The sequence below is a fragment of the Citrobacter sp. RHB25-C09 genome, assembly GCF_013836145.1.
Taxonomy (GTDB): Bacteria; Pseudomonadota; Gammaproteobacteria; order Enterobacterales; family Enterobacteriaceae; genus Citrobacter_A.
In genome coordinates this window covers 2361624-2592309 of record NZ_CP057483.1, presented here as the reverse complement: position 1 = coordinate 2592309, position 230686 = coordinate 2361624, and the positions used below count along the sequence as shown (strand labels likewise).

General features: G+C 52.2%; 211 protein-coding genes, 3 tRNA genes, 2 pseudogenes and 1 riboswitch (2 of these 217 only partly in view). Of the genes and pseudogenes, 124 read left to right on the top strand and 92 right to left on the bottom strand.

Annotation, left to right across the window (positions count from 1 at the left end; genetic code table 11):
* The 6 genes in view from fliK to fliF are tightly spaced (at most 21 nt apart) and all read right to left on the bottom strand, a layout consistent with a single transcriptional unit that may run on beyond the window.
* On the bottom strand, positions 1–666 hold the 5' portion of the coding sequence (fliK, locus tag HVY19_RS12085) for a flagellar hook length control protein FliK (RefSeq protein ID WP_181680836.1). It extends 540 nt beyond the left edge of the window; only the first 666 of its 1206 coding nucleotides appear in the window; its start codon is at positions 664–666; the stop codon falls past the left edge of the window.
* A complete protein-coding gene (fliJ, locus tag HVY19_RS12080) occupies positions 663–1106 on the bottom strand; it encodes a flagellar export protein FliJ (protein WP_181680835.1) in 444 nt (147 codons plus the stop codon). Before fliJ ends, fliK begins: the two co-directional genes overlap by 4 nt.
* Before the next feature lie 21 nt (positions 1107–1127).
* A complete protein-coding gene (gene fliI, locus HVY19_RS12075) occupies positions 1128–2498 on the bottom strand; it encodes a flagellar protein export ATPase FliI (RefSeq protein ID WP_181680834.1) in 1371 nt (456 codons plus the stop codon).
* The gene (gene fliH, locus HVY19_RS12070; RefSeq protein ID WP_181680833.1) at positions 2498–3202 is read right to left on the bottom strand and encodes a flagellar assembly protein FliH; all 705 of its coding nucleotides are present in this window, start codon (positions 3200–3202) and stop codon (positions 2498–2500) included. The genes fliI and fliH overlap by 1 nt, the downstream gene beginning before the upstream one ends.
* Complete coding sequence (gene fliG, locus HVY19_RS12065; RefSeq protein WP_181680832.1) at positions 3195–4193, bottom strand: flagellar motor switch protein FliG; 999 nt, start codon at positions 4191–4193, stop codon at positions 3195–3197. Before fliG ends, fliH begins: the two co-directional genes overlap by 8 nt.
* Entirely contained in the window at positions 4186–5880 is a 1695-nt protein-coding gene (fliF, locus tag HVY19_RS12060) for a flagellar basal-body MS-ring/collar protein FliF (RefSeq protein ID WP_181680831.1), read from the bottom strand. Before fliF ends, fliG begins: the two co-directional genes overlap by 8 nt.
* Positions 5881–6096: 216 nt before the next feature.
* Between fliF and fliE the strand changes: the two genes are divergently transcribed.
* Positions 6097–6411 (top strand): flagellar hook-basal body complex protein FliE, encoded by a 315-nt coding sequence (fliE, locus tag HVY19_RS12055; RefSeq protein WP_181680830.1) that lies wholly within the window; start codon positions 6097–6099, stop codon positions 6409–6411.
* Positions 6412–6494: 83 nt separating this feature from the next.
* On the top strand, positions 6495–7151 hold the full coding sequence (locus HVY19_RS12050; RefSeq protein WP_181680829.1) for an acetyltransferase: 657 nt from the start codon (positions 6495–6497) through the stop codon (positions 7149–7151).
* Positions 7152–7180: 29 nt separating this feature from the next.
* Here HVY19_RS12050 and HVY19_RS12045 read toward each other — a convergent pair whose 3' ends face one another.
* The 3 genes from HVY19_RS12045 to yedE form a co-directional block, all read right to left on the bottom strand.
* On the bottom strand, positions 7181–7897 hold the full coding sequence (locus HVY19_RS12045; RefSeq protein WP_181680828.1) for a CatB-related O-acetyltransferase: 717 nt from the start codon (positions 7895–7897) through the stop codon (positions 7181–7183).
* Positions 7898–8024: 127 nt separating this feature from the next.
* On the bottom strand, positions 8025–8258 hold the full coding sequence (yedF, locus tag HVY19_RS12040) for a sulfurtransferase-like selenium metabolism protein YedF (RefSeq protein WP_181680827.1): 234 nt from the start codon (positions 8256–8258) through the stop codon (positions 8025–8027).
* A complete protein-coding gene (yedE, locus tag HVY19_RS12035) occupies positions 8255–9460 on the bottom strand; it encodes a selenium metabolism membrane protein YedE/FdhT (protein WP_181680826.1) in 1206 nt (401 codons plus the stop codon). The genes yedF and yedE overlap by 4 nt, the downstream gene beginning before the upstream one ends.
* A gap of 185 nt (positions 9461–9645) precedes the next feature.
* Here yedE and yedD point away from each other — a divergent pair, with 185 nt between their 5' ends.
* A complete protein-coding gene (gene yedD / locus HVY19_RS12030) occupies positions 9646–10059 on the top strand; it encodes a lipoprotein YedD (RefSeq protein WP_181684276.1) in 414 nt (137 codons plus the stop codon).
* Positions 10060–10098: 39 nt separating this feature from the next.
* On the opposite strand, the gene amyA is transcribed toward yedD, so the two are convergent.
* From amyA to fliD, 4 genes are all read right to left on the bottom strand, one after another.
* Positions 10099–11586, bottom strand: coding sequence for an alpha-amylase (gene amyA / locus HVY19_RS12025; RefSeq protein WP_181680825.1), 1488 nt, complete (start codon positions 11584–11586; stop codon positions 10099–10101).
* A gap of 68 nt (positions 11587–11654) precedes the next feature.
* Complete coding sequence (fliT, locus tag HVY19_RS12020; protein WP_181680824.1) at positions 11655–12026, bottom strand: flagella biosynthesis regulatory protein FliT; 372 nt, start codon at positions 12024–12026, stop codon at positions 11655–11657.
* Positions 12026–12433 (bottom strand): flagellar export chaperone FliS, encoded by a 408-nt coding sequence (fliS, locus tag HVY19_RS12015; protein ID WP_181680823.1) that lies wholly within the window; start codon positions 12431–12433, stop codon positions 12026–12028. Before fliS ends, fliT begins: the two co-directional genes overlap by 1 nt.
* A 15-nt stretch (positions 12434–12448) precedes the next feature.
* The gene (gene fliD, locus HVY19_RS12010; RefSeq protein ID WP_181680822.1) at positions 12449–13855 is read right to left on the bottom strand and encodes a flagellar filament capping protein FliD; all 1407 of its coding nucleotides are present in this window, start codon (positions 13853–13855) and stop codon (positions 12449–12451) included.
* A gap of 254 nt (positions 13856–14109) precedes the next feature.
* On the opposite strand from fliD, the gene HVY19_RS12005 reads away from it, so the two are divergent.
* From HVY19_RS12005 to sdiA, 10 genes are all read left to right on the top strand, one after another.
* Positions 14110–15303: a FliC/FljB family flagellin gene (locus tag HVY19_RS12005; protein WP_181680821.1), complete on the top strand. Its 1194-nt coding sequence runs from the start codon at positions 14110–14112 to the stop codon at positions 15301–15303.
* Between the two features lie 153 nt (positions 15304–15456).
* On the top strand, positions 15457–18906 hold the full coding sequence (locus tag HVY19_RS12000; RefSeq protein ID WP_181680820.1) for a methyltransferase regulatory domain-containing protein: 3450 nt from the start codon (positions 15457–15459) through the stop codon (positions 18904–18906).
* A gap of 20 nt (positions 18907–18926) precedes the next feature.
* A complete protein-coding gene (locus HVY19_RS20775) occupies positions 18927–19265 on the top strand; it encodes a DegT/DnrJ/EryC1/StrS family aminotransferase (protein WP_181680819.1) in 339 nt (112 codons plus the stop codon).
* 138 nt (positions 19266–19403) lie between these two features.
* Entirely contained in the window at positions 19404–20123 is a 720-nt protein-coding gene (locus HVY19_RS11990) for an RNA polymerase sigma factor FliA (RefSeq protein WP_181680818.1), read from the top strand.
* A gap of 59 nt (positions 20124–20182) precedes the next feature.
* On the top strand, positions 20183–20734 hold the full coding sequence (fliZ, locus tag HVY19_RS11985) for a flagella biosynthesis regulatory protein FliZ (RefSeq protein WP_181680817.1): 552 nt from the start codon (positions 20183–20185) through the stop codon (positions 20732–20734).
* An 87-nt stretch (positions 20735–20821) separates the two neighbouring features.
* Complete coding sequence (gene tcyJ / locus HVY19_RS11980) at positions 20822–21622, top strand: cystine ABC transporter substrate-binding protein (protein WP_181680816.1); 801 nt, start codon at positions 20822–20824, stop codon at positions 21620–21622.
* A gap of 106 nt (positions 21623–21728) precedes the next feature.
* Positions 21729–22715: a D-cysteine desulfhydrase gene (gene dcyD, locus HVY19_RS11975; RefSeq protein WP_181680815.1), complete on the top strand. Its 987-nt coding sequence runs from the start codon at positions 21729–21731 to the stop codon at positions 22713–22715.
* Between the two features lie 21 nt (positions 22716–22736).
* Positions 22737–23405: a cystine ABC transporter permease gene (tcyL, locus tag HVY19_RS11970; RefSeq protein ID WP_181680814.1), complete on the top strand. Its 669-nt coding sequence runs from the start codon at positions 22737–22739 to the stop codon at positions 23403–23405.
* Complete coding sequence (gene tcyN / locus HVY19_RS11965) at positions 23402–24154, top strand: L-cystine ABC transporter ATP-binding protein TcyN (RefSeq protein WP_181680813.1); 753 nt, start codon at positions 23402–23404, stop codon at positions 24152–24154. The genes tcyL and tcyN overlap by 4 nt, the downstream gene beginning before the upstream one ends.
* A 227-nt stretch (positions 24155–24381) precedes the next feature.
* A complete protein-coding gene (sdiA, locus tag HVY19_RS11960; protein WP_181680812.1) occupies positions 24382–25104 on the top strand; it encodes a transcriptional regulator SdiA in 723 nt (240 codons plus the stop codon).
* Positions 25105–25170: 66 nt separating this feature from the next.
* On the opposite strand, the gene HVY19_RS11955 is transcribed toward sdiA, so the two are convergent.
* Both HVY19_RS11955 and HVY19_RS20885 read right to left on the bottom strand, forming a co-directional pair.
* A complete protein-coding gene (locus HVY19_RS11955) occupies positions 25171–25395 on the bottom strand; it encodes a DUF2594 family protein (RefSeq protein ID WP_181680811.1) in 225 nt (74 codons plus the stop codon).
* Positions 25392–25502, bottom strand: a pseudogene (locus HVY19_RS20885) (hypothetical protein); the annotation flags it as partial. The gene HVY19_RS11955 and the pseudogene HVY19_RS20885, both read right to left, overlap by 4 nt.
* A 355-nt stretch (positions 25503–25857) precedes the next feature.
* Here HVY19_RS20885 and uvrY point away from each other — a divergent pair.
* The 6 genes from uvrY to HVY19_RS11925 all read left to right on the top strand — a co-directional run bounded on the left by uvrY (position 25858) and on the right by HVY19_RS11925 (position 29396).
* A complete protein-coding gene (gene uvrY, locus HVY19_RS11950) occupies positions 25858–26514 on the top strand; it encodes a UvrY/SirA/GacA family response regulator transcription factor (RefSeq protein ID WP_181680810.1) in 657 nt (218 codons plus the stop codon).
* A complete protein-coding gene (gene uvrC, locus HVY19_RS11945; RefSeq protein WP_181680809.1) occupies positions 26511–28343 on the top strand; it encodes an excinuclease ABC subunit UvrC in 1833 nt (610 codons plus the stop codon). Before uvrY ends, uvrC begins: the two co-directional genes overlap by 4 nt.
* 56 nt (positions 28344–28399) lie before the next feature.
* Complete coding sequence (pgsA, locus tag HVY19_RS11940) at positions 28400–28948, top strand: CDP-diacylglycerol--glycerol-3-phosphate 3-phosphatidyltransferase (protein WP_181680808.1); 549 nt, start codon at positions 28400–28402, stop codon at positions 28946–28948.
* Positions 28949–29098: 150 nt separating this feature from the next.
* Positions 29099–29174 (top strand) — tRNA-Gly (locus HVY19_RS11935).
* Positions 29175–29223: 49 nt separating this feature from the next.
* A tRNA-Cys gene (locus HVY19_RS11930) sits at positions 29224–29297 on the top strand.
* Positions 29298–29309: 12 nt separating this feature from the next.
* Positions 29310–29396 (top strand) — tRNA-Leu (locus tag HVY19_RS11925).
* A gap of 117 nt (positions 29397–29513) precedes the next feature.
* Here the strand turns inward: HVY19_RS11925 and HVY19_RS11920 are convergent.
* Complete coding sequence (locus tag HVY19_RS11920) at positions 29514–29855, bottom strand: RidA family protein (protein WP_181680807.1); 342 nt, start codon at positions 29853–29855, stop codon at positions 29514–29516.
* A gap of 216 nt (positions 29856–30071) precedes the next feature.
* Here HVY19_RS11920 and HVY19_RS11915 point away from each other — a divergent pair, with 216 nt between their 5' ends.
* A complete protein-coding gene (locus HVY19_RS11915) occupies positions 30072–30737 on the top strand; it encodes a YecA family protein (RefSeq protein WP_181680806.1) in 666 nt (221 codons plus the stop codon).
* 95 nt (positions 30738–30832) lie between these two features.
* Here HVY19_RS11915 and tyrP read toward each other — a convergent pair whose 3' ends face one another.
* A complete protein-coding gene (gene tyrP, locus HVY19_RS11910; RefSeq protein WP_181680805.1) occupies positions 30833–32044 on the bottom strand; it encodes a tyrosine transporter TyrP in 1212 nt (403 codons plus the stop codon).
* A gap of 192 nt (positions 32045–32236) precedes the next feature.
* Here tyrP and HVY19_RS11905 point away from each other — a divergent pair, with 192 nt between their 5' ends.
* The gene (locus tag HVY19_RS11905) at positions 32237–32476 is read left to right on the top strand and encodes a YecH family metal-binding protein (protein ID WP_181684275.1); all 240 of its coding nucleotides are present in this window, start codon (positions 32237–32239) and stop codon (positions 32474–32476) included.
* Positions 32477–32508: 32 nt separating this feature from the next.
* On the opposite strand, the gene ftnA is transcribed toward HVY19_RS11905, so the two are convergent.
* Together ftnA and yecR are read right to left on the bottom strand one after the other, a co-directional pair.
* Complete coding sequence (gene ftnA, locus HVY19_RS11900; protein WP_181680804.1) at positions 32509–33006, bottom strand: non-heme ferritin; 498 nt, start codon at positions 33004–33006, stop codon at positions 32509–32511.
* A gap of 174 nt (positions 33007–33180) precedes the next feature.
* Positions 33181–33513, bottom strand: a complete 333-nt coding sequence (gene yecR, locus HVY19_RS11895; protein WP_181680803.1) for a YecR family lipoprotein — start codon at positions 33511–33513, stop codon at positions 33181–33183.
* Between the two features lie 261 nt (positions 33514–33774).
* Between yecR and HVY19_RS11890 the strand changes: the two genes are divergently transcribed.
* Both HVY19_RS11890 and HVY19_RS11885 read left to right on the top strand, forming a co-directional pair.
* The gene (locus HVY19_RS11890) at positions 33775–34413 is read left to right on the top strand and encodes an RpiB/LacA/LacB family sugar-phosphate isomerase (RefSeq protein WP_181680802.1); all 639 of its coding nucleotides are present in this window, start codon (positions 33775–33777) and stop codon (positions 34411–34413) included.
* A 119-nt stretch (positions 34414–34532) separates the two neighbouring features.
* Positions 34533–34784, top strand: coding sequence for a DUF2766 family protein (locus tag HVY19_RS11885; protein ID WP_042318348.1), 252 nt, complete (start codon positions 34533–34535; stop codon positions 34782–34784).
* A 50-nt stretch (positions 34785–34834) separates the two neighbouring features.
* On the opposite strand, the gene HVY19_RS11880 is transcribed toward HVY19_RS11885, so the two are convergent.
* Positions 34835–35338, bottom strand: a complete 504-nt coding sequence (locus tag HVY19_RS11880) for a non-heme ferritin-like protein (protein ID WP_181680801.1) — start codon at positions 35336–35338, stop codon at positions 34835–34837.
* A gap of 517 nt (positions 35339–35855) precedes the next feature.
* Between HVY19_RS11880 and HVY19_RS11875 the strand changes: the two genes are divergently transcribed.
* A complete protein-coding gene (locus HVY19_RS11875; RefSeq protein WP_181680800.1) occupies positions 35856–36413 on the top strand; it encodes a DJ-1/PfpI family protein in 558 nt (185 codons plus the stop codon).
* 362 nt (positions 36414–36775) lie between these two features.
* A complete protein-coding gene (gene araF / locus HVY19_RS11870) occupies positions 36776–37765 on the top strand; it encodes an arabinose ABC transporter substrate-binding protein AraF (protein WP_181680799.1) in 990 nt (329 codons plus the stop codon).
* On the opposite strand, the gene HVY19_RS11865 is transcribed toward araF, so the two are convergent.
* On the bottom strand, positions 37751–37900 hold the full coding sequence (locus HVY19_RS11865; protein WP_181680798.1) for a hypothetical protein: 150 nt from the start codon (positions 37898–37900) through the stop codon (positions 37751–37753). The two genes, araF and HVY19_RS11865, sit on opposite strands and share 15 nt — an antisense overlap.
* Here HVY19_RS11865 and araG point away from each other — a divergent pair.
* From araG to otsA, 4 genes are all read left to right on the top strand, one after another.
* Complete coding sequence (gene araG, locus HVY19_RS11860) at positions 37899–39413, top strand: L-arabinose ABC transporter ATP-binding protein AraG (RefSeq protein ID WP_181680797.1); 1515 nt, start codon at positions 37899–37901, stop codon at positions 39411–39413. The two genes, HVY19_RS11865 and araG, sit on opposite strands and share 2 nt — an antisense overlap.
* A 14-nt stretch (positions 39414–39427) precedes the next feature.
* A complete protein-coding gene (gene araH / locus HVY19_RS11855; RefSeq protein WP_181680796.1) occupies positions 39428–40420 on the top strand; it encodes an arabinose ABC transporter permease AraH in 993 nt (330 codons plus the stop codon).
* Between the two features lie 166 nt (positions 40421–40586).
* Positions 40587–41390 (top strand): trehalose-phosphatase, encoded by an 804-nt coding sequence (otsB, locus tag HVY19_RS11850; RefSeq protein ID WP_181680795.1) that lies wholly within the window; start codon positions 40587–40589, stop codon positions 41388–41390.
* Complete coding sequence (gene otsA, locus HVY19_RS11845) at positions 41365–42786, top strand: alpha,alpha-trehalose-phosphate synthase (RefSeq protein ID WP_181680794.1); 1422 nt, start codon at positions 41365–41367, stop codon at positions 42784–42786. The genes otsB and otsA overlap by 26 nt, the downstream gene beginning before the upstream one ends.
* Positions 42787–42801: 15 nt before the next feature.
* Here otsA and uspC read toward each other — a convergent pair whose 3' ends face one another.
* Entirely contained in the window at positions 42802–43230 is a 429-nt protein-coding gene (gene uspC, locus HVY19_RS11840; RefSeq protein WP_181680793.1) for a universal stress protein UspC, read from the bottom strand.
* 790 nt (positions 43231–44020) lie between these two features.
* Between uspC and flhD the strand changes: the two genes are divergently transcribed.
* From flhD to cheW, 6 genes are all read left to right on the top strand, one after another.
* Complete coding sequence (gene flhD / locus HVY19_RS11835; protein WP_181680792.1) at positions 44021–44371, top strand: flagellar transcriptional regulator FlhD; 351 nt, start codon at positions 44021–44023, stop codon at positions 44369–44371.
* 2 nt (positions 44372–44373) lie between these two features.
* Entirely contained in the window at positions 44374–44952 is a 579-nt protein-coding gene (flhC, locus tag HVY19_RS11830) for a flagellar transcriptional regulator FlhC (RefSeq protein ID WP_181684274.1), read from the top strand.
* A gap of 125 nt (positions 44953–45077) precedes the next feature.
* Entirely contained in the window at positions 45078–45965 is an 888-nt protein-coding gene (gene motA / locus HVY19_RS11825; RefSeq protein WP_181680791.1) for a flagellar motor stator protein MotA, read from the top strand.
* The gene (motB, locus tag HVY19_RS11820; protein ID WP_181680790.1) at positions 45962–46891 is read left to right on the top strand and encodes a flagellar motor protein MotB; all 930 of its coding nucleotides are present in this window, start codon (positions 45962–45964) and stop codon (positions 46889–46891) included. Before motA ends, motB begins: the two co-directional genes overlap by 4 nt.
* 4 nt (positions 46892–46895) lie before the next feature.
* The gene (gene cheA / locus HVY19_RS11815) at positions 46896–48905 is read left to right on the top strand and encodes a chemotaxis protein CheA (protein WP_181680789.1); all 2010 of its coding nucleotides are present in this window, start codon (positions 46896–46898) and stop codon (positions 48903–48905) included.
* A 20-nt stretch (positions 48906–48925) separates the two neighbouring features.
* Positions 48926–49429: a chemotaxis protein CheW gene (gene cheW / locus HVY19_RS11810; RefSeq protein WP_181680788.1), complete on the top strand. Its 504-nt coding sequence runs from the start codon at positions 48926–48928 to the stop codon at positions 49427–49429.
* A gap of 75 nt (positions 49430–49504) precedes the next feature.
* Here the strand turns inward: cheW and HVY19_RS11805 are convergent, their stop codons facing one another.
* Positions 49505–50773 carry a dicarboxylate/amino acid:cation symporter gene (locus HVY19_RS11805; RefSeq protein WP_181680787.1) on the bottom strand — a complete coding sequence of 423 codons (1269 nt, stop codon included), beginning with the start codon at positions 50771–50773 and terminating at the stop codon, positions 49505–49507.
* A gap of 283 nt (positions 50774–51056) precedes the next feature.
* Here HVY19_RS11805 and tar point away from each other — a divergent pair, with 283 nt between their 5' ends.
* From tar to HVY19_RS11750, 11 genes are all read left to right on the top strand, one after another.
* Positions 51057–52718 carry a methyl-accepting chemotaxis protein II gene (gene tar / locus HVY19_RS11800; RefSeq protein WP_181680786.1) on the top strand — a complete coding sequence of 554 codons (1662 nt, stop codon included), beginning with the start codon at positions 51057–51059 and terminating at the stop codon, positions 52716–52718.
* 41 nt (positions 52719–52759) lie between these two features.
* The gene (tap, locus tag HVY19_RS11795; RefSeq protein WP_181680785.1) at positions 52760–54361 is read left to right on the top strand and encodes a methyl-accepting chemotaxis protein IV; all 1602 of its coding nucleotides are present in this window, start codon (positions 52760–52762) and stop codon (positions 54359–54361) included.
* 19 nt (positions 54362–54380) lie between these two features.
* Positions 54381–55247 carry a protein-glutamate O-methyltransferase CheR gene (cheR, locus tag HVY19_RS11790; RefSeq protein ID WP_181680784.1) on the top strand — a complete coding sequence of 289 codons (867 nt, stop codon included), beginning with the start codon at positions 54381–54383 and terminating at the stop codon, positions 55245–55247.
* Entirely contained in the window at positions 55244–56293 is a 1050-nt protein-coding gene (locus tag HVY19_RS11785) for a chemotaxis response regulator protein-glutamate methylesterase (RefSeq protein WP_181680783.1), read from the top strand. Before cheR ends, HVY19_RS11785 begins: the two co-directional genes overlap by 4 nt.
* 17 nt (positions 56294–56310) lie before the next feature.
* On the top strand, positions 56311–56700 hold the full coding sequence (gene cheY / locus HVY19_RS11780; protein ID WP_181680782.1) for a chemotaxis response regulator CheY: 390 nt from the start codon (positions 56311–56313) through the stop codon (positions 56698–56700).
* 10 nt (positions 56701–56710) lie between these two features.
* Positions 56711–57355, top strand: coding sequence for a protein phosphatase CheZ (gene cheZ, locus HVY19_RS11775; protein ID WP_181684273.1), 645 nt, complete (start codon positions 56711–56713; stop codon positions 57353–57355).
* Positions 57356–57536: 181 nt separating this feature from the next.
* Positions 57537–58685 carry a flagellar biosynthesis protein FlhB gene (gene flhB, locus HVY19_RS11770; protein WP_181680781.1) on the top strand — a complete coding sequence of 383 codons (1149 nt, stop codon included), beginning with the start codon at positions 57537–57539 and terminating at the stop codon, positions 58683–58685.
* Positions 58678–60756 (top strand): flagellar biosynthesis protein FlhA, encoded by a 2079-nt coding sequence (flhA, locus tag HVY19_RS11765; protein WP_181680780.1) that lies wholly within the window; start codon positions 58678–58680, stop codon positions 60754–60756. Before flhB ends, flhA begins: the two co-directional genes overlap by 8 nt.
* Entirely contained in the window at positions 60756–61148 is a 393-nt protein-coding gene (gene flhe / locus HVY19_RS11760; RefSeq protein WP_181680779.1) for a flagellar protein FlhE, read from the top strand. The genes flhA and flhe overlap by 1 nt, the downstream gene beginning before the upstream one ends.
* A 263-nt stretch (positions 61149–61411) precedes the next feature.
* A complete protein-coding gene (locus HVY19_RS11755) occupies positions 61412–62995 on the top strand; it encodes an MFS transporter (RefSeq protein WP_181680778.1) in 1584 nt (527 codons plus the stop codon).
* 4 nt (positions 62996–62999) lie between these two features.
* Positions 63000–64139, top strand: a complete 1140-nt coding sequence (locus tag HVY19_RS11750) for a glycoside hydrolase family 105 protein (RefSeq protein WP_181680777.1) — start codon at positions 63000–63002, stop codon at positions 64137–64139.
* A 156-nt stretch (positions 64140–64295) separates the two neighbouring features.
* Here the strand turns inward: HVY19_RS11750 and argS are convergent, their stop codons facing one another.
* Complete coding sequence (argS, locus tag HVY19_RS11745) at positions 64296–66029, bottom strand: arginine--tRNA ligase (protein ID WP_181680776.1); 1734 nt, start codon at positions 66027–66029, stop codon at positions 64296–64298.
* 128 nt (positions 66030–66157) lie between these two features.
* On the opposite strand from argS, the gene HVY19_RS11740 reads away from it, so the two are divergent.
* Complete coding sequence (locus HVY19_RS11740; protein WP_181680775.1) at positions 66158–66727, top strand: VOC family protein; 570 nt, start codon at positions 66158–66160, stop codon at positions 66725–66727.
* A 2-nt stretch (positions 66728–66729) separates the two neighbouring features.
* Positions 66730–67476, top strand: a complete 747-nt coding sequence (gene cutC, locus HVY19_RS11735) for a copper homeostasis protein CutC (RefSeq protein ID WP_181684272.1) — start codon at positions 66730–66732, stop codon at positions 67474–67476.
* A 196-nt stretch (positions 67477–67672) separates the two neighbouring features.
* Here cutC and cmoB read toward each other — a convergent pair whose 3' ends face one another.
* From cmoB to HVY19_RS11710, 5 genes are read right to left on the bottom strand one after another with little or no spacing between them, the layout of a single operon-like run.
* Positions 67673–68641, bottom strand: coding sequence for a tRNA 5-methoxyuridine(34)/uridine 5-oxyacetic acid(34) synthase CmoB (gene cmoB / locus HVY19_RS11730; RefSeq protein ID WP_181680774.1), 969 nt, complete (start codon positions 68639–68641; stop codon positions 67673–67675).
* A complete protein-coding gene (cmoA, locus tag HVY19_RS11725) occupies positions 68638–69381 on the bottom strand; it encodes a carboxy-S-adenosyl-L-methionine synthase CmoA (RefSeq protein ID WP_181680773.1) in 744 nt (247 codons plus the stop codon). The genes cmoB and cmoA overlap by 4 nt, the downstream gene beginning before the upstream one ends.
* Positions 69382–69421: 40 nt before the next feature.
* Positions 69422–69817, bottom strand: a complete 396-nt coding sequence (locus HVY19_RS11720; RefSeq protein WP_181680772.1) for an MAPEG family protein — start codon at positions 69815–69817, stop codon at positions 69422–69424.
* 51 nt (positions 69818–69868) lie between these two features.
* Positions 69869–70687 (bottom strand): DUF72 domain-containing protein, encoded by an 819-nt coding sequence (locus HVY19_RS11715; protein WP_181680771.1) that lies wholly within the window; start codon positions 70685–70687, stop codon positions 69869–69871.
* A complete protein-coding gene (locus tag HVY19_RS11710; RefSeq protein WP_181680770.1) occupies positions 70684–71250 on the bottom strand; it encodes a hydrolase in 567 nt (188 codons plus the stop codon). The genes HVY19_RS11715 and HVY19_RS11710 overlap by 4 nt, the downstream gene beginning before the upstream one ends.
* A 244-nt stretch (positions 71251–71494) precedes the next feature.
* Here HVY19_RS11710 and aspS point away from each other — a divergent pair, with 244 nt between their 5' ends.
* The 6 genes from aspS to ruvB all read left to right on the top strand — a co-directional run bounded on the left by aspS (position 71495) and on the right by ruvB (position 76748).
* Positions 71495–73267 (top strand): aspartate--tRNA ligase, encoded by a 1773-nt coding sequence (gene aspS, locus HVY19_RS11705; RefSeq protein WP_181680769.1) that lies wholly within the window; start codon positions 71495–71497, stop codon positions 73265–73267.
* Between the two features lies 1 nt (position 73268).
* Positions 73269–73712: a dihydroneopterin triphosphate diphosphatase gene (gene nudB, locus HVY19_RS11700; RefSeq protein WP_181680768.1), complete on the top strand. Its 444-nt coding sequence runs from the start codon at positions 73269–73271 to the stop codon at positions 73710–73712.
* Positions 73713–73739: 27 nt separating this feature from the next.
* On the top strand, positions 73740–74483 hold the full coding sequence (locus HVY19_RS11695; RefSeq protein WP_181680767.1) for a YebC/PmpR family DNA-binding transcriptional regulator: 744 nt from the start codon (positions 73740–73742) through the stop codon (positions 74481–74483).
* A 34-nt stretch (positions 74484–74517) separates the two neighbouring features.
* Complete coding sequence (ruvC, locus tag HVY19_RS11690; protein WP_181680766.1) at positions 74518–75039, top strand: crossover junction endodeoxyribonuclease RuvC; 522 nt, start codon at positions 74518–74520, stop codon at positions 75037–75039.
* A gap of 78 nt (positions 75040–75117) precedes the next feature.
* The gene (ruvA, locus tag HVY19_RS11685) at positions 75118–75729 is read left to right on the top strand and encodes a Holliday junction branch migration protein RuvA (RefSeq protein ID WP_181680765.1); all 612 of its coding nucleotides are present in this window, start codon (positions 75118–75120) and stop codon (positions 75727–75729) included.
* 8 nt (positions 75730–75737) lie between these two features.
* The gene (gene ruvB / locus HVY19_RS11680; protein ID WP_181680764.1) at positions 75738–76748 is read left to right on the top strand and encodes a Holliday junction branch migration DNA helicase RuvB; all 1011 of its coding nucleotides are present in this window, start codon (positions 75738–75740) and stop codon (positions 76746–76748) included.
* A gap of 66 nt (positions 76749–76814) precedes the next feature.
* On the opposite strand, the gene znuB is transcribed toward ruvB, so the two are convergent.
* Complete coding sequence (gene znuB / locus HVY19_RS11675) at positions 76815–77600, bottom strand: zinc ABC transporter permease subunit ZnuB (RefSeq protein ID WP_181680763.1); 786 nt, start codon at positions 77598–77600, stop codon at positions 76815–76817.
* A complete protein-coding gene (znuC, locus tag HVY19_RS11670; RefSeq protein WP_181680762.1) occupies positions 77597–78352 on the bottom strand; it encodes a zinc ABC transporter ATP-binding protein ZnuC in 756 nt (251 codons plus the stop codon). Before znuC ends, znuB begins: the two co-directional genes overlap by 4 nt.
* Positions 78353–78430: 78 nt before the next feature.
* Between znuC and znuA the strand changes: the two genes are divergently transcribed.
* The 3 genes from znuA to lpxM all read left to right on the top strand — a co-directional run bounded on the left by znuA (position 78431) and on the right by lpxM (position 81806).
* A complete protein-coding gene (znuA, locus tag HVY19_RS11665; RefSeq protein WP_181680761.1) occupies positions 78431–79375 on the top strand; it encodes a zinc ABC transporter substrate-binding protein ZnuA in 945 nt (314 codons plus the stop codon).
* A 15-nt stretch (positions 79376–79390) separates the two neighbouring features.
* On the top strand, positions 79391–80713 hold the full coding sequence (gene mepM, locus HVY19_RS11660) for a murein DD-endopeptidase MepM (protein ID WP_181680760.1): 1323 nt from the start codon (positions 79391–79393) through the stop codon (positions 80711–80713).
* Between the two features lie 121 nt (positions 80714–80834).
* A complete protein-coding gene (gene lpxM / locus HVY19_RS11655; RefSeq protein ID WP_181680759.1) occupies positions 80835–81806 on the top strand; it encodes a lauroyl-Kdo(2)-lipid IV(A) myristoyltransferase in 972 nt (323 codons plus the stop codon).
* A gap of 122 nt (positions 81807–81928) precedes the next feature.
* Here lpxM and pyk read toward each other — a convergent pair whose 3' ends face one another.
* The gene (gene pyk / locus HVY19_RS11650; protein ID WP_181680758.1) at positions 81929–83371 is read right to left on the bottom strand and encodes a pyruvate kinase; all 1443 of its coding nucleotides are present in this window, start codon (positions 83369–83371) and stop codon (positions 81929–81931) included.
* Between the two features lie 124 nt (positions 83372–83495).
* Complete coding sequence (locus HVY19_RS11645; RefSeq protein ID WP_181680757.1) at positions 83496–84365, bottom strand: MurR/RpiR family transcriptional regulator; 870 nt, start codon at positions 84363–84365, stop codon at positions 83496–83498.
* A 350-nt stretch (positions 84366–84715) separates the two neighbouring features.
* Between HVY19_RS11645 and zwf the strand changes: the two genes are divergently transcribed.
* The 3 genes from zwf (at position 84716) to kdgA (ending at position 88914) form a co-directional block, all read left to right on the top strand.
* Positions 84716–86191 (top strand): glucose-6-phosphate dehydrogenase, encoded by a 1476-nt coding sequence (gene zwf, locus HVY19_RS11640; protein ID WP_181680756.1) that lies wholly within the window; start codon positions 84716–84718, stop codon positions 86189–86191.
* Positions 86192–86425: 234 nt separating this feature from the next.
* Positions 86426–88237: a phosphogluconate dehydratase gene (gene edd / locus HVY19_RS11635; protein WP_181680755.1), complete on the top strand. Its 1812-nt coding sequence runs from the start codon at positions 86426–86428 to the stop codon at positions 88235–88237.
* Positions 88238–88272: 35 nt separating this feature from the next.
* Positions 88273–88914 carry a bifunctional 4-hydroxy-2-oxoglutarate aldolase/2-dehydro-3-deoxy-phosphogluconate aldolase gene (kdgA, locus tag HVY19_RS11630; RefSeq protein WP_181680754.1) on the top strand — a complete coding sequence of 214 codons (642 nt, stop codon included), beginning with the start codon at positions 88273–88275 and terminating at the stop codon, positions 88912–88914.
* Positions 88915–89010: 96 nt separating this feature from the next.
* Here kdgA and purT read toward each other — a convergent pair whose 3' ends face one another.
* A complete protein-coding gene (purT, locus tag HVY19_RS11625) occupies positions 89011–90189 on the bottom strand; it encodes a formate-dependent phosphoribosylglycinamide formyltransferase (protein WP_181680753.1) in 1179 nt (392 codons plus the stop codon).
* Between the two features lie 132 nt (positions 90190–90321).
* Between purT and yebG the strand changes: the two genes are divergently transcribed.
* From yebG to ptrB, 4 genes are all read left to right on the top strand, one after another.
* Positions 90322–90612: a DNA damage-inducible protein YebG gene (gene yebG, locus HVY19_RS11620; RefSeq protein WP_181680752.1), complete on the top strand. Its 291-nt coding sequence runs from the start codon at positions 90322–90324 to the stop codon at positions 90610–90612.
* Positions 90613–90679: 67 nt separating this feature from the next.
* A complete protein-coding gene (yebF, locus tag HVY19_RS11615; RefSeq protein WP_181680751.1) occupies positions 90680–91033 on the top strand; it encodes a protein YebF in 354 nt (117 codons plus the stop codon).
* Between the two features lie 96 nt (positions 91034–91129).
* Complete coding sequence (locus HVY19_RS11610) at positions 91130–91792, top strand: tellurite resistance TerB family protein (RefSeq protein WP_181680750.1); 663 nt, start codon at positions 91130–91132, stop codon at positions 91790–91792.
* An 88-nt stretch (positions 91793–91880) separates the two neighbouring features.
* A complete protein-coding gene (gene ptrB / locus HVY19_RS11605) occupies positions 91881–93956 on the top strand; it encodes an oligopeptidase B (protein WP_181680749.1) in 2076 nt (691 codons plus the stop codon).
* Here ptrB and exoX read toward each other — a convergent pair.
* The 3 genes from exoX to HVY19_RS11590 all read right to left on the bottom strand — a co-directional run bounded on the left by exoX (position 93938) and on the right by HVY19_RS11590 (position 95620).
* Positions 93938–94600: an exodeoxyribonuclease X gene (exoX, locus tag HVY19_RS11600; protein ID WP_181680748.1), complete on the bottom strand. Its 663-nt coding sequence runs from the start codon at positions 94598–94600 to the stop codon at positions 93938–93940. The two genes, ptrB and exoX, sit on opposite strands and share 19 nt — an antisense overlap.
* A gap of 23 nt (positions 94601–94623) precedes the next feature.
* Entirely contained in the window at positions 94624–95280 is a 657-nt protein-coding gene (locus HVY19_RS11595; RefSeq protein WP_181680747.1) for a carbon-nitrogen hydrolase family protein, read from the bottom strand.
* A 109-nt stretch (positions 95281–95389) separates the two neighbouring features.
* A complete protein-coding gene (locus HVY19_RS11590) occupies positions 95390–95620 on the bottom strand; it encodes a DNA polymerase III subunit theta (RefSeq protein WP_181680746.1) in 231 nt (76 codons plus the stop codon).
* 139 nt (positions 95621–95759) lie between these two features.
* Here HVY19_RS11590 and yobA point away from each other — a divergent pair, with 139 nt between their 5' ends.
* Genes yobA through HVY19_RS11575 form a run of 3 tightly spaced genes read left to right on the top strand, consistent with a single transcriptional unit; the run spans position 95760 to position 97365 of the window.
* Positions 95760–96134, top strand: a complete 375-nt coding sequence (yobA, locus tag HVY19_RS11585; protein WP_181680745.1) for a CopC domain-containing protein YobA — start codon at positions 95760–95762, stop codon at positions 96132–96134.
* A 2-nt stretch (positions 96135–96136) separates the two neighbouring features.
* Entirely contained in the window at positions 96137–97009 is an 873-nt protein-coding gene (gene copD, locus HVY19_RS11580; RefSeq protein ID WP_181680744.1) for a copper homeostasis membrane protein CopD, read from the top strand.
* Between the two features lie 17 nt (positions 97010–97026).
* Positions 97027–97365 carry a YebY family protein gene (locus HVY19_RS11575; protein ID WP_181680743.1) on the top strand — a complete coding sequence of 113 codons (339 nt, stop codon included), beginning with the start codon at positions 97027–97029 and terminating at the stop codon, positions 97363–97365.
* Positions 97366–97931: 566 nt separating this feature from the next.
* On the opposite strand, the gene HVY19_RS11570 is transcribed toward HVY19_RS11575, so the two are convergent.
* Positions 97932–99857 (bottom strand): acyltransferase family protein, encoded by a 1926-nt coding sequence (locus tag HVY19_RS11570; protein ID WP_181680742.1) that lies wholly within the window; start codon positions 99855–99857, stop codon positions 97932–97934.
* Positions 99858–100896: 1039 nt separating this feature from the next.
* Between HVY19_RS11570 and HVY19_RS11565 the strand changes: the two genes are divergently transcribed.
* The 5 genes from HVY19_RS11565 to pphA all read left to right on the top strand — a co-directional run bounded on the left by HVY19_RS11565 (position 100897) and on the right by pphA (position 107625).
* Complete coding sequence (locus HVY19_RS11565; protein WP_181680741.1) at positions 100897–102744, top strand: acyltransferase family protein; 1848 nt, start codon at positions 100897–100899, stop codon at positions 102742–102744.
* 106 nt (positions 102745–102850) lie between these two features.
* Entirely contained in the window at positions 102851–104314 is a 1464-nt protein-coding gene (locus HVY19_RS11560) for an MBOAT family protein (RefSeq protein ID WP_181680740.1), read from the top strand.
* Positions 104315–104324: 10 nt separating this feature from the next.
* Positions 104325–105422, top strand: a complete 1098-nt coding sequence (locus HVY19_RS11555) for a hypothetical protein (protein ID WP_181680739.1) — start codon at positions 104325–104327, stop codon at positions 105420–105422.
* Positions 105423–106242: 820 nt separating this feature from the next.
* Entirely contained in the window at positions 106243–106608 is a 366-nt protein-coding gene (locus tag HVY19_RS20770) for a hypothetical protein (RefSeq protein ID WP_249419074.1), read from the top strand.
* A gap of 360 nt (positions 106609–106968) precedes the next feature.
* Entirely contained in the window at positions 106969–107625 is a 657-nt protein-coding gene (pphA, locus tag HVY19_RS11545; RefSeq protein ID WP_181680737.1) for a protein-serine/threonine phosphatase, read from the top strand.
* Here pphA and HVY19_RS11540 read toward each other — a convergent pair whose 3' ends face one another.
* The 5 genes from HVY19_RS11540 to yebS all read right to left on the bottom strand — a co-directional run bounded on the left by HVY19_RS11540 (position 107626) and on the right by yebS (position 113673).
* Positions 107626–107817, bottom strand: a complete 192-nt coding sequence (locus HVY19_RS11540) for a YebW family protein (RefSeq protein WP_181680736.1) — start codon at positions 107815–107817, stop codon at positions 107626–107628.
* Between the two features lie 98 nt (positions 107818–107915).
* Complete coding sequence (locus tag HVY19_RS11535) at positions 107916–108152, bottom strand: YebV family protein (RefSeq protein WP_181684271.1); 237 nt, start codon at positions 108150–108152, stop codon at positions 107916–107918.
* A gap of 116 nt (positions 108153–108268) precedes the next feature.
* The gene (rsmF, locus tag HVY19_RS11530; protein WP_181680735.1) at positions 108269–109708 is read right to left on the bottom strand and encodes a 16S rRNA (cytosine(1407)-C(5))-methyltransferase RsmF; all 1440 of its coding nucleotides are present in this window, start codon (positions 109706–109708) and stop codon (positions 108269–108271) included.
* A gap of 79 nt (positions 109709–109787) precedes the next feature.
* Positions 109788–112421: a PqiB family protein gene (locus HVY19_RS11525; RefSeq protein ID WP_181680734.1), complete on the bottom strand. Its 2634-nt coding sequence runs from the start codon at positions 112419–112421 to the stop codon at positions 109788–109790.
* A complete protein-coding gene (gene yebS, locus HVY19_RS11520) occupies positions 112378–113673 on the bottom strand; it encodes a membrane integrity lipid transport subunit YebS (RefSeq protein WP_181680733.1) in 1296 nt (431 codons plus the stop codon). Before yebS ends, HVY19_RS11525 begins: the two co-directional genes overlap by 44 nt.
* 130 nt (positions 113674–113803) lie before the next feature.
* On the opposite strand from yebS, the gene HVY19_RS11515 reads away from it, so the two are divergent.
* The 4 genes from HVY19_RS11515 (at position 113804) to htpX (ending at position 118227) form a co-directional block, all read left to right on the top strand.
* Positions 113804–114301 (top strand): GAF domain-containing protein, encoded by a 498-nt coding sequence (locus HVY19_RS11515; protein ID WP_181680732.1) that lies wholly within the window; start codon positions 113804–113806, stop codon positions 114299–114301.
* Positions 114302–114398: 97 nt separating this feature from the next.
* Positions 114399–115085, top strand: coding sequence for an RNA chaperone ProQ (gene proQ / locus HVY19_RS11510; RefSeq protein WP_181680731.1), 687 nt, complete (start codon positions 114399–114401; stop codon positions 115083–115085).
* Positions 115086–115104: 19 nt separating this feature from the next.
* Complete coding sequence (gene prc / locus HVY19_RS11505; RefSeq protein WP_181680730.1) at positions 115105–117153, top strand: carboxy terminal-processing peptidase; 2049 nt, start codon at positions 115105–115107, stop codon at positions 117151–117153.
* Between the two features lie 192 nt (positions 117154–117345).
* Positions 117346–118227, top strand: a complete 882-nt coding sequence (htpX, locus tag HVY19_RS11500) for a protease HtpX (protein WP_181680729.1) — start codon at positions 117346–117348, stop codon at positions 118225–118227.
* Positions 118228–118287: 60 nt separating this feature from the next.
* Here the strand turns inward: htpX and HVY19_RS11495 are convergent, their stop codons facing one another.
* Complete coding sequence (locus tag HVY19_RS11495) at positions 118288–119661, bottom strand: MFS transporter (RefSeq protein ID WP_181680728.1); 1374 nt, start codon at positions 119659–119661, stop codon at positions 118288–118290.
* A 174-nt stretch (positions 119662–119835) separates the two neighbouring features.
* Between HVY19_RS11495 and kdgR the strand changes: the two genes are divergently transcribed.
* Positions 119836–120627, top strand: a complete 792-nt coding sequence (kdgR, locus tag HVY19_RS11490) for a DNA-binding transcriptional regulator KdgR (protein ID WP_181680727.1) — start codon at positions 119836–119838, stop codon at positions 120625–120627.
* Positions 120628–120674: 47 nt separating this feature from the next.
* On the opposite strand, the gene HVY19_RS11485 is transcribed toward kdgR, so the two are convergent.
* The 5 genes from HVY19_RS11485 to HVY19_RS11465 all read right to left on the bottom strand — a co-directional run bounded on the left by HVY19_RS11485 (position 120675) and on the right by HVY19_RS11465 (position 126135).
* Positions 120675–121724, bottom strand: a complete 1050-nt coding sequence (locus tag HVY19_RS11485; protein ID WP_181680726.1) for a type 1 fimbrial protein — start codon at positions 121722–121724, stop codon at positions 120675–120677.
* Complete coding sequence (locus tag HVY19_RS11480; RefSeq protein WP_181680725.1) at positions 121724–122455, bottom strand: molecular chaperone; 732 nt, start codon at positions 122453–122455, stop codon at positions 121724–121726. The genes HVY19_RS11485 and HVY19_RS11480 overlap by 1 nt, the downstream gene beginning before the upstream one ends.
* Before the next feature lie 13 nt (positions 122456–122468).
* Positions 122469–124919 (bottom strand): fimbria/pilus outer membrane usher protein, encoded by a 2451-nt coding sequence (locus HVY19_RS11475; protein ID WP_181680724.1) that lies wholly within the window; start codon positions 124917–124919, stop codon positions 122469–122471.
* Between the two features lie 48 nt (positions 124920–124967).
* Positions 124968–125552: a fimbrial protein gene (locus tag HVY19_RS11470; protein ID WP_181680723.1), complete on the bottom strand. Its 585-nt coding sequence runs from the start codon at positions 125550–125552 to the stop codon at positions 124968–124970.
* Positions 125553–125895: 343 nt separating this feature from the next.
* Positions 125896–126135 carry a YobH family protein gene (locus HVY19_RS11465; protein WP_181684270.1) on the bottom strand — a complete coding sequence of 80 codons (240 nt, stop codon included), beginning with the start codon at positions 126133–126135 and terminating at the stop codon, positions 125896–125898.
* 158 nt (positions 126136–126293) lie between these two features.
* Here HVY19_RS11465 and mgrB point away from each other — a divergent pair, with 158 nt between their 5' ends.
* From mgrB to rlmA, 5 genes are all read left to right on the top strand, one after another.
* A complete protein-coding gene (gene mgrB, locus HVY19_RS11460; protein ID WP_181680722.1) occupies positions 126294–126437 on the top strand; it encodes a PhoP/PhoQ regulator MgrB in 144 nt (47 codons plus the stop codon).
* Positions 126438–126511: 74 nt separating this feature from the next.
* Positions 126512–126799 (top strand): YebO family protein, encoded by a 288-nt coding sequence (locus HVY19_RS11455; RefSeq protein WP_181680721.1) that lies wholly within the window; start codon positions 126512–126514, stop codon positions 126797–126799.
* A 652-nt stretch (positions 126800–127451) separates the two neighbouring features.
* A complete protein-coding gene (locus HVY19_RS11450) occupies positions 127452–127595 on the top strand; it encodes a DUF2627 domain-containing protein (RefSeq protein ID WP_181680720.1) in 144 nt (47 codons plus the stop codon).
* Between the two features lie 12 nt (positions 127596–127607).
* Positions 127608–127817 carry a transcription antiterminator/RNA stability regulator CspE gene (cspE, locus tag HVY19_RS11445; protein WP_001062678.1) on the top strand — a complete coding sequence of 70 codons (210 nt, stop codon included), beginning with the start codon at positions 127608–127610 and terminating at the stop codon, positions 127815–127817.
* A gap of 187 nt (positions 127818–128004) precedes the next feature.
* On the top strand, positions 128005–128814 hold the full coding sequence (gene rlmA / locus HVY19_RS11440) for a 23S rRNA (guanine(745)-N(1))-methyltransferase (RefSeq protein ID WP_181680719.1): 810 nt from the start codon (positions 128005–128007) through the stop codon (positions 128812–128814).
* On the opposite strand, the gene mntP is transcribed toward rlmA, so the two are convergent.
* The 5 genes from mntP to manX form a co-directional block, all read right to left on the bottom strand.
* Entirely contained in the window at positions 128811–129377 is a 567-nt protein-coding gene (mntP, locus tag HVY19_RS11435) for a manganese efflux pump MntP (protein WP_181680718.1), read from the bottom strand. The genes rlmA and mntP overlap by 4 nt on opposite strands.
* Positions 129378–129494: 117 nt before the next feature.
* A riboswitch (yybP-ykoY riboswitch) is annotated at positions 129495–129598 on the bottom strand.
* Positions 129599–129794: 196 nt separating this feature from the next.
* On the bottom strand, positions 129795–130253 hold the full coding sequence (locus HVY19_RS11430; protein ID WP_181680717.1) for a DUF986 family protein: 459 nt from the start codon (positions 130251–130253) through the stop codon (positions 129795–129797).
* A gap of 52 nt (positions 130254–130305) precedes the next feature.
* Positions 130306–131157: a PTS mannose transporter subunit IID gene (locus tag HVY19_RS11425; RefSeq protein ID WP_181680716.1), complete on the bottom strand. Its 852-nt coding sequence runs from the start codon at positions 131155–131157 to the stop codon at positions 130306–130308.
* 12 nt (positions 131158–131169) lie between these two features.
* Positions 131170–131970, bottom strand: coding sequence for a PTS mannose transporter subunit IIC (gene manY, locus HVY19_RS11420; RefSeq protein WP_181680715.1), 801 nt, complete (start codon positions 131968–131970; stop codon positions 131170–131172).
* 60 nt (positions 131971–132030) lie between these two features.
* A complete protein-coding gene (gene manX / locus HVY19_RS11415; RefSeq protein WP_181680714.1) occupies positions 132031–132993 on the bottom strand; it encodes a PTS mannose transporter subunit IIAB in 963 nt (320 codons plus the stop codon).
* A gap of 440 nt (positions 132994–133433) precedes the next feature.
* On the opposite strand from manX, the gene yoaE reads away from it, so the two are divergent.
* On the top strand, positions 133434–134993 hold the full coding sequence (gene yoaE, locus HVY19_RS11410) for a CNNM family cation transport protein YoaE (RefSeq protein ID WP_181680713.1): 1560 nt from the start codon (positions 133434–133436) through the stop codon (positions 134991–134993).
* A 7-nt stretch (positions 134994–135000) separates the two neighbouring features.
* On the opposite strand, the gene HVY19_RS11405 is transcribed toward yoaE, so the two are convergent.
* From HVY19_RS11405 to pabB, 4 genes are all read right to left on the bottom strand, one after another.
* Entirely contained in the window at positions 135001–136602 is a 1602-nt protein-coding gene (locus HVY19_RS11405; protein WP_181680712.1) for an EAL domain-containing protein, read from the bottom strand.
* 150 nt (positions 136603–136752) lie between these two features.
* The gene (gene sdaA / locus HVY19_RS11400) at positions 136753–138117 is read right to left on the bottom strand and encodes an L-serine ammonia-lyase (protein WP_181680711.1); all 1365 of its coding nucleotides are present in this window, start codon (positions 138115–138117) and stop codon (positions 136753–136755) included.
* Positions 138118–138394: 277 nt separating this feature from the next.
* Positions 138395–138973 (bottom strand): CoA pyrophosphatase, encoded by a 579-nt coding sequence (locus tag HVY19_RS11395; RefSeq protein WP_181680710.1) that lies wholly within the window; start codon positions 138971–138973, stop codon positions 138395–138397.
* 3 nt (positions 138974–138976) lie between these two features.
* Positions 138977–140338: an aminodeoxychorismate synthase component 1 gene (gene pabB, locus HVY19_RS11390; protein WP_181680709.1), complete on the bottom strand. Its 1362-nt coding sequence runs from the start codon at positions 140336–140338 to the stop codon at positions 138977–138979.
* Positions 140339–140411: 73 nt separating this feature from the next.
* Here pabB and HVY19_RS11385 point away from each other — a divergent pair, with 73 nt between their 5' ends.
* The gene (locus HVY19_RS11385) at positions 140412–140591 is read left to right on the top strand and encodes a YoaH family protein (RefSeq protein WP_043000413.1); all 180 of its coding nucleotides are present in this window, start codon (positions 140412–140414) and stop codon (positions 140589–140591) included.
* A 7-nt stretch (positions 140592–140598) separates the two neighbouring features.
* On the opposite strand, the gene HVY19_RS11380 is transcribed toward HVY19_RS11385, so the two are convergent.
* Positions 140599–140943 (bottom strand): RidA family protein, encoded by a 345-nt coding sequence (locus tag HVY19_RS11380; protein WP_181680708.1) that lies wholly within the window; start codon positions 140941–140943, stop codon positions 140599–140601.
* Between the two features lie 129 nt (positions 140944–141072).
* Between HVY19_RS11380 and HVY19_RS11375 the strand changes: the two genes are divergently transcribed.
* The 5 genes from HVY19_RS11375 (at position 141073) to rnd (ending at position 147481) form a co-directional block, all read left to right on the top strand.
* Positions 141073–142983: an ATP-dependent DNA helicase gene (locus HVY19_RS11375; RefSeq protein WP_181680707.1), complete on the top strand. Its 1911-nt coding sequence runs from the start codon at positions 141073–141075 to the stop codon at positions 142981–142983.
* 57 nt (positions 142984–143040) lie between these two features.
* The gene (tsaB, locus tag HVY19_RS11370) at positions 143041–143736 is read left to right on the top strand and encodes a tRNA (adenosine(37)-N6)-threonylcarbamoyltransferase complex dimerization subunit type 1 TsaB (protein WP_181680706.1); all 696 of its coding nucleotides are present in this window, start codon (positions 143041–143043) and stop codon (positions 143734–143736) included.
* A 69-nt stretch (positions 143737–143805) separates the two neighbouring features.
* Complete coding sequence (locus HVY19_RS11365) at positions 143806–144393, top strand: Slp family lipoprotein (RefSeq protein WP_181680705.1); 588 nt, start codon at positions 143806–143808, stop codon at positions 144391–144393.
* A 204-nt stretch (positions 144394–144597) separates the two neighbouring features.
* Positions 144598–146283 carry a long-chain-fatty-acid--CoA ligase FadD gene (fadD, locus tag HVY19_RS11360; RefSeq protein WP_181680704.1) on the top strand — a complete coding sequence of 562 codons (1686 nt, stop codon included), beginning with the start codon at positions 144598–144600 and terminating at the stop codon, positions 146281–146283.
* Positions 146284–146353: 70 nt separating this feature from the next.
* Positions 146354–147481, top strand: coding sequence for a ribonuclease D (gene rnd / locus HVY19_RS11355; RefSeq protein ID WP_181680703.1), 1128 nt, complete (start codon positions 146354–146356; stop codon positions 147479–147481).
* Positions 147482–147538: 57 nt separating this feature from the next.
* Here the strand turns inward: rnd and HVY19_RS11350 are convergent, their stop codons facing one another.
* The 5 genes from HVY19_RS11350 to HVY19_RS11330 form a co-directional block, all read right to left on the bottom strand.
* Positions 147539–148504: a PDR/VanB family oxidoreductase gene (locus HVY19_RS11350; protein WP_181680702.1), complete on the bottom strand. Its 966-nt coding sequence runs from the start codon at positions 148502–148504 to the stop codon at positions 147539–147541.
* A 61-nt stretch (positions 148505–148565) separates the two neighbouring features.
* The gene (locus HVY19_RS11345) at positions 148566–150014 is read right to left on the bottom strand and encodes an NAD-dependent succinate-semialdehyde dehydrogenase (protein ID WP_181680701.1); all 1449 of its coding nucleotides are present in this window, start codon (positions 150012–150014) and stop codon (positions 148566–148568) included.
* Positions 150015–150031: 17 nt separating this feature from the next.
* Complete coding sequence (gene yeaW / locus HVY19_RS11340; protein WP_181680700.1) at positions 150032–151156, bottom strand: carnitine monooxygenase, oxygenase subunit YeaW; 1125 nt, start codon at positions 151154–151156, stop codon at positions 150032–150034.
* Positions 151157–151201: 45 nt separating this feature from the next.
* The gene (locus HVY19_RS11335) at positions 151202–152812 is read right to left on the bottom strand and encodes a BCCT family transporter (RefSeq protein WP_181680699.1); all 1611 of its coding nucleotides are present in this window, start codon (positions 152810–152812) and stop codon (positions 151202–151204) included.
* 257 nt (positions 152813–153069) lie between these two features.
* Positions 153070–154155, bottom strand: coding sequence for a tartrate dehydrogenase (locus HVY19_RS11330; RefSeq protein WP_181680698.1), 1086 nt, complete (start codon positions 154153–154155; stop codon positions 153070–153072).
* 103 nt (positions 154156–154258) lie between these two features.
* On the opposite strand from HVY19_RS11330, the gene HVY19_RS11325 reads away from it, so the two are divergent.
* Positions 154259–155176, top strand: a complete 918-nt coding sequence (locus tag HVY19_RS11325) for a LysR substrate-binding domain-containing protein (protein WP_181680697.1) — start codon at positions 154259–154261, stop codon at positions 155174–155176.
* A gap of 52 nt (positions 155177–155228) precedes the next feature.
* Here the strand turns inward: HVY19_RS11325 and minE are convergent, their stop codons facing one another.
* Genes minE through minC form a run of 3 tightly spaced genes read right to left on the bottom strand, consistent with a single transcriptional unit; the run spans position 155229 to position 157042 of the window.
* A complete protein-coding gene (gene minE / locus HVY19_RS11320; protein ID WP_181680696.1) occupies positions 155229–155495 on the bottom strand; it encodes a cell division topological specificity factor MinE in 267 nt (88 codons plus the stop codon).
* Positions 155496–155498: 3 nt separating this feature from the next.
* A complete protein-coding gene (gene minD, locus HVY19_RS11315) occupies positions 155499–156311 on the bottom strand; it encodes a septum site-determining protein MinD (RefSeq protein WP_181680695.1) in 813 nt (270 codons plus the stop codon).
* Between the two features lie 23 nt (positions 156312–156334).
* Positions 156335–157042: a septum site-determining protein MinC gene (gene minC, locus HVY19_RS11310; RefSeq protein WP_181680694.1), complete on the bottom strand. Its 708-nt coding sequence runs from the start codon at positions 157040–157042 to the stop codon at positions 156335–156337.
* 126 nt (positions 157043–157168) lie between these two features.
* Between minC and HVY19_RS11305 the strand changes: the two genes are divergently transcribed.
* The 3 genes from HVY19_RS11305 to HVY19_RS11295 all read left to right on the top strand — a co-directional run bounded on the left by HVY19_RS11305 (position 157169) and on the right by HVY19_RS11295 (position 158727).
* The gene (locus HVY19_RS11305) at positions 157169–157462 is read left to right on the top strand and encodes a YcgL domain-containing protein (RefSeq protein WP_181680693.1); all 294 of its coding nucleotides are present in this window, start codon (positions 157169–157171) and stop codon (positions 157460–157462) included.
* A gap of 65 nt (positions 157463–157527) precedes the next feature.
* A complete protein-coding gene (locus HVY19_RS11300) occupies positions 157528–158187 on the top strand; it encodes a fumarylacetoacetate hydrolase family protein (protein ID WP_181680692.1) in 660 nt (219 codons plus the stop codon).
* A 93-nt stretch (positions 158188–158280) separates the two neighbouring features.
* Positions 158281–158727: a YcgN family cysteine cluster protein gene (locus HVY19_RS11295; protein ID WP_220132926.1), complete on the top strand. Its 447-nt coding sequence runs from the start codon at positions 158281–158283 to the stop codon at positions 158725–158727.
* Between the two features lie 41 nt (positions 158728–158768).
* Here the strand turns inward: HVY19_RS11295 and dsbB are convergent, their stop codons facing one another.
* The gene (dsbB, locus tag HVY19_RS11290) at positions 158769–159299 is read right to left on the bottom strand and encodes a disulfide bond formation protein DsbB (RefSeq protein WP_181680690.1); all 531 of its coding nucleotides are present in this window, start codon (positions 159297–159299) and stop codon (positions 158769–158771) included.
* Positions 159300–159443: 144 nt separating this feature from the next.
* Positions 159444–160985, bottom strand: coding sequence for a Na(+)/H(+) antiporter NhaB (nhaB, locus tag HVY19_RS11285; protein WP_181680689.1), 1542 nt, complete (start codon positions 160983–160985; stop codon positions 159444–159446).
* A 221-nt stretch (positions 160986–161206) separates the two neighbouring features.
* Between nhaB and fadR the strand changes: the two genes are divergently transcribed.
* Positions 161207–161926 (top strand): fatty acid metabolism transcriptional regulator FadR, encoded by a 720-nt coding sequence (gene fadR, locus HVY19_RS11280; RefSeq protein ID WP_181680688.1) that lies wholly within the window; start codon positions 161207–161209, stop codon positions 161924–161926.
* A 42-nt stretch (positions 161927–161968) separates the two neighbouring features.
* Here fadR and HVY19_RS11275 read toward each other — a convergent pair whose 3' ends face one another.
* Positions 161969–163501, bottom strand: a complete 1533-nt coding sequence (locus tag HVY19_RS11275; RefSeq protein WP_181680687.1) for a SpoVR family protein — start codon at positions 163499–163501, stop codon at positions 161969–161971.
* 322 nt (positions 163502–163823) lie between these two features.
* Here HVY19_RS11275 and dadA point away from each other — a divergent pair, with 322 nt between their 5' ends.
* Together dadA and dadX are read left to right on the top strand one after the other, a co-directional pair.
* Positions 163824–165122, top strand: a complete 1299-nt coding sequence (gene dadA, locus HVY19_RS11270) for a D-amino acid dehydrogenase (RefSeq protein ID WP_181680686.1) — start codon at positions 163824–163826, stop codon at positions 165120–165122.
* A gap of 11 nt (positions 165123–165133) precedes the next feature.
* Positions 165134–166204, top strand: coding sequence for a catabolic alanine racemase DadX (gene dadX, locus HVY19_RS11265; protein ID WP_181680685.1), 1071 nt, complete (start codon positions 165134–165136; stop codon positions 166202–166204).
* Between the two features lie 52 nt (positions 166205–166256).
* Here dadX and HVY19_RS11260 read toward each other — a convergent pair whose 3' ends face one another.
* Both HVY19_RS11260 and ldcA read right to left on the bottom strand, forming a co-directional pair.
* The gene (locus HVY19_RS11260; RefSeq protein WP_181680684.1) at positions 166257–167993 is read right to left on the bottom strand and encodes a potassium/proton antiporter; all 1737 of its coding nucleotides are present in this window, start codon (positions 167991–167993) and stop codon (positions 166257–166259) included.
* A 95-nt stretch (positions 167994–168088) separates the two neighbouring features.
* On the bottom strand, positions 168089–169003 hold the full coding sequence (gene ldcA / locus HVY19_RS11255) for a muramoyltetrapeptide carboxypeptidase (protein WP_181680683.1): 915 nt from the start codon (positions 169001–169003) through the stop codon (positions 168089–168091).
* A 104-nt stretch (positions 169004–169107) separates the two neighbouring features.
* Between ldcA and emtA the strand changes: the two genes are divergently transcribed.
* Entirely contained in the window at positions 169108–169722 is a 615-nt protein-coding gene (gene emtA / locus HVY19_RS11250) for a membrane-bound lytic murein transglycosylase EmtA (RefSeq protein ID WP_181680682.1), read from the top strand.
* On the opposite strand, the gene HVY19_RS11245 is transcribed toward emtA, so the two are convergent.
* Positions 169719–170453: a flagellar brake protein gene (locus tag HVY19_RS11245; protein ID WP_181680681.1), complete on the bottom strand. Its 735-nt coding sequence runs from the start codon at positions 170451–170453 to the stop codon at positions 169719–169721. The two genes, emtA and HVY19_RS11245, sit on opposite strands and share 4 nt — an antisense overlap.
* A gap of 204 nt (positions 170454–170657) precedes the next feature.
* On the opposite strand from HVY19_RS11245, the gene HVY19_RS11240 reads away from it, so the two are divergent.
* Together HVY19_RS11240 and HVY19_RS11235 are read left to right on the top strand one after the other, a co-directional pair.
* Positions 170658–170909, top strand: coding sequence for a GlsB/YeaQ/YmgE family stress response membrane protein (locus tag HVY19_RS11240; protein WP_181680680.1), 252 nt, complete (start codon positions 170658–170660; stop codon positions 170907–170909).
* A 112-nt stretch (positions 170910–171021) separates the two neighbouring features.
* Complete coding sequence (locus HVY19_RS11235; protein ID WP_181680679.1) at positions 171022–173136, top strand: TonB-dependent siderophore receptor; 2115 nt, start codon at positions 171022–171024, stop codon at positions 173134–173136.
* Between the two features lie 51 nt (positions 173137–173187).
* Here HVY19_RS11235 and HVY19_RS11230 read toward each other — a convergent pair whose 3' ends face one another.
* Positions 173188–174894: an alpha,alpha-trehalase gene (locus tag HVY19_RS11230; protein WP_181680678.1), complete on the bottom strand. Its 1707-nt coding sequence runs from the start codon at positions 174892–174894 to the stop codon at positions 173188–173190.
* A gap of 326 nt (positions 174895–175220) precedes the next feature.
* Between HVY19_RS11230 and HVY19_RS11225 the strand changes: the two genes are divergently transcribed.
* Positions 175221–176576: a glycoside-pentoside-hexuronide (GPH):cation symporter gene (locus HVY19_RS11225; protein ID WP_181680677.1), complete on the top strand. Its 1356-nt coding sequence runs from the start codon at positions 175221–175223 to the stop codon at positions 176574–176576.
* Positions 176577–176629: 53 nt separating this feature from the next.
* On the opposite strand, the gene dhaM is transcribed toward HVY19_RS11225, so the two are convergent.
* From dhaM to dhaK, 3 genes are read right to left on the bottom strand one after another with little or no spacing between them, the layout of a single operon-like run.
* Entirely contained in the window at positions 176630–178048 is a 1419-nt protein-coding gene (dhaM, locus tag HVY19_RS11220) for a dihydroxyacetone kinase phosphoryl donor subunit DhaM (RefSeq protein ID WP_181680676.1), read from the bottom strand.
* 10 nt (positions 178049–178058) lie between these two features.
* A complete protein-coding gene (gene dhaL, locus HVY19_RS11215) occupies positions 178059–178691 on the bottom strand; it encodes a dihydroxyacetone kinase subunit DhaL (RefSeq protein ID WP_181680675.1) in 633 nt (210 codons plus the stop codon).
* 10 nt (positions 178692–178701) lie between these two features.
* A complete protein-coding gene (gene dhaK / locus HVY19_RS11210; RefSeq protein ID WP_181680674.1) occupies positions 178702–179772 on the bottom strand; it encodes a dihydroxyacetone kinase subunit DhaK in 1071 nt (356 codons plus the stop codon).
* 315 nt (positions 179773–180087) lie between these two features.
* On the opposite strand from dhaK, the gene HVY19_RS11205 reads away from it, so the two are divergent.
* Positions 180088–181200, top strand: coding sequence for a hypothetical protein (locus HVY19_RS11205; protein ID WP_181680673.1), 1113 nt, complete (start codon positions 180088–180090; stop codon positions 181198–181200).
* Between the two features lie 40 nt (positions 181201–181240).
* Here the strand turns inward: HVY19_RS11205 and HVY19_RS11200 are convergent, their stop codons facing one another.
* The 5 genes from HVY19_RS11200 to pth all read right to left on the bottom strand — a co-directional run bounded on the left by HVY19_RS11200 (position 181241) and on the right by pth (position 189933).
* The gene (locus HVY19_RS11200; protein WP_181680672.1) at positions 181241–183742 is read right to left on the bottom strand and encodes a DNA/RNA non-specific endonuclease; all 2502 of its coding nucleotides are present in this window, start codon (positions 183740–183742) and stop codon (positions 181241–181243) included.
* A 337-nt stretch (positions 183743–184079) separates the two neighbouring features.
* Entirely contained in the window at positions 184080–186524 is a 2445-nt protein-coding gene (locus tag HVY19_RS11195; protein ID WP_181680671.1) for a trimethylamine-N-oxide reductase 2, read from the bottom strand.
* A gap of 21 nt (positions 186525–186545) precedes the next feature.
* A complete protein-coding gene (locus HVY19_RS11190; protein ID WP_181680670.1) occupies positions 186546–187640 on the bottom strand; it encodes a NapC/NirT family cytochrome c in 1095 nt (364 codons plus the stop codon).
* A gap of 500 nt (positions 187641–188140) precedes the next feature.
* Positions 188141–189232 carry a redox-regulated ATPase YchF gene (gene ychF, locus HVY19_RS11185; RefSeq protein ID WP_181680669.1) on the bottom strand — a complete coding sequence of 364 codons (1092 nt, stop codon included), beginning with the start codon at positions 189230–189232 and terminating at the stop codon, positions 188141–188143.
* A 116-nt stretch (positions 189233–189348) separates the two neighbouring features.
* Positions 189349–189933 carry an aminoacyl-tRNA hydrolase gene (gene pth / locus HVY19_RS11180; RefSeq protein ID WP_181680668.1) on the bottom strand — a complete coding sequence of 195 codons (585 nt, stop codon included), beginning with the start codon at positions 189931–189933 and terminating at the stop codon, positions 189349–189351.
* Positions 189934–190210: 277 nt separating this feature from the next.
* Here pth and ychH point away from each other — a divergent pair, with 277 nt between their 5' ends.
* Positions 190211–190489, top strand: coding sequence for a stress-induced protein YchH (gene ychH / locus HVY19_RS11175; RefSeq protein WP_181680667.1), 279 nt, complete (start codon positions 190211–190213; stop codon positions 190487–190489).
* A 64-nt stretch (positions 190490–190553) separates the two neighbouring features.
* Here the strand turns inward: ychH and dauA are convergent, their stop codons facing one another.
* The 4 genes from dauA to lolB all read right to left on the bottom strand — a co-directional run bounded on the left by dauA (position 190554) and on the right by lolB (position 194979).
* Entirely contained in the window at positions 190554–192236 is a 1683-nt protein-coding gene (gene dauA, locus HVY19_RS11170; RefSeq protein WP_181680666.1) for a C4-dicarboxylic acid transporter DauA, read from the bottom strand.
* A gap of 179 nt (positions 192237–192415) precedes the next feature.
* Entirely contained in the window at positions 192416–193363 is a 948-nt protein-coding gene (gene prs, locus HVY19_RS11165; protein ID WP_001518537.1) for a ribose-phosphate diphosphokinase, read from the bottom strand.
* 126 nt (positions 193364–193489) lie between these two features.
* Positions 193490–194359 carry a 4-(cytidine 5'-diphospho)-2-C-methyl-D-erythritol kinase gene (gene ispE / locus HVY19_RS11160; protein WP_181680665.1) on the bottom strand — a complete coding sequence of 290 codons (870 nt, stop codon included), beginning with the start codon at positions 194357–194359 and terminating at the stop codon, positions 193490–193492.
* On the bottom strand, positions 194356–194979 hold the full coding sequence (gene lolB, locus HVY19_RS11155) for a lipoprotein insertase outer membrane protein LolB (protein WP_181680664.1): 624 nt from the start codon (positions 194977–194979) through the stop codon (positions 194356–194358). Before lolB ends, ispE begins: the two co-directional genes overlap by 4 nt.
* A gap of 303 nt (positions 194980–195282) precedes the next feature.
* On the opposite strand from lolB, the gene hemA reads away from it, so the two are divergent.
* From hemA to kdsA, 6 genes and pseudogenes are all read left to right on the top strand, one after another.
* Positions 195283–196539 (top strand): glutamyl-tRNA reductase, encoded by a 1257-nt coding sequence (gene hemA, locus HVY19_RS11150; protein ID WP_181680663.1) that lies wholly within the window; start codon positions 195283–195285, stop codon positions 196537–196539.
* A 38-nt stretch (positions 196540–196577) separates the two neighbouring features.
* Entirely contained in the window at positions 196578–197660 is a 1083-nt protein-coding gene (gene prfA / locus HVY19_RS11145) for a peptide chain release factor 1 (RefSeq protein WP_181680662.1), read from the top strand.
* Positions 197660–198493, top strand: coding sequence for a peptide chain release factor N(5)-glutamine methyltransferase (prmC, locus tag HVY19_RS11140; RefSeq protein WP_181680661.1), 834 nt, complete (start codon positions 197660–197662; stop codon positions 198491–198493). The genes prfA and prmC overlap by 1 nt, the downstream gene beginning before the upstream one ends.
* Positions 198486–198653: pseudogene (locus tag HVY19_RS11135) on the top strand (SirB2 family protein); the annotation flags it as partial. The gene prmC and the pseudogene HVY19_RS11135, both read left to right, overlap by 8 nt.
* Positions 198654–198656: 3 nt before the next feature.
* Positions 198657–199466, top strand: coding sequence for an invasion regulator SirB1 (gene sirB1 / locus HVY19_RS11130; RefSeq protein ID WP_181680660.1), 810 nt, complete (start codon positions 198657–198659; stop codon positions 199464–199466).
* Positions 199467–199502: 36 nt separating this feature from the next.
* Positions 199503–200357 (top strand): 3-deoxy-8-phosphooctulonate synthase, encoded by an 855-nt coding sequence (kdsA, locus tag HVY19_RS11125; protein ID WP_042318608.1) that lies wholly within the window; start codon positions 199503–199505, stop codon positions 200355–200357.
* 103 nt (positions 200358–200460) lie between these two features.
* Here the strand turns inward: kdsA and chaA are convergent, their stop codons facing one another.
* The gene (chaA, locus tag HVY19_RS11120) at positions 200461–201561 is read right to left on the bottom strand and encodes a sodium-potassium/proton antiporter ChaA (protein WP_181680659.1); all 1101 of its coding nucleotides are present in this window, start codon (positions 201559–201561) and stop codon (positions 200461–200463) included.
* 273 nt (positions 201562–201834) lie between these two features.
* On the opposite strand from chaA, the gene chaB reads away from it, so the two are divergent.
* Together chaB and HVY19_RS11110 are read left to right on the top strand one after the other, a co-directional pair.
* A complete protein-coding gene (gene chaB / locus HVY19_RS11115) occupies positions 201835–202065 on the top strand; it encodes a putative cation transport regulator ChaB (protein ID WP_181680658.1) in 231 nt (76 codons plus the stop codon).
* A gap of 197 nt (positions 202066–202262) precedes the next feature.
* Positions 202263–202958 (top strand): gamma-glutamylcyclotransferase, encoded by a 696-nt coding sequence (locus tag HVY19_RS11110; protein WP_181684268.1) that lies wholly within the window; start codon positions 202263–202265, stop codon positions 202956–202958.
* A gap of 87 nt (positions 202959–203045) precedes the next feature.
* Here HVY19_RS11110 and HVY19_RS11105 read toward each other — a convergent pair whose 3' ends face one another.
* The 3 genes from HVY19_RS11105 to HVY19_RS11095 form a co-directional block, all read right to left on the bottom strand.
* Positions 203046–203291, bottom strand: a complete 246-nt coding sequence (locus tag HVY19_RS11105; RefSeq protein ID WP_181680657.1) for a DUF1883 domain-containing protein — start codon at positions 203289–203291, stop codon at positions 203046–203048.
* Between the two features lie 210 nt (positions 203292–203501).
* Complete coding sequence (locus HVY19_RS11100) at positions 203502–205286, bottom strand: methyl-accepting chemotaxis protein (RefSeq protein WP_181680656.1); 1785 nt, start codon at positions 205284–205286, stop codon at positions 203502–203504.
* 159 nt (positions 205287–205445) lie between these two features.
* Positions 205446–205799, bottom strand: coding sequence for a DsrE/DsrF/TusD sulfur relay family protein (locus HVY19_RS11095; protein ID WP_181680655.1), 354 nt, complete (start codon positions 205797–205799; stop codon positions 205446–205448).
* A 72-nt stretch (positions 205800–205871) separates the two neighbouring features.
* Here HVY19_RS11095 and nasR point away from each other — a divergent pair, with 72 nt between their 5' ends.
* From nasR to HVY19_RS11060, 7 genes are all read left to right on the top strand, one after another.
* Positions 205872–207056, top strand: coding sequence for a nitrate regulatory protein NasR (nasR, locus tag HVY19_RS11090; RefSeq protein WP_181680654.1), 1185 nt, complete (start codon positions 205872–205874; stop codon positions 207054–207056).
* Positions 207057–207288: 232 nt separating this feature from the next.
* A complete protein-coding gene (locus HVY19_RS11085) occupies positions 207289–208548 on the top strand; it encodes a CmpA/NrtA family ABC transporter substrate-binding protein (RefSeq protein ID WP_181680653.1) in 1260 nt (419 codons plus the stop codon).
* Between the two features lies 1 nt (position 208549).
* The gene (gene ntrB / locus HVY19_RS11080; RefSeq protein WP_181680652.1) at positions 208550–209419 is read left to right on the top strand and encodes a nitrate ABC transporter permease; all 870 of its coding nucleotides are present in this window, start codon (positions 208550–208552) and stop codon (positions 209417–209419) included.
* A gap of 13 nt (positions 209420–209432) precedes the next feature.
* A complete protein-coding gene (locus HVY19_RS11075; RefSeq protein WP_181680651.1) occupies positions 209433–210221 on the top strand; it encodes an ABC transporter ATP-binding protein in 789 nt (262 codons plus the stop codon).
* Between the two features lie 9 nt (positions 210222–210230).
* Entirely contained in the window at positions 210231–214223 is a 3993-nt protein-coding gene (gene nirB / locus HVY19_RS11070; protein ID WP_181680650.1) for a nitrite reductase large subunit NirB, read from the top strand.
* A complete protein-coding gene (locus HVY19_RS11065; RefSeq protein WP_181680649.1) occupies positions 214220–216802 on the top strand; it encodes a nitrate reductase in 2583 nt (860 codons plus the stop codon). The genes nirB and HVY19_RS11065 overlap by 4 nt, the downstream gene beginning before the upstream one ends.
* A 151-nt stretch (positions 216803–216953) precedes the next feature.
* Positions 216954–218318, top strand: coding sequence for a YchO/YchP family invasin (locus HVY19_RS11060; RefSeq protein WP_181684267.1), 1365 nt, complete (start codon positions 216954–216956; stop codon positions 218316–218318).
* On the opposite strand, the gene narL is transcribed toward HVY19_RS11060, so the two are convergent.
* Both narL and narX read right to left on the bottom strand, forming a co-directional pair.
* Positions 218319–218969, bottom strand: a complete 651-nt coding sequence (narL, locus tag HVY19_RS11055; RefSeq protein ID WP_181680648.1) for a two-component system response regulator NarL — start codon at positions 218967–218969, stop codon at positions 218319–218321.
* Positions 218962–220758 carry a nitrate/nitrite two-component system sensor histidine kinase NarX gene (gene narX, locus HVY19_RS11050; RefSeq protein ID WP_181680647.1) on the bottom strand — a complete coding sequence of 599 codons (1797 nt, stop codon included), beginning with the start codon at positions 220756–220758 and terminating at the stop codon, positions 218962–218964. The genes narL and narX overlap by 8 nt, the downstream gene beginning before the upstream one ends.
* A gap of 353 nt (positions 220759–221111) precedes the next feature.
* Here narX and HVY19_RS11045 point away from each other — a divergent pair, with 353 nt between their 5' ends.
* The 7 genes from HVY19_RS11045 to HVY19_RS11015 form a co-directional block, all read left to right on the top strand.
* A complete protein-coding gene (locus HVY19_RS11045; RefSeq protein WP_181680646.1) occupies positions 221112–222506 on the top strand; it encodes a NarK family nitrate/nitrite MFS transporter in 1395 nt (464 codons plus the stop codon).
* 393 nt (positions 222507–222899) lie between these two features.
* On the top strand, positions 222900–226643 hold the full coding sequence (locus HVY19_RS11040; RefSeq protein ID WP_181680645.1) for a nitrate reductase subunit alpha: 3744 nt from the start codon (positions 222900–222902) through the stop codon (positions 226641–226643).
* Positions 226640–228175 (top strand): nitrate reductase subunit beta, encoded by a 1536-nt coding sequence (gene narH, locus HVY19_RS11035; RefSeq protein WP_181680644.1) that lies wholly within the window; start codon positions 226640–226642, stop codon positions 228173–228175. Before HVY19_RS11040 ends, narH begins: the two co-directional genes overlap by 4 nt.
* Positions 228172–228882: a nitrate reductase molybdenum cofactor assembly chaperone gene (gene narJ, locus HVY19_RS11030; RefSeq protein ID WP_181680643.1), complete on the top strand. Its 711-nt coding sequence runs from the start codon at positions 228172–228174 to the stop codon at positions 228880–228882. Before narH ends, narJ begins: the two co-directional genes overlap by 4 nt.
* Positions 228882–229559, top strand: a complete 678-nt coding sequence (gene narI, locus HVY19_RS11025) for a respiratory nitrate reductase subunit gamma (RefSeq protein WP_181680642.1) — start codon at positions 228882–228884, stop codon at positions 229557–229559. Before narJ ends, narI begins: the two co-directional genes overlap by 1 nt.
* 102 nt (positions 229560–229661) lie before the next feature.
* Positions 229662–230669 (top strand): 3-oxoacyl-[acyl-carrier-protein] synthase III C-terminal domain-containing protein, encoded by a 1008-nt coding sequence (locus HVY19_RS11020; protein WP_181680641.1) that lies wholly within the window; start codon positions 229662–229664, stop codon positions 230667–230669.
* A protein-coding gene (locus HVY19_RS11015) for an NAD(P)-dependent oxidoreductase (protein ID WP_181680640.1) crosses the window boundary here: on the top strand, positions 230666–230686 show its start. Its footprint extends 996 nt past the window's final position; only the first 21 of its 1017 coding nucleotides appear in the window; it begins with the start codon at positions 230666–230668; its stop codon lies off the right edge, out of view. Before HVY19_RS11020 ends, HVY19_RS11015 begins: the two co-directional genes overlap by 4 nt.

Sequence of the window (230686 nt, the reverse complement as noted above, 5' to 3'; positions counted from 1 at the left end):
GGCAGGTGCCGCTGTTTGTGCGACCACAGGTGCCAGCAATTGTTCTTTTGACCCTGTCGGGACATTCTCTTGTGCCGCCGCGCCGATATTCCCTTTTAGCGATTCACCCGCCGCGAATGCATTGCCGAGGCCGGATGGTGTGGCGCGGTCGCTGCCTTTCAGTACGCTATCCACGGTACTGGCGTTTTTGCTTGTCGCGACAGGCGCCGTTGCCGTCGGGACCGGCAGCATCGCGAAGAGGGCACTCAGGTTTGCGAGATCGTCATCGCTCAAGGCCGGTTTATCTTCGTCAAGGCGTACTGACTGACTCAGGGCCGCCAGCGTGGTTGATTTCTGCGCTGGGGTCAGTGATGCGAGCAATTGCTGCGCCTCACTCAGTCCTTTCACCAGTGCATCCGGGGAGGCTTCTTTTCCCGCGAGCAGGTCAGCGAGGTTAACGGCATGCGAAGTGTCGCTCTCCTGCGCCAGTAATCCGTTTGGCAGCTTACCGCTGGCGGCGCGAAGATCGGCGAGCGTCAGCGAACCATCCTGACCTTGTGCGCCATCAGCACCAAGTGCGCCAGCCAGCAATGCCAGGAAATCCTGTGCGGAGTCGGCCATTTTTCCGGATGGCAGGCCGGTAGTCAGTTCTGTATCAGTTGCGACCAGTTGGGGTATGACAATCATTCCGGTTTCCTCATTGCTGCACGCTGAGCGAATTCATCCATTTTTTTCTGATCCAGGCGGTTTTCTGCCAGGAGCGCGGCCTCGCTTTGTCTGTCCTGTAGCGTCTGCCAGGCCTGAAGGCGTTGTTTCTTTTCTCGCCAGACGTTGAGCGCCTGGTCAACTTTTTGCGTCCATTGCGTAAGCTGCTGCCGGTGTTGATCCACCGCTTTTTCCAGTGTCTGAATAAACTGCTGATAGTTAATCCAGCGATTACTGGCGATCCCCTGACTCATGTCATTGTTCAGGTTGTTACGGTACTCGTTCTGGTAGTCGAGCAGCATTGTCAGTTGCTCTTCCGCCTGCTGGAAGCCACGTCGCATTTCGCCTAATAGCTGTGCGGCGCTATCTACCTCTTTTTCGGCGAGATCTTTGAGTGTTGCCAGTGCACTGTGTTCTGCCATGACCATTACCCTCCTGCTTTATCACATCGCCGGGAAAATCAGATCGAGAGCCTGCAGGGAATCTTCCCAGTCGGCCCGTTCAAAAATACCTTGCTGCAGAAATGCCTCCAGCTGTGGCCAGAGTGCGATTGCCTTATCGAGCATCGGGTCGCTGCCTTTGGCGTAAGCACCGACGCTAACCAGATCGCGGTTGCGCTGAAAGCTCGATAGCAACTGCTTAAAATGACGGGCTTTGGCGTAATGCTGTTCGCTAATCAGCGCGGTCATTGCACGGCTGATGGAGGCTTCAATATCAATGGCCGGATAGTGCCCGGCCTCAGCCAGACGGCGCGACAGCACAATGTGACCGTCGAGGATCGCTCGCGCCGAATCGGCGATAGGGTCCTGCTGGTCATCCCCTTCGGTCAGTACCGTGTAAAACGCGGTGATGGAGCCGCCGCCGTGGATACCATTCCCGGCGCGTTCAACCAGCGCGGGCAGTTTGGCAAACACGGAAGGGGGGTACCCTTTGGTGGCGGGTGGTTCGCCGATGGCAAGGGCGATTTCACGCTGCGCCATCGCGTAACGGGTGAGCGAATCCATGATCAGCAACACATGCTGGCCGCGATCGCGAAAATCTTCGGCGATACGGGTGGCATAGGCTGCTCCTTGCATACGCAGTAGCGGAGAGACGTCAGCAGGCGCGGCAATCACCACCGAACGCGCGCGGCCATCAGCGCCCAAAATGTTTTCGATAAAATCTTTTACTTCGCGTCCACGCTCGCCAATGAGCCCCACGACAATGACATCTGCGCGGGTATAACGCGCCATCATCCCCAACAGCACGCTTTTCCCGACGCCGGAACCGGCAAACAGCCCCATACGCTGACCGCGACCTACGGTAAGCAGGGCGTTGATCGGCCGAACGCCTGTATCCAGTACATGCTCAATCGGCGTACGCTGAAGCGGGTTAAACGGTTGGGTAATCAGCGCCCCGGTTTCAGTGGTATCGGGGGAGGGGAGGCCGTCAAGAGGCTTGCCGCTGCCATCGAGAACGCGGCCGAGCAGCGAGGGTCCTAGCGGTAACTGTTTGCCACTATGCAGGCCTTCACCGGCGATATTTTTGGCATATACGCGGGCACCGGGCAGAATGCCTTCCACCTCTTCAAGAGGCATCAGAAACAGGCGCTGGCCGTTAAAGCCGACCACTTCGCTTTCCACTTCCTGGGTTTCGCCGCCGTCCTGACGCTCAATAACGCAGGTCGCGCCAAGCGGCAATTGCAGTCCGGTGGCTTCAAGCACAAGCCCGGTTGCGCGAGTCAGCCGACCATAGCGGCGTACGCTGGGAAGCTGCGTCATTTTACTTTCGAAATTATCCAGCGTGTTGAGCCAGCGGGTCAGGCGTGTCGTCATCAAACCACTCCTGGCGCTGCCAGACGGCAGAGTTCTTGCCAGCGGGTTGCGACGCTGGCATCGAGATCGCCCTCGTCGGCCGAAACTTTACAGCCGCCGTGATGCAGCGACGGGTCGCCACGCAAACGCCAGCCGTGCAGGCTGAGGGTCGCACCGAGCATCTCCTCTACGCGCTGCAGGTCGTCCGGATGTACGCGAAGCTGGGGTTTACCGGCGAACAATGGCTCCTGTTGAAGGAGCTGCTGAATCTGTTTAATCAGGGCGGAATTGTCCACGACCGGCGTTTGGCCGATCACCTGTCGCGCGGCTTCCAACGCCATTTGCATCAGGCGGGAAGCGATAACGCTGTCCAGCGCATCCAGGGTATTCTGGAATTCACTGACCAGCTGCTGCATGCGGGCATGAATCGGCGCCTGCTGAGAACGGGCTTGTGCCTGACCTTCCTCCAGCCCTTGCGCCAACCCTTCCTGATAACCCTGCTCATGGCCGGCCTGGCGGCCTTCCACCAGTCCCGCGTTGTAACCTTGTTCATGAGCCTGGATTTTAATTTGCGCGAGCTGCTGCTCAAGCTGGAGTTCGGGACTGATCTCCGGCTCGTCAGTATCCGCCAACGGTTCGTCATTCTGTGCCATGGGCACAAACTCGGCCAGCGGCGGGGCGAGGTCGTCCGGGGTCCAGATTTTCCATGGCAGCTGATTAGACATAGGTATCCTCGCCGCTGCCAATTACCATCTCGCCGGTTTCCGCCAGACGACGCACAATAAGCAGAATTGCTTTCTGTTCGTTCTCCACCTGCGACAGACGTACCGGACCACGGTTAGCAAGGTCGTCGCGCAGGATATCCGCAGCACGTTGCGACATGTTGCGCAGGAACTTCTCGCGCAGCGGCTGTTCTGCACCTTTCAGTGCGACCAGCAACGACTCGGAATCCACTTCCTGGAGCAGGCGCTGGATACTGCGATCGTCCACATCGACCAGGTTTTCGAACAGGAACATCTCGTCGATAATTTTCTGCGCCAGTTCACCGTCGAATTCGCGTACTGCGCTGATAACCGCTTCTTCCTGCTGCGTTTTCATCAGGTTGATAATTTCTGCCGCGGTTCTCACGCCGCCCATTTTGCTGCGCTTGAGATTCTGGCCGTCGAGCAGGCCATTGAGCACTTCCGTCAGTTCCGCCAACGCGGCTGGCTGTACGCCGCCGAAAGTAGCGATACGCAGCATCACATCGTGGCGCAGGCGTTCGTCGAACAATGCCAGAATATCGGCAGCCTGGCCGCGTTTGAGGTGTACCAGAATGGTGGCGATAATCTGCGGGTGTTCGTCGCGAATAAGGTCGGCGGCGCTTTGCGGCTCCATAAAGTTGAGCGTTTCAATGCCGCTGGCGGTATCGCGAGTTTCAAGAATATCCTCCAGCAGACTGGCGGCACGTTCTTCGCCCAGCGCTTTCACCAGTACGGAACGCAGATATTCGTTGGCGTTGACGTTGAGCGCCGCAAACTGTTCAGCTTCTTGCTCAAATTCAGCCAGCACTTCGGTCAACTGCTGGTTAGAGATTTGGCGAACGTTAGCCATCGCTGCACTCAGGGTCTGCACTTCGCGCTGGGAGAGGTGTTTAAACACCTCTGCCGCACGATCCTCGCCAATGGTCATCAGCAGGATGACGCTTTTATCGGTACCGGTAAGGGTATTACTCATGATCGTTACTCATCCACTGGCGAATGACCAGCGCCACGACGCGCGGATCGTTATCTGACATTTCACGAATACGCTGACTCATCACTTCAGCACCCAGACGCTGGTTAGCCCGGCGCTGCTGCATCTGCTCATCTTTGCTGAGGCGTACTTCGACGGCTTCTTCCGTTTCCTGACGGATCTGTGCGAGTTCCTGCGCGGCTTTCGCTTCTTCTGCACGGCGCGTCAACTGCGGACGAACCGCTTTACGCCACAGCAGCCACGCGACCAGCAGCACCAGCAACCAGCGACCGGCAGAAATCAACTGCTCGATAAAGGCCTGTTGCTTCCAGAACGGCAGTTCGCCTGCGCTGTCATCCGTTGCGGTAAACGGCGAGTTGACCACGTTCAGGGTGTCGCCACGCTTGTCGGAGAAACCCATTGCCTCGCGGGTCAGCTCTTCAATTTGCTTCATTTGATCGCTGGTCAGCGGGAGTGGTTTACCGTCTGGCAGCGTTTTGTAGTTCACCACCACCGCAACGGACAGGCGCTGTACGTCGCCGACGTTCATTTTGGTATGACGGATGGTCCGGTCGACTTCGTAGTTACTGGTCTCATTGCGCTGAGTGCTGCGCGGACCAGCATTGGCCGTCGTGGTGTTCTGCTGCTGAGCGTTCTGTCCATTCTGTCCGTTCTGCGCATTCTGCTGATTCGCAGGCGGCGTCGAGATTGGCGCGGTATTCGCTGGCGCAGGCTGATTAGACAGCGCACCAGGGACCCCACCTGGATAGCCGGTACCGGTTTGCTCACTTTCGTTCAACTGACGAGAGCGCAGTACAGCCTGGGACGCATCGCCGTTCGGACGGTACTGCTCTTCCGTCTGCTCTTTATTGGCGAAGTCGAGTTGTGCGGTAACCTGGGCGTGAACGTTGCCATTGCCAACAATGGGCGACAGAATAGCTTCGATACGACGCTGGATACGGCCTTCGACATCGCCGGCGTATTTCAACTGTGCGTCGTTAAGATCGCGGCTGTTGGTATTTGACTGGGTTAACAGGCGACCATTTTGATCGACCAGCGTCACGTTACCCGGCGGTAAGCCCGCAACGGCGCTCGAAACCAGATGTACCACGGCACTAATTTGCCCTTCATCCAGTGCGCGACCCGGTTCAAGGTTGACGGTCACGGAGGCGGAAGGGGACTTTTGTTCGCGGACAAACAGAGAGGGCTTTGGCATTGCCAGATGAACGCGGGCGCGTTTTACCGGACCGAGCGTTTCAACAGTCCGGGCCAGTTCACCTTCTAGCGCACGCTGATAGTTGACCTGTTCACTGAACTGACTGATGCCGAACTTTTCCTGATCCAGCAGTTCGAAGCCCACCGCGCCGCCTTTCGGCAGCCCTTGCTGCGCGAGACGCAGGCGCAGTTCATGGACTTTATCCGCCGGAACTTCAATCGCGCCGGTGCCATCCGTGAAGCGATAGGGGATATTCATCTGCGTCAACTGCGTGACGATAGCGCCGCCATCCTGATCGGAAAGGTTGCTAAACAATGTGCGGTAATCAGGCGCTTTGGCCCATAGCACCATAGCCACAACGATAGCGACAGCGGCGGAACCCGCCATTATCAGAGGGATTTTGGGGTTCGCACGCAGGCGATTTAGCCATTCGAGAGGTTTAGGTTGGCTTGCAGCCGATGCAGTCGCACTCATTTCTCACCTCGTGACTGTTCGTGGACGGCGTTTTTTGCAAAGTGGAACAAGACTCACTCCCGGGTCAGCAAAATCGGAAAATTCACATTGCCATTATTTGTGGTTTCGTTTTTTTCTATGCGCCAAAAACCGAGGTTTTTTATCGCTATTTAAGGCCTTTATCTCATTGACGAAATGGTAATCTCTGCTACGTGAAAATTTATCCAGAGGGTTATCATGTCAGCAATACAGGGAATTGAAGGGGTTCTCAGCCAGCTCCAGGCCACGGCGATGGGTGCTCGCGCGCAAGAAGTGATGCCTCAACCGACGGTGAGTTTTGCCGGACAACTGCACGCCGCGCTGGACCGCATCAGCGATACGCAAAATGCCTCCCGCGTGCAGGCAGAGAAATTTACACTCGGCGAGCCTGGCATTGCGCTCAATGACGTGATGGCCGATATGCAGAAAGCCTCTGTCTCCATGCAGATGGGGATCCAGGTGCGTAACAAACTGGTTGCGGCGTACCAGGAAGTCATGGCGATGCAGGTGTAGTGGTTACTCTCTTCTGGTGTTGCTTCAGGCTCCTTCCTTGAGCCATAGTGAGGGCAAAGGGGAATCTGAACGCAGGGGAGACTATGAAACTGTATGGCATTGTGGGCGCGGGCGGCTATGGCAGAGAGGTCATGCCCCTCGTCCAGGAAATGATCCTCGTGTCTTCTTTTTCAACGGCTGCACACTGCGTTTTTGTCGTTGAGAATGCGAAAGAAAAAATTGTGAACGGACTGCCGGTCCTCTCCCCGGAGGAATTTTTCTCGCATCCAGCTCAGGAAAAGTTTTTTAACGTGGCCATTGCGGCCAGCCACGTCAGGGAAAGAATCGCCTCAGCGTTTATCGCGCAAGGTATTGTGCCTTTTACTGTCACCAGCAGCCAATCAGTGGTATATCGCACGGCAGACATTGGCGAAGGGGCAATTATCAATCCGTTTGCCACCATTTCTGCAAACAGCAAAATAGGCAAATTTTTCCATGCCAATTTTTATTCCTATGTGGCTCATGACTGTGTGATCGGTCATTACGTCACGTTTGCGCCGGGGGTGAAATGCTGTGGGAATGTGGTGATTGACGATCATGCCTACGTGGGGGCCGGGGCGGTCATCAAGCAAAATACGGCAGAAAAACCGATCGTTATTGGTGCTGGTGCGGTCATTGGGATGGGCGCGATTGTGACCAAAAGCGTGCCTGCGGGAATGACGGTAGTGGGTAACCCAGCCCGGCCGCTGAATAAACACTAAGTTTCACCTGTTCGCCGGGCTGCCTTGATTCAGTTCGCCAGCCACTTCGCCTTATGGGCTTTGACTTCTTCCAGTAGCGCAAGCGTCTTTGCTTCATCCTCGGTAAAATCTTGCATGAAATAGCCGTTAATCAGTTTTAGCCAGTTCACAAGATCCGGTTGATCCCACCATGCAATATCCAGCAGCGATTCAATGATGTTGTCCGAAAAACGAAAACGGATTAAGCGTGCGGGGTTGCCGGCGTAAATTCCATACGGTTCAGATTTGAAATTTGGCGGAAGGACTGAGCGCGCGCCAATAATGCAGCCGTTATTAATTTCACCGCCGCCCAGCATCATCATTTCATCACCCATCCAGACGTCGTTTTTGATGACGGTATCACCGTATTGCGGCGGCGGTGGATTACGTAATTCATGATGAAAATAAGAAAACATGGAGGTCGACATGGTTTTCATTTCATGCTGACCGTTGAGAATGAATTTTAAGCGCATCCCGCCAGCGACAAAACGACCCACGCGCAGACTTTGTATCCCCGCGTCATATTTCACGATTGAGCCGACGCCCAATGCGGAACCTTTGCCGATATACATGGTTCCGGTACTGGATGGCACACCAAGCCAGTTCTGAAAGAAACCTTTCGGCAATGTGCTAAATAAACCGTCGCTGTAGGTCAGGACATCAAAATAGGGGGCCATCGGGTGATTGGGATCGACCCCTAAACAATCTTTTTCCGTTTCTATGTTCACTGATTCACCTGAAAGTGGTGTTCGCCGCTGAAAATGGCGCAGGTAGCCGAGGTTAATAGAATAACGAGAAGTGAGGGTTGGCAAACGAGGGAATAAAAGAAGGGGAACATCGCTGTTCCCCGAGTCACTATTTCTGAATGAGGTAACGAATCGTTGGGCCATCCTGCTGAATATCCAGCACCGTGTAGCCGTGGTTGCGGGCATCCAGCGGGATATTATTGATGGACTGCGGACAGTCGCTGACCACTTCCAGAATTTCCCCTTTTTTCAACTGCGGCATCGCTTCGAGCGTGGCGACGGCAGGGTAGGGGCAGGGTTCGCCGACCATATCAAGACGGTAATCCGGAACCATTGTTTTCATGCAATTTCCTTAGCAGGGGTCAGCCCCGCGCGACGGAAGAAATGTTTTTCCCAGCCGACGATCAGCATCAGCGCGGCAAACAGCAGCAGATAGGTCACCAGCAGACCACCCAGCGGGCCAAAGGTATTGAGCAGGTTGACTTTATCCCAGCTTGTGGCCAGCGTTGGGGCGAGATCGTCCCAGTAATAGGCAAGGATCGTGGAACCTAGCACGTTGCCAAGACCTACCCACCAGTAGTGAACCTGACCTTCCACCGCACGATACATCCAGCCTGTTTCGCAGCCGCCTGCCAGCACAATGCCAAAACCGAACAGCAGCCCGCCGATCACCGCGTTTGGTCCGGCCCACATGATTTTCGCTTCCACGCCAAGCTGCACGTAGCTGAATATCCCGATAGCACTCACCGCCATCCCGAAGATGATCGCTTTCGCCATATGCGTACGTCCGGTGATCCACAGGTCGCGAAAGGCGGAAGTAAAGCAGATTTGCGCTCGCTCAATCAGCAGGCCAAATCCCACACCGAACAGCATGGCCAGCCCCAGCTTTGGCTGGTTCATCGCGGTCAGCAGCGCCCAACCGATCATGCCGATGAACACCAACATTCCCATCCGGAACCGGCGACGCGCCTGCTCTGGTTTTTGCGTTAGCAGTGAGGCCGCAGACACTTTCTGCATTTTAACCGGTATCCGAAATATCGGCAGCAGCGTAAAGCGGGCGCCGAACCAGGAGCCGATGGCGGTGGCCAGTGCAAAGAACCAGGCGTGGAGTGAGAATTGCGGAATGCCGGTGAAGAAGGCGGCAAGGTTACAACCCATCGCCATCCGTGCGCCAAAACCGGCAATCATCCCGCCGATAATCGCCTGCATAATGCGAATACGGCTGCGTGGCATGCGCAGTTTAACGTTGTTGGCCCACAGTGCGGCAGCGAAACAGCCGCCGAACATTCCGAGGATCATCATCCCATCGATCCGGGTTAATGGAGAGCCTTCCAGATGAATCAGTTTGTAATAACCCCATTCTTCGGCGTGAACGCCAAACAGTTGCAGGATCTGACCGCCCCAGCGGGTAAATTCACCCGTAACGGCCCAGAAGGTACCGGTTATGCCAAAATAGTAAGTGGAGAGAATACCCGCCGCGATGACCGCAGGGATGGGTGCCCAGAATTTAATTAACCAGGCTTGTTTGAATTGTTGCCATGACATGTGTTTAGCCTCTGAACTCAGAAGGTTTGAAACAAGAATGCGGATAGTACACCACTCCGCTTAAGATGCCTGGTACTATTAAGCGGTAATACCGAATAGATCAAACTTCTATTGCCACGGTGAAAGGCTGGCGACATCAAGGCATTAATGCCACAATCCACTTTTCTTCGCATGCAGGATGAATGATGAAAAAATTAGCAATCGTTGGGGCATTACTGATGTTGGCAGGGTGCGCCGAGGTGGAAAATTACAACAATGTGGTTAAAACGCCCGCCCCCGCAGGGCTGGAAGGGTACTGGCAGACCAACGGTCCTCAGCGCAAACTGGTGAGTCCGGAAGCGATTGCCAGTCTGGTGGTGACCAAAGAAGGGGATACGCTGGACTGTCGGCAGTGGCAACGGGTTATCGCCCTGCCGGGTAAACTGACCATGCTCTCTGGCGAGTTGACCAACGTGACGGTGAAACGCGAGCTTTATGAAATTGAACGCGAAGGAAATAGCCTGGAATATGATGGCATGACCCTGCAACGCGTCGATCGCCCGACGGTAGAGTGTGCTGCCGCGCTGGAAAAAGCGCCACTCCCTTCAGCATTACCGTAACGTAAAGTACCCCGGCAGGTTTACTGTCGGGGTGTGCGGTTAAATGATCTCTTCAATCACCCACACGCTTACGCTGCCGCCGTTGCAAAAGAACGTCGCTTCCCCATTTTCATCCGTAACCACACGCTCTTCACGATTACCCAGATAATCACACCACGTTTTATTGCCGTAGTTTTCGCCCAGCGTTAGGGTTTTTTCTCCGTCGTCCCCGTTGGACAGCACGACCACGCAGCCAGGATCTTCATCCGTACCGCTGCGGCTAAAAGCAATGCAGTTGGGGTGATCAAACCATAGCGTCTGAATACCGTGAGCAAAACGCTGACGTGCGAGAATGAGCGCATCAAGCTGTTCAATGACGGGCATATCAATCGCGTAGGTTTCGCCATCGCCGCCGGTATCTTCGTAGTGCGCACCGTAGAGATCGGGATAAAACACAGACGGTACGCCATTTTCCCGCAGCAGGATCAACGCGTAGGCGAGAGGTTTAAACCAGGCCTCGACCGGCGCCTCCAGTGCCTGCAATGGCTGAGTGTCATGGTTAGCCACCAGAGTGACCGCGTGAAAAGGATCGGCTTCAACCAGCGTACCGGTGAAAATCTGGCTCATGTCATAGTCACGCCCCTGACGGGAAGCCTCGTGAAATTTCATTTGCAGCGGGGCGTCGAAGAGCATCGTTTTCCCCTCGACCTGATCGATATAGGCTTGCAGCTTGTCCACTTCATGCGACCAGTATTCGGCGACAATAAACAGCGGTTTCGGCGCGACTTCCTGAACGTGTTCAATCCACTCTTTATAAAACCAGGCCGGGATATGCTTCACGGCATCCAGGCGAAACCCGTCACACTGCGTCTGGTCCATGACCCAGCGCGCCCAGTACTTGATCTCTTCGGTGACGGCATGGTTGCGAAAGTCGATATTTTCGCCCATCAGATAATCAAAATTACCCATTTCGTCATCGACCTGCTCGTTCCAGCCCTCGCCGGTATAGTCATTAACGATTTTAAAAATCCCGTCTTCGTCCGGGTTTTCAATATGGTCGATGCCGCTAAAGCATTTGAAGTCCCAGATAAACTGGGAATATTGACCCGCACGGGCAGGGAAGGTGTAGCGCGTCCAGCCTTCGCATTCGATAATTTCATCATCGATTTGGGTGCGATCGTCTTCATTCACCCGCTGAACACGAATGGCCTCTTTCTCATCTGCGCCCATTTTGTGGTTGACCACGACATCGAGAAGCACCGCTATCTCGTTTTTCTTCAGTGCATCGATCGCCGCTAACAGTTGTGCCTTATCACCATATTTGGTGGCAACAGAGCCTTTTTGATCAAACTCACCCAGATCGAACAGATCGTAAGAGTCGTAGCCAACGGAATACCCCCCCGATGCGCCTTTGTACGCCGGAGGAAGCCAGACCATGTTGATGCCAATATCGTTGAGGCCATCTGCCCGCTCAGCCAGTTCCGACCAGAGCTTTCCGCCCTCAGGGTAATACCAGTGGAAGTACTGTAATAAGGTGGGATTTTTCATCTTCCGTGCTCCAAAGGTCATTGAGACAACCTCTGGAGTATGGAAGATAATTTCTCTTATCGCGGGAATTATTGACCGGCAACGGGGGCATTAGGGACCAATAGCATGCCGGAAAGGCGTCCATAGGTATTATTAATTGTCTGTTGACGGCTTGACTGGCCAATCAGGCTACTTAACTCATCCAGTCGTTGTTGCAACAGAACTTTCAGGAGAACTTCATTATCGAGCGTCTCTTTGATGTAGCCCGCCACGATATCCTGAATACTTCGCGTAATGCCCGGTGGAGTTTGAGTTTCAACGACCGCTTCAATACTTTGCAGGTAGGTGACTTCCTGCTCCAGTAAGTGGTCCCATTCACCTCGCTGTGCTAATTCAAGCAGCGACTGACTGAGACGTGCGATGTGTTGCCAACGGTTGATAAACTCCACGGTCGTTGTCATTAACGAGACTCCTGGGATGATGCTTTCGGTGAGATCTGCTTCCAGGCATCCGCAATATTGCTGAGCAACCCTTCCACTTCTTCGATAGCCTGGCCATCATTACGCAGATTGGCCTGTAATAAACGGCGAATCATATAGTCATACAGCGCGGAGAGGTTAGTTGCTAACTCGCCACCTTGCTCATGATCCAGTCCGGCCTTGAGCCCGTTATCAATAATATTGATCGCTTTACTGAGCGCTTCACCTTTCGCCACAATATCGCCTTGTTCGAGGAACAGGCGAGCGCGTACCAGGGCACTGTTCGCACCGTCGAACAGCATTTCGATCAACTGGTGCGGACTCGCACTCATTACGGCGCTTTCTACGCTGACTTGCGCATAGGCCTTAGTACCGCTCGCGGTATACATATTTACCTCGTGTTATCAGGAATTACTCATCGCAGTAAATTGCTGGCTCAGATAGTTACTGGTGTTATTCAGTTTGCTCATCATGGTATCCAGTTGGGTAAACTGGGCCTTATAACGAGCTATGGTATCGTCGATGCTGGAGCTGACGGCTAAATATTGCTTGGTCAGTTTTTTCAGCGTCGCGTTCACATTGTCCTGGGCGCTGTCGATAATTCCGTCATCGGCCAGATAATCTTTCACCAGAGAAGAGATTTTGGTCGTAATACCGGTCTCTTTACCATCACCTACCAACAGTTCACGCGTACCGGCCGTATTCTCATCCAGCGCTTTTTTCAGTTTGGCATCATCAATTTTTAATTTCCCGGTCGCGCCGTCCTGGGCAATGCCAATTTCGTTCAGCGTTTTGAATACCGAAGTACTTTCGCTGTTCGCAAACTGCGCGCGGATCCCGGTCTGAATGGTACGTACCACGCTATCACCTAACAGCGCGCCGTTTGACTCATCCTGAGCCTCGGCACCCTGATCGACTTCGGTATATTTGGTCAGCGTTCCGAAGGTATCAATCAGCGCGTTATAGGCATCAACCCAGCCTTTGATGGCCTCGGTTGATTTATCGTTCGATTTGGTGACCGTTACTTTTGCGTCAGTGACTTCTTTCGTCAGCGTGAGCGTTACGCCTTGTGGCGCATCAGTAATGGTGTTGCTCTGACGCACAATATTAATGCCGTTCACCGTCAAATTAGCATCCTGCGCGGGCACTAACTGTTTCATATTTCCAGTGCCACTGGTGCTGTCATAGGCCAGCAAATCGCTAAGCTTAGTGTCGCCATCCACTGAAATCGTCATTTGACTGTCAGTGCCGGTTTCCGCGGTCAGCACCAACTGATAATCGCCTTCTTTTACCTTAACGATGCTGGCGGAAATACCGCTGTCCGTGTCGTTAATCGCGTCGCGAATACCTTCCAGGGAGGTCTGATCGTTGGTCAGCTTGATTTCTAATGGTTCCTCACGACCCTTTTGTTCAATTTTCAGTGTGCGGGTTGTGGCCGTTAGATCGCCTAATTTATCTTTCTCGGAGCTGACCTGTACATCAGTTGTCAGAGACTGCGCCTGCGCCAGTTTAGTGACGCTCACGGTATATATCCCAGGGGATGCCCCTGCGGTGGTGGCAACGCCTAAATCGGTGGTGCTACTGGTAATTTTGGTGCTTTTAAACAGGTCTGCATTATTCAGCGCGGTATTCGCTGTCTGGAATTTTTCTAACGCGCTTTTTAAGGTTCCATATGCCGTCAGGCGCGCGGTATTAGCACTTTGCTGCTGGGTAATTGGCGTTAAACGTCTTTTCTCAGCAGTGGTCAGGTTCGTTAGCAATGTATCCAGCGGTAAGTTTGAGCCGACACCTAATGATGTAAATGAAGCCATACCAAATTCCTTGTGATTGCAAACAGTAGTTAACGGCGTTATCGGCAATCTGAGGGCAAAGTTTAATAAAATTTATATGAAAATAATAAGGGGAATAATGCCATATAAAGAGGGTATTTCGCGGACTAAAAAAAAGATCGCGAAAACTAAAAATTCTCTAAAGATCGAATTTAAGGTGCCGATACATGGGTTACGGTGAGAAACCGTGGGCAACGGCCCAATAACATCAAGATATAATTGATAAGGAAAAGATTATGGCACAAGTCATCAATACTAACAGCCTGTCGCTGTTGACCCAAAACAACCTGAACAAATCCCAGGGTACCCTGAGCTCTGCTATCGAGCGTCTGTCCTCTGGTCTGCGTATCAACAGCGCGAAAGATGACGCTGCTGGTCAGGCGATTGCGAACCGTTTCACTTCAAACATCAAAGGTTTGACTCAGGCTTCTCGTAACGCCAACGACGGTATCTCTGTTGCTCAGACAACTGAAGGTTCTCTGAACGAAATCAACAACAACCTGCAGCGTATCCGTGAACTGTCTGTTCAGGCAGCTAACGGTTCTAACTCTGATTCTGACCTGTCTTCTATCCAGGACGAAATTAAACAGCGCCTGAGCGAAATTGACCGTGTTTCTGGTCAGACTCAGTTTAACGGCACCAAAATCCTGAGCAAAGATCAGACTCTGACCATCCAGGTTGGCGCTAACGATGGCGAAACCATCGATATCAACCTGCAGGAAATCACCTCTAAAACTCTGGGTCTGGATAGCTTCAACGTTAACGGTCCGAAAGGCGAAGTTACTACTGCTACCACCGCTGACTTCGAGAAGTTCTACGGTTCTACTACCCAGGTATCTAGCGCAAGCGTATCTGAAGCAAAAACTGATGCTCTGGCTACCCGTCTGGGCGTTGGTACCGCAAACGTTGCATTCGATTCTGCAAGCGTATACACCGATGAAAAAGGCAACCTGTTCGCGAAAGTTAGCGTGACTGCTAGCAACGCGGCTGAGTCTAACAACCTGAAAGCGAACGGTTTTGAAATCGCTAGTGGTTCTAGCGCCAGCTTCTACGTTGCCCTGGATCCGCAGGCTGCGGATACCACTACCGCAACGAAAGCCGCTTTCACTATCGATACCGACAACCTGAGCTTCAAGAGCATGACTACCGGTGCGACCTCTGGCGCGCTGGACAAAATTGACAAGGCTCTGGCTAAAGTTGACGAATTCCGTAGCTCCCTGGGTGCGATTCAGAACCGTTTCGAATCTGCCATCACTAACCTGGGCAACACCGTAAACAACCTGTCTTCTGCACGTAGCCGTATCGAAGACGCTGATTACGCGACAGAAGTTTCTAACATGTCTCGTGCGCAGATCCTGCAGCAGGCTGGTACTTCTGTACTGGCTCAGGCTAACCAGGTTCCGCAGGGCGTTCTGTCTCTGCTGCGTTAATTCATTATCGCTTACTCAAGCCAACCTTCGGGTTGGCTTTTTTGTTTTTGGGCAATGCCGGAATAAGCCCCTCCGGAGCGTCATGCTTAACGCATTGAAGGACGCGTTGACTTTATATAGTAAAGGAAAAGTTCGACTTAACAGGAACGACATATGACAACCCAAGAGGCTATTGAGACGCCTTGCGCTCTGACATCCCCTTTAGCTTTGCAATCAGATCCGATGTTATCTCCCGAGCATATCGCGGCGATGACCAGCCTTTATGGCTTCGAAAGCGCACCTACAAATACGGCCAGAGTGTTGGTATTGGGTTGCGGGCGGGGCGACAGTTTGTTGCCCTTTGCGCTTACGAACCCGGATGCGCAGGTCATTGGTATTGATATTGATACCGGGATCATTCAGCAGGGTGAGCTATTACGTCAGACCGCAGGGGCGCATAATGTGCAACTGGGTGCACTATCGTTAAACCAGTTGGTTGAACTTGAGGTCGGGCAGCAGGACTATATTTTTGTCCAGGGCGATCTGGCCTATCTGGACAATAACAGCCGGCAGGTCATTCTCGGCTGGTGCCGTCAATGGCTGGCTGATAACGGCGTGCTGGCAGTTCGCTGGCCATGCCACCCAGGTGCGCGCCATGATGAAACCTTAAGAGATGCAATGTTGTTGCACAGCAGCCTGGCCACCACGGTGGATGAGCAGGTCAGTAGCGCCAGGGCAATGGCCACCTTTTTGTCTCTGGGAGCCGTGGGGCAGCATGCCGACAAATTGCAATCCAGCCTGAAAGCGGTTGAAAACCTCAGCGATACCAGTCTGGCAATGCGCTATCTCAGCGGAATGGGAGAGGCTAATTATCTGGTAGATTTCAACCAGATGGTAGAACAAAGCGATCTCTGCTATCTCGGCGATGCCCGTCCGTGGACGGAAATGGCGGAGTACTATGGTGACAATGTTCAACTGCTGTTGAATACCATTTGCCCGCAGGAGAATAAGATCTTACGCCAGCAGTATCTGGATTTTGCAACCCAGCGCAGCGAACGCTTCAGTCTGCTCGTCGCTGCTGCGCATCAACCCCAGGTCGCAGCCGCACCCGATTTTAAGGCGCTTGAGAAACTAAACTGGGCTGGCCATTTCCAGCGCTATTTTTCGCATGAGGATAACACCACTGGGCTTCTGACCAATGATGGCAAGCAGATGCAAATCAGCCATAAGCTAACGTTATCGGTCCTGGACCTGCTGGGTGAAGTCTGGCCATACAGTCTGTCGTTTGATGACATTGCGGCACAGACCTGTATCCCAGGAGAAGATCCCGTTCAGCATCGCCAGGCTGTACTGCGGGTAATGCGGGCGCTGTTTATTAAAGGGATCCCTTCGCTTCACTACTGTAAAGGGCCGGATGCCTGGCGGCGTAACGGTACCCGCGCGGTAATGCCACATAAAGCGGTTACGGCAATTTTGAATGCCTGTCCGGAAACCTCTTCGCTGTTCAATTTCTGGTATGAAACATTCAATGTGAATTCTGAAGAGTGCAATTTACTCCAGCAGTCTGATTTATCGGTAAATGCGGAAAACTATCCGCTGTTGAAGGGATTGCGCCAAAAAGGGCTGCTAATGGGGTCACCGTTGGCCTGGCAGAAGTACTATCAGCAAACGTTACTGGTGCAGGAGGGGCAGGAGAGTATCGCGCAGATGATCCCGCTGATGCTCTTCAGTAGCCCTCTTTTTGACTTACAGGGCTCAAGACGAACTGCCTCCACTTCGAAGACGAATCCTGAGCGACTGGATAATAAAAAAATGAAGAAGATTAACGCGTTCTTCAGCCGCCAGGAGTACCAGCAGGCGTTAAATTACTTGTTGGAACTGAATGCCCAGGAGCCAGCTAATCCTGCGATTTGGTCTCAACTTTCTCATGTTTACATGGGGATGCAAAACTATCCGAAAGCCCTGGATGCCTTTATGCATCTCTTTACACTTGATTCGCGAACGTGGCTGTTCTACCAACAATTTGTCATGTTGCTTATTAAATTGGAGCGCACATGGCATGCGGAGAGACTGGCGCTCTGCGCTTTGCGATTAGATGAAAACAGCCAAATGTTATGGGCCTATCTTGCGAGGATAGAGTTAGGCAATGGAAATCTTCAGCTTGGCCACTCTTATCTTGAAAAATCGCTGTCGATCGATCCAAATTACATTATGGCGGTTTCGTTAATGGGCACGTTATGTGCCGATCAATCCAGGCAAGATGAATCGCTAGAATGGCTACGCAAAGCCTGCGAACTGGCACCGTCTGATTTCAACTTCATGACGAACTATTTGTTTGCGTTAATTCATCATCAAGGCAGTAATGCGGAATTCGTTTTCAATGAACATCGCCGCTACGGGGAGCGAGTCACTCAGTGGGCTAAACAGCAGAAGATCACCTTCAGCTATCCACAACCCTGTGACCCGGCGCGCAAACTGCGGGTAGGCTTCGTCTCTGGCGATTTGCGAAACCATCCCGTTACGAACTTTATTTTGCCAATCTGGCGGGCATTTGACCCACAACAATTTGAACTGTTTGCTTACCACAATTACGGTACTGAAGATGGAATCTCTGATCAGTTAAAAGAAAAAACGTCGGTCTGGCGGAACGTCGCACATCTAAGTGCGGTAGAGCTTGCAAAACAGATAAATGAGGATGGTATTGATATTTTAATCGATCTTTCAGGTCATACTAATTTCAATTGCTTATTGTCGTTTGCTCTTCGTCCCGCACCGGTATCCATGTCATTTATCGGCTACCCCGGCACCACTGGCCTTACCCAAATGGATTACTATCTGGCACATAACAAAATGGCCTATCCAGGGGAGATGGACGAACAGTTTACAGAATCGCTGATTTATCTGCCGTTTAACGAGCAGTTTACGTTATTCCAGAATGCGCCAGCGGTCGTCCCGACGCCGGCCTTGCGCACGGGCACCTTCACCTTTGGCAGCTTTAACCGTCCCAATAAAATTAACAGTGAAGTTTTGGCCTGTTGGGCTGAAGTGCTGAAACAACACGGCGCTGCGCAGATGCTGATTGGTAATATGGTGGACGATGCAATGACTGCGCATTATGAACAGCGCTTTACAGAGTTGGGTATCGATCGTTCACGACTAATCTTCAGAAAGCGCACTGGTGTCTCGTCGTACTTAGCCATGCATGCTGAAGTCGATGTGTTGCTTGATGCCTTCCCGTACCCAGGTGGTACAACCACCAACTTCGCCTTGCAAATGGGCGTGCCGAGCCTGACGCTGATTGGGGAAACGTTTGTATCACGCCAGGGGGCCTCAAACTTACGCCAGTTCAACCTGGACCAGTTCGTGGTGAAGTCGACGGAAGAATATGTCGCCCGCGCACTGGAAATTTCCAGCGATGTCGATGGCCTGAATGCGCTGCGTCTGGGGATGCGCGAGCGTATCCAGTTGAAAAGTTCCGTGGGTGGAACGGCCGCGGTGTATCTGGAGCGCGCCATTAGAGAAGCATGGGAACGCTATTGTCGCGGTGAAAAACCCGCTTCATTCACTGTGCCTGAAGAGGTCGCGCCGACGCAACGGAGTCAATTTACGATAAATAGCGCCTAAATAAAGGGGTATTCCCGTCATTGAAATGGAAGAGGCGACGTTATGCTGAGAGTAATAATAACAGCAGAGCGTTGCCTCTCGGGGAATACGATGAAAGACCCGGTTTTTGTTACCAGCCCCCTAAATTATTTGCTGGCAGTTATTCCTTTATCTTAAAAAAAGATAAATATGCCATTAATTCAATGTATCGGCATTTCCCTTCGGCTCAGGCGCAAAATCTGCCGATGGCATCAGAGATTGCGGAACGAATTTTATGCCTGCCGATGTTTCCAGAACTGTCCGATACCGACCAGCAAAGTATTGCTGAATTAATACGGATCCATGCGTTGGCACGGACGGAAAATAGAATTTGTGTTTAGTTATAAATGTCTCATATTTCAAAAGGTTAATATAAAAGCCTTAAATAACAGCTGTTTTCCGTCATTATTCTGCCGATAGAACACCCTGCAGAAACGGATAATCGTGCCGATAACTCATTTAACGCAGGGCTGTTTATCGTGAATTCAATGTATACCGCTGAAGGTGTAATGGATAAACACTCGCTGTGGCAGCGTTATGTACCGCTGGTGCGTCACGAAGCGTTGCGCCTGCAGGTTCGCTTGCCCGCGAGCGTGGAACTGGACGATCTGCTACAGGCTGGCGGCATCGGGTTATTGAATGCAGTTGACCGATATGACGCTCTGCAAGGAACGGCATTTACTACTTACGCAGTGCAGCGTATTCGTGGGGCCATGCTGGATGAACTACGTAGTCGGGATTGGGTTCCGCGTAGTGTCCGTCGTAATGCTCGCGAAGTGGCACAGGCAATGGGACAACTGGAACAGGAATTAGGACGTAACGCGACGGAAACGGAAGTGGCGGGACGGTTAGCTATTCCTGTGGAAGAGTATCGCCAGATGTTGCTCGATACCAATAACAGCCAACTCTTCTCCTATGACGAATGGCGGGAAGAGCATGGCGACAGTATTGAGCTTGTGACTGACGAACACCAACAGGAAAACCCGCTACAGCAGCTCCTTGAGAGCAATTTACGCCAGCGCGTGATGGATGCCATAGAAGCACTTCCTGAACGTGAACAATTGGTGTTAACGCTCTACTACCAGGAAGAGCTCAATCTGAAAGAGATTGGGGCGGTCCTGGAAGTGGGAGAATCGCGGGTCAGCCAGTTGCACAGTCAGGCCATTAAACGGTTACGCACCAAACTAGGTAAGTTATAGACGGCGACATTGTCTCCTCCGAAAAATGCCGCACAACGTATTGACTAGCAGGAGTTATCATGACTGTGCAGCACTCTAAAAGACGGCCTCTAAGCCGCTACCTGAAAGATTTTAAACACAGCCAGACGCATTGCGCCCATTGCCATAAGCTACTTGATCGCATCACTTTGGTCCGCAAAGGTCAGATTGTTAATAAAATTGCCATTTCCCGGCTGGATACGCTCATGGATGAAGCCGCATGGCAAGAAGAGCAGAAAGAGTGGGTGGCATTATGCCGTTTCTGCGGCGATCTGCACTGCAAAGAGCAGAGCGACTTTTTTGACATTATCGGCTTTAAGCAATTTCTCTTCGAACAGACCGACATGAGCCACGGCACCGTGCGTGAATATGTTGTTCGTCTGCGCCGTCTTGGCAATCATCTCAGTGAGAAGAAAGTATCTCATGATTTGCTGCAGGATGGTTTCCTTGATGAGAATCTGGCGCCGTGGTTGCCTGAAACCAGCACCAATAACTATCGCATTGCGTTGCGCAAGTATGAGCAATACAAAATGCAAACCCACCCCGACAATATGCAGAAATCCTCCTCCTCATCGACTTCTGATATATATTAAAAATGAATAAGATGTAGCAGAGTGGTGTTTGTCCTGACAAATAAACACACTACACTACGGTCGTTCATAACAACATTCGGGGTAAATATGAAATTTGCACTTCTGGGACGGCAGGCGCTGATGAGCGTAATGGCTGTTGCTCTTGTAGTCGGAATGAGCGCGAAGACTTTTGCCGATGAAGGTCTACTCAAAAAGGTGAAAGATCGCGGAACACTGTTGGTGGGGCTGGAAGGAACCTATCCGCCATTCAGTTTCCAGGGTGATGACGGTAAATTAACCGGCTTTGAAGTGGAATTTGCCGAGTCGCTGGCGAAGCATCTGGGCGTTAAAGCGACCCTGAAACCGACCAAATGGGACGGGATGCTGGCTTCTCTCGACTCAAAACGTATCGATGTGGTCATCAATCAGGTCACCATCTCGGATGAGCGTAAGAAAAAGTATGATTTTTCTACCCCGTATACCGTTTCCGGTATCCAGGCGCTGGTGAAAAAGGGCAATGAGGGCGCTATCAAGACGGCTGCCGATCTGAAAGATAAGAAGGTAGGCGTAGGTCTGGGTACTAACTATGAAGAGTGGTTGCGCCAGAACGTCCAGGGCGTTGACATTCGTACTTATGACGATGACCCGACAAAATATCAGGATCTGCGCGTTGGCCGTATTGATGCCATTCTGGTCGATCGTCTGGCCGCACTGGACTTGGTGAAAAAGACCAAAGACACTCTGGCGGTGACCGGTGAAGCGTTCTCTCGCCAGGAATCCGGCGTTGCGCTGCGCAAAGGTAATGAAGACCTTCTGAAAGCGGTCGATGCGGCCATTGCCCAGATGCAACAAGACGGCTCGCTGAAGGCCCTCTCGGAAAAATGGTTCGGCGCGGATGTGACTAAATAATCCGCTAAGTAATAAAAAAAGGCGCTTTAATCAGCGCCTTTTTTATTTCATTCGTTTGAACGTGCATAATAAAAAGAACATCACAACAACAACGTCTGGAGGCTTTATGCCACTGCACAATCTGACACGCTTCCCCCGGCTGGAGTTTATCGGCGCACCGACGCCGCTCGAATATCTGCCGCGTTTTTCTGACTTCCTTGGGCGTGATATTTTCATCAAGCGCGATGACGTAACGCCGATGGCAATGGGCGGAAATAAACTCCGTAAGCTGGAATTTCTGGCGGCTGACGCACTGCGCGAGGGGGCGGATACGCTGATTACCGCCGGTGCTATTCAATCTAATCATGTGCGCCAGACGGCGGCGGTAGCGTCTAAGCTTGGTTTGCACTGCGTGGCGCTGCTGGAAAACCCGATCGGTACCACGGCAGAAAACTACCTGACCAACGGTAACCGCCTGCTGTTGGACCTGTTCAACACGCAAATCGAAATGTGTGAGGCGCTGACGGATCCGGATGCGCAGTTACAGGCGCTGGCGACACGTATTGAAGCGCAGGGGTTTCGCCCGTATGTAATTCCGGTTGGCGGCTCTAATGCGCTGGGCGCTATGGGCTATGTTGAAAGCGCGCTGGAGATTGCTCAGCAGTGCGAAGGGGCGGTTCAGCTCTCTTCCGTGGTGGTAGCGTCGGGAAGTGCCGGGACGCACGCCGGACTGGCAATTGGGCTTGAGCAACTGATGCCGGACGTTGATTTGATTGGGATTACGGTGTCCCGTAAGGTCGCCGATCAGAAGCCAAAGGTCGTTACTCTGCAACAGGCTATCGCCAAAGAGCTGGAACTTTCGGCGTCAGCAGACATTATATTATGGGATGACTATTTTGCGCCGGGTTATGGCATGCCCAATGAAGAAGGAATGGAAGCGGTGAAGCTGCTGGCGCGTCTTGAAGGGATCCTCCTCGATCCCGTCTATACCGGAAAGGCGATGGCCGGGTTAATTGACGGCATCAGCCAGAAACGTTTTAAAGATGAAGGACCCATTCTCTTTGTTCATACCGGTGGGGCACCCGCGCTGTTTGCCTACCATCCCCATGTTTAACGTTCAGGTAGAAAAACGCTAATGCAAGAGAGTATCCAACTGGTTATTGATTCCCTGCCGTTTCTGCTGAAAGGGGCCGTTTTTACCCTGCAACTCAGCATCGGTGGGATGTTTTTCGGCCTGCTGCTGGGATTTGTCCTCGCACTGATGCGTTTGTCGCCGCTGGCCCCTGTTCGGTGGCTGGCGCGGTTTTATATCTCTATTTTTCGCGGAACACCGCTGATCGCCCAACTGTTCATGATTTATTACGGTCTGCCACAGTTTGGTATCGAACTCGATCCCATTCCGTCGGCGATGATTGGTTTGTCGCTTAATACGGCAGCCTACGCCGCTGAGACGCTGCGTGCGGCGATATCGTCCATTGATAAAGGCCAGTGGGAGGCGGCGGCCAGTATTGGGATGACGCCGTGGCAGACGATGCGGCGCGCGATTTTGCCACAGGCCGCCAGGGTGGCGTTACCTCCGCTCAGCAACAGTTTTATCAGCCTGGTTAAAGATACTTCGCTGGCCGCGACGATTCAGGTTCCGGAACTGTTCCGTCAGGCACAGCTCATCACCTCGCGCACGCTGGAAGTCTTCACCATGTATCTGGCGGCCTCGTTGATCTACTGGATCATGGCAACCGTCCTTTCGTCGCTGCAAAACTATTTCGAGAATCAACTTAACCGCCAGGAGAGAGAGCCAAAATGAGCGCGATCGAAGTCAAAAACCTGGTTAAAAAATTCCATGGGCAGACGGTATTGCACGGTATCGATCTGGAAGTCAGTACCGGGGAAGTGGTGGCCATTATCGGACCCAGCGGTTCGGGTAAAACCACGCTTCTGCGCAGTATTAATCTGCTGGAACAGCCGGAAAACGGGACGATCAGAGTGGGGGATATCACCATTGATACCGCCCACTCATTAAGCAAGCAGAAAGCGTTGATTCGGCAATTGCGTCAGCATGTCGGTTTTGTGTTTCAGAACTTCAATCTCTTCCCGCACCGCACGGTGCTGGAAAATATCATTGAAGGTCCCGTTATCGTGAAGGGCGAATCAAAAGACGAGGTGACGGCGCTGGCGCGGGAACTGTTGGCTAAAGTGGGGCTGGCAGGCAAAGAAACCAGCTATCCACGGCGCTTATCGGGAGGACAGCAGCAGCGTGTCGCCATCGCGCGCGCGCTGGCAATGCGTCCGGATGTGATTTTGTTTGATGAGCCGACCTCTGCACTCGACCCTGAGCTGGTAGGGGAGGTGCTCAATACGATCCGCCAACTGGCGCAGGAAAAGCGCACCATGGTCATTGTGACCCATGAGATGAGCTTCGCCCGTGATGTTGCTGACAGGGCGATATTTATGGACCAGGGGCGGATAGTAGAACAAGGGGCGGCCAAAGATTTATTTACGCATCCTCAACAACCCCGAACGCGTCAATTTCTGGAGAAGTTTCTCGTTCAGTAATGGGGTTTTCTGGCTCGCCCGGGGTAATGACATCGGGCGAGCTAAAGCATAAATATTGCTATCGCGTCGCATAACTATCGCTAATAATTCTCTCTTTGCCGCATTTTAAAAAACAGTCCTCAAGTAATTCCCGCCTTGACCGATATTTTCTACATATACCATAGGGTTATGTGTTAGGTTAATTATCACATCGAATGATTCTCACTCTCAAGGCGCGATGACTAAGTATGCAGGAAACTGATTTTTTCACCTGGCGACGCGCCACACTGCGACGTTTTCAGGAAATGGCGGCGACTGAAGATGTCTACACAGAATTACAGAACCAGACTCAATTGCTAGGGTTTGATTATTATGCACTCTGCGTCAGACATCCCGTTCCGTTTACCCGACCTAAAATTTCTGTGCATACGACTTATCCGCAAGCGTGGGTAGCGCAATATCAGGCAGAAAATTTTTTCGCTATTGATCCCGTCCTGAAGCCGGAAAATTTTATTCAGGGACATCTTCCGTGGAACGAGGCGTTATTCAGCGAAGCGGAAACAATGTGGGAGGCTGCACGTTCACACGGTTTACGCAAAGGAATAACCCAGTGTTTAATGTTGCCAAACCGGGCGTTGGGGTTCCTCTCTGTTTCACGTTCCAGCATGATTAATTCACCCTTCACCAATGAAGTCGTTGAGTTGAAAATGCAATTACTGGTTCGCGAGAGCTTAACGGTGCTCTCCCGACTGGAAGACGAAATGGTAATGGCGCCGGAGATGCGCTTTAGCAAACGAGAAAAAGAAATACTGAAATGGACAGCGGAAGGGAAGACGTCGTCAGAAATTGCGATAATTCTTTCAATTTCAGAAAATACCGTCAATTTTCATCAGAAGAATATGCAGAAGAAGTTCAACGCGCCGAACAAAACACAAATTGCCTGTTATGCGGCAGCCACCGGCCTGATTTGAAATGTTGAACGTTCTGCGTGCCAGACGATAAACCGGCTGAAAGCAGTGCTCTCAGCCGGTTTTTCTTTACTGACGGTAAGCTTGTTTAATCTGCTTAACGGTACTGGAAAATACTGCAGCCTGCGTTTCGTCTTCGACTAACGCGATCTGTTTTTCCATCTTAAGAATCACACGGCCCGCATCGGCCTGGCCCATGGCCTGGAGCATCAGCGTTAACAGCGCCTTAAGGCAGGTGACTTCATTAGCCAGTTCTTGATTATTCTCGGCTGTGGAAAAATCAGGCGTACTCATTTATTTTCCTCGATCTGTAACAGTAAAATTGTGCGAAGGTTAATGTTAAGGTCGCGGAGTATACCATAAGCTAAGCGAAAAATAGCAGTGGTTGTTTTTTGATCGAAACCGGTGGCTAACTATTAAATTAAAAGGCAATTTGCAAGTGCATATATTTTCCCCATTTATTGTTTGTGCCAGGTATTTGTATCGTTAATAGTTGTTACAAACCTGCGCGTTTATTTAGCGATTAAGTGGCAGACTGTGATTTTTTGTCACTTTTCTGAAACGCCTGAGCAGAATATTTGTTGATGTAACAACCAGTTTGTCGTGCCGCTTTCCACAAGCCGTATCGTTTGATTTCCAAAAACGAGAGCAAAATCGGTTGCCGGACGTTTTTTGCGTTTCAAAGTTGAGATAAAACCCGCTAATATAGTCATGATGAACTATCAGTAGCGTTATCCCTATTCTGGAGATATTCCTTTGATCAACGTCCTTCTTGTTGATGACCACGAACTGGTGCGCGCAGGGATACGACGCATTCTGGAAGATGTAAAGGGTATTAAAGTTGTCGGTGAAGCAAGTTGTGGTGAAGATGCCGTTAAGTGGTGTCGCGCCAACGCCGTCGATGTCGTATTGATGGACATGAACATGCCAGGTATTGGTGGCCTTGAAGCAACGCGTAAAATTGCGCGTTCGTCTGCCGATATTAAAGTGATTATGTTAACCGTCCATACGGAAAACCCGTTACCTGCAAAAGTTATGCAGGCCGGTGCAGCAGGGTACCTGAGCAAGGGTGCTGCACCTCAGGAAGTGGTGAGTGCAATTCGCTCGGTATACTCCGGGCAGCGATACATTGCATCAGACATTGCGCAGCAAATGGCGCTGAGCCAGATCGAGCCTGAAAAAACGGAAACCCCGTTTGCCAGTTTGTCTGAACGTGAATTGCAGATTATGCTGATGATCACTAAAGGTCAGAAGGTTAATGAGATTTCGGAACAGCTGAATCTCAGTCCTAAAACGGTGAACAGCTATCGCTATCGTATGTTCAGTAAATTAAACATTCATGGTGATGTTGAGCTGACGCACCTGGCAATTCGCCATGGCCTGTGTAATGCGGAGTCGTTAACAAGCCAGTGAGTGTTCAGTTTGATGCGAAAGCGTTCTTAAAAACCGTTACCAGCCAACCCGGCGTTTATCGTATGTACGATGCCGGTGGTACGGTCATTTATGTGGGGAAAGCGAAAGACCTGAAAAAACGGCTTTCCAGCTACTTCCGCAGCAACCTGGCTTCTCGTAAAACAGAAGCGCTGGTTGCCCTTATTCAGCATATCGATGTCACAGTAACGCATACCGAGACGGAAGCGTTACTGCTCGAACATAATTACATCAAGTTGTACCAGCCGCGTTATAACGTGCTGTTACGCGATGATAAATCCTATCCTTTTATTTTCCTGAGCGGTGATACGCATCCTCGCCTGGCGATGCATCGCGGCGCGAAGCATGCGAAAGGGGAATATTTTGGCCCCTTCCCGAACGGCTACGCTGTGCGCGAAACGCTGGCGCTGTTACAGAAAATTTTCCCGATCCGCCAGTGCGAAAACAGCGTCTATCGCAACCGCTCGCGTCCTTGCTTGCAGTATCAGATTGGCCGTTGTCTTGGGCCATGTGTCGAAGGACTGGTCAGCGAGGAAGAGTACGCGCAGCAGGTGGAATACGTTCGGCTGTTCCTGGCCGGGAAAGATGATCAGGTGTTAACCCAGCTGATCGCGCGGATGGAAAAGGCCAGTCAGAACCTGGCGTTTGAAGAAGCCGCCCGTATCCGCGATCAAATACAGGCCGTACGCCGCGTGACCGAAAAACAGTTCGTTTCCAATACGGGCGACGATCTTGACGTTATCGGCGTCTCTTTCGATGCCGGAATGGCCTGTGTTCACGTTCTCTTTATTCGTCAGGGTAAAGTGTTGGGGAGCCGTAGCTATTTCCCTAAAGTACCGGGTGGCACTGAACTGGGAGAGGTTGTTGAAACTTTCGTCGGACAGTTTTACCTTCAGGGTAGCCAGATGCGTACCCTGCCGGGCGAAATTCTGCTCGACTTTAATCTGAGCGATAAAACGCTGCTGGCAGATTCTCTGAGCGAACTGGCGGGGCGGCGTATCAACGTGCAGACCAAACCGCGCGGCGACCGCGCGCGCTACCTGAAACTGGCGCGTACCAATGCGGCGACGGCGCTGACAACCAAACTTTCCCAACAGTCCACCATTACCCAGCGACTGACCGCGCTGGCGACGGTACTGAAGCTCCCTGCGATAAATCGAATGGAATGTTTCGACATCAGCCATACGATGGGAGAACAGACAGTCGCGTCATGCGTGGTTTTTGACGCGAATGGACCCCTGCGTGCGGAGTACCGTCGCTACAATATTACCGGCATTACGCCCGGCGATGACTATGCGGCGATGAATCAGGTTTTACGCCGTCGCTATGGTAAGGCCATCGAGGAAAATAAAATTCCGGATGTGATCCTGATCGACGGCGGGAAAGGGCAACTGGGGCAGGCGAAAGCGGTATTCGCTGAACTGGATGTTCCCTGGGATAAAAACACGCCTCTGCTGTTGGGCGTGGCGAAAGGTGCCGATCGTAAAGCCGGACTGGAGACACTGTTCTTTGAACCGGAAGGCGAAGGCTTTAGTTTGCCGCCGGATTCGCCGGCGCTACATGTGATTCAGCATATCCGCGATGAGTCTCACGACCATGCGATTGGCGGGCATCGTAAAAAGCGGGCGAAGGTAAAAAACACCAGTACGCTGGAGACGATCGAAGGCGTCGGGCCTAAACGTCGGCAAATGCTGTTGAAATATATGGGTGGATTGCAAGGATTACGTAACGCAAGCGTTGATGAAATTGCAAAAGTGCCGGGTATTTCGCAAGGACTGGCAGAAAAGATCTTCCATTCGTTGAAACATTGACTCCTCTGTAGCAACATAGGGGTAATTTCTCTGACAACAGATAGTTACCCGTCACTATGCAATTTAATATTCCAACGTTGCTTACGCTGTTTCGCGTCATCCTGATCCCATTCTTTGTTGTGGTGTTTTATCTGCCATTTACCTGGTCGCCTTTTGTTGCCGCGCTGATCTTCTGTATCGCGGCGATAACCGACTGGTTTGATGGCTATCTGGCGCGTCGCTGGAACCAGAGCACCCGCTTTGGCGCATTTCTTGACCCCGTGGCTGACAAAGTGTTGGTCGCCATTGCGATGGTGCTGGTCACTGAACACTATCACAGCTGGTGGGTCACGCTGCCTGCGGCAACGATGATAGCGCGTGAGATTATTATTTCCGCACTGCGCGAATGGATGGCAGAACTGGGCAAGCGGAGCAGCGTGGCGGTGTCGTGGATTGGTAAAGTGAAAACCACCTCACAAATGGTGGCGCTGGCGTGGCTGCTGTGGCGTCCGAATATTTGGGTTGAGTACGCGGGTATTGCACTGTTCTTCGTCGCTGCGGTGCTGACGCTGTGGTCTATGTTCCAGTATCTGAACGCTGCGCGCGGTGATTTGCTTGATCAGTGATCGTTTCGACGCAAATTTCAGCAAACAAACATAAGTGGCAAAAAATATCGTTGACTCGTTGCGTCAGGTAAGTAGAATGCAACGCATCGAACGGCAGCGCGGTTTGCCAGACGATAGCAAAATCAAGTGATTAACAACGTCCTTGATGATGCGGGAATAGCTCAGTTGGTAGAGCACGACCTTGCCAAGGTCGGGGTCGCGAGTTCGAGTCTCGTTTCCCGCTCCAAATTTAAAGCATCGGCGAAAGCGGGTGTGAGTCATTGAAAGAGATTTAAGGCGCGTTAGCAAAGCGGTTATGTAGCGGATTGCAAATCCGTCTAGTCCGGTTCGACTCCGGAACGCGCCTCCACTTTCTTCCCGAGCCCGGATGGTGGAATCGGTAGACACAAGGGATTTAAAATCCCTCGGCGTTCGCGCTGTGCGGGTTCAAGTCCCGCTCCGGGTACCATGGGAAAGACAAGAATAATCAAAGCAATAAGCAGTGTCGTGAAACCACCTACGGGTGGTTTTTTTGTGTCTATTGCTTTATTTCATAATATTGATACACGATGTAAAAGCGAAACAGTCACCTGCATGCAATCGCATCAAGCTGAAAAAGCATTCCGGACGCGCCGCCGCGATGAGCAAATTCCGTCTGAATCGACTTTCTGGCAGGGTAGTGACCGTTAAAGCGCTGTTTGATGACTTTCTCCATCACTGGAATATCCCACACATCGCGGAACAGGGCGTCTATCTTTACGACTGATTCCAGCGTCAGGCCAATTGAATTGAGCCTCTCACTCAGATGATCAATAGCACCGTTGATTTGAGCCTCGATAGGCTGTCCGATATTGCCAACGCAGTATGCCTCTACCATCCCGGCATGGGCCCAGTCTTCATTTATTTCATACCTTGTTATTGTCGTCACGATGCAGTCCTTTAACCTTTAACATAATAGGGATATGGTGAATCACCATACTGCCAGATTTCACGGATGGCGTCGTATAGCTGCCTAGGTGGTCGCGGCATTATTGATTAATACTGAAATTACGCCTGCATCGCTTCCCGTCGCAATCAGTATCGGTTTCCTCCTTCGCCATGTAAGATAGCCACAGATAAGGACTATACACAGAGGACAAGTAAGATGAAAACGGGACCGTTAAACGAAAGCGAGCTGGAGTGGCTGGACGATGTACTGACCAGGTACAACACGGAACACGCCATTCTCGACGTCGCGGAGCTGGATGGGCTGCTGACAGCAGTGCTCAGTTCACCGCGTGAAATTGAGCCGGAACAGTGGCTGGTTGCCGTGTGGGGTGGGGCGCAGTATGTCCCGCGTTGGTCCTCAGAAAAAGAGATGACGCGTTTTATGAATCTCGCGTTCCAGCATATGGCGGACACGGCTGACCGTCTGAATGATTTTCCGGAACAGTTTGAACCGCTTTTTGGGCTGCGGGAGATTGAAGGAAGTGAAATAACGATTGTCGAAGAGTGGTGCTTTGGCTACATGCGTGGCGTCGCGCTTTCTGACTGGTCTGCACTACCGGATTCATTGAAGCCTGCTCTTGATGCTATTGCGCTGCATGGCACTGAGGAAAACTTCGAAGTCGTGGAGAAACTCACGCCGGAAGCCTTTGAGGAGAGCGTTGATGCCATTCGCCTTGCTGCGCTGGATCTGCACGCTTACTGGATGGCGCATCCGCAGGAAACGCCGGTTCAGGTGCCGGTGAAGGCGGAAGTTAAGGTCGGGCGCAACGACCCGTGTCCGTGCGGGAGTGGTAAAAAATATAAACAGTGCTGTCTGCACTGAGCATGACGTAATGCCTGATGGCGCTTCGCTTATCAGGCCTATAGAGCGTTGTCGAATTGTAAGCCGGATAAGCGAAGCGCCATCCGGCAAAACCGTTAACCCACCTCAGGCAGCAGTCCGGCAGCAATCAAAAACTGCACCCCGATCACCACGATCCCGCACATAAATACCAACACCAGCGCCGGCGTCCCACCCATAACTCGATAGCCCGCCTGTGGATTCTGTTGCCGACTCCGCCATGTCAACAGAGACGGGATCAGCAGCGCCAGCACCGCCAGCGCGACACCGGCATAGCCCAGCGCCATCACAAAGCCTCTTGGATAGAAAAGGGCAAAGGCCAGTGGGGGCAGAAAGGTGATCGCTCCGGTCTGCAAACGACCAAAAGCCGTGTTACGGCGCTGGAACAGATCGGCAAGATAGTCGAACAACCCCAGCGCAACGCCGAGAAAAGAGGTCGCCAGCGCAAGGTCGGCAAAAAGATGTACCGCCAGTTCAACATGAGGTGATGCGACGACTTCTCGTAGCGCCTGAAGCAGGCCATTGAGCCCGGCATGGTTTGCCAGCAGCCCCATAAAGGTGGTGGAGTCGATACTACCGAGCGTCGCCAGTTGCCAGAAGATATAAGCGACTAACGGGATCGCGCTACCGATAATAAATACCCAGCGCAGTTTACGAATATTGCCATCCATATAGCTCACGATGCTGGGGACGCTTCCGTGAAAACCGAACGAGGTAAAAATGACCGGAATGGCAGAGAGCGCCAGTCCTTGTTCCAGCGGCAGGGTTAAGAGATTGACGCTATGAATATGCGGCATCAGCAGGGCCAGCATCACGATCAGGAAGATAATTTTGGCGCTGAAAAGAAAACGATTGAACAGATCGACCAGCGATGTTCCGACGCAAACGACGCCACCGGCAACAATGGTGAACAGCAGAACGCCTGCGGTCGGTGTCATTTCTGTCCCGACCCAATCACTGATGCTGGAGGCCAGCAATTCCCCGGCACCGCTAATGTATGCTGCCGTCAGGGCATACATGAGAAACATCATACTGAATCCGGTAACCCACTGACCGTAGCGGCCAAGATAACGCTTAGCCAGCGTACCCAGGCCGGTATCCGCCGGGACATGCTGATAAACCTCCAACAGCAGTAGCGCCGTATAACACATCAGGGCCCACAGCCCAATCAGCAACGTCAGGGTTACGCTAAATCCAACGCCAGCCGCCGCTAACGGCATTGCCAACATACCTGCGCCAATCGTGGTGCCTGCTACGATAAAAACACTTCCCAGAGTTCTATTTTTCACGCTTAACACTGTCCTGCCGGTCAACAATAGAGATATCTGCGGCGCAGGGTAAGGCAAAACGCGATTTTCGTCAAATCAGCGTTACAATTGCCGTTCAGAAATATTTACAGTTTTTAGCATCAGCAACCTGCGTTAGCGCAAAGCAGCAGTGGCGGCGTCGCCGTAAGCTGTGCGCTTTATTGAGGAGGAATGATGGAATCGATACACGGTCACGAAGTGTTGAATATGATGATTGAGTCAGGCGAGCAATATTCGACTGAAAGCCTGGTCGCGACAATTAAAGCGCGGTTTGGCGAGCAGGCACGGTTTCACACCTGTTCGGCGTCTGATATGACGGCAGCAGAGCTGGTGGCTTTTCTGGCGGCGAAAGGGAAGTTTATCGCGCAGGATGACGGCTTCTCCACTCACGAGAGCAAGATCTGCCGCCATTAATAAAACGGTGAGGATTTCCTCACCGTTGAACATTAATTTGCTGTATCGAGCGTGGAAAGCTCTTTATCAATAAAATACAAACCTTCGCCGCTTTTACCCGCCAGCGTTAATTTATCAATAACAGATTTAAATAATTTTTCTTCTTCATGCTGCTCGGCAACATACCATTGCAGGAAATTAAAGGTTGGATAATCCTGGCTGGTCATGGCAGCGTGGGCCAGTTCATTAATTTTACGGGTGATCAGTTGTTCGTGCTCGTAGGTCACACGGAATAATTCATCCAGCGACGCATATTCTGCAAACGGCGAAGAGACGGTATTAATGCGTGGTAAACTGCCGGTATCGGTCAGGTAATCAAACAGGCGCTGCATATGGGTCATCTCTTCCTGCGCGTGGCGGCGCAGGAACGCAGCGGCGCCCTCAAAGCTGTGGTAGCTGCACCAGGCGCTCATTTGTTGGTAGAGCAGGGAAGAATATAACTCCAGATTCATTTGCTCATTCAGCTTGTCGATCATTTCTGTTTTCAGCATGGCTCTGCTCCACAATGTTTAATAATAAGATGATGCGGCGTCACTATAATTTGTTAATTAAATATTTGCAAAGGGTAAAATAATAAAGTTATTTATTAAAAATACGAATGGGAATAAAACGCATTAACGCTATGAAATAATGTTTCCGACCAGCCAAAAAGCTGGCCGGTATTATTAATAGTGCGCCCTTGCGGACGGGAAGGCGACGCCCTGGCATTGATAAGCGAGGGTGATAGTGGTGTTGATACACAGTGGACCGACCCAGACGCTACAGGTGCTGACGGGTTGACCAAAGCGTACGGCATTGGCGAACCCCATATCCTGACAGGCGCGAGTCGCGGTTCCCTGCGCCACATAAGTATCCGTCCAGGCGTTCTGGAGCAGAGCCTGACCGTAGCTCAAGCGAACCACGCCGGTCGTCGCACTGGCATCGCTTACCTTAGCCTGTCGCGGGACAGAACACCCGGTCAGAACGAGCAGGGAGAGAGTAAAGATAAGTGTCTTCATGATATCACTCTGAAAAATCGCAGATACGCTATCCTAACTGACAGACGAACGGTTCAATGGCCTGATTAACTTATAGATCAGTAGCGTTTAATCATCACGGTTATACGATTTTCCCGATCGTCAGGCTAAAATGTGAATCCAATATAATTTTATAAAACGATTTTTCATAAAATTTGAAAGTGTGTTTGTGACGTAGTACTGTTTTGCCAACGTCATACACTCAGGGCGGGACGTCCCGCTTCGTATTCAGGAGAAGACAGAATGAAAATTGCACTGATGATGGAAAACAGCCAGGCAGGGAAAAACGCCATCATTCATAAAGAACTAAAAGCGGTAGCGGATGAGAAGGGGTTCCCGGTTTTTAACGTAGGTATGTGTGATGAAAATGACCACCACCTGACTTATATCCATCTTGGCATCATGGCCAGCATTCTGCTGAATGCGAAGGCAGTAGACTTCGTGGTAACGGGTTGTGGTACCGGGCAGGGCGCGCTGATGTCTCTGAACATTCATCCAGGTGTCGTGTGCGGATATTGCATTGACCCGGCAGATGCCTTCCTGTTTGCACAGATCAACAATGGTAATGCTCTGTCGCTGCCGTTTGCGAAAGGTTTTGGCTGGGGAGCCGAACTGAATGTGCGCTTTATCTTTGAAAAGGCCTTCACTGGCCGCAACGGCGAAGGATATCCACCAGAGCGTAAAGAACCTCAGGTACGCAACGCGGGTATTCTGAACCAGGTGAAAGCCGCAGTCGTCAAAGAAAACTACCTCGATACGCTGCGTGCAATTGATCCCGAGCTGGTGAAAACCGCCGTCTCTGGTCCGCGCTTCCAGCAGTGCTTCTTTGAGAACGGCCAGGACAAAGAGATAGAAGCTTTTGTTCGCGAGATCCTCGCGTAATTAGCGATACGTGACCGGATAACGTTGCACTTATTCGGCCTGCGATTCATGCGCGGCTATCGTTTTTGCGCATGAATCGTTACTATGGCGGCCTTTCAACTTTCTCTGGAGTGCCTTTTATGTCACAACCGTTGAATGCCGATCAGGAACTGGTTTCTGATGTGGTTGCCTGCCAACTGGTCATTAAGCAAATTCTTGACGTGCTGGATGTCATCGCCCCCGTCGAAGTACGCGAAAAAATGACCAGCCAATTGAAGAATATCGATTTTTCGACGCACCCTGCGGCCGCCGACCCGGTAACCCTGCGTGCGATTCAAAAAGCCATTGCGCTAATTGAACTTAAATTCACCCCGCAGGGCGAAGCACATTAATTGGTGCCTTGCCGGATACCGCCTCTGCCAGCAGGTATCCGGCAGCCGCATTAATGGTGCTGAAAGTTGACGACGTTAAGAACATGCTGGTCGGTCTGAGCCATACACAGTCCGGCGCGTTTTGCGTTGCGAACTTCTTCAAGGATAGTCTGAAGAAGGAGTCCATCTTGCTGCTGCTCTTTTTCCAGATCGTGGAGAAAATCGAGAGTAGAAGCATCGTTCATCGCCTTAGCTTCATCAGCCAGACGTGACAGCTTACTGGAGCGTTGCATGTAGTCATCAAGGGTTTTCTGGAATAACTCTTCCAGGGAATTCAAATTATCTTCCGGGACGTCAATGGCTTTCACCACCGGGTTTGCTCCTGCCTTTTTCATGTAATTAAACATGCGCATCATTTGTGTGACATTGTTCTGAGCCTGAGCGCGGAGGAATGTCGCGGTGCCCATCAGGCGATGATCTGAACACCATTCGCTAAGATGGAGGTAGAGATTGGAGGCATAAAACTCAAGATTCATTTGCGTATTGAGTTTGTTAACGATTCCAACGGCTGCCATATCAATATCCTTATTTTCCTTTGAGAGGGATGTACCGAAAAAACAGCACAACTTACTAACAGCAGAATAAGTCTAATCTGCTGGTCCATTATGTGATCAAAGAGTCAATTCTTCAGTCGATCAAAATAATCATACATTCTGCTTTCCAATAAGAAAATCCTTAGTTTGCTATATTTATACTTTTTTACATATTGGCACGAGAATTATCCTGGATGCAATAATGTATAAATAATGTGAATGAATCTATAACATTGATATAGTGGCATAAAATGAAATTGTTGATATTTGAAATGATGTTTCAAATCACAAAGACAGGCAGCCAGACATGCTAATATCGGATTTTTATCAATATTCACAAAATTAGCCCGAATAATTGACCGCTGAAAAGATCACGATCGGAAATAGGTTCTGATGTTTTTTTCGGCTTTTCGGAAATGCTTATTAATATTCAGATTTAAGCGAATGATTAATACGCCTTTTTTCGATGTTTCAATTTGTATCTAATAAGGAAATGTAAATGAAGAAGGTTGCTGTGTTACTGGCTCCAGGTTTCGAAGAGGCGGAGGCGATTGTTACTATTGATATTTTGCGCCGTTTACAAATTGAGGTTGAAACCCTGGCCTGCGCCGAATCGCGCGCCGTTGTCAGTTATCATGACGTAGCCATGGTGGCGGATCACACCCTGATGGGTAAATTCGACACGTTGTATGACGCGATCGTTCTACCTGGCGGCCCACAGGGAAGCATGAATCTGGCGGCAAATCCCCAGATTATTGAATTTGTTGCCCGACATGACGACGCAGGAAAATGGCTTTGCCCTATTTGTTCAGCGGCAGCTCGCGTGTTAGGGGGCAATGGACTCCTGAAAGGGCGACGTTACGTCTGTTCAGGCGATCTCTACGAAACCGTCAGCGACGGTGTCTATGTTGATGCGCCAGTGGTCGAAGATGGCAACTTGCTGAGCGGTAAAGGATTGGGACACATTTTTGATTTTGCCCTCACGCTATCGGCGCGCTTGTTAGGAGATGACGCGCCCGTTCGCGATCACGCCGAGCATATTTATTATCCCTGGTAAACCGCAATTCCCTGAACGCAAAACCATACCCTGAATAACACAAGTTGCTGCTTGAAGCAGGATGGGTATGTTTTGCAACAAGGATTTGTGAGCTGATGTTATGGATAAATTTGCTACGACCATTTTTATTTGTCGGACAAATTAGCTATTTCTTATGTCATTTTCCGCTGAATTTATGTACGCAATTACTGTAATTCTGCGGTGTGATGCCGCTCTCCTATGGAGAATCAATTTCCCGCTACAACTACTCCAGCACTGACATTTATCTTGCAGGTAAATGGTAATGCCTTGTTTTCCGTCTGAATTACAAAGAATCGTTTGATTTGTCCCTACATAAAATGACGCTAAAGCTGGAGTTAACCATGCACAAATTCACTAAAGCGCTGGCAGCCATCGGTCTGGCTGCCGTTATGTCACAATCCGCTATCGCAGAAACGATAAAGCTGGGTTTTCTGGTGAAACAACCGGAAGAACCCTGGTTCCAGACTGAATGGAATTTCGCCGATAAAGCCGGGAAAGATCTGGGTTTTGAAGTCATTAAAATTGCCGTACCGGATGGCGAAAAAACGCTGAACGCCATCGACAGCCTGGCAGCCAGCGGTGCGAAAGGGTTTGTTATTTGTACTCCGGACCCGAAACTTGGCTCGGCGATTGTCGCCAAGGCGCGCGGCTATGACATGAAAGTCATTGCCGTAGACGACCAGTTTGTTAACGCCAAGGGCAAACCGATGGATACCGTTCCACTGGTCATGATGGCAGCCACCAAAATCGGCGAACGCCAGGGCCAGGAACTGTATAAAGAGATGCAAAAACGCGGTTGGGACGTGAAAGAGTCCGCCGTCATGGCGATCACCGCCAACGAACTGGATACCGCTCGTCGTCGTACTTCCGGCTCCATGGAAGCACTGAAAGCAGCAGGTTTCCCGGAAAAACAGATCTATCAGGTTCCTACCAAATCTAACGATATCCCCGGCGCATTTGACGCCGCGAACTCCATGCTGGTTCAGCATCCGGAAGTGAAACACTGGCTGATCGTCGGCATGAACGATAACACTGTTCTGGGCGGCGTGCGCGCAACCGAAGGTCAGGGCTTCAAAGCTGCGGATGTGATTGGTATTGGCATCAACGGCGTGGATGCCGTGAGTGAACTGTCAAAAGCGCAGGCGACCGGCTTCTATGGCTCACTGCTACCAAGCCCGGACGTACACGGTTATAAATCCAGCGAAATGCTCTTCAACTGGGTGACCAAAGGTGCAGAGCCACCGGCCTTCACCGAAGTGACCGACGTGGTGCTGATTACCCGTGACAACTTTAAAGAAGAGTTGGCGAAAAAAGGGTTAGGCGGCAAGTAAGCAACGCGCAGTGACATGCCCGGTAGCGCCATCGCGACCGGGCCTACGATTCCGGTTCACCGACCAGGTGTCGATTTGTAGGCCGGATAAGGTGTAGCCGCCATCCGGCAAAAGATGTAAACGAGGAGTCATCATGCAACAGCCTACCCCGTACCTCTCATTTCGCGGTATTGGCAAAACCTTCCCTGGCGTCAAGGCACTCACGGATATCAGTTTTGACTGTCATGCCGGTCAGGTGCATGCGCTGATGGGGGAAAACGGCGCCGGGAAATCAACACTTCTCAAAATTCTCAGTGGCAACTATGCGCCCACCACGGGAACTCTGGCGATTCGCGGACAGGAAATGTCATTCGCTGATACCACCGCCGCCCTGAATGCTGGGGTTGCCATTATTTATCAGGAGCTTCATCTCGTACCGGAAATGACCGTTGCCGAGAATATTTATCTTGGCCAATTGCCGCATAAAGGTGGGATTGTGAACCGGACGCTGCTGAATTACGAAGCCGGTTTGCAGTTAAAGCATCTGGGGATGGATATTGACCCGGATACGCCATTGAAATATCTCTCTATCGGTCAGTGGCAGATGGTGGAGATAGCGAAAGCGCTGGCGCGTAACGCCAAAATCATTGCCTTTGATGAGCCAACCAGTTCGCTCTCTGCCCGGGAGATCGAGAATTTGTTTCGCGTCATTCGTGAACTGCGTAAAGAAGGGCGCGTCATTCTCTATGTCTCACACCGCATGGAAGAAATCTTCGCCCTCAGCGATGCGATTACCGTGTTCAAAGACGGTCGCTACGTTACGACCTTCACCGATATGCAGCAGGTTAATCATGACGCGCTGGTGCAGGCCATGGTTGGACGCGATCTGGGTGATATCTACGGCTGGCAATCCCGTCCTTATGGCGCTGAACGCCTGCGTCTGCATGAGGTAAAAGCTGAAGGGGTGCGGACGCCCATCAGCCTTACTGTTCGCAGCGGTGAAATTGTCGGCTTGTTTGGTCTGGTCGGTGCCGGTCGCAGCGAGCTGATGAAAGGTCTGTTTGGTGGGACACGAATCAGCGCAGGGCAGATCTATATTGATGAAAAAGTGGTGGATATCCGCAAACCCGCCAACGCCATTGCCGCAGGGATGATGCTCTGTCCGGAAGACCGCAAAGCTGAGGGGATCATTCCGGTGCATTCGGTTCGTGACAACATCAATATCAGCGCGCGGCGTAAACATGTGCTGGGAGGCTGTCTCATCAATAACGGATGGGAGGAAACCAATGCCGATCACCATATTCGCGCGCTGAATATTAAAACCCCAGGCGCGGAACAACTGATTATGAATCTCTCTGGTGGGAACCAACAAAAGGCAATTCTTGGCCGCTGGTTATCGGAAGAAATGAAGGTCATTTTGCTCGACGAGCCGACGCGCGGTATTGACGTCGGTGCGAAGCACGAAATTTACAACGTTATCTATGCTCTGGCCTCGCGCGGTGTCGCCGTGCTGTTTGCCTCCAGTGACCTGCCGGAAGTGCTCGGGGTTGCCGACCGCATCGTGGTTATGCGGGAAGGGGAAATTGCCGGGGAATTACTTCACGAACAGGCGGATGAGCGGCAGGCTCTGAGCCTCGCTATGCCTAAAGTCAGCCAGGCTGTCGCATGAAAAAGGAGAGAAAGATGTCTTCCGTAACTACTTCCGGAACGGGCGCGGCGAAAACGCCCTCGTCGTTTAGCCTGGGTCGAATCTGGGATCAGTATGGCATGCTGGTGGTGTTCGCCGCGCTGTTCCTTGCTTGCGCCATTTTTGTGCCGAACTTCGCCACCTTCATCAACATGAAAGGTCTGGGGCTGGCGATATCAATGTCGGGCATGGTCGCCTGCGGGATGCTGTTCTGTCTGGCATCAGGTGACTTTGACCTTTCCGTGGCGTCCGTTATCGCCTGTGCCGGTGTGACCACGGCCGTGGTCATCAACATGACCGAAAGCCTGTGGATCGGCGTGGGGGCGGGTTTACTGCTGGGTGTACTTTGCGGACTGGTCAACGGCTTTGTCATTGCGCGGCTGAAGATCAACGCCCTGATCACCACACTGGCGACGATGCAAATCGTCCGTGGCCTTGCGTATATCATTTCCGACGGTAAAGCCGTGGGGATTGAAGACGAGCGCTTCTTTACCCTCGGCTACGCCAACTGGCTTGGCTTGCCTGCACCCATCTGGCTGACGGTCGGTTGCCTGATTATCTTCGGATTACTGCTCAACAAGACCACGTTCGGGCGTAATACCCTGGCGATTGGCGGTAACGAAGAGGCGGCGCGTCTGGCAGGGGTGCCTGTGGTACGTACTAAAATTATTATCTTTGTCCTCTCTGGCCTGGTTTCTGCAGCCGCAGGGATTATCCTTGCGTCACGTATGACCAGCGGACAACCGATGACGTCAATAGGCTATGAGTTGATTGTTATCTCAGCCTGCGTGTTAGGGGGCGTTTCCCTCAAAGGCGGCATCGGAAAAATCTCATATGTGGTGGCTGGGGTGCTCATCCTGGGAACCGTCGAGAATGCGATGAACCTGCTTAACATTTCCCCGTTTGCCCAGTACGTCGTACGCGGCTTAATCCTACTGGCTGCGGTGATCTTTGACCGTTACAAACAAAAAGCGAAGCGTACGGTTTAGGTCGATAAAACCACCCGATTCCGTCCTCACTCTCCCCGTTGCCAGCCGCTAATCCGGCTGGCAACTGTCATTGCAAATGGCGAGCAGAGTCACACTGTCTATACTTACCCTTGGCTATGCGGCGCGATCCGCGCGTTGCTGTAATACTGACAAGGAGAATAACCGGGTGACAGAACCGTTAACCGTAACCCCTGAAAAAAACGCCAACTATGCTTATTTCTTCGACCTGGATGGAACCCTTGCGGAGATAAAGCCGCATCCAGACCAGGTGGTTGTACCTCACTCAATCCTCCAGATGCTTCATGAGCTTGCTGAGTTAAACGCAGGGGCACTGGCATTGATTTCAGGGCGTTCAATGAACGAACTTGACGCGCTGGCGAAGCCTTACCGCTTTCCGCTGGCTGGCGTACATGGTGCCGAGCGCCGTGACATCAATGGTAAATCACACATTGTTCACCTTCCGGAAGCCGTAGAGCGCGATATCAGCGTGCAGTTGCATACTGCGGTTGCCAGACTTCCCGGCACAGAGCTGGAAGCGAAAGGGATGGCATTTGCCCTGCATTACCGTCAGGCGCCGGAACATGAAGCCGTACTACAGGCCATTGCCCAGCGCATTACGCAAACCTGGCCACAGCTCGCCCTGCAACAGGGTAAATGTGTGGTGGAAATCAAACCCAAAAACAGTAACAAAGGCGAGGCGATCGCCGCGTTTATGCAGGAAGCGCCATTTCGCGGACGTATTCCGGTATTTGTCGGCGACGATCTTACCGATGAGACGGGCTTTGCCGTAGTGAACCGCGCCAACGGAATTTCAATAAAAGTTGGGGAAGGGGAGACACAGGCGAAATGGCGTCTGACGGACGTATCGGACGTCTGGCATTGGCTGGAGTCTATTCACACTGCACAACAAAAAGAAAAAAACACGAATAACAGGAGAGATGGCTATGAGTCGTTTAGTCGTAGTATCTAATCGAATTGCACCCCCGGATAACAAAACCAGTGCGGGCGGCCTCGCGGTCGGCGTACTGGGGGCGCTGAAAGCGGCGGGCGGATTGTGGTTTGGTTGGAGTGGCGAATTGGGCAACGAGGATAAGCCATTAAAAAAGGTGTCACGGGGAAACATTACCTGGGCCTCTTTCAACCTGAGCGAGCAGGACCATGAGGAGTACTACAATCAGTTCTCCAATGCGGTATTGTGGCCAGCCTTTCATTACCGTCTCGATCTGGTTAACTTCCAGCGCAACGCCTGGGAGGGCTATCAGCGGGTCAATGCACTGCTGGCCGATAAGCTCCTGCCGCTGTTGAAAGAGGATGACATCCTGTGGATCCACGATTATCACCTGCTGCCTTTTGCCAGCGAACTGCGTAAGCGCGGCGTGAACAATCGCATTGGCTTCTTTCTGCACATTCCTTTCCCGACGCCGGAAATTTTCAACGCACTACCGCCAGCCGCCACGCTGCTGGAAGCGCTGTGCGACTATGATCTGTTAGGGTTTCAGACCGAAAACGATCGCCTCTCTTTCCTCGACAGTCTCTCTGGTCTGACGCGAGTCAATACCCAGAATTCGCGCAGCCATATGGCATGGGGTAAACCATTCCATACTGAAGTCTATCCTATTGGCATCGAACCCGACGAGATTGCGCAGCAGGCGTCAGGGCCACTGCCGCCGAAGCTGGCGCAGCTCAAAGCCGAGTTAAAGAACGTCAAAAATATCTTCTCCGTTGAGCGTCTGGACTACTCAAAAGGGCTTCCGGAGCGTTTTCAGGCCTATGAAGCGCTACTTGAGAATTATCCACAGCATCACGGGAAGATTCGCTATACGCAGATCGCGCCGACTTCACGGGGTGATGTGCAGGCGTACCAGGACATTCGGCATCAGTTGGAAACCGAAGCGGGACGTATTAACGGCAAATATGGTCAGTTAGGCTGGACGCCGCTGTTCTATCTGAATCAACACTTTGATCGCAAACTGTTGATGAAGGTGTTTCGCTATTCCGATGTGGGACTGGTGACGCCGCTCAGGGACGGGATGAATCTGGTGGCGAAGGAATTCGTCGCGGCGCAAGACCCGGCTAACCCCGGCGTTCTGGTGCTGTCGCAATTTGCTGGGGCAGCCAATGAGCTGACGTCCGCGCTGATCGTCAATCCTTACGATCGCGACGAAGTGGCTACCGCACTCAATCGCGCGTTGACCATGCCGCTGGCTGAACGCATTTCGCGTCATGCCGAAATGCTGGAGGTGATCGTTAAAAATGACATCAATTGCTGGCAGGAGCGTTTCATTAGCGATCTAAAGACGATAACGCCGCGAAGCGCGGAAAGCCAGCAGCAGACTAAAGTCGCGACGTTTCCAAAGTTGGCCTGATGCACTGGTGCGCATTTACGCGTCATCAAGTGGAACCAGCAGAACGTCTACCTGACTGGAATTGACCACGCTTTTCGCTGAACAGGAAGCTCGCGAAAAAAAACTGTGATTATGATTGCCGCAAACCACCAGATCCACGTCGTGTTTGCGGCAAACATCAAGAATATGCTCGCTTAACTCCCCGTAAGTAATGAAGGTTTGCGCAATCGGGTACCCTGCCTCGCTCCTCAGTTTTTCAAGAAACTCTGCCGTCTCTTCCTGCATCACTTCGCGTAAATCTGCCAGCATCGGTGCGGCGAACTGATTGTATAGTTCAGGATCGGATGCCAGTGTGATCAGGCTGATACGGGCATTAACAGGACGGGCAATGGAAACGGCTTTGGCCAGCAGTCGCTGACTTTCCGGTGTGACAGAAACGGCGACAAGAATGTGGGTGTAGCTCATAACTCGCTCCTTTATGCAAGAATATGAGGGGGTTCTTCAGCATTACTCCGATTTGCTCACAACTGCAATGCATCAACATGGCAATAATGTGAAGGTAATCATAATAATTCATTAAGTATTCTTATGATTGGAATAACGATATAAGCAAAAATCTAAACAAAATCGCCGTGGCGACGTGAAATGTCGTGACGATCAAAATGACGACTAAATATATTCAAAGAGAAAATAGATAACAATCAAATCATAGATTATATGGATAAGTAAAATTTATTCATTTATTATCTTTTTGATTTTAAAGAAAAAATAAAATAACATGTGTAAATGATAACGATTTGGAAATAAATTGATTTACAAGCGTTATTTTTGCTTTTGCGTCGTAATGTTTCAGTCTGTATCAGATGTTAAATTACAGCTAAAAAAATAAAAAGATCATCGTTTGAAGAAAAAACAGCCAAAATAACAGTGCAACTGATGGATTTATGTTAACGATTCAGTTAGTTTATGTGACGTGTGTCACATATTCCCTAAATGCGCGATGCTGCTTTGTTGTATGTCGCGGTAGTGACGAGTAAAGTTGCCTCGATTTAGGAAAAATCTTAGGCGCATGTAAGAAAACATTTGGATTCGTAAGCAAGTTGAGTTTTCGCGACTTGAACGCTGATGTCCAAACTCTAACGCCTGGGAATAACTATCTTCTTGTTTTTTTATTTTATTTACCGGGGATTCCCGGCGACATCACGGGGTGCGGTAAAACCGCACGAAATAAAGCTGGTTATTCTGGATTGGAATAATGCATACATCCGAGTTGCTGAAACACATTTATGACATCAATTTGTCATACTTATTACTTGCACAGCGCCTGATAGCTCAGGACAAAGCGTCCGCCATGTTTCGTCTCGGAATCAACGAAGAAATGGCCACTTCGTTGGGGACGCTGACCCTTCCACAAATGGTGAAGCTCGCGGAAACCAACCAACTGGTGTGCCACTTCCGTTTTGATAGCCATCAGACCATTACCCAACTGACACAGGATTCCCGTGTTGACGATCTTCAGCAGATCCACACCGGCATCATGCTGTCTACGCGTCTGTTAAACGATGCCAATCAGGACGATGAAACCTCACGTAAAAAAAGGGCCTGATGATGAGCGAAAAAAGCATAGTTCAGGAAGCGCGTGATATCCAGTTAGCCATGGAATTGATCACCCTGGGCGCTCGTTTGCAAATGCTGGAAAGCGAAACGCAGTTGAGCCGTGGGCGTCTCATCAAGTTATACAAAGAACTTCGCGGCAGTCCTCCGCCAAAAGGGATGCTTCCGTTTTCCACGGACTGGTTTATGACCTGGGAGCAGAATATCCATGCTTCCATGTTCTGTAATGCATGGCAGTTTTTGTTAAAAACAGGACTGTGTAACGGCGTTGACGCCGTCATTAAAGCGTATCGTCTTTATCTGGAGCAATGCCCGCAGGCAGAAACGGGGCCGTTGTTGGCGCTTACCCGCGCCTGGACATTGGTCCGTTTTGTTGAAAGCGGACTGCTTCAACTTTCGAGCTGTAACTGCTGCGGCGGGAACTTTATAACTCACGCGCACCAGCCTGTGGGCAGCTTTGCCTGCAGTTTATGTCAGCCGCCTTCCCGGGCGGTAAAAAGACGTAAACTTTCTCAGGATGCTGCCGATATTATTCCACAACTGCTGGATGAACAGATCGAACAGGCTGTTTAACCGAAACGGTGTGGACAAACACTCCAGCAGCGGTAAGCAATTACCGCTGCTTTTTTTTGCCTCATCGACGTGTTAATCCCCCCGACTGCGCATCCTGCCATAGTCAACAGCGGAAGGATGATGTCGTGCTTATCTTATTAGGTTACCTGGTAGTTATCGGTACAGTTTTCGGCGGTTTCATGATGACCGGCGGGCACCTTGGGGCACTCTATCAACCGGCTGAACTGGTTATTATCGGCGGCGCGGGGATAGGGGCGTTTATTGTCGGAAACAACGGCAAATCCATTAAAGGCACCATGAAGGCCATCCCGCGGTTATTCCGTCGCTCTAAATATACCAAAGCGATGTATATGGACCTGCTGGCGCTGCTCTATCGCCTGATGGCAAAGTCTCGTCAGCAGGGGATGTTCTCGCTAGAGCGCGATATTGAAAACCCGAAAGAGAGCGAAATTTTTGCCAGCTACCCGCGCATTATGGCGGATGCAATGATGCTCGATTTTATCGTCGACTATCTTCGCCTGATCATCAGCGGCAATATGAACACGTTCGAAATTGAAGCCCTGATGGACGAAGAGATCGAAACCCATGAAAGTGAGGCGGAAGTGCCTGCCAACAGCCTGGCCATGGTCGGTGATTCTCTGCCTGCGTTTGGTATCGTCGCTGCGGTAATGGGGGTGGTTCACGCGCTGGCTTCTGCCGACAGACCTGCCGCAGAGCTGGGGGCGCTGATCGCCCACGCGATGGTCGGGACATTCCTCGGTATTCTGCTGGCTTATGGTTTTATTACGCCACTCTCTTCCGTCTTGCGTCAGAAGAGTGCGGAAACCACTAAGATGATGCAGTGCGTGAAGGTAACCTTGCTCTCGAACCTGAACGGTTATGCGCCGCCGATTGCCGTCGAGTTTGGTCGTAAAACACTCTACTCCAGCGAACGTCCATCGTTTATTGAACTGGAAGAACACGTTCGTGCAGTGAAAAACCCGAACCATCAAACGACGACCGAGGACGCATGAAGAATCAGGCTCACCCGATTATTGTCGTTAAACGGCGCAAACATAAAGGTCACGGCGGCGGGGCGCACGGTTCGTGGAAGATTGCTTACGCCGACTTTATGACCGCAATGATGGCTTTTTTTCTGGTGATGTGGCTCATTTCCATCTCCAGCCCTAAAGAATTAATTCAAATTGCCGAATATTTCCGTACCCCGTTAGCGACGGCGGTAACGGGCGGTCAGCGGATTTCAAACAGCCAGAGCCCGATACCGGGGGGCGGTGATGACTTCACCCAACAGCAGGGCGAAGTGAATAAGCAACCCGATATTGATCAGCTTAAAAAGCGTATGGAACAAAATCGCCTGAGCAAACTGCGCGGCGATCTTGATCAACTGATTGAATCTGACCCTAAGCTGCGCGCGTTACGCCCGCATCTGAAGATTGACCTGGTGCAGGAAGGGCTGCGTATTCAGATCATCGACAGCCAGAACCGCCCCATGTTTAAAACCGGCAGTGCTGACGTCGAACCGTATATGCGCGACATTCTGCGCGCGATAGCGCCAGTGTTGAATGGCATTCCGAACCGCGTGAGTCTGTCGGGACACACCGATGATTTTCCTTATGCGAACGGGGAAAAAGGCTACAGCAACTGGGAACTCTCTGCGGAACGTGCGAACGCTTCGCGTCGCGAACTGGTCCAGGGCGGTCTGGATGACGGAAAAGTATTACGGGTGGTAGGCATGGCCGCCACGATGCGTCTGAGTGACCGAGGTCCTGATGACGCAATCAACCGCCGTATCAGTCTGTTGGTTCTGAACAAGCAGACGGAGCAGGCCATATTGCATGAAAACGCTGAAAGCCAGAACGAGCCAGTAAGTGTATTACAACAGCCAGAGGCGAGTCCGAAGGCTAGCGTTCCCACATCGCCACCAGCCAATCCGAGGTGATAGCGTGAGCATGGATATAAGCGATTTTTATCAGACATTTTTTGATGAAGCTGACGAACTGTTAGCTGACATGGAGCAGCATTTGCTGGATCTGGTGCCAGAAGCGCCAGACGCCGAGCAAATGAATGCCATTTTTCGTGCTGCGCACTCGATTAAAGGGGGCGCGGGTACGTTTGGATTTACCGTTTTGCAGGAAACCACGCATTTAATGGAAAACCTGCTGGATGACGCACGTCGTGGCGAGATGCAGCTCAACACTGACATTATCAACCTGTTTCTGGAAACAAAAGATATTATGCAGGATCAGCTCGATGCCTATAAAAGCTCGCAGGAGCCCGATGCCGCAAGCTTCGAATACATCTGCAATGCGTTACGCCAGTTAGCCCTTGAGGCAAAAGGCGAAACTGCGCCTGCAGTGGTCAAAAATGCCAAACTCAGCGTGGTAGACAGCGTATTGCCTGAAGAGGGTGTTGCCGAAGAAGCGAGCCTTTTGCGCGTTATCCTTTCCCGCCTGAAGCCGGGTGAAGTCGATCTGCTCGAAGAAGAGTTGGGCAATCTGGCCACCCTGACCGATGTGGTGAAAGGGACGGATTCACTTGCCGCTACGCTTGACGGTGGTATTGCCGAGGATGACGTGGTCGCTGTGCTTTGCTTTGTCATTGAAGCCGATCAGATTGCATTTGAAAAAGCGGCTAGCGCCCCGGTTGTGCAGGAACCGACCGCAGAGGTCGTTGCCGAACCGAAGCCGGCTGCCGCTGTACCTGCGGTAAAATCGACTGCCAGCGAAGCCCCGTCCGGGCGGGCGGACAAACCGGCGCGCGCCAGTGAGTCCACCAGCATTCGCGTGGCGGTCGAAAAGGTCGATCAGCTCATTAACCTGGTCGGCGAACTGGTGATTACCCAGTCCATGCTGGCCCAGCGTTCCAATGAACTCGACCCGGTAAATCATGGCGACTTGATTACCAGCATGGGTCAATTGCAGCGTAACGCCCGCGATTTGCAGGAATCGGTGATGTCGATTCGTATGATGCCGATGGAATACGTTTTCAGCCGCTTCCCGCGTCTGGTCCGTGACCTGGCGGGCAAGTTAGGTAAGCAGGTCGAACTGACGCTGGTGGGGAGTTCAACCGAACTCGACAAGAGCCTGATTGAACGCATTATCGATCCGTTAACGCACCTGGTGCGTAACAGTCTCGATCACGGCATTGAGTCGCCAGAAAAGCGTCTTGAATCCGGTAAAAATAGCGTCGGTAACCTGATCCTCTCTGCGGAGCATCAGGGTGGCAACATCTGTATTGAAGTGACCGATGACGGTGCGGGTCTGAATCGCGAACGTATCCTCGCAAAAGCGATGTCTCAGGGGATGGCGGTCAGTGAAAACATGACCGATGACGAAGTCGGAATGTTGATTTTTGCGCCGGGCTTCTCGACGGCGGAGCAGGTGACGGACGTTTCCGGACGCGGTGTCGGGATGGACGTGGTGAAACGTAACATCCAGGAGATGGGCGGCCACGTTGAGATCCAGTCCAAACAGGGTTCTGGCACAACCATCCGTATTTTACTGCCGTTGACGCTGGCGATCCTCGACGGGATGTCCGTTCGCGTTGCGGATGAAGTGTTTATCCTGCCGCTGAATGCGGTGATGGAATCGCTGCAACCGCGTGAAGACGATCTGCATCCACTGGCCGGCGGCGAACGCGTGCTGGAAGTGCGTGGGGAATATCTGCCGCTGGTTGAGCTGTGGAAAGTATTTGATGTCGAGGGGGCAAAAACTGAAGCCACTCAGGGCATTGTGGTGATTCTGCAAAGCGGCGGTCGTCGTTACGCGCTGCTGGTTGACCAACTGATAGGTCAGCACCAGGTGGTGGTTAAAAACCTGGAAAGCAACTACCGCAAAGTGCCGGGCATTTCTGCAGCCACGATTCTGGGCGACGGCAGCGTTGCGCTGATCGTCGACGTCTCCGCCCTGCAAGGTTTAAATCGCGAACAACGCATGGCGATCACCGCCGCCTGATTGAGTAAGAAGGATAAATTATGACCGGTATGACTAATGTAACGAAACTGGCTGGCGAGCCGTCAGGTCAGGAATTCCTGGTGTTTACACTGGGCGACGAAGAGTACGGTATCGACATTCTGAAAGTGCAGGAGATCCGTGGCTACGATCAGGTGACGCGTATCGCCAACACGCCTTCATTTATCAAAGGGGTAACCAACCTGCGCGGCGTCATCGTGCCGATTCTCGACCTGCGCGTTAAGTTCTGCCAGGGCGATGTCGACTATGACGACAACACCGTAGTGATTGTACTCAATCTGGGGCAACGTGTGGTGGGGATTGTTGTTGACGGCGTTTCTGACGTGCTGTCGCTAACCTCCGATCAGATCCGTCCAGCACCGGAATTTGCCGTAACGTTGTCTACCGAATACCTGACTGGTCTGGGTGCGCTGGGCGAGCGTATGTTGATCCTGGTGAACATCGAAAAACTGTTGAACAGTGATGAAATGGCGCTGCTGGATATTGCGGCGAACCATGTAGCGTAATGTAACGTGCGTCCGGCCTACGGTTGTTCGGTAGGCCGGATAAGGCGTTACGCCGCCATCCGGCAATTTCCACGTCTACGCTTCCACCTCTTGTGTAATCTCTTCTTGCTCGCTCTCTACCAACAATCCTTCGTCCTGTGCCAGCATTGCGGTGGCTATCCCATTTCCCAACACGTTGATTGCCGAACGCCCCATATCGAGAAAATGGTCAATTCCCATCAACAGCAGAATGCCGGCGACCGGAATGTTAAAACTCGGAATGGTCGCTGCCAGCACCACCAGCGCCGAACGGGGGACACCGGCAATCCCTTTTGAGGCCAGCATCAGCGTAAGCATCAGGACACCCGTCTCGGCAAATGACAGATGAATATTGTAGGCCTGCGCGATAAACATCGACGCAAATGAGCAGTACACCATTGAACCCACCAGATTAAACGAGTAGCCAATCGGCAGAACAAAAGAGACGATACTGCGCGAACAGCCAAATTTTTCCAGTTGTTCCAGGGTCTTCGGATAGGCGGCTTCAGAACTGCTGGTCGTAAAGGCTACCAGTACCGGATCTTTCAACATACTGACGAGACGGAATACCTCTTTTTTCAGTACCAGGTAGCCAGCCGCCAGCAGTACCAGGCAGGTCAGCAAGATCGCAGCGTAATAGCCGCCAATAAAGGAGGCGTAGTTCAGCAGAATACCCAACCCTTCAGTGGCGATCACCGATGAGATCGCGGCAAAAATGGCCAGCGGGGCCACATACATAACATAGCCGGTGACCTTCAGCATGATGTGGGAAACAACGTCCAGCGCCGCCACCAGCGGGGCGTTAAATTTCTCCCCCAGTGACGCGCCGCCAATACCGAAAAACAGCGAAAAGACGACAATCTGCAAAATTTCGTTATCGGCCATCGCCCCGGCAATGCTGGTAGGAATCGTATGTGACAGAAAACCTTTCAGGCTCATTCCACCCACGGCCAAACCGGTTTCCACCGCCTCCGTGGGGATCGTCAGATTTAAGCCGCTGCCGGGCTGTTCCAGACTCACTATCAAAAGCCCCACCAGAATTGACAGCACAGAAGAGCTGATGAACCACAGCATTGCTTTACCGCCCACGCGCCCAATGGTCGACGTCTCGCCCAGGCGCATAATACCGACCGTCAGGGTGCTGAACACTAACGGTGCAATCACCATCTTGATCAGACGTAAAAACATATCGGTGAACAGGGTAATGTTGCCGGACCAGGCGGTGATGACGTTTTCTGAAGCCCAGGTATGAATGACCGCACCTGAAGCAATACCTGCCAGCATAAAAATCACGATGAATATCGTGAGCTTACTTGAGTTTGCCACTAACAATCCCTCGGGCTGAATTCAATATTCTCTCTCAGCGATGCATATGATTTTCATATTATTTGACGCTGAATTATTTGTTTTACAAATGTACTGAATGCCACGAGGGTTACAACAATTTTTTATCTTTTATTCATTTAGTTGTGTTTTATGACAAAGAATCGCCCGAAAACCGGGCGGTCAGCATCGTCACATTGCTTCAGGAAAGTATCCCTTTCGCAAACATAAAGTTCTTTTCGCGGATGCCGATAACGTTGGTAACTCGTTTTAAGGAAGGTATCTCATGTTTAACCGTATCCGTGTTGTCACATTGCTAATGCTGGTGCTTGGGATCTTCGCACTGCTGCAGCTTGTCTCTGGTGGACTTTTATTTTCATCACTGCACAAAAACCAAAATAGTTTTGTTATCGCTAACGATCTGCGTGAACAGCAAACCGAACTGACCTCAACCTGGGATCTGATGCTGCAAACGCGTATCAACCTGAGTCGTTCCGCTGCGCGCATGATGATGGACCCGAACAACCAACAGAGCAGCGCAAAAACCGACCTGCTGAAGAATGCGAAAGGAACGCTCGCGCAGGCGGCCAGTCATTACAACAACTTTAAAGCAGCAACGCCGCTGCCTGAAATGGTTGAGGCCAGCGGAAATATTGATGAAAAATTCCAGAACTACCATAACGCATTGGCTGAACTGGTGCAGTTTCTGGAAAACGGCAACATGGATGCTTATTTCGCGCAACCCACTCAGGGGATGCAAAACGCCCTGGGTGAAGCGTTAAGTAAATATTCCACCCTGAGCGGAAAACTCTATCTGACGGCGTTTGACGAAAGTGCCAGTGATTACCAGTTTGCTAAATGGCAGCTTGGCATCATGGCCGTTGTCCTGGCGCTGATTCTGGTGGTGGTGTGGTACGGCATTCGTCATACCCTGCTTAATCCACTTTCCCGCGTGGTCGCTCATATTCGCGAAATTGCCGGCGGTAATTTAACTAACACGCTCAGCGTCGCTGGCCGTAACGAAATTGGCGAGCTGGCAAACACTGTACATCACATGCAGCGTTCGCTGGTCGACACGGTCACTCAGGTTCGCGAAGGCTCCGATGCTATCTACTCCGGAACCAGCGAAATCGCAGCGGGTAATACCGATCTCTCCTCACGTACTGAGCAGCAGGCCTCCGCACTGGAAGAGACGGCGGCGAGCATGGAAGAGTTGACCGCAACCGTGAAGCAGAACGCCGATAACGCGCGTCAGGCGTCGCAGTTAGCGCAAAGCGCATCCGATACCGCACAGCACGGCGGCAAAGTTGTGGATAACGTCGTGAAGACGATGCACGAGATTGCCGGTAGCTCGAAGAAGATTGCCGACATCATCAGTGTGATCGACGGCATTGCATTCCAGACCAATATTCTGGCGCTTAACGCGGCAGTTGAAGCGGCGCGCGCCGGTGAGCAGGGGCGTGGTTTTGCGGTGGTTGCTGGGGAAGTTCGTAACCTCGCCAGCCGCAGTGCGCAGGCGGCAAAAGAGATTAAGGCCTTAATTGAAGACTCTGTTTCTCGCGTGGATACCGGTTCTGTCCTGGTGGAAAGCGCCGGCGACACGATGAACGACATCGTTAATGCAGTTACCCGTGTCACTGACATCATGGGTGAGATCGCATCGGCATCCGACGAACAGAGTCGTGGTATTGACCAGGTGGCGTTAGCGGTAACAGAGATGGACCGCGTAACACAACAAAACGCCTCGCTGGTACAACAATCAGCTGCGGCGGCGGCGGCACTTGAAGAGCAGGCCAGTCGTTTAACGATGGCGGTGTCGGCATTTCGTCTTGCCGCACGTCCAACAGCTGATAAAGCAAAGGAAGAGCGCGCGTCTGTAGAAGTGCAGCGCACCGCACAAGTACGTGCACTGAGCACGGAGCAAGATTCTAACTGGGAAACATTTTGATCATTTAACACTGCGGCGAGTGCCGCCTTCTGGGAGCGTTGATGTTTAATCGTATTCGAATCTCGACCACACTGTTTTTGATTTTAATCATCTGCGGAGTATTGCAGATTGGCAGCAATGGCTTGTCTTTCTGGGCGTTTCGGGACGGTTATCAGAGCCTGAATCAGGTCGAGCAGAGTAATCAGCAACGCGCGGCGCTGGCACAAACGCGCGCCGTTTTATTACAGGCGAGCACCGCCCTTAACAAGGCCGGCACGCTCACGGCACTGAGCTATCCGCCCGATGATATCAAAACGTTGATGGTCATCGCGCGCAAAAGTCTGTCGCAGTCTGACTCGATGTTTAAAAGCTTTATGGCCATTGAGGCGAACACCGAAGAGGGAAAGGCCCTTCAGGTTGCCACAGAGAAAAGTTTCGCCCAATGGCATGGCGATCTGGAACACCAGGCCACGTGGCTGGAAAACAATCAGCTATCAGATTTTCTGACGGCGCCAGTACAGACCTCACAGGATGCTTTTGACGTCAATTTCAACGCATGGCAGCAGGGCATTAACACCGTTCTGCTGACAGCGGGGGAACAAAGCAAAAGCAATTACCATAAATCAGCCATTGTGTTCATCGGTATGGTTGTGCTGGCGGTGCTATTAACCGGCGGGGCGCTCTTCTGGGCGCGAAAGATGATTGTCCAGCCTTTGGCGATTATCGGCAGTCATTTTGACAGTATTGCTCAGGGCAACCTGGCTCGTCCGATTGCCGTCTACGGGCGCAATGAGATTTCGGCCATCTTCGCCAGCCTGAAGGCGATGCAGCTCGCACTACGTGAAACCGTCAGCGATGTGCGTCAGGGAAGTCTGGCGATGCATACCGGAATTTCGGAAATCGCGAGCGGGAATAATGACCTGTCGTCGCGTACTGAAGAGCAGGCGGCCTCGCTGGCGCAAACGGCCGCCAGCATGGAGCAGTTGACGGCTACCGTCGGGCAGAACGCCGATAATGCGCGGCAGGCTTCCGGCCTCGCTAAAAGCGCTGCGGATACGGCGAAAACGGGCGGTATTCAAACCTCGAAAGTGGCTAGCACCATGGATGAGATTGCCGCCAGTTCGCAAAAGATTGGCGACATCATTGGTGTTATCGACGGCATCGCCTTCCAGACCAACATTCTGGCGCTGAATGCGGCCGTCGAAGCCGCACGAGCGGGTGAACAGGGACGGGGTTTTGCCGTGGTGGCAGGTGAAGTGCGTAACCTCGCAAGCCGCAGTGCGCAGGCAGCGAAAGAGATTAAGGGGCTGATTGAGGAGTCAGTGGATCGCGTACAGCAGGGTTCACAACTCGTGGGTACCGCCGCACAGACGATGAATGAAATCGTTAAGTCCGTGACCCGTGTGAACGACATTATGGGGGAGATTGCCTCCGCATCGGATGAGCAACGCCGAGGGATTGAACAGGTGGCGCAAGCCGTTAGCCAGATGGACCAGGTGACGCAGCAGAACGCAGCCCTGGTGGAAGAAGCCGCGGCCGCCACCGATCAACTTGCGATGCAGGCAGACACACTTTCTGCCCGCGTCGCGGTTTTCAAACTGGAAGAACCGGTGGTAACACACCAAGAGTTGACGCCGCAGTACGCTGCGTCAGTTGTATCCTGAAAGTGACTAAGAAGGCGCTATGACATCATCTCAGCCCACCGAGCACACGTCATTACTGTTACAGATGACGCAGCGCCTTGCGCTGTCCGACGCGCATTTTCGTCGGATATGCCAATTGATATACCAGCGCGCAGGGATCGTGCTGGCTGACCATAAGCGGGATATGGTTTATAACCGCCTGGTCCGTCGACTACGTACCCTGGGGCTGGACGACTTTGGTCGTTATCTTGGCATTCTGGAAGCCAATCCAAATAGCGCTGAGTGGCAGGCTTTTATTAACTCGTTAACCACAAACCTGACGGCATTCTTTCGTGAAGGGCACCACTTTCCGGTGCTGGCGGAGCATGCCCGACGCCGCAATGGTGAATTCCGGGTATGGAGCGCAGCAGCCTCCACCGGGGAAGAACCGTACAGCATCGCCATAACGCTGGCGGATACGCTGGGCACCGCGCCGGGACGCTGGAAAGTGTATGCCAGCGATATTGATACCGAAGTGCTGGAGAAGGCCCGTAACGGGGTTTATCGCCAGGATGAGTTGAAAACGCTGTCGCCACAGCAATTGCAACGCTATTTCATGCGCGGCACGGGGCCTCATGACGGTCTGGTTCGCGTACGTCAGGAGCTGGCAAGTCACGTGGAGTTCACGGGGTTAAACCTGTTAGACAAGCAATACAACGTACCGGGGCCGTTCGACGCCATTTTTTGTCGTAACGTGATGATCTATTTCGATAAAGAAACGCAGCAGGAGATCCTGCGTCGCTTTGTTCCGCTCCTTAAGCCTGACGGTCTGCTGTTTGCCGGACATTCAGAAAACTTTAGCAATCTTGTTCGCGATTTTAGCCTGCGCGGACAGACGGTGTATGCGCTAAGTAAGGATAAAGGATGAGTAAAATCAGGGTACTGTCGGTGGATGATTCCGCGCTGATGCGCCAGATCATGACCGAAATTATTAATAGCCATAGCGACATGGAGATGGTCGCAACCGCGCCCGATCCGCTGGTGGCTCGGGATTTAATTAAGACCTATAACCCTGACGTGTTGACACTGGATGTCGAAATGCCGCGTATGGACGGCCTCGATTTTCTCGAAAAGTTAATGCGTTTGCGCCCTATGCCCGTGGTAATGGTGTCATCCCTCACCGGTAAAGGCTCGGAAGTGACGCTGCGGGCACTGGAGTTAGGGGCGATTGATTTTGTCACTAAACCACAGTTAGGCATCCGTGAAGGCATGCTCGCCTATAGCGAGATGATTGCCGAGAAAGTCCGCACGGCGTCACGCGCACGGCTGGGGGCACATAAACCGCTGGCGGCACCGGTCACCCTGAAGGCGGGGCCACTGCTCAGTTCAGAAAAGCTGATTGCCATTGGTGCTTCCACCGGTGGGACTGAGGCGATTCGTCATGTGCTGCAGCAACTACCGCTCTCCAGTCCGGCGGTCATTATCACTCAGCATATGCCGCCAGGTTTTACCCGTTCGTTTGCCGAGCGTCTGAACAAACTGTGTCAGATCACCGTGAAGGAAGCGGAAGACGGTGAGCGTGTTTTGCCGGGCCATGCCTACATTGCACCTGGAGACAAACATATGGAGTTGGCGCGCAGCGGCGCGAACTACCAAATCAAAATTCATGACGGTCCGCCGGTCAATCGGCACCGGCCGTCAGTGGATGTGCTGTTCCATTCGGTTGCCCAATACGCGGGGCGCAACGCCGTGGGGGTGATCCTGACGGGGATGGGCAACGATGGAGCCGCCGGTATGCTCGCAATGCACCAGGCTGGCGCCTGGACGATTGCGCAAAATGAAGCAAGTTGTGTGGTGTTCGGCATGCCGCGCGAGGCCATCAATATGGGTGGCGCGAGCGAAGTGGTCGATCTCAGCCAGGTAAGCCAGCAGATGCTGGCGAAAATCAGTGCCGGACAGGCAATACGAATTTGACACAGGAGTAATTTTTTATGGCGGATAAAGAGCTTAAGTTTTTGGTTGTGGATGACTTTTCCACCATGCGTCGCATTGTGCGTAACTTGCTGAAAGAGCTTGGATTTAACAACGTCGAAGAGGCCGAAGACGGCGTAGATGCGTTAAATAAATTACAGACGGGCGGGTTTGGTTTTGTGATTTCCGACTGGAACATGCCGAACATGGATGGGCTTGAACTGCTCAAAACCATTCGTGCAGACGGCGGGATGTCTTCATTACCGGTGCTGATGGTTACGGCAGAAGCGAAGAAAGAGAACATCATCGCGGCAGCGCAGGCTGGGGCCAGTGGCTACGTGGTGAAACCGTTTACGGCGGCAATTCTGGAAGAAAAACTCGGTAAGATTTTTGAAAAACTGGGTATGTGAGGCAGAGATGATGACAAAACCGGCAATAAAACCCGCTGATGACCAATCTCCTGGGGACATCATCGCTCGCATTGGCAGCCTGACCCGTATGCTGCGTGACAGCCTGCGTGAACTCGGGCTGGATCAGGCGATTGCAGAAGCGGCGGAAGCCATTCCGGATGCGCGCGATCGTCTGGACTATGTGGTGCAAATGACGGCGCAAGCGGCGGAACGTGCGCTGAACAGTGTTGAGGCATCACAGCCGCATCAGGACGATATGGAAAAAGGGGCCAAAGGGCTCACTAAGCGTTGGGATGAGTGGTTTGAAAATCCTATCGAGCTTGCCGATGCTCGTGAACTGGTAACCGACACGCGTCGTTTCCTGGCTGAAGTTCCGGGCCATACCAGTTTTACTAACGCGCAGTTACTCGACATCATGATGGCGCAGGATTTCCAGGATCTGACCGGTCAGGTTATCAAGCGCATGATGGATGTTATCCAGGAGATTGAGCGCCAGCTGCTGATGGTGCTGCTGGAAAACATTCCGGAGCAGGGCACACGGCCGAAGCGTGAAAACGAAAGTCTGCTTAATGGACCACAGGTCGATACCACGAAAGCGGGTGTTGTGGCGAGCCAGGACCAGGTGGACGATCTGCTGGATAGCCTCGGGTTCTGATCCCTTTACGCCAGATGGCGCTTCGCTAATCCGGCCTGCACCTAACAGGTAGGCCGGATGAGTCGCCATCCGGTATTTTCATTAACGCCATAAACCCCGCCTTTTTTGCCGCTTACTCTTCCCATTAACACACTGCTGTTCTGGCATTATTTTGCCCATAAGCCCAGCCAGGATCGGATGCGTGTCGGACGAGAACGAAGACAAAACAGAAGCCCCCACCCCCCACCGACTTGAAAAAGCGCGGGAAGAAGGGCAGATCCCCCGTTCTAAGGAACTGACTTCGCTGCTGATTTTGCTGGTGGGGGTTTGCATTATCTGGATTGGCGGCGAGTCTCTGGCGAGGCGGTTATCGGCGATGCTGGCGACCGGTCTACGCTTTGACCACAGTATGGTGAACGATCCCAATCTGATCCTCGGACAAATTATTTTGCTGATCAGAGAGGCGATGATTGCACTTTTACCCCTCATTACAGGGGTAGTGCTGGTGGCGCTAATCTCCCCGGTGCTGCTCGGCGGTCTGCTTTTTAGCGGTAAATCGCTGCAGCCTAAATTTTCTAAACTCAACCCACTGCCCGGCATTAAACGTATGTTCTCAGCGCAAACCGCAGCGGAGTTGCTGAAGGCGATACTGAAATCCGTGCTGGTGGGGAGTGTGACTGCACTTTATCTCTGGGATAACTGGCCTGAGATGATGCGCTTGATGGCAGAATCGCCCATAACGGCGATGGGCAATGCGTTGGACCTGGTGGGATTATGCGCGTTGTTAATTGTGTTGGGCTGTATTCCGATGGTGGGATTCGACGTCATCTTTCAGATCTTCAGCCACCTGAAAAAACTGCGCATGTCGCGACAGGATATCCGCGACGAACATAAACAAAACGAAGGTGACCCGCACGTGAAAGGGCGCATTCGTCAGCTGCAACGCGCCGCTGCCCGCCGTCGAATGATGGAGGATGTGCCGAAAGCCGATGTGATTGTCACTAACCCCACCCATTATTCGGTGGCGTTACGCTATGACGAAAACAAAATGAGCGCGCCGAAAGTGGTTGCGAAAGGCGCAGGGCTGGTGGCGCTGCGTATCCGTGAGATCGGGGCTGAGCATAAGATCCCGACTCTTGAAGCACCACCGCTGGCGCGTGCGCTCTATCGCCATGCTGAAATTGGTCAGCAAATACCCGGACAGTTGTATGCGGCCGTCGCAGAAGTCCTCGCCTGGGTATGGCAGCTAAAACGCTGGCGGCTCGCCGGTGGTGAACGTCCGCCACAACCTGCAAATCTTCCGGTGCCAGAAGCACTGGATTTCATGAACGAGAAGACAACCGATGGCTAATCTGGTCGCGATGCTGCGTCTGCCCAACAACCTGAAAAACACGCAATGGCAGATCCTTGCCGGGCCAATCCTCATCCTGCTGATTTTGTCGATGATGGTATTGCCGTTGCCTGCTTTCATCCTCGACCTGCTGTTTACCTTCAACATCGCGCTGTCGATCATGGTACTGCTGGTGGCAATGTTCACTCAGCGTACGCTGGAATTTGCTGCCTTCCCGACGATTTTGCTGTTCACCACCTTACTGCGTTTGGCGCTGAACGTGGCCTCCACGCGTATTATTTTGATGGAGGGTCACACCGGAGCGGCAGCAGCGGGCAAGGTGGTTGAGGCGTTCGGTCACTTCCTCGTCGGAGGCAACTTCGCGATTGGTATCGTGGTGTTCGTGATCCTCGTCATCATCAACTTTATGGTTATCACCAAAGGTGCCGGCCGTATCGCAGAAGTCGGGGCGCGCTTCGTCCTTGACGGAATGCCGGGCAAGCAGATGGCTATCGATGCCGATCTCAACGCTGGCCTTATCGGCGAAGATGAAGCCAAAAAACGCCGTTCGGAAGTGACTCAGGAAGCTGACTTCTACGGCTCGATGGACGGTGCGAGTAAATTCGTACGCGGTGACGCCATCGCCGGGATCCTCATTATGGTCATTAACGTGGTGGGGGGCCTGCTGGTGGGGGTTCTGCAACATGGTATGACCATGGGACATGCGGCGGAAAGCTATACGCTGTTGACCATCGGTGATGGCCTCGTGGCGCAGATCCCGGCTCTGGTGATCTCCACGGCGGCAGGCGTTATCGTGACCCGCGTAAGTACCGATCAGGACGTCGGCGAACAGATGGTCGGGCAACTCTTTAGTAACCCCAACGTGATGTTGCTGAGTGCGGCGGTTCTCGGTCTGCTTGGCCTGGTGCCGGGTATGCCAAACCTCGTGTTCCTGATGTTTACTGCCGCGCTGCTTGGGCTGGCGTGGTGGATCCGGGGGCGTGAGCTGAAGGCACCTGCGGAACCACAGCCCATCAAAATGCCGGAAAATAACTCGGTGGTTGAAGCCACATGGAATGACGTCCAACTGGAAGATTCTCTCGGCATGGAAGTGGGCTATCGCCTGATCCCTATGGTTGATTTCCAACAGGATGGCGAGCTGCTCGGGCGTATCCGCAGTATCCGTAAAAAATTCGCTCAGGATATGGGTTTTCTACCGCCGGTCGTCCACATCCGCGACAATATGGATTTGCAACCAGCACACTATCGCATCCTGATGAAGGGCGTTGAGATCGGCAGCGGTGACGCGTATCCGGGACGCTGGTTGGCTATTAACCCCGGTACAGCCGCAGGGTCATTACCCGGCGAGCAAACGGTCGATCCGGCCTTTGGGCTGGATGCCATCTGGATTGAAAGCGCATTAAAAGAGCAGGCGCAAATTCAGGGCTTTACCGTGGTTGAGGCCAGTACCGTGGTGGCGACACACCTGAACCATCTGATCGGCAAGTACGCGGCTGAACTGTTTGGTCGCCAGGAGGCGCAGCAGTTGCTTGATCGCGTGACGCAAGAGATGCCGAAACTTACCGAAGACCTGGTGCCTGGCGTGCTGACGCTGACGACGCTGCACAAAGTCCTGCAAAATCTGCTGGATGAGAAAGTACCTATTCGCGATATGCGCACCATTCTCGAAACGCTGGCTGAACACGCACCGCTGCAGAGCGACCCGCATGAACTCACTGCCGTGGTGCGCGTCGCCTTAGGGCGGGCGATTACCCAGCAGTGGTTCCCGGGCAACGATGAAGTGAGTGTGATCGGTCTTGATACAGCGCTGGAGCGTTTGCTGCTACAGGCGCTTCAGGGCGGCGGCGGGCTTGAGCCAGGTCTGGCCGACCGTCTTCTGGCGCAAACACAGGAAGCCCTGGCGCGCCAGGAAATGCTCGGTGCGCCGCCGGTGCTGTTGGTCAACCACGCGCTACGTCCGCTGCTGTCGCGCTTCCTGCGCCGCAGTCTGTCTCAACTGGTGGTGCTGTCGAATCTTGAACTGTCCGATAACCGCAACATCCGCATGACGGCGACCATTGGAGGTAAATAATGCGCAAATTTCTCTGCCTGTTACTGTTTCCCCTCGTAGTACAGGCCGCGGGTGAAGGAGCATGGCAGGCCAGCAGTATCGGCATTACGCTAAATCACCGTGGTGAATCCGCGTCCTCGGCGCCACTGACCCCCAGCCAGCCCGTATCCGGTTTGATGACGCTGATCGCCTGGCGCTACGAGCTTAACGGCCCGACGCCTGCCGGGTTACGCGTACGTCTATGCTCGCAGTCTCGCTGCGTAGAACTGGATGGTCAGAGCGGGACTACCACTGGCTTAAGCGGCGTCCCCGCCGTTGAACCGCTACGTTTTATCTGGGAAGTTCCCGGTGGCGGTCGCCTGATCCCGGCACTGAAAATCCAAAGCAATCAGGTGATTGTGAACTATCGCTAAACGCTGTTTTCTTCATCAGGCAGCACGCAAATTTGCTGCCTGACTCGCATAATTGACCGCCTCTTTTTGAATCATTAGAAACGCTGTTTTATAAATCGGTGACGCGCGTTACCGGACTCTTTGCATTTTTGCCATTTCGTGTTTGAGGGTGGCAAAAACGGAAAGGTATCAGGCTTTGTTAACTTTTACTGTAACCCGGTGAAAACGCCTCTGGCGCAGCCAGTATGCTGGGGGGACTCCAACCATTTACAGGGTTAACGGCAATGAAAACACGTAAAATTGGTTTGGCGAATTATTTAGCCTACGGTTCGGGCGATTTTTTGGGCGCAGGCACGACGGCGCTAACAGCGGCCTGGCTTCTCTATTTTTATACGACGTTTTGCGGTCTGACGCCGATCGAAGCGACGTTTATTTTTGCGGCGGCGCGAGTCCTGGATGCTGTCGTTAGCCCACTGATGGGCTTTTTAACTGATAATTTCGGCTCGACCTGGCTTGGAAAACGCTTTGGCCGCCGCAAATTCTTTATTTTGCTCGGCATCCCCTGTGTATTCAGCTACTCCCTGATGTGGGTAGGGGATATGGGGTTCTGGTATTACCTGCTCACCTATCTGATTTTTGACGTCGTCTACACCATGATTCTGGTGCCTTACGAAACGCTGGTGCCGGAGATGACCGATGATTTCAAACAGAAGACCAAGTTTTCCGGTGCGCGTATTTCAATGGCGCAAATGTCGGCGATTCTGGCCTCGTTCTTGCCCGGCATCCTGCTTACCGCGTTTGGGAAAGATAATCCGATCTCCTTCTTTTATGCCAGCCTTGTGTTTTCGGTGCTGTGCGCGTTGATGCTGACATTTGTCTGGTTCTTCACCTGGGAACGCCCGCGTGACGAGTGGACGGAAGCCGCGCTGCGTGCGGAAAAAGAGAAAAAGAACCTTTCCTTTAACCAGAGCATGAATCGTCTGTTTATCGAACTCAGCTCCACGCTGCGGATCAAGATTTTCCGCCAGCATCTGGGCATGTATCTGGGCGGCTATATTGCGCAGGATGTGTTTAACGCGGTCTTTACTTATTACGTTGTATTTGTCCTGATGCAGGAAGCCTCCATGGCGTCTAACCTGCTCGGCACGATGGCTATCTTTCAGTTTATCGCCGTGATCGCCATGATCCCGCTGTGTATCCGCTTTGGCCCCGCACCGTCTTATCGCATGGTGGTGGTGCTGTTTGGTCTTAGTTCCCTTTCCTATGCAGTGCTCTACTACGCCGGACTCAGCGATATCTATTCGCTGTTGCTGCTGGTTTCAGCGGTCGCGGGCCTGGGACGCGGTGGTATCAACTATGTACCCTGGAATACTTACACCTACATTGCCGATGTTGATGAAGTCATTACCGGGCAGCGTCGTGAAGGGATTTTCGCAGGCATTATGACGCTGACGCGCAAAGCGTCTCAGGCCGGGGCGGTCATGCTGGTTGGGATTGTCATGCAAATGTCGGGGTTTGTTTCCGGACAAAGCAACCAGCCGCAAGAAGTTAGCCATACCATACTGCTGATCCTGAGCTGCGGGACGCTACTGGTGCTGGCCTGCGGCTTCCTGGTATCGCTACGCTTCAAGTTAAATTTGCACACCCACAGTACGCTGCGAGAAGAGACGGCAAAAATGCGCGAGTCCGGTCGGGCTATGCCAGAGAACATAACAGCGCAGGCGCGCGCTACCGTCGAGATGCTGGCCGGACTACCGTATGAATCACTTTGGGGTAACAACAATATTGGTTACCTGAATCGTAATAAACCTGCTGCACCGTCGCTAAAGCAGGCAGCAGCATTGAGTTCGACTTACAACAGAGGTTAAAGATATGAAAGTTTGGCCCGTCAAACATAGCCCGTTACTCCGTCAGCCGGAACGTTTTATCTCCCGGGAAGAGCTGAAAGCCCTAATTCAGACCGTGACGAATAATCTGGTGAATATTAAGGATGAGACAGGTCAATTTCTGCTACGCCTGGATGACGGACGCGTTATCGACACCAAGGGCTGGGCAGGATGGGAATGGACGCACGGTGTGGGTCTGTACGGCATGTATCAGTATTATCAGCAGACCGGTGACGAAACGGTGCGCGATATCATCGACAACTGGTTTGCCGACCGCTTTGCAGAAGGGGCAACCACCAAAAACGTCAACACGATGGCGCCTTTTTTGACCCTGGCGTATCGCTATGAGGAGACGAAAAATCCGGCCTGGTTGCCGTGGCTTGACTCATGGGCGGAATGGGCAATGCATGAAATGCCGCGTACCGAGCACGGTGGGATGCAGCACATTACTCTGGCGGAAGAGAACCATCAGCAGATGTGGGACGACACGCTGATGATGACCGTTTTACCGCTGGCGAAGATAGGTAAACTGCTTAACCGCCCTGACTATGTGGAAGAAGCGACCTATCAGTTCCTGCTGCATGTGCAGAACCTGATGGACAGAGAGACAGGCTTGTGGTTCCACGGCTGGAATTACGACGGGCAGCATAACTTTGCCAACGCCCGCTGGGCGCGCGGCAATAGCTGGCTGACCATCGTGATCCCTGATTTCCTCGAACTGTTGGATTTACCGGAAAACAATGCCGTTCGCCGCTATCTGGTGCAGGTGCTGAACGCGCAAATTGCCGCGCTGGCGAAGTGCCAGGACGAGAGCGGCCTGTGGCATACGCTGCTGGACGATCCGCACTCGTACCTTGAAGCCTCTGCCACTGCGGGTTTTGCCTACGGTATTCTGAAAGCAGTGCGTAAACGTTACGTGGGCGCGGAGTATGCAGAGGTCGCGGAAAAAGCGATTCGGGGGATCGTGAAGAACATTTCGCCGAAAGGGGAGTTGTTACAGACGTCGTTCGGCACGGGAATGGGCAGTAATCTTGATTTCTATCGCGAAATCCCGTTGACTTCGATGCCCTATGGTCAGGCCATGGCGATGCTGTGTCTGACAGAATATCTGCGCAAATATTTCTAAAAAACAAAACCCGGCAATGGCCGGGTTTTTTAAGATCATCCTGCACAAATTGTAGGCCTGATAAGCGTAGCGCCATCAGGCATTTGCCAGATTGCCGGATGGCGTCGCAAGCGCCTTATCCGGCCTACTATTTGCGCCCTCAGGCATTTCTTCAGCTTACATACGATCGACGGTTTCGATCCCCAACGTATCCAGACCCAGCTTCAGGGTTTTTGCCGTCAGTTGCGCCAGTTTCAGGCGGCTGTTACGCACTTCATCATTCTCTGCGCTCAGGATTGGACAGTGCTCATAGAAGCCAGAGAACAGACCCGCCAGATCGTACAGGTAGGCACACATCACGTGTGGTGTCCCTTCGCGCGCCACCACGGTCAGCGTCTCTTCAAACTGTAACAGACGGGCTGCCAGTTGCGCTTCACGATCTTCGCGGATAACCACCTTCGCGTTGGCCAGCGCACTTTCTTCAATATCCGATTTACGGAAAACTGACAGCACGCGGGTGTAAGCATACTGCATATAAGGCGCAGTATTGCCTTCAAACGCCAGCATGTTATCCCAGTCGAAGATATAGTCGGTGGTCCGGTTTTTAGACAGATCGGCATATTTCACCGCGCCAATACCTACCGCATTGGCCAGTTTTTCCAGCTCATCAGCTGGCATATCCGGGTTCTTTTCAGCAACGAGGCGACGCGCGCGTTCCAGCGCTTCGTCCAGCAGGTCAGCCAGTTTCACTGTACCACCCGCACGGGTTTTAAACGGCTTACCGTCTTTGCCCAGCATCATCCCGAACATGTGATGTTCCAGAGGGACTGACTCTGGCACATAGCCGGCTTTACGCACGATGGTCCACGCCTGCATCAGGTGCTGGTGCTGACGGGAGTCGATGTAATAGAGAACGCGATCCGCGTGCAGCGTTTCATAACGGTATTTGGCACAGGCAATATCGGTGGTGGTGTACAGGTAACCGCCATCTTTCTTCTGAATGATGACTCCCATCGGTTCGCCTTCCTTGTTTTTATACTCATCAAGGAAGACGACCGTCGCGCCTTCACTCTCAACAGCCAGCCCTTTGGCTTTGAGATCGGCAACAATACCCGGCAGCATAGGGTTGTAAAGACTTTCACCCATCACGTCATCCCGGGTGAGCGTCACGTTCAGACGGTCATAGGTGATCTGGTTTTGAGTCATGGTGATATCGACCAGCTTGCGCCACATTTCGCGGAAGTACTCGTCGCCACCCTGTAATTTTACGACGTAGTTACGCGCGCGCTCAGCAAACGCTTCGTCTTCGTCATAGTGCTTTTTGGCGTCGCGATAAAAACCTTCGAGATCGGCCAGCGCCATTTCACCGGCATTTTCCTGCTGTTGTTTTTCCAGCCAGGCAATCAGCATGCCGAACTGTGTTCCCCAGTCACCGACGTGGTTGGCGCGAATGACATGGTGGCCGAGAAATTCAAGGGTCCGCACAGCAGCGTCACCGATGATGGTGGAACGCAGATGGCCGACGTGCATCTCTTTCGCCACGTTTGGCGCAGAGTAATCGACCACAATGGTCTGTTTCGCAGGTTGTGCCACACCGAGGCGCTCAGAGGTCAGCGCCTGCTCAACGTGTTTAGCGAGGAAGGCCGGATCGAGAAAAATATTAATAAAGCCAGGGCCTGCGATTTCAACCTTGCTGGCAATGCCGTTCAGATCCAGATGAGTCAGTACCTGCTCAGCCAGTTGTCGCGGGGCCATACCCAGTTTTTTAGCAACAGCCATCATGCCATTGGCCTGATAGTCGCCGAACTGTACTTTTGCTGACTGACGAACCTGCGGTTCGCAATCCGCAGGCGCACCTGCGGCAATCATGGCCTGACTGACTTTTTCTGAGAGAAGAGCCTGAATATTCACCGGAATACCTTACGTTGATGCTGCGGGAGACTGTTCACCGCACCAGTTTAAGAATTAAGAGCGGGAGTATACTGCGCAGCGCCAACAGAGTAAATTAGCGACTTTGCATACCACAAAGAGCTCTGATTATGGTGAACTGGCATACCGTTGCCGAGTTGCAGGACATTTCCGCAGATTTACCGCGCTTCATGCAGGCATTAACTGAACTCTCCTCCCGTCTTGGACTGGATCTCGCCCCGCTGGAGGCTGATCACATTTCGCTGCGTTGTCATCAGAATGCGACAGCCGAACGCTGGCGGCGTGGTTTTGAACAGTGCGGCGAACTGCTGTCGGAAAACATCATCAACGGCAGACCGATCTGCCTGTTTAAATTGCACGCGCCGGTATGCGCTGGTCCGTGGAATTTTACGGTTGTTGAATTGCCCTGGCCGGGCGAAAAGCGTTACCCGCATGAAGGCTGGGAGCACATCGAAATCGTGCTACCAGGGGAGCCAGAAACGCTAAACGCCCGTGCACTGGCGTTACTTTCCGATGAAGGGCTGAGTCAACCGGGTATTTATGTCAAAACCAGTTCCCCAAAAGGGGAGCGCGAACGTTTACCGAATCCCACTCTTGCGGTGACGGATGGAAAGGTAACGATTAAGTTTCACCCATGGTCTATTGAAGCGATCGTGGCAAGCGAAAGGGAAGAGGAGTGAGTATGGCACTGCTGGAGATCTGTTGCTACAGCATGGAATGTGCGCTAACTGCGCAGCAAAACGGTGCGGATCGTATTGAACTCTGCGCAGCGCCAAAAGAAGGGGGGCTCACCCCATCGTTGGGCGTTCTGCGTTCGGTACGCCAGCAAATAGCGATTCCGGTACATCCGATCGTCCGTCCACGAGGCGGCGATTTCTGTTACACCGACGGTGAATTTGCCGCGATGCTGGAGGATGTACGGCTGGTGCGGGAATTAGGCTTTCCCGGACTGGTGACGGGGATACTGGATGTGGACGGAAACGTCGACATGATGCGAATGAGGCAAATTATGGCGGCGGCGGGACCTTTAGCCGTCACTTTTCACCGCGCTTTTGATATGTGCGCTAATCCTATAAAAGCGTTAGAAAATTTGACTGAATTAGGCATTGCGCGCGTTCTGACGTCAGGCCAAAAATCAGATGCAGTGCAAGGTTTAACAAAAATAATGGAACTAATACGACAACCTGGTGCTCCAATCATTATGGCCGGAGCAGGGGTTCGTGCGGAAAATTTACCGCGTTTCCTGGACGCCGGGGTAGCGGAAGTACACAGTTCAGCAGGAACTCTGGTGGCTTCACCCATGCGTTATCGAAACCAGGGACTGTCGATGTCTGCGGATAAACAAGCGGATGAATATTCCCGCTATGCCGTAGATGGCGCAACGGTAGCTGAAATGAAAGGAATCATTGTGCGCTATCAGGCCAAATGATTTTTACCGTTGCATCATGTCGCCCAATATGATGCTTGCTCGTACCAGGCCCCTGCCACTTCAACAGGGGCCTTTTTTTTCTCCTTCATATTACGGCCTGCAGCAGCGTTGGCTTTCTTCACTCACCCCTGTCACTATCCGGCCTACAATGTTGCACAAACGTAGGCCGGGCAAGCGAAGCGCCCCCGGCAAGCAATCACGGCTTACGGGCAATCAATACCGCGCGTAACGGGGCGGGATAACCTTCAACGGTCTTGCTGCTGTCATTTGGATCCAGAAAATCGGCCAGCGACTCGGTCACCATCCATTCTGTGCGGCGCTGTTCTTCGGTCGTGGTCACGCAGACATCGGCGATGCGCACATCAACAAAGCCACATTTTTCCAGCCAGTTTTTCAGCGCCAGCGCCGAAGGGATAAAATAGACGTTGCGCATCTGCGCGTAGCGATCGCCGGGCACCAGCACGGTATTCTCGTCGCCTTCGACTACCAGCGTTTCAAGCACCAGTTCACCGTCTTTTACCAGTTGTTCTTTTAACTGCCAAAGATGCTCGAGCGGGGAGCGGCGGTGGTACAGTACGCCCATCGAAAAGACAGTATCAAACGCATTCAGCGCAGGGAGTTGCTCAATACCTAACGGTAGGAGATGGGCGCGCTGATCGTTACCCAACAGTTTGCGCACGGCCTCAAACTGGCAAAGGAATAACTGCGTTGGGTCAATACCTACCGCCAGATGCGCACCCGCACCAATCATGCGCCACATGTGATAGCCGCTACCGCAACCGACATCGAGGATCGTGCGGCCAGTAAGGTCGGACAGATGCGGTAGAACGCGATCCCATTTCCAGTCCGAACGCCATTCGGTATCAATATTGACACCATACAGCGAATACGGCCCTTTACGCCACGGCATCAAGTTACGCATCAGCGTGTCAATACGCTTGATCTGCCCTGGGCTGAGCGGTTCTTCGCTTTCCGCGGTGACGCTGTGTAACAGATCCAGACGGTACGGCGTCAGTTCCGGCAGAAACTCCACGGCGTTTGACCATTGCTTGAACAGGCCATGCTGATCGCGCTGCCACGCAGCAATTTGCGCAGGCAGCGTTTCGAGCCAGTGGGAAAGGTGGTTTTTGGCAATCAGTTGATAGAAGTTACCAAAATCGATCATGCCGGAACCTCGGCTTTCAGCGCCACTAATGAACCGAAGTTAAAGCACTGGAACCACAGTTCGCTGTGCTCAAAGCCAGCCTGATGCAGTCGTGCTTTATGGGTTTCGACGGAATCAGTCAGCATCACATTTTCCAGCATGCTACGTTTCTGGCTGATCTCCAGTTCGCTATAACCGTTCGCACGTTTAAAGTCGTGGTGCATGTTGAACAGCAGTTCGCCGACTTTCGCGTCTTCAAAACTGAATTTTTCCGACAGCACCAGCGCGCCCCCCGGATTCAGCCCCTGATAAATCTTATCCAACAATGCCTGGCGCTCAGGTGGCTCAAGGAATTGCAGGGTAAAATTCAGTATCACCATCGACGCGTTTTCAATATCAATATGACGGATGTCACCCTCAATGACCTCTACGGGCGTTGGTGCTTTCCAGGCGTCAATATGACGACGACAGCGTTCGATCATCGCAGGGGAGTTATCCACGGCGATAATTTTGCAGTTTTCATGTTGAATATTACGACGCACGGAAAGCGTCGCGGCGCCCAGAGAACACCCCAGGTCATAAACTTGCGTATTAGCCTGCACGAAGCGGCCAGCAAGCATGCCAATCATTGAAATAATATTGGAGTAGCCGGGAACAGAACGCTGGATCATATCCGGGAAGACTTCAGCTACCCGTTCATCGAAGGTCCAGTCGCCCAGACTGGCGATAGGCGCGGAAAAAAGCGTGTCGCGATGAGACATAACGTTAACATCCGGGAAAAATAAAGTGGCGTATTGTGCGCTAATGCAGGGAGAAAACCAACTCCCACGGCATGTACCAGAGATTTGCCAGCACCATGAGCACCATTGCACACCAGGTGGCGCTCATGCCAGAACGACGCCAGCGAAACAGCCGATGATGAAAGCCGTAATAGTGCATCAGTCGCCCTGCAAGCAATATGATGCCGCAAATATGCACCATCCACGTTTCGGCACCGTTCATTTCCATAAACAGCATCAGGATGAGCGCAATGGGAATATATTCTACCGCATTGCCGTGAATGCGAATGGCGCTCTGGAGCTCGCTAAAGCCACCATCACCATAAGCTACGCGGTACTGCATTCGCAGACGGGAAACGTCAAACGAAAACTTGAGTAACATTAACGCACCCAGAACGGCGTAAAGCGCGCTGACCATACAAACTCCCTTTAAAATGGCAGATGGCTCTGACTATGATAGGGGGCAAATTCAGAAAAGAGAAGATTGCTGTGGAATGGATGGTGCTGATCCGATCACTGGCAGCACGGCGCGTAAGCTTTCCCAAAGTGTGTCGACCAGTTCAGGCGCCTGCGCAATATCCGGTGTATGCAAAAAAAGGTATGGCGTGGAAGTCTGCTCCCACTGCGGTAATTTTTGCAGCCAGGCGGCGAAAAATGCTAGGTTTTGTGTCATATCATCGCTGCCGATGAACCGCACTATGGGGGTATTGGCCGTCATCACCGCATGAACCGGCACCTTTGGTTTCTTGCGTTGGGCATCGCGAATGGCTTCGTTGTGCGCACGTGCGGCATGAACTGGGCGACTGTCGAGAATCACCCGATTCACCCCACGCTGATGCAGACCGCTATTGAGTTGCTTTTCGGCGTCGCCTTTCGCAAAAAAATCAGGATGGCGAACTTCGACCCCATAGGTAAAGGCTCTGGGCAGGGCATCAAGAAAGTGCCATAAGGCAGGCAGATCGCGCGGGCCAAAGGTAGCAGGGAGTTGTAGCCAGTACTGGCCGATGCGCGATTCCAGCAACGCCATGCGCGAAAAGAACTCCCCGACTAAATCATCACACTGCTTGAGTCCTGCCTGGTGGGAGATGGTCGCCGGAAATTTAAAGCAGAAGCGGAAATCATCCGTCGTTTGCGCATACCAGCGCGCGACGATCTCCGCTTTTGGCAGCGCGTAAAGCGTCGTGTTTCCCTCCACACAGTTAAAGTGGCGGGCGTACTCTTCAAGACCGGTAATGCCAAGGCGCACCCATTTCGGATGTGACCATTGCGGAAGGCCAATGTAAATCATAAAGCGTTGACTATCTCATCCACGCTACGCACGCGGGCGATGCGGGGGAAGATGTGCGTCATACTGCTCTGATGCTGTTCGGCGCTGGCAGCGCTACAGGCATCCTCTGCGATCACCAAGGCAAAGCCTAACTCCCAGGCGTTGCGCGCTGTGGATTCCACGCCAATATTGGTTGAAATACCGCACAGGACAATGGTGTCGATACCGCGACGACGGAGTTGTAATTCAAGGTCGGTACCGTAAAACGCGCCCCACTGACGTTTTGTCACTTCCAGATCGCTCTCGGCTTTGCCCAGCGCCTGCGGATACGTCCACCAGTTTTCCGGGAGCGCTTTGGCGGGCGCCTGTGCATCGACGGGTTGTTTGAGCGCTTCAGCGTAATCCGCAGACCAGCCAACGCGAACCATCACCACGGGCGAGCTCTCGGCACGGAATTTTTCTGCCAGCCGTGCGGCGCCTGCCACGACATCAGTTGCAGAATGGGGGCCTCCGGCAAAGGGTAAAATGCCTTCCTGGAGATCGATCACCACCAGAGCAGTGGTTTTAGCGTTCAGTTGCAACATGTTCACTCCCGTCTAAAAATCAAAATTCCGTTACACCTTAACTGCGAATCCGTATGTCAGGGGCGACAATTTTTGTTATTTTTTGTGAGAATAAGCAATACCTGCGTACGAAACACGCGTAGAGTCGGTGGCGGACTTATCGTGCGGCAGAATTTCCAGTATAATAACCGCCTTTTTTCATTCAGATGTGACATACAGTTAAAGCTGCGACAAAAACAGCCTGCGGCTAATTAAGGGATATCTCATGCGTACAGAATATTGCGGGCAGCTGCGTCAGTCCCATGTAGGACAGCAGGTCACCCTGTGTGGTTGGGTCAACCGTCGTCGTGATCTTGGTAGCCTGATTTTTATCGATATGCGCGACCGCGAAGGTATCGTGCAGGTGTTTTTCGATCCGGATCGTGCGGACGCGTTAAAGCTGGCCTCTGAACTGCGTAATGAGTTCTGCATCCAGGTGACGGGCACGGTGCGTGCGCGTGACGAGAAAAACATTAATGCAGAGATGGCAACCGGTGAAATCGAAGTGCTGGCCTCTGACCTGGTGATCATCAACCGCGCAGAAGCGCTGCCGCTGGACTCCAACCACGTCAATACCGAAGAAGCGCGTCTGAAGTACCGCTATCTTGACCTGCGTCGTCCGGAAATGGCACAGCGCCTGAAAACCCGCGCGAAAATCACAAGCCTGGTGCGCCGCTTTATGGACGATCACGGTTTCCTTGATATCGAAACCCCGATGCTGACCAAAGCCACGCCGGAAGGTGCGCGTGACTATCTGGTGCCTTCTCGCGTTCATAAAGGTAAATTCTACGCGCTGCCGCAGTCTCCACAGCTGTTTAAACAGTTGCTGATGATGTCCGGCTTTGACCGCTACTATCAAATCGTAAAATGCTTCCGCGACGAAGACCTGCGCGCTGATCGTCAGCCAGAATTTACGCAGATTGATGTGGAAACGTCCTTCATGACCGCCGAACAGGTACGTGAAGTGATGGAAGCACTGGTGCGTAGCCTGTGGAACGATGTGAAGGGCGTGGAGCTGGGCGATTTCCCGATCATGACCTTTGCCGAAGCTGAGCGTCGTTACGGTTCCGACAAACCGGACCTGCGTAACCCGATGGAGCTGGTGGACGTCGCCGATCTGCTGAAGAATGTAGAATTCGCTGTCTTTGCTGGTCCGGCTAACGACCCGAAAAGTCGCGTTGCTGCACTGCGCGTACCGGGCGGTGCCAGCTTAAGCCGTAAGCAGATAGACGACTATGGCAACTTTATCAAAATCTACGGCGCGAAAGGTCTGGCTTATATCAAAGTCACCGAACGTGCTAAAGGCCTGGAAGGCATCACCAGCCCGGTCGCTAAATTCTTGAACGCGGACATCGTGGAAGCGATTCTTGTGCGCACCGGCGCGCAGGACGGCGACATGGTCTTCTTCGGCGCAGACAACAAAAAAGTGGTTGCTGATGCGATGGGCGCGCTGCGTCTGAAACTCGGTAAAGACCTGAATCTGACCGACGAATCCAAATGGGCGCCGCTGTGGGTCATCGACTTCCCGATGTTTGAAGACGACGGTGAAGGCGGCCTGACCGCGATGCACCACCCGTTCACCTCACCGAAAGACATGACCGCTGCTGAGCTGAAAGCCGCGCCGGAAGATGCGGTGGCAAATGCCTACGATATGGTCATCAACGGCTATGAAGTGGGCGGCGGTTCCGTGCGTATTCACAACGGAGACATGCAGCAAACCGTGTTTGGCATTCTGGGCATTAACGAACAGGAACAGCGTGAGAAGTTTGGCTTCCTGCTGGACGCGCTGAAATACGGTACGCCGCCGCATGCAGGCCTGGCATTTGGTCTTGACCGTTTGACCATGCTGCTGACCGGCACCGATAATATTCGTGATGTCATTGCCTTCCCGAAAACCACCGCCGCTGCGTGTCTGATGACCGAAGCGCCGAGCTTTGCTAACCCGGCTTCTCTGGCCGAGTTGGGCATAGAAGTGGTGAAGAAGGAAGAGAAAAACTGATATGACATACAAACAGCCTGTCTCGGTTCTGGTCGTAATCTATGCACAAGACACCGGGAAAGTGCTGATGTTGCAGCGGCGCGACGATCCTGATTTCTGGCAGTCGGTTACCGGCAGCCTGGAAGAGGGGGAGAGCGCGTCGCAGGCCGCCGTGCGTGAAGTAAAGGAAGAGGTCGCCATTGATGTTGCCGCAGAGCTTCTGACCTTGAACGACTGTCAACGCACGGTGGAGTTTGAGATATTTTCGCATTTACGTCATCGCTATGCGCCAGGCGTGGTACGTAATACAGAATTTTGGTTCTGTCTTGCGCTGCCGCATGAGCGTCAGATCGTTTTCACTGAACATCTGGCCTACCAATGGCTTGAGGCAACCGCTGCGGCGGCGCTGACCAAGTCATGGAGTAACCGGCAGGCGATTGAAGAATTTGTAATTAACGCTACCTGAAAAGGGGCGATTTATTGGAGACTTTTTATGGCAGGTCATAGTAAATGGGCCAACACCAGACACCGTAAGGCGGCACAGGATGCTAAACGCGGTAAAATCTTCACCAAAATCATTCGTGAATTGGTAACGGCTGCGAAATTGGGCGGTGGCGATCCGGATGCAAACCCGCGCCTGCGTGCGGCGGTAGATAAAGCACTCTCCAACAACATGACCCGTGACACCCTGAACCGTGCAATTGCACGCGGTGTGGGCGGTGATGATGATGCCAACATGGAAACCATCATCTATGAAGGTTACGGTCCTGGCGGTACGGCGGTAATGATTGAATGCCTGTCTGACAACCGTAACCGTACCGTGGCGGAAGTGCGTCACGCCTTCAGCAAAACAGGCGGCAACCTGGGTACCGATGGTTCCGTTTCTTATCTGTTCAGCAAAAAAGGCGTGATTTCCTTCGAGAAGGGCGACGAAGACGCCATCATGGAAGCGGCGCTGGAAGCGGGTGCGGAAGACGTTGTAACCTATGACGATGGCGCGATCGACGTTTACACTGCCTGGGAAGAACTGGGTAAAGTGCGCGATGCGCTCGAAGCCGCAGGACTGAAAGCGGACAGCTCAGAAGTGTCTATGATCCCGTCTACCAAAGCGGACATGGATGCGGAAACCGCACCGAAGCTGCTCCGTCTGATCGACATGCTGGAAGACTGTGACGACGTGCAGGAAGTCTACCATAACGGCGAAATCTCTGACGAGGTTGCAGCTACCTTAGAATGAGGTGGTTTAATCCCATCATCACTGGAGGCGCGTGATGTCCATTATTCTCGGTATTGATCCGGGCTCACGTGTCACCGGTTATGGTGTGATTCGTCAGGTTGGTCGGCAACTGAGCTATCTTGGCAGCGGCTGTATTCGTACCAAAGTGGACGATCTCCCGTCGCGTCTGAAGCTCATTTATGCCGGCGTGACGGAAATCATTACCCAGTTCCAGCCAGACTACTTCGCCATTGAGCAGGTATTTATGGCGAAGAACGCGGATTCCGCACTCAAGCTGGGGCAAGCGCGCGGTGTCGCGATTGTCGCGGCGGTGAACCAGGAACTGCCCGTCTTTGAGTATGCGGCGCGCCAGGTTAAGCAAACGGTCGTGGGCATCGGCAGCGCGGAGAAAAGCCAGGTACAGCATATGGTGCGAACCCTGCTAAAGCTTCCGGCCAACCCACAGGCGGACGCGGCAGATGCGCTGGCAATAGCGATTACCCATTGCCATGTCAGCCAGAACGCGATGCAGATGAGCGAGACGCGGCTCAATCTTGCGCGAGGTCGCTTGCGATAATGACAAATGAGGCTGGATATCTATCCAGCCTTTTTTTATGATACAGCATAACTTTCGGACTCAACGCAGGAGCGTAATGTGATAGGCAGACTCAGAGGCATCATTCTGGAAAAACAACCGCCGCTGGTGTTACTTGAGGTGGAGGGTGTCGGCTATGAAGTGCATATGCCAATGACCTGTTTTTATGAGCTCCCGGATTCCGGAAAAGAGGCGATTGTTTTTACCCATTTCGTGGTGCGTGAAGATGCGCAACTGCTGTACGGGTTTAACAATAAGCAAGAACGAACCCTGTTCAAAGAGCTCATTAAAACCAATGGCGTAGGGCCGAAGCTGGCGCTGGCAATCCTGTCGGGTATGTCGGCACAGCAGTTTGTTAACGCCGTTGAGCGTGAAGATCCAGCCGCGTTAGTGAAGCTACCCGGTATCGGTAAAAAAACCGCTGAACGTCTGATTGTTGAAATGAAGGACCGCTTCAAAGGATTGCATGGCGATCTGTTTACCCCTGCGGCCGATCTGGTGCTGACGTCTCCAGCCAGCCCGGCAACAGATGATGCCGAGCAGGAGGCGGTTGCGGCGCTGGTGGCGCTGGGCTATAAACCACAGGAAGCCAGTCGGATGGTGAGTAAAATCGCCAAACCGGATGCCAGCAGTGAAACACTGATCCGCGAAGCTCTGCGCGCCGCGTTGTGAGGTAAAGGATGATAGAAGCAGATCGCCTGATTTCGGCAGGCGCCACTATCGCGGAAGAGGTTGCCGATCGCGCCATTCGCCCGAAATTGCTGGAAGAGTATATTGGCCAGCCGCAGGTTCGCTCGCAGATGGAGATCTTCATCCAGGCGGCAAAACTGCGTGGCGATGCGCTTGATCACCTGCTGATTTTTGGACCGCCGGGGTTAGGTAAAACCACGCTTGCCAATATCGTGGCTAATGAGATGGGCGTGAATCTGCGAACAACGTCTGGTCCCGTGCTGGAAAAAGCGGGCGATCTTGCGGCAATGTTGACCAACCTTGAACCGCATGACGTACTGTTTATTGATGAGATTCACCGCCTGTCGCCGGTGGTGGAAGAGGTTTTGTATCCAGCGATGGAAGACTATCAACTGGATATCATGATTGGCGATGGCCCTGCTGCGCGCTCTATTAAAATCGATCTCCCGCCGTTTACCCTGATTGGTGCCACAACTCGCGCAGGCTCGTTAACGTCGCCGCTGCGTGACCGCTTCGGTATTGTGCAACGCCTTGAGTTCTATCAGGTGCCCGATCTTCAGTATATCGTTGGTCGCAGCGCGCGATTTATGGGGCTGGAAATGAGTGAAGAGGGCGCGCTGGAAGTAGCGCGTCGTGCGCGAGGGACGCCACGTATTGCGAACCGTCTGCTGCGGCGGGTACGGGATTTTGCGGAAGTTAAGCACGACGGTACTATTTCGGCAGACATTGCCTCGCAGGCGCTGGATATGCTTAACGTGGATGCCGAAGGCTTTGACTATATGGACCGCAAGCTGCTGTTGGCTGTCATCGACAAATTCTTTGGCGGACCGGTTGGGTTGGATAACCTTGCAGCAGCCATTGGTGAAGAGCGTGAAACTATTGAGGACGTTCTGGAACCGTATCTCATCCAGCAAGGTTTTTTACAACGTACGCCGCGCGGGAGAATGGCGACGGTACGTGCCTGGAACCATTTTGGTATTACCCCTCCAGAGATGCCGTAATCATTTCTGCCTGATGGCGCTACGCTAATCAGGCCTGCAAAGCGTAGGCCTGATTAGGTACATCAATCAGTTGGCCTGCTTCTTCATCATGCTAAAGATAAACAGCAGTGCTGCACACAGTACCACCGACGGACCCGCAGGCGTGTCGTAGAACGCCGAAAAGGTCAGCCCGCCTGTAACCGCTATCATCCCAATGCCAACCGCAACGCCCGCCATTTGCTCCGGCGTACGCGCAAACCGACGCGCTGTTGCCGCAGGGATGATCAGAAGCGATGTAATGATCAGTGCCCCCACGAATTTCATCGCCACACCAATGGTTAATGCGGTGACCAGCATCAGCAGCAGCTTCACGCGCTGGAGTTTCACCCCGTCAACAAACGCCAGATCGGGGCTGATGGTCATCGACAGCAGATTGCGCCACTGCCAGAAGAGAATGGCCAGCACGATAACGACGCCAATGGCGATAGAGATGAGATCTTCCGGCGTGACGGCCAGCAGGTCGCCGAAGAGATAAGCCATCAGATCGACGCGAATGTTAGACATCAGACTGACTACTACCAGCCCCAGCGACAGCGCGCTGTGCGCCATAATGCCCAGCAGGGTATCGATGGCAAGGTGAGGGCGCTTTTCCAGCCATACGAGCCCCGCCGCCAGCATGAGCGTTACGACAATAACCGCGTAGAATGGGTTGACATCCAGCAGCAAACCAAAGGCTACGCCCAGTAGCGAGGCATGCGCCAGCGTATCGCCAAAATAAGACATCCGACGCCAGACGACGAACGAGCCCAGTGGGCCAGCGGCACAGGCCAGCATGATCCCGGCTAGCCAGCCGGGCAGTAACAATTCAATCATGAGTGACCATTTCCCCGACGCAACACAATACGACCCTGGAGATCGTGGCGATGATTATGATGATGGCGATAAATACCTAACTGTTCTGCGCCGCGTGGCCCGAACATGGAGATAAATTCCGGATGCGTGGAAACGATTTCAGGGGTTCCCGAACAGCAAATATGATGATTCAGACAGAGCACATCGTCTGTTTTCGCCATGACCAGATGCAGATCGTGAGAAACCATCAGGACGGCGCAGTCCAGCTCGCGCCGTAACTGGTCAATCAGGTCATAGAGCGCAACCTGTCCATTGACGTCCACACCCTGAGTAGGTTCATCCAGCACCAGCAGTTGCGGCTGGTTCAACAGCGCACGGGCTAACAGAACACGCTGGGTCTCGCCGCCGGAGAGCTTTTGCATCGGCGCGTTAATCAAATGCCCGGCCTGGACACGCTTCAGGGCAGGGAGAATATCCTCTTTGCGCGTGTCAGGACGTAGACGTAAGAAACGACTTACCGTCAGCGGCAAGGTGGTGTCGAGGTATAATTTTTGCGGGACATAGCCGATGCGCAGTTTACCATTGCGACGGATCACCCCTTCATCCGGCGCGACCAGCCCCAGAACAACCCTTACCAGCGTAGACTTCCCGGCACCGTTAGGGCCAAGAAGCGTTAATATTCTTCCCGGTTTAAGTTCCAGCGAAATGTCAGAAAGGACGCGACGCTGACCGAAGGAGACCGAGACGTTTTCCAGTGAAACCAAAGTCGTCATGTCAATTTTAGTCTTGCAGATGTTGTGAAATGTTATAATATCACATTCCTCAGATTCATTACGAGGATTGGTCGCATTATGTTACATAAAAATACGCTTCTTTTCGCGGCATTATCCGCCGCTCTTTTTGGGAGTGCAACACAGGCGGCAAATGCTGCGGTGGTCGCTTCGCTCAAGCCGTTAGGATTCATTGCTTCAGCTATTGCTGACGGGGTTACTGACACCGAGGTGTTACTACCGGATGGCGCATCCGAGCATGATTACTCACTGCGGCCATCGGATGTAAAACGCTTACAGAATGCGGACTTAGTGGTCTGGATTGGTCCTGAAATGGAAGCGTTCATGCAAAAATCAGCGAGCACTCTTCCGCAAACCAAACAGGTAACGATTGCGCACCTCAACGCGGTGAAACCGTTGCTCATGAAAGGGGCGGATGACGACGATGACGATCATGATCATGACCACGCTCATGAAGAAAAAGGTGATGAGCATCACCATCACGGTGATTACAACATGCATCTCTGGCTCTCCCCAGAGATAGCGCGGGCCTCAGCGGTTGCAATCCATGAAAAATTAGTGGAACTTATGCCGCAAAGTCGAGCCAAACTTGACGCCAACCTGAAGGACTTTGAGGCACAATTAGACTCAGTCGATAAACAGGTTGGTAACGAGCTGGCACCGCTCAAGGGTAAAGGTTATTTCGTTTTTCATGATGCCTACGGCTATTACGAAAAACACTTCGGACTCACTCCGTTGGGTCACTTTACTGTTAACCCTGAGATACAACCTGGTGCGCAGCGTTTACATGAAATAAGAACACAGTTGGTTGAGCAAAAAGCAACTTGCGTTTTTGCTGAGCCACAGTTCAGGCCAGCGGTCGTTGAAGCTGTTGCGAGAGGGACATCCGTTCGAATGGGAACGTTGGATCCCCTCGGAACAAACATCAAACTGGGTAAAACGAGCTATTCCGCGTTTTTAAACCAATTAGCGAACCAGTATGCGAGCTGCCTGAAAGGAGATTAGTGAGGAAGTGAATACGTGCAACAGATAACCCGCTCTGTCGCCCTGGCATTTAATAATCTGCCCAGACCCCATCGCGTTATGCTGGGGTCGCTTACAGTATTAACGTTGGCCGTCGCAGTCTGGCGGCCTTACGTTTATCATCCTGATGCTTCTCCTATTGTGAAAACGATCGAACTGGAACAAAACGAGATCCGTTCGTTACTGCCGGAAGCCAGTGAACCTATCGATCAGGCGGCGCAGGAAGATGAAGCTATTCCGCAGGATGAACTGGACGACAAAATCGCAGGTGAAGCGGGCGTCCATGAATATGTTGTTTCTACCGGCGATACCCTCAGTAGCATTCTCAATCAGTACGGTATTGAGATGGGTGACATCACCCAACTTGCTTCCGCAGACAAAGAATTGCGTAACCTGAAAATTGGTCAACAGCTCTCCTGGACGCTGACGGCTGATGGTGACTTGCAGCGTTTGACCTGGGAAATGTCGCGTCGTGAAACGCGTACGTATGACCGTACTGCAGCAAACGGCTTCAAGATGACCGCCGAAACGCAGCAGGGTGACTGGGTTAACAGCTTGATCAAAGGCACCGTGGGTGGCAGCTTTGTCGCCAGCGCAAAAGCGGCCGGGCTGACCAGTTCTGAAATTAGCGCTGTGATTAAATCGATGCAGTGGCAGATGGACTTCCGTAAGCTGAAAAAAGGCGATGAGTTCTCTGTGCTGATGTCGCGTGAAATGCTGGACGGTAAGCGCGAACAGAGCCAACTGCTGGGCGTTCGTTTGCGTTCTGAAGGTAAAGATTATTATGCGATCCGCGCCGAAGACGGCAAATTCTACGATCGCAACGGTACTGGCCTTGCGAAAGGCTTTATGCGTTTCCCAACCGTAAAACAGTTCCGCATTTCATCTAACTTTAACCCTCGCCGTACTAACCCGGTAACGGGGCGCGTGGCGCCGCACAAAGGCGTTGATTTTGCGATGCCACAGGGTACGCCAGTGCTGTCGGTAGGTGATGGCGAAGTCGTCGTCGCGAAGCGTAGCGGTGCGGCTGGCTATTATGTGGCTATCCGTCATGGCCGTACCTATACCACTCGTTATATGCACCTGCGTAAATTGCTGGTGAAACCGGGGCAGAAGGTTAAACGTGGCGATCGCATCGCGCTTTCCGGAAATACCGGCCGCTCGACAGGTCCGCATCTGCATTATGAAGTGTGGATTAACCAGCAGGCGGTGAATCCGTTGACGGCAAAACTGCCGCATACTGAAGGGCTGACGGGTTCCGATCGCGTTGAGTATCTGGCGCAGGTAAAACAAGTACTTCCTCAGTTACGCTTTGATTAATCGGTTATGATGGGAAAGCCGGTACGCGATAAACGTGCCGGCTTTTTTATTTTGTACGCGACAGGGTGCGCCGCTACACTATCAACAGTTTTACTTTTGCGTCATCAGGCACTGGATAAGCATGGAAACAAAAAAAAATAATACTGAGTACATCCCGGAATTTGAAAAGTCCTTCCGCCATCCGCGTTATTGGGGCAACTGGCTGGGCGTTGCCGCGATGGCTGGGATGGCGTTAACCCCAGCCTCCTTTCGTGACCCGTTACTGGCGCGTCTGGGCCGCTTCGCTGGTCGGATGGGCAAAAGCTCACGTCGTCGCGCGTTAATCAACTTATCCCTGTGCTTTCCAGAACGTAGCGAAGCGGAACGCGAAGCCATTGTTGATGAGATGTTTGCTACCGCACCGCAGGCGATGGTGATGATGGCGGAACTGGCTATTCGCGGACCGGAAAAGATCCAGTCACGGGTTGACTGGGAAGGTCTGGAAATTATCGAAGAAATGCGGCGCAACGATGAAAAAGTGATTTTCCTTGTGCCGCATGGCTGGGGCGTTGATATCCCCGCCATGCTGATGGCTTCTCAGGGACAGAAAATGGCTGCCATGTTCCACAACCAGGGTAACCCGGTTTTTGACTATGTCTGGAACACCGTGCGTCGTCGTTTTGGCGGCCGTCTGCATGCGCGCAATGACGGTATCAAGCCGTTTATTCAGTCAATTCGCCAGGGCTACTGGGGCTATTATCTGCCTGACCAGGATCATGGTCCGGAGCACAGCGAGTTTGTTGATTTCTTCGCAACCTATAAAGCCACGTTACCCGCGATTGGTCGTCTGATGAAAGTGTGCCGTGCGCGTGTGATCCCGCTGTTTCCCGTTTATGACGGCAAAAGCCATCGCCTGACCATTCAGGTTCGTCCACCGATGGACGATCTGCTCACGGCCGATGACGTGACCATCGCAAGACGGATGAATGAAGAAGTTGAAATTTTCGTTCGCCCGCATCCGGAACAATATACCTGGATCCTGAAGCTGCTGAAAACGCGCAAACCCGGGGAAGTTCAGCCGTATAAACGCCAAGATCTCTATCCCATCAAATAAAACAAGCCTCTCGAAAGAGAGGCTTATTACTGGGAATGCCTGATGGCGTTTCACTTATCAGGCTTACGCGTTACGAGGCCGGATAAGACGTGTTAACGTCGCCATCCGGCATCCAGTTACCTTTACTCAACGGTTAAAATACGCGTGGTATTGGTTGACCCGATGGTACTCATTACGTCGCCCTGAGTCACAATCACCAGATCGCCGGACACCAGGAAACCTTTATCGCGAAGTAAAGACACCGCTTCGCTGGCGGCGACGACACCTTCTGCCGCGCTGTCGAAATGGACCGGGGTCACGCCGCGATACAGCGACGTCAGGTTCAGCGTGCGCTCGTGGCGAGACATAGCGAAAATCGGCAGGCCAGAACTAATACGCGACGTCATCAGCGCAGTGCGGCCGGACTCTGTCATGGCGATGATCGCCGTCACGCCTTTCAGGTGGTTTGCCGCATACATCGCAGACATCGCAATGGCTTCTTCCACGTTATCGAACTGAATGTCCAGGCGGTGTTTAGAGACATTAATGCTCGGGATTTTTTCTGCGCCCAGGCACACGCGTGCCATCGCGGCTACGGTTTCTGCGGGATATTGGCCGGCAGCCGTTTCCGCCGACAGCATAACCGCATCGGTACCATCGAGCACGGCGTTTGCGACGTCCATGACCTCCGCACGCGTCGGCATTGGGTTGGTGATCATCGACTCCATCATTTGCGTCGCCGTAATCACCGCACGGTTAAGCTGGCGCGCACGACGAATCAGTGCTTTTTGAATACCCACCAGTTCCGGGTCGCCAATCTCAACGCCAAGATCGCCACGGGCAACCATCACCACGTCAGAAGCCAGAATGATGTCATCCATCGCATTCTGATCGCAGACAGCTTCAGCACGTTCAACCTTCGCGACAATTTTTGCATCACAACCCGCATCACGTGCCAGACGACGCGCATAGTTCAGATCTTCGCCACAGCGCGGGAAGGAAACGGCAAGATAGTCGACGCCAATCTGCGCGGCGGTGACGATGTCGGCCTTGTCTTTCTCGGTCAGCGCTTCAGCGGAGAGGCCGCCACCAAGTTTGTTAATACCTTTATTATTGGAGAGTGGGCCGCCCACCGTAACTTCGGTAAACACCTTCATCCCCTGAACTTCCAGCACTTTTAGCTGAACGCGACCATCATCAAGCAGCAGGATATCGCCAGGGACAACGTCTGCCGGCAGGCCTTTATAGTCGATCCCGACTTTCTCTTTATCGCCTTCCCCTTTACTCAGATTGGCATCAAGGAGGAATTTGTCGCCAATATTGAGGAAAACCTTGCCTTCCTTAAAGGTAGACACACGAATTTTCGGCCCCTGAAGATCGCCAAGAATAGCCACATGACGCCCAAGTTTGGCGGCAATTTCACGAACTTTATCCGCGCGCATTTTGTGATCTTCTGGCGAGCCGTGAGAAAAGTTCATACGCACGACGTTCGCACCCGCCGCGATAATCTTTTCGAGATTATTATCGCGATCTGTTGCCGGGCCTAACGTGGTAACGATTTTGGTTCTGCGAAGCCTTCTGGACATGTAATACTCCGTTGACTGAAACATCTTGGTGTTGCGTGAAAAATGATCCGGTGGTTCTGAAAACCTTTACATAGCATAGCGAACAAAACCGGATGACGAAAAAAGGTCGGACTGATTATGACTTTTAGCTTTCATCGCTATTGATGAGGGATTGTTTATCAAAACGCGATTCTTTGAGCGCTTCTTTGACACGCTTCAAGTTATCTCTGAATTTTGCCCCACGACGCAAAGTAAATCCCGTTGCCAGCACATCTATCACGGTAAGTTGTGCAAGTCGAGACACCATGGGCATATAAATGTCAGTATCTTCCGGTACGTCAAGCGTGATTGCCAGTGTCGCCTCACGCGCGAGCGGGGTGTCGGCGGAGGTTAATGCAATAACAATCGCATCGTTTTCACGCGCCAGTCGTGCCAGTTCCACCAGATTTTTTGTCCGGCCGGTATGAGAAATAAGCACAACGACATCATCGTCACTACAATTCATACAACTCATGCGTTGCAGGACAATGTCGTCAGAATAAATAACCGGGACGTTAAAGCGAAAGAATTTGTTCATCGCATCATGGGCGACGGCGGCTGATGAGCCCAGACCAAAGAAAGAAATTTTCTTGGCCTGTGTGAGCAGATCTACTGCTCGATTCACCGCGCCTTTATCCAGCGAGTGGCGCACGTGATCCAGACTGGCCATTGCGGATTCGAAGATCTTACCGGTGTAAGACTCTACGCTATCATCTTCATCCACATTACGATTAACATAAGGTGTACCATTAGCCAGACTTTGTGCCAGATGCAGTTTAAAATCAGGGAATCCCCGCGTTTCCATGCTGCGGCAAAAACGGTTAACGGTGGGTTCGCTGACATTAGCCTGCTGCGCAAGCGTAGCGATACTGGAGTGGATTGCGCAGTCGGGAGAGGCCAGAATGACGTCTGCGACTTTGCGTTCAGATTTGCTTAAATGTTCCAGTTGCGTCTGGATTTTTTCCAGCATATTCATGGTGTAAACCCAAGGCTTTGACGATTTCAATGATATAAGAAATCGAAGGCAATTTTGGTAGATAGTACCCTTGCTGAGGGATGAAGGGAGCAAAATGGTCAGAATAGTTGTTGTTTTTTTTCATTACATGATCAACATCTTATTTTGACTCAATATTATGAGCCAGAAAACGATAACTCTTGTAGCCATTTTTGCCAGGTAAACGCTACCACAACCGCCTTTTGCGCCAAACGCACGGGCTGACAAGCGTTTACGGTTTCCGGAATCCCGTAAAAGCAGTACAGTGCACTGTAATAAAATTACAAGTAATGCCTGGCAACGTACCAGGATAGCTAACAAAGGAGATTGACATGGCGGTAACGCAAACAGCCCAGGCATGTGACCTGGTCATTTTCGGCGCGAAAGGCGACCTTGCGCGGCGTAAATTGCTGCCTTCCCTGTATCAGTTGGAAAAAGCCGGACAAATCAATCCGGATACTCGCATCATCGGCGTTGGACGTGCGGACTGGGATAAAGAAACCTATACCCAGGTTGTACGCGAAGCACTGGAAACCTTCATGAAAGAAAAAATCGATGAAGGCCTGTGGAAAACCCTGAGCGGGCGACTTGATTTCTGCAATCTGGATGTCAACGACACGGCGGCATTTACCCGCCTGGGCGATATGCTCGACCAGAAAACGCGCACCACAATTAACTATTTCGCCATGCCGCCAAGCACCTTTGGTGCCATCTGCAAAGGGCTGGGTGAAGCGAAACTGAACGCCAAACCCGCGCGCGTGGTGATGGAAAAACCGCTGGGCACCTCGCTGGCAACCTCCCGTGAAATTAACGATCAGGTTGGCGAGTACTTTGAAGAGTGCCAGGTTTACCGTATCGATCACTACCTCGGCAAAGAGACGGTACTTAACCTGCTGGCGCTGCGCTTCGCCAACTCGCTGTTCGTGAATAACTGGGATAACCGCACTATCGATCATGTGGAAATCACCGTTGCGGAAGAGGTGGGCATCGAAGGGCGTTGGGGTTACTTCGACCAGGCAGGTCAGATGCGCGACATGATCCAGAACCACCTGCTGCAAATTCTGTGCATGATTGCGATGTCACCGCCGTCCGACCTGAGTGCCGACAGCATTCGCGATGAAAAAGTGAAGGTACTGAAATCGCTGCGCCGTATTGATCGTTCAAATGTGCGTGAAAAAACGGTTCGCGGCCAGTACACCACCGGCTTCGCTCAGGGCAAAAAAGTGCCGGGCTATCTGGAAGAAGAAGGGGCGAACAAAAGCAGCAATACCGAAACCTTTGTGGCGATTCGCGTCGATATCGACAACTGGCGCTGGGCTGGCGTGCCGTTCTACCTGCGTACCGGTAAGCGTTTACCGACCAAGTGCTCAGAAGTGGTGGTTTACTTCAAGACACCGGAACTGAACCTGTTCAAAGAGTCCTGGCAGGATTTACCGCAGAACAAACTGACGATTCGTCTCCAGCCTGATGAGGGTGTTGATATCCAGGTACTGAATAAAGTGCCTGGGCTGGATCACAAGCATAATCTGCAGATTACTAAGCTGGATCTGAGCTATTCCGAAACCTTTAATCAGACCCATCTGGCGGATGCTTACGAGCGTCTGCTGCTGGAAACCATGCGCGGAATTCAGGCCCTGTTTGTTCGTCGTGATGAAGTGGAAGAAGCGTGGAAATGGGTGGATTCCATTACTGAAGCGTGGGCGATGGACAATGACGCGCCGAAACCGTATCAGGCTGGTACCTGGGGACCCGTAGCCTCAGTCGCGATGATCACCCGTGACGGGCGTTCATGGAATGAATTCGAGTAAAATCCCTCCTAACGCTTAAGGGTTATTTTACCGGTAACATGATCTAACACAGCTTGTAGAATAATTTTTGCACTTTTAAGCCTCGCGTGGATTCACCCGCGAGGCTTTTTTTATTACACTGCCTGAAACGTTTTTGCCCTTGCGCTCCGGCTAACAGGCGCTCTCAGTATTTTTAACCTTGCTGAAACGACCTGTTAAACCTGTAGCCCCGACAAAGAAATTTCAGGAGCCTCTATGAATCCAAATTTGTTACGCGTAACACAACGCATCGTTGAACGCTCTCGCGAGACTCGTTCCGCCTATCTTGCTCGTATTGAGCAGGCTAAATCCTCCACGGTTCATCGCTCACAACTGGCGTGCGGAAATCTGGCACATGGATTCGCAGCCTGTCAGCCAGAAGATAAAGATGCACTGAAAAGCATGCTGCGTAACAATATCGCGATCGTGACTTCTTATAACGATATGCTCTCTGCTCATCAGCCTTACGAGTATTATCCGGACATCATCCGCAAAGCGCTCCATGCGGTAAACGCGGTGGGGCAGGTTGCAGGCGGTGTCCCGGCGATGTGCGATGGCGTCACACAAGGGCAGGATGGAATGGAGTTGTCTCTGCTGAGTCGTGAAGTGATTGCGATGTCGGCGGCGGTGGGGCTGTCACATAACATGTTTGATGGCGCACTGTTCCTTGGCGTGTGCGACAAAATTGTACCCGGTCTGACAATGGCAGCGCTCTCGTTCGGTCATCTGCCTGCCATTTTTGTTCCGTCAGGCCCCATGGCGAGTGGTCTGCCTAATAAAGAGAAAGTCCGTATCCGTCAACTGTACGCCGAAGGCAAAGTCGATCGCATGGCGCTGCTGGAATCGGAAGCGGCTTCTTATCATGCGCCGGGTACCTGCACTTTCTATGGCACCGCCAATACCAACCAGATGGTAGTGGAATTTATGGGGATGCAGTTACCGGGCTCCTCATTTGTCCACCCGGACGCGCCACTGCGTGAAGCGTTGACGGCGGCAGCGGCACGTCAGGTCACTCGTCTGACCGGCAACGGTAATGAATGGATGCCGATCGGTAAAATGATCGACGAGAAAGTGGTGGTGAACGGCATCGTCGCACTGCTGGCAACCGGCGGTTCCACCAACCACACGATGCATCTGGTGGCGATGGCGCGCGCGGCGGGTATTCAGATTAACTGGGATGATTTCTCCGATCTTTCAGACATCGTGCCGCTGATGGCGCGTCTGTATCCAAACGGCCCGGCAGATATTAACCATTTTCAGGCGGCGGGCGGTGTGCCGGTTCTGATGCGCGAACTGCTCAGTGCAGGGCTTCTGCATGAAGATGTAAATACCGTTGCTGGCTTTGGCCTGAAGCGTTACACCCTGGAACCGTGGCTGAACAACGGTGAGCTCGACTGGCGTGAAGGCGCGTCTCAGTCTCTCGACAGCAATGTGATTGCAACTTTTGCTAAACCGTTCTCCCACCACGGCGGGACAAAAGTATTAAGCGGTAACCTTGGTCGTGCGGTGATGAAGACCTCGGCGGTCCCGGTTGAAAATCAGATCGTCGAAGCGCCAGCGGTTGTCTTTGAAAGCCAGCATGATGTGTTACCGGCGTTTGAAGCGGGGCTATTGGATCGCGACTGCGTGGTCGTTGTTCGTCATCAGGGACCAAAAGCGAACGGAATGCCAGAATTACATAAACTCATGCCGCCGCTTGGTGTATTATTGGACCGTTGTTTCAAAATTGCGTTAGTGACCGATGGACGACTGTCTGGGGCTTCGGGTAAAGTGCCTTCGGCAATCCATGTCACTCCGGAAGCCTATGACGGTGGGCTGCTGGCAAAAGTACGCGACGGTGACATCATTCGTGTGAATGGACAGACAGGTGAATTAACGCTGCTGGTCGATGACGCAGAGTTGGCCGCACGCCAGCCGCATATCCCTGATCTCAGCGCATCGCGCGTTGGTACGGGCCGTGAGATGTTTAGCGCATTGCGTGAAAACTTGTCCGGCGCCGAGCAGGGCGCAACCTGTATCACTTTTTAAGACTCATTTTGCAATCAGGCGAGAGAAAAACTCTGATGAAAAACTGGAAAACAAGTGCAGAAGCAATCCTGACCACCGGCCCGGTTGTCCCGGTGATTGTGGTGAATAAACTGGAACACGCGGTGCCGATGGCTAAAGCGCTGGTTGCAGGTGGTGTCCGCGTGCTTGAGGTCACCCTGCGTACCGCGTGTGCGATGGATGCTATCCGTGCTATCGCCAAAGAAGTGCCGGAAGCGATCATCGGTGCAGGTACGGTTCTGAACGCGCAGCAACTGGCTGAAGTGACCGAAGCAGGCGCGCAGTTTGCCATCAGCCCTGGCCTGACAGAGCCTCTGCTGAAAGCGGCGACTGCAGGGACTATTCCGCTGATCCCGGGTATCAGCACCGTTTCTGAACTGATGCTGGGCATGGACTACGGTCTGAAAGAGTTCAAATTCTTCCCGGCGGAAGCTAACGGCGGTACTAAGGCGCTACAGGCTATCGCAGGGCCGTTCTCTCAGGTTCGTTTCTGCCCGACGGGCGGTATCTCCCCGGCCAACTACCGTGACTACCTGGCGCTGAAAAGTGTCCTGTGTATCGGGGGCTCATGGCTGGTACCGAACGATGCGCTGGAAGCGGGTGACTGGGATCGCATCACACGTCTGGCGCGCGAAGCGGTAGAAGGCGCGAAGTCATAAGTCGTTAATTGCCTGATGGCGTTACGCTTATCGGGCCTATATGTTGCTTATGTAGGCCTGGTAAGTCGTGTTGGTGTCGCCATCAGGCATTTTGCATTATCCGTTGACGATGACCTGACCGGCGGCCTCTTTCGCTCTTATCACCGCCTCATCAACACTTTCCCCAGTGGCTAACGCCACGCCCAGACGACGCGTTCCGTCAATCTCCGGCTTTCCAAAAAATCGAACCTGCAAACCTGCGCCAACCGCACTCTGCACGTTATCAAACGTAACGTTCTGACTGGTCAATCTCGGCAAAATGACAGCTGAAGCCGCTGGTCCATATTGACGAATGGCACCAACCGGCAAGCCGAGAAAAGCGCGGACATGTAGGGCAAATTCTGACAGATCCTGAGAAATGAGCGTTACCATGCCGGTATCATGCGGGCGCGGAGACACCTCGCTGAAAATGACCTCATCACCGCAGACAAACAGCTCCACGCCGAACAGTCCGTAGCCGCCTAGCGCCAGAACCACCTTACGGGCAATTTCTTCCGCACGTTCCCGCGCCAGCGGGCTCATTTGCTGCGGTTGCCAGGATTCACGGTAATCACCATCTTCCTGACGATGTCCCACCGGAGCGCAAAAATGGACGCCATCGACCGCGCTGACGGTTAATAGCGTAATTTCAAAATCGAACTTCACGACGCCTTCGACAATCACCCGACCCGCGCCAGCGCGACCACCCTGTTGGGCATATTCCCATGCCTCAGCCAATTGTTCAGCGGAGCGGATAAAACTCTGTCCTTTACCCGAGGAGCTCATCACCGGCTTTACAATGCAGGGATAGCCTATTTCTGCGACAGCATCACGGAAGGTCGCTTCGCTGTCGGCAAAACGGAAAGAGGAGGTAGGGAGTGCTAACTCTTCTGCCGCAAGACGGCGGATGCCCTCACGGTTCATGGTTAGCTTTGTCGCTCGGGCGCAGGGCACGACTTTTTTCCCTTCCTGCTCAAGTGCAATCAGCATATCGGTGGCGATAGCTTCGATTTCCGGCACAATATAATCTGGTTTTTCCAGTTCAACGACCCGACGCAGCGCTTCGCCATCCAGCATATTGATGACGTGAGAACGATGGGCCACATGCATGGCAGGCGCATCGGCATAGCGATCGACAGCGATCACTTCAACGCCCAGACGCTGGCATTCAATTGCCACTTCTTTGCCCAGTTCGCCTGATCCCAATAACATAACCCGAGTTGCTGCCGGACGCAGCGCAGTGCCTAATAGCGTCATGAAAAAACTCCCCTGAAAAAAGTGCCAGCAGTATAAACGAAAACGTTTGCGTATGTCTTTATTGGTGGGTTGATTTCGCAGGCAAAATGCAATATACTGTACATAATTACAGTAATATTGAGAGGCTGCATTATGGCGGTTGAAATTAAATACGTCGTCATTCGTGAAGGTGAGGAAAAAATGTCATTTACCAGCAAGAAGGAAGCGGATGCGTATGACAAGATGCTGGATACAGCAGATCTGCTCGATACGTGGCTAGAGCAATCCCCATTGGCTCTTGAAGATGAACAACGCGAAGCGCTGTCTCTGTGGCTGGCGGAGCACAAAGATGTGCTGAGCACGATCCTGAAAACCGGTAAATTGCCTTCTCCTCAGGCCGTTGAAGAAAACGGACAGGGCGAAGAAGATTCACAGGCTGCCTGATTCTGACTTGCGCTCCTGACGTTTTGTACCATGCTTTTTGCTGAATCAATGTGCTCAGGAGACAAGTATGAATACAAGAGGAACGCTGTTGAGTCTGCTGCTGTTATCCGCCAGCGTCTCAGCCTTTGCGGCTAACACAGAAAGTAAGACGGTCAAATTTCCAGGCTGTGATGGCCTGGACGCCGATGGCATCGCAGCCAGCGTTAAGCGAGATTATCAGCAAAACCGCATTGTGCGTTGGGCTGACGATCAAAAACAGGTCGGGCAGGCCGATCCGGTGGCTTGGGTAAACCCGAAAGAAATCACTGGCCAGGACGGGAAATGGACCGTGCCCTTGACCGTAAGGGGTAAAAGTGCGGACATCCATTATCAGGTCACGGTGGATTGCAAAGCCGGAACCGCAGAATACCAGCCCCGCTAGCACGATAATTTGCGCATCTTTTGTCAAAATAGACAATTCCTGACATCCCCTTGGGTACGCTGTGACGATCTATCGTCAGTACTTGAGGGGCAAAAAATGGCTAACTGGCTAAATCAATTACAATCTCTTCTCGGACAAAACGGTTCGTCGTTGTCATCGTCATCAGCCGATCAAGGCCTGGGTAAACTCCTGGTGCCTGGCGCGTTAGGCGGACTGGCGGGGTTACTGCTTGCCAATAAATCATCACGTAAATTATTAAGCAAATATGGCACCAGTGCGCTGTTGGTGGGCGGCGGCGCGGTGGCAGGGACTGTTTTGTGGAACAAATATAAAGATAAGGTACGCACCGCACATCAGGATGAACCGCAGTTTGGTCGCCAAAGCTCACCGCTGGATGTGCGAACCGAGCGCCTTATCCTCGCGCTGGTTTTTGCAGCAAAAAGCGATGGTCATATTGATGCCAACGAGCGGATGGTCATCGAGCAGCAACTTCGCGAAGCCGGTGTGGAAGAACAGGGCCGCGTTTTTATCGAACAGGCGATTGAACAGCCGCTGGATCCGCAGCGTCTGGCACAGGGCATTCGCAATGAAGAAGAAGCGCTGGAAATTTATTTCCTGAGCTGTGCTGCGATTGATATTGACCACTTTATGGAACGTAGCTATCTGAATGCGTTGGGCGATGCGCTGAAGATCCCGCAAGAGGTGCGGGAAGGGATCGAACAGGATTTGCAGCAGCAAAAACAGGCTCTGCCGGGCTAACAAAAACGTAAAACGCAGCATGTTTCGCTTGCATCATTCGTGTCTTTTGCCACCCTTAGAAGATGTTTAAAGACGAAAGAACAATGAGATGCTGCCAAAAGCTAAACGTATCCCCCACGCCATGACCATGCATGGCGATACCCGCATTGATGACTATTATTGGCTGCGAGACGATACCCGCTCGCAGCCAGAAGTGCTTGACTACCTGAACGAGGAAAATAGCTATGGGCATCGTGTGATGTCCGGGCAACAAGCGTTGCAGGATCGTGTGCTGAAAGAGATCATCGACCGCATTCCACCTCGGGAAGTCTCCGCGCCTTATGTGAAGAACGGGTATCGTTATCGACACGTTTATGAACCTGGGTGTGAATATGCGATATACCAGCGACAATCAGCGTTAACCGAGGAGTGGGACGAGTGGGAAACGCTGATCGATGCGAACAAACGGGCGGCTCACAGCGAATTTTATACTCTGGGTGGGCTGGCGATCACGCCGGACAACAGCATCATGGCGCTCGCCGAGGATTATCTCTCACGTCGACAGTACGGGATCCGTTTTCGAAATTTGCAAAGCGGCAACTGGTACCCGGAGATGCTTGATAACGTCGCACCCGAGTTTGTCTGGGCAAATGACTCGTTGACCTTTTATTACGTGCGCAAACATGCCACGACACTACTGCCCTATCAGGTATGGCGGCATACTATCGGAACGCCGTCCTCGCAGGATGAACTGATTTACGAAGAGAAAGACGATACGTTCTACGTCAGTTTACATAAAACCACTTCCCAACACTTCGTCGTGATACATCTGGGCAGCGCAACGACCACGGAGGTGTTACTCCTTGATGCGGCGCTGGCCGACGCCGAGCCGTTTGTGTTCTTGCCCCGCCGTAAAGATCATGAATACAGCCTTGACCACTACCAGCATAAGTTTTATCTGCGCTCGAATCGGGAAGGTAAAAACTTTGGCCTATACCGCAGTCGTGTGCGTGATGAAAAGCAGTGGGAAACGCTGATCCCGGCGCGTGACGCAATAATGCTGGAAGGATTTACGTTGTTTACCGACTGGCTGGTGGTTGAGGAGCGTCAGCGCGGCCTGACCAGCCTGCGCCAGATCAATCGTAAAACGCGGGAAGTCGTCGGTATTGCCTTCGATGATCCGGCGTATGTCACCTGGCTTGCTTATAATCCAGAACCCGAAACCTCACGTCTGCGCTATGGTTACTCGTCTATGACCACACCAGACACCTTGTTTGAGCTGGACATGGATACCGGTGAGCGGCGGGTCATTAAACAAACTGAGGTGCCAGGGTTTGACTCCGCCTGCTATCGCAGTGAGCATGTGTGGATCACCGCCCGTGACGGCGTCGAGGTGCCTGTCTCGCTGGTCTATCATCAGAAATATTTCCGCAAGGGGCAAAACCCCATCCTGGTTTACGGCTACGGTTCCTATGGTTCTTCCATGGACGCTGATTTCAGCGCAAGTCGGCTGAGTCTGCTCGATCGCGGATTTGTTTACGCCATTGTCCACGTCCGGGGCGGGGGAGAACTGGGACAGCAATGGTATGAAGACGGGAAATTCCTGAAAAAACGAAATACCTTTAATGACTATCTTGATGCCTGTGATGCGCTGTTAGCTCAGGGCTACGGCTCGCCCTCGCTATGTTACGCGATGGGAGGCAGTGCCGGAGGAATGCTAATGGGTGTGGCGATTAACGAGCGTCCGGAGTTGTTCCACGGCGTTATCGCCCAGGTCCCGTTTGTCGATGTGGTCACGACCATGCTCGACGAGTCTATTCCGCTGACCACCGGAGAGTTTGAAGAGTGGGGGAATCCCAAAGATCCGCAATACTACGCCTACATGAAAAGCTACAGCCCCTATGACAACGTTCGGGCGCAGCGCTATCCACACATGTTGGTCACGACGGGATTACATGACTCCCAGGTGCAATACTGGGAACCGGCAAAATGGGTAGCAAAACTGCGAGAGTTAAAGACCGATGATAATCTGCTGTTACTCTGTACGGATATGGATTCCGGACATGGCGGTAAATCAGGGCGTTTTAAATCCTGGGAAGGGGTGGCGCTGGAGTTCGCTTTTCTGATTGGTCTGGCGCAAGGGACGCTGCCTGGGCAGGGCGGTATTCAGGCGTTATCCAGATAATGCTTGAGCGTCAAACGCAGTTCCGGGCTCATGCTGTCAAGGTTATTAAATAACCAGCGCAGATAGCCCGGATCGCGTTCGGCAACTTCTGAAACCGCTTTCCCACGGTATTTACCGAAGGTAAAGGTCGTCAGCAAAGCAGGACGCCCGGTAATGTCAGCCATCTGTTCTGCGGACCAGCCGGAGGTGTTCATGATATCGATAAGCAGCGCAGCTGTGATGTAGCAGTCGTACAAGGCGCGGTGATGATGTAACCCCTGCGGGGTCTGTACGTTCAGCTTGCGGGATTTATACAACGCCATGTTGCTGTATTTAATGCCCGGCCACAGACGGCGGGAGAGCTTCATGGTGCAGATCCACTCGCCCGGCATTTCTGGCAGTACGCGGCGGTCAAAACTGGCGTTATGCGCAACGTACCATTCGCTGCCGTAGTAGTGAGGTATGATCTCTTCAATCCACGGTTTATCCGCCACCATCGACTCGGTGATTCGATGAATCGCCATGGCCTGTGGAGAAATAGGGCAGTCAGGGCGCACAAGGTGGCTCATCGGGTTCACAATTTTACCGTCAACCACATCGACAGAGGCGATCTCAACGATCCCGCCCTGAAGGCCACAGGTTTCTGTATCGATAATGCGCAGCATGGAAAGCTCCTGACCGAAAACGCCTAGCGTAAAGGAATGATATCGCCTTGCCAACCCTCGGATGTGCGTTGCCCTGTCAATAACAGCGAACCACGATCGGCACGCACAATTAATTGCCCGTTTTCATCCCATAATGCGCTACTCCCCCGCGCATTGGCCATCAATACGGCAATCGAGAATCGATGCGAGAAACGCTGTAAACGCGATGTGGAATTGAGTAATTCAGGTTCGCTTACGCTTTGACTGCTGGTAAAGAGCGAGAATTCAGGGTCAATATCGATACCTTCGGGTTGGTCATCCAACACGCTAATCGTTTTGAGGTCCTGTCCTAAACATGCGCCATGACCGTGATGACAAATGTGAGGAGCGTTCATCCAGGGGGCAAACACCGCCATTCCTTTCACAAATCGCGCGTTATGTTCCACGGGTAACCCGGCAATAACGATCATTCGATGTGTAACAGCGGCGTTGATAAGCGGTTGCAGTAGGGCGTTATCCGGCGGTGCAGGGAGAGGGCGTTTCTCGTCAAGGCACCCGAGTAAAGAAAGCGCTGGAAAAACCACAAGACGGCATTTCTGCCGGGCGGCAGCGTGTATAAATTTTAGATGGCGAGCGACGTGCTCACTGAAAGAAGTTGTTAGTGGTTCATACTGCGCCGCAGCGACTTTCCAGTGTGACATAATGCTTTCCTTGTCATAGTGCCTGGTTTTATCCATAAAACTCTGGATTAAGAATATACTTATACTGTAACAGGCAAAATGTAAGGTTATGTAACTTTATATCAACGAGTTATTTAGGTTTGGGTTCATAAGGTAAACGTGACAGCGAAACGGATGCCAGTCGATGCGCAATCAGGCGTTCACGAAACCATTCTCGCAAATGTTCAGGCTGTTCACGCTCCACAACCTCTGCGACCACGGGCATGTTATAGCGCTCTTTGAACGCTACGCCAGCGGCGGCAAGATCAACGTTGACCTTATCCATTTCAGCCTGCTCGAGTTGAGCCAGATTTTTATGCATGCACTTCTCCTTTGGTAATGCGCGCAAAAGTTACTAAGAGTTAGCCGTAATGGCAAGCCCACATCATGATGAATCTCGACTCAGCCATTATAGAAGGTTATCCTCTCAAAATAAGACATAACAAAAAGGAATAGTAAATATGCATTCACCTGCCCGCACTCTTGGTTATTCACTCCTGCTGTTGACCTCTGCACTGATGACCTCCTCAGCATGGGCGCATGCGCATCTGACCCATCAATATCCCGCAGCCGATGCCGAAGTTACGGCCGCTCCACAGGCGCTGACCCTGAATTTCTCAGAAGGTATCGAACCTGGATTTAGTGGTGCAGTCATTACCGGACCAAAGCAAGAGCAGATTAAAACGCAGCCTGCGAAGCGTAACGAGCAGGATAAAACGCAACTCATTATCCCATTGGGTGAGGCCCTGAAACCCGGCGACTACACGGTGAGCTGGCATGTTGTGTCGGTGGATGGACATAAAACCAAAGGGAAGTACCGCTTTAATGTGAAATAGTCATGCTGACTTTGACCTGGATCGTCCTGCGTTATATTCATTTCGTCACGTTGATGTTAGTGCTTGGCTGTGCGCTCTACAGCGCGTGGCTGGCACCGGTGCCGATTCGACGTTTAATGATGCGCCGCTTCTTGCGACTTCAGCAGTTTGCCGCAGTGGGGAATTTCCTCAGTGCGACTCTGATGTTAGCGGTGCAGGCGGGATTGATGGGCTCTGGCTGGCAGGATGTCATCTCGCCTGCCGTCTGGGGCGCTGTTTTGCAAACCCAGTTCGGTGGTGTGTGGCTGTGGCAGATCGTTCTTGCGCTGGTCATGCTCGTTACGTTGTGGGTAATGCCGCGAAATTTACCGCGGTTATTGCTGATCCTAACCCTTGCGCAATTTTCGCTGCTTGCGGGGGTTGGACACGCGACGTTACACACGGGCGTTATTGGAGCCCTGCATAAAACCAATCATGCGCTGCACCTGATTGGCGCGGCGGTATGGTTCGGCGGTTTGCTGCCGGTCATCTACTGTATGCGATTAGCGAAAGGGCGCTGGTACCAGCAGGCTATTTATACCATGATGCGGTTCTCACGCTACGGTCACCTTGCCGTTGCGGTTGTGCTGTTGACCGGTATTGCAAATATCTTTTTTATTCACGGTTTCTCTCAACCCTGGCATTCTGCCTGGGTCCAACTGCTTTTGTTAAAGTGTGCGCTGGTGGGGTTGATGGTGGTAATTGCGTTAATGAATCGGTATGTTCTCGTACCACGGATGCGGCAGGATAGTCGCCGTATGAATCTGTATTTTATCTGGATGACGAAGATTGAATGGGCTATTGGTGGCGTCGTGCTGGCGATAGTCAGTCTTTTTGCCACTCTGGAACCGTTTTGAAGGACAGGCATAATTTCATGAAAAAAATGATTCTTTCTTTACTGTTGCTGGCGACTTCAGGAGCAGCATTAGCGGCACCACAGGTGATTACGGTGAGCCGTTTTGAAGTGGGCAAAGAGAACTGGGCGTTTAACCGTGAAGAAGTGATGCTTACCTGTCGACCCGGTCATGCGCTGTATGTGATCAATCCCAGTACTTTAGTGCAGTATCCGCTCAACGATATAGCACAACAGCAGGTGGCAAGCGGGAAAACGACGGCTCAGCCCATTTCAGTGATTCAGATTGACGATCCTGCAAAACCGGGTGAAAAAATGAGCCTCGCGCCATTTATTGAGCGAGCGGAAAAACTCTGTTAGTTCCAGAAATATCTTTATGATTTCCAATAAAAAACCGCAGGCCTCTGTATGAGAAGTCTGCGGTTTTCGCATTCTTTCGGGTGACTAACGTCCTTTTTTCCCGACCTCTTTTGTCAGGGACTGGAAAACCTGGCGTCGTCATCTATTCTTATAGTGCAAGGCGACTTTAGCCTGCATTAATGCCAACTTTTAGCGCACGGCTCTCTCCCAAGAGCCATTTCCCTGGACCGAATACAGGAATCGTATTCGGTCTCTTTTTATCCGGTTGTTTTTAAAGATAATTTCATCAAGATGCCAGAAATTACCCGAAAATTACACGAAATTTCCATATCCTGTCTAAAACATACCATACTCTGCACTACGTGCGTCCAGGTATTTTTGGGTCATTGTCATATTTTTGTGGCATGGTCAGTGTTCTACAACCGGGACAGGTGTCACAGTCACATCGGCGGCGTCAGTCCGGAGGCCTTTGAACAGGCCTCGCCGTGAGGACAGAATTTGTCTACGGTTGTGGGGGCAGTCCAGTGTGCAATCAAATAGACTAAAGGCCCGTACGGGCCTTTAGTCTATTTGAAAGGATTTGGGTATTTCTTTAAATATTCTTCCCCCAATTTTTTAGCTGAGGTGTAGTTAAGATGAGCTCCATCTACTCTGAATAATATATCCCCATCGATTGTAGCTTTGCATTTTTCATTCTTGCAAAGAATATCATTTGGGTCTATTAATGTTATCTCAGGGATATCACGCTTGAGCCGATATTCTTCTCGTAGTTCTTTTTTCATTCCATAAGGGAACATCTCAGCACTACTAACAGAATGCTTCATTTTTGCAGAGCGAAGCTTAGCAATTCCGTTTGTACCAATCACTTCAAAGGGTCTTGCCACAACGTAGACTTTCACACCATTCCTTACGAGATCCTTAATGTATCGAACTCGCATATTATATGCCGAAGCACTATAATCTACGCCATCAGTTCCATAAACACGAAATGTCTTATTGTTGTCATTATACTGGTCAAATAAATCAGCAATAATAACGGCTCCGATATTGTAGGCTAGTTTTGTTCTATCTGTATTATAGTAGGCAACTTGATCGGAGTTTACTTTTGTCAATGGTTTATTTATATGAGATACGTAGACGCCGGGTATAGATGGTGTAGTACTCCTCATCGTATCATGAACCATGATGCCAGCATCTTTTGCGAGTTCGTTAATGAATGGAGTGTAAGCATTTCCAAAAGAATCACCGATCATTAAAACGTCTGGCTTTTCTTTTTTTACACCCAGCCAACATTCATTAAAATTGCCTAACTTCATTTTTTCCATACACTCATCACGATGAATATGAGCTGAATTATTAAACTCAAGTTCATCAAACATCCCATACGTTCTCCATTTCATACCAGATGTATTATCCATATAGAGCATGAATAAATAACAGGATGCCAATGGAATTGCATATAGAGCAGGAAAGACAACAAACGGCGACTTTAGCTTTCTAAACGGATTCTCAACAAAATGGTAGCTGATACAGGCCATAGCAAAAGATAACGCTATAAGTGTAATGGCATTAGTTGTAGTTAGCTCGATCCCTCTGTAAGCAGCAAGAATTAATACAGGCCAATGCCAAAGATAGAATGAGTATGAAACCCTGCCAATATAGACAACTGGCTTTAAAGATAAAAATTTGTTTATAATTCCCTCGCGGGAGGCGATCAGCATCGTACTGCCAACTATAACAGGCAAAGCTAATAGCCCAGGGAAAGCACTGTTATCATCAAGAAAAAAAGCACTTGCGAGTATCAATCCCAACCCTGAAACACTTAATATGTCGTTATATCTTAATAGTGTGTCAGTTCTACGGTAGTTAATCGCCAGCAATGCACCTGCCATCAGTTCAAAAAATCTAAATGGAAGCATCATATATGCTAGATTTCTATCTTGATGTACGTAATACCATGAAAGACAGATCGAGGCAATAAAGAGAGCTGAAAAAAAAGCTACTTTAATGCTGGTTCTCTTAATTTTATATATTACCATCAATATTAATGGCCAGAAGATGTAATACTGTTCTTCTACAGCAAGAGACCATGTGTGTAGAAGAGGTTCTGCCGACGATGATTCAAAATAGTTGGTGTGCAGGTAAAAATAAAAATTACTAATACCCAGCATTGATAGCACAGCAGTCTTACCAAAAGACATTAAATCTTCTGGCATCAAATAGTAACTACAATAAGCAGCAATAATTATGAGCATGAAAAATAGCGCTGGAATTAACCTTTTAATTCTGCGCACATAAAAGCTCACATAACTAAAACGTAATTCTCTAATCTCTTTGTCAAGTATGCATGTAATTAAAAAACCAGAGATTACAAAAAAAACATCAACACCAACAAAACCACCTGGTATGGGAAGTTTTGCATGGAAAAGAACCACCAGGAGCACCGCTATTGCTCTTAGGCCATCAATATCCGCTCTATATTTTAATGACATATCCACAATCTTATATGTTTTAGAGGGTTCGGAGTTTAGCACTTAAGACGATTCTGATCAGCACTTGATCACCCTAAAATGTATGTGGTGCTGAATATTTATACAAAAATTGATGGAGACTAACCATGGCATGTTGCAATGAAATTAAACTCGCTTTCATAAATGCTATTGCCATTGCTGCCTAACGGCAGGCATACAGCCACGACGGTTGATTTCGTGAGTGAACTGTGAAAAGTGAACTTGAAGTTCTCGCTACGTGATGCCAATAACGCATTACAAGCCAGCGTCAGCACTTGCCACAATGTGTCAACGCTGGAGGGCAGTTCATACTCTCTTCACGAAAAGTCCGAACAAAATCGTGAGTCACATCTGAGTTGAACACCCCGTTCAGTTGTCTGGCTGGTGACGTGTATACTTCTGACAATTCGAGATACAAGCGTTATGACCACATCGCTACCGGGCTGTTAATTGTTTTATCTTGAATAGTTGCACTGATAAATATTTATACATGAGTTTACGGTTTTTAAACTGTAACGACTGAAATATAGAAATAGGGTGTGTTGTGTCGTAAACAGGTATCGTATTCGAACCCTTATTATTTGTAAAATTTCAATAGGTTACGGACTTGATATCTCAACATCTCAAGCTGCTCGCCGATTTTCATATATGACCTTTTAGTCTATATCACAACAAAGCAAGAGAAAATTTCCTTATACAGATAATGGATAACAGTGACGATGAATCCAATGTATCCCCTGAGCTGTCTCATCATATTGATGGAAAGCGATTCGACTGTAGCCAGCCATATGGTCGAGTAAAAAATGAGCATACACAGAGCTGAAAGGTAATCAGCTCGCTTTTTATGGGAACGGTTAAGCGGTCGGGTTGACGGTCTGGCAGTGGCAGGGTGATAGACGAGTTTATAATTTGGTTTAAGAATCAACTGATAGCAAGATGGTTACATTGCCGCTGTTGATACTGGCTTGAATTTATATTGCATGCTATAACACCGCCATGATTTTTAGCTTGTGGCGGAAAAGTGAACTTCAGAACTGATATTAATGGACTGAGAGCAATTGCTGTTGCTGCTGTTGTTCTTTACCACTTTGGGATACCTGGTTTTAGCGGTGGTTTTGCCGGAGTTGATGTGTTTTTCGTCATTTCTGGTTATCTTATGACCAGCATTATCTTCTCAAGAATGGCAAGTTCTGAGTTCTCAATTATCGGCTTTTACATGGATAGGGCCAGAAGGATAATACCTGCTTTATATTTTGTATGCTTTGTACTCCTTGTTTTGGGCTATTTTCTGTTGTTGCCTGCAGATTATCAAGTTCTTTCAGAACATGTCAAAAGTAGCACTTTATTTTATTCGAATGTCCAATATTTTTATGACATTAATTATTTTGACACAAGTGCTAAAGAGAAGTGGCTCCTACATACCTGGTCATTATCTGTAGAGTGGCAATTTTATTTGATATACCCTGTATTTACGGCTGTTTTATATAATATTGCGGGACGAAAAAACACGAGTATTGCAGTAGCAATCGTTGCAGTCATTTCTTTTATTGCTTCCGTGTATTATGCAAGTGTTAACAGCTCTGCTGGCTTTTATTTGCTGACTGCACGTGCATGGGAAATGTCAATTGGTGGTCTGATATTTCTTTTTCCTGTTACGGCATTATCTATCAGAAGCATTAAAATTACCGGACTTGCAATCATTATATTTTCTGTCATTACTTTTAACTCTGATTTAGCTTGGCCATCATACTGGGCCGCAATACCCGTTCTGGGATGTGCTTTGGTTATTGCCGCTGGAGATATGAAAAATATAATACTCGACAATATGTTATTTCAGTGGCTTGGTCGAATATCTTACTCCTTATACCTTACGCACTGGCCTGTGTATGTGCTTTTTAACTATCTTGAATTAACAGGGTGGTGGATGCCTTTGTGTGGCATTATTATGTCATTAGCATTGGCTTGCATATCTTTTTATTTGGTTGAAAACCCCTCAAGAATAATACTGAACAAGTATAAAACTAAGATTCTTGGAGAAGTTGCACTTATATCGACTGCTTTCCTTACGGTATATATGTCTGCCTTCTCTGTAACAGCTGCAGCAGGGTATCCGGGACGATATCCTTTTGCTCTTATTAGTGCGGAAGAGCTTGCTCAGGAAAGAGCAAGATATTGGACAGATGGAGACCAGTTAAACCCGGTTCCAAAAACAGGTGACAAAAAAATAGTTATTATTGGAAATTCTCATGGCATAGATCTTACCTATGCTCTTACTGAGAATGGCTTTAAAGGTGATATTTCCTATCTTAGGACTACAAATCATTGTAGCAATTTTGGATTTACTCCAAACGAAGGGAAATATAAAGAGTTTTGCAATAAAGTTCTAGAGTCCACTCTAGGATATAGCGGCTTAAAAGATGCGGACCTTGTCATGCTTCATGATGACTGGCAAGTCGCAGATGCAACTGGGCTTAAAAAAGTCATAGATGAACTTAAGATTCGCACTAATGCGCAAATCATTGTCTTTGGCCCCAAAATGATGTTCAACAATGCGCCAATGTTTATTGCCAAGAAAGCAATGGAAAATAAAAAAACAACGTTTGATATGATCAACACATTCGCTCAATCATACTATATGAGTTCCAGGTGGTTAATTAATGATGATGCAGGAAAAATTATCCGTCAAATCAATGGGGTTGAATATATTGACATGCTTTCTGCACAATGCGGAAAGCAAAAAATATGCAATATAGTATCACCAAAAAATGGTAAATATCTATATTTTGATAGTGGTCATTTGACAAGTATTGGTGCTAAAGAATTAGGGGCATCGCTAAAAAATGATTACCCACAATTGTTCAGTGAGTAATGATTATGAACTTATATAATGTATTTATCATAAATATTATCCACAAGAGCATCACTGCACTTTCATTTTGTGGTTTTTGTAATCACAACAACAATATGGAAACGCTATGATTTTTAGTTCTCCAGAATTTATTTTTGCCTTTTTGCCTATAGTCTTTTTGGGCTATTTTTTGCTTAATAAATTCAAGCTTCTTTACTTCGGTAAAGTTTGGCTCGTTGCTGCCAGTCTTTATTTTTACAGTTACTGGAGTCTGGCTTACTTACCTTTAATGTTAGGCTCAATCATATTCAACTATGGACTAGGTATTCAATTAGCGAAGGGCGCGAAACGGAAGAAAATGATGCTTATAACAGGTATTGCCGCGAACCTGTTATTGCTTGGTTATTATAAATATACGAATTTTTTTCTTGATAACTTGAATTTGCTTACTGGTGAAGACTTTCATATCGCTGGGATAGTGCTACCAATCGGCATTAGCTTTTATACGTTTACTCAAATAGCCTTTCTGGTAGACAGTTATAAAGGTTATGCCAAAGAATATGACATTGTTAACTATGCGCTGTTTGTGACTTTTTTCCCTCACTTAATTGCTGGGCCTATCCTTCATCATAAAGAAATGATGTCTCAGTTCAAGTCTCTTTGGACTGTTCCTGTTAGATATCGAAACATCATGATGGGTTTGATGATCTTTGGTATTGGCCTTTTCAAGAAAACGATGATTGCTGATACTTTTGCTGTATGGGCAGATGCAGGTTACACGCCTGGCTATCATCACGATTTTTATAGTGCATGGGTAACAAGTCTCTCGTATACCTTCCAATTGTATTTTGATTTTAGCGGCTACTGTGATATGGCCATTGGTGCCGCGCTATTGTTTAATATCTGGTTACCGCTGAACTTTAATTCCCCCTATAAGTCACTAAATATACAGGATTTCTGGAGGCGGTGGCATATTACGCTTGGTCGCTACCTTCGGGATTACCTTTATATACCGTTGGGTGGTAACCGATGCTCTGTCCCTAGAACGTATTTTAACCTCTTCATCACTTTTGTCATAGGTGGTTTATGGCATGGTGCAAGTTGGATGTTTGTCATCTGGGGTGCGATGCACGGACTTGCCCTGGTAGTTCACAGAATGTGGTCCTCGGCAGGTTACAGAATGTACAAACCACTTGCGTGGTTTGTGACCTTTCTGTATGTGCATATTGCATGGGTTTTCTTCCGTTCTCATTCTTTGACGGATGCAATGACAATACTTACCTCCATGTTTAATTTAAATTCAATGACAAATATGACGATCCAGGATGTTCCCGTTGATATGTTAGCAATGCTTGGCATTCAGGCCGACAAATTATCGACATTCCTGCCTGTTGGACTGGCAGGTTACTCAGTTCAGTTTGCGGCTATAGCATGCGCTTTCGTTATTATATCCTTCAAAAATGCCATTGAAATAGTTGTAACTGATAAGCAAAGTACTTTGAAAGTAACGTGGGTTGCTTTCATAAGTTCATTGGCACTTTACATGACACTGCATACTACAAGTTCAGTGTTTTTATATTTCAATTTCTGAGGGTGATGATATGAAAGGAAAAGTATTTTTATTCTCAGGAATAGTCATTGCGCTATTGTCAATTCTTCCTGTCTATAATCTCACTAATGAATCGGCATTATTCAAAAATAAAAGCTTTTCAGGTAAATTTCACAATCTGTATAACATGGATGTGGTCGAATCATGGTTTGGAACTTTCTTTCTTAAATATGGATTATCAATCGAACCAAAGAAAGTTCTTATCGGTAAAGACGGGTGGTTATTTCTCGGTGATAGCTTTGCAAAAACGCTAACCAAAAAGATCCGAGGGGCTTCTGTAAGCGATACTGATCTTATTAACGTTCGTAAAGCAAATACGGCATGGAATGAATTTTTTAGAAAAAATGGGGTGCAAGATTTTAAACTGATCATTGGCCCTGATAAAGATAGTGTTTACACAGATAAACTACCAGAATGGGACATGCATGCTCATGATACCGTTCTTGATTCATTATTGCATAGCAACACTGAACTATATGTTGACACCATTACCCCACTCCTCCAGGAGAAGGTTAAAACGGATAAACCATTATATTATCATACCGATACTCATTGGAATTCATATGGCGCGGCTATAGCTTTCAATGCGCTGGCATCAGCAATGCAGCTAAAGCATACCGATTTAAAATGGCCCGGTCCGTTCACTTCAAAAGATTTTAAAATGGCAGAAGGGCGGGCTGGTGATTTGGCTGCATTTTTACGAGTTAAAAACGTAAAAGAGGAGCTTGTTTATCTTGATGATGCTGCCATTAATCAAACGAATATTAAAATTTATGATTTTAAAACGGGGAAGCTGATGTCTGATAAAAGGCTCTCTGTAATTGGGGCTCCTCCCACGCCCGTACTTGTCGTTTCAGACAATGCGCTTAATAATGACCGGGTACTGTGGCTCCGAGACTCCTACGGTACAGCGATGTCTCCTTTTATGTCCATAACATTTAAGGAGGTTTTACAGGTACACCAAGGAAAGGTAACCCCTGAATTACTCCAGATAATGGTGAAATCTTTCAAGCCGAAGTTCATTTTCATTACCAGCGTTGAGCGAGAGGCATTAGGACGTTTCTTTACCACTCTACCGGAAGCTTATTAAAAAAATATGATAGCCCATTACTCATGGGCTATCATGTTTATATTACGTAATTATTTTCATCCTGAATAAAGGCTTCGTTTTATAATCATGTTAATCCAGTTGGTCATAATTGGGAAAATAATATGTTACTATAAGGCAGAGTTGTCTTTGTTGTGTATGTAATTATTATCATAGTAATGATCATGAAATATACACCTTTTCTTTTTGCAGCTGATGGCGTGTTCATTATCGATTGCGTGATGATATAGATCATTAAAAAGAATGATATGTAACTAAACCGATAAGAGGAAGGTGAAGAGAATATTAATAGATAAGGCATCAGCATAATGTAATGGATAATTAGTAGTTTTCTATTTATAAAATAATTAAATCTGAACAATAAATATGGAATTAATGTTAAAGCGAAAAAGTAATATTTCACATATCCATTAAACATATCAGATTCCTGGTACTTGAACGCAAGGATTCTTGATGTGATATGACTGCCTATCCCAATACTGGTTGTTTTTAAAAATAGAAAATCGAAACCTCTTAAATGTTCTATTAAAAAAATGCTTATGTAGGCATAAAAAATATTTTCACATTTTTTTCATTTATGATTTTGATAATTATCAGAGCGAGGTAAAAAATCACACAAGAAGTATGTAACATGCTTGCTATTGATATGGCTACAAAGAAATAAAGGTTTTTACTGTCATTACTGAACTTAATAAGTGCATACGTTGCAAATGACAGTGCTAATCCGCTTCTTATCCCATTAACTATAAGATCTACTCCACTTATAAACGAAAAGCACATTGTAATTGCAATAGGTACAGCGATGAGATTATTGTTGATTTTGAAAGCTTTAATGAGAAAAAATATTGTTATTGTCGTAATTATAAGGAAAAAAATCGATGCGTCATTCGTAAAGCATGAGATACTTTTTCCGAACAATAGGAATAATGGTTCAAAGTCTCTTGAGGACGTTGTGCCATTTATTGATTCAAACCAACTTTTATATGCAAAAGTGTCTGTGCCAGTTTCAATAGTTCTAAAACCATATAGTAGTATAAATGTGCTACAAACTAATGCAGTCGAAAATAATGCCATCTCATTTGATTTAGAGCCTTTAGCTGCCAGAGCAATGCATAACATCGCTGTCACTGTCATGCCGTACAAAGAAGTCATTAAGTTAAATATATAGTCCATGTTATGTTATTATTTCTACGTATGAATTGTGATGTTCGAATCGAACGGTAAGCAGACATTGCAATAAGATAAATTGCAATTAAGATTTTCTGTTATTTGTTTTAAGAAAATCAATGATATAGTTTTGGTGAATAGTAAATAGAAAAGCGAGTACGACTCTATGTTCAGTCTGTTTGGTTCATAGTGTACTTGATTTAACCCTGATTATTATAGATGCTTCGCAATATCTTATTATTTAAATAAAAACATGTAGCTATAAACATTTGTTGTATTTATTTTTGTTGCCTCCTCACAGAGCTCTTTTAACGACTATGATTAAATCGAAATCAGTGCATGACTGAGGCGCAAAACGCTCATGAAACAGCCTGAAAATGTTTATCAAAAAATTGACGGGGCACGCTGGCGGCACATTTGGTTGGTGGGGGATATCCACGGCTGCTTTTCGCTGCTGATGGCGAAATTGCGCGCGTGTCGTTTTGATCCCTGGCAGGATCTACTGGTATCCGTAGGTGATGTAATTGACCGTGGCCCCGACAGTTTGCGCTGCCTGCAACTGTTACGTCGACGCTGGGTTGTGGCGGTCAGAGGGAATCACGAGCAAATGGCGATGGATGCGCTGGCATCAGCGCAAACCTCGTTATGGTTTCTGAATGGCGGCGACTGGCTACCGGCGCTTCCAGTACTTCAGCAGACACAGGCCAAGAACGCGCTGGAAAATTGTCAGCAGTTGCCCTGGATACTTGAGATTGAGTGTCAGTCGGGCAGGCATATTGTGGCGCATGCGGATTATCCCGACGATGTGTATCAGTGGCAAAAGAACATCGATCTTCAGCAGGTGCTGTGGAGTCGCCGCCGACTCAGCGAACAGTATACGGGAGAAGGGATCACCGGCGCCGATCACTTCTGGTTTGGTCATACGCCGCTGCGCCATCGCGTGGACATCGCCAATCTGCACTACATCGATACGGGCGCTGTGTTTGGCGGGGATCTGACGCTGGTTCAATTACAATAGCTAGAAGTCGCTGTACTGCTGTGCGGGTTGCCAGAATCCATCGACAAAATCTTCTATCGGATAACAACCGCCCTGGCGAATACGCTGTTCGTCCATATAAAACAGGCATTGTTGCTCCGTATCGTAAATATCGACCACGATATCCTCACAACCGCCGTCCAGGTAACACACAAAAAGAACCAGTGCGAACATTCCATCCTCAATTTGTACAGCCTTAACAAAAGTGTAGGAGGAATTAGCCGAAGGGGGAAATCATAAATAACCCGCCGGGGAGACGGGTTCTTTTTGAATCAGGCAAGGCGCATGATCCAGGCGTCAGACTTACTATCGTAATGGTTGCGGAAGAGGACCGAATGTTCACCGTTAAGAATGGCAGGAATGCTGGTTTCAGCATCCCAGGCATCCAGTTGCATACATAAATCCGGGTCTGATTTACAGGGAATGGTTAACGTTCGATCGCCGGGCGATTCACCATGTAACTCAGCATCATCGATTTCAAAGGCGCCAATGCGCACACTGGTTTTCATCATCGTGCTCTCCGTTGATTTGAGATTCGTGGTACGACCAGTTTGTCGCCCCATTTTTTTAGCCTAGTCAACGCAGACAAAAGCGCCAGTAAAAGATGCGTTATTTTTTTCTGCCCTTAGTGGTTAACGGTAAACAATTTCCCGTCACGAACCAGCTCGCGTGGGTAGCTGTTTTTGAGCCGCGAACCAATACGTTTCGCCAGTCCGATGGGGTGATGCTGAAAGGTCACCAGCACGTCATCAGTGGCTGGTGTGGCCTGCGGGTAGACATCCCGGCCGCGATACCACTCTTCAGCTTCTTCCTGCGTTAGCTCAAATACGCAACGATGACCCACATCAGCAAGGGCAATGACAGCTTCATGTTGCCAGCGAAAACCTTTGTTATGCGTTTCAGCAAGCTTAATGCCGAGGCGTGAGAACCGGACTTTTCCGATCAGCGGTTCTATTTCCACCGGGAAGAGCCAGACTTCTTTATCACGCTGCCAGAGGCGAAGATTCTCATCCCAGCTTAAACCAATCGCGCTCGCCGCCTGCGTAATGTTTGCAGCTTCGCGGCCTTTTAATGGCGCAAAGGGGAAGTTGCCAACCTTATACCCTGGAGCAGGAAGGGCAGGGATCGAGGCAGTTTTACGCAGACGGGCGACAAAGAAGCCCTCACAATCGTATATCTGCGGGAACACGTGCAGAAAGCCTTCTTCCGTCAGCGCTTGCTTCGCATCAGGGAAGAGATCGCCCAGCGGCAGAAACTCTACCGCGTCGGCATAGGTTGCTTTGAGCCAGGCCAGAACATCTTCATTCTCTTCACGATTAAGTGTACAGGTTGAATACACCAGCGTACCGCCGGGACGCAATGCGTGAAAGGCGCTGTTGATGAGCTCTCGCTGCGTAGCGGCAATCTCGAGATTACTCTCAACTGACCAGTTTTTAAGGGCATCCGGATCTTTACGAACCACTCCTTCGCCAGAACAGGGGGCGTCCAACAAAATGGCATCGAACATTTCCGGTAGTGCCGCGCCAAACACGCGCCCGTCAAAATGCGTCAGGGCGACGTTACTGATCCCGCAGCGGCTGATATTGGCATGTAACACTTTCACCCGGCTTGCGGAATACTCGTTAGCCAGAATCGCGCCACGATTACCCATCCGCGCAGCGATTTGCGTGGTTTTGGATCCCGGCGCTGCAGCAACGTCCATGATGCGCAGTGGCGAATTGCCTTCAGCAAAGAGCGCGGCGACCGGGAGCATGGAGCTGGCTTCCTGAATGTAAAACAAGCCACTGAGATGCTCAGCCGTACTCCCTAAAGGAAGGTCCTCTTCGTCATCACGATCGATCCAAAACCCTTCGGTGCACCAGGGAATGGGAGTGAGCGACCAGCCATATGGTGCCGTTAGCTGCAGAAAATCCGCAACGGATATCTTCAGCGTGTTAATACGAATACTGCGGCGTAACGGACGCTGACAGGCCGCGAGAAAATCGTCAAAGGAGAGCGACGCAGGCATGGCTTCGCGCATTTGCGTCAGAAAGGCTTCAGGAAAATAGACAGCGTGTTGAGTCACGGGGTGGTACCACGGGAAATAAATCAAGCGTGCAGTGTAGCATAAAGGCTCCGGCGCGAGTACGCCGGAGCCGAGGGGATTAGCGGGGTAGCGCGGTTCCCCATTCACGCCACTCTTTAGGCTCTGCTTCGAGCAGCAGGAAATGTTTACCCGCCTGGGCTTTTGGTGCCAGCGGCGTTCCCGGTGGTGTGGCGAATGCAATACCCCCGCGAATGAACTGATTGAAGGTGCCGGTTTTCACCACGCCGCCCGTCAGGCCAAAGTCCAGACTGTATCCGGAAGCCAGCCAGAAGACAGAGTTGTTACGCACCAGATGCTGATAACGCTGACTGATGCGCATAGTGATCATCACCCGGTCGGACAGCGAGCCGAGCGACATTCCAGTGACTGTACCGACCTCAATTCCCCGGAACAGCACAGGCGTACCAATCGCCAGTGAACCGGCCTCTGGAGCTTCCAGTACAATGCTCAGACCATCCAGGTAGCGTGAGTCGGTGATGGTAGCTTCCTGCAATTCAAAATCCCGACGCGGTTTGCCCCGGCCTGGTTCAACGTTGATATAGGGCTGAAGAAGCGTATCCAGATGTTCTACCCCAGCGGCGGAAATCTGCGGCGTAATCACCGAGAAGCGAGTGCCGCCACGAGCAAAGGTCTGCACATATTCCGGATAGAGTACCGCCTTCGCCTGCACTTCATTGCGCGAGGTGATGAGTTCGAGAGTCTGAATCTGCCCGATATCAATACCGAGATAGCGAATAGGCATACCGGCGGCCAGCTTCCCTGCGTCAAAAGCATGAAGTGTAATCTGGCCGCCGACGGCCCGCGCTGCGGTTTCGGATGCATAGAGTATGCGTTTGTCACCTTTGCGCTGACTGGCGCTGGCACCGCTCAGGTTATCGAAACTGATCGCGCCTTTCAGCGCTCGCGACAACGGCGAAGCCTGAACGGTTAAACCGCTACCGTTAAGCTGCACTTTTGCTCCACCTTCAGCCCAAAAGACGCTGTTGCTGGTCAGGAGATTGCGGTATTCCGGTTTGATGTGCAGATCGATATCAAAAGCATTAGCGCGAGGACGCACGGTAATAACTTCACCGACTTCAAACTTGCGATACAGCACCACGGAACCTGCCTGGACGTCTGGCAGCGTTTCGGCGCTCAGACTCAGTGTGGTGGTCGGCAGATCGCTCAGGCTATTTTCCACCGCTTTTTCCAGATTGGCGTACAGCGGGTAGCTGGATTTCATTTCGCCTTTGGTACCGGGCAGAATACGAATCCCGCCGTTAATCCATTCACTGGCGCTGGCACCGAGGAACTCCACCCCATCCAGACCAACTTTGACGTCGACACGACTGTTGACCACAAATTTACTGTCGCCATGGACGAGATCGCGATGTTGCGGATCGACAGCTACGGTAAACGTTACGCCCTTGCTGGTTAATTCACGTTCTATCACCTGCCCAACCTGAACACCGTGGAGGATCAGCGGCTGCCCTGCGTCGATACCGTAGCTTTCCGGTGCGGTTAGCGTGAACGTGAGGACATCCGGTTCATGCAGCAGTGCTCTCTCACCAGGAACAACGACAAATTCGTTGCGCGGCTCTCCCGTACCCGGGACCAGCTCAAAGGTTTTTCCCGTCAGCAAAGCGCTGATGTTGGCGTCACTGAGCGAAAGTTTGGGGCTGCGGAGCTCGATACGCGTCGTGTCGCGTAATAAAGTCACTACGCTCGGATCAACCGTCATCTCCCCGGTGACTTTGCCGCCGGGCTGTAACACCAGTTTTGTGAGCTCACCAACTTCAAGCCCCTGGTACATCAGCGGGGTAGAATCGGCCTTCAGCCCTTCGCCGCTGGGTAACTCGAGCTTAATGATAACGCCGCGCTGGCTATGCGCCAGGTCTTCGTAGAGGCCAAAAGTATCCTCTTGCTCTGCTGCTTTTGAGTCTCCCGGGGAGTCGAAGGCGATAGCACCGTTAACCAGCGCGGCCAGACTCTCCAGTTTTACCTTCGCGCCGCTCAGGCTGACGTCGGCATTCACGCCGGAAACATTCCAGAAGCGACTGCCTTTTTTCACCAGATTGGTAAAGCGACGTTCGATCAGTACGTCAATGGTGACGCCCTGTTTATTCGGGTTGATGCTGTAGTCGTAAACTTTGCCCACCGGAATTTTGCGGAAATAGACCAGCGAGCCGCTGTTCAGAGAACCCAGATCCGGGGCGTTCAGATGAATCATCAGATCGCCATTATCCAGTCGATACTTCGGCTGCGTATCGAGGGCGACAAAATGATCCCGTGCTTCGCCTTTACCAGGCATCATGCCGATGTAGTTACCGCCGACCAGCGCATCGAGCCCTGAAACGCCCGCCAGAGACGCTTTAGGCGTGACCAGCCAAAACTGCGTTTCTTCGCGCAGGGCATCTTTCATATCGGACTTAATGCTGACCCGGACTTCGATTTTGCGCAGGTCTTCGCTCAGGCGAATCGTCTGTACGGTACCGACTTCAACCCCCTGATAGCGCACAGGCGTTCGACCCGCCACAATCCCATCGGCCGACATAAAGTCGATAGTGACGGTATTGCCGCGATCCTCATAACTGTTCCATATCAGCCAGCCTGCAATCAGCAGAGCGATAAACGGCAGCAGCCAGAAGGGTGAGATACGGCGTTTGGTTTTAATTTGCGCTTCTGTTGGCGAAGCGGGCGTTTCCTGACTCATGTGCATCCCAAAGTAAGCGGCTGTCCAGCCATTCCACTGCAAGAATAGTCAAAATTACCGCTGCGCCGAAATAAAACGCAGCCGGTCCCATAGTAAAAGCAAGAATCTGATCGCGATTTATCAGCGACATGGTTAAGGAAATGACGAAAAGATCCAGCATGGACCAGCGTCCTATCCAGGTGACCAGACGCAGGAGTTGCATGCGCGTACGTAACCCCTGCTCACATTTAAAATGAAGACTGAGCAGCAGCGTGAACATGACAATGATTTTGGTGAAGGGGACGAGAATACTCGCAATAAATACCACGGCGGCCACGGCGACGTTACTGCTGGCGAGTGACATAATCCCGGACAGAATAGTGTCTTCCTGACGTCCACCATTGATATAAATAACGGAAATGGGGAGCAGGTTGGCAGGAAGAAGAAAGACCATCGACGCCAGTAAAGCGGCCCAGCATTTCTGCACACTTTGGTTTCTGCGCAGGCGCAAGGGGATATGGCAGCGCGGGCAACGACCGCGAGGGTCAGGGTAACCGGTAAAATGACAGCCGAGACAGACGCGAAGCTGCTCGTCCGCGCGTCTGGCTGGTCGTTGTGGATAAAAGCGATCCCAGAGTTGCTCAACGTTTAAATGTGACAGTGTCACAACACTAAGGATCACCAGCGCGACAAAAGCGTAAAGCCCCACGCCGGGTTGGATAAAGGCGTAATCCTGAACTTTAATGGATGCGACGCCGATCCCCACCAGATAAATATCCAGCATGACCCATTCTTTAAGCCTTTCCAGCATCAACAGAGCCGGACGCAAATTCATCCCCAGAATATTACCGAACCCAAGGTAAGCAATGGATGTCACCAGAATAAGCGGAGCGCCCACGACGCAGAACAACACCATAGCCCCCGTAATCGGATCGCCTTGTTTGGTCATCTGCCAGATCCCCTGCATTACGTTGGCGTCAATACGTACGCCTAACAGGTAGATATGAAGCAGCGGTTCACCCCAGGCGAAGGGCATCAGCAACAACATGGTTACGGCCATCGCGCCCAAACGGGTGAGCGACCAGTCCCGTCCGTCGCGAATTTTCGCCTGGCAGCGTGGGCAGTAGGCGCTCTGGTGAGAGCGCATTTTAGGCAGACTGAAAAGCACATCGCACTGAGGGCAACGCTGGTAATGTTCACGAGGCAACGCTTCGCTAATAGACGTGATCGCTATTTTTTTTGTCGGCGTAAGTTGTCGGGTCTTGAGGGCCATGTATCGCGAATCAAAATGTTAGATGAAAGTAATCTTAACTCATCACGGGAATGATCTTGAGCATTAACGCAATTAATGCTTATTTTAATAGGCTAGCAGTATTGGGGTTAGACAACTAAGTGATTATATAATGAACAAAACAGAGCTATACGCGGATCTGAACCGCGATTTTCAGGCATTAATGGCAGGGGAAACCAGTTTTCTCGCCACGCTGGCAAACACCAGCGCGCTGTTGTACGAACGACTTTCCGAGGTGAACTGGGCGGGGTTTTATCTGCTGGAGCAGGATACGCTGGTGTTAGGTCCTTTCCAGGGCAAAATTGCCTGCGTGCGCATTCCAGTAGGGCGCGGCGTGTGTGGTACAGCCGTTGCTCAAAACGAGGTCCAGCGCATTGAAGATGTGCATGCATTCGATGGGCATATTGCCTGCGATGCGGCCAGTAACGCTGAAATCGTACTACCGATCACCGTCGGAAATCAGATTATTGGCGTTCTCGATATCGACAGTACGGCGTTTGGGCGCTTTACGCCGGAGGATGAAGCGGGTCTTCGCCAGCTCGTTGCAAATCTGGAAATCGTGCTTGCAACGACCGATTACAAAAAATTCTTTGCGAGCGTCGCAGGATAATCAACGGATAACGTAGCAATTACTGATGACGTCATTATAATGACGCCTGTTCATGCCTGCTGCTTGTTGGCTACGTCCGTTGTAATCAGGAAATTTCATGGAAAATCAACCTAAGTTGAATAGCAGTAAAGAAGTTATCGCGTTTTTGGCCGAACGTTTTCCGCAGTGTTTTAGTGCGGAAGGCGAAGCGCGCCCACTGAAAATTGGTATCTTTCAGGATCTGGTAGAGCGTATTGAGGGCGAAATGAACCTCAGCAAAACGCAACTTCGTTCCGCTTTACGTCTTTATACTTCGAGCTGGCGTTACCTGTACGGCGTTAAGCCGGGCGCAACGCGTGTCGATCTCGACGGCAACCCTTGTGGTGAGCTGGACGATCAGCACGTTGAGCATGCGCGCAAGCAGCTGGAAGAAGCGAAAGCTCGCGTTCAGGCGCAGCGTGCAGAACAGCAAGCGAAAAAACGTGAAGCTGCTGCTGCCGCAGGTGAGGGTGAAGAGGCTGTTCGTCGCGAACGTAAGCCACGCCCGGCACCACGTCGTAAAGAGGCGACTGAGCGTAAACCGCGTGCAGACAAACCGGTAGCTAAAGCACCGCGCGCACCTCGCGAAGAGAAGCTGACACCGGTTTCTGATATTACCGTGTTGAGCGTGGGACAGTCTCTGAAGGTGAAAGCAGGTAATGATGCGATGGAAGCCACCGTATTAGAAATCACCAAAGATGGCGTCCGTGTACAGCTCAATTCGGGTATGTCTTTGATTGTACGCGCAGAACACCTGGTGTTCTGAAACGGAGGCCAGGCCTGGCATGAACACATTTTTTAGGCTTACCGCGTTAGCTGGCCTGCTTGCAATAGCAGGCCAGACCTTCGCTGTGGACGACATTACGCGTGCTGAGCAAATTCCGGTTTTAAAGGAAGAGACGCAGCATGCGACCGTGAGTGAACGCGTAACGTCGCGTTTTACGCGCTCTCACTATCGTCAATTCGATCTCGATTCGGCCTTTTCCGCTAAGATTTTCGACCGCTATCTGAATCTGCTCGACTACAGCCACAACGTGCTGTTAGCGGGAGATGTGGAGCAGTTCGCGAAGCAGAAAGGTCAACTGGGCGATGAATTGCGCTCGGGTAAGCTCGACGTCTTTTACGATCTCTATAACCTCGCACAAAAACGTCGCTTCGAGCGCTATCAGTACGCATTGAAAGTACTGGAACGCCCGATGGATTTCACCGGAACAGACACCTTTAATCTCGATCGCAGCAAAGCGCCCTGGCCGAAAGATGCGGCAGAGCTAAACGCGCTGTGGGATGGGAAGGTGAAATTCGATGAGTTAAGTCTGAAACTGACCGGTAAAAACGATCAGGAAATTCGCGAGACGCTGACTCGTCGCTACAAATCTGCCATTCGTCGTTTGGCCCAGACCAACAGCGAAGATGTATTTTCGCTGGCAATGACGGCGTTTGCACGGGAAATTGATCCCCACACTAACTACCTCTCGCCGAGGAATACCGAGCAGTTTAATACCGAAATGAGCCTGTCTCTGGAAGGGATCGGTGCGGTATTGCAAATGGATGATGACTACACGGTCATTAATTCCATGGTGGCGGGCGGTCCGGCCGCGAAAAGCAAAGCGATAAGCGTTGGCGATCGTATTGTTGGCGTTGGCCAGACCGGCAAGAGCATGGTCGATGTGATTGGCTGGCGACTGGATGACGTTGTCGCGCTTATCAAAGGGCCAAAAGGCAGCAAGGTTCGCCTGGAAATTCTGCCAGCCGGTAAAGGGACGAAGACACGTATCATTACGCTGACGCGTGAACGTATTCGCCTTGAAGATCGCGCCGTGAAAATGTCAGTGAAAACGGTAGGTAAAGAAAAAGTCGGCGTGCTGGATATCCCTGGTTTCTATGTTGGTCTGACGGATGACGTTAAGGTGCAACTGCAGAAACTGGAAAAACAGAACGTCAGCAGCATAATTATCGACCTGCGCACCAACGGCGGCGGAGCACTGACAGAAGCAGTATCGCTTTCCGGGTTGTTTATTCCTTCCGGTCCTGTGGTTCAGGTTCGCGATAATAATGGCAAGGTGCGTGAAGACAGTGACACCGATGGCGTCGTTTACTACAAAGGTCCGCTGGTGGTGCTGGTTGACCGCTTTAGTGCCTCGGCGTCAGAAATTTTCGCGGCTGCCATGCAGGATTACGGCCGTGCCTTAATCGTCGGTGAGCCAACCTTTGGTAAAGGTACAGTACAGCAGTATCGTTCGTTGAACCGCATTTACGATCAGATGCTGCGTCCGGAATGGCCTGCGCTGGGCTCGGTTCAGTATACGATCCAGAAATTCTATCGTGTCAACGGCGGCAGTACGCAACGTAAAGGCGTCACGCCGGACATCATCATGCCTACCGGCAATGAAGAGACGGAAACGGGTGAGAAGTTTGAAGATAATGCGTTGCCGTGGGATAGCATCGACGCCGCAACGTATGTGAAGTCAGACAATTTGACGCCGTTTGGTCCGGAATTACTGAAAGAGCATAATGCTCGAATTGCTCAGGATCCTGAGTTCCAGTACATCATGAAGGATATTGCGCGCTTTAATGCGATGAAAGACAAACGCAGTATCGCGTCACTCAATTTTGCTCAGCGCGAAAAAGAGAATAACGAGGATGATGCACTGCGTCTGGCGCGAATCAACGATCGCTTCAAGCGGGAAGGGAAACCTCTGCTGAAGAAACTGGACGATCTGCCGAAAGATTATCAGGAGCCGGATCCATACCTTGATGAAACGGTGAAGATAGCGCTCGATCTGGCAAGGCTGGAGAAAGCGAAACCAGCGGAACAGCCCGCAACCGCAAAATAACGTCAAACAGGCACAAGAAATTGTGCCTGTTTTTTTAACAAGAACATGAAGTCGTCAGCCTGGTGCATGAAAATGTAAAGTTGTGTCTTTCTGGTGACTTACAGCCCTCTGATGCTTGAAAATAACCATAACACCCATACGATGTGGGTAATCGCATAGTGCGTTTTGTTAATTTGAGGTTAAAAGAAGATTATGATGCGAATCGCGCTCTTCCTGCTGACGAACCTGGCCGTCATGGTCGTTTTCGGGCTGGTGCTGAGCCTGACAGGGATTCAGTCGAGCAGCGTACAGGGCCTGATGATTATGGCACTGCTGTTCGGTTTTGGTGGTTCCTTCATTTCACTGCTGATGTCCAAATGGATGGCGTTACGCTCTGTCGGTGGCGAAGTGATCGAGCAACCGCGTAACGAAAGAGAACGTTGGTTGATGCGCACGGTTGAAACCCAGGCGCGTCAAGCCGGGATTGCCATGCCGCAGGTCGCTATTTACCACGCACCGGATATTAACGCGTTCGCGACCGGTGCGCGTCGTGATGCGTCGCTGGTCGCTGTCAGTACTGGACTGTTGCAAAATATGAGTCCGGACGAGGCGGAAGCGGTTATCGCCCATGAGATCAGCCATATCGCCAATGGCGACATGGTCACCATGACCCTGATTCAGGGCGTTGTGAACACCTTTGTTATCTTCATCTCCCGTATCCTGGCGCAGGTGGCGGCAGGTTTTCTGGGTGGCAACCGCGATGATGGTGAAGAAAGCAACGGCAACCCAATGATCTATTTCGTGGTCGCGATGGTTCTGGAACTGGTCTTTGGGATCCTGGCGAGCATTATCACCATGTGGTTCTCTCGTCACCGCGAATTCCATGCCGATGCGGGTTCTGCCAAACTGGTAGGCCGTGAAAAAATGATCGCCGCGTTGCAGCGTCTGAAAACCAGCTACGAGCCGCAGGAAGCGTCTAACATGATGGCATTCTGCATTAACGGTAAAGGCAAGTCGCTGAGCGAGTTGTTCATGACGCACCCGCCGCTGGATAAGCGTATTGAAGCGCTGCGTAGCGGTGAATATCTGAAGTAATAGTGATGCCTGATGGCAAAATATGTGTAAAACCGGGGCAAATGAAATGCCCCGGTTTTTTTATGCCTGAGGACGAGGCTGGGTGATCCGTAATCCGCTGACCACTGCGGCGACGGAGGCGAGGATACCCGCAGTCAGCAATGAAACGTGTGTTCCGTTATCACCAAACTGATTCAGCATTAGCGCGACCAACGCTGCCCCCGAACTTTGGCCCAGCAGGCGTGCCGTTCCTAACATTCCACTGGCACCTCCGCTGCGTTCACGCGGAGCGGAAGTAATGATCGTATGGTTGTTGGGTGACTGAAAGAGGCCAAACCCAGCACCGCATAAAATCATCGGCCAGATGATATTGATATCGGACGGCGCTGTGGGTAGAAGCACCAGCGCAAACAAGCCGCTTGCCATCACCACCATGCCTAACGCCCCCAGCAATCCGGCGTGGACGCGTTCAATCAGATAACCCGCCAGCGGCGCCATCACCATCGTTGCCAGTGGCCAGGGGGTGAGCAAGAGGCCGGTTTCGACTTCACTGCGTCCCAGCACCATCTGCAAATAGAAGGGTAGAGAAACCATCGCCAGCATTTGCGCGCAGAACGAGCAGATTGACGTTCCGATGGATAAGGAAAACAGAGGAATGCGCAGCAGATCGACGGGTAATAGCGGTACAGGAAGCGCGAGTTGCCGACGAATGAAGAAAAAGCCTACCACGACCAGCGCCGCCAGTTCTCCCGCGATCAGCGTTAGCGATTGCCCTTGGGCAAAGCCGCTTAGGGCGGTGATCAGCAAACCGAACGTGAGTGCATTCATTATCGCACTGGGTAAATCGAAACGGGGTTTGTTGGCGCGTGAGCCATTCGGTGGCAAAAAGCGCATCGCCAGAATCAGCGCAATAATCCCCAGCGGGACGTTAATTAAGAATAGCCATTTCCAGGATGCAACAGAGAGGATAGCTGCGGCAATGGTGGGACCGGCTGCAGAAGATACGGCGACGACAAACGAGTTAATCCCCATCCCACGGCCAAGATAGCGCGTCGGATAAATTAGCCGGATTAAGGCGGTGTTCACGCTCATTAATGCAGCGCCGCCGAAACCCTGCGCCACGCGGGCAATGGTCAGCATTTGCAGCGAGTCGGAAAGCGCGCAAAACAGCGAAGCCAGCAGAAAAATCACCAGACCGCATTTGTAGATCCGGCGGTAGCCAAACATGTCGCCCAAAAACGAAAGTGACAATAACGAGACGACAATGGCAATTTGATAGGCATTAACGACCCAGATTGAACTGGCTGCCGAGGCGCGAAGATCGCCGGCGATTGTCGGAAGCGCGACGTTAGCAATGGCACCGTCCAGTACAGCCATTGAGATACCAATGATGATGGTTAAAATGGCACCATATCGCTGCGGGAGTGGCAGGCCGTCTGCCTGAGTTCTTTCCATAAGTGATAGTATTTGCGAGGAATATGATCAGAGTAGAGATTCTAGCACTTATATTCAGGCTTTATGTCGCAGATTTGTAACGAAGACTGCAAAGATGGATTGCGAGCGCCATGGCGTGAAATTATAATAAAAACTCGTTCTGATTTTTATAAAACACTCGCAATGAGGTGAGAAATGGCTAACGCCGATCTGGATAAACAGCCCGATTCTGTTTCGTCCGTGCTGAAGGTCTTTGGCATTTTGCAGGCGCTAGGAGAAGAGCGCGAAATAGGGATAACCGAATTATCACAACGCGTTATGATGTCAAAAAGCACGGTTTATCGCTTTTTGCAGACTATGAAAACGCTGGGCTATGTTGCACAGGAAGGTGAGTCCGAGAAATATTCCCTGACGCTGAAACTGTTCGAACTGGGTGCGCGTGCTTTACAGAATGTTGATCTTATCCGCAGCGCTGATATCCAGATGCGTGAGCTTTCCCGCCTGACGAAAGAGACGATTCACCTTGGCGCGCTGGACGAAGACAGCATTGTCTACATTCATAAAATCGACTCAATGTATAATTTGCGCATGTATTCGCGTGTGGGGCGTCGTAACCCGCTGTACAGCACTGCTATCGGTAAAGTGCTGCTGGCCTGGCGCGATCGTGAAGAAGTGAAACAAATTCTGGACGGCGTTGAATACAAACGTAGCACTGACCGCACCATTACCTCCACCGAAGCGCTGCTGCCGCTGCTGGATAAAGTCCGCGAGCAGGGTTATGGCGAAGATAACGAAGAGCAAGAAGAAGGTTTACGCTGCATCGGCGTCCCGGTTTTTGATCGCTTTGGCGTAGTCATTGCGGGTCTGAGTATTTCATTCCCGACGCTGCGTTTTTCAGAAGAACGCTTGCAAGAGTATGTTGCGATGCTACATACCGCAGCGCGTAAAATCTCCGAGCAGATGGGATACAACGATTACCCGTTCTAAGATGTAAAAACTAAAAACCAGCCGTTTCTCAGGCTGGTTTTTTATGGTCAATGATAGTTAATTTTAAATACCACTACCGTGTCAAAAGGACCCGTTTGTATCTTCTCACCGCTAACGGCGGAGAGTTCAGCCTGAAAGTCTTTATTTAGCTCTTTCATATCGGAAGTGAAGTCAGCGAACTCTTCGTAGCTGTTAAATGTATATGGCGAAGAGCCGTCAAGGATCCTTAATTTCAGTCCGTTACCAATCAGTAATTCAGTGTCGTTGTTCGCCAGTTCAGAATCGCTATAAAAAGATGAACTGAGCTTGAAGCCGTCAGTACATTCGCTGTTTTGATCTTTCGTCGTTTTTATGGAGAAGGCTTTCGTCATGGCCTGGCGACTGATATCGAGCGCATTGAATTTGCCAAAATCGATATTTTGCGTCTCAGGCTGAACGTTGAAAGTGACGAAACAGTCCAGAACACGGATATTATTCAGACCCGTAATGTGATATTTCAGGTTAGCGGCATCGGGACTGGTATTCACGCCACCTTTGCCATCAAACTGGACAATGATGTAGTCGCTTAATGAGCTGACATAATCGTGAGGCGGCATCTCGCGTATTTTCACATATAAACGCATACGCGCCATAAAAGTCGTACTGTATTTTCTTTCGGCCGGAGTCGTGCAAACGGGCCAGCCTAATTGCTCAATGGTTGCATCGGGATAAACATCCAGCTTTTTGTTGTCCAGACACTGATGGGTGTCGATGCCATTGCCTCCAGAAGTACCTGCATCATAATCGATACCGTTAAACGTCACGCCGAGTTCATAATACGGATCGTTGGCGCTGATATAGGGGTTTAACCATGCATAAACGTCTTCTGGTGCCATATCACTGGTGGCATTGTTATCGCAATACACCGGGATCTTAATGTCGTTTGATTCCCAGATCTTGTCCCCAACCTGAGCATTGCCAGGTATCGCAAAGGGGTCGATGGCCTCTGATTTTTCAACCGCGCCGCCCGCATGACCATAGTAACAATGCAGGGCAAACGCGGCTTTTGCAGGCATCAGGGCCAACAGGCAGACAAAGAGTATACGTAACCCACGCATCAACGTTTATCCTCTGGCACCGTCAGGGTACAACTCCCCTGACATTGAAGATCAGCCATCCGTAGTGCGCCATAATCGTCCATATAGCCCAGATAGAAATGCTGACCCTTGTAGTTCCCGGTCGATAAGGGAGCGGTGCTAAATGGCGCGATCATAGTGGTGGCGAAGCCGGGTAAAACTCGCGTCGAGTCCTTACCCAGATAGGCAATAGTGATGTAATACGGTGTCGGATTATTGACGGTCAGTATCTGTCCGGACTGACTGATTCGCATCTCAAGTTCAGTACGGGCGCCAACCTTTTTACGCAACGTGGTAGGGCGCCAGAACAGCTTGAGACGGCTCTGTAGTGCCACCTGCAACACCGCATGATTATCTGAAGCATCCGCCTTCGGCGGAACTTCCCGTAGGTTGTAATAGAATAGTGATTCGCGATCTTTAGGCAGTGAATCGACACCAGCTTGTTTCACCAGTCGTACCTGGGTTGAAGATGCAGGTTCGACGCGCTGTAATGGTGGTAGCGCGGTGAAAACATCATCGCCCTTAACGCCTTTTTCATTTTCGATCCATGAATAGGCGAGATAGGGGTTTACCGTGCTCTGGTTGCTTATTTTAACGCTGCTGGCTTTATCTGCGGCATTAAAAATGACCCGCGTCCGATCGGGTAAAACGGCTGCATAGCCTAATTGGGTTGCAACCAGAAAGAGTAACGTCATTCCTTTTAATTTCGTCATTTTAAAATCCTTATTAATGACAAGGTAACATCAGGCGCTGAGTGATGGTTTCGAGATTATCTGGCAGAGTAATGGTGCATTTGCGGTTCTCCCACTGCACTATCAGACTCTGGGCATTTTTGATTCCACTTAGCCATACGTGCCCCTCTTCGCTAACCATGCCGATCTCACTAATCCCGTCCTGTGTGCGAACAACTGCGCCCAGCGGTGGAAATTGTCCATCCTTTGTACGGATGATGGCGTTAACATCCAGCCCCGCACGCGAAGCCATGCTCTGGTAGCCGATAGCGCCTTCTGTCCAGGTTGAACGCACGGTGTTTTCCATGACTGTCACGCCATCGGGCAGTTCATTCATGTTCACCATCACGGTGGACGGTTGATAGCTGGAAAGCGTGGGAACAACTGCATAACCAAAACGGTTAGTAATATTATCCGAGCCCTGAATGGGAATATCGGCCACGCCGTCGGTACTTACCATCAGCCGCGGTTCGTTACCCATGCTTCGACGATGGAAGGCGGCACCATGGGCTGTCGCTGTAAATGAACCACTCATGCTGGCGCTGGCAGAGGTGTATTCCTGCGGGGCATAAGTCCCGGAAAGATTGAGTTCATTAGTCGGGGAGATATGACGGTAATTACCCGAGAACATTGCGCCATGATTCGGCTGCTCACTTTCTGCGCTTGCGGAGATTCCCCAGTTATTGTGAGGGTCCGAACTGTCATACCATGATACGCGTTGTGAGGTGGTGTCACCGTCGCGCATGTCATAAGAGAGGCGGCAGCTATCCTCAAACGGTATGGAAATGGAGATATAAACCTGCTTATCGGTGTCGCTGTCTTCATCGTCATAATGCGTCGTGTTAAACGAGGTGGTGAGCGAAATATTCTTCCATGCCGCAAGGTCAAAGTTAAAGCCTGCGGTAATACTTGCCGTTGTGGTGGGGGCATCGTTCCACCAGGTTTGTCGCAGCATATTAACTGACAAATTCATATTCAGCGGCTGGATCTGCTGGCTGGCAGAAACGCTGATAGTATGTTTTTCGTCGGTAGTACTGTTGTCATAGCGATGATCAAGAAAGTTGGCATAGCTATGAAACGTCCGGTCAGAAAATCGATAGGCTGCGAGAGACAGCATACTGTCAGTGGCTTCAAACCGCTTACTATAGTTCAGACGATAACTGTATCCCTTCTCCTCATGGCCATCATCAAAGGTGCTGGATGCCCAGGTGGTGTCAAATGAGAGTGCACCGAACCAAAGCATATTTTGTCCGAGCCCCAACGCAAGCGAATGGTAGTCATCTCCTGCAACAAAAGCCCCGCCGTACAGGGAAGTGTTTGACAGCATCCCCCATGACGCCTCACCGCTGAGAAAAGATTCGCTGGTCACATGGTGAGAAATGTCAGGCCGCGCACGTCCGGAGGCGATTTTATAGCGAACCTGTCCCTGACGCGTTAAAAAAGGCGTTGACGCCGCCGAAACCTGAAACGTATTCACGCGGCCATTTTCTTCGGTAACCTGTACATCGAGGGTGCCCTGAACCGACTGGTTAAGATCGGTGATAAGAAAGGGACCCGGCGGCACTTTGGTCTGGTAGATGACGCGTCCGGAATGACTTACGGTGACCGTGGCATTCGTTTCCGCCACTCCGCTGACCTGTGGGGCATAGCCGCGAAGTTCCCAGGGCAACATGCGATCGTCGCTTATTAGCGAGGCACCGGTATAGGCAAATCCGTCAAAAATGTTAGAGTTAAAATCCGTTTCGCCCAGCGTCATTTTTGCGCCTAAAAGGGGAAGTGGGCGGAACAGATAAGTACGGAAAATCGAGCCCTGGTGTTGCGTTGAGCCGGTTTCACTGTGGGTTTGGTTGTACTGATAATCGCTTCGCAGTCGCCAGGCACCGAGATTCGCACCCATGGTGCCGTATGTATTGATGTTTTCACTGTCGCTGCCATCCTGTGGACGCCAGGCGCTGGCAAAAAGATTGTAATCAAGCAGGAACCCTGCGACACCGGGATTCCAGGTCGCTGGAGGTGCCCAGTTTGCGGAATGCCACTCTAACCAGGCCTGAGGAACGGTGATATTTAAGCGTTGGTTGGCCTGATCGAGCGCCAGAATTATTTCAGGGCGAGTACTAAAATCAACGCATTCGTCTTGTTGCGCTAAAGTTGCCCGGACCTCTTTTTTTAAACCAAACTGGTCAGTTAATGCAGAGGTGATACAGGGTTTAATTTCCCCTGTCACTTTTGTCCAGTTAATGTCCTGACCGGATGAAATCTCCGTATTATTAACAGAAACGGCCAGAAAATAATGACCAGGCGCAATGCTGGCCTTTTCTTTAAACAAAGAGGGATCAACACTGTCACGCATAGACTTATCGAGAACGGTGAGGTTAAATTCAACAGCATTAGCTGAAGAAACACTCAACAAACTACAGGTAAATGCAATAAGCCTATATTTTTTCATCTTTTCCCTATGATGAATAAAGAGGCGACCATCAGGTCGCCTTACATATTACTTATATTCCAGAACGTAGGTTGCTTCGGCAGTAACTGCACCTGGAGTTGCAGGTGTCGCTTTTGTGCCATCAATCAGTTCCATACGCGCATTAAACAGAAGTGACTGCTCCGCGGAGGCCTGGTTGAGTGTGATTTCTTCCGGCGTACCCAGCGTAATGTTTTTTGAACCATCACTGTTGAGCAAGCGTACGCCGACGCCCGTTGCCGCACCTGCTGTGGTATTATCCAGCAGGTTCAGGTCGCTGCCTTCAGTAACGTGAGCAGTACTGTTAAACGTGACGTCAACCTTGGAATAGAGATCGCTTTCCGTACCGGTTTTAACTGTCGTATTTAAGGTACAGTTAATGAGCTTAATTTCTACCTGCTTGTTTTCGCTATAGCCGGTACTGTTAATGTGGGAGGTTGTCACCTGACCCAAATCAATATCCTGATCAACATAGTTAGGATCAATTTCACAAGGTGCTTCGATAACTTCACCTTTAAAATGAAGTTTACCAGAGCCCATGTCTTCAGCATATGCAGTTGTGGATACGAGCGCTGATACAGCGAGTGCTAATAATGCTTTCTTTCCTGTAAGCATAATATTTCCTTTAAACAACGAGTAAAAATAAAACGTCGTTGCGGAATATAGAAGAAAACAGAAAGATAGGGGATTTAGAAATACTGAAATGAACAATGAATATTATTAATATCATTGTGGTCAAAGAATGTTCAGCAAGGCATCATAAATATTTATGACAAGCAGGTGTATGCTAATTTTAAGAGGCATCAATAATTATGGAAACGTACAGCGCATAGAAGTTGACTTTTCAGATTATATTTAGGTATTACAGGTGTTCAGATCAAAAAGGGTAATCACTAGCGTAGGCGAGACGCGCGCTTCGTTTGCTTCAGTTAGTGATTACTGAACCGTTTAAGAAGGTTTAGCCGTTGTCGATGATCACGGTACTCTTACGTAGCAGAGGACAGTCCGTTAACCCAATCAGCCCGCTGTCCGTATGTACATATTGCGCAGTCGCCGTTCCACGAGCGGTAAGATACGTACATTTTAGCCCGAGCCCGGCGGCGTTTTCCTGACTGCCAATAAGAATGCCATAGCCACTGAGTAGTAAACCTATCCAGACCAGCGCTATCAGCATTATGCCGCGAATGATCAATCGCATCATGACCTCGTTTCTTTTTTTCGTTAGGCTGAGCTTATCCGCTACGTTTATGAAAACAAGTGAATCATTCCGAAAAGTTGATAATAGCGACGCAGTTAGTCCTTGTTTAAGAAACTCATGGTAATTTAGGCGTAGAAGATGTCGATGTGGAGAGTGGTGTGAAAAAGTTTCGATGGGTCATTTTGGTTGTTGCTGTGCTTGTGTGCCTTCTGCTGTGGGCGCAGGTATTCAACATCATGTGTGACCAGGATGTACAATTTTTCAGCGGAATTTGCGCCATCAATAAATTTATCCCCTGGTAAGAACATTTTTGCATCTGTTGATTTCCTTCCCGTGGGACGGTGCTAGAATAGCGCGTCTACTTTGAGGTGGTGAAATGAACGAAGTTGTGAATTCAGGCGCGCTTAACTTTGCGTCTTTGCTGGTATCGGTGGTTGTTCTGGTGGTTGGGCTGGCGCTGTGGTTCTTTATCAACCGTGCGAGTTCGCGAACAAACGAACAGATTGAATTGCTCGAAGCGCTGTTGGATCAGCAGAAGCGACAAAATGCGCTGTTGCGCCGTTTGTGCGAGGCCAATGAACCCGAACAGGCCCCTGAGGCGTCGTCAAAAGACAATGCTTCCCAGGAAGATGACGGTATCATTCGTCTGGTCGCCGAACGATAATCGGCAAACGAAAATAGACCTGTGTCCTGCACAGGTCTTTTGTCTGGTAGCATAAAGTTGCACCCGTAGAGTGCAACCGCAGTAATTCTGTTTTCCTCTCTCAAATTTTCGCTGAGCTTTTAACGCGTTGTCTTATACCCCTACTTAAATTTGTTTATCCATAGGTAAATAGTGTGACGCTGACCTTAATGTGGTAACGATCAAATTTAATAATAGCGAAACGTTTCTCTCCCTTTTTTAGTGCACTGTCATCTTTCTTTCATTAATTTAGTGCATAAGAAAGAGTGATTTTGAACAGCAACAATTGGGGGACGAAATTATGAAATCAGTAATTTTGCGTTACGACAAATTCTGCATAACAACGCATTTTTTGTAATAACGACCTGGGCTGGCGATAAGGTGCGCAGATAACCAGGAAGAAGCGAACTTATTGAGCTATGTTAGAAAAGTCCCCGTTACGACGCTGGTCCGACGAGGGATGAGGTAAGAAGCGGGAATATAACATCATGCGTGTTGACGCATAACTGCGCGCATAGGTGATGTCGGCTCGCGAGATTTGTGCGACTGATCGAGACACGTTTAAAAATGGCTTGCCATAATTAACGTTGTATGTGATAACACGTTTTGGGTTAAACGAGGTACAGTTCTGTTTATGTGTGGCATTTTCAGTAAAGAAGTCCTGAGTAAAAACGTTGTCGTTGAATACCGCTTCTCTGCCGAACCTTATATTAGTGCCTCAAGCAGTAATGTCTCAGTTTTATCTATGTTATGCCTGCGGGCTAAGAAAACACTCTAAGGAATTTTGCAAATGGCAAAGATCAAAGGTCAAGTTAAGTGGTTCAACGAATCTAAAGGTTTTGGCTTTATTACTCCTGCAGACGGCAGCAAAGATGTGTTTGTACACTTCTCTGCTATCCAGGGTAATGGTTTCAAAACTCTGGCTGAAGGCCAGAACGTTGAGTTCGAAATTCAGGACGGCCAGAAAGGTCCGGCTGCTGTTAACGTAACAGCTATCTGATCGAAACCACTGATTTGAAGCGCCCACGCGCATCATACTCAGATTTAAAGCCTCGCTAATGCGGGGCTTTTTAATTTATCTTCCTGTCATAATGAAACAGATCGCCACCCACCTCACGCGGTAACATATTCTCCCGGGACGTAAATCGCGCTACACTTGCGGCCGAAATTTATCTGCCGGAGTTGCTATGTCGTTTACCTGCCCATTATGTCACCAGCCCCTTGCGCAAGTGAAAAACAGTTTTGTCTGTGCGCAGCGGCACCAGTTTGATATGGCGAAAGAAGGGTATGTTAACCTGATGCCGGTTCAGCATAAACGTTCGCGCGATCCTGGCGACAGCGCGGAAATGATGCAGGCTCGACGCGCTTTTCTTGATGCCGGGCACTATCAGCCACTTCGTGATGCGATTGTGCATCACCTCTCCGCACGACTGGATGCATCAGCCACTTCGCTGCTTGATATTGGCTGTGGGGAAGGGTATTACACGCATGCATTTGCGGATGCACTCCCAACGCTTCAAACCTACGGTCTGGATGTGGCAAAAAACGCCATTAGAGCGGCAGCCAAACGCTATTCACAAGTGATGTTCTGCGTGGCATCGAGCCACAGATTACCTTTTGCAGATGCCAGCCAGGATGCCATTGTTCGCATCTATGCACCATGTAAAGCCGAAGAACTGGCGCGTGTTGTTAAGCCTGGCGGTTGGGTGATTACCGCGACGCCTGGCCCGCGTCATTTAATGGAACTGAAAGGACTTATCTACGATGAGGTACGTCTGCATGCGCCTCACAGTGAGCAGCTTGCAGGTTTTATCTTGCAGGAGAGCGTTTCATTAGCCTATCCGATGACCTTAAGCGGTCGCGAAGCGATGGCCTTGTTACAGATGACGCCTTTTGCCTGGCGGGCAAAAGCGGAGGTATGGGAGCAACTTGCGGAACAGGTGTCGTTCAACTGCCAGACCGATTTTTGTCTGAACATCTGGCAGCGCGCGAATTAACCGTGGAAGTGTGCCCAGAGAATCTGTGCGCCAATACCGATAAGTACCAGCCCGCCAAGAATTTCCGCCCGTTTACCGAGCAACGGGCCGATAAAGCGTCCGATCATTATTCCCAACGTAGACATCGTTAACGTGGCACAACCGATGGCCAGCGCCGTGTAAATGATATTGACCTGCAGAAACGCCAGACCCACGCCGACTGCCATGGCGTCAAGGCTGGTCGCGATAGCGGTAGTGACCAGCAGCCAGAAACCGTGACGGCGCGGTGGTTCTTCATCTTCATCATCACCACCCCGGATGCCTTCAATCATCATCCGCCCCCCCAAAAACACCAGCAGTACGAAGGCAATCCAGTGATTCCACTCAAGGACAAATTGATTTGCGAGAACACCTAATCCCCAGCCAATCAGGGGGGTAAGCGTTTCAACCGTACCGAAAATAAGACCCGTGCGAAGAGCTTCTGAAAATTTGGGTTTATGCAGCGTGGCACCTTTGCCAATTGATGCAGCAAAAGCATCCATCGACATGCCGAAAGCGAGAAGAACAGTAGCGGTGATATTCATGACAGCGTCCTGACCGGGGGTTCCATAAAACACATCACTGCCCCCAGCGAACATGCGCCCCCTGAACCTTGAGTTCCAAAAGAACGCATAGCAGTTGATGTGCATATGGTCTCGCCTGATCAACATTACGGTTGATCCGTACGCGCCACGTTTTTCAACGAGTATGTTGACGCGTACATTTCCGGAGTCTGGAAATCGGCTACTCCCCAAATGACGGCGCAACATTAACATATTTTGAGAATGTAAAACAACAATCGAAAGGTATTATTTTATTGTTAGTTGAAAACGATTTTCATTTAGCTTTAATTATTGAAAAAACGTTAAAACAAATAACGTCTTCGCGGCCAAGGATATAGCCTAAGCTATGTTTTCGTTTGCGGTAAATAGTGAAAACATAGCGCAGGCTATCATTGTAACTCATTGAGAATTAGATAGAAGTTTATATATACTTTCCAGGTCGTCGATATTTCGTACGCGAATAAGTAAACGCCTTTGCTCTAATTGCATCACCAGAACGCCGTCCTCCGATAAATTCATCCCTTTAATACGCGGATATTCTATCCACACATTGGCGAAGAAAAAGCCATTTTGTTTAAAGATGATCTTCGGGACGCGAACCCAGAAAAGATAAAATCCCATTAATACCAGCGCACATAATAACCAGGTGGTAAATTGTGCGCCGTGATTGATGACGTTGTTGTAGATAAGAATCGCGATCAGAGCGATAAAAATAACGCTATCGACACGACCACGGCGGAGCAGAGGGACTGCAAGCAGGGTGGGGCCATTACGGCGGGGCATGATGAACTGATCGTAAATTGCGAAAGCCAGTAACGCGGCAATAAATAAAACCAGCACCAGGTCCGTGATAGTCATTCATCCTCCAGATAAAAAACCGGGGCGTTAGCCCCGGCAGCTTACTCAATACTTACAGGCCCAGCAGACCAACTGCGTAACCGGCGATACCGATGACGAAGAAGCCAACGATAATCCACAGCGGGTTAACTTTCTTACGCAGTAGCCACATACAGGCGAAGGTCAACAGAAGCGGAACCAGACCCGGCATCAACTGATCGAGAATGGTCTGCACGGTTGTCACACGGGTCTGACCATCCTGACCCGTGATGGTTGAAACCACCAGGGGGATGTTCACGTGTGTCCACTTGTTAACCAGGGCCCCCATTACAAACAGGCCGAGGATTGACGCCCCCTCAGTCAGTTTTTGCAGGAAGCCGCCGCCCATATCCTGAACGATATCAACCCCTTTACGGTAGCCGTAAGCCACACCATAGTAGCGGGTCAGCAGGCGAACGGCGTTGAACAGAATAAAGAACAGTAATGGGCCAAGTAGGTTACCGCTCATTGCGATCCCGGCACCTAATGCCGCGAAGACCGGACGAACAGTCCCCCAGAAGATCGGGTCGCCGACGCCTGCCAGCGGCCCCATCAAACCGACTTTGATACCGTTGATGGCACCGTCATCGATCTCCGCGCCGTTAGCACGCTGTTCTTCCATCGCCAGCGTCACGCCAAGGACCGGCGCTGCGACATAAGGATGGGTGTTAAAGAATTCCAGGTGACGTTTGATGGCCTGCTTACGCGCATCGTTGTTCTCCGGGTACAGGCGTTTGATCGCCGGTACCATAGAGAAGCAGAAACCCAGCGCCTGCATACGTTCGAAGTTCCATGAACCCTGGAACAGGTTAGAACGAATGAACACGCCACGAACATCACTCGGAGTGAGTTTTTTCTCAGTGGTAGTTTTAGTCATATCAACCATTTCGCTCACCTGCTAGTCCAGTTCGTTATCGAGATCGTTATTGCCAGCAGCCTGTGCTGGAGCACCCGCTACGCGGTTATATTTCGGGCTCAGTTGGATGTAAAGGATGGCCATGACTGCACCAATCACACCCAGAGCAACCAGGTTGAAGTTGGTAAATGCTGCCGTAACGAAGCCTAGGTAGAAGAACGGCATCAGGTAGCCCGCGCGCATCATGTTAATGACCATCGCGTAACCAACGACCACGATCATGCCACCGGCGATGTTCAGACCGCCCGTTACCACTTCCGGAATCGCGTTCAGCATGCTCTGCACTTCGCTGGTCCCGACGGAGATAGCAACGATGACTGCTGGAATCGCAACACGCATTGCTTGGAGGAACAGGGAAGAGACATGTAGCCATGACAGGGCCGTCAGGTTGCCGCTTTCTGCCGCCTTATCCGCCGCGTGCTGGAATGCTACGGTGATGGTACGAACGATAATGGTCAGAACCTGGCCCGCAGCTGCCAACGGAATCGCCAGAGCGATACCGGCACCAATACTTTGGTGGCCTGCAATAACCAGAACGGTAGAGATGATAGACGCCAGTGCAGCATCAGGCGCCACGGCGGCACCGATGTTCATCCAGCCCAGGGCGATCATTTCCAGGGTACCACCGATGATAATACCGGTTTTCATATCCCCGAGAACGGCGCCAATTAACGTACAGGCCACCAGTGGGCGGTGGAACTGAAATTCATCGAGTACCGACTCCATACCCGCGATACAAGCGACGATGAACACCAGCACAATCTGAAGAGTGGTAATCTCCATTGTACTTCTCCTATTGCTATACAGACTTATGTGTGAAAGCGAGTTAAATGCCGGGTGGTGTTACTTATCCACTTTGGCGATCAAATCCATCATTTTCAGTTTTGGATCGGTAGAAACTTTGCGTGCCTCAAGCTCAATACCGCGCTCATTGAGTTTCTTAAAGGCTTCAATGTCCTTTTCGTCGACGGAGATGGCGTTGTTAACCTGCGTTTTACCCTGACGGAAAGCCATACCACCAATGTTTACGGAGGTGATTTTCACACCGCCTTCGACAATGCGTTCAACGTCTGTCGGATTGGTGAACAGGAGCATCACACGTTCGCCAGCATATTTCGGGTTGTTGTAAACGCGAATCATCTTGGCAACGTCAACCACATGCGCCGTTACGCCTGGAGGAGCAACCTGCGTTAATAGCGTTTTACGCACGGTATCCGCGGCAACTTCATCGCTGACGACGATAATGCGGGTGACATTGGTTTCTTTGGTCCAGCGAGTGGCAACCTGACCATGGATTAAACGGTCATCGATACGAGCTAGACCGATGTTCATGTAGTCATTTGGACCCATCGGTTTTGCAGGGGCAGCAGCTTTTGGCGCGGCATTGACCGGCGCGGCTTTTTCGACCGGTTTCGCTTTCAGCGCTTTTACGCCTTCGCGACCCGTTTCAACAGCCACACTGACCAGCTCGTCAAAGCTCGGGTTATCATCACGAGCCATTAACGTTTCCACTAACATCGGGATGTTAACGCCAGCGATAACTTCATAGTGTTCTTTATCAACGACGATACGACTGGCAGCGTTGAAGGGACTGCCACCCCAGGTGTCGACAAGGAATAACACGCCGCTACCTGTTTCGAGTTTTGCCAATTGAGCGTTGTACTTTTCAATCAGCGTTTCGGCATTTTCGCCTGGAACGAAATCGATCCAGCCGACGTTTTCCTGCTCGCCTAACAGCATTTCTGCCGTTTTGAGCAACTGTTCCGCAGCCCAACCATGTGTGCCTATAACTATAGCAATGGTCACTTGCTACCTCCTTTATTATCATTTACACATCAACGTGAAAAATGCTTTTGAATCGCCGTCCGCACAGAATCGATTCAGATAAGGGTTTGATGCAGATACTGATAGTTTCCAGGAATTATTTTAGTTACCGAAAAAATTAATGTATGTGATGAAGATCCGTAATTTAGCTTTCGTAATAAGAAATTTCATAGCGTGAAAAATGGTTGTTACATCTCTTTGCAAAGGAAGGTAAATCTTTGCCAAAAAGAGATTGTCTCTGTTATGTTTATGCTCTGTTTAGTTAATCAGGAGTATAGGGCACCAGCCCACTATATGGACCGTCACCGACGTCATTTCATCTTCAGGCCGCGTAGAGCCTGCCAGGCTGGCATTTCTTGTCACACATATCTTCAGTATTTTTCGTTATCGCCTGTTAATCATTCCTTAAGCAGGAGCTTGTCATGGAATTCTTAATGGACCCCTCGATTTGGGTGGGTTTACTCACGCTTGTCGTCCTCGAAATCGTTCTGGGTATTGATAACCTGGTATTTATTGCCATCCTTGCTGACAAGTTGCCGCCAAAGCAGCGTGACAAAGCGCGTCTGATTGGTCTTTCGCTGGCGCTGGTTATGCGTCTGGCACTGCTGTCCATCATTTCGTGGATGGTCACCCTGACTAAACCGCTATTCACGGTTATGGATTTCACCTTCTCCGGCCGCGATCTGATTATGCTGTTGGGGGGGATATTCCTGCTGTTCAAAGCCACAACGGAGCTACATGAACGGCTGGAGAATCGCGAGCATGATGCCGGGCATGGCAAGGGCTATGCGAGCTTCTGGGTCGTCGTCACGCAGATCGTCATCCTTGATGCTGTCTTCTCGCTCGATGCGGTCATTACCGCTGTCGGGATGGTGAATCATCTGCCGGTGATGATGGCGGCTGTGGTGATTGCGATGGCCGTTATGTTGCTGGCTTCTAAGCCGCTGACGCGTTTCGTCAACCAGCACCCGACAGTAGTGGTGCTCTGCCTGAGCTTCCTGCTGATGATCGGCCTGAGCCTTGTCGCGGAAGGCTTTGGCTTCCATATACCTAAAGGCTACCTGTACGCGGCGATTGGTTTCTCCATTGTCATCGAGATCTTTAACCAGATTGCGCGTCGAAACTTTATTCGCCACCAGTCAACGCTGCCGCTGCGTGCGCGTACGGCTGACGCCATTCTGCGTCTGATGGGGGGTAAACGTCAGGCTGCGGTACAGCAAGAAAGCGACAGCCCCACAACGATACCGATTCCGGAAGGTGCCTTTGCGGAAGAAGAGCGTTATATGATCAACGGCGTGTTGACGCTGGCGCAGCGCTCTTTACGCGGCATCATGACCCCGCGTGGTGAAATCAGCTGGGTTGATGCCAACCTGAGCGTCGATGAGATCCGCGAGCAGCTGCTCTCCTCGCCTCACAGCCTGTTCCCGGTTTGCCGGGGCGAACTGGATGAGATCATCGGTATCGTTCGCGCTAAAGAACTATTAGTTGCCCTGGAAGAGGGTATTGATGTGGCGGCTATCGCTTCGGCGTCTCCGGCCATTGTGGTTCCGGAAACGCTGGATCCGATCAATTTGTTGGGCGTCCTGCGTCGCGCGCGCGGCAGTTTTGTGATTGTCACCAACGAGTTTGGCGTAGTACAGGGACTGGTTACGCCGCTGGATGTTCTTGAAGCCATCGCCGGAGAGTTCCCGGATGCCGACGAAACACCCGAAATCACTTTCGATGGTGACGGCTGGCTGGTTAAAGGCGGAACTGACCTGCATGCCCTACAGCAGGCGCTGGCAGTGGATCATCTGGTGGATGAAGACGGAGAAATCGCGACCGTTGCCGGGCTGGTCATCGCCGCGAATGGTCAAATCCCCCGCATAGGTGATGTTATCGAGGTACCGCCGCTGAGCATTACGATAGTTGAAGCCAACGACTATCGCGTCGATCTGGTGCGTATTGTTAAAGAGCGTCCGGCACACGACGAAGAGGAGTAAGCTTCCTCTAACGTAAAGGGATAACGGGCGCCATGCGGCTGTTATCCCTGGTGGGCGGGGGGCTACGATTCTCCGCCAGCCATTCAGGAAAGTCCTGTACCGGCATGGGTTTCGCATACAAAAAGCCTTGTAGAATGTTCACGCCGTGACGGCGTAAGTGCTGCGCCTGCAGCTGGGTTTCCACACCTTCCGCTACCAGTTCAATATGCAAGCGCTGCCCCAGCGCAATGATCATATCAGTCACGGTGGAATTCACCGCATCCGTCCCGATCGCCCTGGTAAACGATTTATCAATTTTCAGCACGTCCGGACGCAGCTTTTCCAGCCATGAGAGCGAACTATTTCCCGTGCCAAAGTCATCGATTGCCAGCTTTATTTGCAGACGATGCAATTCGCTCACGATACGGTAGTCAACATCCAACAGAGCATCACGCTCGGTTAACTCAACCAGCAGTTGTTGAATGGGCTGGGCGCTAAACCAGTATTGATTGAGGTCTTTCAGCAGCAGACCATCACGAAAATGGCTGGCGGCGACGTTTATTCCAATATGAAACTTACTACTCATCGGAAAAAAATGCCGTTGACGAATGGTTTCCGCAATGACATAGCGGGTCAGAGGAACGATAAGATGATGCTCTTCGGCGATAGGGATAAACACTTCCGGAGAGATCCAACCCTGGCGGGGGTTATTCCAGCGCAAGAGGATCTCAATCCCGGTGCACTGCTGCGTTTGGGCATTCAGCAAGGGTTGACAAAAAAGCGCGAACTCTTTCTGGGCGAGGCCAAGATTAATTTCCCGCGAAAAACTCATATGATTCGCTGTCGCCAGCCAGACGATATATCCCGCGAGAAGACTAAGCATCAGGGCCAGGGGTAACTGAGACGGTAACGTCTTGAGAGCAAGAATTTCTGCGCGGGGGCCGGTAACGCCGATAGTGAACGGAAAGTGCTGAGACTGTAACTGATAGCGACGTTCGCCATCCAGAGACGGCAGTTCGTCCACCACTCCCTGCCCATACAGTAAATGCCGATTGCCCACTGTCAGGCTGGCACTGGTTATTTGGGGTGTGCGCGGTTCAAGTAACAGCGTCGCCAGCAGTTCAATATTTACGATCACCAGCAGTCCGTCTTTTCCGTCCGGGGACAGCGGGTACCACTGGATTAAAATCGGACTTCCCTTGATAAGAAGCGGGTCAGTAGAAAGAAAGAGTTGAGCATTCGCTGAGGGCAGGTCGGCTTGTAATTGCCGGATGGGCGTATTGCGATAGCCATAGACGCTGGAGCAATACAGTATGCCCTTTTGCACCAGCGAGATAGCGCGTACTGTCTGAAGTCTGGCGGCCTGTTTACGAAGTGGAAGATGAGATACGGAGCAGGGAAGACCCAGCAGTGGTGACAGCGTATCACGCCCGGATTGTAACGGTAGCAGTACAGCATCCAGCGAGGCTACCGCGCGGGATGCGAAGGAAGCGGTGCGATGCTGATTTAAATTACGCTCCGAAATAAATCGAATACCCAGGGTCAGGATGAGCGTGATGAGTGCACATAACGTACAAAAGATAAAACGATTACGACGATATCTGTTTATGATCCGTTGTGCTGTTTGCATGCGGGCCACCTGAAAACCGTTGGCAACAAAGCCAACCGTAACAGAGCAAGTGTAGTGGGATAATCTACATGTGACGAGGATACGGGATAAATATCGCCCATCCGTTGCAGATGGGCGAAAAGTAAGTGCTAGCCTTAGCGGGCGGCGCGCTTAGTCACACTGAACTTTGATCGCCAGGCCACCGCGTGAGGTTTCGCGATATTTGGCGTTCATGTCCTTACCGGTTTCGTACATTGTTTCGATGACTTTATCCAGCGAGACGCGTGGCGCACTGGTGCGACGCATAGCCATACGAGAGGCGTTGATCGCTTTCACCGAGGCAATGGCGTTACGTTCAATGCACGGTACCTGAACCTGTCCGGCTACCGGGTCGCAGGTCAGCCCCAGGTTATGTTCCATGCCAATTTCCGCCGCGACGCAAACCTGCTCCGGGCTTGCGCCGAGCAGTTCGGCAAGGCCGGCAGCGGCCATTGAACAGGCTACGCCCACTTCACCCTGACACCCAACCTCTGCGCCAGAAATTGACGCGTTCATTTTATACAGCGCGCCAATGGCACCGGCGGCGAGGAAATAGCGGGTATAAATATCCGGGCTGACAGATTCAATAAAGTGATCGTAATAGGCCAGTACCGCAGGCACGATACCGCATGCGCCGTTAGTGGGCGCGGTCACTACGCGGCCCCCGGCGGCGTTCTCTTCGTTCACTGCCAGCGCAAACATGTTCACCCAGTCAATCACATTCATTGGGTCGTTAGAGAGTTTGTCGCTGGACACCAGCATCCGACGCAACGCAGAGGCACGGCGCGGTACGCGCAACGGACCCGGCAGGACGCCTTCGGTATTCATACCGCGATCGATACACGCCTGCATCGTCTGCCAGACGTGACCGAAATACTCTTCAATCTCTTTCTTGCTGTGCAGCGCCAGTTCGTTCTGCATGGCGACACCAGAAAGCGAAAGTCCGGTTTCATTGCAATAATTCAGCAGCTCGGTAGCGGACTTAAACGGATACGGGACGCTGACTTCATTTGCCGCATCCTGGCCAAAGTGCTCTTCGTCGACGATAAAGCCGCCACCGATGGAATAATACGTTTTGCTATAGATGACCGCGTCGCCATTAAAGGCGTGGATCTGCATACCGTTTTCGTGCAACGACAGGTTGCTATTGTGAAAACGCATGCCGTCGTTTTGCGGGAAATCCACTTCGTGCCGGCCCTGAGCCAGCAGCAGGCGGCCGCGCGTTTCGACATCACGGATGAAGCCAGGGATGCTATCAATATCCACGGTGGCAGGTTCATTCCCCGCCAGACCCATAATAATGGCGATATCGGTATGGTGGCCTTTACCGGTAAGCGACAGTGAGCCATATACGTCGACGGCGACACGGGTAACGCTGTCCAGCAATCCTTTTTCGACCAGGTCATCGACGAACTGTTTACCCGCCTTCATAGGCCCTACAGTATGGGAAGATGAGGGACCAATCCCCACCTTAAACATGTCGAATAGACTAATCACGATAATACTCCTGACAGGGTGACTGGAAACTTCCAGAAACGATGTAATAACTGCGCATAGTGTAAGAGGGAACGTAGGCCTCAGTTTAATTATTCACATGAATTAAACTAATGAGTAACCGTGCTTTTTACTAATGTTGTGACGGGAGTGACAGGTTGTGTCGGCTTCGCGTAAAGATAAGTATAGCTTCTGGAAAATTACCCGATGGGGCTGACGCTTGCTGGGGGTAAAACCGTGGGCCGGATCAGGCGTAAGCCATCGTCCGGCAAAAGAGGATTTAGGGTTTAACGCCAATTTGCAGCGCAAGTTCACGAATGATCCCAGCGGTCATTCCCCAGACGAAATATTCTTCATACCAGGACAGCCAGACGCGGTGCGAATCGCCGCGACGATAAATATCTAACGGATGATAGCGGCCAAGCTGGAGCGCCTGTGCCAACGGCATTTCGAAAACGGCAGAAACCTCATCTTCACTGGCGCGATACGGCAAATTAGGCGGAATAATACCGACGACCGGCGTGACCTGGAAACCAGTTACGCTGTCGACCGGCGGCAACACGCCAATAACCTCTACGCAGTGCGGTGGAATGGCGACTTCCTCCTCGGCTTCACGCAGTGCGGCGGCGATCAGCGAAGCATCACTACTGTCCACCGCCCCCCCCGGGAATGCGACCTGTCCGGCGTGTTTACGCAGGTGAACCGAACGCTGAGTCAGCAGCAACCCCGGTTCCGGGCGACGAACAACCGGGATCAGTACTGCTGCCTGACGCTGGTTAAGCGTCTCGCGACTGATTTGCGGGCGCAACAGTAGGAAGCGCGACAAAAAATCATCCAGCGTCAGTCCGGGGTTATTCACGGTTTATTCCTCCAGTTTTTGCAGGATACGATTCACTTTATCAAAGGTTTCCTGGTATTCCGCCTGTTCCTGGCTATCTGCCACAATACCGCCTCCTGCTGAGCAAAAGAGCTGGCTGTCAACGGCGGTCAGCGTGCGGATGGTAATACTGGTATCCATATTGCCGCATACGCTGAGATAGCCAATACTGCCGCACCACGCGTTGCGCCGCTGAGGTTCCAGCTCATCGATGATTTCCATTGCCCGCACTTTCGGCGCGCCGGTGATTGAACCACCGGGGAAGGCGGCGCGGAGCAGGTCAGTGGCATGCAGCGTGGGTGAGAGGCGGGCGGTCACCGTGCTGACCAGATGATGAACTGCAGGAAACGGCTCCACAACGAAAAGCTCAGGCACTTTGACTGAACCCGGTAACGCAACGCGGCCAATATCGTTACGCATTAGATCGACAATCATCAGATTCTCCGCGCGATCTTTTGCCGAATTGGCCAGCTTTTGCGCCTGCGCTCGATCAGCGTGTGCATCGGCCAGGCGCGGCAGCGTGCCCTTTATCGGTCGCGTCTGGATTTCACCGTCGGCAAGAAGAATAAACCGTTCTGGCGACAGGCTCAGAACCGCACCTTCATCAAGGCGTAAAAAGGCGCTGAACGGGGCGCGGTTGGCCTGATTCAACTGCTCAAAGGCCAGCCATTCATCGCCCTCATAGGATGCCTGAAAGCGCTGGGCGAGGTTCACCTGATAGCAGTCACCGCTGTGCAGATACGCCTGAACCTGACGAAATTTTACGCCGTATTGTTCACGGGTCATATTTGATGACCAGTCAGACGTAAGCCGGAACGGTTCGCGTGTGGAGGACATCTGACTGAGTAGCCAGTCATATCTTGCCTGAACATCCGCATGGCTGAGCAGAGTGACCGTTTGCGACTGGTGGTCAACAACCAGAGCCCAGTCGTAAATGCCCACCGCCATGTCGGCCAGGTGAATATCCCGCTGCGCAATGTCTGGCAAAGACTCGAAGCGGCGCCCCAGATCGTAACCGAACAGGCCAAGCGCACCGCCCTGAAACGGCAGGTCAGGATTGTGCTTCGGATGCAAATTCAGCGAGTCCAGAACGGTACGCAGTGCCGTTAACGGATCGTCCTCGCTCAACTGACGTCCATGTGCGTTGCTGATTTGCGTCGTCTCGCCGTGTGTGGTGAGCGTACAAAGCGGATCGGCCACCACAATGTCAAAGCGGCTGTGCGGGTGATCGGCATGGCCGGAATGCAGCAACATCGCCCAGGGCAGATGGCTTACTGGCGCGAAATAGTGTTCTGCGGCGTCCTTGCGCCAGGGGAGCGTAATAATCGCGGGTGATAACGTATTCATTGATCCTGACTGTTCTGGCTATGTGCCGGGTAGCATGAAATAATTAGCGCAAATAATTTAGCAGGAGTTAACGATGTTTGCAGGATTACCTTCACTCAGTCATGAACAGCAACAGAAAGCGGTCGAACGCATTCAGGAACTGATGTCACAAGGAATGAGCAGCGGTCAGGCCATTGCGCTGGTGGCAGAAGAGCTGCGCGCCACCCATACCGGCGAGCGGATTGTGGCGCGTTTTGAGGATGAAGACGAATAGCGGCGGGTTAAACCGCCGCGACAATCTTGATCTCGACTTTGTACTTCGGGTTCATTAACCCGGCCTGAACTGTACAACGCACCGGTGCATGACCGGCAACCACCCAGGCATCCCAGGCTTTGTTCATGGCTGCAAAATCGCTTTTATCAGCAAGGAAAATGGTGGCATCAAGAATGCGCGATTTGCTGCTGCCCTGTTTTTCCAGCGCGGCATCAATTTGCGCCAGAGTATTGGCGGTTTGCTCGAACGCGTCAGCGTCGAGGTTGGCCGGAACTCCGGTGTAATATAGCGTATTATTGTGGATCACTACGTCAGACCAACGATCTTCAGCATCGATACGGATGATAGTCATAAACCCTTCCTCATTAACGTTCCGCTTAAGGTGGCAAGACTGCCATATTGTCAGCGCGTCGTCATCTCTTCAACTGGCATAACACCCGCCAGCCTGACATAATCCCTGTTCAAATTAACAGGGGGTAGTGTGACGGACGATTTTGCACCAGAAGGTCAGCTGGCTAAAGCGATACCTGGCTTTAAACCGCGCGAGCCACAGCGACAGATGGCTGTTGCCGTCACACAGGCTATAAAAAGCTCACAACCTTTAGTTGTTGAGGCGGGGACGGGGACGGGAAAAACCTACGCCTACCTGGCACCCGCCCTGCGCGCCAAAAAGAAGGTGATCATCTCCACCGGTTCGAAGGCGTTACAGGATCAGCTTTATAGTCGTGACCTTCCGACGGTCGCAAAAGCCCTTAAATACACCGGGAAAATGGCGCTGCTCAAAGGGCGCTCCAACTACTTGTGCCTTGAGCGCCTCGAACAGCAGGCGCTGGCCGGCGGCGACCTCCCGGTGCAGACCTTAAGTGATGTGATCCTGCTGCGTTCGTGGTCGAATCAGACTCAGGATGGTGATATCAGCACCTGCATTAGTGTAGCGGAAGATTCTCAGGCTTGGCCGTTAGTCACCAGTACTAACGACAACTGCCTCGGCAGCGACTGTCCGCTGTATAAAGACTGCTTCGTGGTAAAAGCGCGTAAAAAGGCGATGGATGCGGATGTGGTGGTGGTAAACCATCATCTATTCCTTGCCGATATGGTGGTGAAAGAGAGTGGGTTTGGTGAGCTGATTCCGGAGGCGGAGGTGATGATCTTCGACGAAGCGCATCAGTTGCCCGATATTGCCAGCCAGTATTTTGGCCAGTCGCTTTCCAGCCGTCAGTTGATGGATCTGGCAAAGGACATCACGATTGCCTACCGTACCGAGCTTAAGGATACTCAACAATTGCAAAAGTGCGCCGATCGTCTCGCACAAAGCGCGCAGGATTTTCGTCTGCAACTGGGCGAACCCGGCTACCGTGGCAATCTGCGTGAACTGCTGGCGGACCAACGGGTACAGCGCGCTTTCCTGCTGCTCGATGATACGCTGGAGTTGTGTTACGACGTGGCAAAACTGTCGCTGGGACGCTCTGCGCTGCTCGATGCCGCTTTTGAACGCGCCACCCTGTACCGGGCGCGTCTGAAGCGCCTGAAAGAGATTAACCAGCCTGGCTATAGCTACTGGTACGAATGCACCTCGCGCAACTTTACTCTCGCGCTGACGCCGCTGACGGTGGCGGATAAATTCAAGGAGGTGATGGAGCAGAAACCGGGAAGCTGGATATTTACCTCCGCCACGCTGTCGGTAAATGACGATCTGCACCATTTCACCGAACGTCTGGGTATTGAACAGGCCGAATCGCTGCTGTTGCCAAGCCCGTTTGATTATACGCGGCAGGCGCTGCTTTGCGTTCCGCGCAATCTGCCGCAAACCAACCAGCCCGGCGCAGCCCGACAGTTGGCCGCAATGTTAAGGCCGATCATCGAAGCCAATAACGGGCGCTGCTTTATGCTGTGCACGTCACACGCGATGATGCGGGATCTGGCTGAGCAGTTTCGCGCCACCATGACGCTGCCGGTGCTGCTACAGGGGGAAACCAGTAAAGGGCAACTGTTGCAGCAATTTATCAGCGCCGGGAATGCGCTGTTGGTGGCAACCAGCAGTTTTTGGGAAGGAGTGGATGTCCGTGGTGACACGCTCTCGCTGGTGATCATCGACAAATTGCCCTTTACCTCACCGGACGATCCGTTACTTAAGGCGCGGATGGAAGACTGCCGGTTACGCGGCGGCGATCCGTTTGACGACGTGCAACTGCCTGACGCGGTGATCACCCTCAAACAGGGGGTAGGGCGTCTCATCCGCGACGCTGACGATCGTGGCGTATTGGTGATATGCGATAACCGTCTGGTGATGCGTCCTTACGGCGCCACATTTCTTGCCAGCCTACCGCCTGCGCCGCGCACCCGGGACATTGCCCGCGCCGTTCGTTTTCTTGCTATTCCGTCGTCCGAGTAATTTGTTACGGACTATGATAATATGCGGCCAATTTTACTGATCTAAGCACGAAGACCCATGCGAATTCTGGCTATCGATACCGCCACAGAGGCCTGCTCTGTCGCTCTGTGGAATGACGGTACTATCAATGCTCACTTTGAGCTTTGCCCACGTGAACACACGCAACGTATCCTGCCGATGGTGCAGGATATTCTCACCATCAACGCAACCTCTCTGACTGAACTTGACGCGCTTGCCTACGGTCGCGGACCTGGCAGTTTTACCGGCGTGCGCATTGGTATCGGTATCGCTCAAGGGCTGGCGCTGGGGGCGGAACTACCGATGATTGGCGTCTCTACGCTGGCGACGATGGCGCAGGGCGCCTGGCGTAAAAATGGCGCGACGCGTGTGCTAGCGGCCATTGACGCCCGCATGGGCGAGGTCTACTGGGCAGAATATCAGCGTGACGAAAACGGTGTCTGGCACGGTGAAGAAACGGAAGCGGTATTAACCCCTGAGCAGGTGACAGAACGTCTGCAACAGCTTTCCGGCGAATGGGTTACCGTAGGAACAGGCTGGCCGGCATGGCCGGAACTCGGCAACGACTGCGGTCTGGCACTGCGGGACGGCGAGGTCCTGCTCCCGGCTGCGGAAGACATGTTGCCGATCGCTTCTCAGATGCTGGCCGCAGGTAAAACGGTCGCCGTTGAGCATGCTGAACCGGTTTATTTGCGTAACAACGTTGCCTGGAAGAAACTTCCCGGAAAAGAATGAATCTCAGTAGTAAGCCCCGCAGGAATCAGCGAAATGTCGGGGCATTGTACTGAGAAAAGGAGTCGCAGTATGGCGGTTCAAAAACAGATTATTCATGGCCTGCTTGCCGGCGTGGTCGCGCTGACATTGAGCGGCTGCGTTACCGTTCCGGATGCAATTAAGGGCTCCAGCCCGACACCGCAACAGGATCTGCTGCGCGTGATGAACGCCCCGCAGCTGTATGTCGGTCAGGAAGCGCGCTTTGGCGGTAAAGTTGTCGAAGTGCTGAACCAGCAAGGGAAAACCCGCCTGGAGATTGCCACAGTTCCGCTTGATAGCGGGGCGCGCCCCATCCTCGGAGAAGCGTCGCGTGGTCGTATCTACGCCAATGTGAATGGCTTTCTTGACCCGGTCGACTTTCGCGGTCAACTGGTTACCGTTGTGGGGCCGATCACCGGAAGCATTGAAGGGAAGGTGGGGAACACCGCGTATAATTATATGACCATGGACGTGACGGGCTATAAACGCTGGCGGGTTACCCAACAGGTAGTGATGCCGCCACAACCTATCGATCCGTGGTTTTATGGCGGACGAGGCTGGCCACGTGGCTATGGTTATGGCGGTTGGGGATGGTATAACCCAGGTCCCGCCCAAGTTCAAACGATAGTCACAGAGTAACCCTTTGTATTATCAGTAAAAGAAACAGCGGCTGGTCCGCTGTTTCTGCTTTATGTACGCAGGAATAAAAATAAATAGTGACGTGCTTCGCAACCTTTCAGTCGAGTAATAAATAAACTGGTACGCTGAGTTAATATTATGTTAACAGCTTGTTTATTATCTGGGGTTGAGATGACGACGAACACACATTTTAGAGGTGATGTAGTGAAGAAGGTTTGGCTAAACCGTTATCCCGCTGATGTTCCTGCGGAGATCAATCCTGACCGTTATCAATCCCTGGTGGAACTGTTTGAACATGCTGTCGCGCGTTATGCCGATCAGCCTGCCTTTTTGAACATGGGGGAGGTCATGACCTTCCGCAAGCTTGAAGAGCGCAGCCGTGCATTCGCTGCGTACCTGCAACAGGGGCTGGGCTTAAAGAAGGGGGACCGCGTTGCGCTGATGATGCCGAACCTGCTGCAATATCCGGTGGCGTTGTTTGGTGTTTTGCGCGCCGGGATGATCGCGGTGAACGTGAACCCACTGTACACCCCGCGTGAACTGGAGCATCAGTTAAACGACAGCGGCGCGGCGGCGATAGTCATCGTGTCCAACTTCGCTCACACCCTCGAGAAAGTGGTTAGTCAAACCAGCGTGAAGCATGTGATCCTGACCCGCATGGGCGATCAGCTTTCAACGGCTAAAGGGACGGTCGTTAACTTCGTCGTGAAATACATCAAGCGACTGGTGCCGAAATACCATCTGCCAGACGCCATTTCTTTCCGCAGTGCGTTGCAAGCCGGCTACCGCATGCAGTATGTGAAGCCGGAAGTCGTGCCAGAGGACCTGGCGTTTTTGCAATACACCGGCGGGACAACCGGCGTTGCGAAAGGCGCAATGCTGACGCACCGCAACATGCTTGCTAACCTGGAGCAGGTGAAAGCCACCTATGGGCCGCTGCTGCACCCGGGGAAAGAGCTGGTGGTGACTGCACTGCCGCTGTATCACATTTTTGCTCTCACTATGAATTGCCTGTTGTTCATCGAACTGGGTGGTCAAAACCTGTTGATTACCAACCCGCGTGATATTCCTGGGCTGGTAAAAGAGCTGGCAAAATATCCGTTTACCGCCATGACAGGGGTGAATACGCTGTTTAACGCGTTGCTGAACAATAAAGAGTTCCAGCAACTGGACTTTTCTACGCTGCATCTTTCGGCTGGCGGTGGTATGCCAGTGCAACAGGCCGTGGCGGAACGCTGGGTCAAACTAACGGGTCAGTATTTACTGGAAGGGTATGGACTGACCGAGTGTGCGCCGCTGGTCAGCGTTAATCCGCACGATATTGACTACCATAGCGGCAGCATTGGCCTGCCGGTACCGTCAACCGAGGCTAAACTGGTTGATGACGACGACAACGAGGTGCCGCCGGATCAGCCAGGCGAACTATGCGTGAAGGGGCCACAGGTGATGCTGGGCTACTGGCAGCGTCCTGATGCAACCGATGAGATCATCAAAAATGGCTGGCTGCACACCGGTGATATCGCCGTGATGGACGATGAAGGCTTCCTGCGCATCGTCGATCGCAAGAAAGATATGATCCTGGTGTCCGGCTTTAACGTCTACCCGAACGAAATTGAAGACGTTGTGATGCAGCACCCCGGCGTGCTGGAAGTGGCTGCTGTCGGCGTACCGTCAGGGAGCAGCGGCGAGGCAGTAAAAATCTTCGTCGTCAAAAAAGATCCTTCCCTCACTGATGAAGCGCTGGTGACTTTCTGCCGACGCCAGTTAACGGGGTATAAAGTCCCGAAATTGGTCGAATTCCGTGATGAGCTACCGAAATCAAACGTCGGTAAAATTTTACGTCGAGAATTACGTGACGAAGCGCGCGCCAAAGTGGACAATAAGGGCTAAGCGTTAAGCAACACGCCAGACGCCGGATGACTCCGGCGTTTTTTTTGGCGTAAACCGAAGAGAATGCAATTTGAATTACCAAATGATCACCACCGACGACGCGCTGGCGACGCTGTGCGAAGCGGTTCGCGCGTTTCCTGCGATTGCCCTGGATACTGAGTTTGTTCGTACCCGCACCTATTATCCACAGCTGGGGCTGATTCAGTTGTTCGATGGCGAGCATGTTGCGCTCATCGATCCGCATGGCATTACCGACTGGTCGCCGCTGAAGGCCATTTTGAGTGATACCGCGATAACCAAGTATCTGCATGCTGGCAGCGAAGATCTGGAAGTTTTCCTCAATGCGTTTAGCGAACTCCCTCAGCCGCTGATCGATACGCAAATTCTGGCGGCATTCTGCGGCCGTCCGCTGTCGTGGGGATTTGCGTCGATGGTGGAAGAGTTCACCGGCGTGGCGCTGGACAAAAGCGAATCGCGTACCGACTGGTTGGCTCGCCCGCTGACGGAACGTCAGTGTGAATATGCGGCTGCGGACGTCTGGTATCTGTTGCCGATTGCTGAAAAACTGATGGCAGAAACCGCAGAAGCGGGTTGGCTGCCTGCGGCACTGGATGAATGTCGCCTGATGCAAAACCGTCGCCAGGAGATCCTCGCGCCGGAAGACGCCTGGCGTGAGATTACCAATGCCTGGCAGCTACGCACCCGCCAACTTGCCTGCCTGCAACTGCTTGCCGACTGGCGCCTGCGTAAAGCGCGTGAACGTGATTTAGCGGTGAATTTCGTGGTTCGTGAAGAACATCTGTGGGCGGTGGCGCGCTATATGCCGGGCAGCCTGGGTGAATTGGATAGCCTCGGACTTTCCGGCAGTGAAATTCGCTTCCACGGTAAAACGCTAATTGCGCTGGTTGCGAAAGCCCAGGCGTTACCGGAAGAGGCGCTGCCGGAGCCACTGCTGAACCTGATGGATATGCCGGGCTACCGCAAAGCGTTCAAAGCCATCAAAGCCCTGGTGACTGAGGTGAGCGCGGAGCATAACGTTAGCGCTGAACTGCTGGCATCCCGTCGTCAGATTAACCAGTTGCTTAACTGGCACTGGAAATTAAAGCCACAAAGTTCGCAGCCGGAGCTGGTTTCCGGCTGGCGCGCAGAGCTGATGGCTGAGAAACTGAACGCGCTGTTACTGGAATACCCGCGCTAACGGGCAGTGCGCACGACGCTAAAGGCCCGGTAAGCGAAAGCGCCACCGGGTATTCATTCACAGATCCAACACCAGCCGTTTACCCTTCGCTCGGGAGCAGCAGATCAGCATACTTTGCTGACTTGCCCGCTCCTCGTCGCTGAAATACTGGTCACGATGGTCGGCTTCGCCTTCAAGGATAGCCGTCTCACAGGTGCCACAAACGCCTTCACGGCACAGACACTCCACCTTTGCGGCCTTGTGGTTTTCAATGACCTGCAAAATGGTCAACTCTTCCGGCACCTCAAGTTCACGACCAGAACGCGCCAACACCAGCGTGAAGGCATTGCCCGTTTTGTCTTCTATAGCGAACTGTTCGAAGTGCAAATATGCGCTGTCGATGCCCGCATGGGCTGCCGCAGTGCTGACTGCCTCATTTAGCGCGGCCGGACCACAGGTATAGATATGGCTGCCCGGTTCGACATTCGCCAGCATTCGCGCCAGATCCAGGCGGGTTCCCTCGCTGGAAAGATGCATGCTAATGCGGTCTGCGCAGCCGTGCTGCTGTAGCTCCTCCATGAAGGCGCAGCTTTCCGGCGAACGGGAACAATAATGGAGTTGCCACAGCGCCTGACGCTGCACCAGCTCCGGAATATGCGATAAAAAAGGCGTAATGCCGATGCCTCCGGCGATCAGGATATGTTTCGGTGCCTGTTCAGCAAGGGCAAAAAGGTTATTTGGGGAAGAGACAACCAGCGTATCGCCCGGTGCGACCTGCTGATGCATAAAACGAGAACCGCCCCGGGAATCTTCTTCCAGACGCACGGCAATCTGATAACAGGAGGTATCAAAGGGGCTGCTTATCAGCGAGTAGGCATTGCTGTAATGATTTTCACCCTCCTGCATCTGAACAAGGATATGGCTGCCACCGCTGAACGCGGGCAGCGGGCCGCCGTCTGGGGCAACAAAGGTGAAGCGCTTTACGTGAGGGGTGATCGTTTCAACCTGCCTCACCCGGACCTCAAGCATCTGGTAATCTGACATCGTATTACTCCCGTGAAATCAGCCCGGCGCCGCAGGGGAGCCGCGCCGGGCAAAGCCATCATTACAATCCCTGGCAGAGATATTTCATTTCCAGGTAATCCTCAATACCGTGTTCAGAGCCCTCGCGCCCCAGACCCGACTGTTTCACCCCGCCAAAGGGGGCGACCTCGTTCGATATAAGCCCGGTATTGATTCCGACCATACCGTATTCCAGTTGCTCTGAAACACGCCAGATGCGTGCGGCATCGTTGGTATAGAAATAGGAGGCGAGGCCATAGATGGTGTCGTTCGCCAGGTGAATCACCTCCTGCTCGTTGTCGAACTTCACCAGTGCGGCGACCGGACCAAAGATCTCTTCCTGTAATAGCTGCGAGCCGGGCTGAACGTCGCCAATCACCGTCGGTACAAAGAAATTTCCGCCCAGCGCGTGACGCTGACCACCGGTTAACAGCGTTGCGCCACGCGTCAGCGCGTCATCCAGCAGCGACTGCACTTTGTGTACAGCGTCCGCATTGATTAGCGGTCCTGTCTGTACCCCGCTGTGGCTACCGTCACCCACCTGGAGTGCGGCGACGCGGGCAACGAATTTTTCGCTGAATGCGTCATATACCGACTGGTGGATATAAAAACGGTTCACGCAAACGCAGGTCTGCCCGGCATTGCGGAATTTTGCAACCAGCGCACCTTCAACTGCCTTATCCAGGTCGGCATCCTCAAAGACAATAAACGGCGCGTTGCCGCCAAGTTCCAGTGACACTTTCTTGATGGAATCGGCGCACTGTCGCATCAGGACACGACCAACCTCCGTCGAGCCGGTAAAGGACAGTTTCCGGACGCGTTCGTCGCGGGTCAGTTCTGCGCCAATTTCACGCGATTTGCCGGTAACCACGTTAAGAACGCCTGCCGGGATCCCCGCCTGGAGCGCCAGTTGTGCTAGCGCCAGCGCGGTATACGGCGTTTCATTGGCCGGTTTTAACACCATCGTACAGCCTGCGGCCAGCGCCGGGCCGGCCTTGCGGGTGATCATTGCCGCCGGGAAATTCCACGGCGTGATGGCGGCGCAAACGCCTATTCCCTGGCGAATCACCAGCAGACGCTTATCGGCTGTTGGAGAAGGGATCACTTCGCCATTGCTGCGTTTGCCCTGTTCAGCAAACCACTCAATGAACGATGCGGCGTAGACGATTTCCCCAAGTGCTTCCGCCAGTGGCTTTCCCTGCTCGGCGGTCATGATCTGTGCAAGCTCGGTTTGGTTATCGAGTATCAGCCGATGCCAGGCTTTAAGATACGTAGCGCGTTGGGCGGGCGTCAGCGCGCGCCAGGCGGGTAACGCCTGCGCGGCTGCGTCTATGGCGACGCGGGTTTCCCCTGCGCCCATATTGGGAATATGACCCAGAACCGCGTTGGTTGCGGGGTTAACCACCGACAGGGTGGTCTGGTCGTCAGCCTCACGCCAGTTGCCGTCAATTAATGCCTGCTGGCGAAACAGTGAAGAATGGAACACGGACATGGCAAACTCCTGGGACATTAATCGCGAAAGACTTTGGCTAACAGATTGTGGAAATGCGCGATCCCATGTTCGGAAATCCCGCTGCCGCTGTTGTCGGCCATAATGCGCCCCTGACCGCGATAGCCTCGCGATTTCAGCCCTTTCTGCACGCTCTCAACCAGGCGTAAATCCTCCGGGCGGAACACATCGCGGTACCACTCAATCAGCGACTTCTGCTCTTCAGTCAGTTCTTCGTTAGTAAAGTAGATGTCGTAGTTTTGCAGCGTGGTTTCGGCGTCCACCGGGAATTCATAGATCACCGTCATCATCCCTTTAATGGGCGTGACGTTCAGCATGGTGCAAGGCCACAGCCAGAAACCATGAAACGCAGCATCCACGCCTTCTTCGAACTTAAAGGACTGCTCAGACGGTTTGGCGAAGCCGTATTGCAGCGTCCAGTTGCCGTGCATGGTGTGCCAGTAGCGGTCCACCTGTACCGAGTCAGAAAAACCAGGATGCGCCGGGCCGCAGTGGTAGCATTCGAGATAGTTATCCACGATATTTTTCCAGTTTGCCGGCGTGCGGGTGGTAAAGCGTGCCGCCAGTTTAAGATCGTGAACGTCCGGACATGCTTCAAGCACTTTTGCGCCAAGCCCGGGCAACTGTTCTTCCACGCTGCCTGCGTCGGGGTCCATATTGATAAAGACGAATCCGGCATACTCTTCCAGACGCACCGGCACCAGCTGCGCTTTTTCGCTGTCAAAATTTGCCACGTTTTCACAGTTGCGGGCGTGCGCCAGTTGCCCATCGAGCTTGAAGGCCCAGGCGTGATACGGACAGGTAATCACATTTTTCGCTTTGCCTTCACCGCTAAGAAGTTGATGCCCACGGTGCGGACAGACGTTGTAAAAGGCACGCAGAATATTATCGCGACCGCGAACCAGAACGATGTTCTCGCCAATCACTTCGCGGGTGACATAGTCATTGGCCTTAGCCAGTTCGCTGCTGTGCGCTACGCAAATCCAGCTTTTGGCAAACACGCTCTCTTTTTCATGTTCGAACGCCTGCTGGTTGGTGTAGAAACGGGCCGGAATGGTCCAGGCCTCCTGCGGATTAGCGCAAAAATTTTCCGGCAGAACAAATTCAGGGTGCAGATTGCTCATAGTGTCACCTTTTATTCAGTTGTAATCGGTTGATGTGTTATGGCGTTAGTTATCGCCTTTGAGTAATTTTTCGGTCGACACAGCGTGGACGGCTTCGGGCTCAGCCTGCGCGGTGCCGGGGAGATAATCTTCGATTTGATGCGCGGGGACATGCGCATAATCCTGCTTCAGCCAGCGGATAAAACCGCCAACCTTCACCAGCAATATGGCGAGGAAGGGAAGGGCCGTCAGCACCACAGTGGTTTTCATCGTTTCCAGTGAAGCGCCAGTGAACAGGATCGACAGTGGGATCAGCGTGATGACGACGCACCAGAAGAGGCGCAGGCCACGGTCCGGATCTTCGCCTTCCTGAAGGTTACGAGTACTGGTCGCCGCCATGGTGTAGGCCACGGCATCCATATGCGACGCCAGGAAAATAATCATCACCGCCAGGTACGCCGCAAGGAACAGCTTGCCAGCGGGCAAAGACATCAGAACCTGTTGGACCGCGGTTTCACCGCCCAGTGTTTCCATAATCTGTGGCACATCAATAATGCCTTTGACAAACTGATGGATGGCATAGCTTTCCATAACGCCAAAGAAGAACCAGCATCCGACGGTGCTGCCGAGAATAAGCCCCCAGATCACTTCCTTGATTTTACGGCCACGAGAGACGCGGGTAACAAACATGGCGACGCCTGGCGTGTAGGAAATCCACCACAGCCAGTAGAACACCGTCCAGTTGCGGGTAAAGACACCGTCGCCCAGAGGATCGGTAAACAGGCTCATTTGCAGGAAATTCTGCGTGGTCAGGCCGATGGCATTGATGATGCTGTTAGTAATGAATTCGGTTGGACCGACAATCAGCACCAATAACGGCAGCAGGATTGCGCCCCAGCCGACCATCTTGCTCAGACGTTGCAAACCGTTGTTAATGCCGATCCACGAGCTCAGACAGAAGATGCCCCCGGAAAGCAGGATCACAAAAGCCTGCACCGTGAAATTATCCGGCAGGCCGGTAAGTGCTGACAGTCCCCGCGTAAAGGTCGCAGCGGTGACAACCAGAGAAATGGTTAATGCGCCAACGGTGGCAATTAAAAACATCAGGTCGACAAGTCGTCCCCATACGCCCTGCGGTCGAACGCCGGTAATGGCAGCAATAATGCCGGAAAGGCTTAATCCTTTGTTTTTACGGACATGAAAGTGGTAGGCCATGATCAGCGATGCCAGCGTATAAGTTGCCCATGCGCTGATCCCCCAATGGAAAAACGAATAAGGCACGCTATATTCCAGCGCTTTCTGGGAGTGTGGTTCGATGTTCAGGCCAGGCGTCTGATAATAGTAGGCCCATTCGGCGACGCCCCAGTAAAGCGTGGAGGAGCCGAGTCCGGCGCAGATAAACATAAAAAGCCAGGCCAGCGTGCTGTATTCCGGTTTCCCTTCGCCGAGGCGAATATTGCCGTATTTGCTGGTAGCCAGATAAACTACCAGCCCCATTGCCAGCAAAACTAATACCTGAACAGCAGAACCCAGCATCCGGGTCACGCCGTTATAAATTGCGTTAGCCGCCTGAGCGGACTGTTCGGGAAAAAGACTTAATGCTGCTGCGATAAAAAGAATGGCCACCAGGCTGATAACGATCAGCGGCACATCTTTTTTCTTTACGTTGCTCAACATCGGTGATCTCCTGGGCATAGCTGCCCGCAAGTGGCTTTAGCCTGTCGTTGTTATCACGGAGTAGGGTCAAAGTTTGTAGTGTTTGCATTTAACAAATTAATTATTTGTTTGTTACATGAATTAAACAATTGGCCGATGCGTGAAGCAATAAAACACGGAATGGAAACAATAAAAGGTGAAATGGCGCAGGTTATTTACTGCATAGAACGAATAAAAATGCCGCGTCCGTGACGCGGCTCTTATTTTGTGGTTTGACCTTAAGAAAGAATAATCTGCGCAACGGCCTCGCCGACCTGCTGCGTTGACGCGTTGCCCTTCATATCCGGCGTTTTGGGACCGTCAGCGATGACCTGTTCAATGGCAGAGAGGATCCCGTTATGCGCTGCGGTATAGCTCTCGTCACCCGCGCCCAGAAAGTCGAGCATCATTGCACCCGCCCAAATTGTCGCAACCGGGTTAGCAATATTCTTGCCGTAGATATCCGGTGCTGAACCGTGAACCGGCTCGAACAGCGACGGGAAGGTGCGTTCGGGGTTCAGATTAGCGGAAGGGGCGATACCGATGGTGCCGGTGCAGGCGGGGCCAAGGTCAGAAAGGATATCACCAAACAGGTTAGAGGCGACCACCACGTCGAACCGCTCGGGCTGCATCACAAACCTGGCGCAGAGAATATCAATATGGTGCTTATCCCAGCGGATCTCCGGATACTGCTGCGCCATGGCTTCCACTCGCTCGTCCCAGAACGGCATGCTGATCGCCAGTCCATTGGATTTAGTTGCGGAGGTCAGTAACTTGCGCGGACGGCTTTGGGCCAGTTCAAACGCGTAGCGCAAAATGCGATCCACTCCGCGACGGGTGAACACCGACTCCTGAATAACCACTTCATGCTCCGTCCCCGGATTAATGTGGCCGCCGAGGGCGGAATATTCCCCTTCGGTGTTTTCACGTACGACATAGAAATCAATATCGCCGGGTTTCTTGCCTGCCAGCGGGCAGGGCACACCGGGGAAGAGGCGGACGGGTCGTAGGTTAACGTACTGGTCGAATTCGCGGCGGAACTTGAGTAACGACCCCCACAGGGAGATATGATCCGGCACCGTATCCGGCCAGCCTACCGCGCCAAAGTAGATGGCATCATAAGCGGTAAGCTGCTCACGCCAGTCGTCAGGCATCATCTTGCCGTGGTGCTGGTAATACTCACAGCTTGCCCACTCGAACTGCTCAAAGCTCAGCGTCAGATCCCAGCGTTTGGCCGCAGCCTGTAAAACGCGAATCCCCTCTGGCAGCACTTCTTTGCCGATGCCGTCTCCGGGAATCGCGGCAATACGGAATATTTTTTTCATGTCAGTTCTCACTTGTAGGGTCGCAAATTTGACTTCCTCACTATCCTATAATTGACTGAAAAGGAATTAATCACGCTAACTGGTGAAACATAAAACACAGATCATGAATAATCTGCCTCTGCTGAATGATTTACGCGTCTTTATGCTGGTCGCTCGACGTGCGGGATTTGCCGCCGTGGCTGAAGAATTGGGCGTGTCACCCGCGTTTGTGAGCAAGCGGGTGGCGCTTCTTGAGCAAACCCTTAACGTTGTTTTGCTGCATCGCACCACCCGGCGCGTGACCATTACCGAAGAGGGCGAGCGCATCTATGAATGGGCGCAGCGGATACTCCACGATGTGGATCAGATGATGGATGAGCTTTCCGACGTCCGCCAGGTGCCACAGGGAAGCCTGAATATCATCAGCAGCTTTGGTTTTGGTCGCCGCATCGTGGCTCCGGCGCTGTCGGCGTTGGCAAAGCAGTACCCGCAGCTGGAGCTACGTTTTGATGTCGCGGACAGGCTGGTGGATCTGGTTATGGAAGGCGTAGACCTCGATATCCGCATAGGCGATGAGATCGCGCCAAACTTAATTGCCCGTAAGCTGGCAACAAACTACCGAATCCTCTGTGCGTCGCCTGAGTTCATTGCCCGACACGGGATGCCAAAACAGCTTGCGGAACTGTCTACCTATCCCTGCCTGGTCATAAAGGAGCGCGATCATCCGTTTGGGATCTGGCAACTGCAGAATAAAGAGGGTCAGCATGCCATTAAGGTGAGCGGGAGTCTCTCATCGAATCATGGGGAGATTGTTCATCAGTGGTGTCTGGATGGGCAGGGAATTGCGCTGCGCTCGTGGTGGGACGTCTGCGATAACATTGTCAGTGGTCATCTTGTGCACGTTTTGCCTGACTATTATCAGCCGGCGAATATCTGGGCGGTATATGTTTCCCGCCTGGCGTCCTCGGCAAAAATTCGAATTACCGTTGAGTTTTTGCGAAACTATTTTGCCGAGCAATATCCCTCGTTCTCGCTGAAATAAAAAAGGCAGATTGCTCTGCCTTTTTAAATCCAGGAATTTTCTCAGCAAAAAGTTATCTTGATTCTTCCGTTTCTGGCAACGTGACGTTAAGTTCCAGAATAGAAATATCACCGTCTTTTTGTTCTAACTGCACGGTGACCATTTCAGGGTCGATTTGGACATATTTACATATGACCTCAAGAATATCTTTGCGTAACTGCGGCAAATAATGTGGCTCGGCGTCACTCCGACGGCGTTCAGCGACAATAATCTGCAAACGTTCTTTCGCAATGTTCGCTGTATTTTTTTTCCGTGAGAGAAAAAAATCCAGTAATGCCATAATTTATCCTCCGAACAGGCGTTTGAGGAAACCTTTCTTCTCTTCATCAATGAAGCGGAAAGGACGTTCTTCTCCCAACAGACGTTCTACCGTATCGGCATACGCTTTACCCGCGTCTGAATTAATATCCAGAATGACGGGTTCGCCCTGGTTAGAGGCGCGCAGTACCGACTGATCTTCCGGGATCACCCCGACAAGCTTAATCCGCAGAATTTCCAGCACATCTTCCATACTGAGCATATCGCCCTTGTTGACACGGCCGGGGTTATAGCGCGTCAATAACAGATGCTCTTTGATCGGTTCATCGCCATTCTCGGCGCGACGCGATTTAGACGCCAGAATGCCAAGAATACGGTCTGAGTCACGCACGGAGGAGACTTCCGGGTTGGTGGTGATGATTGCTTCATCTGCGAAATAGAGCGCCATCAGCGCGCCCGTTTCGATACCTGCCGGGGAGTCACAGACCACGAAATCAAAATCCATCGCTTTCAGATCATCGAGAACTTTCGCCACACCTTCCCGGGTCAGCGCGTCTTTATCACGCGTCTGAGAGGCAGGAAGAATAAACAGGTTCTCTGTGCGTTTATCTTTAATTAACGCCTGATTCAGCGTGGCATCGCCCTGAATGACGTTGACGAAATCGTAAACGACCCGACGTTCACATCCCATGATGAGATCAAGATTACGCAGGCCGATATCAAAATCAATAACGACAGTTTTCTTTCCCTTCTGGGCCAAACCAGTAGCGATGGCCGCGCTGGAGGTGGTTTTGCCAACGCCCCCTTTACCCGAAGTAACAACAATAATGCGTGCCATAGAAATTCCTTGTTAAAAAGGGATCAATTCAACGGTTGAACTGTCAAAGCGTTATCTGCAAGCTGCAGACGCGTCGCTTTGCCATAAAATTCGGCTGGGATTTTATCACTCAGCCAATAAACACCTGCAATCGACACCAGTTCTGCCGTCAGGTGTGTACAAAATATCTGTGCTTCCCGATCGCCGCTTGCGCCCGCCAGCGCACGGCCTCTCATCATGCCATAAACATGAATATTGCCATCCGCGATAAGTTCTGCGCCTGCGCTGACGTGATTTGTAACAATCAGATCACAGTGTGGTGCATAAATGCGCTGACCGGAACGAACCGGGACATCTATAAATCGTGTTTTTGTGACGGATTTGGCGTTTTGCTCGACAGCGGCGGGTGCAACAGGCTCTGCGGCGGCAGAACGCGCCACTTTTTCTTTTCCTTCAGTGAGTAAAGGAAGACCCATTGCATCGATTTCCGCTTTCAGGCGGGCATCTTTACAACCACTGACGCCCACAATGCGCAGCCCCGTCGACGACACAACCTCATGGAGTGCCGACCAGTTTATCGGCTTCTCAAGACCGCCGACATTCACCACCACAGGGGCATGTTTCAAAAAAGCCGGAGCCTGAGCGATTTTGTCTTCTAACGCCTGCCGAATAACCTCGGGTTCTGCTTCATGCAGATGAACCACTGATAAGGTGAAGCTACTGCCTTTAAGTTCGATGGGCGTGTTTGACATCCTGGCCTTACTCAATTTGCAATTTATCATCTCCGGCGTGGAGTGATATTCCGAAGTCCAATAGGCATGTTATAGTCACTATTATATTGAGGCAAGTCGCCATCCGTTTAATTCAGAGTAAAAAGTATGTTTTGTGTGATCTACAGAAGTAGTAAGCGTGACCAGACCTATTTATATGTCGAAAAAAAAGACGATTTTTCACGCGTACCGGAAGAACTGATGAAGGGATTTGGTCAACCGCAGCTGGCTATGTTATTGCCACTGGATGGTCGTAAGCAGTTAATCAATGCCGATTTGGAAAAGGTTAAACAAGCACTAACAGAACAGGGCTATTATTTACAACTTCCGCCGCCGCCGGAAAATTTACTGAAAATGCATCTTGCGGCCTCCTCACAAAACAAATCTGAGACTGACAATTAATTGGCAGTGAGTCATGCCTGTCGGTGTCAGTGCTGAAATCCACGATGACAGAGTAGGGGAACAGAATGTATCAACATCATAACTGGCAGGGTGCGCTGCTGGATTACCCGGCAAGTAAAGTGGTTTGTGTCGGCAGCAACTACGCAAAGCACATTAAGGAGATGGGCAGCGTGATGCCCGAAGAGCCGGTTCTGTTTATCAAACCAGAAACGGCGCTTTGCGATTTGCGCCAGCCGTTGGCGATCCCAGCGGATATGGGTTCCGTGCACCACGAAGTCGAGTTGGCGGTGTTGATTGGTTCTACGCTGCGACACGCCACCGAGGATCATGTCAAAAAGGCTATCGCGGGGTATGGGGTCGCTCTCGATCTGACGCTGCGTGATATCCAGGGCAAAATGAAGAAAGCGGGCCAACCGTGGGAAAAAGCCAAGGGCTTCGATAATTCCTGTCCGCTGTCCGGTTTTATTCCGGCGACAGAGTTTAGCGGCGATCCGCAAGCGACAACGCTGGGCCTGACTGTCAATGGCGAGGTCCGCCAGCAGGGATCGACGGCGGATATGATCCATAAAATCGTGCCGCTGATTGCCTATATGAGCAAATTTTTTACCCTTAAAGCGGGCGATGTCATCCTGACCGGGACGCCGGAAGGCGTTGGGCCACTCGTCAGCGGTGACGAACTGGTGATCAGCTTTAACGGGAATACGCTGACGACACGCGTACTGTAACTCTCGCTTGCCGCCTTTTCGGGCGGCAAAACTTGCATCAGCGTGCCAGACTGGTTATAAGGTGCACCTTTTAGAGCAATGGCGGATACCCTGATGAGCGATTTACCTTTCTGGCAACGTAAAACCCTTGATGAAATGACCGATGCCGAATGGGAGTCGTTGTGTGATGGCTGTGGTCAATGTTGCCTGCACAAACTGATGGACGAGGATACGGATGAAATCTATTTCACCAACGTCGCCTGTCGCCAGCTCAATATCAAAACCTGCCAGTGCCGTAATTATGAGCGTCGTTTCGATTACGAGCCAGACTGCATCAAGCTGACCCGTGATAACCTGCCGACCTTTGAATGGCTGCCAATGACCTGTGCCTATCGACTGTTGGCGGAAGGTAAAGGGCTGCCGGATTGGCACCCGCTGTTGACGGGCTCAAAGGCGGCGATGCACGGCGAGCGAATTTCAGTACGTCATATTGCGGTGCGGGAATCCGAAGTAGTTGACTGGCAGGACCATATACTGAACAAGCCATCCTGGGCGGACTGAGTCCAGGACAAAAAAACGCTCCCGGTTGGGAGCGTCTTCTGTTAACGACTGAACAAATCGCGTCTTTTTGGTTTTAGCGGTTGCGAAATAAGTACCAGCACCGCGACCACGAGATAGGCCACAAAAATCCCCAGCAGCCATTGCGGCATTTCCAGGGTTAAAAATTCCCACTGACGCTCCGCGCAATCGCCAGAGGCGACAAATACCTGCGGCAGCCATTTATCCAGCGGCAGCCAGGTGGGGAAACGAGCCATAAAATCACAGGTCATAAACGGGGAAGGATGAAGCTGGATCTGGGTATGCTCCCAGGCCAGTTGTATCCCACGCCAGGCGCTGTAGATCCAGATCGCCAGCCCGACGTAGCGTAATGGAGTTTTTGGCGCAATTGCCCCGACAATCCCGGCACCCATGATGCCAAACAACGCACAACGTTCGTAAATGCACAGTACACACGGCTTGAGTAGCATGACGTGCTGAAAATACAGCGCTACCAGCTCGAGCGCTAAAGCAGTAAACGCCATCAATAACCATGCGCCCCGACCCCGTGAGCACTGGTTCAAAAATCGCAACATAATAATTTCCCTGCAACATGCGTAGAAAGCGCAGTGTAAACCAATTCGTTTACCGCGCCACCTGGAGAAAACGAAATATAGTACAATTGGATAATTATCAGGCAAAAAGGCAAACCGGGCAATGATATGCCCGGTTTGTTGTGATTAAGGTGTAACGATCCAGCCAGTTTGTAGCATCCACTCGGTCATTGGCGACAGTGTGAACTCAACGCACAGCAGACCTACCAGCGTCAGGACAATGGTATAAGGTAGCGCCATCCAGACCATTCGACCATAAGAAAGACGAATCAATGGGGCCAGTGCAGAAGTGAGAAGGAACAGGAACGCAGCCTGACCGTTTGGCGTCGCCACAGACGGCAGGTTGGTTCCGGTGTTGATCGCCACCGCTAACAGTTCGTACTGTTGCAGAGTAATCGCGCCGCTCTCCATCGCCGCTTTGGCTTCATTGATATAGATCGTCCCAACGAATACGTTGTCAGAAATCGATGAAAGCAGACCGTTAAAGAGATAAAACAGCGTCAGTTGCGCATGCTCTGATGCCTGAAGAACAAAATGAATAATCGGCGAAAACAGTTGTTGATCGATAATCACCGCGACGACGGCGAAAAAGACGGTCAGCAGTGCGGTAAAGGGCAGGGACTCGGTAAACGCCTTGCCAATGGCGTGCTCGTCGGTCACGCCGGTCAGCGAGGTCGCCAGAATGATGACTGACAGACCAATCAACCCCACTTCCGCCAGATGTAACGCCAGTGCGATGACCAACCAGATGCCAATAATCGCCTGCACAACCAGTTTCAGTTGTTCCTGACGGTTTCGCTGCTGACGACTTTGATCGTCAAATTGCTGCAGGACTTCGCGGACTTTCTCCGGCAGCGTTTCGCCATAGCCAAACCAGCGCATTTTCTCAACCAGTACGCAGGTTAACAGACCGCAGATGAGTGTCGGGATGGTCACCGGAGACATCCGCAGGAAGAAGTCGCCGAAATGCCAGCCGGCGGCCTTGGCGATAATCAGGTTTTGCGGCTCGCCAACCATTGTCATTACGCCGCCCAGTGCGGTCCCTACACCAGCATGCATCATCAGGCTGCGCAGGAAACCACGGAACTGCTCCAGCACCGATTTATGGTGTTGTTCAATATGGCTATCATCCAGCATGTCGTTATCTTCACCGCGTGAGGAGACAACGCGGTGATAAATGCCGTAGAACCCCACGGCGACGCTGATGACCACGGCCACCACGGTCAGCGCATCAAGGAACGCGGAAAGGAACGCCGCCGCAATACAGAAGGCCAGGGACAGTAGCGTTTTGGAACGGATGCTCAGCAGCAGGCGGGTAAAGATAAACAGCAGCAGTTGTTTCATAAAGAAGATGCCCGCCACCATGAACATCAGCAGGAGCAAGACTTCCAGGTTAGCCGCGACCTCTTCGCGCACATGACTGGCGCTGGTCATACCGATGAACACGGCCTCAATCGCCAGCAGGCCGCCGGGCAGTAGCGGGTAACATTTAAGCGCCATCGCCAGCGTGAAGATAAACTCCGCAACCAGCAGCCAACCCGCGACAAACGGATTGATAATGAAAATCAGTGGGTTAACAATGAGAAATGCCAGTAGGGCGAGTTTATACCAGTCTGGCGATTGACCTAAAAAGTTGCGCCACAGTGCGCGGCCCCAGGAGAGCTCCATGGTGGTTTCCCTTACCTTCTAAATTGAAATGATGTTTTTATGTTTGACCGCAAAGCTTAGCGGTCAGGCGGAACACAGGCAAGTCCTTAACTTCACCTCCTGGCAGAATTGAGAAAATGGCGCCCTGATCCCCTTTTTCTTCATTGTGTCCGCTATCGGGCTTTTAGCCCGTCTGGTATGATGAGTGAAACTATGTTTTGCTGTGTAATGGAAATCTTATTATGGTCATTAAGGCGCAGAGCCCTGCGGGTTTCGCGGAAGAGTACATCATTGAAAGTATCTGGAATAACCGCTTCCCTCCGGGCACTATTCTGCCAGCAGAACGTGAGCTCTCTGAACTGATCGGCGTAACGCGAACCACGCTGCGCGAAGTTCTGCAGCGTCTCGCGCGAGACGGTTGGTTAACCATTCAACATGGTAAACCCACGAAGGTAAATAACTTCTGGGAAACCTCCGGTCTGAATATCCTTGAAACGCTGGCGCGCCTCGATCACGAAAGCGTCCCGCAGCTGATCGACAATCTGCTGTCCGTGCGTACCAATATCTCCACCATCTTTATTCGCACCGCGTTTCGTCAGCATCCTGAAAAAGCGCAGGAAGTTCTGGCCACGGCGACGGAAGTTGCCGATCACGCTGATGCGTTTGCTGAACTCGATTACAGTATTTTTCGTGGACTGGCGTTTGCCTCCGGCAATCCGATTTATGGCTTGATCCTCAATGGGATGAAAGGGTTGTATACCCGCATCGGGCGTCATTACTTTGCTAACCCGGAAGCTCGCAGCTTAGCGCTCGGCTTCTACCATAAGCTCTCGCAGCTTTGCTTGCAGGGCGCACACGACCAGGTCTATGAGACGGTACGTCGCTATGGTCATGACAGCGGGGAAATTTGGCATCGGATGCAGAAAAATCTGCCCAGTGATTTAGCCATTCAAGGTCGATAACCATTGCAGGCCCGGTAAGCGCAAGCGCCACCGGGCAACAAACTACAAATTATTCACCCGTGGCGGGCAACGCTCCAGCAGTTCTACACTGCCATCTTCGTTTTGCTGTTCCAGCATCACATCAAATCCCCACAGTCGATGGACATGCTTCAACACCTCCTTGCGTTCTTTATCCAGCGGTGCGCGATTGTGCGGGATATATCGCAGGGTAAGGGAGCGATCGCCGCGTAAATCAACGTTCCAGACCTGAATATTCGGCTCAACGTTACTCAGGTTGTATTGCGATGAAAGCCGGTTGCGGATTTCGCGATAGCCTTCCTCATTATGAATGGCGGAGATTTCGAGATAGTTATGTCGGTCATCGTCGAGCACGGTGAAGAACCGGAAGTCGCGCATCACTTTGGGTGACAGGAACTGGCTGATAAAGCTCTCATCTTTAAAATCACGCATGGCAAAATGCAGCGTCTCCAGCCAGTCGGATCCCGCAATATCCGGGAACCAGTATTTATCTTCTTCTGTCGGCGACTGGCAAATGCGTTTAATGTCCTGGAACATCGCATAGCCGAGTGCGTAAGGATTTATCCCGCTGTACCACGGGCTATTGTAGGGCGGCTGAAAGACGACATTGGTATGGCTGTGCAGGAATTCCAGCATGAAGCGTTCAGTGACTTTTCCCTCATCATAAAGATGATTCAAAATCGTATAGTGCCAGAAAGTGGCCCAGCCTTCGTTCATCACCTGAGTCTGTTTTTGCGGATAAAAATACTGGCTCACTTTGCGCACAATGCGCAGGATTTCCCGTTGCCAGGACTCCAGCAGCGGGGCATTCTTCTCCATAAAATAGAGCAGGTTCTCCTGGGGTTCGGAAGGGTAGCGGCGCGCCTCGGCAATGGTCTTTTCTTCCTCTTTCTTCGGCAGGGTACGCCACAGCATGTTCACCTGGCTTTGCAGGTACTCTTCGCGGCTTTTCTGTCGGGCTTTCTCTTCCTGAAGAGAAATTTTTTGCGGACGCTTATAGCGATCTACGCCGTAGTTCATCAGGGCATGGCAGGAATCCAGCAGCTTCTCGACTTCATCCACCCCGTAACGCTCCTCGCACTGCGTGATGTAATTTCGTGCGAAGATCAGGTAATCCACAATTGAACTGGCGTCGGTCCAGCTACGGAACAGGTAGTTATTTTTAAAGAAGGAGTTGTGCCCGTAACAGGCATGCGCCATCACCAGCGCCTGCATGGTAATGGTGTTCTCCTCCATTAAATAGGCAATACACGGGTTAGAGTTAATGACAATCTCATATGCCAGCCCTTGCTGCCCGTGTTTGTATAAGCGTTCCGTCTCAATGAATTTTTTGCCAAACGACCAGTGCGGATAGTTAATCGGCATCCCGACGCTGGAGTAGGCATCCATCATCTGTTCGGAGGTGATCACTTCAATCTGGTGCGGGTAGGTATCGAGCCGGTAAAGTTTCGCCACGCGGTCTATCTCTGCCAGATAAACATCCAACAGATCAAACGTCCAGTCGGGTCCATCGCTCAACCGTGTGGTGTCCTTGTTCATGGAATCAATCGTAGCCATTCGCGCACCCTCATTGTTGGCGGCGCTCTCTGTGTGGAGCACCTCATTTCAAGCATAGAACAGCCTGTTAAAAACCGTGTTCAGAAAGAACCTTTTTCTTTGCCATTTCCGTTGGTCAGGGTGCCAAAAACACGGCAGGTCACGATATTTTATTCTGGATAAAAATGCGTTGCAGCAGGAGATACCAGTTTAATGACACTCCTGTGCTATCAGTGTTGTGTGAGACAGGTCACCATAAAAAAGCCGTATGTTGAATAATATTTTCATCTAGGTTATCAAGATGTAATTAGATGATTGTTCTTTTACTGTTAATGGAGTGGCTATGCGAGTTGTCATACTGGGAAGTGGCGTCGTCGGCGTGACCAGCGCCTGGTATTTGAGTCAGGCTGGACATGATGTCACCGTTATCGATCGGGAACCGGGTCCGGCGCTGGAAACCAGCGCAGCGAATGCGGGGCAGATCTCACCGGGCTATGCGGCACCCTGGGCAGCGCCAGGCGTTCCCTTAAAAGCGATTAAATGGATGTTCCAGCGTCACGCGCCTCTGGCGGTTCGTCTGGACGGCACTCAATTCCAGCTCAAATGGATGTGGCAAATGCTGCGCAACTGCGATACCAGCCATTACATGGAAAATAAGGGACGAATGGTGCGGCTGGCGGAGTACAGCCGTGACTGTCTGAAAGCACTGCGCGCCTCCACCGGTATTCAGTACGAAGGACGACAGGGCGGAACATTGCAACTTTTCCGCACTGAACAGCAGTATGAAAACGCGACCCGCGATATCGCGGTACTGGAAGACGCAGGCGTTCCGTATCAGCTCCTTGAAGCGCATCGTCTGGCGGAAGTTGAGCCCGCACTGGCGGAGGTGGCGCATAAACTGACCGGTGGCCTGCGTTTACCGAACGACGAGACGGGTGACTGCCAGCTTTTTACTCAGCGTCTGGCGCAGATGGCTGAGCAGGCAGGGGTTAAATTCCGTTTCAATACGCCAGTGGATAAACTGCTCTGTGAAGGCGAACAAATCTACGGCGTGAAATGCGGAGATGAAGTGATCAAAGCCGATGCCTACGTGATGGCTTTCGGCTCTTACTCCACCTCGATGCTGAAAGGCATTGTCGATATTCCGGTCTATCCACTGAAGGGCTATTCGCTGACCATTCCCGTCGCCGAAGAGGACGGTGCGCCAGTTTCGACTATCCTTGATGAAACTTACAAGATCGCGATTACCCGTTTTGACCAGCGAATTCGTGTTGGCGGAATGGCTGAAATTGTGGGTTTCAACACCAAGTTACTTCAGCCGCGTCGCGAAACGCTGGAAATGGTGGTTCGCGATCTCTACCCGCGCGGTGGGCATATTGAGCAGGCGACATTCTGGACAGGGCTGCGTCCAATGACGCCGGACGGCACGCCGGTTGTCGGGCGCACCAGCTTCAAAAACCTGTGGCTCAATACCGGCCACGGTACGCTGGGCTGGACGATGGCATGCGGTTCAGGGCAACTTTTGTCTGACCTGCTTTCAGGGCGCACGCCGGCTATTCCCTACGACGATTTGAGCGTTGCGCGCTACCGTTCCGGCTTTACGCCTTCCCGCCCTCAGCATCTGCACGGCGCACATAACTAAGAGGAGGCGAGATGACCCGCCCGATACTGGCCAGCCTTGACCTGCAGGCGATGAAACAAAACCTGAGCATTGCGCGTCAGGCCGCCCCGGACGCTCGCGTTTGGTCGGTGGTGAAAGCCAATGCTTACGGACACGGCATCGACCGTGTCTGGAATGCGTTAGGCAATACCGATGGCTTCGCGTTGCTCAATCTCGAAGAAGCCATCACATTGCGTGAACGCGGCTGGAAGGGACCGATCCTGATGCTGGAAGGCTTCTTCCACGCGGAGGATTTAGCGGTCTACGACACCTGGCGTTTAACCACCTGCGTTCACAGCAACTGGCAGCTCAAAGCCATTCAGAATGCGAAGCTCAATGCGCCACTCGACGTTTACGTGAAAGTGAACAGCGGAATGAACCGGCTGGGATTCTTGCCTGAACGGGTGCAGTCCGTCTGGCAGCAATTGCGGGCGATGCCGAACGTGGGCGAAATGACGCTGATGTCGCACTTTGCCGATGCTGAACATCCCGATGGAATTCAGGACGCGATGGAGCGGATTTCCCGCGTAACGGAAGGGATGGAGTGCCGTCGCTCGTTGTCGAATTCGGCAGCCACGCTCTGGCATCCGGAAGCGCATTTTGACTGGGTGCGTCCCGGGATCATCCTCTACGGTGCGTCGCCTTCCGGTCAGTGGCGCGATATCGCTAACACCGGTCTGAAGCCGGTCATGACGCTGAGCAGCGAAATTATCGGCGTACAGACATTAAAAGCGGGCGACCGGGTCGGTTATGGTGGGCGGTATACTGCCGGTGGAGAGCAGAGGATCGGTATTGTCGCTGCCGGTTATGCAGACGGCTATCCGCGACATGCGCCGACCGGTACACCCATTCTGGTGGACGGCGTGCGGACAGTCACGGTCGGAACCGTATCAATGGACATGCTGGCGGTAGATTTAACGCCATGTTCCCAGGCTGGCATTGGAACGCCGGTGGAGCTGTGGGGTAACGAGATCAAAATTGATGACGTCGCCTCAGCGGCGGGCACCGTGGGGTATGAACTGATGTGTTCTCTTGCACTGCGCGTGCCAGTTGTGACGGTGTAACTTTTAGTGTGATGCCGGATGATGGCGTTGCCGTCATCCGGCAAAATACCTACTACACCGTTTCTTCCTCACCAGCCACGCGAACCCCGACCTTCAGGACGGCGTTGTCCTCTTTTTCCGCGACTGTCCAGATCATCCCGGCAAATTCGACATGATCACCGACAACTGGCGCAGCGCCTAATAAGTGCTCGACAATTTCGCCTAATGTCTTTTGTTTATCATACTGTTCAACGCTATCTTCCAGACCATAAATCAGCGCCACGTCAGCATATTTGGCGCTGGCTTCGAGGATAAAATCACCGAAGAAGCGTTGATCCAGTGCGACCGGCGGCGACTGGCTAAATAGTTTGCCCAGCGCCGGGAGATCGCGTTCACGGCCAATAACACACAGCACATCGCCTTCACGCAGGCGAGTACTGCCTGTCGGGTGAAACAGTTCGTTGTCGCGAAAGAGGGCGGCAATACGCGTTTCCTGCGGCATATGCAGGTCACGCAGCGCGGCGCCCACGCACCATTTATCGGCGCTCAGTTGATAAACAAACTGCTCCCACGGATTATCCGGGTGGATATCGAGCCCAACGCGAGAGACAGGCCAGCCGATGGGCGGCACCACCACTTTGGCCTTTTTCGCGGCCCAGCTAAGCGAAGTGCCCTGAAACAGCAGCGAAATCAGTACGACGAAGAAGGCAACGTTAAAGAACAGACGCGCGTTGTCCAGACCCGCCATCATCGGGAAAACCGCAAGGATGATAGGTACCGCGCCGCGTAATCCGACCCAACTGATGAACACGCGTTCGCGAAGATTGAATCCGCGAAACGGCAGCAGTCCGGCAAACACCGACAGCGGGCGGGCGACAAATATCATCCATGCTGAGAGAATTAAGGCGGGCACCACAATTGGCAACAAATCGGACGGCGTAACCAGCAGTCCCAAAACGAGGAACATAGCAATTTGCGCCAGCCAGGCCAGACCATCAAAGTTTTGCAGAATGCCGAAACGACTACGAATAGGGCGGTTGCCGAGCAGGAACCCGCACAGATAGACTGCCAGGATACCACTTCCCTCAAGCGCCGTGGTAAGCGCAAAGATCAGAATTCCGCCGCTCAGGGCGAGCAGCGGGTACAATCCGGCGGGCAGAGAGATGCGGTTTATCGTCTGCTGAAGCAGGTACCCACCGCCCAGGCCAAATAGAATGCCTAACCCGAACTGTTGGATAATATTGACCGCAAACATCCAGCTTAATCCCGCTTCGTGCTGCTTAATCATCTCTATCAGGGTAATGGTCAGGAACACGGCCATCGGGTCGTTACTGCCGGACTCAATTTCCAGCGTCGAACCGACACGCTCGTTGAGGCCTTTACCGCCCAATAATGAAAAAACCGCTGCGGCGTCCGTCGAGCCGACAATTGCGCCAATCAGCAGGCCTTCAATCAGATCCAGTTTAAATAACCATGCCGCCATCATGCCGGTGAGTCCGGAGGTTATCAGCACGCCAACGGTCGCCAGGGAGAGCGCAGGGCCCAGCGCGACGCGAAATGAACTGGCCTGGGTACGCATTCCGCCGTCGAGCAGGATCACCGCCAGGGCGAGGTTACTGACCATATAAGCAAAGGGGTAGTTATCGAAGGGGATCCCACCGACACCGTCCACGCCTGCCAGCATACCGATGGCAAGAAAGATAACCAGGATAGGGATACCAAGACGAGAAGAAAAAGAACTGAGCAAAATACTGCTGGTAACGAGGACGGACCCCAAAATGAAAAGGCTGATTATTGCTGCGGCATCCAACGTTCGGTTACTCCCTTATTACGCACATTCTTATTTATTCAAACTATCATAATATCAACAGAAATAGCGTTTAATGATTTTAATTGCCCCCTGTTTTACCTTCTGAGCGTAGGATGACCAGAAATCGTCAGTTGTGTACCGCTTTGCCCGTGTTGCAGCACAGCGCGTGCCCCTAACGCCAGCGTCACGGTTCTCTGTTCATGGCCAAAATCCAGACCGGTAATCAGCGGTATGGAAAGACGCTCGCGCAGGAAAGTATACATCGTATTCAGATCGTAGCCCGCGTCATAGTCATTCGGCGCACTGCCGCTGAAACTGCCCAGCACAATGGCGCTCTGGCGATTTAAAATTCCGGCATCAAACAGTTGCAGCAACATGCGCTCAACCCGGAAAGGGTGTTCGTTAATATCTTCCAGCACCAGAACTCCCCGTTCAATCCGGGGCATCCAGGGTGTGCCGATAAGGGAAATTATCATCGCCAGATTTCCACCCCACAGCGTCCCTTCGGCCTCACAGTCAGGGCCTTCGCCCGCCCATTCAACCGTGTACTGCGCATTCTGTAGTGCGCGCCAGAAATGCTCCTCGGTGAACGCATTCATCTCTTCTGCGCCAAAATTTGCCGCCAACATTGGGCCGCTGAATGTGATCGCGTTTCCCTGCGCTAACAGACCACACTGAATGGCGGTAAAATCGCTGTGGCCGCAGATCAGTAGCGGATCCTGCTGTTGACGGCGGGAGAGCGCCTGCCAGTCGATATAGGGCAACAGGCGACTGGCACCGTAACCGCCACGCACCGGCATCACGATAGTGTCCGGGTCCGTTAGCTCAACCAGATGTAGAATATCAGCCAGTCGCTCCGCTTCCGTTCCGGCAAAGCGCAAATAACGACGCTGAATAATCTCTGAATTTTCGACCACATGTCCCGCCGCCGTCAGGCGCTGAACGCCGCGCAATGCCGCTTGTTGATTGATGCAGTAGCCTGAAGGGGCGATTAAATGAAACAGAGACATGGCATTTCCTTGCTGACAATAAAACGCAAATGTATATCATGCCGCTTATATTAGAACGTTTTGCCGGATGACGCTTTCCTTATCCGGCTATAAGGATGGATGACGTGAAATTAAGATGGTTCGCCTTTTTAATCGTGCTGCTGGCTGGCTGTAGCTCAAAGCAGGATTACAAAAATCCCCCGTGGAATGCGGAAGTTCCGGTAAAGCGCGCGATGCAGTGGATGCCGATCAGTGAAAAAGCGGGGGCGGCCTGGGGGGTGAGTCCACAGTTGATCACCGCGATAATCGCCATTGAGTCGGGCGGAAATCCCAATGCGGTCAGTAAGTCGAATGCCATCGGTCTGATGCAGCTTAAAGCTTCCACCTCCGGACGCGATGTCTATCGCCGGATGGGCTGGAGTGGTGAACCCAGCACCAGCGAACTGAAAAACCCTGAGCGCAATATCTCCATGGGGGCTGCCTATCTGAACATCCTGGAAACCGGTCCGTTAGCAGGTATTGAAGACCCGCAGGTGATGCAGTACGCGCTGGTGGTTTCTTATGCCAACGGTGCAGGCGCGTTGTTACGCACCTTCTCTTCAGATCGTAAAAAAGCGATCGGTAAGATTAACGATCTCGATGCCGATGAGTTTCTCGAACACGTCGCTAATAATCATCCTGCGCCACAAGCCCCGCGCTATATCTGGAAACTTCAACGGGCGCTGGATGTGATGAATTAATCGCGGACCTTATTGGATTTTTCCCGCGCCTCGCGCTCAAGCGAATAGATAATTCGCTGCAATTCCCGCTCTACCCCTGGGCCGACGTTGAGAAAACGGAAGCTCAGGCGGGGAGTGGAGACAGTCTCATTTTTCCCGTCAATAATTTTGCGTTCCGTGACGGAGAGAAGTTGGGCGTCAAAGCGGAACCGACCCCATTCCCCCATGTTCAGTACCAACTGAGTAAAGCACATTCCCGGCGTCAGCCCAGCGGGTGTTGCCCCCTCCAGCAATGCGCCCATTCCGCCCAGCGACAAATCAAAAAGACGAAAATGGAGGACGCTGTTATCTGGCATTTGTGCCGTGCCGTAATAGACAGGGTGTGACGGTGCACAGATGCGAAAATACTCCCGACGTTGTACAAACCACAGCGCAGAGGGAAGTGGGCTAAAAAAAGCCGGTAAGTGCAAATACTCGCCGCTTTCAATCTGGGCAAGGGTAAATTCAACTTTTGCGCCCTGCGTTTCAGCAGTAATGGTAATGTTACTGGCTTTCTGAACGGCAATGTTTTCTTGCTGCTGGCTACCGAAGTCGAACACCAGTTTTTCCGGGGAAACGTCCAGAACCTTACTGATAAATTGTCCGCCAGGCCAGGAGACACGCAGCGGCACCTGATTGATGTGTAGGTCACGAAGTACGCCCAAAATCGCCAACGGATTTTGCTTCAGGAACTGCTCATTGTACTGACTCACGCGGAAAAACTCCTGGCTGTCTGACAGACTGTCGAACGGTTATCGGCATTTCAGAGCAAAACTTAATACAAATGCGTGAGCTTTTTTCAGAAAGCGTGAGAATTCATCCGTAGCGATACTGCACGAATCAAGGACTTGCCTATACTTAGTGAACGAGCGCAAGAAACCGTTGCGTATGCTTTTCACTGAAAAGAGGGCCTGAGTATGGGAATTATTGCCTGGATTGTGTTTGGTTTGATTGCGGGTGTGATCGCCAAGTTTTTGATGCCAGGACGCGATGGGGGCGGCTTTTTCCTCACCTGCATTCTCGGTATCGTGGGCGCAGTGGTAGGCGGATGGCTGGCGACCATGTTTGGTATCGGCGGCAGCGTCAGCGGATTTAATATGCAAAGTTTCCTGGTCGCGGTGGTTGGCGCCATTGTGGTACTGGGCGTCTTCCGGCTCGTTCGACGCTAACACAGCGGCTCCTGCGGGAGCCGTTGCTTTATCTTGTGCCTTCCAGTGCTTGATTTGCTAATGAAAATGAGAATAATTGGCGTTCCGATTCCAACTTATAATTATTCTCATTATGAAAACACCTTCACGCTTACGGATCCGCGCGCTTTCAGGCTGTATTTCCCTTGCTCTGGCATCATCGTGCGTTGCTGCACAATCCAACGAATCCACCATCGTGGTCACGTCGTCGGGTCAGGAGAGCCTGTTACCTGCCTGGACCAACAGCGCCACGAAATCCGCCGTACCGGAAAGTAAAACACCGCAGGTCATTAATACTATCAATAACAAAGAGATCGCCCTGCGTCATGCCGGGTCGGTGAATGAGATCCTGCGCTATGCGCCAGGCGTTTCCACCGAGGTACGCGGCAATACGTCGTACATGAGCGAATATAAAATTCGGGGGTTCGCTGTCGATCAGGAGTACTACAACGGTCTGCAGCTTCCGTACAACGTCACGGGCAATACGAAGGCGCGTATCGATCCGCTACTGATCGACAGCGTGGATATCCTTAAAGGGCCAGCGTCAGTACTGTACGGTAATGGTTCACCCGGCGGGCTGGTTAACATTCAGGGCAAAAAACCTCAGGCGCAGCAGCACACCGAGGTGGGTTTTAACACCGGTACACGTAATCTCAAAGAAGGCTACCTGGATTCTACCGGTAAAATCAGTGACAGTGACTGGAACTACCGTCTGCTGGGCAAGGCAACGGAAGGGGACGATCAGCCCCGCACCACACGTTATGAAGATTATTTACTGGCGCCTTCCGTCACCTGGCAGCCGGACAGCAAAACGCGTCTGACCCTCGATGCGCTGGCGCAAAACACACCGTCACTGTCACCTTCTAACCCGCTGCCCATCGCTTATCTGCGATCCGGATACGCTGACCGCCGTGATTACGCCGGGGATAAATGGAGCGGTTTTAAACAACGTCAGTGGATGGTTGGTTACCACTTCGAGCATGAGTTTGATAACGGCTGGGGCGTGAGCCAACAGGCCCGCTATTTTGACGTCGATACCCATCAGCGCAGTGTTTATTCCACCGGTAACGGCAGCAACCCGGTGTGGATGCTAAACCGCTTTGCCTACACGACTGATGAAGATTTGAAGAGTTTCAACGTGGATAACCAGTTGACGAAAACGGTCGCGCTGGGCGAATGGCAGCACCATCTGCTGGCCGGTTTTGATTACCAAAAACTCGACAGCCATTACTTCTATCAGTACGCGAGCGCCACGCCGGGTATCGATATGCGCGACCCGGACTACCATCAAATTCGTACCCGCGAACTGGGGCTGTATACGGCGCAGAAAAACCGTCTCTCATATCAGCAGAATGGCTACTATTTGCAGGATCAAATCGAGTTTGGCGGCTTAAATCTGCTGGCCAGTATCCGCTATGACGATTACCGTTCAACCACGACTGATGCGTTACAGGATGACGAAAAGACCTGGATTTCCCAGGACCGGGTGACAAAACGCCTTGGCGCGCTGTATGCGTTTGAAAATGGAATTTCGCCGTTCATCAGCTATTCCGAAGGTTTTAAGCCTATCTCGCCGCAAGGTACGCTGACGGATAAAAACGTGAAGCCGACGACCAGTAAACAACTGGAAGGTGGGATCAAATACCTGCTGGCGGATTACGCGACGACCTTTACCGCGTCGGTGTTTAACATCCGGCAGAAAAATGTCCTCTCGGCAACGCCAGAGTGGGACTATCGTCAGACCGGAGAAATCGAATCGAACGGTGCTGAGCTTTCGGTAATCAGTCGCCCCGCAGATAACGTCACGTTGATTGCCAATTACGCCTATACCCATGCCATCAATACGGAAGATGAAACGTACAAAGGAAAACGGCCAACGCAGGTTCCGGAGAACGCCTTTAATCTCTGGGGCGATTACACCTTCGAAGAAACGGCATTGCGCGGGCTAACAATGGGGGCAGGGGCGCGATATACCGGGCCGATGGAAATCTCACCGGATAATAAAGGCGGCAAGCTGGGAGGTACTATGCAGTACGATCTCGCGCTGTCGTATCGCGTCGGTGAAGTGCTGCCTGCGCTCAGTGGCGTAACGCTAAAAGCCAGCGCACAGAACATTACCAACAAAGAAACCTTTAGCTGCTACGACAGCACAAACTGCTGGATTGGGCGTGACCGAACCGTACAGGTTGGCGCAAGCTACAGTTTCTGATGGTGTAAAATAAAACCGGCCTGGAGACACCAGGCCGGTTTGTGCAGTTGATTATGGCGTTGCTGCTTTTTGCGGTTGTTCTGTGGTGCTCTGGCCGACGGCAGGGCGCGAGGCGGGCACGCTGTCGCACGGTTTTTCCTGCGGACAGATTAAGTCGAGCATTTTCAGGGTGACGCCGTTGGTCCAGCCGAAGCCATCCTGCAGCGGGTATTCACCGCCACCACCGCCGGTGCCGGTGCTGCTGACATCATATTTTTCAACCAGCTTTTGCTCGCGATCGTAAGTATGCTGAACGTTGGTCAGAAAACGCCAGGTGACTTCCATTGCGACGTTTTCCTGCCCGTAGTTCTGCAATCCTTCCGTTGCGACCCATTGCAGCGGTGCCCAGCCGTTTGGCGCATCCCACTGCTGACCGCTTTTCACGGAAGTCGTTGCAAGCCCGCCGGGCTGTAATAAATGGTCGCGGGTTGCTGCCGCCATTTTACTGGCGCGATCTTTCGCCGCCGCGTTCACGTACAGCGGGAACAGAGCGGCTGCGGTAAGCTGATTACGTACCTGTTTGCTCTTTAGATCGTAGTCGGCGTACCAGCCCTCTTTGTCATTCCATAAATAATGTTCAATCGCTTTCTGACGATCGTTGGCCAGCGTTTCGTACTGGCTTGCCTTCGCATCATCCCCCGCGGCTTTGCTGGCGCGGGCGAGGATTTTTTCCATCTTGTATAGCAGGGCGTTGAGATCGACCGGCACAATGCTGGTGGTTCTGATGGTGCTGAGCTGCTGCGGGTTGTCCATCCAGCGTGAGCTGAAATCCCATCCGGAAGCGGCGGCAGAACGCAGGTCGCGATAGATTTCCGTTGCCGGGCGGTTTGCATTGCTCTTGGCGGTGGCAATATCTTCCACCCAGGATTCCGGACGCGGAGTATCGCGTTCATCCCAGTAGCGGTTGAGGATCGTACCGTCATCGAGTTTCACGACACGTTTGTTCTGCTGACCCGGGGTAAGCGTTTCAACACCTTCCATCCAGTAGGCGTACTCTTTTTGCAACTGAGGGAGGTATTTTTTCAGTGCGTCATCACCGTCATGCTGTGCCAGCAGTTCTACCATTAACGAGAAAAAGGGCGGCTGTGAGCGGCTCAGATAATAGGTGCGGTTGCCGTTAGGAATATGGCCAAAGTTATCGATCTCCCAACCGAAGTTCGCCACCATATCAGCCACTTTGTCCCAATGATCGCTTTCGGCAAGTCCCAGCATGGTGAAATAGCTGTCCCAATAATAGACTTCCCGGAAACGCCCGCCAGGGACGACATACGGTTCAGGTAGCGGCAGCAGTGAGTCCCATTTCCCCGCACTTTCGGTGGAGCGGGTTAAGACGGGCCATAAGCCGTCGATGTGCTCACGCAGCGTCTGTCCTTCTGGCGGCACATATTTTTCTCCTTCTTTCGGTAGCGTGAAATTGACGCTCACAAAGTGGCGTAAATCAAAGCTGGATTGGTTTTTCTGCATCCGATAATCCGCAAGAATGGTTAACGGATCGTTGACCGGAACCGCATCAGCAAACGTTTTCTGGTCGGGAAACAGTTTGGCATTCTGCACATCATTAAACAGAGGTCCGAGCAAAATATCGGGCGGTTGCGGCACAGGCGCGGTTTCATCTGCGGCGTTAGCGGACAGAGAGGCAAGCAGAATAAATGTGCCGGAAAGTGCCATTTTTGCGGTAACTAATAACGGGCCGGGACGGCGAATATCAGGGGTTAACATTGAGCATTCTCCTTAAGATCGTACCGATTAACGGCATTTACTCTCAGAAAATCGTAGCCCAGGATCGCCATTAGCGCGTCGTTGAACCGCTATTTTGCGAACTCACAGACATTTCTTATTAAAAGAGCGATGAATTTATATTGGCAAAATATATTCATCGTAAGAATGAATGATTAAATTTTGCGGTAATGTTTTTCGCGACGATCACAAAAGACAAAAAACATAAGAAATGAATGAAAAATCATAATAGACCGAAATAACCATCTGTGAAGAAATGATCATCCCCGGAATAAAGAATACTGCGTTTATTTTAAAAAGGATGACCCATGTCTGAAGTGGAACGATTACCCATAAAAGAAAAAATAGGCTATAGCCTGGGAGATGCCGCAAGTCATATTGTCTTTGACTCCTCCGTTGCCATCCTGGCGTATTTCTATACCGACATCTATGGCCTGCCGCCCGCCGTCATGGGGACCATGTTTTTACTGGTGCGTCTGCTGGATGCCATCACTGACCCGGTGATGGGCGCTATCGCAGATGCGACCGCGACGCGCTGGGGACGTTTTCGTCCCTGGTTATTAGCCATTTGTATTCCCTTTGCCGTGAGCTGTGTGCTGGTTTATTCCACGCCGGACTTTACCGACAATGGAAAAATTATCTATGCGGTTGCGGCATATATATTTATGACATTAATGTATACCGCCATTAATATTCCCTATTGTTCACTGGGCGCGGCATTAACCGCCGATCCTGACGAAAATCTCTCTTTGCAGTCGTGGCGCTTTGCGATCACGCCAATCGGCGGCGCATTAGGAACGGCGTTTATATTGCCGGTGGCGGATTTCGTTGCCCCTGGTGACCGGGCATCGGGTATTCAGATAGCGATGGCGCTGTTTGGGATCATTGGTTGCCTGATGTTCCTGATCTGCTTTCTCACCACCAAAGAGCGCGTACAGCCGATCAAAGAAGAAAATATGAACATCTTACGTGATGTGAAAATTCTCTTTAAAAACGAGCAATGGCGCATCTTATCCATTTACAACTTTATGATGCTGGTGGCGGTGGTGATTCGCGGTGGCGCAGTGGTGTATTACGTTAATACCGTATTAAACAAAGGCGCAGATGTAATTACCTGGTTTATGCTCGGTGGCATGTTTGCCTCAATGCTGGGGTCGGTATTAGCCAAACCGTTTGGCACCCGCTTTTGTAAAATCCAGCTCTCTTTCTGGGTCAACATCATTAACGCAGCGCTGGGCGTTGCCTGTTATTTCCTGCCGGTAGAGTGGTGGATCATCCCGTTACTGGTTCACCTTGCCATCCAGATTATCCAGGTCGGAAATGGGGCTATTCAGTGGTCGATGATCACCGATGCTAATAATTATGGTGAATGGAAGACGCGTCGCCGGATAACAGGGATGAACGTAGCGGCAAATATCTTTGTCATCAAACTGGGCGTTGCGGTGGGCGGCGCGATCATTGGCTGGGTGCTGGCGTTCTACGGTTATGCAACCAATAGCGCGACGCAGTCGGCAGATTCCATACAGGGAGTGGTTTTCCTGTTTACCCTGTTACCGGCGCTGTTCTACCTGTTGACCGCGATTTCAATTAAGTTTTATCAATTGAATGCGGCGAAAATGAATAGGGTGGTGCAGGATCTGCAAAAAGGGCAGTTTGCGAATTAACGTATTGTCTGCCGTTATCCGGTCAGAACGGCCGGATAACGACAATTAACGGACTAGCGCACGATACGCTGCTGGGCCGCATCCAGCGTCACAACGTCATTCGTGTTCACATTATCAATGCTTTCCCCCAATTGACACAGCCAGACGATCCCCCTCTCACGAGCAATAAGCGCGCTATGCGAGAGTGGACTTCCCGCACGCAGGCAAATACCTTTCACTAACGTTGGATCAAACGCCAGCACCGTCGAGGGAAACAGGTCATCTGCGAACACGATTGCCGGTGTGGTCATGTCGGGAAGGGGTTGCAGGGTTTGCGTCAGATGGCGCAATGTGCGCTGCATCAGATCGTCAATATCTACTGCTCGCGCCTGAAGATAGACGTCGTCAAGCTGTTGGTACTGAGTGATAACGTCGCTGAGCACCTGTTGCCATGCATATTCGGCCGTACACCGCTCACGGTGTAACACTTCACTGGCGGATTCAAACAGCTCAGGATCTTCCAGCAGCATCGCGTGACCGGCAAAGATTGCCGCCACTTCGCCTGACACGCTCTCTTCAGCACGCGTTGCCAGCGCCTGCAGATCCCGCAGCGAACAGTCGATTGCGGCACGAAGCCGGGTCTGTTCACTTTCTGGTGTTTGGGACGATGCACGCGAAATGGGCGGTAACGCCGGACGGTACCAGAACGCTCGCCCGCTGATGGACGGCGGCGCAGCAGAGGAACGTTCAGCAGAATGCGCCGACTCGCCAAAATTATCCACAGCCAGTTGTTTAAAGGCGGCCAGCGCTTCATCAGCCTGCTCACCGCTTGCCAGCAGACGTACCGTGTCATGGCAACGAACCTGAAGCAGGGCTATCTGGTTAAGGCTGTTCGGGGTCACACATTTACCGTCTTTTTCCAGCAGCAGTTCGGCGTTAAATGCTGAGAGCGTGGCAACCAGCCGGGATGCGGGACGAACGTGCAGGCCGTTAGGGTTGTGAATCACGACGGATACCGATTTCGCCGCGCCGTCCTTTGGGGTGAGGGCGGGAGTCACTTGCGCTTCCGTCCCTGGGGAGGGTAAACCCAGTTGCTCACGTTTGGCCTCCAGCGCGTTCATCGCATCCGCAATCACCTTCTCGATGTCCGCCCCTGCAGCGGCGCTGACTGTCGCCGCGAGCGTCCCTTCCACTAACGGAGCGGCACATAAGCGCACTTTCGCCGCGATGGACGGGTCGAGTAAATCCAGCGCCGTTTCAGCGCTCAGCAGCGCGCTACCCATGTCCATCATGACGAGGATATGATCGGCGTCGGCTACCGATTCAATTGCCTCCATCACTTTAATCGGATCCGTACCGATCGGGCTTTGCGGATCGTCGATGCCGGCGGCAACGGCTATCTTACAGCCGTCGCCGTAGAGCATTTGCCGCGCCAGTTCCCCGACCCCTTCACCAAGTCGGGCGCTGTGCGAGACGATGACCAGGTTTACCATTTCATTGTCCTTACTCTTTTGCCGCTGCGCTGAGCATCTGCAACATAAACATGACCGAGGTGGCACCCGGATCCTGGTGCCCAATGCTGCGCTCGCCGAGATAGCTGGCGCGGCCTTTACGGGCCTGCATCGGGATGGTGCTCTGCGCGGCGACCTCCGCCTGCGCGGCGGCGGCGTCCAGTGCATCGGGGACTGACAGGTTCTGCTCACAGGAGTGGCGTAGCGATTCCACGACCGGCAGCCAGACATCACACATGGTTTTATCGCCCGGTTCGGCTTTCCCCCGGGCCACCACGCCATCAGCGCCTTCGCGCACCATCTGGTAAAGCTCCTCGAGGGTTAAACTTTCCTTTGCCTGCGTCACTTGCGCCGCGCGGATAAAGAAGGTGCCAAACAGAGGGCCGCTGGCTCCCCCAACGTTAGAGAGCAGCGTCATGCCGGTGTTTTTGAGAATGGAGCCAATGTCTTTATCGGCCACAGTGGGCAACTTTTCGACCACTTTACTGAAACCACGATTCATATTTAAGCCGTGGTCAGCATCACCAATTTCCCGATCGAGCCCGGTGAGATAATCACTCTCTTTGCTGAAGATCTCTGCGCAGCGGGAGAGCCAATTAACAAGCTGTGTTTTGTTGAGTGACATCGTGTTCTCCTTAGTGACCCCAGTTCAGGGCAGGGGTGTGAACCGGAGCGTCCCAGAGTGCCAGCGTTTCTTCGTCCACTTTTAACAAGGTGATGGAGAATCCGGTCATATCAAGTGACGTACAATATGAACCAATCAGATTACGCTCAATGTGAATGCCTGCCTGCTGGCAGCGCTCAGCCAGACGGTTATACACGCCGTAAAGTTCAGACAAAGGCGTAGCGCCAAGATTATTGACCAGCGCGATGACACGGTCACCCTGCCGCAAAGGCTGTTTGCCCTGGTTATCTTCCTGCCAGCTACCCTGAAGCGGATCCCAGTGGCGAAGCGTGCGGCTGTATGTACCGTTCTCCAACAGAGTGTCAAACATTTCGTCCACGGACTGGTCGAGGGAAGAGAACGTGCGACGATCGATGCCGGGTTCACCATGAATACCCACGCCAAATTCCATCTCGTTGTCGGCAAGCGTAAAAGACGGCTTTCCAGCGGCAGGAACGGTGCAGGCGGCGAGCGCAACGCCAATGGAATGTCCGAGATTATTCAGTTTGCGCCCGAGAGCGGCGCAGGCTTCCAGCGAGTCGCCGCGTTCTGCCGCCGCGCCAACCAGCTTTTCAATGAGAACCGTATTGGCAACGCCCCGTCGCCCGGCGGTATAGAGGCTGTCCTTCACCGCAACGTCGTCATCAACCACCACCGTGGCGACTTTTACGCCGCTGTCATGCAACAGCTCCGTTGCCGTTTCAAAGTTGAGAATATCGCCGGTGTAGTTCTTCACGATCAGCAGAACGCCTTCACCACCATCAATCTGCATCGCGCATTCAAACATTTTGTCGGGTGTTGGCGAGGTGAATATTTCGCCTGGGCAGGCGCCTGACAGCATACCTTGCCCGATATAACCACAGTGCATGGGCTCATGCCCGCTACCGCCACCGGAGAGCAGGGCCACTTTGCCCTGAACAGGCGCGTCGGCTCGGGTGACATAGACTGGGTCCTGATGCAGGGTCAGCGAAGGATACGCTTTAGCCAGGCCAGCCAGTTGTTCACTTAATACATCTTCCACACGGTTGATCAATTTTTTCATTATGTTGCTCCGGGGATGCTTCTGGAATGAAGATTTCAGTGATACGACGGTTTTTCTAAAATTTAGGGAATAGCAGTTGTACTCACAGTGAATTAGCGCAAAAACTAAACCGTACTATGTTGCAAACAGGCATACGCAGGGGAATTTAGCGTTGAGAATGTGAGCTAAGGCACTTTTCTGCGGTATCGCAATATCAGACCCAGCTCTAAAGGCGCATTGTTTCCCGGCTGACGCGAGCGAACCGTTGATGATGTAAGACAGAACAAATTGTGTTAAATTACCTTAATCAATTTATTGATATTTAAGGTAAATTTTGTGAGTCTTAAAGTTAAATTTTTGTTGGCTTGTGTATCAACTGTCCTGCTTACCGCATGCGATTCAGAAGCCATTAAGCAGGTAAAAGAGTCCGTCAATTATAATATTGATTCCACGTTGACCGCCGGAAAAGCCTTTGAAACGCGCAGTGACTGCGTTAATGGTAGCTGGGAAGAGGGGAAGGATAATCGTGATCGGGTGATTGTTTCTTACCATTGCGAATTGACCCCTGAAGCGCTCACTATCACTAACGATGAGCTCCAAAAACGCGTGGCCGGTACGTTCAGTAATGTGAATAACAACCTGCAATTTTATCTCAAAAACAATAGTGCGCAGTTAAAGGAAGCGCAGGATAATTTTGCCTTCTACGATAAGGTGAGCAAGATCCTTGCAACCTCTGAAGCTCAGTTGCGCGAAGCGTTTAAAAAAGATGAGGTGATTGCGAATCATCTCCCCTTTAATACCTACCTGGCAACGATGCTTGGGTTGTCATACATGGGGGGATATGCGCCGACGCTGGACACGGCGTGCAGTGCGGATGGCAGCAACCGTAACAGCGATGTTGATGAGAATTATATTGCTGAATCCTGCAAGAAAAATATCTATCCGGTTTATGCAAGCTACAAGCAGGCTATCGAAGCGTTGGATCGGGAAAAACAGTATGACTTTTTCCGAAACCTGTACCGCAGCGCGGAAGAATATAAATATGACGACAGTGATGTCGGTAAAATCCTTCTGGCAGAGATTGAAGAATATAAGCAGCGCAGTAATAAAACCCTCCAAAAAACGCCGCAGGTCATCAGCGAGTTGCAGTCGCAAATTGCCGACAATGTGAGCCTTTTTGAAAATTCAAAAGCCGACTTTGCGGTCAGAAAAGTGGTACTGACGCAAAACTGGATTGTTTCAGACACCGGTGGGGTCGATATTATTGATGGCTCGCTTACAGCACAGGCGAGCGATCGCGAACTCAACGTCAATCTCTCTGGCGGCACGCTAATGCCGTTCGCTTATCACGATTATGAGAAAAACGAGATGCCGTCCTTTTATCTCATCAAAGTGAAATCGCTGTTTGACCAGCAGCTGGAAGGCTTTAGACGGCAACTCAAACAGTAAATGCCAGTGGGCCTGAAATGTCAGGCCCATTTTCCATTATTCAGGAAAAACAGTTTGTGGGTGTACAGACAAAACCTAGCGGGTGGTGAGTAAAGTGAATCACTGACATTTTCTCGCCGCCATGATTATACGCTTTGTCCCTGGGGATCCATTCACCTTTCAGATGCAGGGAGACATCCCGCGCCAAATCGGGAACCGGAACGGGCAGACCGAGATGGTCGCCGACTCTGATAGCCAGAAATACCGGTTCCCGTTCTTTGATCACTCTTTGAATATCAGCCTGGATATCCGGATCGTTCTGGTTAACCGCTGTGATATTTAAAATGGCATGCTGGTGTTCGCCCGCAACACCTGAATATTCGACAATCACGGCGTTAATATCGACAACGTCGCGTTCCCGACGCTTAACTTTTGCTTCCAGAGTGGCCAGATCCGGTGTCGGCGCTTCTAATTGCGCGCGCATACGTTCCCAGGAATCGAGGAATGCGGTAAAACTCACGAAGCGCCCATAGCTCGTCGTGGTGCCGCGCCGGGGATGACTGATATCGGCCAGACCGCGGAGCGGTTGCAGTGTTGTCAGATGGCGGCCAACATCGTTCACTTCAACCAGAGCATCGAATTTCAGTCCGGTGATCGCCTGTAATTGCGCCACGCTAACCTGATAGTCGCGGAATTTGCCTACTGGTAGCGCCTCAAACGGCAAGTTTTTCGCCCACTGCGCCTGGCTGACGATATACGCGCTGGCGTAGAGTCGACTGGCGGCATCGGTCACCACCACGACTTTCCAGAACGCCTGAGGAATCAGAACGCCGCGATGTATTTCATCTTTGCTAAGCAGTTCACCCGCGATGCTTTGCGACTCATCGTCAATAAATACCGGGCCGGTAAACACTGACGCTTTCAGATTATCGTCGTCCGTGTTGCTCAAAATGAACTTTTCAAGGCCCTGCCAGAGAGCGTCACGCTGATTAAAGGCGAAATATTGCGGCGTACAGTTGGTAAAAACGAAGGTATCCTGATTGGCTCTTGCCGCCTCGTCTGCCGTCCCCCAGACGGGATCCAGTCGACGAACCAGGTGACCCCGATCGAAATAATTCTTCGTCGGCACCGCTTCATTGGTATAGAAGTCGTCGCCAATTTGAAGCTCTTCCGCAACGCGCGGATCGTAATACCATTTGTCTGTGTCCCGGTCGAACCCAACGGATTGACTGCCATCAATGTTAACCGCCGTAAAGAAAGCCATATGGCGATCGGCATTAAACAGGATGGAGAAATGTTCGTACTTGAGCTCACCATCATCGCGCCCGGTAACCTCGGCGACTCGCCCAAACCGCAATGCGCGATCGGTCAGAACAGGGAGTTGAATTGCAGCGCCAAGAAAACTTGCCTGGTAACCTTTTCGTCCCTCGAAGTGTTGGGGCTCATAACGGTTTTTCGTTGGTTTACGCCGGGCTTTCGCCGACTCCGGCTGAATTACCGCAGACGTGAAACCCGGAGCGACCACGCTTTCCTGGCGTGGAAGATTAGAAAATGCCCGTATCCCGTCGATATCGTCGAACAGAGCCTGGACTGTACTGTTTGGGCTGGCGGCTAATTGTTGACGCAGATCGGCAAGCAGAACGCTGACGCGTATTCCTTCGTTGGCCTGATATTTTACGTCGCTGTCATGCATTTGCTCCGCTTCGCTTTCACTGACCCATCGGCCACTGACTAACTGGATTTTTTTCTCACCATTTACTATTTTCGCTTCTGCTATTCCGCAGTGATGCAGTGCGACAACCTGCCACTGATCGCTAAAGACCGGCGCGCCGGAAGTGCCTGCAGCAGTATCACAGGTGTACCAGATACAGTGATCTGGTACGGCCAGACCGAAATCACCAATCTGTACGACTTTGTTTTCCCGGATCGAGACATATTTCTCTTCTGCACCAGGATGCTGGATCAGACTGACAAACTCATGTTCTTCAACCTTATGCAGATTCGGGTTCAGACGCAGCAAACCCTGATCCGCCAGAGCGAAACCGCCGCTCATCGCCACGGGATCGACGCCGATTAGGCTGTAGTCGTAAGCATCAAGCGGGGAGGTAAAAAAAGCCATTTCAGGATTGAGCCGAAAGCGGCGTGTCGGCATTATGTTGCCGCTGATATCGCGCTGATAATTAAATTCGACGATGGCAGAAGCAGCCCTGGCAAAATTTTCAATAACATGGTGATTCGTTAAGATCAGATGCGGTGATACCAGAAAACAGGTTCCCCAGAAATGACTGACATCGCCAAAATTATCCGCGGTGATTGCGCCAATACGCCCAACGGCTCGCGCGGCCTGCGCACCACGTTCGAAATAGTTCACCGGTAAGAGGTCATTGCGACCAATCATCCGTTCATAATCACGACCTGAAAATCCGGCGCCCGACTGCTGGATATTATCAATTCGAGCCGCTCTCGCGGAATCTTGATCGCCTCGAATTTGGGGTTTTTTACGGGCCTTTGCGCTGGCAATTTGCGCACGAAACTGGTCGTCTGCAATACGGAAAAAAGCCATCTGATACCTCCGCAATTAATAACGCAGTATTCATTAAAGCGAGGTTGCTCCGTAATTACGCGTTAAGAGCGACCTTTATAATGAAGTATTCGGAGCACCGGGTGGGCTTGTCTGTAATACGATTTGTTTATTCTGCTTATTCCACGAACAGAAATTTCCAGAACATCGTGGGTGAATGTTTAGTGACGGTAATAGCAGTAAGAAAAAACGATATGACAATCGCACTTACCGCCTTCATCGACAGGTGCCGTGGCGATAATCATAGTCTTGTTTGAGCAGAAAAATGCCAGTCAGTTGAGCAACTGACTGGCATATCCTGAAGCGACGGGGGAAGGGGTTACGCCGCTACGATAGGCGGCTCTTCAAACGCGGTCAGCTTCGGTGCTTCGCCTTGATATTTCTCAGCATACACCAGCGAGGTATTACCCGCGCAGCCGTTTGCCAGGCGTGAAGTCGGAATATCCGCTGTCAGCACGTTGGCCCCACCGTTTTTACAGATTCCATTTTCGATGTCCGGCCATGCCCCTTCATGGATACAAATCACGCCCTGTTTGATGCCATCGCTGACGTGGGCACCGACCAGTACCTGTCCACGCGCATTCCAGACGCGAACTAAATCGCCATCGGCAATACCACGGGCTTTCGCATCTTCGGGATGAATGGTCACTGGCTCACGGTCGGCTACTGCATACGTTTTACGCAGTTCCGCATAGTTAAGTTGACTGTGCAGACGGTGCGCCGGATGGGCGGTCAGGAGCTGTAGCTGATCTTTGTCCGCAGAGCCTTTCCACTCATCAGGTGCCAACCAGGTGGCGTGCGGCGGACAGTCTTTGTAATTAAATCCCTCAATGGTTTTCGAGTAGATTTCAATCTTACCGCTAGGCGTACCAAGGGCGTTCATTACTGGATCGCTGCGGAAATCGGCGTAGCGCACATACTTCTCGTTTTTCTCGTTCTTACGCATTTCGATCAGCTTATTCTGCTGCCAGAATGCATTGAACTGAGGCATTGATACGCGCTGCGCACGGCCCGCTTTTTGTGCTTCATCGTAGAACTGTTTCAGCCAGCCCATCTCATCTTTGCCTTCGGTATAGACTGCCTTACCACCGGCCTTGAGCATTTCGGCCAGGTCAGCGAAAACATCAAAGTCGTTACGCGACTCAAACTGCGGCGGTACGGCCTGTTTCATGGGGACCAGGTGCTGGTTACTGTAGTCACCGGTCATCGTCAGGTCGTTACGCTCGAAGGAGGTGGTGATAGGCAGAACAATGTCCGCGTGCTTCGCCGCCGCGGTCCAGTAGCATTCAGAAATAACCACCAGTTCCGGCTTCTGCCAGGCCTTGATGAGGCGGTTGGTATCCTGATGATGCGTAAAGTTACCGCCGCCGGCCCACCAGATCATTTTGATATCCGGGAAAGTCTGCTCTTTTCCGTTGTGCTGATATTTACAGCCAGGGTTTTCCAGTGCTTCGACGATACGGGCGACCGGTATACTGGTGACCGCATCAGAGACTGCCCAGTCGTTCCCTGCGGACGATCCGCCCGCGATTTGTGCGGAAATTGCAGGCAGTACGCCGCCAACGCGTGTCGGGTTGCCGCCGTTGGAGTAGTGGTAGGTGAAACCAAAACCACCGCCTTCCGTCCCGATCTGGCCAAGCATTGCCGCGAGGGTGACCAGCATCCAGTGACGCTGTTCACCGTATTGCTGACGTTGGATCCCCCAGCCCGCCATCAGCATGGTTTTATTACCCGCGAAAATCTCTGCCAGCTTCTCAATTTGTTCAGCAGGCACACCGCTGATCTCCGCAGCCCAGGCGGCGGTTTTCTCGGTCTTGTCGGTTTTACCCAGCAGATACTCTTCAAATTGCGGGTAGCCGGTGGTGTACTTATCAAGGAAGGCTTTGTCGTGCAGTCCTTTTTTCACCAGTGTATGCGCGATACCCAGCATCATGGCTACGTCGGTACCCATGTTTGGCGCGATCCACGTTGCATTGTCGCCAAAGAACTCAATGGTTTCCGAACGCATCGGGTCAATAGCGATGACGCTTTTGCCCGACTTTTTCAACAGATGAAAATATTCCAGCCCTTGCTCGTCGGTGCTACTCCAGGCAATTTTCAGTGTGTTAAGCGGGTTCATGCCCCACAGCACAACAACCTGGCTGTGTTCGAGGATCATCGGCCACGTAGTTGGCTGTTCGTAGACTTCAACCGAACCCACTACGTAGGGGAGGATCACCTGCGCCGCGCCGGTGGAGTAGTCGCCAGTATGTCCGGCATAGCCACCCGCCATGCTCATGTAGCGTTGCAGCAGGGTCTGCGCTTTATGCAACACGCCGCTGGAACGCCAGCCATAGGAACCGGCAAAAATGGAGGAGGGGCCATAGCTTTGACGAATGCGACTGTGTTGCTCGTGAATGAGCTTAAGCGCCTGATCCCAGCTTACGCGAACAAACGGGTCGTTACCGCGTTTGCCGTCGGCTTTGCCGGGGTTTTCAAGATAGCTTTTACGCACCATGGGATATTTGATACGTGCTGTAGTGTGTACCTGATCCGGTGCGGTCTGTTGTAATGAGTTAGGAACGGTTTTCGGTAGCGCACCTTTTGAGGAAACGATTTTCCCGTCCTTGACCTCAACATACATCGCACCCCAACGCCCGGCGGTCAGAATAGCGCCTCCGGCCGGGCCTTCCGCCCAGGCAGGCATTGGCATTGCAGACGTAATCGCCAGCGTACCTGTTGCTGCTCCAGCCGTTTTAATAAAGTCGCGTCTTGTGAGTCTCATAATAGCTCCTGATGTTCTTATTTATTCTTTTATGTCTTTCGCGTTGTACTGGAAATAACGGCTCAGAATGTCCAGCTCATTTTCACTAATATTGGTGCGTGCCCCCATGCCTTTCACCACGGACGGCCAGGCATTCAGGGTGTAATGGTGTGCGGGAATCGGCGCATGACAACCGGCGCAGTAGACATCGTCCAGCTTGCGCGCGTAATCCCACATCGGCTGGCGGCTGGCGAGCGCAGACTCGCGCCATTCGCCCTCAAGCGTCACGTCGCGCCAGCTGTTGCCGTAATCATCTTTCTTCCAGTCGGAAAGGGCTTTGACCGCCTGTTGGCCTTTTTCGTTGAGGCTGGCGAGGATCAGCCGCTGGCCGGTGGCAAAGTAGATCACTTGTTCGCTGCCCTGCATCTGACTGCCGCGAATTTCAACCTGGCGTACCGTGCCTTCCGTTTTCAGCACGTGCAGTTCAGTGGCCGGGTAAACGGTACCGAGATCGCCTAATGGAGTATTGCTGACCACGTAAAGCGTTTTAGCGTCTGCAGGTGTGGCGACAGCCTGCGTTTGCAACGCTTTAACAGCGGTATCGTCCATTTTGATTTCTGGCGGGAAGTGGGCGACGCCTTTATGGCAATCGATACAGGTCTGGTTTTCCTTAACGCCCATTTCATGCATTTTTTTCGCTTCAGGGCGTTGGGCACTGAGATCCATGGCGTCCATGCTGTGACAAGTGCGACAGGTAGCAGAATCATTAGCTTTCAATTGCGACCATACCGTCTGGGCCATTTCCAGTCGATGCGCTTCAAATTTCTCCGGGGTGTCGATCTTTTTAGAAATGAATTGATGATAAATATCTTTCGAGGCGAGGACTTTAGCGACCAGATAATCCATCCCGTCTTCCGGGATATGACAGTCTGCACACTCCGCCCGAATTCCTTTCTGGTTCTGGAAGTGCACGGAGCCAGTATATTCCTCGTAAGGCGCTTGCATGGTATGGCAGGACAAACAGAATTCAGTGCTTGACGTTTTATGTAACGTCCATTGTGCGGCAAGGATCACTAAGGCACCTAAAACAACACCCAGCAAACACGTTATCGCCAGGGTTTTATTTATTTTACGCATTCCTATTCTCGTTATGTTTATATCCAGCAGTAACGAGACGATAAGTAACTCAAAAGGGGTAAACCTTGATATTCATCAACAGGCAACGGGAAGAAAACAACGCAATCAATTATTTCTGAAGAGGATCTCATTTTTGACTGGTGCAGAAAAAAGAGAGTTGTGGCGCGTGAACAGTGGGTTGGAAAGGAAATGTTGAATTTATTAGTCGGGATTTCACTTAAGTCTATTGTATTAGTCTGAACGGTAACTCGGCATTAACCTATAACTAGTATGAATCAACAATCAATTCTGTGTTATATATTTTATTATATAGCGATATTGAGCGATGAGCGTATATTGGCGTTTAGTAAACAACGTGGCTTGTCTATTTCCCGGTGTGTTTTTTAATAATATAGACCTGGGGGTTTATATTCAGGGAAGACATAAAAAAATCCACGCCATAGCGTGGATTTTGTATATTCCTGGAGAATCAGTGAAATCTCTTTAAACGACTGAAACCATCAGACGTTAAATAAGAAGTTCATCACATCGCCGTCTTTAACAATGTAGTCTTTACCTTCTGCGCGCATCTTACCGGCTTCTTTCGCGCCTTGTTCACCTTTATAGGTGATGAAGTCTTCAAACGCGATGGTTTGGGCGCGGATAAAGCCTTTTTCAAAGTCGGTATGGATTTTACCTGCCGCCTGTGGCGCCGTTGCGCCGACAGGGATAGTCCATGCGCGAACTTCCTTAACGCCAGCGGTGAAGTAGGTTTGCAGATTCAGCAGGCTGTAACCTGCACGAATAACGCGGTTCAGGCCCGGCTCTTCCAGTCCCAGTTCCTGCATGAATTCGTCACGCTCTTCGTCGTCGAGTTCAGCGATGTCAGCTTCTACCGCTGCGCACACCGGAACCACAACCGAGCCTTCTTTAGCGGCGATTTCACGCACCTGGTCCAGGTATGGGTTGTTTTCGAAACCGTCTTCGTTGACGTTAGCAATATACATAGTTGGCTTCAGGGTCAGGAAGCTCAGATAGCGGATGGCCGCTTTATCTTCGTCCGTCAGGTCCAGAGAACGCAGCATGCCGGCTTCAGACAGGTGCGGCAGGCATTTTTCCAGCGCGGCCAGTTCAGCCTTCGCGTCTTTATCTCCACCTTTGGCTTTCTTCTGTACGCGATGGATAGCACGTTCACAGGTATCGAGATCCGCCAGCGCCAGTTCGGTATTGATAACGTCAATATCTTCCGCTGGGTTAACTTTTCCCGCGACGTGAATGATATTGTCGTTCTCGAAGCAGCGAACAACGTGACCGATCGCTTCGGTTTCACGGATGTTGGTCAGGAACTGGTTGCCCAGACCTTCACCTTTGGATGCGCCTTTAACCAGACCGGCGATATCCACAAATTCCATCGTCGTCGGGAGGATGCGCTGCGGTTTTACGATCTCAGCCAGTTGGTCCAGGCGCGGATCCGGCATCGGTACGACCCCCGTATTCGGCTCAATGGTACAGAACGGGAAGTTAGCCGCTTCAATACCCGCCTTGGTGAGCGCGTTGAACAGGGTGGATTTCCCGACGTTAGGCAGACCAACGATACCGCATTTAAATCCCATGATTAAAATCACCTTAATAACTTGATAATCAACCTGTTATGGAAAACAGGTTGTAAAAAATGAAATGACTTTGCCTATTATACACGGCGTATGGCAAAAAAGCCGCACATCACTGCTTATTGTGCCTTAAAGGCGTGCAGACGGTTGGTTGCTTTGGTCAGACCCTCTTTGTACCAGAGTTCCGTACAACGCGCCGCTTCGTCAATGGCGTCGTCAATTAACTTCTGTTCAGAAACCGGCGGTTTGCCAAGCACAAAACCGACAACTTTATTTTTATCGCCTGGATGACCAATTCCTACGCGTAAGCGATAAAAGTTAGGGTTATTGCCCAATTTGCTGATGATGTCTTTCAGCCCATTATGTCCGCCGTGGCCCCCGCCAAGTTTAAATTTTGCCACGCCTGGAGGAAGATCCAGTTCATCATGCGCCACTAAAATTTCGTCGGGATTGATCCGGTAAAAGCTGGCCATTGCGCCAACCGCTTTGCCGCTCAAATTCATAAACGTGGTCGGTACTAACAGCCGGACATCTTCGCCTTCGATATTCACTCTTGAGGTGTAACCAAAGAATTTCGGCTCTTCGCGCAGAGGGGCACGCAGCCTTTCTGCTAATAAATCGACAAACCATGCGCCAGCATTATGTCGGGTTGCTGCGTATTCCGCGCCAGGGTTCGCCAGGCCGACAATCAATTTAATCGCCACGTTTTTCTATCCTGCTCGTTATCAAAACTGCTGCGTAGTTTACTGTCTGCGGGCGTGCTTGACAAAAAACCGCAGCGAATGTCGCAATAAATGAATAATTGCCAATGTGGACTATTAGAAAGTCAAGGTGTTCAGGGGGTTATTTGTAAAGTTTTGTTGAACTATAGGTTGTAATTGTGATCGCTCCCGCACTTAGAAAACGGGGTGTTGCCTATACTTTACACATAAGGATTTAGGGGAATTCCCTGAAGTAACCCAAAAGTTCCGGAGGTGACACATGAAACGCAAAAATGCTTCATTAATCGGCAATGTGCTCATGGGGTTGGGGTTAGTGGTGATGGTAGGTGGCGTTGGTTACTCTATTTTAAACCAGTTGCCTCAGTTTAACCTACCGCAATTATTCGCACACGGTGCGGTGCTCAGTATCTTTGTTGGTGCCATTCTGTGGCTGGCGGGGGCCCGTGTGGGCGGACATGAGCAGGTCAGCGACCGTTACTGGTGGGTTCGCCACTATGATAAACGGTGCCGCCGTAGCGATAATCGCCGCCATAGTTAATTTGCACCTTTCGCGGTATCCAGAAGGCCCGGTAAGCGCGAACGCCCCCGGGCTTTAGTGCTGGTTACGACAAATCTGCCAATGCGGCATCGCGGTTCGGGAAGAATGCCAGACGGCCCGGAATCGGTTTAATGCCGGATCGCGCCATCGTGCGCAGCGGTTGAAACTCCACATTAGTTACGCGCAGTTCACATCCTTCAGGCAGTCGCTTTACAAAGCGCTGAAAAGCGTCCAGTCCACCCGCGTCCAGAACCGGCACCGCATCCCACTTCAGTACCACAATACGCTTGCCTTCAATTCGTGATTCAAGGTCCGTAAACAAGCCTTCGGCCGCGGCAAAGAACAGCGGACCAATCACGCGCAGCACAAGAACATCTTCCGGGACTTCAATGTTTACTGCCGCCAGACGGGTCATGCGCGCGATACGGCGCATAAACAGCAAGGACGCCAGAACAATCCCGACGCTGATGGCGATCACCATATCGAACAGCACCGTCAGCGACATACACATCATCATCACAATGATGTCGTCTTTCGGAGCATGGCGCAGCAGGTCGACAACCTTGTGCGCTTCACTCATATTCCATGCCACCATCAGCAGCAGTGCTGCCATGGCAGACAGCGGTAACCAGGAGAGCAGCGGAGCCAGTGCCAAAAGCGCCAGAATGACCAGCAGGGCGTGAATCACCGCAGAAATAGGGGATGTCGCTCCGGCGCGAACGTTCGCCGCAGAACGGGCAATGGCTGCCGTTGCGGTGATCCCGCCAAAGAACGGAGCAACGATATTGCCCAGGCCCTGGCCAATCAGTTCACTGTTGGCCTTGTGCTTAGTGCCAGTCATTCCGTCGAGTACCACTGCGCAAAGCAGAGACTCAATCGCACCCAGCATGGCCATGGAGAACGCTGCCGGGAGGAGGGCGCGCAGGGAGTCCCAGCTCAGGGTGAAATCAGAATCCGGCAGGTTCCACGGCAACACCAGTTGTGGCAGCAGTTGCGGAATACCGCTGCCCTGGGTGCCATCGGCAAGAATATAGTGAAACTGGGACCCGATAGTCGCGACATGACCGCCCAGTAAATTGACCACGCCCATAACGGCGCAGCCCGCCAGCAGCGCTGGCAGGTGACCCGGGAGACGAATGCCCAGACGAGGCCAGAAAATCAGTGTACCCAGCGTCACGACGCCGATAGCGGCATCGCCGAGGTTCACCGTCGGCAGCGCCATAAACAGCGCGCCCACTTTTTGCAAGTAGTGTTCCGGTACATGAGCCATCTGCAAACCGAGAAAATCTTTGATTTGCATCGTACCTATAGTGATACCAATCCCTGAAGTAAAGCCCAGGGTGACCGAAACCGGGATGTACTCGATCAGGCGCCCAAAGCGGGCGAGGCCAAAGAGGATCAGGAATACCCCGGACATCAGCGTGGCAACCAGCAGACCCGCCAGACCAAATTGTTGCGACACGGGGTAGAGGATCACCACAAAAGCGGCAGTTGGCCCGGAAACGCTAAAGCGCGAGCCACCGGTTAAGGCAATGACGATCCCCGCCACGGCTGACGTATAAAGACCGTACTGTGGTGCCACACCACTACCTATCGCCAGCGCCATTGCCAACGGGATTGCAATAATCCCGACGGTAATCCCGGCAATCACATCACGGGTAAACCGTGACGCGGTATATTTTTCTTTCCAGCATGCGTCGATGAGGGCGCGGAAAGGCATCACATGTGAGGAAAATATTTTGTTCACAATAATGTTTCATCCATGAGCGCATCATCTGTCAACCAGTGTGGCAGGTGAAGGAGGCATAAGACATATCCACATCATAATTCAGATTGCCTCGATGCATACTGAATAGTGACGTGGAGTAAAAAATAATAATTACAGACGAAAAAACCCGCCGCAGCGGGTTTTTGAGCCGGGTTCGATTAATGCTCGAACATCGCAGAAATCGATTCTTCGTTGCTGATACGACGAATCGCTTCGGCCAGCATACCCGACAGGGTCAACGTACGCACGTTTGGCAGCGCTTTGATTTCGTCGGTCAGCGGAATGGTATCGCAGACAACGACTTCATCAATCACAGAGTTACGCAGGTTGTTTGCCGCGTTGCCAGAGAAGATCGGGTGAGTTGCGTAAGCAAATACGCGTTTTGCACCACGTTCTTTCAGCGCTTCTGCCGCCTTACATAACGTACCACCGGTGTCGATCATATCGTCAACCAGCACGCAGTCACGACCGGCGACGTCACCGATGATATGCATCACCTGAGAAACGTTAGCACGCGGACGGCGTTTGTCGATGATCGCCATATCGGTATCATTCAGCAGCTTAGCGATAGCGCGGGCACGCACGACACCACCGATATCCGGAGAAACCACGATCGGGTTATCCAGGTTCAGCTGCAGCATATCTTCTAACAGAATTGGGCTACCGAATACGTTATCAACCGGAACGTCAAAGAAGCCCTGGATCTGTTCAGCATGCAGGTCAACGGTGAGTACGCGGTCAACGCCGACGCTGGACAGGAAGTCCGCGACAACTTTTGCCGTAATCGGCACACGAGCGGAACGTACACGACGATCCTGACGCGCATAGCCAAAGTAAGGGATAACGGCGGTGATACGACCTGCGGAAGCACGGCGCAGGGCATCAACCATAACGACTAATTCCATTAAGTTGTCGTTAGTCGGGGCACAAGTGGACTGGATGATGAAAATATCACCACCGCGTACATTTTCGTTAATTTGTACGCTGACTTCGCCGTCGCTAAAGCGACCTACAGCGGCGTCGCCGAGAGAAGTGTACAGGCGGTTGGCAATACGTTGTGCTAGTTCCGGGGTGGCGTTACCAGCAAAAAGCTTCATATCAGGCACGAGAAGAACCTCAGGCATGCGTCCATTGGTGGATAACTTTCGCCGAAAACGGTGCGGGCCAGGCGAAAGGCTATCCAGGCGGTGTATTAAAGAGCGCGATGCAACGTCTGGAACAGGGTGACGTTGTCACCGAAACTCAGTCTGCGCCAGAATGGCTTGCTGTAGGGGGGAGATGTTCATCCCACGCGCCACAAAACCCTTAAGCCATTCCGGAGCTTGCTCAAGCACCTGCCGGGCACGGGATTCTGTATCAAATTCAGCAAAGACACAGGCTCCTGTTCCAGTCAGGCGCGACGGCGCGTATTCTAACAGCCAGGAAAGCGCCTCATCAACCTCGCGAAAACGTTTTCTTGCGATTACCTCGCAATCATTGCTGAATTCACATTTTAATAACGTATCTATTGACCTTTTTGGCGTATTGCGGGGGAGTTCAGGGTCTTTAAAAATGACCGGCGTGGGGATACTGACCCCAGGATGGGCAACCAGATACCATTTTTCGACTGGGGAAGCCGGGGTTAAGATTTCACCCACTCCTTCAGCGAAGGCCGCATGGCCACGCACAAACACCGGCACATCGGCACCCAGCGTTAATCCCAGAGTTGCCAGTTCGTCCACGGAAAGGCCGCATTGCCAGAGGTGATTCAGGGCGACCAGCACCGTAGCCGCATTTGAGGAACCACCGCCAAGGCCACCGCCCATCGGCAATCGCTTTTCAATGCGGATATCTGCGCCGCTCCCCGTATGAAGACGCCCGCTATCCGCGGCCGTTTTCATCAGTAAGCGGGCGGCGCGGACGATCAAATTGTCCTCATTCGCGACGCCGTCAACCGGCGTTAAGAGATGAATTTCGCCGTCGCTACGCAGTTCAAGGCCAAGGGTGTCACCGTAATCGAGAAACTGAAACAGGGTTTGCAGCGTGTGATAACCGTCCGCACGCTGCCCGGTGATATATAAAAAAAGATTGAGTTTCGCCGGAGATGGCCAGAAGGTCATCATTTCACTATCCAGTTATCCATTTTCAGCTTGATGCGCTGCGTGCCGTCGGAGAGTTCCATATTGGCAGGCATCGCCGGTTTTGTTTTGCTGTCGTAAGCGCTGTAAACCACTTTCCAGTTTTTACCCTCCTGGCTGTAGTTAACTTCGCTTAAGCGATACTGGTCATCCAGTTTGTAATCCGTGGCGTCGCCCGGTAAACCGAGGATCCATTGGCGCAGGCTATTCAGTGGAATTGGCATTCCGGTTAGTTTGCCGATCATCTCTTCGGCGTCGTCGGCGGTGTAATGCTGCCCTTTGTTGTCCACTAACTGCACGTTACCCGGCTGCGCATTCAACTCAAGTTCTGTGCTCCCGAGCGGGTTGGTCAGCAGCAGGCGATAGCGGTCCTGTCCGGTCTGTTGCCAGAAGAAGCGGGCATACACCTTCTGTTCGTCGGAGATATAAGCGAATGCACCGCGCGTCTGGTATTGGTTTAACGTCCGGACATCCTGCTGATGTTGCCGCCATTGCGGAGCGTCCGGGCTTTTCCCCGGGCCTTTAGGGGCGTTAAGGGTACAAGCGGTGAGGATCAGGCTTGCCAGCGGGAGCAGACGAAGAACGCGAGAATCAGGCAGGGTCATAATGATGACGAATCCTTGTAATACTGAGCAATGATTGCCTGATGGCGCTACGCTTATCAGGCCGACGAGTGGACATTGTAGGCCGGATAAAGCGAGGACGCCGTCATCCGGCAAAGCTTGCCACGGGTTGCATTTATAACCCTTAATGCTAGCGCCGCGCGATAACATCGTCTACGTTCTCGTTATCTTAATTTAAACAGTGAGCTATTACTCCAAAAGGGGGCGCTCTCTTTTATTGACCACGCGCATCCTGTATGATGCAAGCAGACTAACCATATCAACGCTGGTACTATTCCCGCAGACATGACCCTTTTAGCGCTCGGTATTAACCATAAGACGGCTCCTGTATCGCTGCGAGAACGCGTAACGTTTTCGCCGGACACGCTCGATCAGGCTCTGGAAAGCCTGCAAGCGCTGCCGATGGTGCAGGGTGGCGTGGTGCTGTCGACGTGTAACCGCACAGAGTTATATCTCAGCGTTGAAGAGCAGGACAATCTGCAGGAAGCGCTGATCCGTTGGTTATGTGATTATCATAATCTTAACGAAGACGATCTCCGCAGTAGCCTTTACTGGCATCAGGATAACGACGCTGTCAGCCATCTGATGCGGGTCGCCAGCGGGCTGGATTCGCTGGTACTTGGCGAACCCCAGATTCTCGGTCAGGTGAAAAAAGCCTTCGCCGATTCGCAAAAAGGCCATTTGAACGCCACCGTGCTGGAACGGATGTTCCAGAAGTCATTCTCTGTGGCAAAACGGGTACGCACCGAAACCGATATTGGTGCCAGCGCTGTCTCCGTTGCGTTTGCCGCATGTACCCTTGCGCGCCAAATCTTTGAGTCTCTCTCCACCGTTACCGTCCTGCTGGTCGGGGCTGGCGAAACCATTGAGTTAGTTGCGCGTCATCTTCGCGAACATAAAGTGCAGAAGATGATTATCGCCAACCGCACGCGCGAACGCGCGCAGGTTCTGGCCGATGAAGTGGGGGCCGAAGTGATCGCGCTCAGCGACATCGACGAACGCCTGCGTGAAGCCGACATCATCATCAGCTCAACCGCCAGTCCGTTGCCTATTATCGGCAAAGGCATGGTCGAACGCGCGTTGAAAAGCCGTCGCAACCAGCCGATGCTACTGGTGGATATTGCCGTTCCGCGCGACGTTGAGCCGGAAGTTGGCAAATTGTCGAATGCGTATCTGTACAGCGTTGACGATCTACAAAGCATCATTTCGCATAATCTGGCGCAGCGTAAAGCAGCGGCGGTGGAAGCGGAAACGATTGTTGCGCAGGAGAGCAGCGAATTTATGGCCTGGCTGCGCGCCCAGAGCGCCAGTGAAACCATTCGTGAATACCGTAGTCACTCGGAACAGGTGCGTGATGAACTGACAGCCAAAGCGCTGGCCGCCCTGGAACAGGGGGGCGACGCGCAAGCCATTATGCAGGATCTGGCATGGAAACTGACCAACCGCCTGATTCATGCACCAACCAAATCTCTTCAACAGGCCGCCCGTGACGGGGATGAAGAACGCCTGAATATTCTGCGCGACAGCCTCGGGCTGGAGTAGCAGTACCCTCTTCTTTTTTATAAGGTGCATTTACGCCTATGAAGCCTTCTATCGTTGCTAAACTGGAAGCCCTGCATGAACGCCATGAAGAAGTTCAGGCGCTGCTGGGTGATGCGGGAACCATCGCAGACCAGGAACGTTTTCGCGCGCTGTCGCGTGAGTATGCGCAGCTAAGCGATGTTTCACGTTGTTTTACCGACTGGCAACAGGTTCAGGAAGATATCGAAACGGCACAAATGATGCTTGATGACCCTGAAATGCGTGAAATGGCGCAGGAAGAATTGCGCGAAGCGAAAGACAAAAGTGAACAACTGGAACAGCAATTACAGGTTTTACTGCTGCCGCAAGATCCAGACGATGAGCGCAATGCCTTTCTTGAAGTTCGTGCTGGTACCGGTGGTGATGAAGCCGCCTTGTTTGCCGGTGATTTGTTCCGCATGTACAGCCGCTATGCAGAAGCGCGTCGCTGGCGCGTAGAAATCCTGAGTGCCAACGAGGGTGAGCATGGTGGGTACAAAGAGATCATTGCGAAAGTCAGCGGCGACGGCGTCTATGGCCGACTGAAGTTTGAGTCCGGCGGTCACCGTGTACAGCGTGTGCCAGCAACCGAATCTCAGGGACGTATCCACACCTCAGCTTGTACAGTTGCGGTGATGCCGGAACTGCCAGAAGCGGAGCTGCCGGACATCAATCCGGCCGATTTGCGAATTGATACCTTCCGCTCCTCCGGTGCAGGCGGGCAGCACGTTAACACCACCGACTCCGCGATTCGTATTACGCACTTACCGACCGGTATCGTTGTGGAATGCCAGGACGAGCGTTCGCAGCATAAAAACAAAGCCAAAGCGCTCTCTGTATTAGGCGCGCGTATCCGTGCGGCGGAAGTGGCAAAACGCCAGCAGGCGGAAGCGTCAGAACGCCGTAACCTGCTGGGTAGCGGCGACCGTAGTGACCGCAACCGCACCTATAACTTCCCGCAGGGGCGCGTGACCGATCACCGCATCAACCTGACGCTTTACCGTCTGGATGAAGCGATGGAAGGCAAACTGGACATGCTGATTGAGCCGATTGTGCAGGAATACCAGGCCGATCAGCTGGCGGCGTTGTCAGAGCAGGAATAATGAATTTTCAGCACTGGTTAGGTGAGGCGATAAGCCAACTGGCGGAAAGCGAAAGTCCGCGTCGTGACGCCGAGATTTTGCTCGAATTCGTCACTGGCAAAGGGCGCACGTACCTTCTGGCGTTTGGCGAAACGGAGTTAACTGATGCCCAGCAAGAACAGTTAGCGACGCTGCTGGCGCGACGTAAGCAGGGAGAACCCATCGCGCATTTAACCGGGGTGCGGGAATTCTGGTCGCTGCCGCTGTTTGTCTCACCGGCAACGCTGATCCCTCGCCCGGATACCGAGTGCCTGGTCGAGCAGGCGTTGGCGCGCTTGCCGGCGACACCGTGCCGGATCCTCGATCTTGGCACGGGTACGGGGGCGATTGCGCTGGCGCTGGCGTCGGAGCGTCCCGACTGCGAGGTGACCGCTGTCGACCGCATGGCGGATGCCGTTGCGCTGGCGCAGCGAAATGCTGAACATCTGGCGATTAACAACGTACATATCCGGCAGAGCGTCTGGTTTAGCGCCTTGCCGGGGCAACAGTTTGCAATGATTGTCAGCAATCCGCCGTACATCGACGAACAGGATCCACATCTGTCGCAGGGGGATGTGCGCTTCGAACCCCTCTCTGCGTTGGTGGCAGGCGATCATGGTCTGGCGGACATTGTGCATATTATTGAACAGTCACGACCGGCGTTGATGCCCGGCGGCTGCTTACTGCTGGAGCATGGCTGGCAGCAGGGAACGGCGGTCAGGCAGGTTTTTGTCCGTGCGGGTTACCAGTCAGTGGAAACCTGTCGTGACTATGGCGGCAACGAGCGTATCACGCTCGGATGGAAGGCTGACTGAAAAGCTGTTTAGGGGTATTATCTACATCGTTTTGGGTTTTATTGCGTTTGAATGCTTCGAACGCGCAGTCAGCAGCGAGAAAACGATCTTCCTGCTGGCGTTGGTGGTGCTGTACATCATCATTAAACTCGCCACCACAAAAATACCGTTACTGGGGTAAGTCATGAGGTCGTTAGCTGATTTCGAATTTAATAAAGCGCCACTGTGCGATGGGATGATCCTGGCATCGGAATCGATCCGTCTGGATTTCCCGACACAGTCTGTCTATGACGAACTGGAACGTCTGGTCAGCCTCGCGCAAGAAGAAATTAGCCAGCTCCTGTCTCAGGATGAGCAACTGGAAAAATTGCTGGCACTCTTTTACGGCGAATGGGGATTTACCGATACCCGTGGCGTTTACCGGTTATCCGACGCACTGTGGCTTGACCAGGTATTGAAGAACCGCCAGGGTAGCGCCGTCTCATTAGGGGCGATCTTGTTATGGATTGCTAACCGTCTGTCACTGCCGCTGGTTCCGGTAATATTTCCTACCCAGCTTATTTTGCGCATTGAGTCACTGGAAGGTGAGATGTGGCTTATTAATCCGTTCAATGGCGAAACGTTAAATGAGCATACGCTTGAGGTGTGGCTGAAGGGGAATATCAGCCCGGTCGCTGAGTTATTCAACGAAGATCTCGACGAGGCCGATAATGCCGAAGTGATTCGCAAACTGCTGGATACGCTGAAATCCTCATTAATGGAAGAGCAGCAGATGGAACTGGCGCTGCGCGCGAGCGAAGCGTTATTGCAATTTAACCCGGAAGATCCGTATGAAATTCGTGACCGGGGGTTGATCTATGCGCAACTGGAATGTGAGCACGTTGCGCTGACCGATTTAAGCTATTTCGTTGAGCAGTGTCCGGAAGACCCGATCAGCGAAATGATTCGTGCGCAGATTAATAACATCTCGCATAAGCAAATTGTCCTGCATTAATTTATCGACATTCTTACTCATCATTAAGGCGATCCTATGAAACAAAAAGTGGTTAGCATTGGCGACATCAAGGTGGCAAACGATCTGCCGTTCGTGCTGTTTGGCGGTATGAACGTGCTGGAATCTCGCGATCTGGCGATGCGCATTTGTGAGCACTACGTGACCGTTACCCAAAAGCTGGGTATCCCTTACGTGTTCAAGGCCTCTTTTGATAAAGCCAACCGTTCCTCTATCCATTCTTACCGTGGACCAGGCCTGGAAGAAGGGATGAAAATCTTCCAGGAGCTGAAGCAGACGTTTGGCGTGAAGGTGATCACCGATGTGCACGAAGCGAGCCAGGCGCAGCCGGTTGCCGACGTAGTTGACGTGATCCAGTTGCCTGCCTTCCTTGCTCGCCAGACCGATCTGGTGGAAGCAATGGCGAAAACGGGTGCGGTCATCAACGTGAAAAAACCGCAGTTCGTGAGCCCGGGGCAGATGGGTAATATCGTGGATAAATTCCACGAGGGTGGTAATGACAAGGTGATTCTTTGCGATCGTGGCGCGAACTTTGGCTATGACAACCTGGTTGTTGATATGCTGGGCTTTAGCGTGATGAAAAAAGTCTCCGGCAACAGCCCGGTGATTTTCGACGTGACGCATGCGTTGCAATGTCGCGACCCGTTCGGTGCCGCAAGCGGCGGTCGTCGTGGTCAGGTTACTGAACTGGCGCGCGCGGGGATGGCGGTTGGCCTGGCCGGCCTGTTTATCGAAGCGCATCCGGATCCAGCCAACGCGAAATGCGATGGTCCGTCCGCGCTGCCGCTGGCGAAACTGGAACAGTTCCTCGTGCAGATGAAAGCAATTGACGATCTGGTGAAAAGCTTCGACGAGCTGGATACCGAGAACTAAATTCTGGCGCGGTGTGCCGGATGACGACGCCAACGCGTCTTATCCGGCCTACGGTGTCACATTGTAAGCCCGAAATGCATCAGTGCTTTCGGGCTTTTTTATATCAGGCGAAAATCGTCATCAGATACGCAGCAAACAGTGCCAAATGCGCAGCTCCATTTAACACGTTGGTTCGCCCCGTGGAAAAGGAAATATGGCACAGCACTAACGAAGCGACCATCACGACCATTTCCGGTGCGCCCAGACCAAACACCAGATCATTACCCGTCGCCCACGCAATCAGCGTAACCACGGGCACCGTCAATGAAATGGTTGCCAGCACCGAACCAAAGAACAGGTTCATTGCCCGCTGTACCTGATTATTCAGTACCGCCTTCAGCGCTCCCAGCCCTTCGGGTGAGAGGATCAGCAGTGCCACCAGGAAGCCCGTAAAAGCGACCGGCGCATTCAGTTCTGTCAACAGCGCTTCAAGCGGAGACGCGTTCATTTTGGTCACGGCAATAACGGCAACCAGATGAATAATCAGCCATGCGGTATGCCACATATTTCCGTGGGCAGAGGGCTTCCCGTGATGCGGATCATCGTCGTCGCTTTCATCTTCATGTTCATAGACAAACAAACTCTGGTGCGTTCTCGTTTGAATAAGCAGAAAAACGCCGTACATGGCGGCGGAGATTAACGCAACCAGCAGCGCCTGACCGGTCGTGAAATTAGCTCCCGGCAGCGCCATCGGAAATACCAGCACAATAATCGCCAGCGGGAACAGGGCGATCATATACTGCTTAAGACCAAACAGATTCATATACTGGGTCGCGAATTTACGTCCTCCCAGCAGTAATGAAAAACCAACCAGGCCGCCTGTTACAATCATAATGATCGAATAGAGAGTATCGCGCATCAGCGTCGGCGCAGCATCGCCGGTCGCCATTAGCGCCGATATCAGGCTGACTTCCAGAATAACTACAGAGAGACTCAAAATAAGCGAGCCGTAGGGTTCACCGAGGCGGTGAGCTAATACATCGGCGTGGCGGACAACGCTGAACGCGCTGCTTAAAATACCAATCAGGGCAAGAATATTAATTCCGATTACCGCTGGTAGTGATTGGCTGTTTCCCCACAGGAACAGCACTACCAGCGCCAGAACCGGGAAAATAAGCGATGTCTCCTTGTGGCGGGTTTTCACCGCCTCATGGCTATTGGTCATTAACGATCTCCATCTCTGCAGGCAGAATTTTAGTTATAAAAGTATTACTGATTGTAAAAAATACCAGAAATCGCGGCGTTGCTGGTGATGTTTTACGAAATTTTACCGCGCTCCGCTTTTTCTCATTTAACCCGTTATAAAAGGGAGTTTTGTTTAGAGAATATTTAAATAACAGAATGTTAGACGTTTGCGCAGAGGAATAAACCGCAAAAGAGTGGCAGGGCGATTCATTGTTGACCACACTTAAGGTTTCGCAAAAATGAGGAGTCCGCTATGCCTTATAAATCCAAAAAAGACCTTCCGGATAATGTTCAGAATGTTTTGCCGGCGCATGCACAGGACATCTATAAAGAAGCGTTCAATAGCGCCTGGGATCAATATAAGGACAAAGAAGATCGCCGTGACGACGCCAGTCGGGAGGAGACGGCGCATAAGGTCGCCTGGGCGGCGGTGAAAAATGATTATGAAAAAGGGGATGATGACAAATGGCATAAGAAATCATAAGCACCTCAATTGTAAGGTCAAAATTTATTGATACAGCGAATGCGTTGGCGAATCGTGCTCCGTGACACAGGAGCTCCCTTGCAAGCGGCCCGTGAATTGCATATTGTCCTGCTATTGGTTTCAAAATGAGCAGTTAAAATGCCCGGAAGGCGTCAAAAGTTGTCACAAGGAAGTATGCAGTGGCGGAGGTATGTAAGGTGTTAACGCGTGATTTCTTGATCAATGCCGATTGCAAAACGGCATTTGGTGCTATTGAAGAATCACTCTTATGGTCAGCAGAACAACGTACGGCGTCGCTGGCGGCGACGCTGGCCTGCCGACCGGACGATGGACCGGTGTGGATCTTCGGTTATGGATCGTTGATGTGGAACCCGGCATTAGAATTTGACGAGTCGTGTACCGGTACGCTGGTGGGGTGGCACCGGGCCTTCTGTCTGCGACTCACCGCAGGGAGGGGCACAGCCTGTCAGCCTGGTCGTATGCTTGCACTGAAAGAGGGCGGACGCACCACTGGCGTGGCTTATCGCCTGCCAGAGGTTTCGCTTGAGCAGGAACTGACGCTGCTGTGGAAGCGTGAAATGATTACGGGTTGCTATCTTCCCACCTGGTGCCAGTTGGATCTGGATGATGGGCGGACGGTAAACGCGCTGGTGTTTATTATGGATCCGCGTCATCCGTTGTATGAATCCGATACCCGCGCGCAGGTGATTGCGCCGCTGATTGCCAAAGCCAGTGGACCACTCGGCACTAATGCCCAGTATCTGTTCTCGCTTGAGCAGGCGTTATTGAAACTCGGCATGCAGGATGAGTGCCTGGACGATCTGGTGGCAAATGTACGCGGCTTACTAGGCGAAGGTATGCCGGAAGGGGTTATGCGACCAGGCTTTGCCTGATGGCGCTTCGCTTATCAGGCCTGGGAGTTCAGTGTAATTTGTAGGCCGGATAAGTCGCCTGCGACGCCATCCGGCATGAGAAATCAATCAAGCGGCAATGTAGCTGATGGAATGTTCCAGCGACTGGCTGTGACTGTCGATCAGCACATTCCAGACGCCGGTATACGGTACGGTTAACCATGCGTTATCACGATTCTGCACGCTTAAAATGTCGGTCTGCGTGTCTTTAATGTGATTTTTCTCGCTCATCAAATGAATGTGGCAGCGCTCAGAACAGCGCACGACCACGGTATCTCCGCCAAACAATTTCAGACTTGCTTTCACTAATGCCATTTTTCACCCCGTATCGAAAACAACGTACTTCCTGGCGGAAGTACTGCGTGATGTTGTTCACATTTTGCTCTTTGCATAACACCAAAGAGTGAGTCTCCGAATGCTGATTTTGATCAAAAAATGGCATAACGATTAAACAATAATGACAAAATGCCGCAAAAAACCGTGATCTGGCGCACTAACTTTTGACAACAATGCGCCCTAACAAGATTAAATTCGGAAATGCCCGGCAGTTTCAGCCAGCTCGCCTGCCTGGCCCTGCAACGCGTCCGCAGCCGCAGCGGACTCCACCACCAGTTCGGCATTCTGTTGCACCATTCGATCCAGATGAGAAATGGCGTTGTTGATTTCCTGAATCCCCTGCATTTGTTCACTGGAGGCGATATTTATCTCGCGCATAATCCCGGAAGCATTGCTGATGCTTAAAACTATCTCCTTCATGCTTTCACCGGCGAGATGGACATAACGTGAACCGGTCGCCACGCTCTCCGTCGTGGAATCAATCAGCGTTTTAATCTCCCTGGCCGCCTGGGCACTTCGGCTGGCAAGATTACGCACTTCCCCAGCCACCACGGCAAAACCACGGCCTTGTTCACCTGCTCGAGCGGCTTCGACCGAGGCGTTCAGTGCCAGAATATTGGTCTGAAACGCGATGCCATCTATCACGCTGGTAATGTCGCCGATTTTCGCCGAGGCCTCTTCAATCGATTTCATTGTTGAAATAGCCTGGGTGACAACGTCACCGCCACGCGTTGCGGCCTGAGAGGCTTTCTGCGCCTGATCGTTCGCTTCCGCAGCAGACTCGGTTGACTGAGAAACGGAGGCGGTAATTTGCTCAACGGCGCAGGCGGTTCCCCGCAGGCTGGATGCTGCCTGCTCGGTGCGTACCGAGAGATCCTGGTTACCGCTCGCGATCTCCTGGGCCGCAATTTTAACGGAGCCACTGGCCTCACGCAGTTGAACCATCACCACCGAAAGCTTATCGCAGAAGGCATTGAACGCCCCGGCAATTTGCGCCACTTCATCATTGCCACTGTCCGGTAAACGCTGAGAAAGATCGTTCGTACCACTGGCAATATTACGTAACGCATCGCGAATTTGAGACAAACGTTTCATCAGGCGGGTGACGATGAGATGAACAATCGCGCCGCCGATAAGGACCAGAAATAGCAGCGACAACAGTGATGCTTTAAGCTGCGCCACCATACCCGAGGTCGCATCGCTTTCATCCAGCGCAATGACCAGCCACCACGGCGTTCCCTCGACGCGTGATGCAAGGAATGATTTATCAACACCGGCCAGACTGCCGGTCTGAGCTTCACCGTTGACCAGCTGTTTAAAGGTAAGACCCGTAACGGCGCTGGAGAAGTTTTTCATTGTTAAGGCGGAATCGCCGGCGGCAATGATCGTTCCGTTTCCGTCGACCAGCAGACCGCTACTTTCCGGCGTAGGGCGAATGCCGCGAACGTTATCAACGACGGTATCCATCGACAAATCACCCGCAACAACACCCTTAAGTTCGCCATTTTCCGTTAGCGGTGCCGCGAAGGTGACCACCAGTTTTTTGGTGGCTACATCAAGATAAGGTTCAGTGATAACAGGGGCATTACTACTGGCTGTTTGCTGGTACCACATGCGGCTGGTGGGATCATAATCTGCCGGGATCCCGTTCGAATCAGAAAATCGAGCCGTTTTGTCCGCATAACCCGCGTAAACGTTTGTGAAGCCTCCGGCCTGCGCTAAGAGTTTAAAGGCAGGAACAGGATCGCTGTCTAACGCGATCTGTTGCAATGAGGTAATCATAGACATCTTACTGTTACCCCAGTCGCGAATACCCTGACCATGGCTGGCACTGGTGCTACGCAGTGTTTCCTGTTGCGTTTGCTGATTGTCGAGGCGGGTCACCTGTAGGTTAATTAAGGTGTTAAGGATCAGGGCTACCATAAGGCAGCCCGCAGCAGCGGAGATAATTCTGGCGCGAATTGATGTGAACATAGCATCAAGTTTCCTGGTAGATATTGTATGAAAAAATATCGGCACAGGGCGTGAGAAACTTGATGCTATGTCGTTTGACATAAGAAAATTAAATGCGTAACAAAAACGATGATTCGAATTCTAATAATGCAAAAAGAGAGTTAATTTCGCGCCAACGCATTAAAACGTGAGGACCTTATCCGCCGCCAGAGTCCATTGCGCCAGTTCAACCAGCGTTCCTACCTCGACACCGTCGATCAGCGGCAGGCTGGTGATCCCGCGTCCGTCTGTGCAGGTTTTGCACAATCTGACAGGCACGTTCTGGGCGGTGAGGATCTCCAGCATTTGCTGAATGTTGTAGCCTTCTGCCGGTTTCTGTCCACGCAAACCCGCAGTGACGGCATCTGACATCAGGAACAGTCGCAGGTCGAGTTCACCAGCCTGTTCACGCAAGGCAATCGCCAGACGCAGGCTGTTAAATAACGATTCGCTACCATATGCCGCACCGTTGGCGACGATCACAATCTTTTGCATGTTAACTCCTGTTAGCAAAGGGCATGAATTTTGCTTGTTCTTCGGGTAAAGCCATCACCCGGGAGAGCAGAGATGATGACAAACGTGGAAGCACCTGCCGCGACACAGTGGTATCAGTACGCTCGCCAGCGCGAAAACGCACAGCTTCGCCAACTGGCGCAGTCGGGCAAACTGGTGATTCGCATAAGCCATCTGGTGCATATGCTACAGTGCGAACGCGGCGCATCCAATATCTGGTTATGCTCGGACGGTACGCTGTATGGTCCGGAAGTTCGCGCCAGCTGGGCGCTGGTGGACGAACAGCAGGCTCAGTTTATGATCCTGCTGCAGGAGATGCAGCCGATTGCCAACAGCGCGCTTTGTCATCGTATTGCAGGTGCGGTGTGGTGTCTGGAGCAGTTACCCGCGCTGCGTGCAGCGGTGAAAGGTCGTCATCAGGACGCGCCGCAAACCATGGCGCAGTATAGCCGTCTGTTGCGCCACCTGCTGAGTATTGTTCCGCAACTTAATGACAGCATCGAGGATCATCACATCGCGGCGGGCATGGTCGCGCTCTATAGCTTTATGCAGGGAAAAGAGTTGGTGGGGCAAGAGCGGGCATTGGGCGCGATTGGCTTCACTCACGGGCACCTGAGCGCTGAAATGCGCCAGGCGCTGGTGGACCGCATCGATGGTCAACAACCCTGTTTTGACACCTTTCTCACGCTGGCTTCACCTGCGGCGGTGCAACAGTTTCATCAGCACTGCGAAGCTGATGGCGCCATCGAACAGCTACGCCGCCAGGCCTGTACGCGTCTGCCTGAAGGCGATAAGGGCGCGAGTGCGCTTCGCTGGTTCGCACTTCAGACCCGGCGGCTCGATCACCTCCGTTGTGTAGAAGAGCGGCTTATTGCTGAACTGATGGACACGGTAACCCGACGTCTGGGCCAGCAGGAGTCGGGCCTCCCCGTCGAGAACTGGATCAACGATACGCTTGAGGATGATTTTTGTCTGCGTCATGACAAAACGCTGCTGTTAGTCGTGCGCCAGCAGGCGCGGCAACTTGAGCAACTTAGTAGCCAACTGGCGTCGCTTCAGGACACGCTGGAGGCGCGTCGGGTGATAGACAAAGCGAAAAGTGTGCTGATGAATCATCAGGGATTCAGCGAGGAACAGGCCTGGCAGTCGCTGCGCAAAATGGCGATGGATAAAAACCAGCGGATGGTCGACATCGCTCAGGCGTTACTCACTGTTAAAACGCTTATCGAACGCAGCTAATGTGACCTACTGCACAGTTAACGGGCAGGGCTGCCTGATTGCGGTGCAAAAGGGCGGCAGGAAACGCAGAAAACCCGCCTGCTGCGGTGTTTAAAGATTGGCATCTGAATTGCATTAATCACAAAAGATAATTTAGCAACAGGCCAACGGCGGCTTGTCTGCTTTGAGGATAAAGGCGTCCTGCAATGTTTCGGCATTGCCGGACGCTTTTTTTTTGCCATGAGGAGCATGTATGGATGAAAAATCGGGAACCTTAACGCGTAGACGTTTATTGCAGGCAACGGCTGCACTGGGCGCATCGTGCATGTTGCCGGGGGGGTTCTCTTCGGTCTGGGCCGCCGGATCGGATAAGCCTGAGCAACGAACCGTCAGAGTAGGTTTTATTCCCTTGACCGATTGCGCGCCAGTGGTGATGGCGGCTCTCAAAGGGTTCGATAAAAAATATGGCATTACCATCGTGCCGACCAAAGAGGCCAGTTGGGCCGCGGTACGCGACAAACTGGTCTCCGGGGAACTCGATGCCGCGCACATCCTGTATAGCTTGCTGTATGGACTCGAATTGGGGATCGCCAGTAAGCCACAGCCGATGGCGAACCTGATGACGCTTAACCAGAACGGCCAGGCTATCACGCTCTCTGCTGAACTGCTGGAGCAGGGGGTAACTGACGTCGGAGCGCTAAAAAAACAGATCGCCGGGCACCCCCCGGGCACTTTTACCTTCGCGCATACCTTTCCCACCGGGACCCACGCGATGTGGCTCTATTACTGGCTGGCCAGCGCCGACATTCATCCGTTCGATGACGTGCGTACCGTAGTGGTGCCGCCACCGCAGATGGTCATGAACATGCGCATCGGCAATATGAGCGGTTTCTGCGTGGGTGAACCGTGGAATGCAAGGGCGATTAACGATCGGATTGGCTTTACCGCGACAACCTCACAGGCGATCTGGCCCGATCATCCAGAGAAAATCCTCGGCACGCGCAGGGCGTGGGTTGAGCAAAACCCGAACACCGCCCGCGCGCTGGTCAGTGCGGTGCTGGAAGCCTCACGCTGGATTGAGTCCTCGGAGGCCAATAAACGTGAAACAGCACAAATCCTCGCGCGTCGCGCCTGGCTGAATACCAAGGAGCAGTACCTCACCGGGCGCATGCTGGGGGAGTACGACAATGGGGCAGGTCGTCGCTGGCGCGATGCTCATCCGATGCGCTTTTTTAATGATGGCGAAGTGTCCTTCCCGTGGCACTCAGACGGCATGTGGTTTTTAACCCAGTTTCGGCGCTGGGGATTACTGAAACAGGCGCCTGATTATGCCGCTATCGCTGCACGCATTAACCGCACCGACATCTGGCGCGATGCCGCAACGGCAGTTGGTGGCATTACGCCACCCCGCGAAATGCTTCGCACCAGTACCTTGATCGACGGCTCCGTCTGGGACGGTCGCGATCCTGAAGCGTATGCCAACCGTTTTACTCTTCACCGTATGGGGGCCTGATATGCAGCACAATACTCAACCCAAGCCGACTGAACCGACCCTCGGTGAAGTCATCGCCTTACCGCCCGTGTCGGTAAGAAAACGTCACGCGCCAATTTCAGTCTGGCTCGGTAATCTCGTTCTGCGCGTCGTTCCGGCCCTACTGGGCCTGACTTTGCTCCTGGTTGGCTGGCAACTCGCCGCTATTAACAGCAAAGGGTTTCCCACGCCGCTCAGCACGCTGGATTCTGCTCTCACACTGTTTGCTGATCCGTTCTACAACGGCGGGCCGAACGACATGGGTATTGGCTGGAATGTGTTGGCCTCGCTCACGCGCGTCGCGACAGGTTTTGGCCTGGCCGCCGTTGTCGGGATCCCGCTGGGCTTCCTGATTGGCCGCTTTATCTTTTTCTCCCGCATGTTCTCACCATTGGTGGCGCTGTTGCGTCCTGTCAGTCCGCTGGCGTGGCTGCCCATTGGTCTGCTGCTGTTTCAGAAGGCGGAACCGGCCTCAAGCTGGACCATTTTCATCTGCTCCATCTGGCCAATGGTGATCAACACCGCCGAGGGCGTTCGCCGAATCCCGGACGATTACCTCAACGTTGCGCGGGTCCTGCAACTGTCTGAATGGACGGTCATGCGTCGGATCCTGTTCCCTGCAGTATTACCTGCCATTCTCACCGGTGTGCGCCTGTCTATAGGCATTGCCTGGCTGGTGATCGTTGCCGCTGAGATGCTTACCGGCGGCCTGGGCATTGGTTTTTGGATCTGGAACGAATGGAACAACCTTAACGTCGAAAACATCCTCATCGCCATCGTGATTATCGGCGTGGTGGGCCTGCTGCTTGAGCAGGGACTGATGCTGATCGCACGCCGCTTTAGCTGGCAATAAACCCGGAGGCACTATGAAACCTTTAATTCAGGTACAGGCGGTAAGCCAACGATTTTCCACCGCCAGCGGCGAGTTTCTGGCGCTGCAAAATGTTTCGTTTGATATCTACGAAGGGGAGACGGTGAGTCTGATTGGTCACTCCGGGTGCGGCAAATCCACACTACTGAATCTGATTGCAGGAATCACGCTGCCCACGGAAGGCGGACTGATTTGCGACAACCGCGAAATCGCCGGTCCGGGACCCGAACGGGCGGTGGTCTTTCAGAACCACTCATTACTGCCGTGGTTAACCTGTTTCGACAACGTGGCGCTGGCGGTGGATCAGGTTTTCCGCCGCACCATGAGCCAAGCCGAGCGGCGCGAGTGGATCGAACACAATCTCGAGCGCGTGCAGATGGGACATGCGATGCACAAGCATCCGGGCGAAGTCTCAGGGGGGATGAAACAGCGAGTAGGCATCGCACGCGCGCTGGCCATGAAACCTAAAGTGCTGCTGATGGATGAACCGTTCGGCGCGCTCGATGCGCTCACGCGCGCCCATCTGCAGGATACGGTAATGCAAATCCAGCAGTCGCTTAATACCACCATCGTCCTGATTACCCATGACGTGGATGAAGCGGTACTGCTATCCGACCGGGTATTGATGATGACCAACGGCCCGGCGGCAACAGTGGGGGAGATCCTGCCCGTTACGCTGCCGCGTCCCCGAAATCGAGTGCAACTGGCCGAAGACAGTCGCTACCACGGCTTGCGGCAGCGCGTGCTCCATTTCCTTTATGAAAAGCAGCCTAAAGCCGCGTAAGGGGACAAGATGAGGCAATTAATCATCATCGGTAACGGCATGGCGGCCACCCGGCTGGTGGAAGCGCTCATTGCGAAGGAGAGCACCGCTTTCGCGATTACCGCGATCGGCGAAGAGCCTCAGTTTGCCTATAACCGCATTCAGCTCTCGCCCGTATTAGGGGGTGAGAAAGGTTTCAACCAGACGTTACTGCATCCGCCAGAATGGTATGCCGAAAACAACGTCGCTGTCCTCACGGGAGAAACCGTCGTTGCCGTCGATACGGCGGCAAAGCGGGTGACTACCACCCGACGCACACTGGCATGGGATGAGCTGGTTTTCGCCACCGGTTCCGAACCCGTTATGCCGCCCATTAGCGGCATAGAACAGCCACACGTGACGGCATTTCGTACCATTGCGGATGTCGAGAAAATCACGCGAATGAGCGGTCCGGTAGTGGTTCTCGGTGGCGGGATCCTTGGAGTAGAGGCCGCAGCGGCGTTGCGCCGTAATTGTGACAACGTCACGTTAGTGCATCGTTCAGAACGGCTGATGGAACAGCAATTGGATCAGCAGGCGAGTGACTTATTGCAGGCCGAGCTTACCGCGAGAGGCGTCGCCTGCACACTCGCCTCTGGCCTGACACATATCGGCGTAAATCACGTCACACTGGCAGACGGCACCGTCATCCCGGCGCAACGGGTGATTATCGCCACTGGCGTACGACCAAAAATCCGCCTTGCCGAGACGTGTGGCATCCCGTGCCAGCGTGGCATCGTGGTGGACGCAAAATTGCAGACGCGTATCGCCCACATCAGCGCCATCGGCGAATGCTGTGAAATGGACGGGAAAATCTGGGGACTGGTCGCGCCGTGTCTGGCGCAGGCCGATGTACTGGCCGCCAGGCTGACCGGCGATCAACAGGCGCACGTTAACTGGCAGCCTTCCGGGACGCGTCTCAAGATGACGGGCATTGATCTGTTTAGCGCCGGTGCCGTTGACGCCGCCCCCAACGATACGCTTTTCACCGCGCGGGATCCGCTCAGCGGCCATTACCGGCGTCTGCTCCTTCGTGATGGGAGGCTTCACGGCGTGCTGCTCATGGGCGACTGCCAAAGCGCCGCTCCGTTAACCGATCTGCTCGCCGAACAGGCGCTGGCACATCCCGACTGGTTATTCGATGACTTTTCAGCGCAGCCGCAGGCTGCAGGACCGATGACAATGACAAAACCTACGCTGGCTGTGGTGGGACACGGTATGGTTGGCCACCATTTTCTTGAGCAGTGCGTTAGCCACCAATTGCATAAGCGGTATCAGATTGTGGTTTTTGCTGAGGAACGTTACGCGGCCTATGACCGGGTGCATCTGTCGGAATACTTTGCCGGGCGTAGCGCGCAGTCGCTTTCGCTTGTTGAGGACGATTTCTTTGCCCGTCATGGCATCGAACTCCGGCTGTCTCAGCAGGTGACCGCTATTGACCGGGAGAAGCGAGTTATCCGTACCGCCAGTGGACATGAAACCCACTGGGATAGACTGGTGCTAGCGACGGGGTCGTATCCGTTTGTGCCGCCGGTAAAAGGCGGTGATTCGCCTGACTGCTTTGTCTACCGTACGCTGGACGATCTGGATGCGATTGCCGCAAAAGCAAAAACCGCCCGACATGGTGTAGTGATCGGTGGCGGATTACTGGGACTGGAAGCCGCCAATGCGCTGCGTCAACTGGGGCTTGAGACGCATGTGGTGGAGTTTGCGCCGAATCTGATGGCCGTACAATTAGACAACAACGGCGCGGCGATGCTGCGTGAGAAAATCGAAGCGCTGGGTGTCGGCGTGCATACCTCGAAGGCAACCACCGAAATTGAAACCACGTCAGGCGGACTGATCCTGCACTTTGCGGATGGCGAGTCTCTGAATACCGATATGGTGGTATTTTCCGCGGGGATCCGCCCGCAGGATGCCCTGGCGCGAAGTGCTGGCCTGGACACTGGCGAGCGCGGCGGGATCCGCATTGATGGGCAATGCCTGACCTCCGACAGCGCGATTTACGCCATTGGCGAATGCGCGCTCTGGAAAGGTCGCATTTTCGGTCTGGTGGCGCCAGGCTACCAGATGGCACGCGTGGCGGCAGCACAGCTCGCGGGCATAGAGGCAAGCTTCAGCGGTGCGGATATGAGCACTAAACTGAAGCTCCTCGGCGTTGATGTCGCCTCTTTTGGTGATGCGCACGCCCGCACGCCAGGGGCACAAAGTTACCAGTGGACCCATGGTCCCGAGCAGGTCTACAAAAAAATCGTGGTCAGCGCTGACGGAAAAACGCTGCTTGGCGGCGTGCTGGTTGGCGAAGCTGGCGATTACGCCACGCTGCTACAGATGATGCTGAACGGCATCGCGCTCCCTGAGGATCCGGAATCATTAATCTTACCGGCACTTTCCGGCACCGCACCCAAAGCACTCGGCGTGGCGGCGTTGCCTGACAGTGCGCAGATTTGCTCGTGTCATAACGTCAGTAAAGGCGACCTCTGTCAGGCGGTCAGTGCCGGGGCGAGTGACATGGCGGCCATCAAACAGTGCACCAAAGCGGCGACAGGCTGCGGGGGATGCAGTGCGCTGGTGAAGCAGGTGATGGAGCATCAGCTTACCGCGCAGGGCGTGGTGGTCAAAAAAGACATTTGCGAACATTTTCCTTTTTCGCGCCAGGAGATATACCACCTGGTGCGCGTCAACCATATCCACACTTTTGAACAATTGATCGGTCGCTACGGTCAGGGGCACGGTTGTGAAATCTGTAAGCCGCTGGTGGGCTCGGTGCTGGCCTCGTGCTGGAATGAGTATTTGCTCAAGCCTGCCCATATGCCGCTACAGGATACCAACGATCGCTACTTTGCCAATATTCAGAAGGACGGTACGTATTCCGTCGTACCACGCATGGCTGCAGGGGAAGTGACGGCTGACGGTTTAATCGCTATCGGGCAGATCGCAAAGCGCTATCAGTTATACAGCAAGATCACCGGCGGTCAGCGAATCGATCTCTTTGGTGCGCGTCTTGAACAACTGCCTGATATCTGGCGCGAACTGATCGCCGCAGGGTTTGAAACCGGCCACGCTTACGGAAAATCCCTGCGCACGGTCAAATCCTGCGTGGGGTCGACGTGGTGCCGCTACGGCGTTCAGGATTCTACCGGGCTGGCGGTAACGCTGGAGAACCGCTACAAAGGGTTGCGCGCGCCGCACAAAATCAAAATGGCGGTATCCGGCTGCACGCGTGAATGCGCTGAAGCGCAGGGAAAAGATGTCGGCGTGATCGCGACGGAGAAAGGCTGGAATCTCTACTTATGCGGTAACGGTGGGATGAAACCCCGTCACGCCGATCTTTTCGCCAGCGATCTGGACAGCGATACGCTGATTCGTACCGTCGATCGTTTTCTGATGTTCTACATTCGCACTGCCGATCGCCTGCAACGGACAAGTACATGGATGGATAGTCTCGAAGGCGGCATCGGCTATCTGCGGGCGGTGATTATCGAAGACAGTCTCGGCATTGCCGACGAACTGGAGCAAGAGATGGCGCGCGTCGTAGAGAGTTATCAGTGCGAATGGCAGACCACCTTAAGCGATCCGCAGCAGCTGGCGCTGTTCCGTTCCAGCATTAACACACCGGCGCGGAACCAGACGGCGAAGCCGTGGCAGGCGGTCTGTCGTGTTGAAGACATTCCGGACCAGTTGGGCGTTGGGGCGACACTGGGGGATCGCGAAATTGCGCTGTTCCGCTTTGGTAAGACGGTATATGCGCTGGATAACCGGGAACCGGGCAGCGACGTCAGCGTTCTTGCGCGCGGTCTGCTGGGTGATGCGGGCGGTGAGCCTGTCGTTATTTCTCCGCTCTACAAACAGCGTATTCGTCTGCGGGATGGTCGCCAGTGTGACAGCGGTGAACCTGTAGTACGCGCCTGGCCCGTCAAAATTGAAGCGGGAGAGGTGTGGATAGGTAATCAGGCATTACTGCTGCGCGCGGAGGCATCATGAGCGAAACGCGAACAACCTGTCCTTATTGTGGCGTCGGCTGCGGAGTTATTGCAACGGTGAACGAGACGGGCGTCAGCGTGAAGGGCGACCCGGACCATCCTGCCAACGCCGGGCGGCTGTGTGTAAAAGGCGCGGCGCTGGGCGAAACGACCGGGTTGGCGGGGCGATTATTGCAGCCGGAAGTGGACGGAAAAACCGTTGACTGGTCACAGGCTCTGGCGGCTGCGGGGCAGCGTCTGCGGGCAATTATTGCTGAGCACGGCGCAAACGCGGTGGCATTTTATGCTTCCGGGCAACTGCTTACTGAGGATTACTACGCAGCAAATAAACTGATGAAAGGATTCATCGGCGCGGCAAACATTGATACCAACTCCCGTTTGTGTATGTCCTCGGCGGTGACGGGCTATAAGCGCGCTTTCGGTGAAGATGTGGTGCCATGCAGTTATGAAGACATCGAAATGAGTGAGCTGGTGGTGCTGGTGGGTTCAAATGCGGCATGGACCCACCCGGTGATTTATCAGCGGCTGGTACAGGCAAAGGCGAACAATCCGGCAATGCGTGTGGTGGTCATTGACCCGCGACGCACCGCAACCTGTGATTGTGCCGATCTTCATCTGCCGCTCACACCGGGCAGTGATGCGGGATTGTTTGTCGGTCTGTTGAATGCCATTCATCAGAGCGGCAGAGGAAACCGCCATTTTGACGACGCTGACCTCGCTCTGGCGGAAGCCACAGACTGGTCGCTGGCGCGCGTGTCGCAGTTTTGCGGGCTGGATCCTCAGGCGGTTGCCACGTTCTTCGACTGGTTTGTGACGTCATCCACCGCCATTACGCTGTTTACAATGGGGATAAACCAGTCAGCCAGCGGCAGCGATAAATGCAATGCGATTATCAATGCCCATCTCGCCAGCGGCCATTACGACCGCCCCGGTTGTGGACCCTTTTCGCTGACCGGACAGCCAAATGCGATGGGGGGACGTGAAGTGGGCGGGCTGGCAACACAGCTTGCCGCGCATATGAATTTCGAACCCGAGGATTTATCGCGCGTTGCGCGCTTCTGGGGTACGGAACGGCTGGCACAAACGCCCGGGCTGATGGCCGTTGAACTGTTCGAGGCTATTGCAAAAGGTGAGGTGAAAGCCGTGTGGATCATGGGCACCAATCCGGCGGTTTCTTTGCCGGATACGCACGCGGTGTGCCAGGCACTGGCAGCATGCCCGCTGGTGATGGTTTCTGAGGTGGCCGAGCACACGGACACCAGTCGCTATGCCCATATCCGTTTTCCCGCGCTGGCGTGGGGAGAAAAGAGCGGTACCGTTACCAACTCTGAACGGCGGATATCCAGGCAGCGGGCGTTTTTGCCAATACCCGGTGAAGCGCGTCCTGACTGGTGGATTGTCGCCCAGATAGCGAAACAGCTCGGCTATGGTGACGCCTTTGCCTGGCATGATGCACAGGCGATATTCTCTGAACATGCCTCGCTCTCCGGTTTCGAGAATAATGGGGCACGGGCATTTGATATCAGCGCACTGGCAAAGCTGACGCAGGATGAGTGGGAAGCGATGGCACCGGTGCGCTGGCCAGTGACCGGTGTGCAAAATAGCCTGGTTGACTGGCGTCAACGCCAGCGGTTCCGTATGGTGCCGGTAAAACCACAGGGTCCGAAAGCGACTTGCGATCCGCTTTATCCGCTGGTGCTTAACACCGGGCGTATCCGCGATCAGTGGCACACCATGACCCGCACAGGACACGTGCCGCGCCTGATGCAGCACATTAACGAGCCGTGCGTGGCCATTGGTGCGTCAGATGCGCAGCGCTTGCAGCTTCAGGACGGCGGATTTTGCCGGGTCGGTTCGCCGCGCGGCATAATGGTTGCACGGGTCGTGGTTGATGAAGGGCAACGTTCTGGCTGCGTCTTTACGCCGATGCACTGGAATCAGCAATTTGCCCGTCAGGGCAGCGTCAATGCGTTGGTTGCCCCGGTCTGCGATCCGCACTCAGGGCAGCCGGAAAGTAAGCAGACGGCAGTCCGCATCATGCCGTGGCAGCCAGCCTGGCAGGGAGATCTGTATTGTCGTCAACCGCTGACGTTACCTGCGAGCGTCCATTTCTGGCGTAAGACCGTGCCCGATCTTTGCCGGTATACGCTGGCCGGCGACAATGATATCAACGGATGGCTTATCGCCTGGTGCGAAGCTAGAGCGTGGCTGGTCCAGCGTGCCACCTTTGCCGGAGGAATGCACCTGCTGGCCTGGCACAATGGCCAACTCATGCTTGGCTTCTGGTCAGGGATTTCTGCGCCTGATGTGGATCATGCGTTGATTCAGTCTGCTTTTTTACGTTCAGAAGAAAGCCCGGAGGCTCGCCATACGTTGCTCAGGGGCAAACCACGTGGCAGCAGGGCAGACGCCGGTCCACGGATTTGCAGTTGCTATGGCGTAGGGGAGAGTGCGATCTGTCAGGCCATCAGCGACGGATGTCATTCTGTGCAAGCGTTAGGTGAGGCGTTACGCTGTGGGACTAACTGCGGTTCGTGCATCCCGGAACTCAAAGCCTTACTGAATCGTTCCCTGGCCTGAAAAGGTGAGGATTTTCCTGAAAACAGGAGAAACCCTGCAAGACAGGTTTAAATAAGGTAGGCTTTTAGAGTGCTAAGTTAACTTATTCACGTAAGAAGTCGCCGACGATTTGAACCGTTTTGCCTCGCTTTTCACCCCTCTGTACCTACTCATGCTGCTCGCTGGCGGTACGGCCAGCGCTGACGCTACGTTTATTCAGCAGGCAGAGAACCCCTTCGACAATAATCAGGACGGGCTGCCGGATTTAGGTATGGCGCCAGAGTCGAACGATGGGGAGAAACATTTCGCTGAAATGGCAAAAGCGTTTGGTGAAGCCAGTATGGTCGACAATGGGCTGAATACCGGTGAGCAAGCGAAGCAGTTTGCCTTTGGTCAGGTACGTGATGCGGTCAGCGAACAGGTTAATCAACATCTGGAGTCCTGGCTGTCGCCGTGGGGCAATGCCAGCGTCAACCTTCAGGTGAATAATGAAGGCGATTTCAGCGGCAGTCAGGGCAGTTGGTTTATTCCGTGGCAGGATAACCAACGCTACCTCACCTGGAGTCAGATGGGCCTTACCCAGCAGGATGACGGACTGGTGAGTAATGTGGGTATCGGGCAGCGCTGGGCGCGAGATGGCTGGCTACTGGGCTATAACACCTTTTACGATAACCTGCTGGATGAGAACCTTCAGCGAGCCGGGTTTGGGGCTGAGGCGTGGGGAGAATATCTGCGCCTGTCTGCCAACTATTATCAACCCTTTGCCGCATGGCATGCGCATACGGATACGCTTGAGCAGAGGATGGCGCGGGGTTATGACCTCACGGCCGAAATGCACATGCCGTTTTATCAGCATCTGAACACCAGCGTCAGCCTTGAACAGTATTTTGGCGACAGGGTTGATCTGTTCAACACAGGGACGGGCTACCACGATCCGGTGGCGGTGAAACTGGGTCTTAACTATACCCCGGTACCGTTGGTCACGGTCACTGCCCAGCATAAGCAGGGGGAGAGCGGCCTGAGCCAGAATAACCTTGGGTTAAATCTGAACTACCGCTTCGGCGTGTCCTTAAAAAAACAACTGGCCGCCAGTGAAGTGGCGGAAAGTAAATCATTGCGCGGAAGTCGTTACGATAATCCGCAACGTAATAACCTGCCGACGATGGAATATCGTCAGCGTAAAACGCTCACTGTTTTTCTGGCGACCCCTCCATGGGAGCTGCATTCGGGCGAAACCGTACCCCTGAAGTTACAGGTGCGTAGCCGACATGGGGTGCGTCATATCGACTGGCAAGGAGATACTCAGGCGCTGAGCCTGACGGCGGGTGCAAACGCAGACAGCGTTGAGGGGTGGACGGTAATTATGCCTGCCTGGGACAGCAGCGAAGGCGCAACGAACCGCTGGCACCTTTCGGCGGTGGTAGAAGATGAGAAGGGGCAGCGTGTCTCTTCCAATGAGATCACGCTCATGCTGACAGAACCGTTTATGGCGATGCCAGCGGACGATCCGCGCTTCAGATTACTACCGGATGAGTGATCAGAAAATGCGTTCCTGATGAACCCATACCGCCGCTTCAACGCGAGATTTTAACTTCATTTTCTTCAGCATATGTTTCACGTGGACCTTAACCGTGCTTTCGGTGATATCCAGGCGACGGGCAATCATCTTATTCGGCAAACCCTGGGCGATCAGCTTCAGAATATCGCGCTCGCGCGGGGTCAGCTGTGTGACATCACGATCGGTGGTCGCCCGGTTGGCGCGCAGGCTGGCGGCCAGCACAGGCGTTAAGGCCTCACTGAGCACCATTTCGCCGGCAGCGGCCTGCTGTAGCGATTTGAGCAAATCCTCTGGCTCCATATCCTTCAGCAGATAGCCATCCGCGCCGCGTTTAAGTGCGGTCACCACATCTTCTTCATGGTTCGACACGCTAAACACCACAATGCGTCCGGACAGCGCTTTTTCACGCAGTTTATCGAGCGTTTCCAGCCCGTTCATCCCCGGCATGTTCAGGTCCAGCAGGATCAGATCCGGGTCGAGCGATTCGGCCAGTTCAATACCCTGTTCGCCGTTGCTGGCTTCACCGACAACAATAATATCTGTCGCCATGCTGACGAGTTGCTTCACGCCGGTGCGTAACATGGGGTGATCGTCGATGAGCAGAATAGTCGCCGGTTCCTGATTATTCATAGGTATCTCCTTGAACTTCTGTAATGTGATTCTCGGGAATGAACGTGACAGCGACTTCAGTCCCGCCCGTCTCGCGACGGCGGACCCGACATTCGCCGCGCAGGCTTTGCGCCCGGTCACGCATGATGATCATGCCATAGTGGTTACTGCGTTCGGCATTCTCCGGCACGCCGCAGCCGTTGTCTTGTACGGTTAGTCTGACCTGTTTGCCCTTAAGAACGACCGCGACACAAACTTCATCTGCGTGCGAGTGCTTAAGCGCATTGCTTAATGCTTCACGGGCAATTTGCAACAGGTGAATGGCCTGATGCGATGGCACCAGACGCGGTGGCAACTGATAATCCAGTTTCACCGTAAATCCAAAGCGAGCGCTATATTCCTGACAGCTGGCTTCCAGCGCAGGCCGCAAACCTGGCTCGGTTAACTGCAACCGGAAGGTGGTTAACAGTTCGCGCAGTTGTGCCCACGAGGTGTTCAGCTCGTTACGGATCTGACTGAGTAAATTACGGCTGCTCTCTGGCAAGGTTTCCCCCTGCATTTGCAGACAGCTCACCTGCATCTTCATACACGAGAGTGATTGGGCAATAGAATCATGCAGTTCGCGCGCAATGGTTGCACGCTCTTCCATGACAATCAACTGTTGCTGCCGTTCCTGCTGCCGATCCAACGCCAGGGTTGCGGTGAGCTGTTCAACCAGGGTATCGACCAGTTGTTGCTGGTCGTGACTTAAATGACGTCCCTCGGGAAGGGTAGCCAACAGGATCCCATACTGGGTATGGGCGTCGGTGAGTCGCCATTTGAGCGTTCTACCACCTTCAATCGGCGGCAACGCCTCACGTGGACACAGGTGACAGCCTTTATCATCACAACTCATATCAGACTGACAGGTAAATTCCTGATGATTATCTTCGTCTTCAAGGTCATAAACCCGCAGTTCGATATCGTGCAGCAGGGTTAAATTTTGCAGTCCATTCAGGACCGGAGACAAGCGCTCGCACAGCGGCACCTGGGAATGCAAACGCCGGTTCGCCTGCCACAGGAAGGCGAGGATCTGGTTTTTCTGCTCCAGTCCGGCGGTTTTCTCTTTGACGCGCTGTTCGAGAATGGAATAGCTTTCCGCCAGTTCGTCGGACATGTTATTCAGCGCATCGCCCAGCGTGGCCATTTCATTGCGTCCGCTGATTTGCGCACGTTGGTTAAAATCGCGCTGGCTCACGGCGCGAGCAATCGAAAGCAGCTGTTTCCAGGGCTGAAGCAGCCGCGCGCGCAACCAGATAATGGTAAAGATCAGCAGCAGCGCCATAAAGATCGCCATGAGGCGATGGACCATCACGACGCGTTCAATACGCATTTCTGTGGTGTGGTCAAAGGCCGAAACGAGTCGATCCAGGCCTGCGACAAAGCGACTGACATCATCGGCGACCACGTCCCTGGTCGCGGCCTGTTTCAAACCCGGCGCCAGATTACTGTGCCAGTAGTCCTGAAGCGCTTTCAACTGTTGCTGCTGTCCGTCGCGCTCTGCGGCACGGGACAACTCGTCGCTGAATGCGGTCGCTTCCATCTCATCAAGCAGTTTCTGGTCGCTGGCATTCAAAGGCACTGCCGCCAGCAAACGGTAACTCTGCATGCGCAAAGACCCCGCCTTGTTGATGGCATGCGCGCTACCCTGGACACCCTGAACCAACCAGCCAGAGACAGCCATCCCCGCCATACCAATGGCAGTGGAGAGCATGACAATGAGCGCAACCTGGTTAACCAGCGTGAGCGGAGAGAGACAGCGTTTCAGCATAGAACCTTCTTCTTTCAGGTTGCCAGACCGCAGGTATGGAAACCTTAATGAATAACGAGAACGTCAGATAATTACCAAATGCAGCGTTATTCTCAGCTATCCATTTTAGTTTACCCATACCCCTAACGAGCTACCCCTTAATTGCTGTGAGTAAGTATGCCCAGGGGGAGTGCGAAACGGGGGCTGACAGCACTGTGAAAAACCACGATTTTTTGCCGGAAATAAGCTACTCACTTAGGGTGATCACTATTTTTTTGCAGGAATAATGTTCGGTTTTCCTTTGATTTATATCAACTTACGCCGCGGAGTAAACCCTAATGTGGCAGGCATCGTAACGAGTATCAGAGGTGTCTATGAGTCACTCATCCATCCCGGAAAAAGCATCCGGCGCGCTCATTACAGAATGGCGACCGGAAGATCCGGCATTCTGGGAACAGCGTGGTCAGGCTATCGCCAGTCGCAACCTGTGGATTTCCGTCCCTTGTCTGCTGCTGGCGTTTTGCGTCTGGATGTTGTTCAGTGCAGTTGCCGTTAACCTGCCGAAAGTCGGCTTCAGTTTTACGACCGAACAGCTATTTATGCTGACCGCGTTACCGTCGTTGTCCGGGGCCTTACTCCGTGTCCCGTACTCCTTTATGGTACCGGTGTTTGGCGGTCGTCGCTGGACGGCGTTCAGCACCGGTATTCTGATCATTCCTTGTGTCTGGTTGGGCTTTGCGGTGCAGGACACATCGACGCCGTTTAGCACTTTCATTCTGATTTCACTGCTCTGCGGTTTTGCAGGGGCAAACTTTGCTTCCAGCATGGCGAACATCAGCTTCTTCTTTCCGAAGCAGAAGCAGGGCGGCGCGTTAGGGCTGAACGGCGGTCTGGGAAATATGGGCGTCAGCGTGATGCAACTGGTTGCGCCGCTGGTGGTCTCTTTGTCGATTTTTGCCGTTTTCGGTAGTCACGGGGTCGAACAGCCGGATGGTTCTCAGCTGTATCTGGCAAATGCTGCATGGGTGTGGGTACCGTTCCTTGCTATCTTTACGCTAGCGGCGTGGTTTGGCATGAACGAGCTGGCGACCTCAAAAGCGTCGCTGAAAGAGCAGCTACCGGTACTGAAACGCGGTCATCTGTGGATTATGAGCCTGCTGTATCTGGCGACGTTCGGCTCATTTATCGGTTTTTCCGCCGGGTTTGCGATGCTGTCAAAAACCCAGTTTCCGGACGTTCAGATCCTGCATTACGCCTTCTTTGGACCGCTTATCGGCGCGCTGGCGCGATCGGCGGGTGGCGCAATTTCTGACCGTCTGGGCGGAACCCGCGTCACGCTGGTGAACTTCGTTTTAATGGCTGTCTTCAGCGGCCTGCTGTTCCTGACGCTCCCAACGAACGGAACCGGCGGCAGCTTTATTGCCTTCTTTGTGGTGTTCCTTGCGCTGTTTATGACGGCGGGGTTGGGGAGCGGTTCAACCTTCCAGATGATCTCCGTTATCTTCCGTAAACTGACGATGGATCGGGTGAAAGCCGAAGGCGGCTCAGAGGAAAAAGCAATGCGCGAAGCAGCAACCGACACGGCAGCAGCGCTGGGCTTTATCTCGGCGATTGGCGCAATTGGCGGCTTCTTTATCCCGAAAGCGTTCGGTACCTCCCTTGCGCTCACTGGTTCCCCGGTCGATGCGATGAAAGTATTCCTGATCTTTTATATCGCCTGTGTGGTTATCACCTGGCTGGTATATGGTCGACATTCTAATAAAAAGTAATACATAACTGATTACCCCTTGCGCGGCGTTCGACCGCGCTTTTTTTGTTTTGTCATTAGTTACAACATACTGTTGGGTATTTCCCTCCACAGGTTTGTAAGTTCAGCACATCAAAGGATGTCATCCAGGGGGCATACCCCTTAATACCCACTTGTCGTGAATTTAACATTTGCAGAAAGAATGAATCAGAAAATAACCAATAAAAACAGCTAAATAATAAAACTTCACGCATCCCCAGAAAGGGGTATGTGAAATTTTACCGCCTTTTTTCATTCCCGCCGGCCTTGATCGTTATCAATTCTCACGTCCTATCAGAGCGTTACCGTCGACGCCAACAAGCAATAAGCAATGTCGATTATCAGAGAGCCGTCAGGCTCCCACAGGAGAGAACCGATGAGTAAATTCCTGGACCGGTTTCGCTACTTCAAGCAGAAGGGCGAAACTTTTGCCGATGGGCATGGCCAGCTTCTCAAGACTAACAGGGACTGGGAGGATGGATACCGCCAACGCTGGCAGCATGACAAAGTCGTGCGCTCAACCCATGGGGTAAACTGCACAGGCTCATGCAGCTGGAAAATCTACGTCAAAAATGGTCTGGTGACCTGGGAAACCCAGCAAACTGACTATCCGCGTACCCGTCCTGATATGCCCAACCACGAGCCTCGTGGCTGCCCGCGCGGCGCAAGCTACTCCTGGTATCTCTACAGTGCTAACCGACTGAAATATCCGCTGATGCGCAAACGTCTGATGAAGATGTGGCGTGAAGCGAAGAAACTGCACAGCGACCCGGTTGACGCATGGGCATCCATTATCGAAGACGCCGATAAAGCCAAAAGCTTCAAACAGGCGCGTGGTCGCGGTGGTTTTGTCCGCTCCTCCTGGCAGGAAGTAAATGAGCTGATTGCCGCCTCTAACGTCTATACCGTCAAAACCTACGGCCCGGACCGCGTAGCTGGCTTCTCACCAATCCCGGCGATGTCGATGGTCTCTTACGCTTCCGGCGCGCGCTATCTCTCGCTGATTGGCGGCACCTGCCTGAGCTTCTACGACTGGTACTGCGACCTGCCGCCGGCCTCACCGCAGACCTGGGGAGAACAGACCGACGTTCCGGAATCTGCTGACTGGTACAACTCCAGCTACATCATCGCGTGGGGCTCTAACGTACCGCAAACCCGTACCCCGGACGCCCACTTCTTTACTGAAGTTCGCTATAAAGGCACCAAAACTGTCGCGGTAACGCCGGACTATGCGGAAATCGCCAAGCTTTGCGATCTCTGGCTGGCGCCGAAGCAGGGGACCGATGCGGCAATGGCGATGGCGATGGGCCACGTTATGCTGCGTGAGTTCCACCTCGACAACCCGAGCCAGTACTTTACCGACTATGTCCGCCGCTATACCGACATGCCGATGCTGGTCATGCTCGAAGAGCGCGACGGCTATTATGCCGCCGGGCGCATGCTGCGCGCCGCTGACCTTGTGGATTCACTGGGTCAGGAAAATAATCCACAGTGGAAAACGGTCGCGATCAACCACGAGGGCGAGATGGTGGCGCCAAACGGCTCCATCGGCTTCCGCTGGGGTGAAAAAGGCAAATGGAACCTCGAACAGCGCGACGGCACAACGGGTGCAGAAACGGAACTTCAGCTCACTCTGCTGGGTAGCCAGGACGAAATCGCCGAAGTGGGCTTTCCGTACTTTGGCGGTGATGGCTCTGAGCACTTTAATAAAGTTGAGCTGGAAAATATCCTGCTGCACAAACTGCCGGTCAAACGCCTGCAACTGGCCGATGGGACTTCTGCGCTGGTGACCACCGTCTACGACCTGACGATGGCCAACTACGGTCTGGAACGCGGTCTGAATGATGTCAACTGCGCCACCAGCTATGACGATATCAAGGCGTATACCCCAGCGTGGGCTGAGCAAATCACCGGTGTGCCTCGTGCGCAAATTACCCGTATCGCGCGTGAATTTGCCGATAACGCCGATAAAACGCACGGTCGTTCAATGATCATTGTCGGTGCGGGTCTGAACCACTGGTATCACCTCGACATGAACTACCGTGGCCTGATTAATATGCTGGTGTTCTGTGGCTGTATCGGCCAGAGCGGCGGCGGTTGGGCACACTATGTCGGACAGGAAAAATTGCGTCCGCAGACTGGCTGGCAGCCGCTGGCGTTTGCTCTCGACTGGCAGCGTCCGGCACGTCATATGAACAGTACGTCTTATTTCTATAACCACTCCAGCCAGTGGCGTTACGAGACGGTCACCGCGCAGGAACTGCTGTCGCCGCTGGCGGATAAATCACGCTATAGCGGTCATTTGATTGACTTCAACGTCCGCGCTGAGCGCATGGGCTGGCTGCCGTCTGCACCGCAGTTAGGCACCAACCCGTTGACCATCGCCGACGAGGCGAAGAAAGCGGGAATGACGCCGGTGGATTACACCGTCAAATCGCTGAAAGACGGTTCGATTCGCTTTGCGGCTGAGCAGCCGGAGAACGGGAAAAACCACCCGCGCAACCTGTTTATCTGGCGTTCTAACCTGCTGGGGTCTTCCGGTAAAGGCCATGAATACATGCTGAAGTACCTGCTGGGTACTGAAAACGGTATCCAGGGGAAAGACCTCGGCCAGCAGGGCGGCGTGAAGCCTGAAGAAGTGGAATGGCAGGACAATGGTCTCGACGGAAAACTGGATCTGGTGGTCACGCTGGACTTCCGCCTGTCGAGCACCTGTCTGTACTCCGATATCGTGCTGCCAACCGCGACCTGGTATGAAAAAGACGACATGAATACCTCGGATATGCATCCGTTCATTCATCCACTGTCTGCCGCTGTGGACCCGGCCTGGGAATCGAAAAGTGACTGGGAAATCTACAAGGGCATCGCGAAGAAATTCTCTGAAGTGTGCGTCGGCCATTTAGGTAAAGAAACTGACGTCGTCACTCTGCCTATCCAGCACGACTCCGCCGCCGAACTGGCGCAGCCGCTGGACGTGAAGGACTGGAAAAAAGGGGAATGCGATCTGATTCCGGGCGTGACCGCGCCGCACATCATGACCGTGGAGCGTGATTACCCGGCGACCTACGAGCGCTTTACCTCCATTGGACCGCTGATGGAAAAAATCGGTAACGGCGGTAAAGGGATTGCGTGGAACACCCAGAGCGAAATGGATCTGCTGCGTAAGCTCAATTACACCAAGGCCGACGGCCCGGCGAAAGGTCAGCCGATGCTGAACACGGCGATTGATGCCGCAGAGATGATCCTGACGCTGGCACCGGAAACCAACGGTCATGTGGCGGTGAAAGCCTGGGCTGCACTGAGTGAATTTACCGGTCGTGACCATACGCATCTGGCAACAAATAAAGAAGAGGAGAAAATCCGCTTCCGCGATATCCAGGCGCAGCCACGGAAAATTATCTCCAGCCCGACCTGGTCTGGTCTGGAAGATGAGCATGTCTCTTACAACGCCGGTTACACCAACGTCCATGAGCTGATTCCATGGCGTACGCTGACGGGCCGCCAGTCGCTGTATCAGGATCATCAGTGGATGCGCGATTTCGGTGAAAGCCTGCTGGTTTATCGTCCGCCAATTGATACCCGATCCGTGAAAGCGGTAATGGGCGCGAAGTCGAACGGTAACCAGGAAAAAGCGCTTAACTTCCTGACGCCGCACCAGAAGTGGGGGATCCACTCCACCTACAGTGACAACCTGCTGATGCTGACGCTCTCGCGTGGCGGCCCCATTGTCTGGATGAGCGAAAGCGACGCCAAAGATCTGGGCATTGAGGATAACGACTGGATCGAAGTGTTCAACAGCAACGGTGCGCTGACCGCGCGTGCGGTAGTTAGCCAGCGCGTCCCTGCCGGGATGACCATGATGTACCACGCACAGGAACGTATTGTGAACCTGCCGGGTTCAGAAATTACCGAACAGCGCGGCGGGATCCATAACTCGGTCACCCGCATTACGCCAAAACCAACGCACATGATTGGCGGCTATGCGCAACTGGCCTACGGCTTTAACTATTACGGTACGGTGGGTTCTAACCGTGATGAGTTTGTGGTGGTCCGTAAGATGAAGAACATTAACTGGTTGGATGGTGAAGGCAATGACCAGGTACAGGAGAGCGTAAAATGAAAATTCGTTCACAAGTCGGCATGGTGCTGAATCTCGATAAGTGCATCGGCTGTCATACCTGTTCAGTCACCTGTAAAAACGTCTGGACCAGTCGCGAAGGTATGGAGTACGCCTGGTTCAACAACGTGGAAAGTAAACCTGGCGTCGGCTTCCCGAACGACTGGGAAAACCAGGAGAAATGGAAGGGTGGCTGGATCCGTAAAATTAATGGCAAAATTCAGCCGCGCATGGGTAACCGCGCGACGCTGTTGGGTAAAATCTTTGCTAACCCGCATCTGCCGGGTATCGATGATTACTACGAGCCGTTTGATTACGACTACCAGAATCTGCACAACGCGCCGGAAAGTAAACACCAGCCGATCGCCCGTCCACGTTCACTGATTACCGGTCAGCGGATGGACAAAATTACCAGCGGTCCAAACTGGGAAGAGATTCTGGGGGGGGAGTTTGAAAAACGCGCCAAGGATCAGAACTTCGAAAACATGCAGAAGGCGATGTACGGCCAGTTCGAAAACACCTTCATGATGTATCTGCCGCGCCTGTGCGAGCACTGCCTTAACCCGGCGTGTGTAGCAACCTGTCCGAGCGGTGCCATCTATAAACGTGAAGAAGACGGCATTGTGCTGATCGATCAGGACAAATGCCGTGGCTGGCGGATGTGCATTACCGGTTGCCCGTACAAAAAAATCTACTTCAACTGGAAGAGCGGTAAGTCCGAGAAGTGCATTTTCTGCTACCCGCGTATCGAAGCTGGTCAGCCGACCGTTTGCTCCGAAACCTGCGTGGGCCGTATCCGCTACCTTGGCGTACTGCTGTACGACGCGGATGCGATTGAAAGCGCGGCGAGCACCGAGCATGAAAAAGATCTGTATCAGCGCCAACTGGACGTCTTCCTTGATCCTAACGACCCTGCGGTCATTGAACAGGCGCTGAAGGATGGCGTACCGCAAAGCGTGATTGACGCCGCGCAGCAGTCACCGGTGTACAAAATGGCGATGGACTGGAAGCTGGCGCTGCCGCTGCACCCGGAATACCGCACGCTGCCGATGGTCTGGTATGTGCCGCCTCTGTCTCCGATTCAGTCTGCGGCGGATGCGGGCGAACTGGGCAGCAACGGTATTCTGCCGGACGTTGACAGTCTGCGCATTCCGGTTCAGTACCTGGCGAACCTGCTGACCGCCGGTGATACCCAACCGGTACTGCTGGCCCTCAAACGCATGCTGGCGATGCGCCACTATAAGCGTGCAGAAACGGTAGATGGCAAAGTGGACACCCGCGCGCTGGAAGAAGTGGGGTTGAGCGAAGCGCAGGCTCAGGAGATGTATCGCTATCTGGCTATTGCCAACTACGAAGATCGCTTCGTCGTGCCAAGCAGCCATCGTGAACTGGCGCGTGATGCATTCCCGGAGAAAAGCGGTTGTGGTTTCACCTTTGGCGACGGCTGCCACGGTTCAGATACCAAATTCAACCTGTTTAACAGCCGCCGCATTGATGCCATCGATGTGACTACAAAAACGGAGCCGCACCAATGATTGAACTCGTCATTGTTTCGCGTCTGCTCGAGTACCCGGATGCTGACCTGTGGCAGCATCAGCAGGAACTGTACGATGCACTCGCGTCATCAGAAAATCTGGATAAAGAGGATGCGCAACGTCTCAGCGTCTTCCTGCGCGATTTAACCGCGAAAGACCTGTTGGACGTGCAGGCCAACTATAGCGAATTGTTCGATCGTGGCCGTGCAACGTCGCTGCTGCTGTTTGAGCACGTTCACGGTGAATCTCGCGATCGGGGTCAGGCGATGGTGGATTTGATGGCCCAGTACGAACAGCACGGGTTGCAACTCGACAGTCGTGAACTGCCGGACCATCTTCCGCTGTACCTGGAATATCTCGCACAGTTGCCGAAGAGCGAAGCGCTGGGTGGATTGCAGGATATCGCGCCGATTCTGGCCTTGCTGAGCGCGCGACTGCAACAGCGCGAAAGCCATTACGCGGTGCTGTTTGACCTGCTGCTCAGGCTGGCGAATGCGGCTGTCGACAGTGAAAAACTCGCAGAAAAAATCGCCGATGAAGCACGTGATGATACACCACAGGCGCTTGATGCAGTCTGGGAAGAAGAGCAGGTGAAATTCTTTGCCGATCAGGGCTGTGGCGAATCAGAAATTGCCGCTCACCAACGTCGTTTTGCCGGTGCCGTGGCGCCGCAATATCTGAATATCACCACCGGAGGACAGCAATAATGCACTTCCTTAATATGTTCTTCTTCGACATCTACCCGTACATCGCCGGGTCCGTGTTTTTGATCGGCAGTTGGCTGCGTTACGACTATGGTCAGTACACTTGGCGCGCCGCCTCCAGTCAGATGCTGGATCGCAAGGGGATGAACCTGGCATCAAACCTGTTCCATTTTGGCATCCTGGGGATTTTCGCTGGTCACTTCCTGGGCATGCTGACGCCACACTGGATGTATGAAGCCTGGTTGCCCATCGAGGTGAAGCAAAAGATGGCGATGATCGCGGGCGGCGCGGCGGGGCTGATGACGCTGGTGGGTGGCCTTCTGCTGCTGAAGCGCCGTCTGTTCAGCCCGCGCGTGCGGGCAACCACGACCGGGGCTGATATCCTGATCCTCTCGCTGCTGGTTATCCAGTGTGCGCTGGGTCTGTTGACCATCCCGTTCTCCGCGCAACATATGGACGGAAGCGAGATGATGAAACTGGTGGGGTGGGCGCAGTCGGTGGTGACCTTCCACGGCGGGGCGTCTTCGCATCTGGACGGCGTGGCGTTTATCTTCCGTCTGCACCTGGTGCTGGGGATGACGCTGTTCCTGCTGTTCCCGTTCTCGCGTCTTGTGCATATCTGGAGTGCGCCGGTGGAGTATCTGACGCGCAAATATCAGGTAGTTCGCGCTCGTCGGTAAAAGCTGACTTGACGGGGAAAAGGACTTTCCCCGTTTTTAAGATTGCGTACGGCATACGCTCTTTCTATGATGGCCCTAAATCTACAGTGAAGGAGCACTGGCGTGGGCCATGCGTGGGAATCGGCAGTTACAGCCGGATTAAAAATTGTAGCAACCGGCATTGCCTTACCTGAAAATAAAGTGTCATCAGCAAGCCTGGATGCCTTTCTGCATAAGCCTTCGGGCTACGTTGAGAAACGCTCCGGCATCGCCTGGCGTTATCATGCAGCGGACGATGCCAGCCAGGCGGAACTCGCCGCCAGAGCGTTGCATAATACGCTACAGGCGGGATCGCTTTCTCCATCCTCCATTGACCTCCTGATTTGTGCTTCTGCCATTGCTGTTCAGGCTTTGCCATGCAGCGCTATTCACATTCTTAAAGCCGCAAAGATGCCTGTCGGCGTGGCGGGGTTTGATATTAACAGCAGTTGTGTAAGCTTTATTTCCGCGCTGGAAGTGGCTGCCGGCCTGTTGAATACCGGCGCGTACCGGCGGATTGCCATCGTGTCGGCGGACATAGCGTCACGGGGTATTGACTGGAATCACGAAGAGTCGTCGCTTATTTTTGGCGACGGCGCGGCATGTGCCATCGTTGAACGAGGCGACCGCAAGAGCGGTATTCTTGCCAGCCTGATCGAAATGTACCCCGACGGTAGCGAATTATGCGAAATACGCGCGGGGGGAACCCGTTGTAATCCCAGAGCGGGAATGAACGACAGTGATTTCCTTTTCCACATGCAGGGGAAATCCCTGTTTCGCTTTGCCTCTTCTTTGATCGAAGACTATTTCGCCCGCTTGCTGACTAAAAGCGGCCTGCAACTTGCGGATATCCACACGGTCATCCCCCATCAGGCGAGCCACCTTTCGCTTGAACATATGCGAAAGCGCCTGCGCGTGCCGGAATCTGCGCTGATCGACGTTTACCGCCATTGTGGCAATCAGGTGGCGGCGTCGATCCCGACAGCGCTGCACGAGGCGGTCATTAGCGGGCGATTCACGGCGGGAAACCCCGCACTGCTTATCGGTACTGCGGCAGGTTTAACGCTGGCCGGCATGGTGCTCATACCATGAAGATCCTCGTGACCGGG

What these genes read in the sequence shown, in the direction of transcription:
- fliJ (WP_181680835.1), bottom strand. Translation starts at nt 1,106, where the DNA reads ATGGCAGAACACAGTGCACTGGCAACACTCAAAGATCTCGCCGAAAAA.
- fliI (WP_181680834.1), bottom strand. Translation starts at nt 2,498, where the DNA reads ATGACGACACGCCTGACCCGCTGGCTCAACACGCTGGATAATTTCGAA.
- fliH (WP_181680833.1), bottom strand. Translation starts at nt 3,202, where the DNA reads ATGTCTAATCAGCTGCCATGGAAAATCTGGACCCCGGACGACCTCGCC.
- fliG (WP_181680832.1), bottom strand. Translation starts at nt 4,193, where the DNA reads ATGAGTAATACCCTTACCGGTACCGATAAAAGCGTCATCCTGCTGATG.
- fliF (WP_181680831.1), bottom strand. Translation starts at nt 5,880, where the DNA reads ATGAGTGCGACTGCATCGGCTGCAAGCCAACCTAAACCTCTCGAATGG.
- fliE (WP_181680830.1), top strand. Translation starts at nt 6,097, where the DNA reads ATGTCAGCAATACAGGGAATTGAAGGGGTTCTCAGCCAGCTCCAGGCC.
- HVY19_RS12050 (WP_181680829.1), top strand. Translation starts at nt 6,495, where the DNA reads ATGAAACTGTATGGCATTGTGGGCGCGGGCGGCTATGGCAGAGAGGTC.
- yedF (WP_181680827.1), bottom strand. Translation starts at nt 8,258, where the DNA reads ATGAAAACAATGGTTCCGGATTACCGTCTTGATATGGTCGGCGAACCC.
- yedE (WP_181680826.1), bottom strand. Translation starts at nt 9,460, where the DNA reads ATGTCATGGCAACAATTCAAACAAGCCTGGTTAATTAAATTCTGGGCA.
- yedD (WP_181684276.1), top strand. Translation starts at nt 9,646, where the DNA reads ATGAAAAAATTAGCAATCGTTGGGGCATTACTGATGTTGGCAGGGTGC.
- amyA (WP_181680825.1), bottom strand. Translation starts at nt 11,586, where the DNA reads ATGAAAAATCCCACCTTATTACAGTACTTCCACTGGTATTACCCTGAG.
- fliT (WP_181680824.1), bottom strand. Translation starts at nt 12,026, where the DNA reads ATGACAACGACCGTGGAGTTTATCAACCGTTGGCAACACATCGCACGT.
- fliS (WP_181680823.1), bottom strand. Translation starts at nt 12,433, where the DNA reads ATGTATACCGCGAGCGGTACTAAGGCCTATGCGCAAGTCAGCGTAGAA.
- fliD (WP_181680822.1), bottom strand. Translation starts at nt 13,855, where the DNA reads ATGGCTTCATTTACATCATTAGGTGTCGGCTCAAACTTACCGCTGGAT.
- HVY19_RS12005 (WP_181680821.1), top strand. Translation starts at nt 14,110, where the DNA reads ATGGCACAAGTCATCAATACTAACAGCCTGTCGCTGTTGACCCAAAAC.
- HVY19_RS12000 (WP_181680820.1), top strand. Translation starts at nt 15,457, where the DNA reads ATGACAACCCAAGAGGCTATTGAGACGCCTTGCGCTCTGACATCCCCT.
- fliZ (WP_181680817.1), top strand. Translation starts at nt 20,183, where the DNA reads ATGACTGTGCAGCACTCTAAAAGACGGCCTCTAAGCCGCTACCTGAAA.
- tcyJ (WP_181680816.1), top strand. Translation starts at nt 20,822, where the DNA reads ATGAAATTTGCACTTCTGGGACGGCAGGCGCTGATGAGCGTAATGGCT.
- dcyD (WP_181680815.1), top strand. Translation starts at nt 21,729, where the DNA reads ATGCCACTGCACAATCTGACACGCTTCCCCCGGCTGGAGTTTATCGGC.
- tcyL (WP_181680814.1), top strand. Translation starts at nt 22,737, where the DNA reads ATGCAAGAGAGTATCCAACTGGTTATTGATTCCCTGCCGTTTCTGCTG.
- tcyN (WP_181680813.1), top strand. Translation starts at nt 23,402, where the DNA reads ATGAGCGCGATCGAAGTCAAAAACCTGGTTAAAAAATTCCATGGGCAG.
- sdiA (WP_181680812.1), top strand. Translation starts at nt 24,382, where the DNA reads ATGCAGGAAACTGATTTTTTCACCTGGCGACGCGCCACACTGCGACGT.
- HVY19_RS11955 (WP_181680811.1), bottom strand. Translation starts at nt 25,395, where the DNA reads ATGAGTACGCCTGATTTTTCCACAGCCGAGAATAATCAAGAACTGGCT.
- pgsA (WP_181680808.1), top strand. Translation starts at nt 28,400, where the DNA reads ATGCAATTTAATATTCCAACGTTGCTTACGCTGTTTCGCGTCATCCTG.
- HVY19_RS11915 (WP_181680806.1), top strand. Translation starts at nt 30,072, where the DNA reads ATGAAAACGGGACCGTTAAACGAAAGCGAGCTGGAGTGGCTGGACGAT.
- HVY19_RS11905 (WP_181684275.1), top strand. Translation starts at nt 32,237, where the DNA reads ATGGAATCGATACACGGTCACGAAGTGTTGAATATGATGATTGAGTCA.
- ftnA (WP_181680804.1), bottom strand. Translation starts at nt 33,006, where the DNA reads ATGCTGAAAACAGAAATGATCGACAAGCTGAATGAGCAAATGAATCTG.
- yecR (WP_181680803.1), bottom strand. Translation starts at nt 33,513, where the DNA reads ATGAAGACACTTATCTTTACTCTCTCCCTGCTCGTTCTGACCGGGTGT.
- HVY19_RS11890 (WP_181680802.1), top strand. Translation starts at nt 33,775, where the DNA reads ATGAAAATTGCACTGATGATGGAAAACAGCCAGGCAGGGAAAAACGCC.
- HVY19_RS11885 (WP_042318348.1), top strand. Translation starts at nt 34,533, where the DNA reads ATGTCACAACCGTTGAATGCCGATCAGGAACTGGTTTCTGATGTGGTT.
- HVY19_RS11880 (WP_181680801.1), bottom strand. Translation starts at nt 35,338, where the DNA reads ATGGCAGCCGTTGGAATCGTTAACAAACTCAATACGCAAATGAATCTT.
- HVY19_RS11875 (WP_181680800.1), top strand. Translation starts at nt 35,856, where the DNA reads ATGAAGAAGGTTGCTGTGTTACTGGCTCCAGGTTTCGAAGAGGCGGAG.
- araF (WP_181680799.1), top strand. Translation starts at nt 36,776, where the DNA reads ATGCACAAATTCACTAAAGCGCTGGCAGCCATCGGTCTGGCTGCCGTT.
- araG (WP_181680797.1), top strand. Translation starts at nt 37,899, where the DNA reads ATGCAACAGCCTACCCCGTACCTCTCATTTCGCGGTATTGGCAAAACC.
- HVY19_RS11865 (WP_181680798.1), bottom strand. Translation starts at nt 37,900, where the DNA reads ATGATGACTCCTCGTTTACATCTTTTGCCGGATGGCGGCTACACCTTA.
- araH (WP_181680796.1), top strand. Translation starts at nt 39,428, where the DNA reads ATGTCTTCCGTAACTACTTCCGGAACGGGCGCGGCGAAAACGCCCTCG.
- otsA (WP_181680794.1), top strand. Translation starts at nt 41,365, where the DNA reads ATGAGTCGTTTAGTCGTAGTATCTAATCGAATTGCACCCCCGGATAAC.
- uspC (WP_181680793.1), bottom strand. Translation starts at nt 43,230, where the DNA reads ATGAGCTACACCCACATTCTTGTCGCCGTTTCTGTCACACCGGAAAGT.
- flhD (WP_181680792.1), top strand. Translation starts at nt 44,021, where the DNA reads ATGCATACATCCGAGTTGCTGAAACACATTTATGACATCAATTTGTCA.
- flhC (WP_181684274.1), top strand. Translation starts at nt 44,374, where the DNA reads ATGAGCGAAAAAAGCATAGTTCAGGAAGCGCGTGATATCCAGTTAGCC.
- motB (WP_181680790.1), top strand. Translation starts at nt 45,962, where the DNA reads ATGAAGAATCAGGCTCACCCGATTATTGTCGTTAAACGGCGCAAACAT.
- cheW (WP_181680788.1), top strand. Translation starts at nt 48,926, where the DNA reads ATGACCGGTATGACTAATGTAACGAAACTGGCTGGCGAGCCGTCAGGT.
- tar (WP_181680786.1), top strand. Translation starts at nt 51,057, where the DNA reads ATGTTTAACCGTATCCGTGTTGTCACATTGCTAATGCTGGTGCTTGGG.
- tap (WP_181680785.1), top strand. Translation starts at nt 52,760, where the DNA reads ATGTTTAATCGTATTCGAATCTCGACCACACTGTTTTTGATTTTAATC.
- cheR (WP_181680784.1), top strand. Translation starts at nt 54,381, where the DNA reads ATGACATCATCTCAGCCCACCGAGCACACGTCATTACTGTTACAGATG.
- HVY19_RS11785 (WP_181680783.1), top strand. Translation starts at nt 55,244, where the DNA reads ATGAGTAAAATCAGGGTACTGTCGGTGGATGATTCCGCGCTGATGCGC.
- cheY (WP_181680782.1), top strand. Translation starts at nt 56,311, where the DNA reads ATGGCGGATAAAGAGCTTAAGTTTTTGGTTGTGGATGACTTTTCCACC.
- cheZ (WP_181684273.1), top strand. Translation starts at nt 56,711, where the DNA reads ATGACAAAACCGGCAATAAAACCCGCTGATGACCAATCTCCTGGGGAC.
- flhA (WP_181680780.1), top strand. Translation starts at nt 58,678, where the DNA reads ATGGCTAATCTGGTCGCGATGCTGCGTCTGCCCAACAACCTGAAAAAC.
- flhe (WP_181680779.1), top strand. Translation starts at nt 60,756, where the DNA reads ATGCGCAAATTTCTCTGCCTGTTACTGTTTCCCCTCGTAGTACAGGCC.
- HVY19_RS11755 (WP_181680778.1), top strand. Translation starts at nt 61,412, where the DNA reads ATGAAAACACGTAAAATTGGTTTGGCGAATTATTTAGCCTACGGTTCG.
- HVY19_RS11750 (WP_181680777.1), top strand. Translation starts at nt 63,000, where the DNA reads ATGAAAGTTTGGCCCGTCAAACATAGCCCGTTACTCCGTCAGCCGGAA.
- HVY19_RS11740 (WP_181680775.1), top strand. Translation starts at nt 66,158, where the DNA reads ATGGTGAACTGGCATACCGTTGCCGAGTTGCAGGACATTTCCGCAGAT.
- cutC (WP_181684272.1), top strand. Translation starts at nt 66,730, where the DNA reads ATGGCACTGCTGGAGATCTGTTGCTACAGCATGGAATGTGCGCTAACT.
- cmoB (WP_181680774.1), bottom strand. Translation starts at nt 68,641, where the DNA reads ATGATCGATTTTGGTAACTTCTATCAACTGATTGCCAAAAACCACCTT.
- cmoA (WP_181680773.1), bottom strand. Translation starts at nt 69,381, where the DNA reads ATGTCTCATCGCGACACGCTTTTTTCCGCGCCTATCGCCAGTCTGGGC.
- HVY19_RS11720 (WP_181680772.1), bottom strand. Translation starts at nt 69,817, where the DNA reads ATGGTCAGCGCGCTTTACGCCGTTCTGGGTGCGTTAATGTTACTCAAG.
- HVY19_RS11715 (WP_181680771.1), bottom strand. Translation starts at nt 70,687, where the DNA reads ATGATTTACATTGGCCTTCCGCAATGGTCACATCCGAAATGGGTGCGC.
- HVY19_RS11710 (WP_181680770.1), bottom strand. Translation starts at nt 71,250, where the DNA reads ATGTTGCAACTGAACGCTAAAACCACTGCTCTGGTGGTGATCGATCTC.
- aspS (WP_181680769.1), top strand. Translation starts at nt 71,495, where the DNA reads ATGCGTACAGAATATTGCGGGCAGCTGCGTCAGTCCCATGTAGGACAG.
- nudB (WP_181680768.1), top strand. Translation starts at nt 73,269, where the DNA reads ATGACATACAAACAGCCTGTCTCGGTTCTGGTCGTAATCTATGCACAA.
- HVY19_RS11695 (WP_181680767.1), top strand. Translation starts at nt 73,740, where the DNA reads ATGGCAGGTCATAGTAAATGGGCCAACACCAGACACCGTAAGGCGGCA.
- ruvC (WP_181680766.1), top strand. Translation starts at nt 74,518, where the DNA reads ATGTCCATTATTCTCGGTATTGATCCGGGCTCACGTGTCACCGGTTAT.
- ruvB (WP_181680764.1), top strand. Translation starts at nt 75,738, where the DNA reads ATGATAGAAGCAGATCGCCTGATTTCGGCAGGCGCCACTATCGCGGAA.
- znuB (WP_181680763.1), bottom strand. Translation starts at nt 77,600, where the DNA reads ATGATTGAATTGTTACTGCCCGGCTGGCTAGCCGGGATCATGCTGGCC.
- znuC (WP_181680762.1), bottom strand. Translation starts at nt 78,352, where the DNA reads ATGACGACTTTGGTTTCACTGGAAAACGTCTCGGTCTCCTTCGGTCAG.
- znuA (WP_181680761.1), top strand. Translation starts at nt 78,431, where the DNA reads ATGTTACATAAAAATACGCTTCTTTTCGCGGCATTATCCGCCGCTCTT.
- lpxM (WP_181680759.1), top strand. Translation starts at nt 80,835, where the DNA reads ATGGAAACAAAAAAAAATAATACTGAGTACATCCCGGAATTTGAAAAG.
- pyk (WP_181680758.1), bottom strand. Translation starts at nt 83,371, where the DNA reads ATGTCCAGAAGGCTTCGCAGAACCAAAATCGTTACCACGTTAGGCCCG.
- HVY19_RS11645 (WP_181680757.1), bottom strand. Translation starts at nt 84,365, where the DNA reads ATGAATATGCTGGAAAAAATCCAGACGCAACTGGAACATTTAAGCAAA.
- zwf (WP_181680756.1), top strand. Translation starts at nt 84,716, where the DNA reads ATGGCGGTAACGCAAACAGCCCAGGCATGTGACCTGGTCATTTTCGGC.
- edd (WP_181680755.1), top strand. Translation starts at nt 86,426, where the DNA reads ATGAATCCAAATTTGTTACGCGTAACACAACGCATCGTTGAACGCTCT.
- kdgA (WP_181680754.1), top strand. Translation starts at nt 88,273, where the DNA reads ATGAAAAACTGGAAAACAAGTGCAGAAGCAATCCTGACCACCGGCCCG.
- purT (WP_181680753.1), bottom strand. Translation starts at nt 90,189, where the DNA reads ATGACGCTATTAGGCACTGCGCTGCGTCCGGCAGCAACTCGGGTTATG.
- yebG (WP_181680752.1), top strand. Translation starts at nt 90,322, where the DNA reads ATGGCGGTTGAAATTAAATACGTCGTCATTCGTGAAGGTGAGGAAAAA.
- yebF (WP_181680751.1), top strand. Translation starts at nt 90,680, where the DNA reads ATGAATACAAGAGGAACGCTGTTGAGTCTGCTGCTGTTATCCGCCAGC.
- HVY19_RS11610 (WP_181680750.1), top strand. Translation starts at nt 91,130, where the DNA reads ATGGCTAACTGGCTAAATCAATTACAATCTCTTCTCGGACAAAACGGT.
- ptrB (WP_181680749.1), top strand. Translation starts at nt 91,881, where the DNA reads ATGCTGCCAAAAGCTAAACGTATCCCCCACGCCATGACCATGCATGGC.
- exoX (WP_181680748.1), bottom strand. Translation starts at nt 94,600, where the DNA reads ATGCTGCGCATTATCGATACAGAAACCTGTGGCCTTCAGGGCGGGATC.
- HVY19_RS11595 (WP_181680747.1), bottom strand. Translation starts at nt 95,280, where the DNA reads ATGTCACACTGGAAAGTCGCTGCGGCGCAGTATGAACCACTAACAACT.
- HVY19_RS11590 (WP_181680746.1), bottom strand. Translation starts at nt 95,620, where the DNA reads ATGCATAAAAATCTGGCTCAACTCGAGCAGGCTGAAATGGATAAGGTC.
- yobA (WP_181680745.1), top strand. Translation starts at nt 95,760, where the DNA reads ATGCATTCACCTGCCCGCACTCTTGGTTATTCACTCCTGCTGTTGACC.
- copD (WP_181680744.1), top strand. Translation starts at nt 96,137, where the DNA reads ATGCTGACTTTGACCTGGATCGTCCTGCGTTATATTCATTTCGTCACG.
- HVY19_RS11575 (WP_181680743.1), top strand. Translation starts at nt 97,027, where the DNA reads ATGAAAAAAATGATTCTTTCTTTACTGTTGCTGGCGACTTCAGGAGCA.
- HVY19_RS11570 (WP_181680742.1), bottom strand. Translation starts at nt 99,857, where the DNA reads ATGTCATTAAAATATAGAGCGGATATTGATGGCCTAAGAGCAATAGCG.
- HVY19_RS11560 (WP_181680740.1), top strand. Translation starts at nt 102,851, where the DNA reads ATGATTTTTAGTTCTCCAGAATTTATTTTTGCCTTTTTGCCTATAGTC.
- HVY19_RS11555 (WP_181680739.1), top strand. Translation starts at nt 104,325, where the DNA reads ATGAAAGGAAAAGTATTTTTATTCTCAGGAATAGTCATTGCGCTATTG.
- HVY19_RS20770 (WP_249419074.1), top strand. Translation starts at nt 106,243, where the DNA reads ATGAGATTATTGTTGATTTTGAAAGCTTTAATGAGAAAAAATATTGTT.
- pphA (WP_181680737.1), top strand. Translation starts at nt 106,969, where the DNA reads ATGAAACAGCCTGAAAATGTTTATCAAAAAATTGACGGGGCACGCTGG.
- HVY19_RS11540 (WP_181680736.1), bottom strand. Translation starts at nt 107,817, where the DNA reads ATGTTCGCACTGGTTCTTTTTGTGTGTTACCTGGACGGCGGTTGTGAG.
- HVY19_RS11535 (WP_181684271.1), bottom strand. Translation starts at nt 108,152, where the DNA reads ATGAAAACCAGTGTGCGCATTGGCGCCTTTGAAATCGATGATGCTGAG.
- HVY19_RS11525 (WP_181680734.1), bottom strand. Translation starts at nt 112,421, where the DNA reads ATGAGTCAGGAAACGCCCGCTTCGCCAACAGAAGCGCAAATTAAAACC.
- yebS (WP_181680733.1), bottom strand. Translation starts at nt 113,673, where the DNA reads ATGGCCCTCAAGACCCGACAACTTACGCCGACAAAAAAAATAGCGATC.
- HVY19_RS11515 (WP_181680732.1), top strand. Translation starts at nt 113,804, where the DNA reads ATGAACAAAACAGAGCTATACGCGGATCTGAACCGCGATTTTCAGGCA.
- proQ (WP_181680731.1), top strand. Translation starts at nt 114,399, where the DNA reads ATGGAAAATCAACCTAAGTTGAATAGCAGTAAAGAAGTTATCGCGTTT.
- prc (WP_181680730.1), top strand. Translation starts at nt 115,105, where the DNA reads ATGAACACATTTTTTAGGCTTACCGCGTTAGCTGGCCTGCTTGCAATA.
- htpX (WP_181680729.1), top strand. Translation starts at nt 117,346, where the DNA reads ATGATGCGAATCGCGCTCTTCCTGCTGACGAACCTGGCCGTCATGGTC.
- HVY19_RS11495 (WP_181680728.1), bottom strand. Translation starts at nt 119,661, where the DNA reads ATGGAAAGAACTCAGGCAGACGGCCTGCCACTCCCGCAGCGATATGGT.
- kdgR (WP_181680727.1), top strand. Translation starts at nt 119,836, where the DNA reads ATGGCTAACGCCGATCTGGATAAACAGCCCGATTCTGTTTCGTCCGTG.
- HVY19_RS11485 (WP_181680726.1), bottom strand. Translation starts at nt 121,724, where the DNA reads ATGCGTGGGTTACGTATACTCTTTGTCTGCCTGTTGGCCCTGATGCCT.
- HVY19_RS11480 (WP_181680725.1), bottom strand. Translation starts at nt 122,455, where the DNA reads ATGACGAAATTAAAAGGAATGACGTTACTCTTTCTGGTTGCAACCCAA.
- HVY19_RS11475 (WP_181680724.1), bottom strand. Translation starts at nt 124,919, where the DNA reads ATGAAAAAATATAGGCTTATTGCATTTACCTGTAGTTTGTTGAGTGTT.
- HVY19_RS11470 (WP_181680723.1), bottom strand. Translation starts at nt 125,552, where the DNA reads ATGCTTACAGGAAAGAAAGCATTATTAGCACTCGCTGTATCAGCGCTC.
- HVY19_RS11465 (WP_181684270.1), bottom strand. Translation starts at nt 126,135, where the DNA reads ATGCGATTGATCATTCGCGGCATAATGCTGATAGCGCTGGTCTGGATA.
- HVY19_RS11455 (WP_181680721.1), top strand. Translation starts at nt 126,512, where the DNA reads ATGAACGAAGTTGTGAATTCAGGCGCGCTTAACTTTGCGTCTTTGCTG.
- HVY19_RS11450 (WP_181680720.1), top strand. Translation starts at nt 127,452, where the DNA reads ATGTGTGGCATTTTCAGTAAAGAAGTCCTGAGTAAAAACGTTGTCGTT.
- cspE (WP_001062678.1), top strand. Translation starts at nt 127,608, where the DNA reads ATGGCAAAGATCAAAGGTCAAGTTAAGTGGTTCAACGAATCTAAAGGT.
- rlmA (WP_181680719.1), top strand. Translation starts at nt 128,005, where the DNA reads ATGTCGTTTACCTGCCCATTATGTCACCAGCCCCTTGCGCAAGTGAAA.
- mntP (WP_181680718.1), bottom strand. Translation starts at nt 129,377, where the DNA reads ATGAATATCACCGCTACTGTTCTTCTCGCTTTCGGCATGTCGATGGAT.
- HVY19_RS11430 (WP_181680717.1), bottom strand. Translation starts at nt 130,253, where the DNA reads ATGACTATCACGGACCTGGTGCTGGTTTTATTTATTGCCGCGTTACTG.
- HVY19_RS11425 (WP_181680716.1), bottom strand. Translation starts at nt 131,157, where the DNA reads ATGGTTGATATGACTAAAACTACCACTGAGAAAAAACTCACTCCGAGT.
- manY (WP_181680715.1), bottom strand. Translation starts at nt 131,970, where the DNA reads ATGGAGATTACCACTCTTCAGATTGTGCTGGTGTTCATCGTCGCTTGT.
- yoaE (WP_181680713.1), top strand. Translation starts at nt 133,434, where the DNA reads ATGGAATTCTTAATGGACCCCTCGATTTGGGTGGGTTTACTCACGCTT.
- HVY19_RS11405 (WP_181680712.1), bottom strand. Translation starts at nt 136,602, where the DNA reads ATGCAAACAGCACAACGGATCATAAACAGATATCGTCGTAATCGTTTT.
- pabB (WP_181680709.1), bottom strand. Translation starts at nt 140,338, where the DNA reads ATGAATACGTTATCACCCGCGATTATTACGCTCCCCTGGCGCAAGGAC.
- HVY19_RS11385 (WP_043000413.1), top strand. Translation starts at nt 140,412, where the DNA reads ATGTTTGCAGGATTACCTTCACTCAGTCATGAACAGCAACAGAAAGCG.
- HVY19_RS11380 (WP_181680708.1), bottom strand. Translation starts at nt 140,943, where the DNA reads ATGACTATCATCCGTATCGATGCTGAAGATCGTTGGTCTGACGTAGTG.
- tsaB (WP_181680706.1), top strand. Translation starts at nt 143,041, where the DNA reads ATGCGAATTCTGGCTATCGATACCGCCACAGAGGCCTGCTCTGTCGCT.
- HVY19_RS11365 (WP_181680705.1), top strand. Translation starts at nt 143,806, where the DNA reads ATGGCGGTTCAAAAACAGATTATTCATGGCCTGCTTGCCGGCGTGGTC.
- HVY19_RS11350 (WP_181680702.1), bottom strand. Translation starts at nt 148,504, where the DNA reads ATGTCAGATTACCAGATGCTTGAGGTCCGGGTGAGGCAGGTTGAAACG.
- HVY19_RS11345 (WP_181680701.1), bottom strand. Translation starts at nt 150,014, where the DNA reads ATGTCCGTGTTCCATTCTTCACTGTTTCGCCAGCAGGCATTAATTGAC.
- yeaW (WP_181680700.1), bottom strand. Translation starts at nt 151,156, where the DNA reads ATGAGCAATCTGCACCCTGAATTTGTTCTGCCGGAAAATTTTTGCGCT.
- HVY19_RS11335 (WP_181680699.1), bottom strand. Translation starts at nt 152,812, where the DNA reads ATGTTGAGCAACGTAAAGAAAAAAGATGTGCCGCTGATCGTTATCAGC.
- HVY19_RS11330 (WP_181680698.1), bottom strand. Translation starts at nt 154,155, where the DNA reads ATGAAAAAAATATTCCGTATTGCCGCGATTCCCGGAGACGGCATCGGC.
- HVY19_RS11325 (WP_181680697.1), top strand. Translation starts at nt 154,259, where the DNA reads ATGAATAATCTGCCTCTGCTGAATGATTTACGCGTCTTTATGCTGGTC.
- minE (WP_181680696.1), bottom strand. Translation starts at nt 155,495, where the DNA reads ATGGCATTACTGGATTTTTTTCTCTCACGGAAAAAAAATACAGCGAAC.
- minD (WP_181680695.1), bottom strand. Translation starts at nt 156,311, where the DNA reads ATGGCACGCATTATTGTTGTTACTTCGGGTAAAGGGGGCGTTGGCAAA.
- minC (WP_181680694.1), bottom strand. Translation starts at nt 157,042, where the DNA reads ATGTCAAACACGCCCATCGAACTTAAAGGCAGTAGCTTCACCTTATCA.
- HVY19_RS11305 (WP_181680693.1), top strand. Translation starts at nt 157,169, where the DNA reads ATGTTTTGTGTGATCTACAGAAGTAGTAAGCGTGACCAGACCTATTTA.
- HVY19_RS11300 (WP_181680692.1), top strand. Translation starts at nt 157,528, where the DNA reads ATGTATCAACATCATAACTGGCAGGGTGCGCTGCTGGATTACCCGGCA.
- HVY19_RS11295 (WP_220132926.1), top strand. Translation starts at nt 158,281, where the DNA reads ATGAGCGATTTACCTTTCTGGCAACGTAAAACCCTTGATGAAATGACC.
- dsbB (WP_181680690.1), bottom strand. Translation starts at nt 159,299, where the DNA reads ATGTTGCGATTTTTGAACCAGTGCTCACGGGGTCGGGGCGCATGGTTA.
- nhaB (WP_181680689.1), bottom strand. Translation starts at nt 160,985, where the DNA reads ATGGAGCTCTCCTGGGGCCGCGCACTGTGGCGCAACTTTTTAGGTCAA.
- fadR (WP_181680688.1), top strand. Translation starts at nt 161,207, where the DNA reads ATGGTCATTAAGGCGCAGAGCCCTGCGGGTTTCGCGGAAGAGTACATC.
- HVY19_RS11275 (WP_181680687.1), bottom strand. Translation starts at nt 163,501, where the DNA reads ATGGCTACGATTGATTCCATGAACAAGGACACCACACGGTTGAGCGAT.
- dadA (WP_181680686.1), top strand. Translation starts at nt 163,824, where the DNA reads ATGCGAGTTGTCATACTGGGAAGTGGCGTCGTCGGCGTGACCAGCGCC.
- dadX (WP_181680685.1), top strand. Translation starts at nt 165,134, where the DNA reads ATGACCCGCCCGATACTGGCCAGCCTTGACCTGCAGGCGATGAAACAA.
- ldcA (WP_181680683.1), bottom strand. Translation starts at nt 169,003, where the DNA reads ATGTCTCTGTTTCATTTAATCGCCCCTTCAGGCTACTGCATCAATCAA.
- HVY19_RS11240 (WP_181680680.1), top strand. Translation starts at nt 170,658, where the DNA reads ATGGGAATTATTGCCTGGATTGTGTTTGGTTTGATTGCGGGTGTGATC.
- HVY19_RS11235 (WP_181680679.1), top strand. Translation starts at nt 171,022, where the DNA reads ATGAAAACACCTTCACGCTTACGGATCCGCGCGCTTTCAGGCTGTATT.
- HVY19_RS11230 (WP_181680678.1), bottom strand. Translation starts at nt 174,894, where the DNA reads ATGTTAACCCCTGATATTCGCCGTCCCGGCCCGTTATTAGTTACCGCA.
- HVY19_RS11225 (WP_181680677.1), top strand. Translation starts at nt 175,221, where the DNA reads ATGTCTGAAGTGGAACGATTACCCATAAAAGAAAAAATAGGCTATAGC.
- dhaM (WP_181680676.1), bottom strand. Translation starts at nt 178,048, where the DNA reads ATGGTAAACCTGGTCATCGTCTCGCACAGCGCCCGACTTGGTGAAGGG.
- dhaL (WP_181680675.1), bottom strand. Translation starts at nt 178,691, where the DNA reads ATGTCACTCAACAAAACACAGCTTGTTAATTGGCTCTCCCGCTGCGCA.
- dhaK (WP_181680674.1), bottom strand. Translation starts at nt 179,772, where the DNA reads ATGAAAAAATTGATCAACCGTGTGGAAGATGTATTAAGTGAACAACTG.
- HVY19_RS11200 (WP_181680672.1), bottom strand. Translation starts at nt 183,742, where the DNA reads ATGGCTTTTTTCCGTATTGCAGACGACCAGTTTCGTGCGCAAATTGCC.
- HVY19_RS11195 (WP_181680671.1), bottom strand. Translation starts at nt 186,524, where the DNA reads ATGAGACTCACAAGACGCGACTTTATTAAAACGGCTGGAGCAGCAACA.
- HVY19_RS11190 (WP_181680670.1), bottom strand. Translation starts at nt 187,640, where the DNA reads ATGCGTAAAATAAATAAAACCCTGGCGATAACGTGTTTGCTGGGTGTT.
- ychF (WP_181680669.1), bottom strand. Translation starts at nt 189,232, where the DNA reads ATGGGATTTAAATGCGGTATCGTTGGTCTGCCTAACGTCGGGAAATCC.
- ychH (WP_181680667.1), top strand. Translation starts at nt 190,211, where the DNA reads ATGAAACGCAAAAATGCTTCATTAATCGGCAATGTGCTCATGGGGTTG.
- ispE (WP_181680665.1), bottom strand. Translation starts at nt 194,359, where the DNA reads ATGATGACCTTCTGGCCATCTCCGGCGAAACTCAATCTTTTTTTATAT.
- lolB (WP_181680664.1), bottom strand. Translation starts at nt 194,979, where the DNA reads ATGACCCTGCCTGATTCTCGCGTTCTTCGTCTGCTCCCGCTGGCAAGC.
- hemA (WP_181680663.1), top strand. Translation starts at nt 195,283, where the DNA reads ATGACCCTTTTAGCGCTCGGTATTAACCATAAGACGGCTCCTGTATCG.
- prfA (WP_181680662.1), top strand. Translation starts at nt 196,578, where the DNA reads ATGAAGCCTTCTATCGTTGCTAAACTGGAAGCCCTGCATGAACGCCAT.
- prmC (WP_181680661.1), top strand. Translation starts at nt 197,660, where the DNA reads ATGAATTTTCAGCACTGGTTAGGTGAGGCGATAAGCCAACTGGCGGAA.
- sirB1 (WP_181680660.1), top strand. Translation starts at nt 198,657, where the DNA reads ATGAGGTCGTTAGCTGATTTCGAATTTAATAAAGCGCCACTGTGCGAT.
- kdsA (WP_042318608.1), top strand. Translation starts at nt 199,503, where the DNA reads ATGAAACAAAAAGTGGTTAGCATTGGCGACATCAAGGTGGCAAACGAT.
- chaA (WP_181680659.1), bottom strand. Translation starts at nt 201,561, where the DNA reads ATGACCAATAGCCATGAGGCGGTGAAAACCCGCCACAAGGAGACATCG.
- chaB (WP_181680658.1), top strand. Translation starts at nt 201,835, where the DNA reads ATGCCTTATAAATCCAAAAAAGACCTTCCGGATAATGTTCAGAATGTT.
- HVY19_RS11105 (WP_181680657.1), bottom strand. Translation starts at nt 203,291, where the DNA reads ATGGCATTAGTGAAAGCAAGTCTGAAATTGTTTGGCGGAGATACCGTG.
- HVY19_RS11100 (WP_181680656.1), bottom strand. Translation starts at nt 205,286, where the DNA reads ATGTTCACATCAATTCGCGCCAGAATTATCTCCGCTGCTGCGGGCTGC.
- HVY19_RS11095 (WP_181680655.1), bottom strand. Translation starts at nt 205,799, where the DNA reads ATGCAAAAGATTGTGATCGTCGCCAACGGTGCGGCATATGGTAGCGAA.
- nasR (WP_181680654.1), top strand. Translation starts at nt 205,872, where the DNA reads ATGATGACAAACGTGGAAGCACCTGCCGCGACACAGTGGTATCAGTAC.
- HVY19_RS11085 (WP_181680653.1), top strand. Translation starts at nt 207,289, where the DNA reads ATGGATGAAAAATCGGGAACCTTAACGCGTAGACGTTTATTGCAGGCA.
- ntrB (WP_181680652.1), top strand. Translation starts at nt 208,550, where the DNA reads ATGCAGCACAATACTCAACCCAAGCCGACTGAACCGACCCTCGGTGAA.
- HVY19_RS11075 (WP_181680651.1), top strand. Translation starts at nt 209,433, where the DNA reads ATGAAACCTTTAATTCAGGTACAGGCGGTAAGCCAACGATTTTCCACC.
- nirB (WP_181680650.1), top strand. Translation starts at nt 210,231, where the DNA reads ATGAGGCAATTAATCATCATCGGTAACGGCATGGCGGCCACCCGGCTG.
- HVY19_RS11065 (WP_181680649.1), top strand. Translation starts at nt 214,220, where the DNA reads ATGAGCGAAACGCGAACAACCTGTCCTTATTGTGGCGTCGGCTGCGGA.
- HVY19_RS11060 (WP_181684267.1), top strand. Translation starts at nt 216,954, where the DNA reads ATGCTGCTCGCTGGCGGTACGGCCAGCGCTGACGCTACGTTTATTCAG.
- narL (WP_181680648.1), bottom strand. Translation starts at nt 218,969, where the DNA reads ATGAATAATCAGGAACCGGCGACTATTCTGCTCATCGACGATCACCCC.
- narX (WP_181680647.1), bottom strand. Translation starts at nt 220,758, where the DNA reads ATGCTGAAACGCTGTCTCTCTCCGCTCACGCTGGTTAACCAGGTTGCG.
- HVY19_RS11045 (WP_181680646.1), top strand. Translation starts at nt 221,112, where the DNA reads ATGAGTCACTCATCCATCCCGGAAAAAGCATCCGGCGCGCTCATTACA.
- HVY19_RS11040 (WP_181680645.1), top strand. Translation starts at nt 222,900, where the DNA reads ATGAGTAAATTCCTGGACCGGTTTCGCTACTTCAAGCAGAAGGGCGAA.
- narH (WP_181680644.1), top strand. Translation starts at nt 226,640, where the DNA reads ATGAAAATTCGTTCACAAGTCGGCATGGTGCTGAATCTCGATAAGTGC.
- narJ (WP_181680643.1), top strand. Translation starts at nt 228,172, where the DNA reads ATGATTGAACTCGTCATTGTTTCGCGTCTGCTCGAGTACCCGGATGCT.
- narI (WP_181680642.1), top strand. Translation starts at nt 228,882, where the DNA reads ATGCACTTCCTTAATATGTTCTTCTTCGACATCTACCCGTACATCGCC.